Consider the following 224,526-nt stretch of genomic DNA (forward strand, 5'->3'; position numbering starts at 1 on the left):
TAACTCAGCCTACGTGGCTATAGATAAGGCCTTGGCTGACCTTAAAACATCGGGGCATCTGCCGATTCCACGTCACTTGCGAGATGGACATTATAGCGGTAGCAAGGAACTAGGTAACGCCCAAAATTATCTCTATCCACATAATTATCCTGGTCACTGGGTCAAGCAAGAATACCTACCAGAAAAAATCCGTGACCATCAGTACTTTTCTCCAGAAGATAGTGGAAAATACGAACGGGCCCTGGCTCAACGTAAGGAAACCATTGATAAACATAAAAAATTGTGAAATCCTTTTCAAAAATTTTAATTTTCCCTTGATTTTTTTTGAAAAAGTGGTATCATATAATCATAGAAACGCTGTGGTGTACGACTTCACATTTAAGTGTTGACCGACTATTTTTTGTATTATTAGGGAAACAAAAGTCTTCTAACAGCATGTAGGCCGTCTCACACGGAAACAGCTTAAGTTAGAGCGAGTTGCCCACCTGCTTAATTGCGCGGGTTCAATACAAACCGTGAAGTTTCGGCACCAATACAGCTTTTTATTTGCCTTCTTAGCTCAGTTGGTAGAGCAGTAGACTCTTAATCTATGGGTCGCAGGTTCGAGCCCTGCAGGGGGCATCTAAATCAACAGGAAAAAGCCTTGATTTCAAGGCTTTTTTTGCTTGTCTATAACTGATTTGCCCCGTCATTTGTCCCACATTTTAAATCTATCTTTTCTTTTTGAATCAAATTACATCTTTACAAATAGTGTAAAGCCAGTTACTTTTGCTTTGATTCCATACAATATTTTCATGTAGAGAAGACAAATTTTATCTTCTCTTTTTATTTTCAAAATAATAAAAACTGATTTTCTTTTCATAAATCAGACTGAAACTTCCAAATTTTCCATTTTGTTTATTGATATTTCCTCTAAAAAGGTGTATAATATTTTTATTATCAAACTATACTATACTATATAGGGGGTATTGAAATGAAATTTTCTAATCGTTTACTGCTATTCCTTGCAGGAGTTGTTTTTGTCCTTTTAGCACTCTTTCTATTTACAGACCCAGTAGCTAATCTTGTTGCTTACAGCTGGTGGATTGCATTTGGTTTACTGGTTGCTTCTATAGCAGCTATTTTAGGCTATTTCTCTGTACCAAAAGTGCTTCGCTCACCAGCTCATCTTTTCCAAGGGATTGTTAATCTTCTCTTGGCTCTTTACCTCGTTGCCTATGGCTTTGTGACGCTACCAGTTGTCATTCCAACTATTTTAGGAATTTGGTTAATTGTAGAAGCCATTATAGCTTTCTTTAAAGGCAATCGTCTGGGATTGATTTTCCCTATTATTGGCAACCATATCATGTGGATAGCGTTGCTTGCATTTTTACTAGGTCTAGTGATTTTGTTCAATCCAGTAGCTACAAGTGTCTTTGTCGTTTATGTCGTTGCCTTTGCATTTTTAATTGTTGGTTTCACCTATATCCTTGATGCCTTTCGTAAATAATCTAGCTGCCATTTTGGGCATATTAAAAAAGCTGGGAAGTTACATTCTCAGCTTTTTATTTGCCTTCTTAGCTCAGTTGGTAGAGCAGTAGACTCTTAATCTATGGGTCGCAGGTTCGAGCCTTGTAGGGGCATCTAAATCAACAGGAAAAATCCTTGGTTGCAAGGCTTTTTTTGACGTCCAATAGCTTTTTGTAGCAAAGTATTTAAAAATAAAAGAGAAGAGAATCTCTCACTCTCTTCTCAGTATATCTTATTAAATTTAGTTTTTCTTAATCTACCTGATTTTCCTTTGCGACGACAAATTCTTTAACCAGTCGATAGATAACAGCAAATACGGGGGTAAAGAATATCATCCCAAGTAAGCCAAAGAGATTGCCTCCGATACTAGCAGCCGCAAGCGTGAAAAGGGCTGGCAAACCAATAGACTGACCTACAACTCTAGGATAAATAAGGTTTCCTTCAATCAGCTGTATAACTTGATATAGAAGAAGAGAAAGTAAGGCTTGAGTAGGACTCACTGTGAAGATAAAAATCGCTCCCACAACACAAGCAATCATAGGCCCTACATAAGGAATGAACGATAGCACTCCTGCAAAGATACCTGTCATTACTCCATAGGGTATCCCAAACACGCTGTAGCCAACCGCTATCATAACTCCTATGATAACTGCTTCAATCAGCTGACTCATCAAAAATTGGTCATAAGTCTCTAGTGCTACTTGTCCAATGTAAGTCAACTTTATCACCACCTTCTCTGGAAGAAAAACTTTTAGAAGTCGACTCGTCATCGCTGCCAAATGTTCCTTACTGGATAAAAATAAAAAGGTGAAGACTATAATCAAAAAGGCATTCATCAAACTTGAAAAAATATTGCCGATATTACTAGTCAGACCTGATAAAAAACCTATCAAAGCTTGGCTAATAGAGCTAGACTGTCCCTGAATTCCTGATACGATAGTTGACAGCATGTCTTTGGTTACAAATTCCGAGCTGCCTAGCAATTTCCCAAGTTGAGTCAGGACTGTTGAAAGGACTGTTCCCAGCTGACTAATAGTCTGGGCTAGGGTTGGTAGCACCAAAACCAAAAGACCTATCACGATTAAGATAAGAGCTAGGAAAACAAGTACCATGGCAATCGGACGACGCAACTCTGCCTTTACCTTCATTTTGACTAGGAATTCTTCAATTTTTTTCATGGGAACATTGAGCACAAAAGCAATAACAGCGCCATAAATCAAGGTTGAAGTCACGTCAAAGAAAGAGATTGCTCCTGATATAAAGCTCGACGCATTCAGAATCACAAGAGCAACCAGCCCTATAAAAAGGATTAACGGGGTGTATTTTCTAACTAACTTCATAAATTCTCCTTAATAAACATGTTTAGATACGACTATACTATTTGGTTTTTCAAACTCTCGGTCAAGGTAGGCTTGATAAGTTCCTGGTGCGATAAATCCTTTTGGTGAGAGGATATCTGTTCCAGCCTGACCGACTATGGTATCAGCCAAGAGCACACAGTTTGTAGATAAGACAAAGTAGGATTTAAACTTAGATTTGATAAATTTATAAAGTTCCCCATCTGTCTCATGTCTGATTTTATAAGCGTAGGTGTAGTCTTCCTTACCATCACCTGTCATGATTTTATCTGCACTTGGCTCCCATGGAATCGTCAGTTGTTTCAATTCAGCCAACTTTTTCTGAACTGCTTTTTCCATTTCAGGCGTCAAATCTATCCCATAACCAAAAAGCGTTTTTTGACTCTCACGTTTACATAGGTCAATGTACTTGTCACGATCACAGAAATATAAGACACCATCTCCTACCATGCCAAATAAGGTCTCAGAAGACGGATCATAGTTGCCATAAGAAATAACACGGCCTTGATAGCAGATATCCACATGACCAATTGCCGAAAACAGAGAGGTCTCAGCTGTATGAACAAAAATTTCTAGCTCTGCTGTCTTACCAGACTTCACTATTCCAAGATGGATATCTTCTTCCTCATCAGCATTTTCCAGCATAAATTTGTTAATTTTTGCTAAAGTTCTTGCAGGGATGAGAGCGGCTAGGGCAATAGGTAAGCTCATTCTGACACGACGTTTGAGATGGTTTTTCCCAATTTCCTCCTCAAACAAGAAACCATCACGGATATTGGACACACCATAAAGGAAAAAATAAGCCCCTAATACAAAGAGTTGAAAGACAGAATTTCCTGTAGAGGACAAAAGACTAGTCCCACCAAGAAAAACTAGTACGAGTCCATCTAGTAAGAGACGAAAACGAGGTCGAATTTTGTTTTTGCGGTAGAGAACATAGGTGACAAGGTTAATACTAGCATGAAAAATCTGATAAACTCCAATCACAAGAGCCAAAATATAAATCGGCACATCCGTCGCAAGATTGGAGCCAAGCAAATATCCCAGCACTAACAATTTAACCAGTGCAACTCCCAAGGTGTCCGTTGACTGACTTTTTTTGAAAATACGTAATACTAAATCTAAGACCGTTGCTATCCAAGCTAAAAACAGAACCAGTCGAATAACCGTCACTGGCAACCAAGTTCCCGTGACCATCAAGATAAGACCTAGCAGAACAAACAAGAAACCCTGAACAAGTAATTTCTTACCTGTCAGACCTAAAGAAAGAATTTTTTCCATAAAAGACCTTTCAAAAATAATAATTAAGCCCTTTGATCAAATTGACTGGTAAATAGCTGACGGCACAAACAGCCTGTGCCAGCAAGACATGGCGACTGACTGTAGCAATGTCACCATCTTGTCTTTTGCACTTCTGAAATTTGTTTTATTGAGTCGAAATCAGAGCTTTTAAAAACTAGCTAAACTTGAAAGCTAACCATAATTGCTAGATAAAAAAGGTGCAACCAATCCTTCTTGTAAAGGTAGGAAAGAATTATATCCATTCCATTAATTATTTATATATTACCTATTGTGACACAATACTCACTATAATTCAACTTTTTACCTATTTAAAACCATAAAGCCTACATAACTCTTTGAAGAGAACAAAAATCTGAATGTAATAAGATAGTACCCATTACCCATATTATAATTAGATTATGAATTGAAGCTTTTTGGAACTAAAATTAGGAATAATTGAGAAAGTAGGGAGGGAAATTTTGCTTTTACCCCATTTTGAAATAATTTCATTTTAGATTTTTCTAAGTTTCTTTCAAAGAGCCTGCAGGGGGCATCTAAACAACAGGAAAAAGCCTTGATTTACAAGGCTTTTTTGTTTTTCTAAAAGATTTTCTCTAGATATTTAGCAGAATCCCAAGATAGTTTCTCAATGTTCCACTTCTTCCTTAAATCGTACTTTTCCTTGGCTGTATAATCTCATAATCTTCACAAAGCGAACTGGATTGTTTTGGTTATACAAAAGAAATACTGAAAAGAATAACAAGCCAGCAAACCACAAACCATAGCCTTCATCACCAATCGGTTGGCCAAATTTTAGAGGAAGAATCAAGAAATACAAAAAGTAATAGATAGACACTATATTTACTACAAAGCGGGCAAATCGATAAGGTAAAGCAGACAGTTGTCTAGGATCAAACTGGTTTTTTACAAACAAATTATGAGATGCTGCAAAGAAAAAGACTTTCTCTGTCGTTGGCTGGGCCTTGCGAACATTTTTATAGAGAGCTCGTTCGAGTAAAGCAACTAACGAGAAAAACTGCATCAACCAAAAGAGAAGAATACAGGCTAGACTGAACCAGTTGTAGACACCAATAAACTTGAGTGAAAAGAAGCCCGAAACTGCGGGTCCACCTGCTAGTAAGAGAATTACCAAGTCAGGAATAAAGGAATTCGTGTCACCAGCTTTTTCAGTATTGAGCAACCTACTCTTTGGAGCAGCTAAAGCCTCTCCTGTCTTTTGGTCATAATAAACAGCTTGACCGTCACATTCGCCGATAAAGACACGACGGCGTCCAAGAAAAAACATACATCCCTCTTTCTATTTATGAAAATATGTTGTCAAAGTCCCATAACCATTAGGAATAAATTTTAAGACGAGAAGCCTACTCTTCATATTCTGGGTGTTTGCGTACATAACGCGCCGCCTGAACTCCATCCACTATGAGAGCTGGTAAAAAGAGGTTCATCAAGATGCCCAAGAACACACCAAAGATATTCTCAATGTAACCAGTAAGAATGACTGGCGCTAACACGACAGCAACAGAAGCAACACCAAAGTTGAACGATCGTTCGTGCTTCTTGTCATTGTCATCGCCACCATAAGTCTCCCATCTGTTGAAAGTCCAGATTTTCCCCTGATTTTTAGGAAGATAATACCAGGAGTAGAGACCAGTAGAAAAAAGCAGGATACAGAGAGCTACAAGATTGTAAATAAGTGCCCAGACTGAATAGATTCCGTCATTACCAACTAGCATAAGCAAGCCAATAAATGTCATGTCAACGTTTAAAATCAAAACAAGTATAGAAACAAAAAGATAGATAAAACTCTTAAATCTCACAATAAAACGATCGAAGAATGAGAGTGGGATTGCTACACCACTAATAAACATGCAAATAATGAACAAGATTTTATATATGCCAATACGATCGATATAGGTCGTCCCAAAAAATCCTATAAAAGAGACTCCTAGTGTAATCCAAGGTAGAAGCTTGATATAGCCTAAACTAACCCCATTTGTAATCAAAGGGCCATGGTAACGTTCTTCAATTACTACTTTCTTTTTCTTTGAAGCTTTTGACATAAATACACCTACTTATCTGGTCTGAATGATTTTAACCCCAGTATACCACAAACCATATGCTATGTCATAGGATAGCTAGGAGCCACATCTTGCTAAAAGGTTGACAGAACTTCGCTCCATAGGATATGATGAGAATACTTGGAATTTTAACTCTGCACGATCTTTACTCCTTCTACTGGAAAAGCGTTGGTGAGTTCAATTCTATATCTGGAGGTTTCTATGAAAATCTATTATTCAAAATTTGTCGGTGTCGGCTATCTAGTCCTTGCGGCGGGTGTATTCTTTCAATTTTCCTTTTTCCTCGCGCATGGATTGATTGACTTTTCCCAGCTTAGTCTTCTTACTGTGGTTCCAACCATCCTCTTTTTCGCTGCTATCTATGCAACGATTGCAGGCATCAAAAGACTGACTAGTCGTAGGCTTTCCTTTGAATTCACCTTTGAAGGTATTTATGTCTATCCTGGGCTCTTCTTTTCCAAGGAAATCTTCATCCCTAAAGAAGAATTGTTGCGAGCATCGTATGTTGAAGTGGATGTCAGTGACCCTGACCATGTCAACAGCAAGGCTTACTATTTAGACTTCAATCTGAGAGAGGTCACCCAGCTAGAAGATATTTCTAAGTCAAACGTCATCATCGATACAAGTGTTCTGATATTGCGTCTCTCCCTGAGCCTCTGTCGATTTAGAGAGGAAGAAAAAGCCGAATTGGCGACCTATCTAAAAGAAAACTACGGCATTGATTTCTTATATTAGTAAGTAAAAAAGCCCTACATCAGGGCTTTTTGTGTTGTTAGCGATTTAGCACTTGCGCTTCAAAGTGGGCAGGTTTATCGTCCAACTTAAACGTCGTGTAAATTTAAATGCTTAAAATTTTGTGCTTCGAAAACTTTTAAAAAAGTAAGAGCATTTCTACACCCTTACTTCTTACTAGTATTCTTAGTTACGGTAAAAATGACTATCTTTGTCACTTGGTGATTGGCCAATAGACAAGACTTCTTGACTACCATCTGTACCTGTCAATTCATTTTGGACTCCAGCTGGAGTGTAGATAAGGCGAGCACCTTCTCCTCCATCAACAAGTTGGATGCCTGCTAAGTAATAACCATCTTTTTCCTCTACTCGGCCCATCTCGTAATTAAAAGTTCCTTTTGAACTTTGGATCGTTACAATCCCATCAGCTGTAACTGTTGCAGTTGTTCCTGCATAGTTCTCCCAAGTTCCCACGAATTTAGAGTAAGCTTCTTGTGACTTTTGCTTCTCTTCCTTTTGTTCTGCTTGAGTCGTTTTAGCATCTGACACACTACTTGCCTCAGACTTCTGCTCCTCTTTTTGGCCTGCTTCTGTTTTACTTGCTGAAGCCGTCGTTACTTGAGTTGTTGTTTCCTTTTGGTTTGAAGCTGAAGTATTCTTGTCAGCCTTTCCACCACAAGCAGCTAATGTAATAGCAGCTAACAAGGTCAGTACTGATAGACTTGTATAGCGCAATGTTTTATTAGTCATAAAAATCTCCTTTGAAATATGGTCGTTTAAAGTGGCTAGCCTAGTTTTACATATAATTTTGATGGCTAACTCATTGCTTTCAGTGTATCATTTATTTCGTTTTTATTCAATAGCTACCCTACATAGAAAAAAGACTCATCCTTTTAGGAATTAGCCCTTCTTCCTCTATTCTTTATTTTATTGCTTTTTAATAGATAAACATGGCATCGCCAAAGCTAAAGAAACGGTATTTCCCATCGATAGCATGTTGGTAGGCTTTGAGGACCAATTCACGGCCTGCAAAAGCTGAGACAAGCATGACCAAGGTAGACTTTGGCAAATGGAAATTAGTAGAAAAAGCATCCACCACCTTCCAGTCATAGCCTGGCTTGATAAAGATATTGGTCCAGCCAGAATCGGCCTGGATTTGGCCGTCAAACTTGCTTCCGATAGTCTCTAGTGTACGGATAGAGGTTGTCCCCACAGCAATGATACGGCCACCATTTTCTTTGACCTGACGCAAGGTCGCTGCAGCTTCCTCAGACAATTGATAAAACTCTGAGTGCATCTCGTGCTCATCCAGATTATCTACTGAAACAGGTCTAAAGGTCCCAAGTCCAACATGCAAGGTCAGGTAGACTAGGTGAACGCCTTTATGCTGGATCTCTTCTAGTAGTTCTTTTGTAAAATGAAGGCCTGCAGTCGGAGCAGCGGCTGAGCCACTCTCCTTGGCATAGACGGTCTGGTAACGTTCACGATCATCCAATTTTTCGTGGATATATGGAGGCAAAGGCATTTCTCCCAGACTTTCAAGTACTTCTAGGAAAATTCCTTCATACTCAAAACGGACAATACGACCGCCATGGGTTAATTCCTCAGTCACGACTGCGCTAAGTCGACCATCACCAAAGACAACACGAGTACCAACCTTGAGACGTTTGGCTGGTTTCGCCAAGACTTCCCACTCGTCTCCTGCTGTGTTTTTCAAAAGCAATAGTTCAACGTGGCCCCCTGTTTCTTCCTTTTGACCATGAAGTCGGGCTGGCAAGACACGGGTATCATTCATAACCAGGGCATCACCTGGCTCTAGCATGTCAATAATGGAGTGAAAGTGGCGATCTTGAAATTCTCCAGTTTTGCGATTGACCATCAAGAGTTTAGAGGCATCGCGCTTTTCCAAAGGAGTCTGAGCAATCAATTCCTCCGGCAAGTGAAAATCAAAATCATTTGTATTTAATGTCGTCATTCTTCTTTTCTCTTCTCATTTATTCAAATTACTTATCAAAGCGAACTTCTTCAAGTAGGTACTCGATGAAGCGTTCACCCATCTTAGACAAGCTAGTTTTCTCATGCTGGATATAAACCAATTCAATGGGATCATCAATATCAAGTGGAATCGAAACGATATTGTCTCCATTGAGGTTACTATTAAGGATACCAGTCGCGATGGTATAGCCGTCCAAACCAATCAAAAGATTGAACAAGGTCGCACGGTCACTAACAACGATGGATTTCTTGTGGTGTTCCTGAGACAAAATCTCCTCTGAGAAATAGAAGGAATTATGGGTACCTTGGTCATAGCTCAAATATGGGAAGTCTTCTAGGTCTGCCAACTGCACCTTGTCTCTCTTAGCAAGAGGGTTGGTCTTGCTGACAAAGATATGGGGTTGGGCTGTAAAGAGATGGTGGGCAATGAGATGGTTGTCGTCCAACATCTTCGAAAGAACATCCCGGTTATAGCTATTTAAAAAGAGAACTCCCACTTCACTTCGGAAGTTCTTGACGTCGTCGATGATCTCCCAAGTTCTGGTTTCACGCAAAAAAAGCTCGTACTTTTCCATATCGCTTTTCTTGAGCAAGGAAACAAAGGCATTAACTACAAAAGCATAGTGTTGTGAAGACACACTAAAAAGCTCGCGATGAGCGATTGGGTTCTTATAGCGTTCTTCTAGAAGTTGAGTTTGCTCGACAACCTGACGGGCATAAGATAGAAACTCCATCCCATCACGTGTAAGGGTAATTCCCTTAGGATTTCGGATAAAAATCTCAATTCCCATCTCATTTTCTAAATCACGAACGGCATTTGATAGACTCGGTTGCGTAATGAAAAGTTGCTTGGCAGCCTCATTCATCGAACCAGTCTCTACGATTTTGATAATATAGTGTAATTGTTGAATTCTCATGTTTTTATTGTACCATACTTGAGGCAATATAAAAAGGAACAGTCACTGAAAGCCAAGCTAGCCGCATATCAGTCTTTTTTTGCAGCTCATAAAAAAGAGGTTGGAAGATTTCCAACCTCTTTATCTGTTCTAGCAGTTAAAACTAGCTGTCTTTTTTCCAAAAGATGGCTAATAAAATCATGGCGCCTAAAACTGATGGGATAATAGCCGTATCAGCTAAGATAGGCCCCCAAGTTCCAAAAAGCATTTGACCCAGGAAAGCACCAATCCAACCCAGGAACATTTTCCCAAAGCATCCCATCCGTTCTCCACGATTGGTGATAGCTCCTGCTAATAGTCCGATCAAAAGACCGACAAACATACTTCCAATCATAGTTTCTCCTTAAATTGCCCAATCTCCATTGCGGAAGAGTGGTACGCGTGTTCCATCCTCACGGATACCATCGATATCCATTTGGTTCGAACCGATCATAAAGTCAACGTGAACATCTGAACGATTAAGTCCTGCAGCTTCTAGCTCTTCTTCACTCATCTCAGCTCCACCAACAACGCTCGTTGCATAGGCTGCACCAATAGCCAAATGATTTGAAGCATTTTCATCGAAAAGGGTGTTAAAGAAGGTAATACCTGATTGAGAAATTGGGCTTGGATCTGGTACCAAGGCACATTCACCCAAGGCACGCGCACCAGCATTCTTAAAGACAAGGTCCTTCATTACTTGATCACCTTTTTCAGCAGTAATATCAACGATTTGACCATTTTCAAAGGTCACTTTGATGCCTTCGATAATATTTCCATTGTAGCTAAGAGGTTTTGTAGAAGTGACATAACCATCTGCACGACGGAAGTCAGGTGCTGTAAAGACTTCTTCTGTTGGCATATTTGGCAAGAAACCTTCGCCTTGAGCATTAACTGCACCAGCTGATTCCCACACGTGGTTCTTCGGCAATCCAAGTGTCAAGTCTGTTCCAGGCGCTGTGTAGTGAAGGGCTGAGAATTGCTCTTTGTTCAGCATCTCTGCCTTGCTCTTCAAGATTGCTGCATGTTCTTCCCAAGCCTTAACTGGATCTTCTTCGTAGACACGGCAAGTCTTGAAGATTTGGTCCCAAAGGAGATCCACTGCTTCTTCGTCACTAGCCGCATTTGGAAAGACTTTCTTAGCCCACTCAAGTCCAGCAGCCGCTGCTACAGTCCAGCTAACCTTGTTAGATTGAGTTGCGATACGCATTGGCTTCATGGCAATTCCCATAGCTTTAGCAGAAGCTGAGAGCTTTTCAGCATCCACTCCGTTTAAGGCACCTGGGTCAGAAGAACGAACACCAAGACGACTTGCTTTGTTTTCAAGAAGGTAGTTCATCTCAGCAATCTTGTATTCTGGTACATTGTCCAAACGCTCCATCGGCGCGTGAAGAAATTTCTCACGGTTAACAAAGTCATCTGCCCATTGAACGATAACTTCGTGCGCTCCAAGTGCATAGGCTTCTTTGACGATTAAGTGAGCCAACTCACGTTGCTCCACATCGATAGAGAGAGCCAAGGTATGACCAGGTTGCACGTTCACTCCGTTTGCAACCAAGAGCTTAGCATATTTTTCTAGATTTTCTTTAAAATTTGGTAAAACCATCTTGTTTCTCTTTTCTATTTTTATTTTTCTTTCAAAGCAGAAAATAATTCTGCTAAAGCAATAGCACTAGACAATAGTGCTGTTGATAGAAGAATTGTCTGATCAGCAAGTTCCAATTGATACTCAAACACCTTCTCAGCTGACTTGTCTTCCGCAAAAATTCTTAGTTTCATGAAATGTCCTCCAAGATCTTAAAACAAATCATCAAACAAACTCAACTGATTATCCTCTGGCATATTGCCGAGAATTCCCATTTCATCCATCTTTTCAACCAAGGTTGAGGAAAGTCCTCCACGCTTGCGCAACTCAGTTTTAGAGAGGAATTCTCCCTCTTGACGGGCACGAACCAGTTGCTTGGCAACGTTCTCTCCCAGACCATCCATAGCGACAAACGGCGGGATAAGGGTGTCTCCATCAATGATAAATTCGGTCGCATCACTGCGATAGAGGTCCAATTTACCGAACTTAAAGCCACGTTCCCACATCTCATTGACGATTTCAAGTGTTGTGTAAAGGTCAATCTCAACATTAGAAGCTTCATTGTTCTTGCGTTTTTCAGCAATTTCTTGCATCTTGCGTTTAATAGCATCCAAGCCTGCCCCCATAGTTTTGATATCAAAGGCCTTGGCACGGATGGAGAAGTAAGCACAATAATAATAAATCGGATGGTGAACCTTGAAGTAGGCCACGCGAAGGGCCATCATAACGTAGGCTGCCGCATGGGCTTTAGGGAACATGTACTTGATTTTTCCACAAGATTCGATATACCACTCAGGCACATTATTGGCCTTCATGGCTTCGATATAACCATTGCGCTCTTCTTCTGAGATTTTGAGCCACATTCCCTTACGCACTCGTTCCATGATGGTAAAAGCCATCTTTGGATCTAGACCAGCGTGCATGAGGTAAACCATGATGTCGTCCCGACATCCGATAACGGTTGATAGGTCCGCAATTCCAGCCTTAATCAAGTCTTGGGCATTTCCCAACCATACGTCGGTACCGTGAGACAAACCAGAAAGCTGAAGCAACTCAGCAAAGGTCGTCGGATGGGTTTCATCAACCATCCCTCGAACAAAGTTAGTCCCAAATTCTGGAATACCAAGCATGCCAGTTGAGGTACCTATTTGTTCAGGTGTCACTCCAAGGATATCTGTACCTGAGAAAAGGGCCATGACACCAGGATCATCCATAGGAATATCATTTGGATCAATCCCTGACAAGTCCTGGAGCTTGCGAATCATGGTCGGATCATCATGTCCTAGAACATCGAGCTTGAGGACGTTCTCATCGATATCGTGGAAGTTAAAGTGAGTGGTCTGCCATTCAGCAGTGATATCATCTGCAGGATACTGCACAGGAGTAAAGTCATAGACATCCATATAGTTAGGGATAACAACGATTCCCCCTGGGTGCTGTCCAGTCGTCCGTTTGACACCAGCAGCTCCTTGGGCTAGGCGCTCAACTTCGGCTTCTCGGTAGAATTTGCCATAGTCACGCTCGTAACCCTTGACAAATCCATAGGCTGTCTTGGCAGCCACCGTACCTACCGTTCCTGCACGGAAGGCATATTCTTCCCCGAAGATATCACGGACGTCCAAGTGGGCGCTAGGCTGGTCCTCACCTGAGAAGTTCAAATCGATATCGGGTACCTTATCTCCATCAAAACCAAGAAAAGTCTCGAAAGGAATATCCTGGCCATTTTTGCTGAGCTTGTGACCACAATTTGGACAGTCTTTATTGGGCATATCAAATCCTGAACCGTAAGAACCATCCGTGATAAATTCACTATATTTACACTGCCCACAGACATAGTGAGGAGAGAGAGGATTAACCTCCGTAATCCCAATCATGGTCGCAACGAAACTGGATCCAACAGACCCACGGGAACCAACCAAGTAGCCTCGTTCGTTGGAGCGCTGTACTAGCATTTGTGAAGCCAGATAAATCACGGCAAATCCATTCCCCAAGATAGAGGTTAGTTCCTTTTCAATCCGTAAATCAACGATATCTGGCAGTGGATTTCCATAGACTTCAAAAGCTTTTTTATAGGTTAGCTCGGCGACCGTTTCCTCAGCTTGTTCAATGAAAGGTGTATACAAGTCGCCTTTAACGACCTCAACAGGCTCAAAGATTTCTGCCATGGCATTGGTATTTTCAATGACAATCTTGCGAGCCAAGTCTTCCCCTAAAAAGGCAAACTCATCCAACATTTCATTGGTTGTTCTAAAGTGTGCCTTGGGTAGCGGAGCTGGTTGAGCAGCTTCTCCATGACCGATCGTTCGGTTAATCATAGCCCCCTGACCTAGACTGCGGACGATGATTTCTCGATAAATCTCATCCTCAGGTTCGATATAGTGGACATTTCCTGTCGCAAGAACTGGCTTACCGAGACGGTCTCCGACCTCAATCAAACTCTTGATAATGGTCTGAAGTTCCTCTATATCCTTGACCTGCTCTTTGGCAATCAGAGGCGCATAGATAGCCGGAGGCATGACCTCGATAAAATCATAGTATTTGGCTACTTCGACTGCCGCATCTACACCTTGTGATACGACTGCATCAAAGACTTCCCCTTCCGTACAGGCTGAACCTAAGATCAAACCTTCTCGATGGGCATCTAGTACCGTACGTGGAATCCGTGGAACTCCTTCAAAATACTGGGTATTAGAGAGGGAAACCAGCTTAAAGATATTTTTCAAGCCCACTTGATTTTTCACATAGATGGTCGCATGCTTGACTCGAGCTTTTTTATAAGAATCCGGACTGATTAAATCAAGGTTTAATCGTGCCAAGTTAGTAACACCGTGTTTTTCTGCTACTTCCTTGATAAAGATAAAGAGCAGTCGGCCAGTTGCTTCCGCATCATAGTTGGCCATATGGTGGTGTTCTAGAGCTACACCAAAACGTTTGGTCAAGGGTCCCAAACCATGACGTTTGTACTCAGGATAGAGATTTCTAGCGAACTCTAGCGTATCGATGACAGGTTGAGTAATTTTTGGAAGACCATGACGCTCATAGTTGGCATTCATAAAGCCAACGTCAAAGCTTGCATTATGGGCTACAAGAACGGTATCTTTACAGAATTCTTGGAATTCTTTCAGAACTTGAACCAAGGGTTTAGCGTTTTTCACATGGTCATCAGTAATCCCTGTCAATTCAGTTGTAAAGGCTGATAAGGGGTGCCCAGGATTGATAAATTCATCAAACTCAGCGATGATATTACCCTTATACATCTTGGAAGCCGCCACTTGAATCAAGTCATTATAGATAGCTGATAGACCTGTCGTTTCCACGTCAAAGACTACATAGGTAGTTTCAGACAAATTCATCTCAACTTCGTTGTAGACGATAGGAACACGATCTTCTACGATATTGGCTTCCATCCCATAAATGAGCTGAATACCAGCTTTCTTGGCAGCCTTATAGCCGTGAGGAAAGGACTGAACATTTCCATGGTCTGTGATTGCCACTGCTTTGTGCCCCCATTTAGCTGCTGTTCCAACGATTTCCTCAACCTCAGGAAGAGCATCCATAGTCGACATATTGGTATGGGCATGAAACTCAACACGACGCTCGCCTTCTGGCATCAAATCCTTACGTTCATAGTGAACTACTTCCTGCACATCTTGTACATTCATGGTCAAATCTCGTGTGAAATTATTGACCTCGACATTTCCACGAACACGGAGCCATGAATTTTTCTTGATGATATCAAACTTCTGAGCTTCCTCTTCATTTTTGACCCATTTTTGCATAGAGAAACTAGACGTATAGTCAGTCATCTTGAAATTAATCAAGACACGACCCGTTCTAGTCACTTTATGTTCCACATCAAAGACAACCCCTTCAAAAACAAGTCGATTTTCTTCGGTATTGACCTCAATCATTGGAGTTATCTCTGCCTTGTCAAGTTTAGGCTTGGCAGCTGCCTTCTTGGCTTGGAAATCAAAGACAGGTTTGTCCTCAACTTGAGGTGGCGGTGCCATCTGTTCTAACTGTTCCATAGCTCGAAGGGTCTCATCATTGGCAGCCTGAACAATCATTTGATTCTCTGTATGGAAGGCTTCTTGTTCTTCCTTGGTCAGGTCCTCATTTTTTTCCAATCGGAAGGTTAATTTAGGAAAACCAAATTCTTCCAACTTTTTGACAAGATTAGGCAGGTGATTTTTCCTGAAATGCTCTGTATCTGCTGCTTCAGAGGCCTCAATAATCAATTGATCATTTTCAATCCGAACCTGAAAATCCTGATACATGGTCCGAAATCCTTGACTAGAACAAGGCCTATCTGAAAAAGCCTCCCGATAGTAGGCCTGTAAAAGCTCTCTTGAAAAATCTTGACCTTTCGTTTTAATCTCGAAAGTCGCTTGATTTCCCGTTTTTGAAAATTCTTCTTTCAATCCCTTCTTCAATGCTAAAAAGAGTTCAAAGGGGAGGATATTTTCAAATACAAAACGAAACTCCCAGATTTTACTGCGCTTATGCACAAGAACTTGTTCAATTTCAGCCTGGAAGAAGGCTTCATGATTTCTTATCTCAGCGGGGATTCCCAACTGATTCATTAAAATTTCAAAAGTAGTTGACATCCATTTTCCTCACAATATACTCCTTCTATTTTACCATATTTGAGGTACTTTTTCCTATTTCTACTAAATAGAAAAAGAAGCCACAAAGTGACTTCTTTTATAGTGACGACAAATTAGTCTTCACCTTTGTTTTTCTTAATGATTTCTTCTTGTACTGACTTAGGTACATCTTCGTAGTGGTCGAATACCATCATGAAAGTACCACGTCCTTGTGATGCAGAACGAAGAACTGTTGCATAACCGAACATTTCAGCAAGTGGAACGTAAGCACGAACGATTTGGCTGTTACCGTGAGCTTCCATACCATCTACACGTCCACGACGAGCAGTTACGTGACCCATAACATCACCAAGGTTTTCTTCTGGAACAGTGATTGTTACAAGCATCATTGGTTCAAGGATAGCTGGTTGTGCAGTTTTCGCAGCTTCTTTAAGTGCAAGAGATGCAGCGATCTTGAAGGCAGTTTCAGATGAGTCGACATCGTGGTATGAACCATCGTAAAGCTTCGCTTTAACGTCAACCATTGGGTAACCTGCAAGAACACCGTTAGCCATAGATTCTACCAAACCTTTTTCAACCGCTGGAATGAATTCACGAGGAACCACACCACCGACGATTGCGTTTTCGAATTCGAATCCTTTTCCTTCTTCATTTGGAGTAAATTCAATCCATACATCACCGAATTGACCTTTACCACCAGACTGACGTTTGAAGAATCCACGTGCTTGAGTAGGAGCGCGGAATGTTTCACGGTAAGATACTTGAGGAGCACCTACGTTCGCTTCAACTTTGAATTCACGACGCATACGGTCAACAAGGACGTCAAGGTGAAGCTCACCCATACCAGAGATAACTGTTTCACCAGTTTCAACGTTAGTTTCAACACGGAATGTTGGATCTTCTTCAGCCAATTTTTGAAGGGCGATACCCATCTTGTCTTGGTCAGCTTTAGATTTTGGCTCAACCATCAATTGGATAACTGGTTCTGGAACGTTGATTGACTCAAGGATGATTTTAGCTTTTTCATCTGTCAATGAGTCACCAGTTGTAGTATCTTTCAAACCAACAGCAGCAGCGATATCACCTGAGTAAACAGTGTCGATTTCTTGACGGCTGTTAGCGTGCATTTGAAGGATACGTCCGATACGTTCACGTTTACCTTTAGATGTGTTCAATACGTATGAACCTGATTGAAGAACACCTGAGTAAACACGGAAGAATGTCAAACGACCTACGAATGGGTCAGTCATGATCTTGAAGGCAAGAGCTGAAAATGGCTCTTCATCAGATGCTGGACGAGTTTCTTCTTCTTCAGTATCTGGGTTGATACCTTTGATCGCTGGGATATCAAGTGGGCTTGGAAGGTAGTCGATAACCGCATCAAGCATCAATTGAACACCTTTGTTCTTGAAGGCTGAACCACACAATACTGGGAAGAATTCAACGTTGATAGTCGCTTTACGGATACCAGCTTTCAATTCTTCGTTAGTGATTTCTTCACCTTCGAGGTATTTCATCATCAATTCTTCGTCAGTTTCAGCAACTGCTTCAACCAATTTTTCACGGTATTCTTGTGCTTGGTCAAGGTATTCAGCTGGAATATCTTCTTCAAGGATATCTGTACCAAGGTCGTTAGTATAGATTTCAGCTTTCATCTTGATCAAGTCGATGATTCCACGGAAGTCATCTTCAGCACCGATTGGCAATTGAATTGGGTGTGCATTTGCTTGAAGACGGTCATGAAGTGTGCTTACTGAGTAAAGGAAGTCAGCACCGATTTTGTCCATTTTGTTGGCAAATACGATACGTGGAACTCCGTATTCAGTTGCTTGACGCCAAACGGTTTCAGTTTGAGGCTCAACACCTGATTGTGAGTCAAGAACTGTAACCGCACCGTCCAATACACGAAGAGAACGTTGTACTTCGATTGTGAAGTCCACGTGTCCTGGTGTGTCGATGATGTTTACGCGGTGGTTGTTCCATTGAGCTGTTGTCGCAGCAGATGTGATAGTGATACCACGTTCTTGCTCTTGCTCCATCCAGTCCATTTGTGACGCACCTTCATGAGTTTCACCGATTTTGTGGATTTTACCAGTGTAGTAAAGGATACGCTCAGTTGTAGTTGTTTTACCGGCGTCGACGTGAGCCATGATACCGATATTACGAGTTTTTTCAAGTGAAAATTCGCGTGCCATGAGGTTTTTTTCTCCTATTTTTTTAATTTCTAATCTGTTTCTAACACTCTTTCAATAAAAACGGATAGGCAGGACCCACCCGTTCTCAATGTTTTCATGTTATAGTTGGTTTCAACTTGTGAGATGTTAAGTTGAATTGAACTCGGGCTAAAGTTAGTTAGCCGATTTGAGCCGGAACGGGATGCTGTGTGAAAAAGATAAACTTCCTTGTATTCGTCGAATACTGCGTCAGTTTCCTATTTTCACCTTGCATCCTTACCGTTCCTAGCATCATTTTCTTACCAACGGAAGTGTGCGAAGGCACGGTTAGCTTCAGCCATACGGTGAGTGTCTTCACGTTTCTTAACTGCTGCACCAGTGTTGTTAGCAGCATCCATGATTTCTTTAGCAAGGCGGTCAACCATTGTGTGCTCACCACGAAGACGAGCAATAGTTACCAACCAACGAAGTCCAAGTGTTGTACGACGTTCTGGACGAACTTCAACTGGGACTTGGTAGTTTGATCCACCAACACGACGTGCACGTACTTCAAGTACAGGCATGATGTTTTCCATAGCTGTTTCAAATACTTCAAGTGCATCGTTACCAGTAGCTTCTTTGATTTGTTCAAAAGCACCGTAAACGATTGAAGCAGCTGTACCACGTTTACCGTCAAGCATAACGCGGTTGATAAGACGAGTAACTAATTGTGAATTGTAAAGCGGATCTGGCAATACTTCACGTTTTGGAGCTCTATTTTTACGACTCATTTCTCTTTATCCCCTTTCCTTATGCTTTTTTCGGACGTTTAGTACCGTATTTAGAACGGCCTTGTTTACGATCGTTAACACCTGCAGTATCAAGTGCACCACGGACGATATGGTAACGTACCCCTGGAAGGTCTTTTACACGTCCACCACGAAGAAGCACCACGCTGTGCTCTTGCAAGTTGTGTCCGATACCTGGGATGTAGGCAGTAACTTCGATCAAGTTGCTCAAACGTACACGAGCAAATTTACGAAGGGCAGAGTTAGGTTTTTTAGGTGTCATAGTTCCAACACGAGTTGCTACACCACGTTTTTGTGGTGAAGAAACGTTTGTTTGAACTTTTTTATGACTGTTGTAACCAACGTTCAAAGCTGGTGATTTAGATTTTTCTACTTTTGATTTACGCGGTTTGCGAACCAATTGGTTAATTGTAGGCATCTACATTCTCCTGTGTTTTTTTATTTTTGGTGATGATACACTTGGTGACAGCTATCATCTGTGTGTACTTTTGCAACATTTGTCAGCACGTCCCTGTACACTCTTGAGAGACCAAAAGTAAAAAGTACCGTCTAACATTGTACCACTTTTTTTCTATTTTTGTCAATATATTTCTTCTTATTTTTTGACTTCTTTGCTCTTAAATTTAGTTGAAAACGTTCGCCTACCAGATAGACTCTTCAACCGACCACATAGACAAAGCTTCTTGTATTTGTCGACAAAATGGTGTTTAATAGATTTGTAAATAAGAGATCTCTATTACATCCTGATAGAGAAAGGAGAAATTATGAAAGTCAGACTTGACATTGATGCACAACATACTGAAGAACAAATCATAATCGAAGCGCCAACCTTGTCCACTCGAGTTCAAAAAGTTCAGGACTTTGTCCAATCTCTGGATCAAAAGGGGACCATCAAAGGAAAATTTCAAGACCAGGTCTACTTGATTCAGATTAGTAAGATTCAACGAATCTACATTGAAAATCGTAAAATTTTGGCTGAAACTGATAGTCGAACCTACGCTCTCGACATTCGTCTTTACCAAGCAAGTGAAATTTTACCTGCTTCCTTTATCCAAATTTCCCAATCGGAAATTGTCAACATTGATGCAATTAGTCATCTAAAACTAACCTCTAACGGCTTGATTGAAATCTATTTAAAAAACGAAAGTTTCACCTACTCATCTCGTCGTTACCTCAAAACTATTAAGGAGAAATTAGAACTATGAAAAAACAAGTATTTCACGATGCCACAACCGGTATCCTTATCGGTCTCATCCTATCTATTATCTTTTCACTCATTTATGCTCCAAACAACTACGCGCCACTTAGTCCAGAGTCAGCTATTGGTCAATTCATGAGCAGTCATCAGGTTCACGGTGCTCTAGTTTTACTCTATTGTACACTTATCTGGTCAGCTATTGGAGTACTCTTTAGTTTTGGTAGTCGTCTATTCGCTCAAGATTGGAGCCTTCTTCGTGCGACTGTCACTCACTTCTTCCTTATGTTGCTAGGTTTTGTACCTTTAGCAATCCTAGCAGGCTGGTTCCCTCTTCACTGGACTTTCGTTCTTCAGCTCATCCCAGAGTTTGCAATCGTCTACCTTATCATTTGGACGATTCTCTACAAAAGAGAATCAAAGAAGGTTGCCCACATCAACCAACTATTAGCTCAGAAAAAATAATATTTAAAAACCCACTCCTTTTTGCGAGTGGGTTTTTGCTTATAATTTTTGCTTCCATTCTAACAAGAGGTTCATGGCTTGCATCGGTGTCATATTGTAAACATCTACTTCGGTCAACTCTGCTAGGATAGGATTTTCTTCTTTTTCATCAAAGAGAGACATTTGCTCATTGACAACATTCCTTTGATTGATAGAAATTGGATTTTCCTGACCTTGGTTCTCTAGTTGAGTTAGAATCGCATCCGCTCTTTTTAGCAAGTCTGCCGGTAGTCCAGCAATCTTGGCTACATGGATACCGTATGATTTGTCAGCTGGTCCTGGTTCTATCTTGTGAAGGAAAGTAACCTGACCGTTTTGTTCCAGCGTAGCCACGTGAACATTTACTAGATGATCAAGATTAGATTCCAGACTTGTTAATTCATGGTAGTGAGTCGCAAAAAGAGTCTTGGCGCCGATATGCTCATGGATGTACTCGATGATAGACTGGGCAAGAGCCATGCCATCATATGTTGCGGTTCCACGGCCTAACTCATCAAAGAGAATGAGAGAGTTCCTGGTCGCATGACTAATAGCATTATTAGCTTCCATCATCTCTACCATAAAGGTGGATTGGCCTGAAACCAAGTCATCAGCTGCACCAATACGAGTGAAGATCGCATCAAAGATTGGCAAACAAGCACTTTCCGCAGGGACATAAGAACCCATCTGAGCCATAACCGCTGTAATGGCTAGTTGACGCATGTAGGTTGACTTCCCGCTCATGTTCGGACCTGTAATTAGTTGAATGCTAGTATCTTCATCCATCTGGATACTATTGGGAATATAGGTCTGAGCTCCCATGACCTTTTCAACAACTGCGTGACGACCATTCTGGATATCAATCCGCGACTCTTGCCCAAACTCTGGTCGAATCAGGTGTTGTTTTTCTGCAACTACTGCCAAGCCTTGCAAGACATCGACAGTGGCGATTCCTTGGGCTAGGGCTTGCAGGCGTTGGATATACTTGCCAACCTCCTCACGAATACGCATAAAGATTTCGTATTCTAGGTTTGCCGATTTTTCACGCGCCTCTAGCATTTCTCCCTCGATACGCGCCAATTCCTCTGTCCCAAAACGTTCAGAGTTTTTCAGCGTAGCCTTGCGGAAAAAGTGGGCTGGTACGTTACCTAGCTGCGAGTTGGTTACATGGAAATAGTAGCCGTCTTTTTTATTGTAGTCAATCTTGAGAGTATTGATGCCAGAGTTTTCTCTTTCCTTGGCCTCGATTTCAGCAATCCAGCTAGTCCCTTCTCTCAGCACACGACGGTATTTATCCAAGGTCTCATCAAAGCCAGTCCGGATAATCCCACCCTCTGTAATCACATGAGGAGCCTCAGGGGCAATGGCAGCACTGATCAGGCTTTCCAACTCAGGAATAGCATCGAGTTGTTCAATGAGATAAGTTAGAGCTGGTTGCTCCATTCCTTCTAAAATTGCTCGAATTCGTGGAACACTTCCCAAGGTAGTCGCTAATTGCAAGAGGTCTTTCGGATTGCTTTTGCCAAAAGAAACACGACTAGCCAGGCGTTCGATATCGTAGACACCCTTGAGGCTTTCCGTCAAATCACTGCGCTCAAAGAAATAATCCAAAAAGACTTGCACAACCTCCTGACGTTCAAGAATACGCTCCTTATCAATCAAGGGCCGTTGAATCCAAGAACGTAGAAGACGCATCCCCATTGCAGTTTTAGTCTCATCTAGCAACCAGAAAAGACTGCCTTGTTTCTTGCCTGAGCGAGCATTTTCAACCAAATCAAGACTGGCCTTGGTCGCAAAATCCATCTGCAAGAAATCTTTGATTTCATAACGGATAACAGGCTTCAAGTGGCTGAGCTCTCGCATCTGCGTCCGATGGACATACTGGAGAAGTTTACCACCAGCTGCTCCTTCCACAGATGCCAATTGAGAATCTAACAGATGTACATCTTCATACGGTTCCTGCTCATAGGAAAGTACTAGGTTCATTTGACGACTGAGAATCTGTTCTTCCGCTTCAGACAAGTCGTAACCAATCACCACTTCTCTGGCCTTGAGATTACGGATTTCACCACAGACTAGCGTAAAATCAGATAAGCCTGTCACATAAAAATCACCTGTCACCAAATCCATGTAGGCTAGACCATATCGAGACTCATCACGGTCAATAGCTACCAAAAAGTTATTTTGGCTATCTGGCTTACTACTATCAACCACTGTACCTGGTGTAATGACTTGAACAACCTCACGCTTAACAACACCAACAGCTTGCTTAGGGTCTTCCATCTGTTCAGCAATGGCAACCTTGTAACCACGCTCAACGAGGACATCGATATATTGTTGGGCAGAATGATAAGGGACTCCAGCCATGGGAATCGGATTTTCAGCATTTTTATTGCGACTGGTCAGTGAGATTTCTAGTATCTGTGCAGCATTGACGGCATCTTCATAAAACAACTCATAAAAATCACCCATGCGAAAAAGCAAAAAAGCATCTGGATATTGTTTTTTGATATCCACATACTGTTGCATACCAGGTGATAATTTTTCAGTAGTCATTTTCTCTCTCCTTGTAAAAACAGTCCTGAGAGAAGCTCTCAAGACCTTATCTATCTTCCATTAACTCTAGCAAGCGTTCTTCCATGACTTTAGCTTCATGTTGATCTTTACAGATAACCAACAAGGTATTCGCTCCAGCAACTGTACCTAAGATCCTACCATCTTTATTTGAATCTACTACATTTGCTAATACCGCAGCTTCTCCAAGCTTTGTATGGAGAACTAAAGTAAATTCAGCTCTCGCTACACCTTCAAGATGATGTGAAAGGAATTCAACCAAGTCAATTTTGTCTGTCTCATTGGCCAAGACATAGTAGACCATGTCATTTTTCTTAACTTTGGTCAAGCCGATTTCTCGTAAATCTCGTGATAAGGTTGTTTGGGTTACAAAGACATTCCGAGCCTCTAATCGATCTTGAATTTCCTTTTGAGTCCCTAGTTTTTCTTCCGTAATCATCTGCTTAATCAGCGAATGACGATCTTTTTTTCTCATAACATCCTCTCAAATGAATATTTATTTACACTTTGCATTTATTTAGCAAGAACATTATACCAAAAAAACTGCATATTTCAAAAAAATTTTCGTCTTTCCTTAAATTTGTGATAAAATAGTAGAAAAGCCCTAAAGGAGCCTTAAATGAATACAAAAGAATTGATTGCTAGTGAATTAGCTGGCGTCATCGATAGCCTAGATCAAGAGGCTATTTTAAATTTACTAGAAACACCTAAAAATTCAGATATGGGAGATATCGCCTTCCCAGCCTTCTCATTGGCAAAGGTTGAACGTAAAGCTCCTCAAATGATTGCTGCTGACATCGCTGAAAAGATCAATAGTCAAGCCTTTGAAAAAGTGGTAGCGACAGGTCCTTACGTCAACTTTTTCCTCGATAAGGCTGCTATTTCTAGTCAAGTACTACAAGACGTTATCACTGAAAAAGAGCACTACGCTGACCAAGAGATTGGTAAGCAAAAAAATATTGTTATCGACATGTCTAGCCCTAATATTGCCAAACCATTTTCGATTGGACACCTTCGTTCAACAGTTATCGGAGATAGCTTGTCACATATCTTCCAAAAAATCGGCTATAAAACTGTCAAAGTCAACCACTTGGGAGACTGGGGCAAACAGTTTGGGATGTTGATTGTTGCCTACAAAAAATGGGGTAATGAAGAAGCTGTCAAAGCTCATCCAATCGATGAACTCCTCAAGCTCTATGTCCGCATCAATGCTGAAGCTGAGAACGACCCAAGTTTGGATGAAGAAGCACGCGAATGGTTCCGCAAACTTGAAAACGGTGATGAGGAAGCTCTCGCTCTTTGGCAATGGTTCCGCGATGAAAGCTTGGTAGAGTTTAACCGTCTTTACAATGAGTTACAAGTTGAATTCGATAGCTATAACGGAGAAGCTTTCTACAATGATAAAATGGATGCAGTTGTAGACATCCTTTCTGAAAAAGGATTGCTTGTCGAGTCAGAAGGTGCCCAAGTTGTCAATCTTGAAAAGTATGGTATTGAACATCCAGCCTTAATCAAGAAATCTGACGGTGCAACCCTCTATATCACACGTGACTTGGCCGCTGCCCTTTACCGTAAAAATGAATACCAATTTGCCAAATCAATCTATGTTGTTGGTCAAGAGCAATCAGCTCACTTCAAACAACTCAAGGCTGTCTTGCAAGAAATGGGTTATGATTGGAGCCAAGATATTATCCATGTTCCGTTTGGCTTGGTTACAAAAGAAGGAAAAAAACTTTCTACTCGTAAAGGGAATGTTATCTTACTAGAGCCAACTGTCGCAGAAGCCATCAGCCGTGCTAAAGCGCAGATCGAAGCCAAAAATCCAGAACTTGAAAACAAAGACCAGGTCGCTCATGCTGTTGGAGTTGGGGCCATTAAATTCTATGACCTTAAAACCGACCGTACAAATGGATATGACTTCGACCTTGAAGCTATGGTATCCTTCGAAGGGGAGACTGGCCCTTATGTTCAATACGCTTACGCTCGTATCCAATCAATCTTGCGTAAAGCCGATTTCAAACCTGAAGCAGGTGCCAACTATAGCTTGAACGATGCTGAAAGCTGGGAAATCATCAAGCTCATCCAAGATTTCCCACGTATCATTAAACGTGCAGCTGACAACTACGAACCTTCTATCATCGCTAAATTTGCGATTAGCTTAGCGCAAGCCTTTAACAAATACTATGCCCACACTCGCATCTTGGATGAGAGTCCAGAACGCGATAGCCGTCTAGCCCTTAGCTATGCAACTGCAGTTGTCCTCAAAGAAGCCCTTCGTTTGTTGGGCGTAGAAGCACCAGAGAAGATGTAATTCGTTACAAGAGACTGGAACTAAAGTTCCTAGTCTCTTGACGGCAATCGCTATCGGGCGACTTGCCTAAGCGCCTTACTAATGCATCCAAATAATATCGACTTATTTGGATGCATGTCGTGATCTATTAAATTAATTTATTGCTAAGCAATTTAAGTAACTAAGGCACAAGCCTATAAGAATTGCTTTATACTATCATCATTCGAAAGGCAAAGACACTTCGCTTTTCTCTTACCAGCTACTTCTTTATCACTTAGGGAGAATTTTTATGAGCCAATACGCTTATATCTTGGTTGTTATCAGTCTTCTTTTTCTCTTTCTTGTCAACAAATATGAAAAAGAGAAACTTCAAAGACTGCTTCAGGACCAACTATTGAAAGATCAAGATTTTCGTGCAACTATCAAAGAAAAAATCCAAACGATAGAAAATATCAATGATGTCATTGACTACATCAACAAAGGTTATCGTTTAGGAATTCCAATTGCAAAAGAAATCGTTGACGAAATTCGCAAATAATAAAAAGACTCGAGAATCTACATCTCGAGTCTTTTTATTTATTTCTGACAGCTAAGATTCCTACCAGGATAACAATCCCTAAGGATACCATGGTTCCAACTGGTGCTACATTTTCATCAAAAATTTTCTCAGAGAACAGTAGCAGAGCAATCGCTAATAGTAGCAAAGCACTGCATAGGATAATATCCTTGAAACTTGGTTTGCGTTTTATATACTTTAAAAATGATCTCTGTAATTTACTCATTTGAACTGTTCTCTTTTGAAATAATTCTATAATCCATGGGATAAAAATCTAGCCCAGCATCTCTATCCTCTTACAAGGATTCAAGTTCATAAAGCTCTGCAATAATGCCTGCAACCTTCTTGATATCTCCCAACATACCACGCATTTCAAAATCAGCTAGTACAGGAAATCCAAAGCGTTGACTGTATTGCTTTGCAGTTAAACAGTATTGGTTATTGAAGTTTCGATTCCCTGATCCTACAACACCAAAACACTTGCTAGCATTCCTACCATAGGCGATAAAATCACCTACAGGAGTCGTTAGGATTTCTACATCTCCATTATCAACACCATTCCCACCTTCTAAATAAGTTGGTAAAAAAGTGACAAAAGGATTTGACATTTCATAGAATCCTCGTTCTTCCTTGACCAACTCTTTGATGTCAATCTTCTCAACATCAATATTCTTATACTGCTCCATCAAATAAGTTTTTAAACGTGTTACGAAACTTTCAGTATTCCCACTCAAACTGATATAAACTAAGGAAATTTTTTTCATCTTTCCCTCCCTCTTTCTCGAATCCAAAAAAATAACTACCAAGATTGTATCTTGATAGTCATCCTTTGTCAACTCTTAGACGAGTTCTTCTTCTTGAGATTCTGTTAATTCTTTTTGTTGCTGCCATATCTTATAAAATACAAGGCCTAGAAAAATAACATTAATGACAATTCCCAAAATTGTAGCCCCTTTAGCACCAAGTTCTGCGCCGAATCGAACGTTTGGTTCAGTAAACAGTAAAATAGCATCCTGTACTCCCATAAAATTATAAATAGAGCCAACAATAGCAACCAAAACATAAGCTACATAAGTATAATTTGCTAATTGGATATTTTGACGAACTAAGAAAATCAATGCTACAGTAACCAAGATAGCTGACAAAATAACCAAGATAATGTTGAAAACAGAGTGAGAATGTTCCGTCACTTTAATCGTATATGCAACTAATTCCTGAGCATAAGTTGCGTCTACTCCTGATGTTTCAAGTCCTGCCATGCTATCTGCAGTAGGAACTGGTGACAAAACTCCAAATAGTGATAAAGCCGAAAGCACGGCTGATAAAATTAGTAAAACCCAAAGATAAATTGGTTTCTTTTGCATAAGGATAACCTCCTAAAATGATTATTAGTATTATAGCATTTTTACAGATGCAAGACAATTCTTATATAGTTACCTCAATCTGTTTTCGATAGGCCTTTGGAGATTTGCCACAAAGTTTTCGAAACACTTTATAAAAATAACCTACGTTACTATAACCAACTGTATAGCAAATATCCTCAATACTATCATTGGTTGATAGCAAGAGTTGCTGAGCTGCTTTAATCCGTTGCTTATTTAGGAGCTCTGCAAATGTAGAATTGGTTTCCTTTTTAATCAACTGTCCTAGATAAACTGGATTGATAAAGAGATCTTTACTAATATCCTTTAGAGATAGCTCTTTTTGATAATCTCTACCAATTACTTCTAAGACACTAACTACATTTTCATTCATTCGATATTGTCCAAAGAAGGAAGTCAAGGTTTCCTTGGTAAAAGCAACTAATTCTTCAAAATCAACAATAGCATGTATTCTCTTGACAATATCCGTCATATCATCTGCTTTCAGATGTTCAAAAAGATGGAAAACATCCATAATAAATTGGGTAAACAGCTGCTTAGTAATCGAAACTCTTGGCGTATTCTCTAAAACAATCTGTTCAAGCAAGGTCAATTCATCAATAATCTGTTGGAGATTTCCTTGGATAATAACTCGGTAGATTGGTTCATAATAAGAAAATAGACTTTCAGATTGATTCAAGTTAACTGCACCATAGAAGAGAGCCTTCTCTACATCCAACTTCCATTTTTCAAAGTTCTCTTGATACGGTTTCTTAAAAGGTATAACAAGCAAGCCCTCAAACTCTCTATCAGCAAATACAATTTGCCAATCCTGTCCGAGCACATAGTATGGAATAAGAAAATCACCCTGCTTATCTTTTGACAGTCCAATCCACCAGTTTTCTTTATGAGATAAGTGAGCAAGAAGAGCCTCCTCATCTAGTTTCTGACTTAAAAATAAGGGTTCTTGGATTTTTTCACCTAGTTGATTGGCAATTTTTTCGAGTAGATTACCTAATTCGACTTTATCAACTGGTTTAACCAGATAATCGACCACGCTGAGGTTCATCGCTTTTTTTACGTAGTCAAATTCCTGATACCCAGATAGAAGGATGTAATAGCTATCTGGTAGAATATCCTTCATCTCCTGTATCATTTCAAGGCCCGTTTTGTCAGGCATATTGACGTCAGAAATAACAATATCCACAGGATGTTCTCTAACATAGTCTAAAGCTTCGTCAGCATGGTTGGCAGTTGCAACGACTTCCATGTCCCACTTCTCAAAAGGAATTAAACGCTTAAGTCCTTCTGTTATCATGTACTCATCATCTACTAATAGTACTTTATACATGTTTAATGTTTACCCTTTCTCCTCATCTTGAATGGTGATTCGGTATTGTACACCTTCTTGTTCACCAGATTCTACACTAATCTGGTATCGTTCCCCAAAGTAAAGTACAAAACGCTCATGTACATTGACAATACCGATAGACTTCCGTCCGTTACTATAATCCTCAGTAGGTTCGAAAGTTCGTTTGGCTAATTTAGCTTGGATTTCAGCTAACTTCTCAGCAGACATCCCACGTCCATTATCCACCACTAGAATTTCAACATAACCGTCTTTTCTCAAGGCTTTAATACTAATGACATTGTCGGATCTTCGATGGTCCACTCCATGAGCGAAATAATTCTCCACCAATGGTTGTAAGGTAAATTTTGGAATTCTCATCTCCTCAATACCCGGATCAATTTTAAATCCATAGGCAATTGATTTAGGATAGCGAACCATACAGAGATAACTGTATTTCCGACAAAATTCTACTTCCTTTTCAAGTGTGGTCTCACGCTCATTAGAAATATTATTCCGAAGTAAACTGCTAAATTCATAAATAATATCTGCCAGTTCATTTTGACTCTCCATAACCGCATACATTCTTAAAAATTCAAGAGTGTTATACATAAAATGCGGATTTATCTGAGCTTGGAGAGCTCGCATGTTTGCATCCTTCTGACTCAGTTCCAATTGATAAATATCGTGGATATTTTTTTCCAGACGATCCAACATATCATTTGTTGTCTCTGCAATCAAAAGCAATTCTTGGTCCTTTTTGGACGTATCAATTCTCTTGGTCTGCTCACCTTTGGCAATGGCTTGAATCGAATCCACTAAATCAACTACCTGATCTTGATAATTTGAAAAAGTTCTTTTCAAAGTTATGTGTAAAATAACGATAAAAAGCGCGCTTAATCCCAATATAAGAGCTGAACTTGCTAGACTTCCCTTTAAGACATAACTTTGGGGCACTGCCACTTGGACTTGATAGCCATGGGAGGTGACCCCCACTAACCAGTCTTCATTAGGGCCCTTTTCACCCAGATGAAACATATCAGTTTCGAAAGGTGAGGTGATTGTTACAGCTATGGGAACTGTGCCTCTTGTATTATCAACAGCTCTGTATAGAACTTCAGACTGAATGGAAATATAAATAACACCTAAAGCTTGGTCGGATACAGGGTCGGATACAGGAATGGCGAAGCTATCTGCATCCGGTTTGAAATCTTCTGCTAAAACTTTGTAGCCACCCCTGTTATCTCTTTTTGATACAAAGACTTCCGTCGAATCTTGTAAGACAATCGAAACGCCTGTCACAAAGTCATTACGTACATAGAGATCATCGATATTTTCATAAATAGACACTGAAATATATGGCGATGCCTTACGTTCCAACTGCCAGTAGAAATAATCTGGTGTACTGAGACTAAAGTATTTATAAATCCCCTCAATCCTAGCTTGATTCTCTACCAAAGCCTGAGCAAGGCGTGCCGACTCTCGATAGTAGTACTCAACCTCGCTAATGGTCCTTGCTAGAACTCGCTGCCCGACTCGATCAGCTTCCTTCTCACGAGCATCCCAGTCTGCATAGGCTAGTAATAGAGCAAAACTGGAAATGATGGCAATCATCACTAAACTATAGATTCTAAGAAGCGAGTGAAGACGAAACTGCTTTGTCTTATTTGCTTGCCATTTTTTCATGAATGCTTTCATAAACAGGCTCCAATATATCACTAATAAAGAAATGCCACATTCCAATCCCTACAAAGAAGAACAGGGCCGGCATGTAATAGCTAATAACTCCGAGCAAAACACTGCCCAATAGCACCTTTACCACGGCAGATAGACTCATAAAAATTCCAATAAAAGCTAACTTTAGAGTGTTTTGGTAGGACAGATCAAAATAAACCTGTAATTTCAAGGACACTGTATAAGCCAAAAACACCATTGCTAAGATAAATAAATTCAGAAAAGTTGCAGCTAAATGTAAGATGGTTTGATTAGGCAATTGAACCATAAGATAAAGACCATAAACTAGAACTAATCCAAAAATTAAAAGTGTATAGAAAGTCAGATTGCTTTTTATAAAGTTGTTCTTATAGAGAGACCAGGTTTCCTTAAAACGATAAGAACGATAAGAGTAGCCATGTTCTGCATATAAACTCATGATAGTTGCGCTAGCTGGTGCTACGCCAAAAATCACACCTCCTGCCAAGGTTAGTAGCCAGAAATAAGCAGATACAATCATTCCTAAAAAGAAACGATGAAAGACTAGCTCAAGAAAATTTCCCACAGTTTGCCTCCTAAAAATAATCTAGTCCTATTATACCATATTTCAAGCGCTCTCAAAAATAAGAACAAGATTCTAAGTTTTGGAAATAAGAGTCTGTAAATAACATTGTAGAACATAGAGAAATTTTGATAATATAATCATATGTGTTATACTGGAATCAAATGAAATATCTACAAAAACAAGCATAGATGAGGAGAAAAGATGGCTTTTTTAGATCAATTGAAAGATGGAGCTAGACTTGTCAAAGAGACAACTAATACTGTCATTTCAGAAGGAAAACAAAATGCAGAAAACCTTCGTAAGAAAAAGGAAATTCAAGTACTACAAAATCAAATTGATGACTTGTATAGATTAATTGGTATCAAATTTGTTGAAGAACATTTAGAAGAAATAAAGGAAAATCCTCTCTATTCAACTGAAATTGCTGAAATCACTAAGCTCTTTCAGGAGCAGATTTCTCTTCAAAAATCTATTGATTCATCTAGTCAAGATTTAGTTTCTTGCCCCCATTGCGGAACAAGTCTATCAAAAACCTTTGAATTTTGTATCAATTGTGGAAAAGTAATAAAGTAGAGTCGAAATGAAGGATTATATTGTAAAATCAAAATGTCCTGGCTGTTTCAAAAATATTGGAATCGGTTGGAAGTTCTGTCCGTATTGTGGAGAGTATGTAGATAATACAAAACCTAAAGTGGACTTAAAGTATGTCGATAGGATTCATAGAGACAATAATCAAGAAAATAAAAACATTTCTTTCAAAATGCCATCAACCCTCAAACATATGGGTGATAGGATAAAAGAAACGATCTCTGAAAAATTAGACAAAGGAGAGGAAGTTCAAGATCATACAATTTCCTTTTTTACCTTCGTTCTCAAAGAAGATAGTGTTGTGACCAAGGAAATAACTGAAATTTTGAATGATGATGATAATATTTTATTAGAAAAAGATCATATTGGTTACTATTTACAGAGTGATACGGAAGTCATCTCTATAAATAATAGAAAAATTGATATTGGTAAAAAACACTACCTAAACAATCGAGATACTCTCCGCATTGATGATACTATTTATATTTTTAGTCTCATGAACCAGAAGGATATCGAATGGAAGCATGAGGAAATCAACACAAGTCTAGGGGAAACAATCAACAGTCATTTTGAAGTTCTAGACAACGGTAATATATATGTTCACCCCCTCGGGGACACGGTTTATTTAAATAATAGGCCACTTAAGGAAAAAACATACCTAACTAATTATGATTTAGTATCTATCAATCATCGACTCTTCGTCCTTTATAATAATTGCTTAGTTTTTCAACAAGAATTAACTGAAAATCAAGAAAAGAGTCTCGTAGATAATATCAATAGAATAGAACAAGATACTCAGCTATCTGTTCTAATTCGAAAACGTCTCGCAGGAGATAAGCTTTTGTTATCAGAGATTGACTTTCAAGTTTCATCTGGGGAAATCGTACTCATTTTAGGTGGTTCAGGAGCAGGTAAAACCACACTAATCAATGCAATCATGGGCATAGAAAAAGCGGATGCTGATATCTTATTAGGAAATATAAACATCTATAATCAATTTGACAAAGTTCGAAGAATGATTGCCAATGTCCCTCAATTTAGTCTTCATCGTGAAAAAGATAGTGTTTATATGACTCTGAAAAATGCAGCAGAGATGAAACTCGTGCGAGACTTTACCAAGGATCCCGCTTTATTAGAAGAAAAAATCTCAAAAGTACTAGAAACAGTCAAACTAACAAAGAAAAAAGATGCCTTGGTATCTGAATTAAGCGGCGGAGAGAAAAAAAGATTGAGCATTGCAACTGAGTATATTGCAGATCCCGTTGTATTTGTTTTAGATGAGCCAGATTCTGGAGTAGACGGTAGTAATGCTCGTTCAATTATGGCTAGCTTAAGGAGTATCGCAGATGACAATAAGATTGTCTTTGTTATCTCACATAGTCCAGATCGAACCCCAGAATTATTTGATAAAGTATTAGTTCTCGCTAAAAGTGAGGAAGAAGCCTGTGGTAAACTGGCCTTTTATGGCTCCGTAGAAGATACCCTAGAATTCTTTGATGTCAACCAACTTGAACTTGTTGTATCGGAAGTAGAGCAAACTCCAGATTACTACATCGAAAAATATAGAAAATATAAAGGAGATTAAGATGAATTATGCATCGAACAAAGAACAAATTTTGATTTATTTGGGTAAATTTAAACGAAATTTTTTAAATTCTAACGGATGGTATTCTTTTATAAGTACTGCCATCATTGCCCTGGTTACATGTATTGTTGCTGGAGAAAACGGCTTCTCAACTGGCTTAAGTTCAGAAGTGAAATCCACTTCATTCATTATTGTTTGTGCTTGTATTTGGATAGGAGTTTTTAATTCCATTACATTGATTTGTAAAGAAAGAGATATTATCAAGCACGAATACCGAGGGGGAATGAACCTGTCATCTTATATGTTCGCCCACATGTTATTCCAAGCCCTTGTTTCTCTAATCCAAGCCATTATCTTCTCCTGTATTTTATTCCTCTTCTATCACCACTCGATTTCAGAATTTAAGACTATCTTTGATAATGATAGTTTACGATTCATCTCTTATTTCTTAACTATATTTTTAACCATTTATTCGGCAGATGCTTTGGGTCTATTTGTCTCTTCAATTGTTAAAAATGTTGAGAAAGCAATGACTGTTATGCCCTTTGTCATTCTCCTTCAATTTCTCTTTGCAGGAAATATCCCCTTAAATGGCTTTTTGCAGTTCTTATCTTATTTTACACTTAGTCGTTATAGTTTTGATGGGCTTTTAGACTTAGCCGGTTTTAAAGAAGGAGGAACATTTTTCAGTACCTCAAGCAAGGTACAAGTAAATTTATTAGTTGCTTGGATTCTACTCATTGCTTTCTCTATTCTTTTAGCCTATCTAGCAAGTAAACTATTAAAATCAGTTGAAAAAGATACCAGAGGTTAACATTGCTTGAATTAGTATAGTAAACTAGGTTTATAGTTCAAAAAAGGTAGTAAGATTTTCTCTTACTACCTTTTATATTATAAGATGTTTAAATTAGTAAAATTGCAATCCATGTTAGCTGCGATATTGTCTCTGACAAATGTACATTGACAAAAACACCCCCTAGCTGGGAGTGTTTTCGAGAAAAATAGCAAGATTAGCTAAATTTTATTATTTAGCATCGTCTTTATGAAGCATGTTTTTAACACCTTCAACGACACCTTCTACAGCATCTTTTGCATCTTCAGCAACTTCTTTAACTTTAGAAATAACTTTTTCTGTTGCCCCTTCGCTTTCAAGTTCTTTATCGCCTACCAATTTTCCAACACCTTCTTTGATAGATCCTGCAGCTTGGTTTAATTTTTCTTCTGTAGACATAAGTATGTTCTCCTTTTATTTTTTTCTAAATTATAAATTAGTGTACACGTGGTTCTGCTTTTGCTGCAGCGTCTTTAACAGTTTCAACACCTTGGCCAACTTTTTCTTGAACGAATTCAGCACCTTCGCCAAGTTTTTCAACACCTGAACCGATTCCAGCTTTAACTCTAGAAAATTGTTCTGACGCAAACTCGCCTGTTGATTCTGCCACGTCAGTTACACGATCCTGAAGGCTAACTGAGTCTGCTTCATGTTGTTCTTTAGTTTTGATATCAACAACATTAACGTTCACTTCAACTACTTCTAAATCAGTCATTTTCGCAACTTCTGAAACGATAACTTCTTTAATTTGATTGTATAGAGTTGGAACGTTTTTTCTGTATTCTACGATAACGTTCAAGTCAACTGCTACTTGTTCTTTACCAACTTCAACTTTAACACCGTGTGTTACATCGTTAGTATTAACAAGTTTTTCTGTAAGATTTGAGAAGAATCCACCGTCAACATGTAATAGTCCTGGGACTTTTTCTAGTGAAAGACCGATAATTTTTTGAATAACTTTATCTTCGTAAGTTAATTCTCCTCGAACATCTTTAGAAACGACTACATCTTTCTTTTCAGTGTCTACATTTACATTTTTTTCTACGTTTGACATATAAAACTCCTTTATTTATTTAAATAATTTTTCTGAACATAGTATCCGAATCCAATCCCTAATGTCCCACAAATTAAAACAAATAGTGTTTTAAAAAATCCAAAGGACAGGATGAAGCAAGCTAGAAGAATACCTGCTATACCACATAGAATTGGATATTGGTATTTTTTAAACAATTCCATTTTTTACTTCCTTACTTTACACGACTAACAATCTTCTTGGTTGCTTTTTGAGGGTCATATTCTTTTACTGAAACTTCCAGTTTAACCTCTCGATCCATACCAAAGAACTCTTTTAAGCCTCGAATTATTTCATTTTGGACTACTTCAAATTTGTTAGCAATGTTATCTGAAAGAACAGCTGTACCTTCTACATAAACGAAACATTTCTTTTTTCGAGTATGTACTTTGATTTTTGGTTCTTTAATTATTCGATGTTCATTCAGTAAGCATCGAACAAACCCTTCGATAGCTGAATTTTTTAATTTCAATTTATCGTCTTTAGTTCCAAGTTTTATTTCTAGATATTGTCTAGGATAAAACAGGATTACTAACATCCATAATAAAACGAAGATAGATAGGACTAGAAGTCCCCAAAAGATATATCTAGCAAGATAATATTCAATAGCAGTCTGTCTCCAGCTAGCTAATTGAATTCCTAAATCACTAACTTGTTGGTAATCTATCAAAATAGGAAGGAAAATTGTCAAGACTAGAATACAGAAAATAAGTAATACTATTTTCTTTGATTTTGACATATAAAATCCTTTCAATTAAAGCACTAAACTATAGGTTTACCCGTCAATACTAAATTTAAATCTATAGTTTATGATTGAGTAAAAAGTTAACCTTTTTTACCCAAAAAGAATGATACTACAGCGACAACAATCACCGCACCAGCAATCGATGGAATAAGTGACATTCCCGCTAGAGAAGGTCCCCATGTCCCAAAAAGCGATTGACCAACAGATGACCCAATTAAACCGGCAAAAATATTAGCAATTACTCCCATTGAGCCACCCTTTTTTGTGATTGAGCCTGCTGCAAGGCCGATAAAGCCTCCTACAATAATGGACCACAACATAATATGATATGCGCCTCCTTTCTTTTAATCAAAAACTATATTCTGTTATTCTGTGTTCACAAAATATCTTTTGATTACATTCAGTATATCATAATATGAGAGCGTACACAAATTTTATACCCACGAATATATGCTTTAATTATTGGTACATCAATGTTTTTAGAATGCTACATAATAAAAGGTAGAGTGAATGGTAGAGTAGTAAAAATAGTTGTTATCCTAGTTGATTAAAAAAATCTCTGATTTCCTCATCTTTTATAAAATAATATATAATTTTCCCCTCTCTTCTAGTATCCAAGATGTTTTGATTGGCTAGTTTACGAAGATGGTGGGAGGCAGATGCCATACTGAGATTTAGTAAACAGGCTATATCACAGACACAGAGTTCTTCAACAGCAAGGAGATAAAAGATGATATTTATCTGTTTATTATCGGTAAACTTTGATAAAATACGAAGTGATTTTTGGACTTTTTCCTTTTCAAGGTAGTTCGTTGCGGTTGTAACATTTTGTTGATTTATAACATCCACTTGACAGATACTATCTTTTTTCATAATTTTTTCTCCTAGCCTAACACAGCCCATAACATGTCAAAGCTGTTGTTTTCAATCAGGATATACATCCCCAATCCTAAATAGACAACGGCAATAAACCATCTGCTATATTTTTCCAAAGTTTCTCCAACAGAAGGGACTTGTGCTAATTTTTGGGCAGAAAAAACCAAGAGATAAATCATGACTAGAAAAGTAAGTAAAGTCACTATCAAATTCGCTAAATTTAAGGTGGTAAAATATGGGACAAAGACACCAATATTGTCAGCGCCACAACTTGCAAAAGTAATCATAGCGACTAGAAAAATCAGGTTTTTATTGTCTTTTCGCAAACCATCTTTTGCAATAGCTTCTCCATCAGAATCTCCTAAAAGCAAAACTTTGAGGCCTAGGAAAATTGGAATCAAACCGAGTAAACCTAAAATCTCTTTACTAGGAATATAATTTAAGACAAATGCAAAAAGCAAACTTAGGAATATTAGACTAACAGAGCCTAGAAATTGTCCTAAATAGATGTTAATGATGTCCTTTCTACTTTTTCTTTTGGCAAAAAATAACATTAGGATAATAAGTAAGTCTACGGCTGTCCCAGAATACAGGATTATTGAAGTAACAATATTTTGAATCATAAAACACCTCATTCAAATATATTTTTGAATGTATTCTAACATTAAACTTTGTAGATGTCAACTTCAGCTCCATCAAAATATAGATAAGAAGGTAGTGTACCAAATATTAAAAAACCCTGCCATCGAAATTATAGCAGGGCTTAACTTCAATATCCAGATGATATATTTATCTAAAAAAGGTAGAGAAAAAGGTAGAGTTAGAATTGAAATACAGTGCAATATATCGCATTTGGCAAAAAGAAAAAACGCTTGAAATCAGCGTTTTTCTTCTGTATTGATTCGTATTGAATGCTTACTTCACTTCTGTAAACACAACGTGTTTGCGAAGTTTTGGTGAGTATTTCTTCAATTGAAGACGGTCTGGAGTGTTACGTTTGTTTTTAGAAGTAAGGTACAAGCGTTCACCAGATTCTTTGTGTTCAAGTGTAATATTTACGCGCATGGTATCTCCCTTCTATTATTCAGCTGATGCAGCTTTAGCGATCTTACGTCCTTTGTAGTATCCTTTAAGTGATACACGGTGAGAACGTGAGTAATCTCCAGTAGTTTCGTCAAAGTTTACAGATGGAGCTGTTACTTTGTAGTGTGTACGACGTTTGTTTTTCTTCGCTTTTGACGTGCGACGTGCAGGTACTGCCATTTTGATTTCTCCTTTTAAGATATAAATTCAGTTAGGTTTGATTTTCATCAACTTCAATAGTATATCAAAACTTTTTTGTAAAGTAAAGTTACTTGACAAAAAAAGTTGTATTTTTTTATCGTACACTGATGAATTGTCTGAAAATTTAAAAATTTTGCCCTGTAATTCTTGTCAAATATATGCTATAATGGTAAAAACTAATATGAGAGGGAACATAATGACAGAACTAGATAAACGCCACCGCAGCAGCATCTATGACAGCATGGTAAAATCACCTAACCGTGCCATGCTTCGTGCGACTGGTATGACAGATAAGGACTTTGAAACACCGATTGTTGGGGTCATTTCGACTTGGGCGGAAAACACACCATGTAATATTCACTTGCATGACTTTGGGAAATTGGCGAAAGAAGGTGTCAAATCTGCTGGCGCTTGGCCTGTACAATTTGGAACCATTACTGTAGCAGACGGGATTGCCATGGGAACACCGGGTATGCGCTTCTCCCTAACGTCTCGTGATATCATCGCGGACTCTATCGAAGCAGCTATGGGCGGTCATAACGTCGATGCATTTGTAGCTATCGGTGGTTGTGACAAGAACATGCCTGGTTCCATGATTGCCATTGCCAATATGGATATCCCAGCTATTTTCGCTTACGGTGGTACTATCGCCCCTGGAAAACTGGATGGCAAAGACATCGACTTGGTTTCTGTATTTGAAGGAATCGGTAAGTGGAATCACGGCGATATGACTGCTGAGGACGTGAAACGTCTGGAATGTAATGCCTGCCCTGGCCCTGGTGGTTGTGGTGGTATGTATACAGCTAATACCATGGCTACTGCTATTGAAGTTTTGGGGATGAGTTTGCCAGGTTCTTCTTCTCACCCAGCTGAATCTGCTGACAAGAAAGAAGACATCGAAGCAGCCGGTCATGCAGTTGTCAAAATGCTTGAACTTGGTATCAAGCCTTCAGATATCTTGACTCGTGAAGCTTTTGAAGATGCTATTACAGTGACAATGGCTCTCGGTGGTTCTACTAACGCCACTCTTCACTTGCTTGCTATTGCCCACGCAGCTAATGTTGACTTGTCACTTGAGGACTTTAATACCATCCAAGAGCGTGTGCCTCACTTGGCTGATTTGAAACCTTCTGGTCAGTATGTCTTCCAAGATCTCTACGAAGTTGGTGGTGTGCCTGCGGTTATGAAGTACTTGTTGGCAAATGGATTCCTTCACGGAGACCGTATCACATGTACTGGTAAGACCGTCGCTGAAAACTTGGCTGACTTTGCAGATCTTACACCAGGTCAAAAAGTCATCATGCCCCTTGAAAATCCTAAACGTGCAGACGGTCCACTGATCATCTTGAACGGTAATCTTGCTCCCGACGGTGCGGTTGCCAAAGTATCAGGTGTTAAGGTTCGCCGTCACGTTGGTCCAGCTAAGGTCTTTGACTCAGAGGAAGATGCTATCCAAGCTGTCCTGTCAGATGAAATCGTAGATGGTGATGTTGTCGTTGTTCGTTTCGTTGGACCTAAGGGTGGTCCTGGTATGCCTGAAATGCTATCACTTTCATCAATGATCGTTGGTAAAGGTCAAGGAGACAAGGTTGCCCTCTTGACAGATGGACGTTTCTCTGGTGGAACTTATGGTCTAGTTGTTGGGCATATCGCTCCTGAAGCTCAGGATGGCGGACCAATTGCTTACCTTCGTACAGGAGATATCGTTACGGTTGACCAAGATACTAAAGAAATTTCCATGGCCGTATCCGAAGAAGAACTTGAAAAACGTAAGGCGGAAACAACCTTGCCACCACTCTATAGCCGTGGTGTCCTCGGTAAATATGCCCACACCGTATCTTCTGCATCACGTGGTGCCGTTACAGATTTCTGGAATATGGAACAATCTGGTAAAAAATAAACTCTTATATTATTCTATAAAGGATTGACTTATTACGGTCTAATATATTCGGCACGCAAAAAGGATGAAGTTCATAAGAACTTCATCCTTTTTTATTGGAATAAGCAGCAAAGTATGTCATCTACTCCGTTTTTTGCTTTTTCCACAAGTAAATGAGTACAATAAGAGAAGTTATTGAAAGCACTATTCCAGTGTTTAACCCTGGAGGACTATAAGTCCATACAATCTCATGTTCTCCTTCAGTAAGTGAAACACCCATAAAGAAACCAAGAGATTTTTGAACTTCTTGCTTTTGACCGTCTACTGTTACACTCCACCCTGAATGGTATGGAATCGTGAAGGTTGCAAAGGATTGTTCACTATTTGTAACATTAACGTGTGCTTTCACTGTTGAATTTGAATAGGAATCAATGGTGATGTCATTTGCTTTTTTAAACTGTTCCAAAGCTTTGGTTAGAGTTGGTATATCGATTGAATAGAATTTAAAACCACTAATATCCCATTCTTTGGCTTTTCCTTCATCAATTGTAAATTTGAGCGTTTTGTTTATGTTTCCATTTCCAACCACCCATAGTTGATTTTCTCGGAATCGACTTTCATAAGGATAGCTTGATCCGTCTACCAATACTTTTGACTTAATGACTGAACCGGCTTGTCTTTCTGGAATTTCAACAAAGTACAACTTATTTGGTTCAAGAGATAATTGCCATTCAATGTTAGAAGATTCTCCTTCATTTGATAGAGTGTATTTGTCTTCCGACTTTGTTAAATTTGAGGTAACTGGTTCCCCAACACTCACTTCGCTTAGTGCATTTGCTCCAGATAATCCAATCACTTGTAATAGCTGATTCAGATTGGCAACGGGCTGATTTGCTTTAAAAGAGATATTCGTCGCTAAACTTTCATTAGTTAAATATCCAAGAGAAAACGCATATGGATTACGATAAACAGCAAAGTTCTTTAACGTACCTACTTTCTCATATAATCCACGAACGTCTGAAAAAATACGTTTTTCATCTCCATCCATCATGAAGTTTGATATACCAAAGAATGAATCCAGAATAACATTACGACTTGTATAGTTCACAACTGATTGTGATGACGGTAATCCTAGATGGCTCATTTCCTCAATCAATGAATACTCGAGACTCGAAGTGAAATGTGATACCCCATTATAATTATAGGCAATAGGGAAGTTGGCATGAGACAGACCCTTATGCATTTCCATCCGTGTAAATACCTTTGAACTGCTGTAACCTTCTTGGTCAAAAGCAGTGGCGTATTCCATTTGATTCTTTAATCCTTCATTACCAATGAAAAAAGGTACCCTTTTAAATCCAACAAAAGAACTGATCATTAGTTCGATAATCACCACTCCGGCTACTAATTGTAACCTACGAACTTTATCTACTCTTCTAAAGAAAAATGCTAATAAGATGGTTATCCAAAAGAAAAATGCGAGTAGCTTCTGCGGCGTTTCAACAAATTGAAGACTTCTTTGAGTCGATAATACAAGTATTGAACCAAACCCAAAGATAGCCACTAGAAACTCGCTTAATCGAAACTTATCTTTCCATTGTAGTAAGCTTTCTGATGCCAATACCAGCATAAAGCTGTTGGCTACCCATGAATTTCTAAAGAAAAAACCAACGGGACGTTGCCCCATATGCCAAATTTGATCGAAGCCTTGAATAGAGAATGAGAGAAACAACACAAGAAGAACGACTATCGCTGACAATTTCTTAAGCAGACTAATCTCTCTCTTAGCAAAGAATGTGAATAACCCGAAGAGAGCCAAGCCACCAATATATAGCTGTGGTAGAGCCTTGGGATCACCCCATTCTTTTTCTCCGAAGGATCCTAAAATAAATTTTTGAGGCATTGCTACTACATCATTGACGAAGTCCCATGACCACGCGAAGGTACTCCCAGCGCTCGCTTTACTCTCTAACAAGGCACTAAATACCGGCAATAACCAAAATGCCGCAATTCCTACACCAATTAGTGCAAACAAAGCAACCCTGCCAATTTTCAATAGATAGTCTTTCAAGGAAGCTTTCTTTGAAAAAACAACATAGAATGTATACAGTGCTACAAAAAGGCACATCATATAGCCTGTATAGAAATTCGTAATCAAACTAATGGAAAGAAAAATCGGTAATTTAAACGATCGCTTTCCACCCGCAATTTCTTCAATCCCTAAAAGAATCAACGGTACATAAATTAGATTATCTAAGAAATTAGGATTGTACTGTTGCGATACGATAAAGCCACTAAGAGCATACGACGAAGATAATCCTAACGATAACCAATAATGTTTAGACACTCCTTGAAATTTCTTTTCCAAGAAATACCCAAATACGACTCCCATTACTCCAAAACGAATGAGTGGAATCACATAACTCAAAAATTGAAATGTTGAAACCGGGAATATTACGTATAAAAACGTGAATGGACTTAAACTATTAAAACCCCATACACTTGGCATTGCTCCTCCAAGTGATTTCTCGAAGGACCAAAACAGGCCGCCAAAATCTCCACTCCAGAACAGTTTATGTAATCCGATATATAGCGGAAAATATTGTGCAAGAAAATCTCCGCTATGTATCGAATTTTGTGAGAAGGGAGTCAACCCTAAACAAAGGAAGACCCCTAACATAACCATAAATGGAATAAAGAATAGCGAACTAAATTTTAATTTCATTTTTGAAATTTTCATTATAGTCTACTCCCACTATATTAAATCCATTTTTTGTAAATTCCAAATCCATAAAGAGCGGTAGAAACGGTTGAGATTATAAACCCTAAAACAAACCCTTCTGGCAAGTAACTCATTTCAATTGTATGTTCACCTGGTGTAATCTTATAGGCTAACAAACTATCCCACACTTTAGCAGTTTCAACTACTTTACCATCTACTCTAACAGTCCAACCTTTTTCAAATGGAATACTTGTCATCATCCAGGTACTGTCGTCGGTAATGTTCACTGTTCCTTTAAAACTACGATTATCCCAATGAGACAATTTTATTCCTTGAAGCTGACGTTCTTGAATGATACGATTTACTAACGCACCATTTGAACGAGCTAAGCGTAATCCAGATAAGTCATATTCATTATCCGTCTCAATTTCAATCGTTAAATCTACAGGTTGGCCAGCAGAATTATGTGCAATTTGGATGAACTGTGTTTGTTGAAATTTATCTTGGAATTCGTAATTTTTACCATTCAACAAGATACGAACTTTGTTTTTATCTGAATGAGATAATTTTTGCGGAATTGATACCCAATAATCTTCAGCAGATTGAGGTAATAAATGATAGGTAATCGTTCCTGGTTTAGATGAATCAATTCGTTTGTAAGTTTCTGGTTTAGATGAATCTACAACTTCCATATTATCCAATTTCATCTCATTTGCTCCGAGTACAGCTAAATAATTTTCACTCGTTGCCCCCATAGCTTGTACAATCTTATTTTGATTTTGAATCGGTTGATGGTTTTCTAATTTTACATTCACCGTTGCATCATTAACACCGTAAGCAATTGGCAAAATCAAATCTGTCTCGAAAGTCTTTGTTCTAGCAGCTTCATAAACAGGTTCTTTTGTCGTAATATCTTTACGCGTTACCATATTTCCGAATACATACAACTTGGATGTATCAGGATAATCCTCTTTAAGCACTGGTTTAGGAGTCACTAAGTATTTCACTGAGAAGAGTGCATCTTGTAGCGGAGTTCCTTGATAGTAGGTCGTTGCGTTAATTCCATTATTTCCTAAACGGTCAAATAAATCTCGTGTACTATTTTCTAAGTTGGAACTAAAAATTGATAAGCCAGGATAATCCACCATGAATGGATCATTCTTACTTAGATTAAATGATTTATTAATTCTGTAAAAATCACTGTGGTCAGGTCGAATAGGGTTAATAGCATCCTTTAATTGTAAAACAGCATCGTGATACTTGTAGGCATCTGTATAGCCAACACGTGATTGAACAAGTGCTGCATTAGCTGTTAACTCAACTACAGTCAAAGCAGCTATAATCATCCAAGCTCTTTTTACTTTAGGATAGAATAAAGCTGCAAGCAAAACCACAAAAATCAAAATTGTAGCAAGACGTTGCCAAACTGTTAAGAAAGAGTGTTGTTGTAACTGTACAATAGAAAAGATAACTGCACCGCTAATCAGCAGAAAACTAGCTTCTCTTTTAGTAAATTTCTCCACTTCTCGTAGGCTTAGATAAGCCAGATAAACTAAAAAGAAAGCAATAATCCATGAGAATCGATAGAAAAATCCAGCAGGATTTTGTCCCATATGCCACAACTTACTTGTGAATTCATGAGCACAAGAAATCAAAAACACTACGAGAACAAAGCTAGCCGCAATTTTGCTCCATTTTGAAATCTTACTCGAAATAAAGTAATAAAGTGTTCCTAGTAAACCAAAGCTAGCCACATATATATTCGGCAAGTTAGGTCCAGCTGGCCAAGAAGTATTATCAAAAGCTCCTAAAAAGAGTTTTGCTAAAATTTCAAACGGATTGATTTGTAACTTCCAGTCAAATCTCAAGAAGCTTTGCAAGCCCCCTTTTGTTGATACTAAACTAATAAGAATTGGGAGTAATACAGCTGATACTATTCCAACGGCTAGTATAGATGCAGCAGCTAATTTCCCTATTCTTGTTAGAATGACCTTTTTATCTCTGAAGTTCTCTGAACGTATAATGTAGAACAAAGCATAAATGACTACAAAAATGCAGGTCATATAACCCATGTAAAATTGTACAAAGAGAGATAAGGCAAGCATGCCAATATAGCCTCTTGGAGACTTATTATCTAGCACTTGTTCAACCCCAATTAAAACTAATGGAAGCATGATCATTCCATCATAGAAAATTGGGTTCATTTGATAACTAACGTTAAACCCATTTAATGCGTAGATGGTAGCGACAATTGGAACCAAGTAGGCATTGTTCTTTAATCCATCGTAACGTTTAACCAAGAAATGTGCCATGGTTAATCCCATGGCTCCATAACGTAAGGCAATAACGATTGGAACCACCCATTGAAAATTTTCTTCAGGGAATAGCAGGAACAGGAAGTTAAATGGACTCAACAAGTTGAAGCCCCAAATCCCTAACATCCCACCTCCAATGGATTTAGAGAAAGAATAAAAGAAACTACTCCAATCTCCATTTAAAAATAAATGTTTGAAATAGGCATATAAGCCAATATATTGAGCATTAAAGTCAACTGCCATGAGTGACTTTGTCCCGAAAGGAAAGAAGCCATCAATAGCCCAAGCCACAATCATGATGGCTATAGGTGCAATAAAACTTGCTAGATAGACTTTTTTCTTAGTCGTCATTTTGCTCTCCTTTCACGCTTATGTTCGTTTGATCGATAAGATAATGTGGACGTTTCTTCACTTCGTAATAAATCTTACCGATGTATTCTCCTAATACCCCGATGGAAATCAATTGAATTCCACCGAAGAGAACCACTGAGAAGATTGTAGTAAAGTATCCACTCACGAGTGAATTCGGTTCTACAAGGTATTGGATAAAGGTCCAAAGGACATAAACTAATGAAATTAGTAAGCAGAATAAACCAAAATTAATACACATACGAAGAGGTTTATCGTTGAATGATAAAATCCCTTGAATCGCATAGTTCAATGAGAACTTCAATGAGTATTTTGTTTCGCCTACAGTACGTACTTGGTTTTCATATTCGATAACTTTTTCGTTAAAGCCAACCCAAGCAAAAATTCCTTTAGAAAAACGATTGTATTCTTGCATAGAAATAATAGCGTTTACAACTTTACGGCTAAACAATCGGAATTCAGATACCCCGTCCATCAGCTCGATATCCATCATTTTATTAGCAAGTTTATAAAAATGTTTGGCTAAAAACGTACGGTGAGGTTTTTCGCCTGTACGTGTACGACGAGCACTCACCACATCGTAGCCTTCTTCATATGCAGCAATCATTTGGGGAATTAATGCAGGTGGATGTTGTAAGTCTCCATCCATTAAAATAACAGCTTCACCTGTTGCATATTCTAGACCCGCGATTGTTCCAGCTTCTTTCCCAAAATTTCTGCTAAAACTAATATATTTGACACGTGAATCAGCAGCTGCAATAGCTAACATACGTTCAAAAGTACGGTCCTTACTACCATCATTAATGAAAATAATTTCAAATTCCGCTTTTGTAATTTGATTGATTTCTTTAACCAATTCATCATACATTTTCTGAATCATATTCTCTTCGTTATAAAACGGAATGACTACAGATAATTTCATATCTATCCTACCTTATTCTTTTTATTATATTCACTTCTACTATAATAACATTTTTTTGAATGAAGTGGCTACTCTTAACAAAAATTTTTGTTTATTGTATAAAACAAATAAACAAAAAAGGAAAATACTAATTAGTATTTTCAACAAGATTTATTGTTCTTTCTTTATCTTTCTATAATCCTTAACGTGGAGGTAGTCCTAGAGCTATTCGTCCATAACGACTAATGCGTGTAATCTTCCAAGCAGGTGACCAGGTAACCTCAACCTTGACATCCTCAATACCATCAATTTGTTTTAAGCCAGCTACGATTTCAATAGGCAGACTTTCTGCACAGTCACAGGCAGTATCTGTAAATGTCATAACTATTGTACAAAGTCCGTTTTCGTCCAAGTCAATCTCGTAAATCAATCCAAGATTGTATACATCTAGTTCTACATCAGTATCATATACTTTTTCTAGTTTTTCGATAATCTGATTTTCCAAGGCTAGAGCACGGTCATTAATCTTGATGTCATCTCTCATAGCAGTTCCTCCACCCGATAAATATCCTCTATTTTCTCATAATTCCAAAAAGTTGGCAAGTTTTTTCACAAATAATAGACTAGCCTATTGTCTCCTTTATTGACTCTATAAAAGCAGAGATGATTATCTCTGCTTACAAGTAATTATTTTGATTTAACCGGCTTATCTTCAAGAGCTTTGATAGCAGAAGCAATTGTTTCTGCATATAGCTTGGCCCCTTCTTCTAATTTTGTATTGTCCTTACCAAAATGAACCTGGTCAGTCCCTTTCCAAATATCTGGATTGTCTTTCGACACTTGGTTCCAGTCAGCAACCTCAACATATGGATATTGTTGAGCTACTTCACGAGCATAGCTAGCATACTTTTCAACATAAGGCTGAGTTTCCTGACTTTTATCACCCTCATATGGAGTCACAAGGACAAGTTGATGTCCTTTTGGTAAATTCGAAATCAAAAAATCAAGATCTGCTTTATAATCCTCAGGATTATTTACTCCCGTAGCAACTACCACAACTTTAGGTAAAGCTTTATTTTGGCTATTATATAGCATGATAGCACTTGCTTGTTTAGTGTTTCGACTAACTTGCGCATCAGTCTGAGCATCAGGCAAAACTTCTTGTAAACCAGGAGTTGCTCTCAAGGTTACAGAGTCTCCAATGATAGATACACCTTCAGCAATATTGTATCGACTTGCTTCTTCTTGATCTGCCACTGTCTTTGTTCGAGCGAGATTTGTTTGCGCTTGTTTAAGCCCATTAACAGTCAAGTCTGTTTCAAAGGCACCTACTTGAGGAGCTATCAGTATCACGACAAGGGTAATCAGACCAAGTACTCCTGCACTACCAACAAAGATTGGTTTGATGTGAGGAATTTCTTTTGCCATTCGCAACAATTTGCTGGACTTTCCTGCAATCAAAGGTTCGATCACATAGAAAGAAAGGGTTGCGAAAAGATAAGAAAAGATAGTCGTTAAAATCACTGCCGGTAGATTGCTCATCAGCTGAGAGAAGATAATATAAAACGGCCAGTGGAATAGATAAACAGCATAGCTAGTATCTGCTAAAAAGCTAATCACCTTTGGTTCTTCGATTGTCGGTGTTTTATCATGCAAAACGCGTGCTGCAACAATCATCAGAATCGCAGCTAAGCTTGCCAACAAGAAGCCGAATAAATAGGCAAAGAGATAGGTAAATTTCACAAAGAAGGTCAGTAAGAGCAAGACTCCAAGGCCAGCTCCAAAGACTAGCAAGGTCTTCCTCAAATCCAAGGTTCGATTCAAACGTTTAAGAAGTGGTGTTGTATGCCGAACTCCTATCACAGTAGCAAGCACACTACCTAAGAAGAATGGATAAACATGAGTCAAACTTGAAAAGTATACTGTTGAGTAGGAACTTACAATAAAGCTACCGATAAACATAGAAAGGAAACTGATGATAAAGGCAACTGATGAAAGTAGAAAGATCGTTCCTCGAAGTTGTCCGCCTGACTTCGCTCTCTTAGATAGGAACCAGACTGCCAACCCCCACAAGATATAATAATGAACTTCAACAGCTAAGCTCCAGGTGTGAACAAAGAGATGAGGGATAAACTGAGATTCATAACTCCCTCCCGTCAACATTTCATAGAAGTTCGTCATAAATCCTAAAACACCGGCAATCTGCCCACCAATTCCTGCCACATAATCTTGGCGAACCAAAAAGGTGAATGGCATGATGACAAGTACCATCATCACAACAGGAGGAAATATTCGATAAAATCGTCTCCTGAAAAAACCTATGATATCAATTTCCCCTTTTTGGCTAAACTCCTCTAACAATAGTGAGGTGATAAGGAAACCTGAGAAAGTGAAAAAGACATCCACACCAAAGAATCCCCCTGGGAAAATCGTCTGAAAGAAATGGTACAAGAGCACCAAGAGCAGACCTGTAATCCTAATCAAGGAAAACCATTTAATACGCATACGAGTTTATTCTCCATTTATTAGAAGCTTAAAAGTCTTCTAATTTTCATTCCATAATACAATTATTTTATCAAAAAAACGAGAAAAATCCTAAGAGAAAACTTAGGATTTCAGCTTTATTATCAATAAATGTTAGAAATTGCGTCCAGATTTATTATAGCCATATTTTTCAACAAAATGTTCACGGAATTCCAAAAGATTATCATCCATAATAGCTTGACGAACCTGTTTCATCAGGTTGAGCAAGAAGTATAGATTATGGTAGCTTGTCAAACGGATACCAAAGGTCTCATCTGCCTTAAGCAAGTGGCGAAGATAAGCACGAGTATAGTTCTTGCAAGTGTAACAATCACACTCATGATCAAGTGGTGTGAAGTCCTCCGCAAACTGGGCATTCTTGATTACCAAACGACCTTGGCTGGTCATACAAGTACCATTACGTGCAATACGAGTCGGCAAGACACAGTCGAACATATCGACACCACGAATGACCCCATCAATCAAGCTATCTGGCGCTCCCACTCCCATCAAGTAACGAGGCTTGTCTTCAGGAAGAAGTTGAGTGGTGAAGTCCAAAACTGCATTCATCTCTTCGTGAGTTTCACCCACTGCTAAGCCACCAATAGAGTAACCAGGAAAATCCATACTTACAAGATCTTGAGCTGATTGGCGGCGAAGATCTTCAAATCCTGCCCCCTGTACAATCCCAAATAAACCTTGGTCATGCGGACGACGGTGAGCCTTTAACCCACGCTCTGCCCAACGACTCGTCCGTTCAATGGACTTTTTCACATAGTCATAAGGTTGATAGAACTGCGGACACTCATCGAAAGACATCATAATGTCTGACCCTAGATTGTTCTGGATAGAAATAGCTTTTTCAGGTGATAGAAACATTTTAGAACCGTTGAGGTGGTTCTTGAAGGTTACCCCTTCTTCTGTAATATTACGGCTGTCTGCTAGGGAATATACTTGGAATCCACCGCTATCCGTTAAAATCGGTTGGTCCCAATTCATGAACTTGTGAAGACCACCAGCTCTAGCAATCAGTTCATCCCCAGGGCGAAGCCACAAATGATAAGTGTTAGAAAGGATAATTCCTGAACCCATCTCTTTCAACTCTTCTGGAGACTGAGTTTTGACAGTTGCTTGTGTACCAACTGGCATAAACATGGGCGTTGGGAAAGTTCCATGCGGTGTGATAATTTCTCCCAGACGAGCTCCTGTATGTTTTTCTTTCTTAATTAATCGATATTTGATTGGTGATTCTGACATTTTTTACCTCCGAAACCGGGAAAAACAGTCCCAGTCCTTACTCTGCACCCAAGGGCATACTGTATGATTCTATCAAAAAAAACAGGAACTGTCACGAACTATGGTATAATGAAAGCATGAAATACCCAAAGATTGATTTAAAAGAAGTCCGTCAACAAGCACGACAGTTCCCAGCAGAACATCCTAGACTGATGCTCGTCTATTTATTGCCAAGCATCCTTTTGATTATCTCTAGCTTTATAAGCCCTTTATCATTACTTAATGAAGAAATTCTGGAGCAATCCTTTTTCAGTTTTTTGATAACGGTAATTCAATCCTCCCTCTTTCCTCTAGTCTTTGGCTTTGCAAGCTCCATTATCTTAATTGGTGCTCTTTTTACAACTCTCAGTCTATTCAGAGTTCCTGAGACAGAACTTTCTTTCAAGGATAGTTTGGCATTGTTTGATAACCGTTTCTTTACTCAAACTTTCCTGACTCTTCTACTGAAACGTTTCTACCTCTTTTTATGGAGCCTACCCAATCTACTTGGAGTTTACTATCTTTTTTACAGCAATCTAATGGCTCGAAAATTTGTGGAACTTCATCCTGAATTTCCATCTGTCGATCTTACGAATCCAGATATTGAACAGTTCCTACTCACTTTTGCACTTTACTTCTTTGGCAGTGTCTTTCTGATCGTTATAGGAACTGCTATTTATCTTCCCCAATATTATGCATACTCCCAAGTAGAACTACTACTTTGCGACACTCTAGCAATAGGGATTGCAAAACCAAGTCGTACACTTCAAACCAGCCGCTTCCTTATGAAAGGCTACAAGTTCCAACGCTTTGTCCTTGATTTACAGCTCTTACCATGGTATTTCCTCATCTGGATTAGCTTTGGCATTGCAAGTATTTCTATATACCCCTATATTTATAGCAATCAAATTTTCTTCTATCAAAGGTTACTCGAAATCAAGCGAAGAAAAGTTTAACAGCAGTTATTAAAACCAGCACTTTCTATGAAGGTGCTGGTTGTCTTTATTTTAATAAGAGAATACTCAAAAGTGTTAAGATTGCTGGGCCACCTTGCTTTAGAATGATTTTTTTATCCGCTGTTAAAGCACCATAAGTCGATGCTCCTATGACAAATAAAACAAAGATTGTTACGATTTCTAAGCTATGCGAGAAATAAATCCCATAGATAAGAAACACTCCAATCAAGGCATTATAAATTCCTTGGTTTTTAAACAGTGAAGTGACAGATGGTCGAGTCAACTCTTCCTTTTCCATATTAAAGACTCGGCTAGTTGCATCTGATTGGGTTGCGATACTCTCCAAATAAAAAATATAAAAATGTTCCAAGGCAACAATAGTTGCTAGTATAGTAGTAATGAGTGATATCGTTTTCTCCTTAAAATTCTATTTTTTCTAGACCTGACACTAGTTTTGTCAGTAAGGTTGTCAGTTCTTTCTGCTCACCAGGCGATAAGATGCTCTCCATCTGTTCCTTCACATTCAAATGATATTTAGGCGGATTGACCAAGAGTTGATTCTTGGCTTCTTGGGTTAATTCAACTAGGACTTCCCGCTGATTGATTGGATTACGCTTACGACTGACATAGCCCTCTGACTCTAATACCTTAAAATGACGGGTCAAAGCTGCCTGGTCAATCTGTAACTTCTCTTGAACGGCAGTTTGGTTACACGGTGACTTTTGCAATAAAAACTGCAGAATTTGATAGCGGGTCAAACTAATTCCCAATTGTTTCTCAAAAAGTTGAGTAATCGTCTGATCTACTAAATGGAGCTGGTAGAGTAATTCATTTATTTCTAGCATTTCTATTCCTTTGTTCGTATTTGATCAATCAACTATTGACTTATCAAGTATATTATAAATAAATTGATGATGCAAGTTTTTTGCTCACTTCATAAATATGGTTTCCTGTTTTTTAACTCTTTCCCATCTTATTCAACATTTATATTTTCGAGCAAGCCTTGTGCTTAACTTTATTTTATCTTTATAAAAGGATTTCTATTGGATAAGAAATTGAAAAAAAAAGAAGAGGAAACTGAATTAGTCCCCTACTTCTCTTATCTTATTAGTTCATAGATACATGAACGTGGTCATAGTGGTTTTCTGTTACGCTACCACGATCTGGCATTGGATTCCAAGTGTAGGCTGGTCCGTATTTGCTTGGGAATGGTGCGTAGAAACGCTGTTTCCAAATAACATAACTGATTCCACGGCTAGCCATATTCTGAATAGCATACTCAGCAACCTGGTCGCCAAGAGCTGAGCTAACTGGGACCATGAAGTCAATCGCTAGACCTTTTCCGTGGTCACCTGGATCTCCTGGACGGTAACCGCTAAATGATGTGATACCGTATAACTTGGCAACTTCCTCTTTGAAGGCAGCTGTTTGTGGTTGTAGACCTGCATTTTCAGATTTTGTAGCTGCAATAGTTGCATAATCAGGCGCCGCCGGTGCTGCATAAGTTGGTGATGAAGCTTGGCTTGGTTCTGCCTGATAAGTTGTTGTTACTGGTTCAGCTTCTGTTGTTGCTGGCTCAGCTACAGTAGTTGTTTTCGCTACTGGTTCTTCCGCAACAGTCGTTGTTTCAGTTACTGGTTGAACTGTTGTTTCTTCCACAACTGGTACTTCAGTTACTGGAGCAGTTTCTGTCGTTGCTGCAGGAACTGTTTCTTCTACTGGAGCTGCAACTTCAGCTGCTGAAGCTGGAGTCACTTCAGCTTCTACATCAGCTTGTGGTGTTGCTTCAACTACAGTTTCTGTTTCTGCCACTGGTTTAGTCAAATCTTCAACTTGTACAGTTTGGTTATCTACGACTACTTGGTTAGTTTTCAAATCTGCTGTTGCACTTGCTACATCAGAACCTACTTCTTCTGGTGTATATACCTCAACCCCTGTTACTTCTTCTTGTTCATTAACAATTGTAGTCAGTACAGTGTCTGGGAAAATCAAGTCAATATTCGTAATTTTGTTCAAGTTTGCAAGAACATTTAAGTCTACTCCCAAAGCTTCTGCAATCGTGCTTAAGGTGTCTCCATACTTAATTGTATAACTTGTTTTATTTTCGCTTTTAGCAACATCGTTTTGAATTTGCTCAACTGTACGTGGTGACCATACAACTTCTTCTGCTTGAGCTGCCAAGGCAGGGGCAATTGATAAAGCTACCGTTGATGCCAAAATAATTCGTTTCTTCATACTATTCAAACTCCTTTTTCAATGTAGTACATGTCTATCATAACATAAAGAAAAGGGAAAAAAAGCCCTTTTGGGGCTGTTTAACAAAACTGTTTAGACTCTGTAACAAACCACATTAATTGAAATAGTTTGTTAGATTTCTGTCATAGGGCTGACATATTACTCCAGACATCATTGATTGTTCAAGAGAGTGATAATATCCTCTAATGCTCTTATTTGTTGGTTTCCTTCTTTATTACAACTTAAAAAATTCAGACTCTTTATTCCACTAGTTAGTGCAAATTCTATATCCAAAAGGCGATCTCCTATGTAATAGGTGCGCTCTGGTTTTAAATGGTATTTGCTGATAAGGTAGGTCGCTGCTTCTGGACTTGGTTTACGAGCAAAACCGCTCTGGCTTGTCAAAATTTCTGTGAAACAAACATCCAAGCCCAAATCTCGTAAAATAGTCAAGGCATTATCGCCTTTGTGAGTGTATACAAATTGCTGAATTCCTTGCTGATTTGCCCAAGATAAGACTTCAAGCGCACCTGGCATCAAGATGACCTGGGCATTCTTTTCAGCCAAGCTCTGAGCACGGAATTGATTGAGCTTATCAACATCCAAGCCTCTTTCTTCTGCCACTTGCACTAGTAAATCCTGGACAGAGTATTTCAAGATAAAAGCTCGAACTTTTTCCTTGTCAAAAGGAATGGAAAACTGTGCATAGGTCTCCTCAATTCCTGACAAAATAGCTTCATAGGAGTCCAATAAAGTCCCGTCTAAATCCCAAATAAAAGCAGTTTCTTGCATTTCTTATCCTTTCAATGTCATATAAGATTTGTAACGATAGCGTAGGAAAATCCAACGGAAACCATTATCCAAAATCGTTCCTGCCCAGATACCAGGCAATCCCCAACCAAGAACAATTCCCATCAGGTAACCAGTCCCAATACGGATGCACCACATTCCAATACTTGTCGCATAAAAGGGAAGTCGGGCATTTCCCAAACCTTGCCAGACAGCTGTATAAATGACAGTTCCCGTTGTCATAGGAGTCCCTAAAAGTGAAAAAAGTGTCACTAAAACACTGGCTTTAATAGCCACAGGATCACTGGTGTAGAGATAGCTTAGTGTTGTCCCGAGAGCATAGATACTAAGCGTTAGAGGCAACATGAGAAAGAAAGACAAGCAAAAAGTTTGCTTACTTAGTCTGTCCACCCTTGCCCAATCATCCTCCCCAACTGCTCGAGCTACCTGCATGACTGTTGCTGTCGCAACACCAAAAGCAGGCATGTAGTTGAACTGTGTCAAAACCTCACCAATAGCATTCCCCGCGACGGCCTCAGTTCCAAAGGAAACAACCAAGGCAATAATGACGACATCTCCAGCCCTCATCATGAGACGTTCTCCCGCCGCAGGCAAAGCCAAAGTTAGCAGGTCTTTATCCAGTCCAAACGTCGGTCTCATATATGGAAGTTTTAATTGTGACCACAAAATTACAACCCCGACCAAACGAGACAAAATAGTCCCCCAAGCTACACCAGCTATCCCCATATCAAGGATAAAAATGGCGACGCTTGAAAAAAGGATATTTAAAGCATTGGATAAAAAACTAACATAAAGTGGCAGTCGAGGATTGTGGGTGGCGCGAATCAAGGCCCCCAAACTAGTCATTAAGCCCAGGAGAACGATTGTCCCACCAACTAAAGATAGGTATAAGCCACCACTTTCAGCCACAGCCTGTTCAGTACCCAAAAAACCAATCATCTCTTGACCTGCAAAGATGGACAAGCCACCTAAAATTAAACTCAATAGCAAGGTTATCTTGAGAGCTTCTGTCACATGGTAGGCTAGTCTAGACTGATCTTTCTGTCCCACACTTTTTGAAATGACACTAGAAATTGCTGCTCCCAAGGCAATAAAAATAGCCTGATAAATGGTGATAATATTTCCAGCTACAGACACACCCGAAATGGCGATCAACCCCAGATTAGCTACCAAGTAGCTATCTACCATCCCCATGAGCATCTGCAAAAAATTTTCACCCATGGCAGGTAAAGCTATGTTGAGAATATCCTTATTTTTCTTAAACAATCCTTCCTCCTGATGAAAAGAAACTCAGTTAGTTTCCCAACCGAGTTTACTTCCTCTCTTTTAAAGTCCTAAATAAGATTCTACTGCTGCCTGCATATCTGCCGCTGCAACAGTTGTCTTGTGACGAACCGGAGCTGTTTCGAGACCATCAACTGCTGGTGGCACTGCCACTCCTGAAATTTTGTGCAACTGAGCCAAAGCTTCAAAGTCAGTCAAGCCTGATTTTCCTGTTACAGCTTCCACTGCTACTACTGGGAACTTGTATGGACTAGCAGTTGATGCAATCACGGTCTTAGCCGCATCGCCAGTCGCTGCTTGGTATTTTTTATATACGGCTGAGGCAACTGCTGTATGAGGGTCCTCAATATAAGCATCTGACTCATAAACACGCTTAATTTCTGCTGCTGTTTCTGCTTCCGTCGCATACTCTGCCGCAAAAAGGTCAAGAATCTCTGCATCAAAATCAGTCAACTCATACTGACCTTGGCTATTCAAAGCATTCATAAGTTCAGCCGTCTTAACCGCATCATTTCCCAAAAGATGGAAAATCAAGCGCTCCAAGTTTGAAGACACTAAGATATCCATAGATGGGCTAGTGGTTACTTTAAACTCACGCTTCTTGTCATAAACACGAGTTTTAAAGAAATCTGTCAAGACATTGTTGTCATTTGAAGCACAGATTAACTTGCCGACTGGTAGGCCGATTTGTTTAGCGTAAAAGGCAGCCAAGATATTTCCAAAGTTTCCTGTCGGTACGGTGAAGTTAACCTTATCACCAGCCTTAATCTCGCCAGTTTTAACAAGTTGAGCGTAGGCATAAACATAATAGACAATCTGTGGGACCAAACGACCAATATTCATAGAGTTAGCTGATGAGAACTGGAGCTTGTTGGCTGCCAATTTCTCACGAAGAGCCACATCATTGAACATATGTTTCACATTAGTCTGAGCATCGTCAAAGTTTCCATCAATGGCGATAACATGAGTATTTTCGCCCGTTTGAGTGGTCATTTGCAACTCTTGTACCTTGCTGACACCGTCTTTTGGATAAAAGACGATAATTTCAGTACCTGGAACATCTGCAAAACCTGCCATAGCGGCTTTCCCAGTATCTCCAGATGTCGCTGTCAAGATGACAATCTTGTTTTCCAAACCGTGTTTCTTAGCTGCCGTTGTCATAAAGTATGGCAAGATGGACAAGGCCATATCCTTAAAGGCAATGGTTGAACCGTGGAAAAGTTCCAAGTTGTATTGACTATCAAGTTTTACAAGAGGGGCAATTCCTGGTGTATCAAACTTGCTGTCATAGGCATTGTTGATACAGTGGTCCAACTCTTCTGCTGTAAAGTCGTCCAAGAAAGCTGACAAGACAAGCTTAGCTACTTCTTGGTAAGAAGCGTCTTTCAATGTGCCAAAATCCAAATCAACCTTTGGATAGCTAACTGGAGTAAATAAGCCTCCATCTGTTGCCAAACCTTGCAAAATCGCCTGACTGGCTGTTACTGTATTTTTCGCATCACGCGTTGATTGATAAACTAATGTCATAAATCTCTATCCTTTATCTATAGTCTTATTCATTATAACATGATTTTTCAGAAAATTCTTCCTTTATAAGAAATTTATAGGCCCAATTCTTCTTTCAAAGGCACTAAATAAGTCATTTCGCTCTGACCTCTCATCTCAAGTCCTTTCTCTGCTATAGCTAGTAAGTCTTTGGAAAACTGGACTATCCCAACTGTTTCTTCATCTGTGAGTTGCTTCTTAGAAAACTGTCTTCTCAAAGACTTGTAGTCACGACCAAATTTCTCAAAAAAAGGTGCTGTTTCTAGGTAAGTTTCAAGCTTGTCTAGATTGACCAGCAAACCTAGATGAAAGGCTGCTGAAGCAAAGGTTCGGTCTAGCGGCTGTGTACAAACACTACGAAATTCAATAGTCCCTCGTGTTGTTAAGTCCTGAAATTGATAGCTACGATGCGTTTGGAAATCCTTCTCTTGAGGAACAAGAAGAGTTTCTTTCCCATTCAGGGTATAGGCAGGAATTTCATCAGTATCTAAATAATCTCTAGCACGAATCGGAGAAAAATAGTAGGTTTCCCCATCACGTTCTACTGTAAAAATCGCAGAGCGGTCTAGATAATCAAAAAAATCATCCTTATCTTTAAAGAGTTTTGCATTAACACCAACATTTTCTGGATAAATCCCATGCATGGATTCTTCCCAAAAAATATCTCGTGAAATCTTGGTGTCCCAGTCTGCTCCATAAAACTCAGAATTGGCAAACAAGTAGGCCTTGGCTGCCTCAATCTGAGTGAAAGCATTGATAACACGCAGGTAGTTAGATGTTGAAACATCCAGCTGAACTTGACTCCCACAGATAAAAGCTCCATATTGCGGAAAATCATGCAAATCAGCTCTTTCTTGACGACTTCCCATATGCAGATAATCCATCAGCATCTGGTAGCGGGGATAGGCCACAGGTCGATTGTCATTTTGATCCCAGTTTGGGTGAATCCCCCAACCCTGGATTGCATGATTCTTTTCTCCTAATTTTTCTTGGATTACCTTCATATAAGTCTCAAAGCGTCCTTCGACCTCTTGGATATTCTGGGCTCTGCCAAAGGCAAACTCCAAGGTTGTGTAGGAAACCTCAAACAGAATCCGATCTTGACTCATCGGTTCTACAAGCTGAATCGGATTGCCATCCTGGTCTACCTTTTCAACTTCCAGACTGAGAGTATCAACCAAAAAACGCATCAGATCCTTACTTACTTCAATATCTGTAGGCTGTCCTTTCGTATGAACGATAGGAAACTCCAACTCAATACCGATGTAGAGTTCTGGATTTTCTTTGATATTTTTTAAATAGCGGTCTTTTAATAACTGAATTGAAGGGGACATACATACCTCTCATCCTAACTTCTCATACTAGAAAATAAATTACTCTCTATTATACCAAAAACTGAATCAGAAGCGTCTTGAAAAATGTCTTTCCTAAATTTAATAATACATTTAAAACTTTTATACTAATTTTTATACTATTATTTTCATGTTATATTCAAATACATTGATATATCAATGTTTTAAAAGTAAACATTTTCACATTTTTTTGAAAGTTTAGTATAAGTAGTTGATTTTTTTATGAAAACGATTTATACTTAAATAGTCTTAAAGTTTTCTTAAACTACGAGTCAAACATTTTATAAGGAGGAATGACAATAATGAGTATCGGAATCATTATTGCGAGCCACGGTGAATTTGCCGCTGGTATTCATCAGTCAGGATCTATGATCTTTGGTGAACAAGAAAAGGTTCAAGTTGTAACCTTTATGCCAAACGAAGGTCCAGACGATTTATACGCGAAGTTCAATAATGCTGTGGCTGCATTTGACGCAGAAGATGAGGTTCTAGTCTTGGCTGACCTTTGGAGTGGGTCTCCATTTAACCAAGCTAGCCGCGTGATGGGAGAAAATCCTGAACGTAAATTTGCCATCATCACAGGACTTAACTTACCGATGTTAATCCAAGCCTACACAGAGCGCCTTATGGATGCTGCTGCTGGCGTGGATAAAGTCGCTGCAAATATTATTAAAGAGGCCAAAGATGGCATCAAGGCTCTTCCAGAAGAGTTAAATCCAGTTGAGGAAGTTGCAACTGCTGCAGCTGCGCCTGTAGCCCAAGCTGCTATCCCAGAAGGGACTGTTATCGGAGACGGTAAATTGAAAATCAATCTTGCGCGTCTCGACACACGTCTTCTTCACGGACAAGTCGCAACTGCTTGGACACCAGATTCAAAAGCTAACCGTATCATCGTTGCTTCAGATAACGTAGCTAACGACGACCTTCGTAAAGAATTGATCAAACAAGCGGCTCCAAACGGAGTTAAGGCTAACGTTGTTCCAATCCAAAAATTGATTGAGGTTGCAAAAGACCCTCGTTTTGGTGAGACTCACGCCCTTATCTTGTTTGAAACTCCTCAAGATGCTCTTCGTGCTATCGAAGGCGGTGTGCCAATCAAGACCCTTAACGTAGGTTCAATGGCTCACTCAACAGGTAAAACAATGATTAACAACGTTTTATCTATGGACAAAGAAGATGTTGCAACCTTTGAAAAAATGCGTGACCTCGGTGTTGAATTTGACGTACGTAAAGTACCAAATGACACGAAAAAAGATTTGTTTGACTTAATTAACAAAGCGAACGTTCAATAATTAGAATCTTCTTCTCTCGAATTCTTAGAAGAAAGATTTTACACTTTATATAATTAAATAGAAAAGGAATAAAACCATGTCAGATATTTCAATCATTTCTGCTATCTTGGTTGTAGTTGTTGCCTTCCTTGCAGGTCTTGAAGGTATCCTCGACCAATTCCAATTCCACCAACCAATCGTAGCATGTACCCTCATCGGTCTTGTAACAGGTAACCTTGAAGCAGGGGTTATGCTTGGTGGATCTCTTCAAATGATCGCCCTTGGTTGGGCAAACATCGGTGCTGCCGTTGCTCCTGACGCTGCCCTTGCCTCTGTTGCCGCTGCAATCATCATGATTAAAGGTGGTAACTTTACTACTGAAGGTATCGCAGTCGCAACTGCAACTGCTATCCCGCTTGCCGTAGCTGGGCTTTTCTTGACTATGATTGTTCGTACAATCTCAGTTGGTTTGGTTCACACTGCAGATGCTGCTGCTAAAGAAGGAAATATTGCAGCTGTTGAGCGTGCTCACTACTTTGCCCTTATTCTTCAAGGTCTTCGTATCGCTATTCCTGCAGCCTTCCTTATCGCTATCCCAGCTTCTGCTGTTCAAGACGCTCTTGGTTTAATGCCAGACTGGTTAAACGGTGGTATGGCTGTTGGTGGTGCCATGGTCGTTGCCGTTGGTTACGCTTTGGTTATCAACATGATGGCTACTCGTGAAGTATGGCCATTCTTCGCTATCGGTTTTGCTCTTGCAGCAATCTCTCAATTGACTTTGATTGCCCTTGGTGTCATCGGTGTTGCCCTTGCCTTCATCTACCTCAACCTTTCTAAACAAGGTGGTAACGGTGGCGGAGGAGCTGCAACTTCTAACGACCCAATTGGTGATATCTTAGAAGACTACTAGAAAGGGGAACAATCATGGCTGAAAAAATTCAATTATCAAAATCAGATCGCCAAAAAGTTTGGTGGCGTTCACAATTCCTTCAAGGTTCATGGAACTACGAACGTATGCAAAACTTGGGTTGGGCTTACTCTTTGATCCCAGCTATCAAGAAACTTTACACTACTAAAGAAGACCAGGCTGCTGCTCTTGAGCGTCACCTTGAGTTCTTCAACACTCACCCATACGTAGCTGCTCCAATCATGGGGGTTACTCTTGCACTTGAAGAAGAACGCGCTAACGGTACTGAAATCGATGACGCTGCTATCCAAGGTGTTAAGATCGGTATGATGGGACCTCTTGCTGGTATCGGTGACCCAGTCTTCTGGTTTACAGTTCGTCCGATTCTTGGTGCCCTTGGTGCATCACTTGCTGCAACTGGTAACATTGTTGGACCACTTCTCTTCTTCTTTGGATGGAATGCAATCCGTATGTCTTTCCTTTGGTACACACAAGAGTTTGGTTACAAGGCTGGATCTGAAATCACTAAAGACATGTCTGGTGGTATCTTGAAAGACATCACTAAAGGTGCTTCTATCCTTGGTATGTTCATCCTTGCCGTTCTTGTACAACGTTGGGTATCCATCAACTTCACTATCAACCTTCCAGGCAAACAATTGTCAGAAGGTGCCTACATCAACTTCCCAGAAGGTGCTGTTACTGGTGGAGAATTGAAGGGTATTCTTGGTCAAGCGCTTAGTGGTATGAGCCTAGATAGCGTTCAACCACAAACACTTCAAGGTCAGTTGAACTCATTGATTCCAGGATTGATGGGACTTCTCCTTACTTTCCTTTGCATGTGGTTGCTTAAGAAAAAAGTATCTCCAATCACAATCATCCTTGCCCTCTTTGCAGTTGGTATCGCAGCTCGTTTCTTCGGTATCATGTAATCTCGGTGAGAATATATAAACAAAAAAGAATCAGGTTTATCACCTGATTCTTTTTATATCTCATTTATTCTGCCAAGGCACCCATTGGATCCCATGGTGCAAGGACGATTGGTTCTGCTTCATAAGCAGCTCGTTCTTCTGCTGTTAATAATTCCTTACGAACAACGATTTGATAAGTGTATTCATCCATCCAAGCATCTGAGGCAACAAAGTAACCATCTGTACCGACCTTGTCTCCCCATGAGTTTTCGACTTTCCACTTGATTGATTTACCATTTTCATCCAAATCAACACCTGTCAAGACCATGGCATGAGTCATCAAACTTTCGCTGTAGTCCAAACGTCCAGCCTTGTCTTGAGTGAGTTGAATGTCCATGCTTGATTCAAAGTCATAAACATCTGTCGCAAGAATCCCTGCTTTACGGTTGCTGAGCTGTCCGACATCTGAACCAAACCAGACAGTTTCTCCTGTTTGCATTTGAGCAATGGCCAATTCTTTCAAGCGTTCCATAGGTACGTTAATGTAGCGAACTTCACGGCTACCAACAACATTGCCCAACATCTCAACTGTGTAAGATTTCCCATAAGGTTTATCGGCAGTTGGAGCATTGATCACAGAAACGTAGTCTTCTAGTGGAAGATCAACATATTTCTTGTAAAACTCTTGTGGTGTGATGCCTTTCTCGCTTTGGTAGTTATTATCTTTATCACGATAAGCAAAGTCAAATTGACGTGGTGGAAGCCCTAATGACATGGCAAGGAAGTTAAAGATTTCTTGCAAGAGGTCTTCTTTCTTAGCTTGAACAGTCGCTTGGTCTGCGCCAGAAGCCAAGAGGTCACGCAAGATTTGAGCATCTTGACGAAGCAATTTGTTAAGAATGGCATTGAGCTCACGGCTATTGCTAGATGAAACAGACTCTGGATAAATAGACTTAGGCACGACACCATATTTCTCAAAGAGAGCCACAACCATATCCCACTGACCACCATCTTGTTGAGGAGTTTGGAGTAGGAAACTTACCTTACGACTTGTCAATTCTTGGTCTGCAGTCGCAATCACTTGCTCCAAAAACCAGTTAGACTTTTCATACTTGTCCCAGAAGAAGGTGTGGGCTTGTGACAGTTCAAAGTTTTCAAGTTTGTATTGAGAGATAAGTTTGTGGCGGAAGGTGTTGAGGGCCGCAAACATCCAGCAACGACCAGAAGCCTTCTGGTTCGTAACCTTATCCTTTGTCAAATCCAATGAGAAAACAGGTGTGTTGTCTACATGGCTTTGACGACGCTCAAGGGCTGCAAAAATTCCATTGTGGCTAGCTGCATTTTCGATAGCTTGGTATTTTACATTTGCTTCATAGTTGGCAAATAATTTATCTGTAAATGATTCTTGAATCGCGTTCATAAAATCCTCCTTTTTATTCTACAGTCTATTATAACGCTTTTCACAAAGGAAGCAACCAAAAATTGAAAAAGGCAGGATATTTCCCCCACCTTTTCCGATTATCCAGTTTATTGAACACTCTCAAGCAAACCTTCTAGTTCTTCCTTGCTTAAGCGACGCCATTCTCCACGTTGCAAATCCTCATCTAAGGTCAAAGTTCCCATGGTTAAACGTTGCAAATCCACAACTTCCTTGCCACAGTAGGCCACCATCCGTTTGACCTGGTGGAATTTCCCTTCTGCAATGGTCACTCGGACCAGGCTTTGATCCTTTTCCGTATCCACCGACACAAGCTCCAGCTTGGCAGGCTGACAGGTAAAGTCCTTGAGCGGAACACCTTGCGCAAATGTCTCAACATCTGCATCTGTCATCACTCCATTGATCTGCGCTAGATAGGTTTTATCCACGTGACGTTTTGGTGAAAGTAGAGCATGAGCCAGCTTGCCATCATTGGTCAAGAGCAAGAGTCCATGCGTATCAATATCCAAGCGCCCTACTGGGAAAACTTCCTTGGCACGTGCATAGTCATCCAACAAGTTCAACACCGTCTTGTGTTTAGGATCTTCAGTCGCTGAGATAACTCCTTGGGGCTTGTTCATCATATAGTAAACAAACTCCTCATACTCTAGCTTTTGCCCGTCAAAGCAAATCTCGTCTGTCTCTTCATTAATTTGCGACTTAGCAGATTTTTCTTTCTTGCCATTGACCGTCACGTGCCCAGCCTTGAGAAAGTTTTTGACTTCCGTCCTACTCCCGACAGCACAGGCTACTAAAAATTTATCTAATCTCATAGGGCTATTATATCATGAAAAAGCATAGACTTAGAACAAAAAAAGCCGCCTGATTGGGCGACTTAATTTTTTTATAGGGAGATTATTATGAAAAAGTTTTAGGAATTTAAGTTAAGGTTTTCTTAACTTATGAGATAAGTATACAGCTCCTAACTTAAAGTTTCCTTAAGTATTTTTAAATGTCAGATTTTTCCATTTTACTTGCCAGTTTTTCTTGGATAAACGCTTTTGATAGAGTTTCATCCGGTCTTGATTTTCTAAAAAATGAGGAGTTGGACGAACTTGAAAGTTCAAAATATCCTCCAAGCCATAAGGCGCAAAGAGCTCTAATGTTGCATCAGCATTCAAGCGAAGACCTATCGCCGTACAACGCTCAGGATATTTACTCATGGCATCACAGGAATTCACATAGGGAGCCGTATGGGGACTATGCTGATGCATATAGACTTGATTTTTCAGCTCCCACTGATACTGGGGAAAGTCCTCTCTCAACTTGTTCTCTATAGCCAGCGTTTCTTCATAACTCACCTCTGGGTCAAAGAAAATGACGTCCACATCCGTTTCACGGTCAAAGGCTGGTTTATCTGACAAAAGATTCCAGATAAAATTTCGAACCGAACCAGCTGCTAACCAGGAATCTTTCAACTCCAGGTCACGGATGATGGTCAAAATAGCCAACATTTCAGAATTTTCCCTAAAAGAGTCTAAAATTTCAGTCTCATTTTTCAATATATTCATACCCCAAATGCTCATAAGCCTTGGCTGTCGCAACTCGTCCTGAACGAGTTCGCATGATAAAGCCTTTCTGGATCAGGTACGGTTCATACATATCTTCGACCGTCTCACGCTCTTCCGCGATATTGACCGAAAGAGTGCCTAGACCGACAGGACCACCACCGTACATCTCAATCATGGTGCGGAGGATTTTCTGGTCCACATAGTCCAATCCTTCATGGTCTACATCCAGCATAGTAAGAGCCTTATCCGTAATGACATCATCAATCAAGCCATCGCCCATAATTTGGGCAAAGTCACGCACGCGCTTGAGGAGTCGATTGGCGATACGAGGAGTTCCACGACTGCGTAAAGCTAACTCTGAAGCAGCCTCATGGGTGATTTCCATCTCAAAGATATCTGCCGTCCGCTCGACAATCTCTGTCAAGTCAGCATGTTCGTAATATTCCATGTGACCTGTAATCCCAAAACGGGCACGAAGAGGATTGGACAGCATCCCTGCTCGAGTTGTCGCACCAATCAAGGTAAATGGTGGCAAATCTAGATGGACACTACGACTAGCTTCCCCCGCACCAATCATGATGTCAATGTAGAAGTCTTCCATGGCACTGTATAGCACCTCTTCTACCGACATGGGCAAGCGATGAATCTCATCAATAAAAAGCACATCTCCTGGCTCCAAGTCATTCAAAATTGCTACCAAATCACCGGCTTTTTCGATAACGGGACCAGACGTCTGCTTGAGATTGACTCCCAGTTCATTGGCAATGACAAAAGCCATGGTTGTTTTCCCAAGACCTGGAGGGCCAAACAAAAGAACATGATCCAGCGCCTCGTCACGCATTTTAGCTGCTTCGATAAAGATTTGAAGCTGATCCTTGACCTTGTCCTGACCGATATATTCACGTAAAAATTGGGGACGGAGGGTACGTTCTACCAACTCCTCATCACCCATGATTTCATTATCTAAAATTCTACTCATGCTTCTATTATAGCAAAAATCCAGCCTACAAACAAAAAAGCCACCTGATTTGGTGGCTTCTTTAGGGAGATTATTATGAAAAAGAAAAGTTTAGGATTTCTATTAAATAAAGTTAGGAGGTCTTTATTTAATGATTATAGGATACAAGAGAAGACTTAAAGTTAGCTTAAGATAAAAGAATTATATTTTTTCTTGCTAGAAATCTTAACAAACACCAACCAAAGCAGAAAAGTTAGGAGGCAGATACTCACCACTATTAAGTATATTTCTTCCTTTGTTAAAAGATTCTGCCAGTTAAGCCGGATTCCTAATTTTTCTTGAAACTCTTCTAATAAGCTACTATTCCCCATAAATGTAGTTTCCAATTGCTCCTTCATTAAGACCTGTCTATAGAGAGAAGCAAGATAGGTAGCCGGTGTGCACTTCATGAGAACTTGAGCGAAGTTAGGAAGAATTCCCATTGGTACATAAGTTCCTACTAAAAACCCTGAAGCAGTACCTACAATGGTTGCCAATTTACCCAGACTATCTACTGACTGGAAATGATAAATCAAGAGTACATTTACCAATGTTGAAAGGAGACTACTTAGCAGCATGATTAAACTTATTTCAAATAGCTTACTCATAGCTGGAATTTCTTGAAAATAAAGGCTCATAACAATAAGCATAAAGGCTTGCATAACAAAGGAAATGATAAGGCTACTAATAAGATAAGACAGTTGCAAGCCCCAGCTCCCTAAATCTGTCAAAAAGAGATCCTGATCCACTTGATTTTCACGGTCTTGTACCATCTGGGTCAAAGCTGTAAAACTGGTTGTAATCCCAGTCACAGCCAAGGTTCCACCCATCAGCCAGTTATTTAAAAGGCTCTTATTATCAGGAAGTTGGGACCAGGCATCCATCAAATTTTTCTGCAAAAAAATGATATAGAGTAGAAAGGAAATCAAAGCTCCCAGTAATGAGAAAAAGACTCCTGAACGATTACGAAAATACAACAAAAAATCACGTTTTAATAAGGCTAACATTAGCGCACCTCTCTTCCTGTAAGGGCTATAAAGGCATCATCCATAGTTCCTGGACGAAATTCAAAGCCAGCAATCCTCTCACGAACTTGGGTCAAATAATCAATAGCTTCCAATTGGCTCTTAGGATAAAGACTATACTCAAACTCATTTTCCTTTTCCACAGGCATATTTTTAGGTAAGAATTTCTCCACCTGCTTATCTTTAAAACAAATTTTTAAAAGATTGGAAGCGTACTTACTTTTAATCTCAGCAGCAGAACCTTGGGCAATAACCTTTCCATGATCTATAATATAAAGTTGATCTGCCTCATCTGCTTCATCCAGATAATGAGTCGTTAAGATAATAGTCATCCCTTCATCTCTTTGTAGACGATACAATAAATCCCAAATGGATTTGCGAGTCTGAATATCTAGTCCAGTCGTAGGCTCATCTAGAAATAAAATATCGGGATTGGATAGGAGAGCCCGAGCAATGTCAACTCGACGTTTCTGTCCTCCTGATAAAGTTCCATAAAGTTGTTTCTGAAAAGCAGTCAACCCTAGTTGATTGATTAAATCTTCCACACGACCACCTTTAATCCCCTTATACTGCTGGGCACGAATGGCTAGGTTTTCTTTGACCGTCAACTTTTCATCCAATACACTTGCTTGAAAAACAACTCCAATCCTAGTATTGGGCGCATAGATGATTTGACCATTAGTTGCTCGTTTAAGTCCGATTAACATTGAAATCGTGGTCGATTTGCCAGCCCCATTAGGTCCTAAGATTGCGTTAAAACTTCCTTTTTTAAACTCTAAATTTATATCTTTTACTGCTGTATGGTCTCCATAGTTCTTAGTGAGGTCTTTTGCTTGTAAAATCATATTTCCTTCCTCCTTTTTGCACCTTCAGTTTAACAAAAAGGAAAAAGAAAAAATATAGTTTGGTGCTATGTGGTCGAAATGGATGATTATGTGGTCAATCTACCTTAAAACTTCAGCATTTGAACATAAAAAAGCCACCTGATTTGGTGGCTTCTTTAGGGAGATTATTATGAAAAAGAAAAGTTAGGATTTCTATTAAATAAAGTTAGGAGGTCTTTACTTAATGATTACATGATACATGAGTAAACTTAAAGTTAACTTAAGATAAAAGAATTATTTTAATTTTTTTCGATCCACCCAAATCATTCCTGTACAATTATAAGTAGATAAGGTTTCAAACCCCAGAGAATGGTAAAAACCCAAGTTTTTTTCTGTCTGTTCAGTCGCTAGTTGTATTTGGTAGGCATCCTTATAGTCAGCTAAAGCTTCTTTCATCAAGTTACTACCAATTCCTTGCCGCTGATAGCTAGGCAAAACGATCAAATCCTGGACAAAAACCGATGAAAAACCGTCTCCAACCAGACGCACTAAACCAACGATTTCCTCACCATCACGCGCAAGATAAGTCGTTAGCGAATGAGACAAGGCCTGCTCCAACATCTGTGGCTGATTGGTATAGTTTGTCCAACCAACTGCCTGATAGAGATGCAAAACATCATCAATTGAAATAGATGTTTCTTTTGTAAATTTTATCATAGTAGAACCTTTCTAACATTGCCTAAGCGATTTTATCTGCTGCCCATTTTTATCAAAGTTTTTAGGAGCCAACCATGTTTCCAAACGAGCTTTGACTTGTGGCCAGTCCTTATCGATCATGGACAACCAATCCGTATCTCTGGTGCGACCTTTATAGATAACAGCTTGGCGGAAGGTGCCTTCATAGACAAATCCCAAACGTGCTGCTGCTTTTCTAGATGGAAGATTGAGGGCGTCGCACTTCCACTCATAGCGGCGATAGTTGAGTTCTTCAAAAACATAACGAGCTAGCAAATAGTGAGCTTCTGTTCCCATCCTAGTCTGTTTGAGAGCCGGAGAAAAAGTCACCGCGCCAACTTCAATGGTGCGATTGGCTTGGTCAATACGCATGAGCGAAAAAGTACCCAGTGCTTTACCAGTCGCTTTATCGATAATCGCGTAGTAAAAGCGATCCTTTTGCTCAATCATCTGCTTTAAAGCTACCATTAACTCTTCTAGATTAGCCACTGGCTCCTGAAAGAGGTAGGTCCACATCTCCCGAGGACTATCTGGGCCATAAACAGCCAGCAAATCCTCCGCATGCTTTTCCACCGAAAGAGCTTCTAGAATCGTATACTGTCCTTCTATCCGTACAAGCGAGGGTAAAACTCCAGGTGTATCATCTACAGGTTCACCAATCATCTGACCGTATTCATTTACTGGCATAGCTTTCTCCTTGTCCCACACTTATAAGTTTAAAGATGTGAATAGTATATCACATCTCACAGGTAATCTACAAAAAATCCTCCAGATTCTACTCTGAAGGATTCATTTTTATTTCACAACAATGTTTACAAGTTTATTTGGTACACTAATCACCTTGACGATTTCCTTGCCGTCTATTTCTGCTTTGACTTTTTCGTCAGCCAGAGCAATTTCTTGCAATTCTTCGCGAGAAAGGTCTTTTGCGACCATGAGTTTGGCGCGGACTTTTCCTTTGATTTGGACGACGATTTCGATTTCGTCTTCAACCAATTTGCTTTCGTCCCATGTTGGCCAAGCTACGTAAGAGATTGACTCGCCTGTTGCTGCCACTGTTTGCCAGAGTTCTTCTGCCAAGTGAGGCGCAAATGGGGCAATCAATTGGATAAAGCCTTTGGCGTAGTCCATATAGAGTTTGTCTTCCTTGTTCGCCGCATTGACAAAGACCATAAGTTGGGCAATGGCTGTGTTGAATTTCATGGACTCGATTTGCTCTGTGACAGCCTTAACGGTTTCGTTATAAACCTTGTCTAGAGCACCATTGTTTTCCGAAACGATTTCTTTACTTGTAATCAAACGGTACACACGGTCAAGGAACTTACGACTTCCTTCCAGACCTTCTTCTGACCAAGCGATTGAAGCATCGAGTGGGCCCATAAACATTTCATAGACACGAAGGGTATCAGCACCATATTGTTCCACCACATCGTCTGGGTTCACCACGTTCTTGAGGGATTTCGACATCTTGGCTGGTGCTTGCTCCAATTCTTCTCCTGTTTCCACATGGAAGAAGGAACCATCACGTTTTTCAACCTTGTCAGTTGCTACAAGAGCACCGCGATGGTCACGGTAGCTAGTTCCCAAGATCATTCCCTGGTTAAAGAGTTTTTGGAACGGTTCTTTAGTTGGAACAACACCGATATCATAGAGGAATTTATGCCAGAAACGAGCGTAAAGCAAGTGAAGCACGGCATGCTCTGCACCACCCACATAGATATCCACTGGTAACCATTGTTTGAGGAGGTCCTCATCGGCCAATTTTTCTGTGTTATGTGGGTCGATATAGCGGAGGTAGTACCAGCTTGAACCAGCCCATTGCGGCATAGTGTTTGTTTCGCGACGACCTTTGACTCCATCTTCACGAGTCACTTCCAGCCAGTCTGTCAAGTTGGCCAATGGGCTTTCACCAGTACCTGAAGGGCGGATGTCCTTGGTTACTGGCAAGACAAGTGGGAGGTCACTTTCTGGAACGGCTGTTGAAGTCCCGTCTTCCCAATGAATGATTGGGATTGGTTCACCCCAGTAACGTTGACGGCTAAAGAGCCAGTCGCGGAGGCGGTAAGTCACTTTCTCTTGACCACAACCTTTTTCTTCCAACCAAGCCACAATTTTGGTAATAGCATCTTCTTTGTTAAGACCGTTCAAGAAGTCTGAGTTGACGTGAAGACCATCTTCTGTGTAAGCAGCTTTTGCTACGTTTCCACCTTCAAGCACTTCTACGATTGGAAGACCAAACTGTTTGGCAAATTCCCAGTCACGTTGGTCGTGGGCAGGTACAGCCATAACAGCACCTGTACCATAGCTAGACAAAACGTAGTCGGCAATCCAGATTGGGATTTCTTTACCATTGACAGGGTTGATAGCATAAGCACCAGTCCAAACCCCTGTTTTTTCCTTGGCAAGGTCTGTACGAGCCAAGTCTGACTTGAGGCTAGCTTGGTGTTTGTAGTCTGCTACAGCCTCAGCTTGTTCAGGACTTGTGATGGCATCTACTAGTTCATGCTCAGGCGCCAAGACAGTGAAAGTCGCACCAAAAAGGGTGTCAGGACGAGTGGTAAAGACGGTGAATTCCTTGTCTGTTCCTTTCACTTTGAAGGTGACATTGGCACCAGTTGATTTCCCAATCCAGTTGCGTTGCATGTCCTTGATAGACTCTGGCCAGTCCAGATCATCCAAGTCATTGAGCAAGCGCTCCGCATAGGCAGTGATTTTGAGCATCCATTGGCGCATTGGTTTGCGGACAACTGGATAACCACCACGCTCAGATGTTCCATCTGGAAGAACTTCTTCGTTGGCGATGGCTGTTCCCAATTCTTCCACCCAGTTTACTGGCACTTCCGCTTCATAGGCCAAGCCTTTTTCGTAAAGCTTAGTGAAGATCCATTGCGTCCACTTGTAGTAGTTTGGATCGGTAGTATTGACTTCACGGGCCCAGTCGTAAGAAAATCCAAGCGCATTGATTTGACGTTTGAAGTTGGCAATGTTTTCTGCTGTGAATTCCGCTGGGTCATTCCCTGTATCCATTGCATATTGCTCTGCAGGCAAACCAAAAGCATCCCACCCCATTGGGTGAAGGACGTTGTAGCCTTGGGCACGTTTGTAACGACTGAGGATATCTGTCGCTGTATAGCCTTCTGGGTGTCCTACGTGAAGACCTGCTCCCGAAGGGTAAGGGAACATGTCCAATGCATAAAACTTAGGTTTTGAGGCATCTGTTCCTGTCTTAAAGGTGTGATGGTCAGCCCAGTGTTTCTGCCACTTAGGCTCGATTTCTTTATGATTGTAAAAACTCATGGTATCTCTCCAATTTTCGTGATGTTCTTATTATACCATTTTTGAGAGAAATTGGGCTCTTCTTTTCTTTAATTTGATGATGAAAGTCTTAAAATCATTGCTTTTATCAATTCTCTTATTAAATCTATGACGACAAATATTCCTATCAAATTTCTAAAAAGAACTTGGTCTGTTATATAGGTGCATCATGGGTTTTTTTATGGTAAAATATAGGAAAGTGCTTTCTCAAAGGAGGAAAATATGAAAAAACAAACCATCGCTGTTTTAGGTCCTGGTTCTTGGGGTACTGCCTTGTCACAAGTCCTCAATGACAACGGACATCAAGTTCGTATCTGGGGAAATATTCCTGATCAAATTGATGAAATCAATACACAACATACTAACAAACGTTATTTTAAAGAAGCTGTATTAGACGAAAAAATTGTTGCCTATCATGATTTGGCAGAAACTTTGAAGGGTGTTGATGCTATCTTGTTTGTGGTGCCAACTAAGGTAACCAGATTGGTAGCTCAGCAAGTCGCTGCAGTTCTCGATCATAAAGTGGTTGTTATGCATGCCTCCAAAGGGCTTGAACCAGATAGCCACAAACGTCTCTCTACTGTTTTGGAAGAAGAAATTCCTGCTGAATTAAGAAGTGATATTGTCGTCGTCTCTGGACCTAGCCATGCTGAGGAAACCATTGTCCGTGACATTACCCTGATTACGGCAGCTTCAAAAGATCTGCAGACAGCACAGTATGTTCAATCTCTCTTTAGCAACAACTACTTCCGTCTATATACAAATACGGATGTTATTGGAGTTGAAACAGCTGGAGCTCTAAAAAATATCATCGCTGTTGGGGCAGGGGCTCTTCACGGTCTTGGTTTTGGAGATAACGCAAAAGCTGCGATTATCACGCGCGGTCTTGCAGAAATTACACGTCTAGGTGTTCAACTTGGAGCAAATCCACTTACCTATAGCGGTCTCTCAGGAGTTGGGGATTTGATTGTTACAGGAACATCTGTCCACTCACGCAACTGGCGAGCAGGAGATGCCCTCGGTCGGGGCGAAGCTTTAGCTGATATCGAAGCTAATATGGGAATGGTTATCGAAGGTATTTCAACAACCAAGGCAGCTTTTGAATTGGCAAAAGAACTTGATGTCTATATGCCAATCACTCAAGCAATCTATAAAGTTATTTATGAAAATGTCGATATCAAAGAAGCCGTAGCTGAACTCATGAGTAATGAATTTAAAGCGGAAAACGAGTGGTCTTAAGCCATTGTTAGAAAGGAAATATATGACACAGAAAGTCAGAAAAGCAGTCATTCCTGCTGCAGGACTTGGAACTCGCTTCCTTCCTGCAACCAAAGCATTGGCAAAAGAAATGTTGCCAATCGTAGATAAGCCAACAATCCAATTTATCGTTGAAGAAGCCCTTAAGTCTGGTATCGAAGACATTCTCGTTGTCACTGGTAAATCGAAACGCTCTATTGAAGACCATTTCGACTCAAACTTTGAACTAGAATATAATCTCAAAGAAAAAGGGAAAAATGATCTCTTGAAACTAGTAGACGAAACAACTGGTATGCGTCTACACTTCATTCGTCAAACGCATCCACGTGGTCTTGGAGATGCCGTCTTACAAGCTAAAGCATTTGTTGGGAATGAACCTTTTGTTGTTATGCTTGGAGACGATCTCATGGATATCAACGATGACAAGGCTATTCCATTAACTAAACAGCTCATGAATGATTATGAGAAAACTCATGCATCTACTATTGCTGTTATGCCTGTACCACACGAAGAAGTTTCCTCCTACGGAGTGATTGCTCCACAAGGAGAAGGCATCGATGGCCTATACAGTGTAGAAACCTTTGTTGAAAAACCAGCACCCGAAGATGCTCCAAGCGATCTAGCAATCATCGGTCGTTACCTCCTAACACCTGAGATTTTTAATATCCTAGAAATTCAAAAACCAGGTGCAGGAAATGAAATTCAATTAACAGATGCAATCGATACACTCAATAAAACCCAGAGAGTGTTTGCACGTGAATTTACTGGGGCACGTTATGATGTCGGTGATAAATTTGGATTTATGAAGACTTCAATTGAATACGCACTTAAACATCCACAAGTTAAAGACCACTTGAAAGACTACTTGATTGATCTTGGAAAAGAACTGTCAGGAGAAGAGTAAGCTATGTGAAAAGTCAGATTCTAATAGAATCTGACTTTTTTGAAATCTTAGATACAAACTGCTATATAGTCCTATTATAAGCCTAATTTCTTGCAATAAAAGCTTTTATGGTATAATAAAAAGAGTGAGGAAAGAAATGAAGAATAAATTAATTGAATTCAAAGAAAAAGGACTGGCCTTACTCCAGTCTCTAAAATCAAAAATTACTGATAAAATTCAAGCGAAGGATTCTAACCAAACCTCAAATGAAAACTCCAATACTAGTTCCAATATCTGGGCTATTTTGGCTAAAATTTTATTTGGGATAAAAGCTACCTTCAATACCTTATTCATTATAGCTTTTATTGGTGGCCTTTTAGGTACAGGTATTGTTTTTGGTTATGCCGTTTCACTTTTTGATAAAGCTAGCGTCCCTCAGACGGAAGATTTGATCAAACAGGTTAATAATATTTCATCTATATCTGAAATTCACTATGCAGATGGTTCCTTAATTGCTGCTATCGAAAGCGACCTCCTAAGAACATCGGTTACATCAGAGGGTATTTCCGACAACCTTAAAAATGCAGTCATTGCTACAGAGGATGAACATTTTAATGAGCATAATGGAGTTGTTCCAAAAGCTATCATTCGTGCTAGTCTAGGTAACTTTATCGGACTCGGATCATCGAGTGGAGGATCTACTCTCACCCAACAGCTTATCAAACAGCAAGTTGTTGGAGACGCTCCTACTTTAGCCCGTAAAGCTAATGAAATCGTTAATGCCTTAGCACTCGAACGTGCTATGAGCAAAGATGAAATCCTAACAACTTATCTTAACGTAGCACCTTTTGGTCGTAATAACAAGGGGCAAAACATCGCAGGAGCTCAGCAAGCAGCAATGGGTATCTTTGGAGTTGATGCTAGCCAACTTAGTGTTCCCCAAGCTGCTTTCATTGCCGGACTACCTCAAAGCCCTATCGTGTACTCTCCATATGAATCTACTGGTGAGCAAAAGAGCGACGAAGATATGGCTATAGGTATTAAACGTTCTAAAGATGTTCTCTACAATATGTATAGAACTGGTCTTCTAAGCAAGGAAGACTACGAATCCTATAGAGACTATGATATTAAACAGGATTTCTTGCCTGCAGAAAATGTGGATGTCGCTTCAAAAGGCTTCCTCTACTTTGCTACACTTAATGAGGCTACTAACCTCATGTATGATTATCTAGTTCAAAAAGATAATGTATCTACGCAAGAACTACAAAATGAATCCATTCAAAAATCCTACCGTGAATTAGCAGAAAAAGAAATTCAAAATGGTGGCTATCTTATCACTACAACTATTGATAAGAATATCCATACAGCTATGCAAAAAGCAGTTGCAGATTATGGTTACCTACTAAATGACAGTACAGGCCAACCAGAAGTCGGAAATGTCTTAATGGATAACCAAACTGGTGCTATTCTAGGATTTGTAGGCGGTCGAGATTATCAAAGTAACCAAAATAACCATGCCTTTGATACTAAGCGTTCTCCTGCCTCGACTACGAAACCGATTTTGGCCTACAGTATTGCCATTGACCAAGGATTAATGGGTAGTGCTAGCGTTTTGTCCAACTATCCAACCAAATTTGCTAATGGAAATCCAATCATGTATGTCAATAGTCCTGGTACAGGTATGATGAGTCTGAGAGAAGCTCTCAATTACTCTTGGAATATCCCAGCCTACTGGACTTACCGTATGCTCCGAGAAAAAGGAGTTGATGTTCGTTCCTATATGGAAAAGATGGGCTATGATATCCCTGAGTATGACATCGAAAGTCTTCCTATGGGGGGAGGAATTGATGTTACTGTAGCTCAACATACAAATGGTTACCAAACAATTGCTAATAATGGAGTTTACCATAAGAAGCATATGATTTCAAAAATCGAAAAGGCCAATGGCGATGTCATTTATGAGCATAAAGACGAGCCTGTTCAGGTATACTCTAAAGCAACTGCAACTATCATGCAAAGTTTGTTGCGAGATGTTATTTCATCACGTGCCACAACAACATTTGCAAACAACCTTGCAGCTATTAACCCAAGTTTAGCAAGTGCTGACTGGATTGGGAAAACTGGTACAACTAATGAAAATGGTGACATGTGGTTGATGCTTTCTACTCCAAGACTAACTCTAGGAGGCTGGATGGGGCACGATGATAATCGATCATTAGAAAATTTAGCAGGATATTACCGTAACTCTAAATATATGGCCTACCTAGTAAATGCTATCCAGCAAGCTTCCCCATCAGCTTGGGGAACCGAGAGGTTTAGCCTTGATCCTAGTGTAACCTCTTCCCAAGTTCTTAGATCAACTGGTCAAAAACCTGGACGAGTTAACCTCAACGGAAAAGATTATGAAGTCGGTGGGGAAACTGTTACAAGTTACTGGGCCAATAAAGCTGGAGCTCCAACTACGACCTTCCGCTTTGCAATTGGTGGTACTGATGCTGACTATCGACATGCTTGGAACGTTATTATTGGAAATCTAATTGAACAAAATAATAAAGATAAAAATAATAACAACAATAACGGTAACAATAACAATAACAGCAATAATAACGATAATAACGATAATAACAGAAACAACGATAATAACAGAAACAGCAATAATAACGATAATAGAAGTAACAACAATAATAACAACAATAACGGTAATAACGGTAATAACAATAGCAACAATAATAATAGTAATAACAGAAATAACTAACAACGCTAAGTTGCTTACCGATAGGAGAGCGAGAAATGATAATTCTCGCTCTCTTTTTTCTTTTTCTTATTCATGGTACAATAGCTTCATGAATAAATATCAAAAGAATATCTTTAAGGGAACCATCTATTCTCTCTTATCTGGCTTAATTTGGGGAATATGTGGTATTTTAGGGGAATACTTTTTTACACATTATCAGGTTTCTTCAGGCTGGATTACTTCTATGAGGCTTCTAATAGCTGGTAGCTCTGTACTCATTTTGGCATTTTACAAGCTTAAATTTCACTTATTCGATATTTGGCGTGATAAAAAGAATTATCTTTCTTTCCTTGCTTATGCTATATTGGGAATCTTCTCCGTTCAGTTTTTCTTTTATCTCTGCGTCGAATACTCAAATGCGACGACTGCTACTATCCTCCAATTCATCAGCCCTATTTTCATCTTAGCTTATGATCGGATAATCTATAAAAAGAAAGCCTCTAGGAATGCAATCCTATATGTTCTAATTGCCATGGTCGGAGTCTTCTTGATGACGACAAAAGGGGACCTGTCAACTTTATCTATCACACCCTTAGCCTTAGTCACTGGGCTACTCAGTGCTCTGGGAGTCATGTTCAATGTGATTTTGCCACAAAAATTTGCCAAAGAATATGGATTCGTTCCAACTGTCGGTTGGGGAATGATGCTAGCTGGGCTCTTTAGTAATATTCTCTACCCTGTTTATAGAATAAGCTTTCAGCTTGATTGGATTAGTATCGCTATCTGTTTAACCATTGCCTTTTTTGGAACAGCCTTTGCCTTCTTCCTATCCATGAAGGCTGTCTCACTCGTTTCCCCATTGGTGGTGTCAGTGGTCAGTGCAAGCGAACCTTTATCATCAGCTATTCTAAGCGTTCTGTTTCTAGGATTAGTCTTGGATGGCTATCTGCTATTAGCTATGATTTTGATTATTATTCCAATGGTCTTCTTATCCATCGAAGAATCAAAGGATAAAATGAAAGAAACTTCTTTTCATACTTAAGGCTTCAATTTTGGAGCCTTTTTTGGTAGAATAGTAAGCATTACAAAGAGTGAGGAGACACCCATGACTGCTACAAAAATGAATGCTCAAGAAATTATCCAATTTATCGCCAATGCTGAGAAAAAGACCAGTGTAAAAGTAACCTTTGAAGGACAACTTGCTGGAACTATCCCTACTTCTGTTACCAAGCTTGGAAATGTCCTCTTCGGAGACTGGAAAGACATCGCTCCCCTCCTCGAAAATTTAACAGAAAACAAAGACTATGTTGTTGAACAAGACGCTCGCAACTCTGCTGTGCCTCTCCTTGACAAGCGTGACATCAATGCTCGTATCGAATCAGGCGCTATCATTCGTGACCAGGTTGAAATTGGTGACAACGCTGTTATCATGATGGGGGCCGTCATTAATATTGGTGCAGAAATTGGTGCCGGTACTATGATTGACATGGGTGCTATTCTAGGTGGACGTGCTATTGTTGGTAAAAATAGTCACGTCGGTGCCGGTGCTGTTCTCGCAGGTGTTATCGAGCCAGCTAGTGCAGAGCCTGTCCGTGTGGGTGACAATGTACTCATCGGTGCTAACGCTGTCGTCATCGAGGGTGTTCAAATCGGTAGTGGTTCTGTTGTTGCGGCAGGTGCCATCGTCACTCAGGATGTCCCAGAAAATGTTGTGGTGGCAGGTGTTCCGGCTCGTATCATCAAAGAAATTGATAGCCAAACTCAACAAAAAACAGCGCTAGAGGATGCGCTTCGTACCTTGTAATTAGTAACAGAGGCGGAACCCTTTCCAGCCTCTTTATCGTATAAATAGAAGGAAATTAGATATGTTAGATTTGATTCAGATTCGACGCGATCTTCACCAAATTCCTGAGATCGGTTTAGAAGAATTCAAGACTCACGCTTATTTGCTCAATGTCATTGAAAAATTAACAGCTGGTAAGGATTTTGTTCAGATTCGTACTTGGCGAACAGGTATTTTAGTTTACTTGCAAGGAAGTCAGCCAGAACGCACTATAGGATGGCGAACAGATATCGATGGGCTCCCAATCCTTGAACAAACAGGCCTTTCCTTTGCCTCTCAACACCCAGACCGTATGCATGCTTGTGGACATGACTTTCACATGACCATTGCCCTTGGAAGTCTTGAACGTGCGCTAGAAAAACAACCCAAAAACAACCTCCTCTTTCTCTTCCAACCTGCAGAAGAAAATGAAGCAGGGGGTATGCTCATGTATGAAGATGGAGCTTTTGGCGACTGGTTGCCTGACCAATTCTATGGACTTCATGTTCGTCCGGACTTAAAAGTTGGACAGATTGCGACCAATACCCACACTCTCTTTGCAGGAACTTGCGAAGTCAAAATTCGCTTTAAGGGTAAAGGCGGCCATGCTGCCTTTCCACACCAAGCCAACGATGCTCTGGTTGCAGCTAGCTATTTTGTGACACAAGTTCAGTCTGTCGTCAGCCGCAATGTCGATCCTATCGAGGGAGCTGTCGTTACTTTCGGTGTCTTTCAAGCTGGAACAACCAACAATGTCATCGCTGATACTGCCTTCTTGCATGGAACCATCCGAGCTCTTACACACAGTATGAGTCTCTTAGTTCAAAAACGTGTCAAAGCCATCGCTGAAGGTATCGCAGCTGCTTTTGATATGGATGTGGAAGTTGAACTCAAGCAGGGAGGTTATTTGCCTGTCGAAAACAACCCTGAATTAGCCCAGGAATTGATGACCTTCTTTGATGAAAAAGAGGGAATTGAACTAATCGACATCGAACCTGCCATGACAGGAGAAGACTTTGGTTATCTTCTCTCCAAGGTTCCTGGTGTCATGTTCTGGCTCGGAATTGATAGTCCCTATGCTCTTCACCATCCACAGATGAGTCCTAAAGAAGAAGCTCTAGCTATCGGTGTCGATGCGGTATCAAGCTTCTTAGCCAAGAAAGTTGCGGAGTAAACTATGAAAAATGTCCTACGCAAGCAGGTCTTGCAAGAACTCAAATCTCTATCAGCCGAAGAAAAGGAAGTCATGGACGCTTGGTTGACTGAACAACTACTTCTACATCCCTTCTACAAGGAAGCAAAAACCATCGCCACTTATCTGTCTTTTCCTCATGAATTTCAGACAGCTAGACTTATCGAACAGGCTCAAAAAGATGGGAAAACGATCCTCATCCCCAAAACCTATCCACATGGGAAAATGGACTTTGTCGTCTATGAACCAGAAAAACTCGAACAGAATTCTTTTGGACTTCTTGAACCTCAAGGAGCGTTCACAATCCTTGAACCCTCTCAGATTGACCTGATTCATGTTCCTGGTTTGGCCTTCAATTCTTCTGGCTATCGGATTGGGTATGGTGGTGGCTACTATGACAGATATTTGAGCCATTATTCTGGTAACACCATCAGTACGCTTTATCCTTGTCAGATTCAGAACTTCCATCCTGATCCACACGATATTCCCGTTAAGGAGGTAATTATCTATGAAAGAGATTTTTGATCGTCGTTATCCCGTCACGAGCTTCTTTCTTCTCGTGACAACCCTGGTTTTTGTCATCATGTTTCTAACCAGTGGTTTCAATTACACAAGTGCAGCCACCTTGTATCAATTCGGAGCTGTATATCCTCCTGCCATCAAGGCCATGCCTGAGCAAGTCTGGCGCTTGTTCTCAGCAATCTTTGTCCACATTGGCTTGCAGCACTTTTTAGTCAACATGCTATCCCTCTACTTTTTAGGCCGTCAGATGGAGGACATCTTTGGTTCCAAACAATTTTTCTTTATCTATCTTTTATCAGGGATGATGGGGAATCTCTTTGTTTTGGTCTTTAGTCCTAATGCCATCTCAGCTGGGGCCTCAACCGCCCTTTACGGCATGTTCGCTTCTATTGTCGTCCTTCGGTATGCTTCGCGCAATCCCTACCTCCAACAGCTTGGTCAATCCTATCTCTCCCTCTTAGTCATCAACCTGATAGGTAGTGTCTTAATCCCTGGAATCAGCCTTGCTGGACACGTTGGGGGAGCTGTTGGTGGCGCATTACTGGCTATCGTCTTCCCTGTCCGAGGAGAACGAAAGATTTATAGCCCAGTCCAACGTGGTCTTGCAACCCTAGCCTTCATTACTTTATCAGCCCTACTACTTTTTATCGGATTGCTTTAATACAAAGAAAAACCATTGGAATCTCTCTCAGAGAGCTTTATTTCCAATGGTCTTTTTTGAATCTATTTGAAAAATTGCTTAAAACCCATTATTGTCACTGAGTTCTTTGAACCAGTAGCCTGATTTTTTCAAGCGGCGTTCTTGTGTTTCTAAGTCAAGTTCGACTAAACCATAGCGGTTTTTATAGCTATTGAGCCATGACCAGCAGTCGATAAAGGTCCAAATCAAGTAGCCTTTACAGTTGGCACCATCTTCGATAGCACGATGAAGTTCACGCAGGTGGCCTTTGACAAAGTCGATACGATAATCGTCTTGGATCATGCCATTCTCACGGAATTTGTCTTCACCTTCAACACCCATACCGTTTTCGGTCAGCATCCACTCGATGTTGCCATAATTTTCCTTGATATTTTGAGCAATATGATAAATCCCTTGCTCATAGATTTCCCAACCACGGTGAGGATTGATCTTACGGCCTGGCATGACATAAGGCTCATAGAAATGCTCTGGCAAGAGCGGGCTATCCGGGTGCTTAGCAAAACGTGGCGCCATAACACGCAAGGGTTGGTAGTAATTGACCCCAAGAAAGTCTACTGTGTATTCACGAATGAGTTCCAATTCTTCTGCTGTAGAATCCGGCAGCAAATCATGCTCAGCTAAAATTTCCACTAGTTCTTCTGGATAAACTCCCAAGACAGATGGATCTAGGAAAGATTGGGCCTGAAAGAGGTCGGCTATACGAGCAGCTTTCACATCCGCAGGATGTTGACTACGTGGATAAGCTGGAGTCAAATTGAGGACAATCCCAATCTTAGAACCCGGCAAGACCTCATGGCAGGCCTTAACTGCAAGAGTGCTAGCCAGCTGAGTGTTATAGGCTACCTGAACCGCAGCTTTAGCATCTACCTTATGTGGATAATGGGCATCATAGAAATAACCAAACTCTACAGGAACGATCGGCTCATTGAAGGTAATCCACTGGTCCACCAAGTCTCCATAGGTCTCAAAACAGAAACGAGCATAGTCTTCGTAGGCCTTAATGGTCGCCTTGTTTTCCCAACCATCGCCATCTTCCTGAAGGGCAAAAGGCAGGTCAAAGTGGTAGAGATTGACTAAGAGACGGATTCCCTTGGCCTTAATGGCTTCAAAGACCTGACGGTAGAAAGCCACACCTTGAGGATTGACTTCTCCACGGCCCTGTGGGAAAATACGAGACCACTGGATAGAAGTCCGAAAGGCTGTGTGACCTGTTTCTAACAATAGTTCGATATCTTTTTCCCAATTTTCATAGAAGGTCGATGTCTTATCTGGCCCAATCCCATTGTAGTAGCGATTTGGCTCTACTTGGTACCAATAATCCCAAAGATTATCTCCCTTGCCGTCACCAGGTACTCGTCCTTCTGTCTGTGGTCCAGATGTTGAGGACCCCCAGACAAAATCCTTTGGAAATTTTAGCATAGCTCTACCTCTTTATTTACTCATTTTATCTTTATTTTATCTCATTATAAAGAAAAAACAAGGCAAAAACTAGTTACATTTTTGTCTTGTTTTTCTTCTGATTATAGATTTTATTTATTTGTTAGGATTTCAAGGGTTTCAAGCAAGCTATCAGCGTGAACTTCGATTGTATCTCCTGTCGCCTTAATCTTCACTTCTACAATCCCGTCAGCTGCTTTCTTACCAACAGTGATACGGATTGGAAGACCAATCAAGTCGCTATCGCTGAATTTAACACCAACACGTTCGTTACGGTCATCCGTCAAAACTTCATAACCTTTGTTTACCAAGGCTTCTTCGATACGATCTGTCAATGCAAGACTTGCTTCATCCTTAACATTAACTGGAATCAAGTGAACATCAAATGGCGCCAATTCTTTAGGGAAGTTGATTCCCCAAGCGTAACGATATTCACCTTTTGGTGTCTTATTTACAAAGAGGCGAGCGTGTTGTTCCATGACTGCTGAAAGGAGACGGCTGACACCGATACCATAACATCCCATGATGATTGGGACAGCGCGACCATTTTCATCCAAAACATCTGCTCCCATGCTTGCTGAGTAGCGAGTCCCAAGTTTGAAAATATGACCAATTTCGATACCACGGGCAAAGTTGAGAACACCTTTTCCATCTGGTGAAATTTCGCCCTCACGCACTTCACGGATATCTACATACTCAGCAGTGAAATCACGACCTGGGTTGACACCAGTCAAGTGGTAACCATCTTCGTTAGCACCTACAACAGCATTACGACTATCTTGCACCTTGCGGTCTGCGATAATCTTGACATTTTCTGGAAGATTGACTGGTCCAAGTGAACCAAAGTCCGCTCCCAACAATTCTTTCACTTCCGCCTCGGTTGCAGGTTCTAAGAAGTCTGCTCCAAGGTAGTTTTTCAATTTGACTTCATTGAGTTGGTCATTACCAACGAGTAGGGCAACAACTGGCTCCTCGTCTGCGATATAAACCAAGGTCTTGATTGTTTGCTCTTCAGAGACATTCAAGAAAGCAGCAACTTCATCAATCGATTTGACACCTGGTGTTTCCACACGAGCTACTTGATCTTCAGTCACAACACGGTTGCTTGGTTTGTAGGCGTTAGTTGCCATTTCCAAGTTAGCTGCATAGCTTGACTCACTTGAGTAGGCAATAGTATCTTCACCAGAAACCATCCATTTAAGCAATTCTGCCTTGATTTCTTCTTGCACTTCTGCAGGGATTTCATCAAACGACGCGACAGACTTATCTAACACTACCCAACGGTCAAGGTCTGTACGAGCAGGTGTGATGGCCATAAATTCTTGGCTATCCTTACCACCCATAGCTCCACCGTCACCGATGATAGCTTTGAAGTCCAAGCCACTACGAGTAAAGATACGCTCGTAAGCTGCCTTGTACTCATCATAAGTAACATCTAAACTATCATAGTTAGCGTGGAAGCTATAACCATCTTTCATGATAAACTCACGCGTACGAAGAAGTCCGTTACGTGGACGTTTTTCATCACGGTACTTAGGCTGGATTTGATACAAGTTCAGTGGTAACTGTTTGTATGACTTGACAGAATCACGGACAATTGCTGTGAAAGTTTCTTCGTGAGTTGGACCCAAGATAAAGTCTGACTTCTCACGGTTCTTCAATTTGTACAAGTCTTCACCGTAAGTTTCATAGCGACCAGATTCACGCCAAAGATCAGCGCTGAGAAGGGCCGGAGCCAACATCTCAACGGCACCCATCTTGTCAAATTCCTGACGCATGATCTTCTTGGCTTTTTCAATCACACGGTTAGCAAGTGGCAGATAGGAATAGACACCTGCAGATACTTGACGAACATAACCAGCACGCAACATAAGGGCGTGGCTGATAACTTGAGCATCGCTTGGCATTTCGCGAAGCGTTGGAATAAGCATTTTACTTTGTTTCATATTTTTCCTCAAATTCTAAAAGAAGGTTCGCATGATGTCGTTCCATGTTACGGCGAGCATCAAGACAACCATAATCACAACTCCAACTAGAGTCACATAGGTTTCAATTTCTTGTTTTAGTGGTTTGCGGCGAATGGCTTCAATGATGTTGAGCACGATTTTACCACCATCTAATGCCGGGATAGGAATCAAGTTGAAAATTCCGATATTGATAGAAATTATAGCCAAAAAGAATAAGACATTCTCAAGACCATTTTTAGCAGCATCGCTACTTGCCTTAAAGATAGCAACGGGGCCACCCAGTTTATTTAGATCAGGCTGGAAAATCAAACTTTTCAAGGCATTGAGAATGCGCAAGGCTGAATCAGCAGCACTGGTAAATCCACCCATAAACATAGACCAGATATCAGACTTGAGACTAGGCTGAACACCTAGAATATAGCGTCCTTGATTCTCCTCCGGTGTCACAGTTATTTGCTTTTCAGTCCCGTTTTCTGAAATAGTCACATCCAAAACAGGGGCAGTCTTATCCTTTGTCTCCGCCTCAACCGCTTGAATCAAATCAGACCAGTTTGAAATCTCATAATTTCCTACCTTGGTAATCTGAGCTGTATGTTCAACACCGGCCTTAGCAATCGCGCTATCAGGGATGATACTGAAGTTATTCGTTTGCGTATCACTAACGCCACCTTGCATGAAAATCAAAATCCAGAAGACAATGACTCCCAAAATGAAGTTGTTCATGGGTCCAGCAAAGTTCGTAATCAATTTACCCCAGACAGTCGCATTTTGATATTGGACGTCCAGCGGAGCTATACGAACTTCCGTTCCATCAGCTTCCACAATGGTCGCATCATGGTCCACTGAAAAGGTCTTCTCCTCTTCCAAGACCAAACCTGTGATAAAGAGCTTGTCTTCAAAATCAAATTGAGTTACCTGCATAGGAAGAGATGTCTGATCAATTTTCTTACCAGAGAGATTAATCCGCTTAACCTTGCCATCTTGATCAAGAGTCAAGCTAACAGGAGTTCCTGTCTTAATCTCTGTAGCATCCTCGCTCCAACCTGCCATACGGACATAGCCACCTAGTGGCAAGAGACGAATCGTATAGGCAGTACCATCTTTTCCGATATGGGCAAAAATCTTTGGTCCCATACCAATGGCAAACTCACGAACCAAAATCCCGGATTTCTTGGCAAAGTAAAAATGCCCGAATTCGTGGACCACCACGATGATTCCAAAAACCAGGATAAACGTTAATAATCCAATCATTTAGTTTCTGATTCCCTTTCCTTAAAATAAGCCGAATAGGTGCATAATAGGGAAAATAGCTAACATAGAGTCAAAGCGGTCCAATACACCACCATGTCCAGGGATGAACTTCCCTGAGTCCTTGACACCAAAGTGGCGTTTCATGGCACTCTCAATCAAGTCACCCAACTGACCTGCCAAGCTAAAGAAGATAGCAAAAACAGTCATTTTGTAAATCCCATAAGGTAGGGCGACGGTACTATCTACCATCATAAAGATGGCTGTTGTTATCATAGCAGCGACAACTCCACCCAATGCTCCCTCAATTGTTTTATTTGGAGAGACTCTCGGAGCTAGCTTTTTCTTACCAAAATTCATTCCTACTAGGTAGGCACCACTATCTGTTGCCCAAACCATACAAAGTCCCAAAAGGGCTTTATCTAGACCTGCTACACGAGCATCGACCAAGGCATTAAATCCAAAGCCGACGTAAAAACTCATGGCAATTGGAAAGACCGCATCTTCAATCGTGTAATTCTTACTAAATACTGTGCAACCTAACATGATAAAAATCAAGACGCTATAGGTAACAACATTCCCGTCTACTGGTAAGAAGGTCAAATAATTTTCCAAGGGAATAGTAAGAGCAAATGTCGCTAATAAGGTCAAGAGTCCTTCGGGTGTCATGGTATTTAAACCTTTCATACGAAGTAGTTCATGAACCCCTAACATAGCAATCAATCCCATGGCAATCTGTAACCATAGGCCACCCAAGATTAAGAGCGGTATAAAGATAGCCAAAGCCAAAGCGGCAAAGATGGTTCTCTTTAGTAAATCCTTTTTCATCATTTCTCCTAAACTCCTCCAAATCGACGGTTACGACGATTGAACTCTGCAATAGCCTCCTTCAAAGCTTGCTCGTCGAAATCCGGCCACAAGACATCTGTGAAATAAAGTTCACTATAGGCAGCCTGCCAAGGCAAGAAGTTACTCAAACGAAGCTCACCACTAGTTCGAATAATCAAATCTGGATCACGAAAATCTTTAGGTAAATGACCTGTAAAAAGATAGTCTCCAATCAATTCTTCGTCAATGTCTGCAGAACTTATCTTACCTTCTGAAACTTCCTCTACAATCAACTTGAGAGCCTGTGTAATTTCAGCTCTTCCTCCATAGTTGAGGGCAAAATTAAGAATTAATCCTGTATTTGACTGCGTTAATTCCTCCGCTTTTTTCAAAGCTTCAAAAGTCTCTTTAGGTAAGCGATTGGTTTCACCTATCATCTGAATCTTCATGTTTCTCTCATGCAATTCAGGCACATATTTGTCATAAAACTCAACTGGCAAGTTCATGATAAATTTAACTTCTTGGTCTGGACGAGCCCAGTTTTCGGTCGAAAAGGCATAAACAGTCAGGGCCTTAACTCCCATATCACTAGCTGCAATTGCAACTTTTTTCAAAGCATCCATCCCAGCCTTATGTCCAAAAACTCGAGGTTGCATTCGTTTTTTGGCCCAACGACCATTTCCATCCATGATAACACCGATATGAGACGGTACCATTGTAGGTACTGGAGTTTCTATTGGTTTATCTTTTTTTAAAAATCCAAACATGCTTGTATTCCTATTCAAAAATCTATCGTTTCATTATACCATATTTTTCGCTTTTCTTCTATCTTCATAGCTTATTCTAGAGGGGAATTTACTATAGTTTACAAATAAGAGCATCATTTCAAACCTTGCATTTTCAAAAGAAAGTTGATACAATAAAAACATAAAGATTAGTCCTTGTTCAATCACAGGGATTTTTTATTGAAAGGATTTTACCATGTCAAAGAAACTACAACGTAAAAAACAATTAAGAAACAGCCTTCGTCGTTCAGGTGCATTTTCAAATGCTGTAAACAAGGTTGTCGAAGAAACAAAAAAAGTTGTGAAGCATGCTGAAAAAGCTGCAAATGAGGCAGGAAAAGCAGTCTCTAAGCAAGTAGAAAAAGCTGTAGAAGCAACTAAAGAGCAAGCCCACAAGCTTACAACTTCTGTTGAAGATTTCGCAGCTGACTTAGGTGGACTTCCACTTGATCGTGCTAAGACTTTCTATGATGAAGGTATCAAGTCGGCTTCTGACTTCAAAAACTGGACAGAAAAAGAACTCCTTGCTTTGAAAGGAATCGGTCCAGCTACTATCAAGAAATTAAAAGAAAACGGCATTAAGTTCAAGTAATTTTTCTTGTCCCTTGCATTTCCGTGAAAAACTTGTTAAAATAAAGCCATTAGAGGTGTTTTGAGTCCCACATTTTACAGAAAGTGGCGGTGCTGAGAAGTCCACAAATGTGTCAAAACTGGTTGCTAGTGAGTTGAAATTAAAAAATGAAATATAAATGTCTTTTTGTTTTAAAGACGAGAGTTGCGGGCATCTGCCCGAAATTGGGTGGTACCGCGGATAAACACATTCGTCCCTGTCATATTAGTGACAGGGGCGATTTTTTTGTAGAAAGCGAGGAAGAAGGATGACAAGAACTGAATTGCCAGAACAAATCGAAACTGAGCGACTGGTCTTACGAGTCCGTACCGTGGCGGATGTAGAGGATATCTTTGACTATGCTAGTCGTCCAGAAGTCTCTTACCCAGCAGGTTTTCCACCTGTCAAGACCTTGAAAGATGAGATTTATTACCTAGAACATATCCTTCCCGAGCGCAATCAAAAAGACAATCTCCCAGCAGGCTATGGAATCGTGGTCAAAGAGACTGATAAGATTATCGGCTCTGTTGATTTCAACCATCGCCACGAAGACGATGTGCTAGAGATTGGGTATACCTTGCACCCAGACTATTGGGGTCGCGGTTATGTACCAGAAGCAGCGCGTGCCTTGATTGATCTGGCTTTTAAGGAACTAGGTCTTCACAAGATAGAATTGACCTGCTTTGGTTCCAATGTTCAAAGTCAACGAGTCGCCGAGAAGCTTAGTTTTACCCTCGAAGCTAGGATCCGAGACCGCAAAGATGCTCAAGGTAACCGCTGTGACAGTCTGATATATGGATTGCTGAGGAACGAGTGGGAAGCTCAAGGCCAACATTAAAAATAGAAATAACTAGAAAGGACACACACATGTCTAAAGAACTTTCACCTAAATACAATCCAGCCGAGGTTGAGGCTGGTCGTTACCAAAAATGGCTTGACGCGGATGTTTTCAAGCCTTCAGGAGATCAAAAGGCTAAGCCTTATTCAATCGTAATTCCACCACCAAACGTAACTGGGAAACTCCACCTTGGTCACGCTTGGGATACAACTTTGCAAGATATCATCATCCGTCAAAAACGCATGCAAGGTTTTGATACACTTTGGCTTCCAGGGATGGACCACGCCGGGATTGCGACTCAGGCTAAGGTTGAGGAGCGCTTGCGTGGTGAGGGCATTACCCGTTACGACCTGGGTCGTGAGAAATTCCTCGAGAAGGTCTGGGAATGGAAAGACGAATATGCCACTACCATTAAGGAACAATGGGGCAAGATGGGGCTCTCTGTAGACTACTCTCGTGAGCGTTTCACTCTTGACGAAGGTTTGTCAAAAGCTGTCCGCAAGGTCTTTGTGGACCTATATAAGAAAGGCTGGATCTACCGTGGTGAGTTTATCATCAACTGGGACCCAGCAGCCCGCACAGCCCTTTCTGATATCGAGGTGATCCACAAGGACGTCGAAGGTGCCTTCTACCACATGAACTACATGCTAGAAGATGGCTCACGCGCCCTTGAAGTGGCGACTACTCGTCCTGAGACTATGTTTGGAGACGTTGCCGTTGCAGTCAATCCAGAAGACCCACGCTACAAGGACTTGATTGGTAAAAACGTCGTCCTTCCAATCGCTAATAAACTCATCCCAATCGTTGGGGATGAGCACGCAGACCCTGAATTTGGTACTGGTGTCGTGAAAATCACACCTGCTCACGATCCAAACGACTTCTTGGTTGGTCAACGCCATAACTTGCCACAAGTTAATGTCATGAACGACGACGGAACTATGAACGACTTGGCCTTCGAATTTGCAGGCATGGACCGTTTTGAAGCTCGTAAGGCAGTCGTTGCTAAGTTGGAAGAAATCGGTGCTCTGGTCAAAATCGAAAAACGTGTCCACAGCGTTGGTCACTCAGAGCGTACAGGTGTTGTGGTTGAACCACGCTTGTCTACACAATGGTTCGTTAAGATGGACCAATTGGCGAAAAATGCTATTGCCAACCAAGACACAGAGGACAAGGTAGAATTTTACCCACCTCGTTTCAACGATACCTTCCTCCAATGGATGGAAAATGTCCACGACTGGGTAATCTCTCGTCAGCTCTGGTGGGGGCACCAAATCCCTGCTTGGTACAATGCTGAGGGTGAAATATATGTCGGCGAAGAAGCTCCAGAAGGTGACGGTTGGACTCAGGACGAAGACGTCTTGGATACGTGGTTCAGTTCGGCTCTTTGGCCATTCTCTACCATGGGCTGGCCGGATGTGGACTCAGAAGACTTTAAACGTTATTATCCAACATCAACTTTGGTGACTGGTTATGATATTATTCCGTTCTGGGTGTCTCGGATGATTTTCCAAGGTTTGGAATTTACTGGCAAGTCGCCATTCAAAAATGCCTTGATTCATGGTCTCATTCGTGATGAGCAAGGACGCAAGATGTCGAAATCTCTCGGTAACGGGATTGATCCAATGGATGTTATTGATAAGTACGGAACAGATAGCCTTCGTTGGTTCCTTTCAAACGGTTCTGCACCAGGCCAAGACGTGCGCTTCTCTTACGAGAAAATGGATGCTTCATGGAACTTCATTAACAAGATCTGGAACATCTCTCGCTACATCCTCATGAACAATGAAGGTTTGACCCTTGAGCAAGCTACTGCCAATGTGGAAAAAGTTGTCAACAAGGAAGCTGGCAATGTCACAGACCGCTGGATTCTCCATAACCTTAATGAAACTATTGGAAAAGTCACTGAAAACTTTGATAAGTTTGAGTTTGGTGTAGCTGGTCATATCCTCTACAACTTCATATGGGATGAGTTTGCGGACTGGTACGTTGAGTTGACCAAGGAAGTCCTTTATAGTGATAACGAAGAAGAGAAAGTCATCACACGTTCTGTTCTCCTTTACACCTTGGACAAGATCCTTCGTCTCCTTCACCCAATCATGCCATTCGTGACAGAGGAAATCTTTGGACAAATCTCAGAAGGCTCTATCGTTACAGCAGCATACCCAACTGTCAACCCAGCCTTTGAAGACCTTGCGGCTCACACTGGTGTAGAAAGCCTCAAAGACTTGATCCGTGCCGTTCGTAATGCGCGTGCGGAAGTAAACGTAGCACCAAGCAAGCCAATCACCATCCTTGTTAAGACAAGCGATAGCGACTTGGAAGCCTTCTTTAACAGCAATGTCAACTACATCAAACGCTTCACAAATCCAGAACACTTGGAAATCGCATCAAACATCCCTGCACCTGAACTCGCTATGTCAAGCGTCATCACAGGAGCAGAAATCTACCTGCCGCTCGCAGACCTCCTCAATGTCGAAGAAGAACTCGCTCGCCTCGACAAAGAACTAGCTAAATGGCAAAAAGAACTGGACATGGTCGGCAAGAAGCTCTCTAACGAACGCTTCGTAGCCAACGCCAAACCAGAAGTCGTCCAAAAAGAACGCGACAAACAAGCCGACTACCAAGCTAAGTACGATGCGACGGTTGCACGTATTGATGAGATGAAGAAGTTGGTGAAATAAAGAAACAATAAGCAGATTCTGAAAATTAATATCAGCATCTGCTTTTTTAGTTGATTTATGGTAAAATGAAAGGTAAAAACGAAAAGTAATAGGAGGCCGATATGAAAATAAATGCAGTTGATTTGTTTTGTGGTGTAGGCGGTCTAACTTACGGTATTCAGCAGGCGGGTATCAATGTTGTAGCTGGGTATGATATTGATGAAAAAAGCAAATTTGCCTACGAGTACAATAATGATGCTAGATTTATTTTAAAAGATATAAAGGAAATTGAAGATGACGAAATCTTGGAATTGTATCCGTCAGATACTGACATAAAAGTACTGATTGGTTGTGCTCCTTGTCAACCATTTTCAACATACAGTCATAAATATCAGAATAATGAAAACACAATAAAGAAGATAGATCTATTGGATTGTTTTGGTAGACAAGTTGAACTTGTAAAACCAGATATTGTATCAATGGAAAATGTTCCTCAGATGCAAAAAAGAGAAGTATTTCATCGTTTTCGCACTTTATTAGAAAAGAGTGGCTACAAGGTCACTTACAAGGTGGTATATGCTCCGGATTACGGAGTTCCTCAAACAAGAAAACGGCTAGTTTTACTTGCGTCAAAATTCGGAGATATTTCGTTAATTGAACCAGAATTCAATTCAGACACTCACCCTACTCTTAGAGATACGATAGGGAAACTACCTGAAATAAGAGCGGGAGAAACTCATGAATATGATCCACTGCATAGAAGCAGAAATTTATCAGATTTAAACTTAAAAAGAATAAGACAATCTAAACCAGGAGGGACATGGAGAGATTGGGATGATGACCTTCTTTTAGAAGCATATAAAAAAGACAGTGGAAAATCGTTTGGGTCAGTTTATGGTCGATTAGAATGGGACAAGCCTGCTAATACTATTACAACTCAGTTTCCTGGAATTGGTAATGGTAGATTTGGTCATCCAGAACAAGATAGGGCTTTAAGTTTGCGTGAGGGAGCACTTTTACAGACTTTCCCATTAAATTATGAGTTTGTTAACCCTAAACAGGGCCGAAATTACCCAATATCCCAAATAGCGTTACAAATTGGAAATGCAGTACCTCCAAAATTAGGTGAGGTAATTGGTAAGAGTATATTGAGACATTTAGAAGAGGTGAACAATGTCTAGTTTAAAATTTTCTATTGCAAATAATGCTGTGACACATTTAGGAAGAAATTTGTATTCAACGACTCCACCTGCATTGGCAGAATTAGTAGCAAATTCCTATGATGCATATGCAACAATAGTTGATATAACCTTATCAGATGATTCCATATCTATTGTTGATAATGGCAAAGGGCTCTCTCTGAAAGAACTAGAAAGTAAATATGCAATTATTGGTTCTGAAAAGAAATATGAGGAACCGATTAATGACTTAGATGAGAGAAAACCAATGGGTAAAAAAGGAATTGGTAAGTTAGCAGCTTTTAGTTTAGGCAATGAGTATACTGTCTATTCTAAATGTCAAGGGTCAGATAGTTGGATAAGTTTTAATCTTAAATATCGCGAAATGATTTCTAAGGAAGATTATGAAGTAGAGATTAGTGAAGGTTCTCTTCCACCTGAGTTTTCTAAATATGAATCATATTCTTCAGGTTTTATTGTAAAAATTACAGATACACGTCGAAAGACTACTGTTGCAACCCGAAAAAATATTAGAAATCAGCTTTCAAGGAGATTTTATATCAATCAAAGTAAGACTGACTTTAAACTAAACATTGATGGCGAGGAATTAAAGCTTGATTCTAATGAATATTATGACAAAATTGAGTATTTATTTTATTTTGGTAATGAAAATAGAGAGAATTTAGAAAGCAAGTTTACAAGTCTTAAGCATATAGAAGAGTACAATGATAAGGAAGAAATAAAATCATTTTTTATTGATTCAGACATTTGTGGATGGATAGGCACAACAAGCAAGCCTAAAGATTTAAAAGATGAAGAAAATTCAAGTTTTGCGAATATTATTATTTTAGCAAACGGTAAAATTGCAGATGAGGATATTTTAAAAGGAAAATCAAATGCTAGAATTGCAAATAATTACATAGTAGGTGAAGTAAGAGCAGATACTTTTATTTCTACATTAGATGACCCGATTACTTCAAGTCGACAAGGTCTGGATGATTCCATCCCAGCTGTTGAAGAGTTAATTGATATGCTTAACAAGATTAGAGATTATGTTATTGAACGGTGGGGCGAACTCCGTCGGGATAATATTGTTGAAAGTCTTCCAGAAAGAATTAAAACAAATGCTTCATATCAGGGTTGGTTATCAAATCTTTCAAATAAGCAAAAAGAAATCAATAACAGATTACTTGAATTGCTATCAGCTAGAATTGATGAAGAGAATGATGAAGATCAACAAGCAGTTGACTCAATGTTAACCTCCATTGCAAGTGTCATTAATAATATCGAAAGTGATGATTTAATATTTACTCTTTACAATGATCAGGACGAGAAAATACAGTTTGAATTATTACTGAAACTTATGGAAAACATTGCAAAAACAGAAGATATAAATCATGCTAGTCTTATAAAAAAACGTCTATCTGCTATCAATAAGCTCGAGGAGTTAATGTCTGGTACTAATACACCTGAAAAACTGTTTGAGGAACATCTCTCTGATAATCCGTGGTTGATAAAACCGTATTGGAATATAGATAGAAACAATCCCACTCAGACAGATTACTTACGTAATCAGGAATATTTTAGATTAGATAATGGTAATGAAAATTTTAAGCGTAATTTTTTGGATATATCCATAAGAGTTGCAGAGGAAAAATATCCAATAATTATTGAGTTGAAAAAAAATTCTGCAGTAGGATATGCCAAAGTTAGTTATCCTGATATATATTCTCAAGTAACAAATTACAGACGAGCTATGATACAGAAAATACCTGAATTACATGAGGTTGATGAAAAAGATATTCCAGTGATTTTTATTTTATCTGAAGATACTGGTTTGCCAGGAAGTGGTAATAGCATAGAGTTATCTAAGGACGAAATTGGGATGCTAGCAGATATGAATATATCTATTTTAAAATACAACAAAATTATTGCTGAAGCAAAAAAAATGTACAGAGAGCACATACAGTATCAAAAAGATATTAAATTAATTCCGGATTTAACGTGCCATGAATTAGAAGGTAGGTAAGACATGACAAATTCTGTAAGTTCGAACCGACCTGAGAAGTACAACATTGCAGCTTTCTTCTCAGGTGTTGGGGGAATTGAGTTGGGATTTGAACAGACCAACGAGTTCAGAGTGGTGTATGCCAATGAATTTGATAAGTATGCGCGTCAGACTTATCAGTTGAACCATCCAGATACCTATTTGGATGGTCGTGATATTCACGATGTTCAGCCAGAGGACATTCCAGCTGAGCGCGTGGATGTGATTATGGGAGGCTTCCCTTGTCAGGCCTTTAGTATTGCGGGTTATCGCAAGGGATTTGATGATGATCGTGGCGATCTTTTCTTCGAATTGCTTCGCATGATTGAGGGATGCAAACCTCGCGCTATTTTCATAGAAAACGTCAAAAACATGGTCGGTCATGACCATGGCAATACCTTCAAGGTTATTCGTGAAGCCTTGACAGAGAACAACTACTTCATCAAGTGGAAGGTTCTCAACGGGAAAGACTATGGAAATATCCCACAAAACCGTGAGCGGATCTATATTGTTGGTTTTGATACTAAAGAAGCTTATGATTTGTTTGAATTTCCAGAAGAAATCAAACTAACTACGACTCTTCAAGACGTCATTAACTTTGGTGATAAGCTAGACGAGGTCTACTACTACCGTGAGGGCAAGCAAAATTTCTACGACCAGTTGAAGTTTGAAGTGACTAGTCAAGATACAGTTTATCAATGGCGGCGTCAGTATGTCCGTGAAAACAAAAACGGCGTTGTCCCTACCCTAACAGCCAATATGGGAACAGGTGGACATAACGTTCCATTGATCCTGACGGACAGTGGTGAGATTCGAAAGTTAACTCCCAAAGAAACCTTTAATGTTCAAGGCTATCCGAAATCCTTTAAAATTCCAGAAGGGGTTTCCAATGGTCAGCTCTACAAACAGGCTGGAAACAGTGTGGTTGTCCCCGTGATTAAACGCATTGCGGAAAATGTTGCCAAAGCTTTGAACGAAAGTCATGGGCTGTCTCAACTTGACCGCTCAGGGAAATTCGCCATTATCTACACTAAGATGAATGGGCAATTTGAAGGGCAATCCTATGTCAAGGACTTTGTAGATAGCTATGAACAGGCTCTTGAAACAATCAAGTCTTATGATGATGGTTTAGCCGTTCTGTCAGATGAAGAGTATTTGAGACTTGTCAAAAAACAAGGCAAACTCGAATTTTACAGTATTAATTAACGAATATATAAGAGGATTAGTGAAAAACTAATCTTCTTTTGATATACTGAAAATAGAAAAGAGGGTGCTTATGTGGGAACATCTAAAATCTGAACAAAAAGACAAATACAAAACCTTAATTACCAACTTCGCTAGCTTGAGCCAAGCTTTCTCTCAAAAGGCTGAATCCGAAGACGAGGAACAAACAGAACATTCTGTCGCTCCTATCGTCAACTCCAAATTTCAGGAGACTGTTTTTCAAAAAGCCTTTAATGCCGTAGGGGAAGATATCGCCAATACTTCCTATGATGCTTCTGTCGTTGTGGATGAAAATCATAAATACCTAGTAGGTATCAAGTCTTTTGGGATTAATTCTGGAGACCAAAAAATTGCCCAGTTCAAGAAAGATTCTCAATCTTGGACGGACTTATTGGGTGACATCAAGTTTCATGCGGATATTTCAGCTGATAAAGAAGCTGCAGACAAGGAAAACTATCAACGCTATGAAGAGTTAGCAAAGAAGATTGCGACCTTAAGAAATCAGAGAATAGAGTCTTCCAAGGCACAAATCAAGGGATTTAGCTCAGATTCGGTCAATGTTGAAGCTGTTTACCACGTCCTGATGCCGACACCAAAGGGAGAAAATCCTAAGATTTTTGTCGGTGAAACATCTTATTTGCCAGTCGATATTGAGAATCTAGTCATTGAAGGATCAACTACCAAAAACAATCCAACTAATTTCCGATTTACAGATGGGCAACACCACTACAAGTACACGGCAGCTGACAGCCAGCTCCACATGACCTTTAATAATAAAGACATTGTGGTAGACACTTGGGACGTCCATTACATCGAAGATCCTTTTTCTCTCTTTGAAAATCTTCATTTGCTGACAGCTAAAAAGGAACAATCCGATATCTTAGAAACAATGTCTTGGGTTATCACAGACAAACATGGAAATGTGGAAGAAAACTCTGGTTTCAATGCCTTTAATGGTGGTTCAAAACTAGCTAAGAAAGACCGCTTGCCGCGAATTCTAAAGATTCAGGATAAATTCAAAGACAGTCTGGCTCCAGAAGAACTAGCTTTTGTGACTTTCTCCTTAGAAGAAATCCTCTTGAAAAAGTGGACCAGCAAGGATGAAAAAGCTCAGATGAAGGCTATTCGTGAGGACTTGATTCACTTTGTCCACAATACTGGCAATGAAAGACTCATTAAAGAAATTGAACAGCTGGTTTATCGTCCAGTTAGCGAAGTTTACATCCCGCTACCAGACTCCAAAAATTTCCACGACGAAAGGCCAGACTTCTTTGGTCCTGGATTTGGAAGCTTTGAACCTGGGACTAAAAAACTAGCTCTATCCAAAGAAGAAAGAACCTTTAAACTACGATTTTTACCTTCTGGTGATGTCATTAATGCCTATATCAACCAAGAATCTGGTAAAGCTATTCAATCAACTGATAAGCAAGAAATTCTTGGAAATTGGATCTTGCGTGGTGTTTTCCAGTTGAAGGAACGAGAAGTCTTAACAGGTCAACGACTCAATGAACTGGAAATCAACGGTATTCGTTTAACCAAGTTTAAGAACGGGGAAATCGGTATTGAATTCATCTGGATTGATACCGAAAACCCACCTCACGATGCCATCGGCTGGGTAGCAAGATAGCTCTGAATAACACAAAAAAATCTCTTAGATTCATTTCTAAGAGATTTTTACTTACTTATCTCCCCCTCACAACCAGCCTTCTTCTTCGGCAGTTTTGGCTGCTTCAGTTCGGTTGCTGGCGCCTAGTTTGGAGAGGATATTGGTCATGTAATTACGGACGGTGCCGTTTGAGAGGTAGAGCTTGTCCGCAATTTCTTGGTTAGACAGGCCTTGGGCTACTCCATGTAATACAGCGATTTCTTGCTCGGTCAAGGGATTGGGATGGGTCATCATGACTTCCATCAGCTCTGGAGAATATTCCTTGCGTCCCTCTAACACCGTATGCAGGGTTTGCATGAGTTCGGCGATGCTCCGCTCCTTTAAGACATAGGCGTCGACTCCTGCTTTGACCGCTCGTTCAAAATAGCCTGGACGTTTAAAGGTTGTAACGATAACCACCTTGGTTTCAGGCACTTCTTGTTTGATCCACTCGAGCGCTTCTAGTCCCGTCTTAACTGGCATTTCGACGTCAAGGATGGCAATATCTACTGCTTCTTTCCCCAAAACCTCAATAGCTTCGGCTCCATTTTTCGCCTGCAAGACGGTCTCCACATCTGGTTGAAAGCTCAAGAGCTGGCACATAGCATCTCTCAGCATACTTTGATCTTCTGCGACTAATACTTTCATCTACTTTCTCTCCTTATAAGGCAGATGCACGCGCACCTCTGTTGGATGCTTCAAACTCATCAGCTCCACTTGACCTGAAAAGGCTGAGGCACGATCTCGTACTGTGTGCAGCTCATTGCCTTCTACAGTTGCAAATCCTTTCCCGTCATCTCTAACTGTCAGGACCAATTCCTGATCTGTGCGTTCTAGTTTTAGATAGGCTTTTTGAGCTTGGGCGTGCTTGATGATATTGGTTGCCAGTTCTAACAAAATCATAGCAGCCGTCGACTCCACATCCTGGGTCAAACTAGCCTTGTCCAATTGATTCTCAACCTCAACCTCAATCCCAGCAATTTCCAGCATCTTCTTGACAGTTTCAAGCTCTGAAGCTAGGGTCCGTGATTTCAGATTTTCCACGATGGTTCGCACTTCATTCATGGAATCCTTGCTGATCTGGTGAATTTCTTTTAATTCCTTTTCCACCTGTGGATAAGCCTCCATCTGAAATAACTGCAAGGCTAAATCTGTCTTGACACTCAGCATAGCAAAGGTATGTCCCAAGCTATCATGCAAATCCTGACCGATACGACTACGTTCATTTTCAGCAAGCAATAGATTTATCTGGGCATTTTGCTTAGTCTGAGCTTCTTTCAAATCCTCTACAATACGAATCCGAACCAAACCAAAAGTCATCAAATCGACAAAAGCAAGAATTACAAGTAGATAGAATAGAAACCCAACTTCGATTCTCTGAATAATCAACAGTTGCCCCACAACAAGCACTTGAGCAAGGAGAAAAGTCCGGACATGTAAAGAATTAAAACTACGTACGCCAAAATGATAAATTAAGAGATTGGAAAGAAAAAAGAAGAACCATATATAGTTCACAGCAACAAAGGCGGTATTTCCAGCAACATAGACCAGCATGATCCCCCAGAAAATCCAGGATAGACGAAGGCTCTTAGTTGTTAAAACACCCAAATACGCCACTACAAATAGAATATCAATCAATAAATGCCAGACAGCAAGCTCCCCAATCACTACAGGAAGGATGGGAAAAACCATAAAAATCAAACTGGCCCAATACATATAGTCTATGCTCTTCAGTCTTTCAAGCATTAAGAATTCTCCTTATGACCTTGAAGGTAAATGGTCAAACCAAACAAAACTGCTGAAAAAACAAGTAGATAAACTGTGGCTGATAAATTGATGCCAGCCTCATTTAAGAAGGTCTTGAGCAACTCCATCAACTGATAGGTCGGGAGGCACTTCCCGATTGCTTGCATCCAGTCTGGAAATAAAGAGATAGGCATCCAGAGTCCGCCTAAAACGGCCAAGCCTAGATAAAGAAGATTACCCACGACAGACATCAATTGACTAGTTGGTAAGAGAGTCAAGGTCAAACCAAGGGCTACAAAAGCTACACTTCCTACTATCAGCAAGAGCGCAGCACCAACCCAGCTTCCTAGAGGCATATCCACACCTCTGACCAAGTGCCCAACTGAGAAAACAACCAGGATTGAGACCAAATAATCAACCATCATACTTGTTATCTTTGATAGATAATATTCTACCATATTTACAGGGGTATGGCGCAATGTTTTTTGCCAGTTGTTGATTTTATCGGTATGTAAAACAGCTGGGAATGAAAACATAGCTGTCGACATCATGGAGAAGGCTGTCATGGAGATGAGGTAATCACGCATAAAATTATCTGGTCCACCGGGTGTGTCCTGGTACATGCCTGAAAAGAATAAATAGAATGCTGTCGGCATCCCTACGGATAATAGATAATAGACTAGTTGCCGTTTGGTTAATAGGAATTCTATCTTATTTAATGCGATCCATCGTTTCATCTTAGTCATCTCCCTTTTGTGTTTCTTCAAAGATTGTATCTAGCAAACTACGGTTATTAACTTCAATTTCTTGTATGCTACATCCTGTTTGGACTAAGAGTTGCCAAAAAGCATTTGCCTCTCGTGTGACTACTTGCAGGGCATCTTGTTTTTGTACCAAGTTTTCAACCAAGTTTGACTGCTCAACGACTTCCTTGTAAGCCAGAGGAAGGATAAAATGCTTTTCAATCTCCTCGCTACGCATGGCTAGAGGTGTTGTATCGCGGATCAACTCTCCCTTATTCAAGACCAAGATTCGGTCCGCTGTATGCTCTACCTCTTCTATATAATGCGACGAATAGAGAATGGTAACTCCCTGAGCTTTTAGGTTCTGAACAATTTCCCAAAAGCGTTGACGGGTTGAAGTATCCATGGCCGCAGTCGGCTCATCTAAAAAGACTAGCTTTGGTCGCCCAATCAAGGTCAAGACAAAAGAGAAGAGACGCTTTTGCCCACCTGACAATTTTTCTGCGAATTGTTCTTTTTGTTGCTTGTCAAACTGCAATAGTTGATCGATTTCCTGATTGCTCAAGGGATTTGGGTAAATGCTTTGAAAGAAAGCAATCAACTCTTTAACCTTTAATTTCTGAACAATTACATTTTCTTGAGGGAGGTAGGATCTTGTGTAGTCTAACTGAGAACTCGTCACTGGCAAGCCTTGGATGGATACTTGACCGCTGGTGACCAGTTTATCTCCAAGCAAACAGTCCAAGAGTGTGGTCTTCCCAGCACCATTTGGCCCAATCAAGGCGACGCATTCACCTTCAGCTACCTCAAAGGAAATATCCTTCAAAATAGCTTTACCCTTTATGTTTTTATTTAGGCTTTCTACCTTAATCATGTTCATGATATTCTCCTTTCAGCCACTCCTTTCCCATCGGAAAGGCGATAAAAATCATAAATCCTAATCCCCAGGCACCACGAATGAATTGGTGAAGGAAGGCTTGATCAAACCAACCTGTAAACATTTCTACCAACCATACCACTAGTGATAGTCCAATAAAAAGATAGAGAATCACTTTTTTCATTTTTCAAACTCCTTTTTCACATCTGAGACTAATTTCAAACCTTCTCGGATAAGCCAAGACATCATTCCAAATCCTGCAAATAGCTCCCAAGGAAAATGATAGAAACCTTCATCCAATCCTGAGAACATGAGATAAGTCATGACTCCTGCTACTACTAAACTCATTGCGACAATTACTTTATGTTTCATTTTTTTCTTCCTCCATTTGATACATCTAGTATAATTCTTTGAAGGTAGAATCACTAGAAGCTTCTGTCATGAGGAAATATGACAAATGTCACAAAAAAAGAAAGTTGATTTCTCAACTTTCTTTTTTTCTATTATTTAATCTTTATTCCACACTGAAGAGATATGGATACACTGGTTGTTGACCGTGGTGGATTTCTACTTCGACATCTTCGAATTCTTCTGCGATTTCTTGGGCAATTTGGTTAGCCAATTCTTCGCTTCCATCTTCACCGATATAGAAAGTCACGATTTCACTGTCTTCATCCAACATATGTTTCAAGGTTTCAGTCAAGGTTTGGTGCATGTCAGGGTTTGATACGAGGATCTTACCATCTACCATACCAAGATTGTCATTTTCGTGAATTTCTAGACCATCGATAGTCGTGTCTCGAACGGCAGTTGTTACACTACCGCTGACCACATCACCAAGAGCTGCAGTCATGCGTTCTTTGTTTTCTTCGATAGTCTTGCTTGGATCAAATGCTAGAAGGCTAGTCAATCCTTGAGGAAGAGTACGTGCTTCTACCACTACTGCTGGTTGTTCCAATACCTCTGCGGCAGATTGAGCTGCCATAAAGATATTTTTATTATTTGGCAAGAAGATAATGTTGCGAGCATTGACTTTCTCAACAGCCTTGATAAAGTCTTCTGTCGAAGGGTTCATGGTTTGTCCACCTTCGATGACATAATCCACTCCTTGAGCACGGAAGATATCTGCCAATCCTTGACCAGCTACTACTGCGATAAGGGCATATTCTTTTTCTTCAGCTGGCTTGCTGACTTGAGCTTCTTTTTCTACTTGTGCTTCGTGTTGGTTACGCATGTTATCGACTTTAACCTTGACCAAGCTACCATATTTGAGACCTTCTTGCATGACAAGACCTGGATCTTCTGTATGGACGTGAACTTTAACGATTTCATCATCGTTAACAACAAGTAATGAGTCCCCAAGGTCATTCAAGTAGTTGCGGAATTCATCGTAGTTAAACTCTTTAGCATAAGTTGGACCTTGCTTAAGGGCAACCATGATTTCCGTACAGTAACCAAAGGTAATGTCTTCAGTTGCTACATGTCCGGCTACAGATTTGTGGTGTTCTGCATTGATCATCTCACCCATATTGGCTGGAGTAGCTACAAAGTCTTCAGAAGCGCTATATTCACCAGTAAGAGCTGAAAGGAAACCTTCGTAGATGAAGACCAAACCTTGACCACCTGAGTCCACAACGCCAACTTCCTTCAAGACTGGAAGCATTTCTGGAGTTTTAGCAAGGGCTGCTTTAGCTCCTTCCAAGGCTGCACGCATCACTTCAACTGCATCATCTGTCTGCTCTGCTTTTTTCTTAGCACCGATGGCAGCACCACGTGATACAGTTAAGATAGTTCCTTCAACAGGTTTCATAACAGCCTTATAAGCTACTTCAACACCAGATTGGAAGGCAAGAGCTAGGTCTTTTCCTGTTAACTCTTCTTTTGTCTTGATAGCTTGTGAAAATCCACGGAAAAGCTGAGAAGTGATAACTCCAGAGTTCCCACGCGCACCCATCAAGAGACCTTTAGCTAAGATGCTTGCAGCCTCACCAACAGTTGAAGCTGGTTTGTCTGCTACTTCTTTGGCACCATTTTCGATAGTCATTCCCATGTTTGTTCCTGTATCTCCGTCTGGAACTGGGAAGACGTTTAATGAATTGACATATTCGGCTTGCTTATTTAATCGAGTAGAAGCAGCCTGGACCATTTCCTGAAATAGGCTTGTAGTAATATTTGACACGATTATTCTCCTACAACTTTGATATTTTGAATGAAGACATTCACAGTCTGAGCAGTGATTCCAAGTTGATTTTCCAAACTAAAACGTACACGCTCTTGGATGTTTTTTGATACTTCGCTGATTTTTGTTCCGTAGCTCAAGACAGTGTATACATCAACTGCAATGCTGCCATCTTCAGCCGCTTTAACAACTACACCTTTAGAATAGTTTTCCTTACCAAGAAGGGCTTGGAAATTATCTTTGAGGGCATTTTTACTAGCCATACCGACCACACCAAAAATCTCAGTTGTTGCTCCGCCTACAACAGTAGCAATCACATCATCTGTTAGTTCGATTTGACCATCTTTTGTATTAATTTTTACAGTCATCTTTTTTTACCTCAACTAGTTGATACTCTATTTTATCATATTTCAGCCCAACTGTAAAAGCAGAATGATGTATCATCGGATATTTGCTTGATTTTTCAAATGGTTTCAGCTGTCGAGTAAAACAAAAAAGACCCTGTAGGTCTTTTCATGTTTATTAAACGCGTTCTACTTTTCCTGATTTCAATGCACGAGCTGAAGCCCAAACTTTTTTAGGTTTACCATCGATAAGAACAGTAACTTTTTGAAGGTTTGGTTTTACGGCACGTTTAGTTTGGTTCATCGCGTGTGAACGGTTGTTTCCTGATACAGTCTTACGACCTGTAAAGTAACATACTTTAGCCATTGTGTTTTCCTCCTATTAGATCTAATATAGCGGATGTGCTAGCACCACATACCGTACTATGTTATCACACTTTCTCCATTTTGGCAAGGGAATTGGAAGATTTTTTTATTTAGCATAGACAACTTCTAGTTTTCCAAAAGCCACCTCTCCACGGACAATCAGGGTCTTACTTGTAGGAGCTACTGAAGCATCTGCCTTAGCTGCACCACAAAAAGTTTCTACCTTTAGATCGACTCTCCAGTGTTGTGGCACATAGATGACTGCATTCCCAAATCCGACTTCTATCTTTAAGGTTGCGGTATCACCTAACATCTCTGCATTATCATAATAGATCTTGGCATTCCCAAATCCGACTTCAAACTCGTCTTCTACCAATTCTTGATCTTGCTTGTAGAAAGTTCCGCTACCAAATGCAACTTCCTTATCTGTAAGGATGGTCTTTTCACCATCATACCACCATTTTTTCCCATTCCAAGTTCTGTTAGAATGAGTGAGTGCACTGACACCCATTACGATTAATATACTAGCCCAAAACAAAGACTGATTGGGAATCGGTAGAATAGCATAGACATGATTTGCAATCATGAGAGCCACTAGGGCTGTAAAAGAGGCTGAAGTGAAATGACGGCGAAGGATTGCCTCAACTGATTGATAGGCAAAAAAGGCAATACCAATCAAGGGCCAAATTTTCCCTTCAAGTGAAGGGATTCCAAAATTTCCCTGCAATAATACTACAGCTGCCAATACTAGTAACACAATACCAAATACTTTCTTTTTCATGTTCTTACCTCATATTTCTTAGATTTTCTTTTAGGAGGGATTGGTAGTGCCGTGACACGTGAACCTCCTTGTGGGTCTGATAAAAGGAAATAGTACCTGTCCCTGAGAAGGACTTGTCCACCGAGTATACCCGCCGAAGATTGGCTATGGTCGACTTGGATACCCGACTGAAATAGCGGGGCAGGATGGACTCTAACTCATAAAGCTTGAGTCGAACCTCGTAGGCTTCTTTCTGTGTGTGGGCGTAAATCTTGCTACCTTCTGTCTCAAAAAAGAGAATTTCTGCCAAGTCTAAGTAGTACTCACCCGTCCCCTTATAAAAGATCAACCTAGGAGCCTTGGTTTCTTGCAAGAGTCGTTGCAAGTCAGCTATTTCATCTGTCAGGGCTGCAGCCTTGATGACAATCTCTGTCTCAGTTAATTCACTATCAATCTCGATTCGTAACTTCATCCTATCTCCTTTCTGCATCTACTATACCAAAGCCCAGAAGACTTTACAAGGGCAAAAAAGCAAGTGGTCACTTTTGACCCGTAAGTGGTTACGAGGCCAAGCCCACTTGCTTTGCTTTTTAGAAAATAAAGAAAAGAATTCCCAAGAGGAGGCCACAGGCGTAGCCAACTAAAACATCCTTGGGATAATGAACGCCTCCTAAGATTCGCACAAGACCGAGAAGAGCTGATAAGATCAACAAAACCAACCCCACAGGAAGATTTGCATGCAAGCAAGCCATGGAAATGATGGTTGCTGAAAAGACATGGCGACTAGGCATTGAATTACCGGAACTATCCTTGTCTAGTAGCGGGACAATTTCCCAAGTTTCATAGGGTCGGGGTTGATTGATCCACTTACGAACTAGCGTCAAAAGGAGAAAGCCTAAAGCTGGCACCAAAATATAAGCATATAGGTCTTTCCCGATCCCTTTATTGACAACGCTTGTTCCCAACAGGGTCAAGTAAGCTAAGGGCATCAGAACTGTCATCATACGATTAAAGACTCGCATCAATTGCAATAATTGTGGATGTCGAAGAAGACTTGATTTCCTCTTCTCGTACCACTCTTGATAGTTTTTCATCTGTTTTCTCGTTGTTTCTAGATTTTACACAAGAAGCCTGACAGAACGAGTCTGCTAGCATCTCCTACTCTAGTATAGTGCAGAAAAAGAAGGCCGTCAAGCCTTCTGAGATTTATTCTTCTGCTTGGTCTTCTGTAAATTGACTATTGTAGAGGTCTGCATAGAAACCACCCTGAGCCATAAGCTCTTCATGATTGCCTTGCTCAATGATGTTTCCTTCTTTCATGACCAGAATTAAGTCCGCATTACGGATGGTTGACAAGCGGTGGGCGATGACAAAGGATGTGCGTCCCTCCATCAAACGGTCCATAGCCTTTTGAATCAACTCCTCCGTACGAGTATCGACTGAGGATGTTGCTTCGTCCAGAATCAAGAGCGGAGCATCCTTGAGCAGAGCACGAGCAATGGTCAAGAGTTGTTTCTGCCCGACTGACAAGGTCACTGTATCATCCAAAACAGTATCGTATCCATCAGGTAAGGTTGTGATAAAGTGATGGATTCCTACTGCTTTGGCAGCTTCAATCACACGTTCATCACTGATCCCTGTTTGATTGTAGATGAGATTGTCTCGAATGGTTCCTTCAAAGAGCCAGGTATCCTGCAAGACCATTGAAAAGGCATCATGTACTTCTGAACGTTTCATAGTCTTGGTATCCACACCATCAATCCGAATACTTCCCTGATCAATCTCATAGAATTTCATCAAGAGGTTGACAATGGTCGTCTTACCAGCTCCGGTCGGACCGACAATAGCAACCTTTTGACCTGCATGAGCTGTCGCAGAAAAGTCATGAATGATCGTTCGCTCCTGTGTGTAGCCAAATGAAACTCTGTCAAAAACCACTTCACCCTTCATGTTGGTCAATTGTCTTTCCTTATGAGATTCATCTTCCATTTCCTCTTCACCTAGAAATTCGAAGACACGAGTCATGGCTGCACTAGCTTGTTGTAAGCTGGTAATTCCTTGGGCAATCTGTGATAAGGGTTGCGAAAATGTTCGAACATACACCATGAAGGCTACAATAATCCCGATACTGATATACCCTTCAAGAGCCAAGGCAGCACCGACGATAATGACTAGAACATAACTAAAGTTGCCTACAAAGACCATGGCAGGCATCATGATACCAGAAATAAACTGAGATTTCCAGATGCTATCATGTAGATTCTGATTCAAGCCTGCAAATGTTTCTTTTGTTGGTTCCACAGCATTATAGCTAGTCACCACATTGTGGCCAGAGTACATTTCTTCCACATAGCCATTGACAGCTGCTAGATTGTTTTGTTGAGCTTTAAAGTAACCTTGAGATTTAGCCATAATCACTGAAACCGCCGCAAATCCAACAAAGGTTGAAACAACGGTTACCAGGGCCAAAATCCAGTTCATCCCAAACATAGTAATCAAAACAGCAATCAGTAAAAAGCTAGCTGAAAGAACTGTCCCAAGACTTTGGTTGAGAGATTGAGCTGCTGTATCAACGTCATTAGTTACACGAGAAAGGGTGTCCCCTTGAGAATGACGGTCAAAGTAAGCAAGAGGCAAGCGATTGATTTTCTCAGCAATAGCTGTACGCAAACGTTTTGAGAAATGTTGGATACTAGTTGAAAAAATGTAGGCTTGCGTGTAGTTCAGGATAATACCAATCACATAGAGGATAACCAAAAAGCTAGCAATACTTGACACAGCCTCTAGGTCAATTCCAGTCATCAACCCATCTGAGATTAAGTTGGTAATTTCTTTGATCTTAGTTGGTCCATAAACCGTGATAATACTTGAACATATAGCCGCCACAACTGCGATTAGTAGGGGAAGTTGGAGACCTGCTAGAAAAGGTCTACACTGTTTCCATAAGGACATTTTCTTATTTTCCATGTTCCAATTCCTCCTTCGATAGTTGTGAATAGGCAATTTCTTGGTAAACTTCATTGTTTGCTAGAAGTTCCTTGTGGGTGCCTTGTCCCACGACTTTACCCTGATTCAAGACTAAGATCAGGTCTGCATCCATGATGGTTGAGATGCGTTGGGCAACGATCAACTTAGTCATGGATTGTGTTTTTTCAGCTAATACTTGACGCAAGATACGATCTGTCTTGTAGTCCAAGGCTGAGAATGAATCATCAAAAATGAGAATTTCAGGCTTACGAGCCAAGGCGCGTGCAATGGCCAGACGCTGTCTTTGTCCACCTGAGAAATTGGTCCCACCTTGAGCCACTTCTGATTCAAGACCAGCTTCCTTATCCTCTATAAAGTTTTTAGATTGAGCCAATTCCAGAGCTTGCCACATGGCCGTCTCACTTAGTGGCGTTTCTTGACTCTTACCAAAGTCGAGATTGCCCTTAACATCTCCAGAAAAGAGCACAGCTTTTTGAGGGATATAGCCAACTTTATTACGCAAATCTTCTAAGTCATAATTCTGAACATTGACGCCGTCTACTAGAATTTCTCCCTCTGATACATCATAAAAACGGGATAAGAGGTTAACTAGAGTAGATTTACCAGAACCAGTTGAGCCGATAAAGGCAATGGTTTGCCCTGCTTCTGCCTTGAAGCTGACATGTTCTACAACTGCTTCTGAATTTTTAGAATAACGGAAGGTTACGTCGTGGTATTCCACTTGACCTTTTACAGAAGAGTTTGCTGTCTGTGGGTGACTAGGATTTTCAATAGTGGAATGAAGGTCCAAGACTTGATTGATACGACCTGCAGAAACCAAGGTACGAGGCAAGACGATAAAGAGAGCACCCATGAGTAAGAAGCCCATTACGACTTGCATGGCATAAGACATAAAAACTACCATATCGCTAAAGAGGGGTAGACGCTCTGTCAAGCTAGCGTCGTTGATAAGATAAGCACCAATCCAGTATATGGCAAGGACCAAGCCGCTAGAAATCGCCATCATAATAGGATTCATAATGGCCATTAAGCGACTGACAAAGAGATTGAGTCGTGTGACCTCATCATTAGCTTCTTCGAATTTCTTATCTTGGTAATCCTCAGCATTGTAAGCACGAACAACCCGAATCCCTGTCAAGCTTTCGCGCGTGATGCTATTGAGTTTATCTGTCAATTTTTGGATAACAGATTGTTTAGGAAAGGCCAAAGTCATCAAGACAGTTGTCATCAGAACATTGACGATGACTGCCACCACTACTGCCCAAATCCAGTATTCAGACTTGCCAAGGATTTTACCAATGGCCCAAATAGCCATGATAGGACCACGAGTGACCACTTGGAGTCCCATGGTAAAGAGCATCTGAATCTGCGTGATATCATTAGTCGTCCGAGTCAATAGACTGGGGATTGAGAAACGTTTAATTTCTGTCTGGGAGTAATCCAAAACACGATTAAAAATATCGCTTCGTAGATGAGCCGTATAGGATGCTGCAACTCGAGCGGCAAAAAATCCAACTGTTACAGATGATAGGAAGGCTAAGAATGACAAACCCATCATCTTAGTTGCTGGCGACCAAAGGTCTCCCAACTCCGTACCTGGTGTTCCGAGTAATTCTGTTATTTTTGAAACGTAAGTCGGTACTTCTAACTCGAGATAGACCGAGCAACAGGTAAAGAGAACAGTTATTAGAATCATGCTCCACTCTTTTCCTGTGATACGCTTAGCGAGTTTCTTCATTCTCACCTCCTATTTTTTCTACATTTGCTTGTAGTTTTCCAAGGACTTCTTCAAAGATAACGAGATTCTCTTCAGAAATACCATCAAGTAAACTACGGTCAATTCGGTCAAAAAAAGACTTAACTTGCTTCATTTGAGAGCGTGATTTTTCGGTCAAATAAACAAATTTCGCCCGTTTATCACTTGGACTCACCTCCAACTCTACCAAACCATTTTGCACCATACGCTTGACCAAATTACTAGCAACTGACTTGGTAATATTGAGTTCTTGTTCAATATCCTTGATGAGCGTCAGTTCTTGTTCATGTTCACGACGATCTAAAAAACGGAGGACCTGCCCTTGCGGGCCCCCCATAAATTCAATACCACAACGCTTGGCTTCTTTTTGAACCATGAGGTGTATCTGGTGCCCAAAACGTTTAAAGACCAACATCGGTTTATCCATGCTTTCTCCCTTCTAAGTAAAAATAGTTCTCATAAGAACATTTAAGTTTCTATGAGAACTATTTTATCATTTTAAAAAAAGATGTCAAGAAAAAAGTTTCCTTGAGAACTATTTGCTAATCATTGACAATAGTGGATAATTTATCTATAATAAGCCTAACTTATCATGTAAAGCGAAATTTTCGCACTAGAATTGGGAGAATTTTTAGATGAAACAAGAGAATCAGCAAATCTTAGGAATTCTTGCTATCATCTTTGGGGCCATCGCCCTTCTTGGGTCTTGGATACCAATTATCAACTATCTGTCATTAATTATTGCTGTCCCTACTTTAATCTTGGGAATTATCGGAATTGTCCTCAGTCCTAAAAAACAAAAAACCTTAGCTATTCTCGGAACCTCCTTTGCCCTTATTGCAATTATCGTTTCCGTAATAACTCAATTCCTTTTTTCGAATATCTTAAACGGCTGGGTAACTAAATATAGCCACACTTATAGACAAGAGATTCCTTATTTTGAAGGAGAACAGGGTGGAAACCTACCAGACACTAGTATCGATGAATACCAAGACGAGGACGACATTGAAGAAGACCAGGGCTTTACTTGGACTCAAGACCAGTTTGATGCCTTAGTCGAAGGTGACCTTTCCAACAGAGGACAAGGCGGGAGCAATTACCAGGATGTTATTAAAAAACATGGAATTCCAGACAACGTTACAGACTCAAATGACGGTGATTATCAAACTAAAAGAATTTCCTACATTTTCCTTGGTTCAGAAAGCAAAGCCGTCATTTTAACCTTTGTAAAACAGGAAAATGGGCAGTTTCTTCTAATCCATAAATTTTCAATCGGCTTAGATCAAGAGCAACAAAAAAACTCAGATATGACTATTTAAATATAAAATAAAAAAACGAACAACTATTAGAGCTGTTCGCTTTTTTATTAGAATCCATCAACGTTGGTGTAGATTTTTTGGACATCTTCGTCGTCTTCAAGAACGCCGTATAGTTTTTCAAAGCTTGCAAGATCATCACCTGACAACTCAACTTCTGATTGAGGAATCATCTCAAGTTCTGTTACTTGGAATTCTTCGATACCAGATTCACGCAAAGCCACAATAGCTTTGTGAAGGTCAGTTGGAGCTGTGTAAACAGTGATTGTTCCTTCTTCTGCTTCTACATCGTCTACATCGACATCTGCTTCAAGCAAGAGTTCAAAGATGGCATCAGCGTCATCACCTGCAAATACGATAACACCTTTGTTGTCAAAGAGGTAAGATACTGAACCTGAAGCTCCCATATTCCCGCCGTTTTTACCAAAGGCAGCACGGACATTGGCAGCTGTACGGTTAACGTTTGAAGTCAAGGTATCCACGATGAGCATTGAACCATTTGGTCCAAAACCTTCGTAACGACCCTCTGTAAAGGTTTCGTCTGTATTCCCTTTTGCTTTATCGATTGCTTTATCAATAACGTGTTTTGGTACTTGTGCTTGTTTAGCACGGTCGATAACGAATTTCAAAGCTGAGTTCGATTCTGGATCTGGATCACCTTTTTTAGCTGCTACATAGATTTCTACACCAAATTTTGCATATACTTTAGAGTTAGCTCCATCTTTAGCCGTTTTCTTGGCTACGATATTGGCCCATTTACGTCCCATTAGGAATCTCCTTTTTTCACATTTTAATCTTTCTTATTATAACACAAGTCTAGTCGATTTTCACTAGAGGAAATGGATTTTTCTTTTGTAAATTAAGCTAGGATTGCCGACCAACAGCCAAGATTTTCTTGCCTTCCTTTATCCAAGGATTCTGAGAAAGCGAGATATAAAGCTGTCCAGTCATCACAAGCCAAAGTAGCGGTTCACATAGGATAACGCCTGTATAACCTGCCCAAGGAATAATCCAAGCTACAAAAACAATTTTGCCGATAAACTCTATAAAACTAGATATGAGGGGCAAGAGTTTTTGACCGAGTCCCTGTAAACTATTTCTATAAATCAACAAAAGACTCAAAAAGGGATAGAAAACAGAACTAATGCGTAGGTACAAGGATCCATTTTCGATCAAGTAACTATCTGTTGAACTCGCTAAGAAAGAAACCAGGCTAGGACTTGCAAAAAATAGGAACACACAAGCAAAGGTTGCCCAAGACATGCTCAAGTAGCTCCCTAAGCGAAGACCCTGGACAATACGTTCGGGACGTTTTGCCCCAAAATTTTGTGAGATAAAAGTCGTCATCGAAGCTGAAATAGCTGTCATCGGTAGTAAAGCAAAGGCCATGATTCTACGTGCTGCCGTTTGGGCACTGATAATCACTGCTCCAAAGCCATTGACAGAGGATTGCAAAATGACGCTTCCGATAGAGACGATTGACCCCATCAGCCCCATGGCTAGACCCTGCTCTAAGAGATCAACATAGAGAGCCTTGTTCCATTTGAAGTGCTTCAAGCCTGGAAGAAGCTCCGGAACACTCTTGCGGATATAGAAATAACAGAGAATAGCAGACAAACCTTGCGAGATGATGGTTGCAAGACCTGCAGACTGAACCCCCAACTGTAGTTGCGTAATAAAATACAAATCTAAAATGACATTAACAATGGCTGAAAAGATAAGAAAAGCAAGCGCTGCAAGGCTATCGCCAATCGAGCGTAGCAATCCTGCAAAGAGATTGTAGGCAAAGCTAACTCCCACACAGCTGACAATCATAGAGATGTATTCATAGGATTGGGGAAGGATTTCTGCAGGAGTTTCTAGGTACTGTAAGAGTGGATAGAGTCCGAAGAAACCCATCAGCATCACAAAACCACTCAGGATTGCACCTAAAATCCAAGTCGCTGCGACAGCCTCTTTAATCTTTGTAAAATTACGAGCGCCATAAAGCCGAGCAATAACAACTCCCATCCCATTTCCGACTCCGAGAGCAAAGCCAATAATCAAATCAAAAATGGCTGTCGTAGCTCCGACTGCCGCCAAGGAATTTTGTCCTAAAAAACGCCCAACAATCAAAATATCAGCCGTATTGTAGAGTTGCTGAAAGATATTAGATAAAAGAATCGGAAAAGCAAAACTAATAAGAGCAGGAAGAATGGGACCATGAATCAAGTCCACCGTTGATTTTTTATTCATAAGGCTATTATAACAGCTTTCAAGTTGAGGAACAAGGGAGTTTCCTTAAGAAAGCGTTGCCTATATGTAAACAATCTGGTATAATCGTGACAGAAAAGGAGGGTATGTATGAGCTTAACAAGTCAGTTAATTACAGATGTATTTCCAGACCTTGAAAAGGTTAGAAAATTAAATATTGAAGCCTTCCCTGAGGAAGAAAGGGTGCCCTTAGACGAATTTTTACTGTATCAAGATAGGGATGACGCTCATTTTTTTGCCTTTTATAATGAGGAGGAGTTTATTGGCTTTGCCTTTGCCATCTCCAATCAAAAAGCTTTCTACATCAGTTTTTTCGCTATCATGCCTCATTTGCGTAGCCATGGTTATGGAAAAGAAATTATTGAAAAGTTGATTGACTTTTATCAGCGTACGATGATTCTTGAAGTGGAAAGACTGGATGAAGACTGCGATAACCTAGAACAGAGAAAAGCCCGAATGGAGTTCTATAAACAAAATGGTTTCAAAACAGCCAATGCTTTTTTAGAGTATGAGGGCCTTAGTTTCGAAATTCTCTATCGTGGTGACCACTTTGACGAAGAAGCCTATCGTAATATCTTTCAAAAATTGCAAGACGAGAATTACTTCGACTTCCACATCGAATACCGTCGTTTCAGTGATCATTAAACAAGATAATTCCACACACATTGACAGTCATTTGTAATCTGATATGCTTTAAAACTCTACCGATTTTTAACATACAAAAAATGCATGTAATCTATAAGATTACATACATTTTTTTATTCTTAGTTACAATGTGGCTTAAGCTTCTGCTCCACCTTCTGGAAGAATGAAGTAAAGAATAGCATAAGCAATCACACCTGATCCACCAGCTAAAGTGAACAAGATCCAAAGAACACGTACAAGCATTGGATCCATGTTAAAGTAGTCAGCAAGACCTGCACAAACACCACCAAGTTTCTTATCTTGAACGTTACGAACTAAACGTTTTTCCATTTTATAAATCTCCTTTTTTGGTAATCCCATTTATTTTATCATCAAATTAATAAAAAAGCAATAATTTTCTGTTTTTTACTAAGAAACTAGGCCTTTTATTCGCTTTTTCAGAAAGATTAAACATTAAAAAAGTGGAGAAACTCCACTTTTAGTTTTTATTCTTCGATTTCGATTTCAAGAGCGTCTCCCAAATCAAGTGTTACTTCTTGGTTAGAATCTGCATCAGCTACTACACTTGCTTTAGAACCTTCTTCCTCTTCAATTAAACTATATTGAACACGAACTTGGTGGTCAATTTCATCAAAGATTTCTGGATGGTCTGCCAAGTATTTCTTAGCATTCTCAGAACCCTGACCGATTTTTTCACCCTTGTATGAGTACCAAGCACCTGCTTTTTGAATGATATCCAAATCACTTGCAATCTTCAAGAGTTCACCAGTTCTAGAAATTCCTTCTCCATACATGATTTCAACAAGAGCTTCTTTGAATGGTGGAGCCACCTTGTTTTTCACAACCTTAATCTTGGTTTCCTTACCTACATTGGTATCTTTTTGATCACCAGTTCCCTTGATTTGTGTACTTCCACGCACATCCAAACGGACTGAAGCATAGAATTTAAGGGCGCGTCCACCAGGAGTCGTTTCTGGATTCCCAAACATAACTCCTACTTTTTCACGCAATTGGTTGATAAAGATAGCGATAGTCTTTGTCTTGTTGATAGAAGCACCGAGTTTACGCATAGCCTGACTCATCATACGAGCTTGGAGACCAACGTGGCTATCTCCGATATCTCCATCGATTTCAGCACGAGGTACAAGAGCTGCAACTGAGTCAATAACCACAAGGTCAACCGCACCTGAATCGATCAATTTCCCAGCAATTTCAAGACCTTGCTCACCTGAGTCTGGTTGTGACAAGAGCAATTCGTCGATATTAACGCCAAGAGCTGCTGCATAGGCTGGGTCAAGAGCGTGTTCCGCATCGATAAAGGCAGCAATCCCACCCTCTTTTTGTGCCTGTGCTACAGCATGAAGGGCAACTGTTGTCTTACCTGATGACTCTGGACCGTAGATTTCGATGATACGTCCCTTTGGATAACCACCCGAACCGAGTGCAATATCAAGTGCCAATGAACCTGAACTCATGACTTGTACTTTTTGTTCCGCACGCTCACCCAAACGCATGATTGAACCCTTACCAAAATCTTTTTCGATTAATTTAAGGGCATCGTTCAAGGCTTTTTCACGATCAGCACCAAATTTTTTCCCAATTTCATCTAATTTTTTTGTTGGTTTTTTTGCCATTTTATTCTCCTGTATTTTAATGGTCCTTAGACCTTATTCTATTATATCAAAAGTCACTTACTTAATAAAGCTTTGAGAACTAAGTTAAAGGCATGCATAACAGCAATTTTACGAACATCTGTTCGACTCCGTCCTCCTATATTGACACGTATGACCTCTGTACCCGATTCTTGAGACAGTCCTATAAAAACTGTACCTGCCGGATGACCTTCTAAACTTTCAGGTCCTGCCACTCCTGTCAAACTAATCCCAATATCGGATGCAGTTTTTTCTCGTGCCTGCTCAGCCATTTTCTCTGCTGTATAGGTTGAAACAACACCATGGATTTCTAATTCTGTTTGTGGAATATCTAGCATTTTAGCTTTTTCTTCCAGACTATAAGTCACAAAACCACCTTTAAAGATAGCAGATACTCCTGAAAAATCTGCTATGCTTGCTTGAAAGAGACCTGCTGTCAAACTTTCTGCAGCGGTAATACTTATTTGTCTCTTTTTTAATTCTTCTACTACAAGACTAGCTAGACTCATTTCATCCCCATAGCCATAGCAAAGCTCTCGAAGGGAAGTACCTTCGAAAGTATCTCGACTTAAGATCTGCTCCTCTAAAGTATTCAAGGCCAAATCAGCCTCCTCTTTGCTCTTAGCCTTAGTCGACAAACGCAAGGTAACTTCCCCAGTTTTTGCATAGGGCGCCAAGGTTGGATCCGTTTGTTGTTCGATTAAATCTGCTAAGATAGTGGCTAGCTGACTCTCTCCTATCCCAAAGAATCGCAGAACCCTTGAGTATAATTTAGCGCCTGTCATCAATCTTGGCAACAACTCATTTAGAATCATCGGTTTCAATTCACTAGGTGGTCCAGGTAAAACAACATAAGTTACCCCTTCCACCTCAATCATGCCACCCACTGCTAAGCCCGTCTCATTGGCTAGAGGGGTTGCTCCTTGAATAATCTGAGCTTGACGCTCATTATTTGGAGTTCGGGCATAATCAGGTCTCTGGGCAAAAAAGTCATCTAATTTCGCCTGTGCTTGTGCATCAAAAACTAAATTTTTTCCTAAGAACTTGGCCACCGTTTGTTTGGTCAAGTCGTCTTCTGTAGGTCCCAATCCTCCTGTTAGTATCACTAACTCACTCCGTTCTCGAGCTATCTTTAGCACGGACAAAAGACGAGCCTCATTATCTCCAACAGCAGTTTGAATATAGACATCCACACCTATTTCAGCTAGTTTTTCAGATAAAAACTGAGCATTAGTATTAAGAATTTGCCCTGTCAAAATCTCAGTTCCAACAGCAATAATTTCCGCTTTCATTTCTCCCTCCTACTTATCAATTCGAATTTCTTTGAAAAAACCGCAGGAAAAATCCTACGATTCGATAAATCTATGGCAAGCCAGACGATTTGGCTTCTTTTGTAACTAAACTCTATTGAGTCATCATCACTCATTCTTGTTCTTCTTCAATAATTGTTGCTTCTGAGAGGACTCCTGGATTTTGATTATTGATTTCTTCGTACAAGACCACATTTGTTTTTAACTCAGTTACTTTAGGTTGGCCCAATGAAGTACGTAATAAATTCTGAATCTCTAACATATGTTCTGAAGTAACAATTTGGTAGGAGCCTCCCTCAATCGTGGCATCTTCACCTCGCAACTGATGAGTTTCAATATTCTTAAAGGATTCTTGATAGCCTAGCAATTGTGGAATCGTAGAAGTCGTAATCTCGATATTTGTCTGCATATTGTCGCTAAGAGCTTTCAAGATATCTTGGTAGTGGGTTACACTGTTTAAGCTTAAAATCTTTTCAATCACTCTTTGGATAACCTCACGTTGTCGTTTCTGACGACCATAATCTCCTTCTGGATCCTGATAACGCATGCGTGAATAAACTAGAGCTTCTTCACCATTTAGGTGTTGCTGTCCCACTCCGATGGAAATCTTGTTAAAAGGTTCCTGGTCTTGAATGGAGATTGGAAAACCTAAAGTATTGTTGACCGTAATACCACCTACAGCATCAACCATTCTTTGAAGACCATGCATATTTACCATGACATAGCGGTCAATGTGGATATTCATCATATCCTGAATCGTCGAGATAGCTAGCTCAGCTCCACCACCCGCATAGGCGGCATTCAGTTTTTCCTCAGTAACAGTACCATCTTTGTGTTGAATTTTTGTCAAAATGTCCCGTTCCAAACTAATCATTGTCGTTTTCTTGGTCTTGGGATTGACTGTCAACAATATCATTGAGTCACTGTTGCCTTCCCAGGGATCTGTACGTTCGACATTCCCCGTATCCACTCCCATAAGCAAGATTGTCAATGGTTGTGTTGCTTCAATAACCTTTGTTTCTTCCCCTATTTTTTTATAAGTTTTTGCCAAGGAACTTGTTCCTTGATTATAAATCGTATAGGCATATGTTCCCACACCTAAAATAGATACAAGAAGGAAGCCTAAAAACATTTTTAATATTTTTTTTATCATACACTCATTCGTCTATCAGTAATCCCATTAGGTAAACGTCAAGAAACTCTCCTCTTTCTGTACAAGCACCACGTTCCTGTAGCCCTTCTGTGATAAAACCCATTTTTTTATATAAATGGATAGCAGCAGTATTTCGTTTTTGTACGGTCAATTGCAAGCGTCGAATGACTCCACTAGATTTAGCCCATTCTATGCTCTCTTCCATTAAAACACTGCCTAAACCAAATCCCCAAAAGGATTTTTTTATACCCAAAAAAATGTCTCCGATATGTCTGATTCTTGGTCGATGATCAGCTGTAATATTGATAACTCCTGCTAACTCATCATTCAAAAAAGCGAGCAAAGTAATCTGGTTATCAGACTGAGCCTGCTTGTCGATAAACATTTCCATTTCAGACTGACTGATTGAAATGCCATTTTCATCCAAACTCGTAAACGTAGACTCTTGTCCTATCTGATCTAAAAGAGCTAGCAGAACTTGAGCATCCTCAATTTCTGCCTCGCGGATTAAAAGTTCATACTCCATTCGTCAATCTCTCTAGTAGGCGACTCGCTCTTTGACCATGGGCATGACATCTAATTTCTCGTCCCTCATCTTTTTTGAGAATTTCTAATTCTAGATAGTCTGAAGGAAGATCTTCACCCAGTAAATGTCCCCACTCAATGACAGTAACACCATCTCCGAACAGAAACTCATCTAAATCAATAGAGTCGGCATCTCCTCCGATGCGATAGACATCTAAATGATACAAAGGCAAACGCCCTTCATATTCTCGAACGATGGTATAAGTGGGACTTTTAATCATCTGATTAATTCCTAGACCCTTGGCTAGACCCTTTGTAAGTGTGGTTTTCCCAGCACCTAATTCACCAGTTAAAATTAAAACATCATTTTTTTCTAGTATATTGCCCAACTTTTTTCCAAAAGCCATAAGCTCATCTTCATTTTTTGTGCGCATGCATCCATTATACCAAAATTTTTTTCGATTGTGACATTCCTAACAACAAAAAAGGAGGGAAACCCTCCTTCTTTTTTGAAAAAATTTCTCATTAATTTAGAGCCATACTAATGTAGTTCAAGATAAATAAAGCATCTAAAATCCAAATCATTGCATGGACATCTTTAATTTGACCTTTAACAATTTTCGTTAAAGTATAAGTGAGGAAACCAATAGCAATACCCTGAGTAATTGAGTAGCTGAATCCCATAAAGATAGAAGTAAAGAAAGCAGGAACTGCTTCTGACATATCATCCCAAGGAATATTTTTAAGATTAGACAGCATCATAATTCCGACGATAATCAAAATTGGTGCTGTTGCTGCCGAAGGAACAATAGCAAGAAGTGGGCTAAAGAAGCTAGATAGGGCGAAACAGATAGCAACTACTAGAGCTGTCAAACCTGTACGTCCACCAGCACCAATACCTGCTGCTGACTCGATATAAGTCGTAACGTTTGATGTACCAGCAATGGCACCAACTGAAGTCGCCACCAAGTCAGAGTAAAGAGCTTTATCCAATTTGTCTGACTCACGGTTTTCACCACTTGTTGCAACGATACCAACTTTTTCACCTGTACCAATAAGAGTACCGATTGTGTCAAAAATATCTGTCAACGAGAAGGCAAGAATAGCCATCAAAGTTTCAGGCAAACGAGAAGTATTTGAAATCAAAGACCCTAAACCTTCTGATCCAAGACCTGCACCAAACAAAGTTCCTAAATCGTTAATCGCTGCTGAAAGGTTGTTGCTTGCGAAATCAATGCTAGACAAATCAACAACACCAACTGCAATGGCAAGAACTGTAGTTGTTAAGATTGAAAGGATGATTCCACCTTTGATTCCTTTAACAACAAAGAAAATCGTAATAGCAAGACCTGCAAGAGCTACTAGAACAGCCGGACTGTTAAAATCAACCAATCCAGGAACAGCTCCTGAATTAGCAGTGATTGCTGCTTGAGCCTTATCTGCACCTTCCCCTGCTACTGTATAACTACCTGGATCGATAGAAAACTTCAAGAGACCTGCATTCTTAATACCAACGTAAGCAAGGAATACACCAATACCAGCAGAAATTGCTGAACGAAGTGTCGTAGGAATAGACTCGATAATCATTTTACGAACATTGGTTAATGTAATAATCAAAGAAATGATACCACAAATGAAGACCATACCTAAAGCTTCCTGCCATTTATAGCCCATACCAAATACAACCGTAAAGGTAAAGAAGGCATTAAGTCCCATACCTGGAGCCTGTGCATATGGCAAGTTTGCATAGAAAGCCATCATTAAAGTTCCGACAACAGAACCAATAATCGTAGCAAGGAATATCCCTTGAACTGGCATTCCAGTTTGTGAAAGCATTTGAGGGTTTACAAAGAGAATGTAACTCATTGCAAAGAATGTTGTTAAACCAGCAAGCACTTCTGTACGGACATCTGTCCCGTGCTCTTTTAGTTTAAATAGTTTGTCCATGTTTAATCTCCTTTTGTTTTTTACGAACAATGATAAAATTATATCATTAATCATTCAGTTTTTCAAGCTGTTTTTAAAATAATTTGAAGACTATTACTAGAATCAGTTCTTTCTATTTCCATTTATAGTCTGCTTTTCTTGTGTATTTTTGATATAATAGAAAACATCTTATCTGAAACTAGATTCGGGAGGATCTTATGACTAAAAAAATAATTGCCGTTGACTTAGATGGAACCTTACTCAATGGGGAGAGTAAACTATCTGATTTCACAAAAAAAACTATCAAAGAAATTTCAAAAAAAGGACATCATGTCATCATCGCAACCGGACGTCCTTACCGTATGGCTAAAGATTTTTATCGTGAATTAGAGTTAGAAACACCTATGATTAACTTCAATGGGTCTCTGACTCATCTACCTGGTAAGGTCTGGGAATACGAAAAATGTCTGACTGTTGATAAAAAGTATCTCCTAGATATGGTTGAACGTAAAGAAGAAATTGAAGCAGACTTTATAGCTGGAGAGTACCGTAAAAAATTCTATATTACAGCGCCTGACCAAGAAATTGCAGACCCTAGACTATTTGGTGTTAAGAACTTCCAGCCTGAAAACCAATTTAATTCTGACCTGGTTACCAAGGATCCCAACTGTATTTTATTGCAGACTCGAGTAAGCGACAAGTATGCTCTGGCAGAAGAAATGAACAGTTTTTACAAGCACCAGCTTAATATCAATACTTGGGGTGGTCCCTTGAATATCCTCGAGTGTACACCGAAAGGAGTTCATAAAGCCTTTGCCCTTGAATATCTTATTGATGTCATGAATGTAGATAGAAAGAATTTGATTGCTTTTGGTGACGAACAGAATGACACAGAAATGCTAGCCTTTGCAGGCACCGGATATGCCATGAAAAACGCCAATCCAGCTCTACTTCCTTTCGCCGATGAACAGCTTCCATTGACCAACGAGGAAGACGGAGTTGCTCACTTCTTAAGAGAATTATTTCTTTAACTATTAAATACCTTCCATACTTTTATGCTAGAATTTATCTAGCTTAAAAGTATGGAATTTTTTTGCTACAAACAAAAATCTTGAACCTGCGAATACAGATTCAAGATTTTTAAAAAATAGTTTACTTAATGTTCTACTTCTTTAAAACAATACGATCAGAAATTTCACGATCCATATCATCAATGATAATTTGATTACCATATGCTACATAAACTTTGATGTCATCTCCAATAAAGACTCTCTGATTTTCTGGTTCGAAAGTTACCTTCTTAATTTCCTGATCACCATCAGGCTCTACTTCCGTCCATGTTCCAGTATTACCAGTAACAACGAGAGTAATGCTATCTCCCTCATCTTGCCCTTTATAGATTCCATCAATGTTAGTTACTGAACTAGCCGTCGAACTAGAAATAGTCGTTTCCGCTTGCTGACCAGTTGTTACTTCCGTACTGGTGCTTGCTTGAGTTGAAGGAGCTGCCTGCTCTTTTGGCGAACATGCAACTAAGAGACTAAGACTTGCCAAAGAAGCAAGAGAAAGTGTGAATTTTTTTAGTGACATCATGTCTCCTTTCTTTTAGTGGCTTAAAATCAGAATAACCCTGCCGAGCCACCACACCTTTACTATAACAAATAAAGATAGGAGGGTCAATCAAATGACTTTTGTTTCATAAGACAAGCGCGAACCTCAGATATAAAGTAGAGAGATCCTGTCACAAATAGCAGGTCTTTCTCTCCTGCAGAAGCTTCAAAAGTATCTATAAATTCTTGATAGGAACTAACTATTCTATAACCACTCAAGTCTTGCTTCTCTAAGGAGCCTTGGTAATCAAAACTCGTAACATAGAGATCTGCGTCAGGTAAATGCTCTGTTAAATAAGTAAGCATCCCACTATAATCTTTCCGCTTTAGCGCACCAAATAGAATTTGAGGCTGATACCCTTGCTGGATTTTTTCTTGGACAAACTCAACCAAACGCTCTAGAGCTGGTAAATTGTGAGCCCCATCCAAATAGATGTGATCAGTGACAGCTTCTAGCCTTCCAGCCCATTTAGTAGCTTGCAAGGCAGCACGTACTGCTTCTTGATCTACTTTCTCGTTTCTTTGTGCCATAAATAGTAGAAAAGCCTGCAAGGCAAGAGCTGCATTTCCCTCCTGATATGCTCCCTCCAATCCCAATATTAGGTGGTTAAAGTCAGCTAGAGAAGAAGAAGAAGAAAAGTTCCCATTTCGGAAAGAAAAATCTTTGTTAGCTTGGTAGAGAGTCACACCCAAATCATTCGCAGTCCTTTGACAAACGAGTTGGGCTTCCGGTGCTAGATTTGCAATCACAGCTGAGTTCCCGGGCTTAAAAATTCCTGATTTCTGCTCAGCAATTGCTGCTAAACTATCTCCTAAGGTTTCCTGATGATCGAGGCCGATCGATGTGATGACTGCAATCTTTCCAGTCACCACATTAGTGGTATCGAGAAGTCCACCAATCCCTACTTCAAGTAAGACCAAATCTACTTTTTGCTCTTTAAAATAAAGCAAAGCAATCAAGGTCAGCAACTCAAAAAAAGAGAGCTGATCGTGGGTTTCTAGAAGTCTTTGCTCCATTGCTTTGACTTGATCTGCTAAACGAATAAAATCTTCGTCCGATATTGGTTCTCCATTAATACAGATGCGGTCATGGATACTAACAATGTGGGGCGAAGTAAAGATTCCAACCTTCTTGCAATGACTAGCAAAAAGCTCCCTCATAAAGGCAATAGTAGAACCCTTGCCATTAGTACCCGTTACATGGATGATCGGATAGGTTTGCTCAGGGTTTCCCAGTAAATCTACTGCTCTTTGCATCCGTCCCAATCCTGATCTAAAATTCAATCCAATCCGACTATGAAGCCATTTTTCTACTTCAATCATGCTGATCTCCTTAACAAAAAAGCGAAGAGAATCTTCGCTTTTTACTCATTTTGCTAGATACTAGCTAAACTTTATTTTTAGTGGGGGGCTAAAAACATCCCCCGGATGTTCCTGCTTTTTCTTATTTCTAGAAGCAGGGCTGATACAGTCTACCAGACTGTATCACTCCTCCATAAAGCTGTTGAAGACTTCTTCAATCATGTTCCATTCATCTTCTGAATCTTCAGGGATTGGTTGCAATTCACCTTCTGTCCCGTCTTCGTTTTCAGTGTATGAATAAGCTTGGATTTCCACTTGTCCATCTTCGTCTTCCTCAGCATTAACTGGTACAAGAAGAACATAGTTTTTACCAAATTCTTCTTTTCCGTCAATAGTCAATAGGATTTCAAATAAAGTTTCGTTTCCTTGCTCGTCTACAAGTGTAATAAGTTCACGTTCTTCGTGATCGTGGTTGTGATCGTGTGACATAGTTTCTCCTCTGTCTTAAAATTTTCTATCTAAATAATTTTGCAAAATCAACTGAGCCGCTAATTTATCAATAACCTTTTTTCGCTTATTGCGACTAATGTCAGCTTGCTCAATCAACATACGCTCTGCAGCAACCGTAGTCAAGCGTTCATCTTGATACTCTACTGGCAAACCAAAAAGTTCTTCTAGCTTTGCACCATAGGCTTGACTAGCTTCCACTCGTGGTCCACTGGTATTGTTCATGTTTTTAGGTAATCCAACAACAAAACGCTCCACCTTGTATGTATCAACCAACTCCTTAAGTCTATCAAAGCCAAATTGACCTTGTTCTTCATTGATTTGGATAATTTCAAGCCCTTGTGCTGTAAAACCTAGCGGATCGCTAATTGCTACACCTACCGTTTTTGAACCAACGTCCAATCCCATAATTCTCATAGATTATAGATCGACTCCTTGTCCCTTAAGGTAGTAGCGAACCAACTCTTCAACAATTTCATCGCGTTCATACTTACGAATTTGATTTCGTGCATTGTTATAACGAGGAACGTAAGCTGGGTCTCCACTGAGAACATAGCCCACAATTTGATTAATAGGGTTATACCCTTTTTCATTCAATGAAGCATAGACATCTGTCAATGTTTCACTGATCTCTTTTTTATTGGAATCGTCCAATCTAAAACGTACGGTTTCTTCAGTAAATCCCATTCTAACACCCTCTTTCCTTAGAATACTACTATTATAGCATATTCCCAGTCTTTCTACAAATGACACAACCTGATTTGCCTGATTTTCTGCCTTTTTCTTACTGGACAGTTGCGCCACTTGCAACCCGATTTTCAATATATTCCTCTGGTTCGTATTTTAGCAGGTTTTCAAGGCCGATATTTTTAAAATATTCGTCTTCACTAGCTTTTTTAATATCCATAACTTGGAAGTCATAACTTGTCTTTGTTTCCATCTCCGTTTCACTTAAGAGAGTGGACTCAAGACTAAATCCAGTGAATTTTCGAGTCTCTTGAACCGACTCGTCCTTATCTTCAGCTTCTTTCAGTGCTTTTTTCGCCTCTTCCAATCCATGTTCAGCAATGTAATCTTTCAACTCTTGTGAAACTGGACGTTTTAGCTGAATGGTCATCGACAAAAATTGTTTTCCTTTATAGGTAATTGTCTGAGTCTGTTGAACTCCATTTTCATCAACTGGCAATACCAATGTCTTGGTAACCACTGTGTTTTTAGTCGCATTTTCTAGAACTGGTAAGGTAGACTGGAGAGCCTCTTGACTATTTTCAGTAGTCGATGTTCCAGAATCTTTTTTCTGGCCACATCCAACCAGTAAAGATAGGAAGGCTAATGTCCCAATAAGAATTTTATTCATGATTCCTCACATTTAATCCTTGTTTAAATAGCAGAGAAGGCTAGGAATTATCCCAGCCTTCATGTTTTATAGTGCAGCTCGTAAACGTGCTTCAGCGTTTTCTACATTACGGACAGAGCGTGGCAAGAAGGCACGAATGTCATCTTCTTTATAGCCAACTTGCAAACGTTTCTCGTCAACAAGAATTGGACTTTTTAGGATACGTGGTGTCTCCATGATTAAGGTGAGCACCTCATTGACACTCAAATCTTCGATGTCAACACCTAGGGCTTTAGCATAGCGATTTTTTGATGATACAATGCTTGCAATTCCATTATCTGTCTTGGTTAAAATATCAAGTAGTTCTTCTCGCGAAATTCCTTCTTTTCCAAGGTTTTGTTCTTTATAACTTAACTGGTGGGCATTGAGCCAGGTTTTAGCTTTTTTACAGCTAGTACAACTTGAGACTGTATAAATTTTGATCATGTACCTACCCCTTTCGCTACATGTTTCTATCAGTATAATCTATTATACCATAAAAAACATCCGACTTGCGACCTATTTTTGAAAAAAATTAACTTTTTTTGAGATTTTCGAACTTTTTTCTTGACAAATTACGAACTATAACCATTCTTTATATTTTTTTATATAAAAATTCTTGATTGTTGTGACACTTATCATATACAAGAAAATAATGAGGGCTAGGAATAAGAAGTAAGGAATTCCCAAAGGTGCTAAGCGAAGGACGCCAGCTAATGCTCCATAAGGCAGACTAGTTACGAAAATTGCGGCAACCAAGGTTGTCAAGATCACAAGCCAAGCTGGTCTGCTTTGTACAAAAGGAACTTTTGCCGTACGAAGCATATGGATGACCATGGTTTGAGACCACATAGATTCTATGAACCATCCTGTTTGGAACAAGATAATAAACTGAAGGGCAGATTCAGAACCATGAACATAATGATAGCCTGTCACCAAAGGAACAATGATAAAGTAGAGGAAAATAAAGGTCAAAATGTCAAAGATAGATGAGATTGGTCCCATCCAAACCATAAATCGCGTAATGGATTTTGCTTCCCATGTATGGGGTTGTTTTAGGAAGTCTTGATCCACGTTATCAAACGGCAATGCCACACAAGATAAATCGTAGACTAGGTTTAGGACAATGAGATGAACAGGAGCCATTGGTAAAAATGGCAAGAAAATACTTGCAACCAATAGTGAGAAGATATTCCCAAAGTTTGAACTAACTGTCATCTTAATATATTTGGTCATGTTGGCGTAGACCTTCCGGCCTTCAACGATACCTGTTTCAAGAACCATGAGATCCTTGTCCAACAAAATAACATCTGCTGTTTCCTTTGCGATATCTACTGCTGTATCAACGGAAATTCCAACATCTGCCACCTTCATAGATGGGGCATCATTAATACCGTCACCCATATAACCAACAGCATGACCATTTTTCTTCAATTGTAGAATAATTCGAGCTTTTTGGTCAGGAGACAATTTGGCAAAGACTGTTACACTTTCAACCGCTTCTGCCAATTCTTGGTCTGTCATTTGGTCGATATCAGCTCCCAAAAGCATCTGCTCAACATCCAAACCAACCTTTTCACAGATAGCTTGGGTTACTTTTTCATTATCTCCAGTTAAAATTTTTGTTCTGACACCATGCTCAAGCAAAGCTTGGATAGCTGGTGCTGCAGATGGTTTTGGTGGATCCAAGAAGGCAAGGTAACCTGTAAGAATCATGTCACTCTCATCAGTCACAGCATAGGCATAATCTTCTCGTAGACCTGACTTGTAGCCAACACCTAATACACGCAAACCTTGACGGTTTAGTTGAGCAACTTCTGCCAACACTTCTTGGCGAATGTCTTCGGTTAGAGGAATGATTTCTCCACGATATTCCACATATGTCGAAATGGTCAACATTTCTTCCAAGGCGCCTTTGGTCACCATACTAACAATATTGCTATCATCTTTGACGATAACACTCATGCGTCTACGTTCAAAATCAAATGGTAGTTCGTCGATTTTTTGGAAGCTGGTGTCTAGATTTTGTAGGATAACATGTTCCTTGGCTTCTTTTTCAGTTCTACTGATGATGGCACGGTCCATCAAGTTTTTCAAACCTGTTTGAAAATGTGAATTTAGATAGGCTCTTCTTAAGACTGCCATATCCAAATCGCCATGGATATCCAATGGGTATTCTAGGACAATCTCATCTTGCGTTAAAGTTCCAGTTTTATCCGTACAAAGAATATCGATTGCTCCTAAGTCTTGGATAGCATTGAGTTTTTTGATGACTACCTTTTCCTTAGCCATGATAATGGAACCTTTGGCCAAGCTGGCTGTGATAATCATTGGAAGCATTTCGGGTGTAAGTCCAACACCAACGCTCAAGGCAAATACTCCAGCCTCTAGCCAGTCTCCATCGGTTAAACCATTTGCGAAAAACACGATTGGAACCATGACTAGCATCAAGCGGATCAAGAGCCAAGAAATGCTGTTCATTTCACGTTCAAAAGAAGTTGGCTCATCGTAAGTATTAAGAGTTTGCTCAATAGCTCCCATCATGGTATCATCACCAACCGCTAGAACCATAGCTATAGCACTTCCTGAGATAACGTTTGTCCCCATGAAAACCAAAGATTCTGCTTCTAAGAGGCTATCTACATTTTGATCAGTGGCTTTATTTAAAGCTAGCTTTTCAACTGCATCACTTTCTCCAGTCAAACCTGACTGTTGAACGAAAAAGTCGCGGGATTCAAATAAGATAACATCTGCTGGAATCATGTCTCCCGCACTCAATTTCACGAGATCTCCCACAACCAACTCATCGATTGGCAACTCTTGTTCAAGACCATCGCGAATAACAGTTGCAGTGTTGACAATCATTTTTGAAAGATTGGTTGTCGCCTTGTCGCTCCGCAACTCTTGGATAAAACGGATGCCTCCTGAAATCAAAACCAAGACAACGATAATAATAGAGGTCGTAGGATCCTCTTGGCCAGGTTTGGCAAGCCAGACGTTTGTAACGAGAGAAATAAAGGCAATCACAAGCAAAATGATTGTGAAAGGATTGATAATGGACTCATAAATCTTTTTAAAGATGGAATCCTCTTGACCTTTTGTGATGGTGTTTTCACCATATAGGTCACGGTTTTCTTCGACTTGTTCTTGGTCTAAGCCTTTTAGACTTGTATGGTAAAAAGATAGACTATCTTTTAATGGAGTTTGAATAGCTGCTGCTAGTCTTTCTTTTGTAGTTTTCATTGGTTTCTCCTATCTGTATGAATGGTGATTTCATACTCAATGAAAATCAAAGAGCAAACTAGGAAACTAGCCGCAGGTTGCTCAAAACACCGTTTTGAGGTTGTGGATAGAACTGACGAAGTCAGTAACACATATACGGCAAGGCGACGTTGACGTGGTTTGAATTTGATTTTCGAAGAGTATCATACACAGAGACCAATCACTTTATAGGGACAGAACGACACAAATCAGCGATTGGCTGTGTATGTGCGGTTCTGGATGATCGTCAATTTGCATCGTTTGTCTCCTTTCTTTGTTTTAAAACAGCAGAAAATCCTACCATAAAATGGCAGGACTAAAAAACTTATTATATGTTTTCGTTCAAGCTTTAACTCCATAGGGCGATGTAATGAGCTTAGTCTTGACCTTCGCGACCAGGACTGTTAACCAACGAGTAGTGTCTCCACTGCTTTGCGGTAGTCATCCGTATCCCTATGGTAGCCTCACCTACCGTTTTCGCCTTTCAGTATAAACCTTTAACTAGTAAAAGTCAACGATTTATCTCATTTTTCTTAGATTACGATTAATTCTTTTGGAGCACGGGTTAATAACTCACAACCGGTATCTGTAATCAGGATATCATCTTCGATACGAACTCCGTATTTACCTTCGATATAAATGCCTGGTTCATCAGTTAGGACCATACCCGATTTAATAACTTCTGTAGAAGTTTGGCTAAAGTATGGCTCTTCGTGGATATCAAGTCCGATACCGTGTCCGATACCGTGTGTAAAGTATTGTCCATAGCCTGCTTCCATAATGATATCACGAGGGATTTTGTCAAAGTCACGGAAACCTAAGCCAGCCTTAGCTTGATCAATCAATGCTTGGTTAGCCTTTAAAACAGTATTGTAGATTTCTGCTTGTTCGTCGCTGACATGGCCTAGGTAGATGGTACGAGTCATATCACTCACATAATGCTCGTAAAGGCATCCAAAGTCCATAGTGATAGCTTCGCCTAGTTCTACTGGCTTATGCATAGGATGAGCATGGGGTTTAGAAGAGTTGATGCCACTCGCTAAGATTGTGTCAAAAGACAAACCTGCCGCTCCCAACTCACGCATACGGAAATCAAGGAAGTTGGCAATTTCAATTTCAGTCTTCCCTGGCTTGATAAATTCAAGCGCATCTTGGAAAGCTTGGTCTGATATTGAACAAGCCTTGCGAATAGTCGCAATCTCTGTCTCGTCCTTTATCATACGAAGAGCTTCAACAAACTGTGTCTGAGGAATTAATTCCAAACCTTCAAAAGCGGCTTGCATGCGGTGGTAATAAGAAACAGAGATTTCATCTTCAAAACCAATCCGAGAAAGGCCCATGTCTTTAGCAATTTTTGCGATAGTAGCCAACTCATCACGATCAGCAAAAATCTCAAAACCGCTAACTTCTTGCTTAGCAGCGATGATATAGCGGGCATCCGTCACCAAAATTTGACGGTCACGACTGATAAAGACTGTTCCATTTGAACCCCAAAATCCTGTCAAATAGTAGACATTTTTAAGGTTATTGATAATGATACCATCTAATTCTTTTTCTTGCATTTTATCTAAAAATGCTTGCACACGTTTATTCATGATGTAACTTTCCTTTCAAATACTGTCCTGTATAGCTTGCTTCATTGGCAGCTACTTCCTCTGGAGTTCCTGTTGCAATGATGGTACCACCACCAACACCGCCTTCTGGACCTAAATCGATGATATGGTCAGCTGTTTTGATGACATCTAGATTGTGCTCAATCACGAGAACTGTATTGCCATCATCGACAAAGCGAGACAAAACGGTAAGCAGACGAGCGATATCCTCGGTATGAAGACCAGTTGTCGGTTCATCTAAAATGTAGAAGGACTTACCTGTCGAGCGCTTATGGAGCTCACTAGCCAGCTTCATACGTTGAGCCTCTCCACCAGAAAGTGTCGTGGCTGGTTGTCCCAAGGTCACATAACCTAGACCAACATCTTTGATAGTCTGGAGTTTGCGTTGAATTTTCGGAATGTGTTTGAAAAATTCTACCGCATCGTTGACTGTCATATCCAAGACTTGCGAGATATTCTTTTCCTTATAATGAACTTCTAGGGTCTCACTGTTGTAGCGGGTTCCGTGGCAGACTTCACAAGCTACGTATACGTCTGGCAAGAAGTGCATCTCAATCTTGATAATCCCGTCACCTGAGCAGGCCTCACAGCGACCACCCTTAACATTGAAACTGAAGCGACCCTTTTTGTAACCACGGATCTTGGCCTCATTTGTCTGAGCGAAGAGGTCCCGAATGTCGTCAAAGACACCTGTATAGGTAGCAGGATTGGACCTCGGTGTTCGTCCAATCGGGCTCTGGTCAATGTCAATCAATCGGTCTACATGCTCAATCCCAGAAATGGTCTTAAACTTACCAGGCTTGTCTGAATTGCGATTAAGCTTTTGAGCAATGGCTTTTTTAAGGATGCTGTTAATCAAGGTTGATTTCCCAGAACCTGACACACCCGTCACTGCGATAAATTTCCCTAATGGGAAACGAGCAGTGATATTTTGTAGGTTGTTTTCACGCGCACCTGTCACTTCGATAAAACGACCATTTCCAACACGGCGTTCCGTCGGTACTGGAATGGCACGTTTCCCTGCCAAATACTGCCCTGTGATGGATTTACTGTTGCGAGCTACCTGCTTAGGCGTTCCTGCCGCAACAATCTCTCCACCAAAGACCCCTGCACCAGGGCCGACGTCAATCAGATAATCAGCCTCTCGCATGGTATCTTCATCATGTTCTACTACGATCAAGGTATTCCCCAAATCACGCATCTTTTTCAGACTGGCAATCAGACGGTCATTGTCCCTCTGGTGAAGACCGATAGACGGCTCATCTAAGATATAGAGGACTCCTGAGAGATTGGAACCAATCTGGGTCGCTAAGCGAATACGTTGGCTCTCCCCACCTGATAAGGTTCCTGCAGAACGAGAAAGGGTCAGATAGTTGAGACCGACATTATTGAGGAAAGTCAAGCGGTCCTTGATTTCCTTAAGAATCGGACGAGCGATGATGGTTTCATTTTCAGATAGGGTCAACTGGTTAATGGCTTCCAAGTGGTCTGCAATAGAAAGGTCAGAAATTTCTCCGATATGGAGCCCTTTCTCTCCCCCTACTCGAACAGATAAGGCCTGATCATTGAGACGATAACCATGACAAGTGCCACAAGTTAGCTCGTTCATATAAAGGCGCATCTGTGTGCGGGTGTAGTCGCTATTGGTTTCATGATAGCGACGCTTGATATTCCCTATAACACCTTCAAAAGGAATGTCGATGTCGCGAACTCCGCCGAATTCATTTTCATAGTGGAAATGGAATTCTTTGCCATCTGACCCATAGAAAATGAGATGCTTGTCCTCCTCAGACAAGGCCTCAAAAGGCGTATCCATGTCCACGCCAAAGGCTGTCATGGCTTGTTCCAGCATATTTGGATAATAGTTAGAAGAGATAGGATTCCAAGGTGCAAGGGCCCCCTCACGAAGGGTCTTGCTAGCATCTGGTACTACTAAGTCCGTATCAACCTCTAGCTTGATCCCCAAACCATCACACTCACTACAAGAACCAAACGGAGCATTGAAGGAGAAGAGACGAGGTTCTAGCTCTGGAACTGTAAATCCACATACTGGACAAGCATAGTGTTCTGAAAAGAGCAACTCTGAATCATCCATGGTATCAATAACGACATAACCTTCAGCAATACGAAGGGCTGCTTCAATCGAATCAAAGAGACGACTACGGATACCATCCTTGATGATAATACGGTCTACCACCACATCGATGTTGTGTTGCTTATTCTTTTCAAGTTCAGGAACTTCGGTCACATCATAGACAACCCCATCGACACGAACACGAACGTAGCCATCCTTTTGAATCTTTTCAATCAGCGTCTTGTGCTGCCCTTTTTTCTTACGGATAACAGGTGCTAGGATCTGCAAGCGTTGGCGTTCTGGCAATTCCAAAACCTTATCTACAATCTGTTCGACAGACGAAGCCTTGATAGCGCCATGCCCGTTGATACAGTAGGGTGTTCCTACACGTGCATAGAGGAGACGTAGGTAGTCGTTGATTTCCGTGGTTGTTCCAACGGTAGAACGTGGATTTTTACTCGTCGTTTTCTGATCGATAGAAATGGCAGGGCTGAGACCATCGATAGAGTCCACATCTGGTTTTTCCATATTGCCCAAAAACTGACGAGCATAGGCTGATAGACTCTCTACATAGCGGCGTTGCCCTTCTGCATACAGGGTATCAAAGGCAAGACTCGACTTGCCCGAACCCGACAGCCCCGTCACCACAACTAGCTTGTCACGTGGAATTTCCACATCTATATTTTTTAAATTATGGGCGCGTGCCCCATGGATGACAATCTTATCTTGCATGTTACTTCTTTCTAGTCCATTGTTGCTTTCCATTATACCAAAAAAAGTGAAATTCTATTACCAAAAAAGCCGAATTTGTAGTATAATAGTACGGTGCTAAAAATCACTTAAACACAGAATAGATTAGGAAAGGATAGGAGATATGAAACAAGTCTTTCTCTCAACAACAACAGAATTTAAAGAGATCGATACGCTCCAGCCGGGCACTTGGATCAATCTCGTCAATCCTACCCAAAGCGAATCGATGGAAATTGCTTCTGCATTTGATATTGATATCGCGGACCTCCGTGCACCACTCGATGCGGAAGAAATGTCTCGTATCACGATTGAAGATGAATACACTCTGATCATCGTGGACGTTCCCATTACTGAAGAGAGAAATAATCGCACCTACTATGTGACCATCCCCTTAGGGATTATCATCACAGAAGAGGCCATTATTACCACTTGCTTGGAACCTCTACCGCTTCTAGATGTCTTCATCAACCGGAGACTTCGAAATTTCTACACCTTTATGCGTTCTCGCTTTATCTTTCAAATCCTCTACCGAAATGCTGAAATTTATCTGACAGCCCTTCGTTCGATTGAACGTAAGAGTGACCAGATTGAAAGTCAACTTCATCAATCTACTCGAAATGAAGAACTGATTGAACTCATGGAGTTGGAAAAGACTATCGTCTACTTTAAAGCCTCTCTTAAGACAAATGAGCGCGTGATTAAAAAACTGACTAGTGCAACTAGTAATATTAAAAAATACCTTGAGGACGAAGACCTGCTGGAAGATACCTTGATTGAAACCCAACAGGCCATTGAGATGGCAGACATTTATGGAAATATCTTACACTCAATGACAGATACCTTTGCATCAATCATTTCAAACAACCAGAACAATATCATGAAAACCTTGGCCCTCGTGACCATCGTTATGTCTATCCCAACCATGATTTTTTCGGCCTACGGAATGAACTTTAAGGACAATGAAATTCCTTTAAACGGGGAGCCGCATGCTTTCTGGCTTATCGTCTTTATCGCCTTTGCTTTGAGTGTTTCTCTCACTCTTTACCTCATCCATAAAAAATGGTTCTAACAGGAGTTACTATGTCACAGATTGATTTAAAAGAATTAACCAAGAAAAACCAGGAATTTATCCATATTGCAACCCAGCAATTTCTAAAGGACGGAAAGACAGATGCTGAAATCAAGGCCATCCTTGAAGAAGTCATTCCTCATATCCTTGAAGAACAACCGAAGGGTGTAACTGCCCGCTCTCTCTACGGAGCACCAACTCACTGGGCTCATAGTTTCAGCGAAAAAGAGCAATACGAAAAAGAACATCCAAAGGAAAACGACGATCCAAAATTGATGATGTTGGATTCAGCCCTTTTCATCACAGGACTTTTTGCAGTAGTTAGCGCCTTGATGAGCTTCTTCTCAAACCAACCTGTGGCCTACGGCTTGGTAACACTCATCAGTGTTGGAGCCTTTGGTGGAGTTGCCTTCTACCTTCTCTACCACTTCATCTACCGCTACTACGGACCAGATACTGACCGCAGCCAACGCCCTCCATTCTGGAAATCACTTTTGATCATGCTAGCAACCATGTTTGCCTGGGTCTTCATCCTCCTCTTGAGTAACTTCCTTCCACAAGCCATCAACATCAGTCTCCCACCACTTGTTTTGTTGGTGATTGGAGGAGCTCTCCTTGCCCTCCGTTTCTATCTCAAAAAACGTTTCAATATTAAGAGCGCAAGTGCAGGACCAGCTAGATATTAAGATAAACAATAAAAGTAGTGTGTTTTGTAGACAGACTACTTTTATTATGGCTCCAAAGTATTTTTTGATTCTCCAAAGAAAAGTAGCTACATTTTCTAAAAACGTTCTAATATAAAGGCCTCCCTTAGAATCCCGAGGTTTTATCCTTGAATCCAAGTTGTTTTTCTGTTATGCTAATAAAGTAATAAGGAGAAATATATATGACTAAAAAGAGAATTAATCAAATTGTTGGTTCAATTGGTGCCTTTATCGGGATTATTGTATTTATAGCCTACATCCCCCAAATTTTTGCCAATTTACAAGGAAACAAAGCTCAACCATTCCAACCTTTATCAGCAGCAGTTTCTTGCTTAATCTGGGTCATTTATGGATGGACAAAAGAGCCTAAGAAAGACTGGATTCTAATCATTCCAAACTCAGCCGGGGTTATCCTTGGCGGACTGACTTTCCTTACTGCTCTATAAGAATACAACTACTATAAAAAGCAACCACACGATTGGTTGCTTTTTGTTTGCTTTCTTGATCAAAAAGCCTTCTTCTGGCTCTAATTCTTGTTGTTTCCCCTCATTTTTTGTGATACAATAGCATCAATTTATTTCTAGGAGGATAATATATGATTTCTACTATTGGTATCGTAAGTTTATCTAGTGGGATTATCGGTGAAGATTTTGTCAAGCACGAAGTGGACTTGGGTATTCAACGTCTCAAGGACCTCGGACTCAATCCTATTTTTTTACCTCATTCGCTAAAGGGCTTAGACTTTATCAAGGACCATCCTGAAGCGCGTGCAGAGGACTTGATTCAGGCCTTTTCTGATGATAGTATCGACATGATCCTATGCGCCATCGGTGGAGACGATACCTATCGCTTACTACCTTATCTTTTTGAAAATGACCAACTACAAAAGGTTATCAATCAAAAAATGTTTCTTGGCTTCTCAGATACAACCATGAACCATCTCATGTTGCATAAACTGGGAATCAAGACTTTTTACGGCCAATCATTTCTAGCAGATATTTGTGAGTTAGACAAAGAAATGTTGCCATATAGCCTCCACTACTTTAAAGAATTTATTGAGACTGGAAAAATCTCAGAAATCCGCCCTAGCGACCTTTGGTATGAGGAACGGACTGATTTTAGTCCCAAGGCTCTGGGAACACCTCGTGTCAGCCATACAAATACAGGTTTTGACTTGTTACAAGGAACTGCACAGTTCGAGGGGGAAATCCTCGGCGGTTGCCTCGAATCCCTCTACGATATCTTTGACAACTCTCGATATGCAGATAGCACAGACCTCTGCCAAAAATACAAACTTTTCCCTGACTTGTCAGACTGGGAAGGAAAAATCCTCTTGCTAGAAACAAGCGAAGAAAAGCCTGAACCTGAAGAATTCAAAAAGATGTTGCGGACTTTAAAGAACACTGGGATATTTGAAGTCATCAGTGGACTCTTGGTCGGAAAACCTATGGATGAAACCTTCTATGACGACTATAAGGAGGCTTTAATGGACATCATTGATAGCACTATCCCGATTGTCTATAATCTAAACGTTGGCCATGCCACACCAAGAGCAATTGTTCCCTTTGGAGTCCACGCGTATGTAGATGCAACGGAGCAAGTCATTCGCTTTGACTATAACAAAGAAAGCTGAGATGAATTTCTCAGCTTTTTCTCATTATCATTACTGGCATTTTCATCACATACTACTGATAGCTAAAATGATAAAGGAGAGGCTGTTCACTATCATATGGACAGCCAAGGGATAGTAGATATTTTCTTTTTCTTTCACATAGATGATAGAAAAGGTTAAGCCTCCACCCAAGTAATAAATTGCATTGATCCACTCAGATAAATCCAAACTGTGCATATGGGTTAGGGCAAAGGCAAGTCCGACTATAAAGATACTCAACCAAGTTGGCAGACTTTTTCTCAAATATCTCAATAGAGTTTGACGGAAAAATAATTCTTCTACCAGAGGTCCAATGACACAAGCAAAAACTGCTATCAGTAGAGGTTGTTCTTTAAAAGCACTTTGTATACTAGCCTCATTTTGCCCTTGACCACTCAAACCCAAAACTTGTTTCAATATTTCCAAAAGGAGAGCAAAAAGTATGGTCATTATAAAGAGAAGAAGCCAGCCTTTTAAAACTTCAAAGAAAAATTTTCTTTTAGTCTTTCTAATTTCATTCCATTGTTGGATTAGTCTGTCCTTGAACAAGAAAAAGCCATACAAAGCTAATACTACATAAACTAGATAACTTGCAATGGCAGATGGCATCAAAGAAGTCAACCATCCAACGCCGTCAAACACAAAAAGGACTGTATAGAGAATCGAAAAACCAAGGACTCCCTTATGATGTCTTGACATAATTTATATTCCTTTCCATTCACAATCATTCTCGTGGTCATCAACCAGACCTGCAGCCTGTAGAAAAGACAAGACAGCAACTGGCCCAGTAAACTTAAAGCCTCGTTTTTTGAGATCTTTGGATAATTTCTCAGACAAAGGTGTTTTAGCTGGGGCTTGGCGATAATTATAAACATCGTTAACGACAGTTTTCCCCTCAACAAAAGACCAGAGATAGGCATCAAAAGAACCATAGTCTTCCTGCAGTCGTAGAAAGGCTTGGGCGTTGGCCCGCGTCGCAAATATCTTGGCACGATTGCGGATGATGGCTGGATTATCCATCAAAGCTTCCAATTCTTCATCAGTCATGTCCGCAACAGCTTGAATTTGGTAACCATGAAAAGCTTGGCGGAAGGCTTGGCGTTTATTGAGCACCGTTTCCCAAGATAGCCCCGCCTGATAAGTCTCCATACAGAGCAACTCAAAAAGTGCTTGGTCATCATGGAGAGGTTGCCCCCACTCCTCATCGTGGTAGGCTACATATAGCGGATTGGTCATCTTAACCCACGAACAACGTTTTGGCATAGAAATCTCCTATTTCACCAACATCTTAAGGGCCGACTTGATATAATTCTCTGCTGTATCTGTCGTTCCTTCAAAGAATTTCTTAATTTTCTTGAGCTCTGCTGCCTTGTAGCCCAGTGCCAACATGGCTTCCATAGCTTCTTCCAGTTCTTGGTTGTCACTGCTAGATGGAACTGCAGCCTTAGCAGGGAGGTCGTCCCCTGCCACAACCACCTTACCTTCTAGATCCAATACCATCTGTTGGGCTGTTTTCTTACCGATTTTAGGGAATTTAGTCAAGTAGGTGATGTTCTTAGTCTCAATAGCTTGAACGAGGCCTGCATTGTCATCAGCTGCGATGATAGCCAGAGCTGAAACTGGGCCGATGCCTGATACAGAGATTAAGCTGAGAAAGAGTTTCTTCTCATCTTCCGATCGAAAACCGTAAAGTAGATGAGCATCTTCGCGAACGACTTGATGCACATAGATTTGTGCTTCTTGGTTGACTTGCCCTGAGTAGGCATAAGGGTTAGCTACATGCAGAATGTAGCCGATACCGTTAGTTTCTAGAACGATGTATTTAGCAGTAATTTTGGTAATAATACCCTTTAGATATTCGTACATAATTTTCCCTTCAATTTATACTCAATGAAAATCAAATTTAAACTAGGAAGCTAACCGTAGGCATAACTTGAGTTAGGCAAGGTAAGGCTGACGCAGTTTAGAGAGATTCTCGAAGAGTATTAGTATTTGCCTAGTTCTCGTAGGCTTGTATGATTTTCTTGAATGCGACGGAACATCTTTTCCATATCTGACTTGGTAAAATGCACCAAAACAGGACGGCCATGGGGACAGTTGTAGGGGTTGTCACATTGGGAGAGTTGGTAGAGGAGCTGTCTAGCTGAGTGATCATCGATACGATGGTTGGCCTTGATCGAGCGTTTGCAGGACATCATAATCGCTAATTCAGCTCGGTATTTCTTGATAGAAACTTCCTTGGTCAAGAGGAGCATATCGCACATCTCATAGATCCCAGACTCGATTTCCTCTTCTGCCATCCAAATCGGATGTTCTCGAAGGATGAATTGATTTCCCCCGTACTCTGCTAGAAAGACGCCAACTTCCTCTAAAAGAGACATTCTTTCTTTAAGGCGAAGGGCATCATCTGCAGGGAATTCAAAGATATAGGGCACTAGGATTTGCTGCTGGCTCTGGTCAACATTGCCAATGCTCTCACGGTACTCCTCATACTTAACCCGTTCCTGAGCCGCGTGCTGATCTATGATGTAGAGTCCATCTCGACCTTGTGCAAAGAGATAAGTCCCGTGCATCTGACCAAAAAATTCCAACTCTGGGAAGCTTGAAGATTCTTCCCGCTCCAGCTTATCATAAGCCTTATCCAGACTAGCCAGGTCTAACTCTGGATGGTCCAGTTCGTCATAGCTAGCAGGCTTTCTCTCTGCAAAATGCAGTTTAGCTGACTTGGTCATATGGTCTAAGGTTTCCTTAGCAAACAGATTCAAATCCTGTTTCTCTTCAGTCAGGTTCACCTGATGGTCTGCCACCTCAGCTTGTGTCGGTCTGGTCGGTTCATTTTTTTCATAATAGAGCGTATTTTCTCTCAGTGGCAAAGTCGTTTGCTCTACCTTTTCACGATTGCGAACAGTAGATTTTGCCAGATTTTCCAAGGCATCTGGAATCAAGGTCTGTTCCTTGAGACTCTTTGCAATAGATTCTGAAACCAGCGCCATTAGTTCTCTTTCCTTGGAAATCCGCACCTCTTGCTTGGTCGGATGCACATTGACATCTGCTAAATAAGGGTCGATATGGATGTGAATCACAGCCAGTGGAAAACGCCCCACCATGAGCTTGCTACCGTATCCATCTAAAATGGCACGATTGAGCAGGAAGTTTTTGATATAACGGCCATTGATGAAGAGACTGATATAGTTACGATTAGCCCGTGTCAATTCAGGCAATGAAACAAAGCCTGAAATTTCAAAATCTAGGTCAGCATTCTCAATTTCAACCATCTTTTTGGCACTGGCTAAACCATAAATTCCAGCAATGGCTTGACGCAGTTGACCTGTACCAGCTGTTCGTGTCATTTCCTTGCCATCACTAATCAGACTAAAGGAAATCTCAGGATGAGCCAACCCCAGACGATTAACAATATCGATGATATGAGACAACTCCGCCTGCTGACTCTTCATATACTTGAGACGAGCCGGTGTATTGAAAAAGAGGTCTTCCACACAAACCTTGGTCCCAACAGGACTGGTCGCTGGAATGATTTCCTCAACTTCTCCCCCACGAGCCACTAGCTTGGTCCCGTGACTGGCACCATCCACCGCTGTCAAAAGAGTCAAAACACTAACAGAAGCGATTGAAGGCAGGGCTTCACCACGAAAACCGAGGGTCCGAATCCGAAAAAGATCCGCTTGATTCTTAATCTTACTAGTCGCATGACGGCGGAGAGCCAACTCGACTTCATCGTGGGCAATCCCGTGACCATTATCGGTAATTTGGATTTTCTTAAGACCAGCTTCTTCAATCTCAACGATGATTTGGCTAGAGCCAGCATCAATAGCATTTTCAACCAACTCTTTAACTACGCTGGCAGGGCGTTCGATAACTTCTCCTGCTGCGATCTGGTTAGCCAAGACTTCCGGTAATTCAATAATATGAGACATCTTTCAGCCCCTTTCTTAACTATTTTTATCTATTTCTCTGAAAATAATACTCTTCAAAAATCTCTTCAAACCACGTCAGTCTCGCCTTGCCGTACTCGAGTACAGCCTGCGGCTAGCTTCCTCATTTGCTCTTTGATTTTCATTGAGTATAAGCTAGTGCTATTATACCATATTTCACTCGTTTCCAAAAAAGTCCGAGTAGCAACTTTCCTCCCGATTTTACTAGGTTATTTGCCAAGTTTGTGGTAAAATAGGTAGAAACAATATTTTAAAAAGGAGAAAAGACACATGCACATTTTTGATGAGCTAAAAGAGCGTGGTTTGATTTTTCAAACGACTGATGAAGAAGCTTTGCGTAAAGCCCTAGAAGAAGGTCAAGTTTCTTATTATACTGGCTACGATCCAACTGCTGACAGCCTTCACCTAGGTCACCTTGTCGCAATCTTGACAAGTCGTCGTTTGCAGTTAGCAGGTCACAAACCATATGCGCTCGTTGGCGGTGCTACAGGTCTCATCGGAGATCCGTCCTTCAAAGATGCTGAACGTAGTCTCCAAACAAAAGACACAGTAGATGGCTGGGTCAAGTCTATCCAAGGACAACTTTCTCGCTTTCTTGACTTTGAAAATGGGGAAAATAAAGCTGTCATGGTCAACAACTACGACTGGTTTGGCAGCATCAGCTTCATTGACTTCCTCCGTGATATCGGAAAATACTTCACTGTCAACTACATGATGAGCAAGGAGTCTGTGAAGAAACGGATTGAAACAGGGATTTCTTACACTGAGTTTGCCTACCAAATCATGCAAGGGTACGACTTCTTCGTTCTTAACCAAGAACACAATGTTACTCTACAAATCGGCGGATCTGACCAATGGGGAAATATGACAGCTGGTACCGAATTGCTTCGTCGTAAGGCGGACAAGACTGGTCACGTAATTACTGTTCCATTGATTACAGATGCAACTGGTAAGAAATTTGGTAAATCAGAAGGGAATGCTGTTTGGCTCAACCCTGAAAAGACTTCTCCATACGAAATGTACCAATTCTGGATGAACGTCATGGACGCTGACGCTGTTCGCTTCTTGAAAATCTTTACTTTCTTGTCATTAGACGAGATTGAAGACATCCGCAAACAATTCGAAGCAGCACCACACGAACGCTTGGCTCAAAAAGTCTTGGCTCGTGAAGTCGTGACTCTTGTCCACGGTGAAGAAGCCTACAAAGAAGCCCTTAACATCACTGAACAACTCTTTGCAGGAAATATCAAAAATCTTTCTGTCAAAGAACTCAAACAAGGACTTCGTGGCGTACCAAACTATCAAGTACAAGCAGACGAAAATCACAACATCGTTGAACTTCTCGTATCTTCTGGCGTGGTTAACTCAAAACGCCAGGCCCGTGAAGATGTTCAAAACGGTGCTATCTACGTCAACGGCGACCGCATCCAAGACCTTGACTATGTCTTGAGTGACGCAGATAAGTTAGAGAACGAACTCACTGTTATCCGCCGTGGTAAGAAAAAATACTTCGTCCTTACATATTAAAAAACAGACTGGAGGCATTTGCTATCCAGTCCTTTTTTTGCTAGACTAAAGCTATGAATACAAACCTCAAACCCAAACTCCAGCGCTTTGCTTCTGCTAGTGCCTTTTCCTGCCCTATCTGCCAAGAAAATCTGACCTTGGTAGAGTCTAGCCTCAGGTGTAGCAACCGCCATTCTTTTGATCTAGCAAGATTCGGCTATGTCAATCTAGCTCCGCAAATCAAACAATCGGCTAACTACGACAAGGAAAACTTTCAAAATCGCCAGCAAATCCTAGAAGCTGGCTTTTATCAGACTATCTTAGAAGGCATCTCAGACATACTAGCGACTAAATCATCTGCAAAAACTGTCTTGGACATCGGTTGTGGCGAAGGCTTCTACTCTCGCAAACTCCAAGAAAGGCACTCTGATAAGACCTTCTATGCCTTTGATATTTCAAAAGACTCAGTCCAAATCGCTGCTAAAAGTGAAACCAACTGGGCAGTCAACTGGTTCGTTGGCGACCTGGCTCGTCTTCCTATAAAAGACGCCAGCATGGATATCCTGCTTGATATCTTTTCGCCTGCCAACTACAGTGAATTTCGCCGTTCCCTATCCAAAGACGGCACCTTAATCAAGGTCGTTCCTACCGAAAATCACCTTAAAGAAATCCGCCAAATGGTACAGGAGCAACTAACAAAGAAGGACTATTCCAACCAAGATATCAAGGAACATTTCCAAGAACACTTCAGCATCCAATCTAGTCAGATTGCTTCCCTGACCAAACCCATCATTGCAGAGCAACGTCAAGCCCTGCTCAGCATGACTCCCCTACTCTTTCATGTTGACCAGACCAAGATTGACTGGAGCCAACTGACAGAAATTACTATCGAAGCAGAAATCCTTGTTGGGAAAGCATTGTAAATTAGTTTAAATATAAAAAAAACGCATCTACATAGGATGCGTTTTTTGTTTAATCTTAGTTCAAGTGCCAGATGTCTTCGTTGTACTGAGCGATTGTACGGTCAGATGAGAAGAATCCTGCTTTAGCAATGTTAACGATGACTTTATCCAACCATGCGTCACGGTCTTCGTAGTCAGCAAGCATTTGCTCTTTCACTTTGATGTAGTCTTCCAAGTCAAGAAGAGTCATGAACCAGTCTTTGTTGATCAATTCGTTGTAAAGACGTTCTAGGCGTTCTTTCTTACCTACTGCAAGAACAGCGTCGCTGACGATGAAGTCAACCAATGGTTTGATAGCTTCACGAGCATAGAATTCGCTTGATTTGTAAGCTGATTTTGCGTAAAGGTCGATAACAGTTTCAGAATCTTCACCGAAGATATAGATGTTTTCGTCTCCAACCAACTCAGCGATTTCCACGTTTGCTCCGTCCATAGTACCAAGAGTCAAAGCTCCGTTCAACATGAATTTCATGTTACCAGTACCTGAAGCTTCTTTAGAAGCAAGTGAGATTTGTTCTGAGATGTCACATGCTGGGATCAAGAAGCTTGCTGCAGTAACGTTGTAGTTTTCAACCATTACAACTTGCAAGTGTGGAGCTACTGCTGGGTCGTTTGCAATCACTTCTGACAAGCAAAGGATCAAGTGGATGATGTCTTGAGCAATTGTGTAGGCAGGAGCTGCTTTACCACCAAAGAATACTGTGATTGGACGAGCAGGGATGTTACCAGCCTTGATGTCCAAGTATTTGTGGATAACATACAAAGCGTTCATTTGTTGACGTTTGTACTCGTGAAGACGTTTGATTTGGATATCAAAGATAGAGTTTGTATTGATTTCCACACCTTGGTGCTCTTTCAAATGACGAGCCAATTTACGTTTGTTATGAGCCTTGATGCTTTCCAATTTTTCTTTGACAGCAGCCTTGTCTTCATATGAGAGAAGGTCTTCCAACTTAGAAGCATCGTGGTGCCAATCGCGTCCAAGAATCTCATCTAAGTAGTGAGACAATCTTGGGTTGGCATGCATGAGCCAACGGCGGAAGGTGATACCGTTTGTTTTGTTGTTGAATTTTTCTGGGTAGATGTCGTAGAAAGCTTTCAACTCAGAGTTCTTCAAGATTTCAGTGTGGAGTGCTGCTACCCCGTTAACACTGTATCCATAGTGGATATCCATGTGAGCCATGTGTACACGGTCGTTTTCATCAATGATTTGAACAGCTGGGTCTTTGTATTCTGCTTTAACACGACGATCCAATTCTTTGATGATTGGTACCAAGTGAGGAACCACTTCTTCCAAGAATTCAAGAGGCCATTTTTCAAGGGCTTCAGCAAGGATTGTGTGGTTCGTGTAAGCAGTCATGTTACGAACGATAGAGATTGCCTCATCAAGTTCTATACCACGTTCAGTCAAAAGACGGATCAATTCAGGAATCACCATTGATGGGTGAGTATCATTGATTTGTACAACTGCGTAGTCCGCAAGGTCGTGCAAGTTGCTTCCTTTTTCGATTGCTTCGTCGATGATCAATTGAGCACCGTTTGAAACCATGAAGTATTGTTGGAAGATACGGAGCAATTCACCTTGACGGTCACTATCGTCTGGGTAAAGGAAGAGAGTCAAGTTGCGAGCGATGTCTGTCTTGTCAAAGTTGATACCATCTTTGATGATTGAAGAGTCAACTGAATCCAAGTCAAACAAACGCAAGCGGTTTTTAGTCGCTGTTTTGTAACCAGGTACATCGATATCGTAAAGAGTAGATGTCAATGTAAAGTGTGCAAATGGAACTTGGTAGCTACGGCTTGAGCGAACTAACCAGTTTTGGTCAGTCAACCAAGCGTTAGGAATGGTTTCTTGTTGGTTGTTTTTTAGAACTTGTTGGAAAAGACCGAAGTGGTAGTTCAAACCAACACCGTCACCATTCAAACCAAGTGTAGCGATTGAGTCGATAAAGCAGGCTGCCAAACGTCCCAAACCACCATTACCAAGTGATGGTTCCAATTCTACTTCTTCGATTTCGATCAACTCTTTACCTGCATCAGCAAGTTCTTTCTTAACTTTGTCATAAAGACCAAGGTTAATCAAGTTGTTAGACAAGAGTTTACCAATCAAGAACTCAGCTGAGATATAGTAAACTTTCTTCTTGCCAGTGTTCACTGGTTTCTGACTACTTGCAAGTTTGCTGTAGTTAAGAAGAGCAAGGTAAAGCTCTTCGTTACTACATTCTGCGATAGATTTATTGTAACGATTTTGTACAAATTCTTTTAATGGTAACATTTTTGTGTCTCCTGATAATGTCTTATTTCTTTAATTCTACCAAATTTTCATTAATTCTGCGATAAATTGTAGTCAAGTCAAGCAAAGTTTCTTCGACAGCAGGAGTCAATTGATCTTCTGTCATTCGCCATGACCAGTTTCCTCCAAGGGTAGATGGGAAGTTCATACGAGCTGAACCATCCAACTCCAACAAATCTTGCATGGTAGCGATGGCCATAAAGCTGACAGAAGCAAAGACTGTACGAAGCATGGCATGCACGACTGTTTCATATTCCTTACGGTTTGTATAACGTGCCATGTACTCACGAGTTGGATCGTCAATTTCATTGCGATACCAACCAAGAACAGTGTTGTTGTCGTGTGTTCCTGTGTACATGACAGAGTTGTTTGGTGCCAAGTGAGGGCTGTCAATGCTTTCGTGATTTGGGTTGAAGGCAAATTGAAGGACTTTCATCCCTGGGAATCCAGTACGCTCACGAAGTTCGATGACTTCGTCAGTCATGAAGCCAAGGTCTTCTGCGATGATGTTCAAGTCACCAAGTTCTTCTTTAACCGCTGCAAAGAGTTTGTAGTCAGGTCCTTTTACCCATTTACCAGGTGCCGCTGTTTCAGAACCAGCAGGGATTTCCCAGTAAGACTCAAATCCACGGAAGTGGTCAATACGAACGATATCGTAGATTTTAAAGCTTTCACGCAAGCGTTCAATCCACCATTTGTATCCATCTTGGTCCATTGCTTCCCAGTCATAGATTGGGTTCCCCCAAAGTTGACCATCCGCAGAAAACTCATCTGGAGGGCAACCTGCAATGTGAGTCGCTTTTCCGTTTTCTTCTGTTTTAAAGAGATGTGGATTTGCCCACATATCGCTTGAGTCTTCCGCTACATAGATTGGCATATCCCCGACGATTTCGATGTGGTTTTCGTTAGCATATGCTTTCAATTTCAACCATTGTTGGAAGAAAAGGTATTGCGTTACGCGGTGGTATACAAGTTTGTCTGCTAATTGTTCACGGTAGCTTTCAAGAGTTGAGGCTTTACGAGCACGTGCATCTGCATCTGGCCATTCTGTCCAAGCAAGATTGTCAAAATGCTCTTTGATAGCCATATATTCTGCAAAGAGTTCTAGCCATGATTGGTTTTCCTGAGCAAATCTTTCAAAATCTTTGACATCCCCAACTTCAAGGAAACGTTTAACAGCTTTCTCTAAAAGTGGACGACGTGCATAGTAGATTTTAGCGTAGTCAACTTCAGTTGGGTTACTACCGAAATCAACACCTTCAAGATCACTTGCTTCCAACAAGCCTTGTTCTACTAAAACATCAAGATCGATAAAATGAGTGTTCCCAGCAAAGGCTGAGAATGATTGGTATGGAGAATCTCCATAGCTAGTTGTTCCCAAAGGAAGGATTTGCCAGTAGCGTTGCTTAGTACGAACTAAAAAGTCAACGAAATCATAGGCACTTTGACCAAATGATCCGATTCCGTAAGCCCCTGGAAGTGATGAGATGTGCATTAACACACCACTTTGACGTTTTTTCATAATAGCACCTCAAGTGTTTTTATTGTTAATTACTTCAATTTTTTGCGCAAACGTTTGCGCTATTTCAAGTATAACCCATTTCTAAAATAATTGCAAGCGTTTGTAAAAAAACTTTTTCCAACTTTTTTCTGGTTAAATTTTGAAATTCCCTATATTTTAATTTTTGAAATGATTTTCATTCGGCTTATTTTGATGCAAGCGTTTGCCTATTCTTTGCTTTTTAGAATAAAGTTTATAAATCGTGAACTTTCTTCTTATTATATAATTCCAATCAAAGATGTTGAGATTGTAACTTTTTTTACTTTTTTTAAAAAAACTATTGCAACCGTTTTCTATTTATGCTATACTAAGGTCATAAGGGAAAACGTTTGCGTTCCCTAGACTATAAAACTTGTTATTCTTTAGGAGGAATACACTATGTCATCTAAATTCATGAAGAGCGCTGCTGTGCTTGGAACTGCTACTCTTGCTAGCTTACTTTTGGTAGCTTGCGGAAGCAAAACTGCTGATAAAGCTGCTGATACTAGCTCATCTGAAGCAAAAGAAATCACACTTTACGTTGAAGATCAATATAAAGCATTTGCTGAGAAAGTTGCTGCTGCTTATGAAAAAGAATCAGGAACAAAAGTTAACATCAAATCTGGTGACCAACTTGGCGGACTTGACAAACTTTCACTTGACAACCAATCAGGTCAAGCTGCTGACGTTATGATGGCACCATACGACCGTGTAGGTAGCCTTGGTACTGATGGACAACTTTCAGAAGTTAAACTAAGCGACGGTGCTAAAACAGATGATACTACTAAATCTCTTGTAACAGCATCTGACGGTAAAGTTTATGGTGCTCCAGCTGTTATCGAGTCACTTGTTATGTACTACAACAAAGACTTGCTTAAAGAAGCTCCAAAAACTTTCGCTGAATTGGAAGAACTTGCTAAAGATAGCAAATACGCTTTCGCTGGAGAAGACGGAAAAACTTCTGCGTTCCTAGCTGACTGGACTAACTTCTACTACGCATACGGACTTCTTTCTGGTAACGGAGCTTACGTATTTGGTGACAACGGTAAAAATCCTAAAGATATCGGTCTTGCTAACGAAGGTGCAATCGCAGGTATCAACTACGCTAAATCTTGGTACGAAAAATGGCCTAAAGGTATGCAAGATGGAACAGCTGCTGGAAACTTAATCCAAACTTCATTCCAAGAAGGTAAAACAGCTGCTATCATCGATGGTCCTTGGAAAGCTCAAGCATTCAAAGATGCTAAAGTAAACTACGGTGTTGCTACTATCCCAACTCTTCCAAACGGAAAAGAATACTCAGCATTCGGTGGTGGTAAAGCTTGGATCATCCCATCAAGCACTAAGAACCTTGAAGGCGCACAAAAATTTGTAGACTACCTTGTATCAACTGAACAACAAAAAGCATTCTACGAAGCAACTAACGAAATCCCAGCTAACACTGAAGCACGTGCATACGCTGAAGGCAAAAACGATGAGTTGACAACAGCTGTTATCAAACAGTTCAAGAACGCTCAACCAATGCCAAACATCTCACAAATGTCAGCAGTTTGGGAACCAGCTGCAAACATGCTCTTTGACGCTGTAAGTGGCAAGAAAGATGCTAAAACAGCTGCAGATGATGCTGTAACATTGATCAAAGAAACTATCAAACAAAAATTTGGTGAATAATTAAATTTGTTCAAAGGGGGGGTAGTCAAAATCCCCCTTTGATTTTATCAATTTTAACCTATATCATCCATCTTTCCATAAGGAAACCAGTATCATATGAAAGGAGTAATTATGGAAAAACAACAACCTAGTAAAGCAGCTCTGCTGTCTGTCATTCCTGGGTTAGGACAAATCTACAATAAACAAAAAGTCAAAGGATTCATTTTCCTTGGTGTAACTATCGTATTTGTCCTTTATTTCCTATCGCTTGCAGCGCCTGAATTGAGCAACTTGATCACGCTTGGTGACAAACCTGGTCGTGACAACTCTCTCTTCATGTTGATTCGTGGTGCATTCCACTCTATTTTTGTAATTGTTTATCTAGCCTTTTATATTCTCAATATTAAAGACGCTCACACTATTGCAAAACAAATTAACAATGGTATTCCAGTCCCACGGACATTAAACGAAATGATTAAAGGTATCTATGAGAATGGATTCCCTTATCTTTTAATCATTCCATCTTACGTAGCTATGACATTTGCCATCATCTTCCCTGTTATCGTAACATTGATGATTGCCTTTACAAACTACGACTTCCAACACTTGCCACCAAATAAACTCTTGGATTGGGTTGGATTGACAAACTTTAGCAATATCTGGAGCTTAAGTACCTTCCGTTCAGCCTTTGGTGCAGTTCTTTCTTGGACTATCATCTGGGCTCTATCTGCATCTACTTTGCAGATTGTTATTGGTATCTTTACAGCTATTATTGCTAACCAACCGTTTATCAAAGGAAAACGTATTTTCGGTGTTATTTTCCTTCTTCCTTGGGCTGTCCCAGCCTTCATCACTATCTTAACTTTCTCAAATATGTTTAACGATAGTGTCGGAGCTATTAACACTCAAGTATTACCGATTTTGGCTAAGTTCCTTCCATTCCTCGATGGAGCACTTATCCCTTGGAAAACAGACCCAACTTGGACTAAGATTGCCTTGATTATGATGCAAGGTTGGCTTGGATTCCCATATATCTACGTTTTGACCTTGGGTATCTTACAGTCTATCCCTAACGACCTCTACGAAGCGGCTTACATCGATGGTGCCAATGCTTGGCAAAAATTCCGTAACATCACTTTCCCAATGATTTTGGCTGTTGCGGCGCCTACATTGATCAGCCAATACACCTTCAACTTTAACAACTTCTCTATCATGTACCTCTTCAATGCTGGTGGTCCTGGTAGTGTCGGTGGTGGTGCTGGTTCGACTGATATCTTGATCTCATGGATCTACCGTTTGACAACAGGGACATCTCCTCAATACTCAATGGCTGCTGCCGTTACCTTGATTATCTCTATCATTGTCATCTCTATTTCTATGATTGCATTCAAGAAACTACACGCATTTGATATGGAGGACGTCTAAGATGAATAATTCAATTAAGCTCAAACGTAGACTGACTCAAACCCTTACTTACCTCTACTTGGTTGGCCTTTCAATCGTCATTATCTATCCTCTTTTAATTACGATTATGTCGGCCTTCAAGACTGGTAACGTAGTAGCCTTTAAACTAGATAGTAACGTTGACTTTAGTTTTGCTAACTTCCAGGGACTTTTCTCTGAAACTTTATATGGTACTTGGTATCTAAATACTTTGATCATCGCCTTAATTACAATGGCTGTTCAAACAAGTATCATCGTCCTAGCAGGTTATGCCTATAGCCGTTACAATTTCTTGGCACGCAAACAAAGTTTGGTATTCTTCTTGATTATTCAAATGGTACCTACTATGGCCGCTTTGACAGCCTTCTTCGTTATGGCGCTTATGTTGAACGCCCTTAACCAAAGTTGGTTCCTCATCTTCCTCTACGTTGGTGGAGGTATCCCGATGAACGCTTGGCTCATGAAGGGCTACTTCGATACAGTACCGATGTCTCTAGATGAATCTGCAAAACTAGATGGTGCAGGACACTTCCGCCGCTTCTGGCAAATTGTTCTTCCTCTTGTTCGTCCAATGATTGCTGTACAAGCTCTCTGGGCCTTCATGGGACCTTTCGGGGATTATATCCTCTCTAGTTTCTTGCTTCGTGAGAAAGAATACTTTACCGTTGCCGTTGGTCTCCAAACCTTCGTTAACAATGCGAAAAATATGAAGATTGCCTACTTCTCAGCAGGTGCTATCCTCATTGCCCTTCCAATCTGTATTCTCTTCTTCTTCCTACAAAAGAACTTTGTTTCAGGACTTACAAGTGGTGGCGAGAAGGGGTAATATACCCTCGCCACCCTTTTTCATTTTTGAACTTGTACATCGATTCGCTTTTGAGAAACAAGAGATTGCTAAGATTGCCTTGTTAGTTAGTGGACGAATCATAAGAAACATTCACTTTTACCAAGGATTCTACTATCCCCGCTTGAAATAAAAAACAGTTCTCTATATAATACTCGTATAGAAAAATGCCTATAGAAAGAGATTTATGTTACCATATCCATTTTCTTATTTTAATAGTATTTGGGGATTTCGTAAGCCCCTATCTAATCGTTTCGGTCTAAATTGGTTTCAGCTGATTTTTACCAGTATTTTCTTAATTAGTTTGTCTATGGTGCCTATTGCTATCCAAAACAGTTCTCAGGAAACCTATCCTCTGGAAACCTTTATCGATGATGTCTACGCACCTTTGACAGATAGTGTGGTTCAGGATTTGGCTACCAATGCTCAGATTGTTGATGGTAAACTAAGCTATACGGGGACAACTCCCCATCAAGCCTCTGTACAAATCGGGGCTACTGCTCCTTCAAGTTTCCCTGAAGAATTACTTCTTAGCTTTGAACCCGAGCAACTCGTCATCAGTAAGCAAGGAAAAGAGTTAACCAGCATCCGCTATCACGCTATTACAACTGAGAGCTTCCAAAACAAGGAAAGCTTGATGCAAGCAATTTCTAAAGACTGGTATCAACAGAATCGTGTCTATATTAGCCTCTTCCTGGTCTTAGGTGCTAGTTTCCTCTTTGGACTAAATTTTTTCATTGTTGCTTTAGGATCTAGCCTCTTACTTTACTTTACGAAAAAATCTCGTCTCTTTTCATTTAAAACCTACAAAGAATGCTATCATTTTATATTGAACTGTTTAGGAATACCAACCTTGATAGCAATGATTCTAGGTCTCTTAGGTCAAAACATGACGACCCTGATTACCGTTCAAAATATTTTCTTTGTTTTATATCTAGTCACTATCTTTTACAAAACTCATTTCCGTGACCCAGACTATCATAAGTAGGAGATTCTTATGCCAGTTACGATTAAAGACGTGGCCAAGGCTGCGGGCGTTTCGCCTTCAACCGTAACCCGTGTTATTCAGAATAAATCAACCATTAGTGATCAAACCAAAAAACGAGTGCGAAAAGCAATGAAGGATCTCAACTACCATCCTAATCTAAACGCTCGAAGTCTCGTTAGTAGCTATTCACAAGTTATCGGATTGGTACTTCCAGACGATTCAGACGCCTTTTATCAAAATCCTTTCTTCCCTTCAGTCCTTAGAGGTATTGCACAAGTAGCTTCAGAAAACCATTATGCCATTCAAATCGCAACCGGAAAGGACGAAAAGGAGCGTTTAAATGCCATTTCCCAAATGGTTTATGGTAAACGTGTGGATGGACTTATCTTCCTCTATGCTCAAGAAGATGATCCTTTGGTCAATCTAGTCGTTGAAGAACAATTCCCTTTCCTCATTCTAGGAAAGTCACTTTCGCCTTTCATCCCACTTGTTGATAATGATAATGTTCAAGCTGGTTTTGATGCGACAGAATATTTCATTAAAAAAGGATGCTCACGCATTGCCTTTATCGGCGGTACCAAAAAGCTATTCGTTACCAAGGACCGCTTGACAGGTTATGAACAAGCTCTTGAGGAACATCAATTGCCTTTCGATAGCCAACGTACCTTCTTTGCAGATGAATTTTTAGAAGAAAAGGGCTATAAATTTAGCAAGAAACTCTTTAAACACGATCCTCAGACAGACGCTATTATCACAACAGATAGCCTATTAGCTCAGGGAGTTTGTGACTATATCAACGAACACAAGCTAAATGTTCCTGTTCTCAGCTTTGACTCAGTCAATCCAAGATTGAATCTAGCTGCCTATGTTGATATCAATAGTCTGGCTCTTGGCCGTACTTCATTTGAAACCATTCTTCAAATCATTGCTGATACCAAAGAAAATCGACAAATCTGCTATCGTCAATTGATTGCACATGAAATCATTGAAAAATAAAAAAGAACCAACTCTGAATCTAGTTCAAGAGTTGGTTTTTTATATTTGCTGTAAAAAAACTTAGTTTTCGGTTTCTACAAATCGTCCAAGGATATGAACATTCTCTGATACAGACACAAAGGCTGTTGGATCCACTTGTTTCATGATGAGTTTAAAATCATTAAACTCAGCACGAGTGATAACTGTAATCAAAATAGCTTTGCGCTCGTGGTTATAAGTTCCTTCTGCATCATGAATAATCGTAGCTCCACGATGCAATTTATTGTGGATTTTTTCAATCACGGCATCGGGATTGCTAGTTACAATCGTCGCCTGCATCTTTTTCTGCTTGGTGAAGACGGCATCTGTAACACGACTTGATACGAAAATGGTAATCATAGAGTAGAGAGCATATTTCCAACCAAAGGTCAAACCTGCAATCAACATGATTGTACCGTTCACCAAGAAAGAGATGCTTCCGACGTTTTTCCCTGTTTTCTTACGAATAGTGAGACTGACAATATCCGTTCCACCACTGGAAATATTGTGACGTAGAGCAAAACCAATCCCAAGTCCCATCACTACACCCCCAAATAGGGCATTGATAATGGGATCCTCCGTCAGAGTTACTACTGGCACAAACTGGATAAAGAGTGAACTCATAGATACCGTAATAAAGGTAAAGATGGTAAACTTCCGACCAATTTGACGCCAGGCCAAAATCATTAAGGGAATATTGATACAATAGAAAGCTACAGAGATTGGGAAATGAAAGTCAAACCAGTAACTGCTTAGTGTTGAGATGATTTGAGCAAGACCAGTAGCTCCACTGGAATAGACATGTCCTGGTTGGAAGAAAAAATTGACAGCTACTGCTGATAGAAAACCATATACTAGAGAAGCTGAAATTTTTTCATCGTATTTTTCTCGGGAGATACTTTGCAAAACACGTAAAAGCTTCACCCGATAAGCAAAGCGGCGCAGATAATGATACCACTTTTTAGTTAGTTTCGTTTGTTTCATCTTGTTCTACTTGTAGATTGAGTTCCTCTAATTGTTTAAGAGCTACTGTTGATGGTGCTTGGGTCATTGGGTCAGTTGCTTTGTTGTTCTTAGGAAAAGCAATCACTTCACGGATGTTTTCTTCGCCTGCTAAGAGCATTACAAAGCGGTCAAGTCCGATAGCCAAGCCACCGTGTGGTGGGAATCCATAGTCCATGGCTTCCAATAGGAAACCAAACTGGTCATTAGCTTCTTCAGCTGAGAAGCCAAGAGCCTTGAACATACGTTCTTGGAGTTCTTTCTGGTTGATACGAAGGCTACCGCCGCCAAGCTCATAACCGTTCAAGACGATGTCATAGGCAATAGCACGGACATTGGCCAATTCACCTTCGAGTTCATGGGCAGTATCTGCCTGAGGAAGCGTAAATGGATGGTGGGCACTCATATAGCGGCCTTCTTCTTCAGACCATTCAAACATTGGCCAGTCAACTACCCAGAGGAAGTTAAATTTGTCGTTATCAATCAAGCCAAGCTCTTTGGCAATACGTCCACGAAGGGCACCAAGTGTTGCATTTGCTACATCAAGCGTATCAGCTACAAAGAGAACCAAGTCTTTATCTTTAAGACCGAGAGCTGCTGTCAAATCTGTCTGAATAGCAGTCAAGAATTTAGCAACTGGTCCGTTTAATTCGCCGTCAACAACCTTGACCCAAGCAAGACCCTTAGCACCATACTGTTTGGCTACTTCTGTCATCTTATCGATATCTTTACGAGAGTAGTTATCTGCTGCGCCTTTAACGACGATGGCTTTAACGGCAGGAGCTTCTGAGAAGACTTTGAAATCAACACCCTTGACTACTTCTGTCAAGTCTTGAAGCAACATCTCAAAACGAGTATCAGGCTTGTCAGAGCCATAAAGAGCCATAGCATCGTCGTACTTCATACGAGGGAATGGAAGAGTTACTTCGATCCCTTTTGTCTCCTTCATCACACGCCCAATCAAGCCTTCTGTGATATCTTGGATTTCTTGCTCAGTTAGGAAAGAAGTTTCCAAGTCGACCTGAGTAAATTCAGGTTGGCGGTCACCGCGCAAGTCTTCATCACGGAAACATTTGACGATTTGGTAGTAACGGTCAAATCCAGCATTCATCAACAACTGTTTTGTAATCTGCGGACTTTGAGGAAGTGCGTAAAAATGCCCTTTATTAACACGAGATGGCACCAAATAGTCACGCGCCCCTTCTGGTGTTGACTTAGAAAGGAATGGTGTTTCCACATCGATAAATTCTAACTCATCCAAGTAGTTACGGATAGAATGTGTTACCTTGGCACGCAATTTTAAGTTTTCCAACATTTCTGGACGACGAAGGTCAAGATAACGGTAGCGTAGACGCGTATCATCGTTTGCCTCAATGCCGTCCTTGATTTCGAAAGGTGTTGTTTTGGCTGTATTAAGGACAGTGAGTGTTGTTACATTCAATTCAACCGCTCCAGTCGCTAATTTATCATTTGCCTGCTCACGTGCTGCAACTTGTCCAGTCACCTCGATGACGTATTCACTACGAAGGCTTTCAGCTGTTGCCATCACCTCTGCCGATACTTTTTCAGGATTGATAACCAACTGCATAATCCCTTCACGGTCACGAAGGTCGATAAAGATCAATCCACCCAAGTCACGACGACGGGCAACCCAACCTTTCAAGGTAATTTCTTGTCCGATGTGTTCCTCACGAACACGACCAGCATACATACTGCGTTTCATTTCTTCTCTCCTCTTGTATTCTGTTACTATTTTACCATAAAAGCGCAGGCTCTTCATGAAAATCATCAGAAAAGTTGAGAGTTTCCTGCGATAAATAAAAAAATCCAGCAAAGTCTTTCGCTGGATTTGAGTTTTCTTTATTTTTTTCGCTTTTCCGCAATCTCTTCCGTCTTCTTAGGTAGGACAATTTCTGTCACATAAGCCGTCACAAATCGTATCAGTCCTGCGATAGGAGCAAAGATAACCGCTAGATTGTTATAAAAGAAATCCCCCTTAATGAAATAGACAAGTAGGCCGATAACAAAGAAGAGAAATACAGCCTGAATCACTGCTAATAATAGTACTCGTTTCATGATTTCCTCCTGAGTCTATTATAGCATCATTATCATCACAAATGAAATTAAATTATTTAAGGCATGCAATCCAATACTATAAGCCAGACCACCCTTGCTGATATAAGCCAAGCCCATACTAAGACCAAGGGCACTATAGACTAGAAATTGTTGTGGAGTAGTAGGGAAATGAACAAGTGCAAAAATAATAGTACTTACAAGAAGAAAGAGAGCTGTCTGCTTGATGTTATTCTGCTGAGGGAAGACATAGCGTGCTAACATCCCTCTAAAAGTTAACTCTTCTGTCAGAGGCGCAAAGACAACTGCCATGAAGAAAGTGAAGAGAGGTTGATCTTGGGCCAATTTTTCCATAGACTGTTGACTAAATGACGGATCATTTGGTAAAAAATTTTCTGCAACAATGACAAGGACCCATACCAAGGCAGGCAACCAGATGTATTTGTTAAGGGCTGTTTTTTCTATTGTAACAGTTCCAGTCTTATACCACTTGTAGGTAACGAAGGTGAAAATTGCTGCCAATAAGACATAAATTGGGACAAAAACATATTCAGGCGCTCCCATAATCATGGCCGCTAAACCTACGCCCTGAATAAAACTATAGACCATAAGAAATGATAAGAAGGCAAGGGCAAACCAGCCGATATTTTTAAGTGTTTTCATAAGTTTCTCCTATTTGAAATAACGTTTTGTTTTTCTTAATTGTGCCACATTCATGTACAAATGGATGACAACTGCCACAAGCAGAGCCACCAACTGTACTTGTCCTAATACTACAGATAGAACTACTAAGACAACATAGATACCTGGTATGAGGAGCTGATTGACCTTGAACAAGATCAAGTAAGCTTCTTCCATCTCAGCCTGTTTTTCTCCCTCATCATAAGTATCGAGGTAGTCCAAAACTTCCTTTGGGGTCGCCATAATAGACAGTTTATAGTTACGAACCTTGCTAGTAATTTTTAGACAGTAAGCACCCGACCAGATACCCACAACTATCACCAATAAGGTTCCCAGTGATGGACCGAAACTTCCTATATTTATAAGCAGGCAGGATAGCATACTAATTTGGCAAACATTCCAAGCTACTGTACCATAATCTAAGAAGCGATACATGTCAAGGTAGTCTTGCTCGTTTTCTTCGTCCTCTTCTTCTCTCTGATAGTTTTGATAAGCCTGATGGCTTTTTCTAGTGAAATGAAATGTTAAAGTTGCCGTAATCAGACCTAGCCCAAGAAAGATCAAGTACAAGGCAGAGATTACTTGAGCTTGACTGATCCCTAAAGGATTAACATCAAGGAAACCAGCAAATATTGCTAATAAAACACTTGCAAGAAAAATCTTCAGTGCAAAAATGATTTGTTTCTTTTCCATATTTCAACCTCTTTCTAAAACAAGCCAGACAACCATTGACCAAAAGCTTTACCTGATTCGAAGATAGCGGTCAAGCCTTCTGTTCCAAGTGATACCAAAATCAAACAAACAGCAAGTAAGAGAATAGCTTGGTTTCTAGCTTTTTTTGCTCCATCCCCCAAGGGTTCATTGCCAAGCCAACCTGCTAGATAAGCATAGGCTGTAACTGTTAAAATACCAATCTCTGTAGAAGAGAGAAACAACAAGACTGTCACCAAACGAGCGATATTGGCTTGAATGTTAAAATAATTTCCTAAACCTGCACAAACACCGGCAAGTGCTTTGTTCTCTGTATCGACTTGAAAACCTGCTAAAAATTCTTTCATAACTTTTCTCCTTTTACGAGTTCTTTAAACTTTATTTTTTTCTCTACCCATCTAAAGACTAATAGTAAAACTATGTTAATCCAGAAGAGGTACTTGCCTTCTACGATCGTAAACCAACCAAATAGGCTTCCGATCATAGCCAAAAGATTTACGATAAACACAACTATAGATAGATAATAAATCACTTTATACTTGTTCATCACTCATCCTCCTCTAAGCGAAAGACTGATTCGACTGGCTCATGGAATATCTGAGCAATCTTCAGGGCAATGACGATGGATGGCGTGTACTCATCCCGCTCAAGCAAGCTGATGGTTTGCCTGGACACGCCAGCTAGTTTGCCCAGCTCTGTTTGATTCAGGCCATCGCGAGCCCGAAGCTCTTTTAGACGATTTTTTAGCATGTCTTTTTTCTCCTTTGTTCTTATCTTGATTTCATTGTAACACATCTTTTTATTTTTGACAAGTATATTTGTCAAAAAGTTTAAGATTTTTGTCATTTTGTAAAAGAAAAAGGTCAGAAATGGTATCCTGACCATATTTATAGCTAAGCTTGAAGAAAATCGTCCTTCTTCCGTTTTTTAATCTTGAGAGGTAAGCTTAGCTTTCTTTTGATAATATTTCCTATCTATGTATAAGATTGTTACACTTATCAAGCTTAGGATGAGTCCAAGCAAAGTACCTTTTTGCGAGAATACAAACTCAACTTTATGTTGTCCAGAAGTAATCGGGAAGGACAAGAGACTATTCCAAGTTTTGGAAGTCGGAACGTCTTTTCCATCCACTTTTACTTTCCAACCAGCACTATAGGGAATCGAAGTCATCATAAACTGACTATCATCGGTAATATCAACTGAACCAATGATATGAGTATTTGAAAACTTCTCAACTTGTAGGCCTTGGGCTTTTCTCTTTTCTAGGACTTTCTGGATTTGATCAACATCTAAACGATAAAGTCCTACATGTGAAAGGTCTACCTTATCTGACCTAAAACGAAACTCTAAGACAGTTTCTTCCCCTGCCGAATTATCAGCAATCTGCCACAGTTGACGCTGCATGTTTTTCTTAGAATGGCTAAACCATTGTCCATTTAACAAGATTGAATAATCAATCTCAGAGTTGAGAGAATCAGGCGCAAAGAAGTAATAGGTCAAATCTGTTTGAGGAGTTATGTGGTAGCGAACGATTGCTTCCATACTCGAATCCTCACGTTTATAGACTGCTGTTCCCTTTTCTTTATTCACATCTTCTGCTACTAGATTCTCAGTTTCAATTGCGCTAAAAGCTAGGGGCTTAAAGTAATCAACGTAATTCTCCTGGTCTTTTTGGATACCCTCCATAGAGTTGAGAATGTTATTTTGGTTTTTTACAGCATTATTAAAGTCAAGCCGTAAATTTGTAACCAATTCATTTACTCCAAAAGCAATCGGGAATGAATTAGGATTTTTATAAACACGATAGCGTTCATCTTCATAGACTTTTTCTGTGAAGTAACGATTCATATCGAAACGACTGGCAAAACGGTAGAAGTACATCCTCTCAGGATGATTCTCTTTCTCCTCCTGATTGATATCCTTAATGTCCATGTAATAACGAATTCCATACAAGGCATCCGTCAGAGGAGTTCCGTTTTCATATTCTGTTGCAGCATTGACCCCTTGATCACCCATATAAGCGAAGTGCTCCATGGTGGATCTCTCCAGACTCGAACTAAAAGTACTTAAGCCTGGATAGCCGATAAGAGATGGGGTTGTTCGAGAATAGGCAAAGGTCGTCGCAATTCTATAGAAAGGCTGATCTGCGTTTTCTTGGATTTCATCTGTCACACGTTTAACCGAGAGCGTTCCGTCCACAAATTTATCAATATTTGCATAACCAAAGGTCACTTGTGATAGATAGGCATTGTATCCTAGCTCGAATACTGTCAGAGTTGATAACAAGACAACAGCTAAGCGAATCATGCGCGGACGTAGCAAGGCCAGTACAGCTAAGTAAATGAGTAGAGTTAAGACCACACGAGTAAAGAGATAACCTGTTTGCAACAATAAAACCAATACCACCACAAATCCAGCCGCAATCACCAACACCCTTTCCTTTTCTTTCTGAGACTTGGTAGAACGTTCCCAGTATAGATAAAATCCTGTAGCTGTAGCTGATATAACCAGTATCAGAAAGGCAATAAAATGGCCATTAATAAAGAGAGTTAGGGCCTCAGGTTGTTTCTTAGGCAGATAGGTGAAGTCTTTAGTATAGAGGTAGATTGCCGATAAGACTAGGGCTACAACTGATAGCAATTTCCCTCGGCGAGAGATTTTAAAGGTCTCTTTCAGAGATTGATAGGCTAGAAGCAGCATGAAGAAAGAGAATAACCATGAAAATCGGAAGAAGAATCCAGCAGGGTTTTGTCCCATATGCCAAATCTTACTAACAAATTCGTTTACAAAGGAAGTAAAGAAGATGAAAGTAACCGCTCCAGCTGCCCATTTTCTTTCTTTGACTATCTTTCTTGATGAAAAGTACAAGATAAAGCCGATAAACCCGAGAGCTCCAATATAGATATTTGGTAGGTTTGGTCCGGCTGCCCATCCTGATTGCGCATCATAGCCCCCGATAGTTAGTTTGGATAGAATGTCTAAGGGATTAATCTGAAAGGCCATGGAAAATGTCATGGCTCCCCCTGCTTGTCCCTTACTTTCAATCAAGTTGAAAAATACAGGAACAAATAAGATTGAAGCCACAGCAACCCCTAAGATAGAATAGAGAAAGACATCCCATAAGGGTTGGAGGTAATGCTTGAGTTTTGCTTTCCAAGTCCCCTCGATAGAAAGACGCGGTGAAAGATAGTAGAAGGCATACAAGATCACAAATAGCGATATCATATAGCCCATATAAAATTGAAGGAATACCGTAAGACCAAGTACAAAGGCATATGGATAAGCTGCTTTGCCATCTAACAACTGCTCTAGATATAGGATGACGAGAGGAAGCATAAACATAGCATCATAAAAGATGACATTCATCTGGTAGGATACCAACATGCCAGACAGAGCATAAGCTGTCGCAAACAAGGGAACCATCCATCGTTTTGACTCTGCACCCTTATAACGTTTAATCAGGAGATGTGCAAAGGAAAGTCCAAAAGCTCCATATCTGAGCCAGATTGTTAGAAAAACAGATAATCCTATATAGTTTAAAGGCAGAAGAACGTAAATAATATTGAAAGGGCTCATCAAATAATAGCCCAACACGCCAATCATATCTCCACCGATAGATTTGGTAAAGGAGTATGACAGACTGCTTAAATCACCAGATAGAATGGCATTCTTTAGCAATCCATAAAAACTAATGTACTGCTGATCAAAGTCAACGGCCATTAAACTCTTATTTCCAAAAGGATAACTCCCCATGAAAAACCATACCACCAGCATGATTGCCATCGGTAGCAAGGCACTGAAGACATAAAGGACACCCTTTGGATATTTTTCCTTTAATTTCTGCCAATGTGTCAACCAATTTTCCATTATTGATTTCTCCTCTATGATTTTAGCCAATCTTCTTTTGCTACCAGTCTGCTATGAGTTCCTCAGAAGTGGCTTCGTTAGTTTGTGATAGAAGTTATTCTTGTTCACTAAAACAAGAATAGAGTCTTTTATCTACTCCATCATTTTAACATTTAAAAAAGGAGAGAGCAATGCTCTCTCCTCTCTAAAGAAACTTATTTACTATTATTTAGAAAATTTACGTTTCATAACTACAGTACCTGACAAGATTACCACACCTGCCAATACAAGTACTAGGCTTGTAGCCTCACCAGTAAATGGAAGAGTCGGTCCTTCTTCTGTTGTTGTAGAACGACCTGGTTCTGGAGTCGTAGTTGAACGACTTGGTTCTGGTGTTGTAGTAGGACGACCTGGTTCTTCAGTAGTCGTTGTTGTTGTAGTAGTTGTAGTAGTTGTAGTGCTACCGCCACCTCTACTATGTGGGTTATGATATTCAGTAGTTGGAGCCTCTGTTGTTGTAGTTGGTGTTGGGGCTACAGTTGTTGATTCTGTTGTCGTTGTTGTTGGAGTTGGGGCTTCAGTTGTTGTTGGAGCTTCAGTTGTTGTTGGAGCTTCAGTTGTTGTTGGAGCCTCTGTTGTTGTTGGAGCTTCAGTTGTTGTTGGAGCCTCTGTTGTTGTTGGGGCTTCAGTTGTTGTTGGAGCTTCAGTTGTTGTTGGAGCTTCAGTTGTTGTTGGAGCTTCAGTTGTTGTTGGAGCTTCAGTTGTTGTTGGAGCCTCTGTTGTTGTTGGGGCTTCAGTTGTTGTTGGAGCTTCAGTTGTTGTTGGAGCTTCAGTTGTTGTTGGAGCTTCAGTTGTTGTTGGAGCTTCAGTTGTTGTTGGAGCCTCTGTTGTTGTTGGAGCTTCAGTTGTTGTTGGAGCTTCAGTTGTTGTTGGGGCCTCAGTTGTTGTTGGAGCTTCAGTTGTTGTTGTTGGAGCTTCAGTTGTTGTTGGAGCCTCTGTTGTTGTTGGGGCTTCAGTTGTTGTTGGAGCCTCTGTTGTTGTTGGGGCTTCAGTTGTTGTTGTTGGAGCTTCAGTTGTTGTTGGAGCCTCTGTTGTTGTTGTTGGGGCTTCAGTTGTTGTTGGAGCCTCTGTTGTTGTTGGGGCTTCAGTTGTTGTTGTTGGAGCCTCAGTTGTTGTTGTTGGGGCTTCAGTTGTTGTTGTAGTGGTTGTAGTAGTGGTTGTTGTTGTAGTGGTTGTTGTAGTTGAAGTAGTCTTATCACCGCTACCTTCACCTGAACCAGTCTCTAAACGAGTATATTTAGTGATAGTACGTTCATCAGGGAAGTTAGTTGCTTTCCACTTCAATGTGTTAGCTACTTTAGTTTTTGCAGGAAGGTCTTCTGTAAGTTCAGTTGTGTACTCAATCCACATTGGCCAGTTATAGTTATCACCAAAGTTAAATGTGAAGCCTGTGATTTTACCTGCTGCATTTCTTGTAAATACGGCTTTCTCAGTGAAGTTGTCAGTTGGATTCAACTTGAACAATTCATTTTCATTTTGGATTTTGTTTGGTTGAGTTGCGTAACGAACAGCACGCAATGAACCTTCTACAAGAACTTGACCCTTATCGCTGAAGTCATCAGTGATAACCAAATTGTTCAATTTATCTTGAACAGCGTTCAAAAGGATACGCCATTTGATACGTTTAGGGTTTTCTTTGTCTTGGTAACCATATTTGTACTCATAGTCACCTGGAGTACCTACGTATTGCTCATAGGTTACATTGTAAGTTTCTTCACCAAACTTAAATGTGTACTTACCAGATTCTTTCAAATTTGTTGCGTTCGGACGAACTGAGTATTTCAAAGACATGACTTTGTCTTTGTAGTTTTTAGAGAAGTAGTCCGTGAAAGTAATTTTTACTTTTCCTGTAGCTGGATCCGTTACGGCATCACCAACCTTTTGACCGCTACTGTGAAGGATTGGGAACTCAAGTTTAGTAACAAGTTCCAATTCTTTTGGAAGGTCCAAAGTCAAGGTGTCACCAGCATTGATAGCTTGTGAGTCTGGGAAAGTAAGGCTATTTGTTGCCTCCAAGACACGACCAGTCGTAATCTTTTTATCCGCAGTTATAGGTTGACCATCAACTTTAACTTCTGTATTCAAAGTATAATTAGTAACTTCAGTAGCGAAAACCGTCGTCAGTGTCGCCAATGAAAGAACCAAGATACTTAACATCGCTAAAATGCGCGTAGCGCTAAGCTGTGAATTCTTCATCACAATAAACTCCTTTAATTTAATCAGACATATCATAGCATTTTTTAAATCCTTTTACAAGCCCTTTAAAGGTATTTTTTAGGTTTTTTTAATAGATTTTTGTTTTTTTGCTAAGAATGTTCATTTTTTTGTTTTTTTTATTCATTTTTAGACGAAATTCGTCTTTAACGGTCGTCTTTTTTCTCTCGAATTCCAACCAAGGTTAAGAACATCATCAAGATTCCAAGCAGGCTAATCCACCAGTTTGATTGGTCTCCAGTCTCTGGTAAGAGCTGGTCTTGGACAACTGGCGCTTCAGCTGTTTGAGGTTCTTGAGCTGAAACTGCTAATGGCTTCGTCTCCTCCTCCTGTTTAGGAGTTGGAACTGCTGGAATGACCTTATCGGCTGGTGCCATTGGTTTTGATTCAGGTTTCAGTTCTGGCTTCTCAACCAGTGGTTGAAACTCAGGGATGTGAGCCTGTGGTTTTTCAACCAGTGTTCCGATTTCAATAATCTCTGTTTGTGGTTCTTCTAAGACTTCTGAGCCAAGCAATTCTTTCTTGATTACAACTCCATCCTGAAGAGTCAAGCGATACACATATTGACGTTTGCCAGGTTTTCCTTTTTGTAGAAGTATAGTAGTTCCTTGGGCTAACTTAGGATTTTCAACTATTTGTTTTTCAAAGTTTACTTCTTCTACTTGGATGTTTTCTTCTATAATAATAGAAGAAACTTGTTTGGTTCCGATCTCAGTGATCTCTACTTGTGGTTTTTCAAGGATTTCTGAGCGAATCAATTCTTTCTTGATCACAACTCCATCCTCAAGAGTCAAGCGATACACATCTTGTCGTCTACCTGCCTTGCCTTCTTGTAAAACATTCACAGTTCCTTTTGCTAGTTCTGCATTTTCAACTGTTTGTTTCTCAAAGGCTACTTCTTCTACTTGGATGAGCTCTTCTGTTGTAATCGTAGGAATTCGTTTGGTTCCAATCAAGATTACACGAGTCACTGCTTTTCGGATAACCTTGGTATCTACCAAGGTAGAAGAACGTTCTTCATCATTGAAGTAGTGTTTCTCAAATGTTCTGTGGATTAGTCCATCTTGACCTTCTTGGAAGACTCTAGTTTCACCTTCTGGTAAGCTATCATCCTTGCGATATTCTGTTTGATGAGTAATGACCTCATCCTCAGTTACTAGGACTGTACGCTCAACTCCAGCACCCACTACAAGAACTTGGTTGACAGGTTGAGTCGTGATCACAGTTCTTAGATACTCACGTTGAGTTTCTTTACCATTGACATAGGTTACTTGATAGTAGTCTGTTTGAGTTCCTTCTTGGCCTTCTACTTCGACTAGGCGGTAGGTAGCAGGCTTAGTCTTGTCCTCACGAATGATAGTGTTGTAAGGAATTGCACTTGTTGTGCTGATTTCCCTAGTTTCAGTAACTTGAGAACCGATATGGATGATCTGTTCGAGAGCTGGACGTAACTCCTTGACGCTAATCAAATCAGTCTTGACCAGAACACCATCTCTGTATGTTAGTTGATAGACTTTTTCAACTAGACCTGCACGACCTTCTTGAACAAGTTTACGTTCACCCTTCGGCAAGTTTTCATCTATAACAGTCACAGTTCTAAAATCAGTTTCCTCGGTTCTAGTTTCCTGCTTGACTGTAATATTTGGAACATGTTTTGTTCCGACTAAAATGATGGTTGGAACTGCTTCTCTGACAACTTTACTTTCGATTAGTCTTGAAGAACGTTCTTCATCATTGAAGTATTGCTTCTCGATTGTCTTATGGATGAGCCCATCTTGACCTTCTTGAATGATCTTCGTTTCACCTTCTGGAAGAGTGTCATCATTACGGAATTCCGTTGGACTTGTGATTCTCTCTTCTTGAATTTCGAAGATTGTACGTTCGATACCAGAACCTTCAACTAGGACTTTATTGACAGGTTGAGCTGTAATGACTGTTCTGAGGTGTTCACGCTTAGTTTCCTTGCCATTAACATAAGTCACTTGATAGTAGTCTGTTTGAGTTCCCTCTTGGCCCTCTACTTCAACAAGGCTATATCCAACTGGCTTGGTCTTATCCTTACGAATAATGACATTGTAAGGAATTGGACTTGTAGTGTTGATTTCCTTAGTTTCAGTGACTTGAGTACCAATATGGATAATCTCATCTTGGACTTTCTGAACTTCCTTGCTGCTAATCAAGTCTGTCTTAATCAAGACGCCGTCTTTGTAGGTTAGTTGGTAAACTTTTTCAATGATACCTGTTTTTCCTACTTGAACTACCTTAGTTTCACCTTTTGGTAGGTCTGGATCTTCGATCTTTTGAGTCTTATAGGCAATCTTCTCAGTTTGGGTATCCTGTTCGACCTTGATAGTTGGTACATGTTTTGTACCTACTAAGATAATCGTTGGAGTTGCTTCTTTAATCAGTTTGCTGTCTACTAATTTCGTAGAACGCAATTCGTCATTGAAGTATCGTTTTTCAATCGTCTTACGAAGGAGGCCTTCTTCTCCAACTTGAGAAATCTTGGTTTCACCTTCTGGAAGAGTGTCATCATTTCGATACTCAGTTGTACTTGTAATCTTATCTTCTTGAATTTCAAAGAGGGCACGTTCTACTCCGGCACCTTCGACAATCACCTTGTCAACAGCTTCTTTAACGACTGTTGTCTTGAGATGTTCGCGTTTTGTTTCAGTACCATTAATGTAGGTTACTTTATAGAGGTCTGACTTCTCACCGTCTTGACCCTCTACCTCAGTCACTCTATAACCGATTGGTTTAGTCGTGTCTTTACGAACCTTAACGGTAAATGGAATTGGACTTGTCTCACTTGCTTCTCTAACTTCTTTGACACGAGTTCCGACTTGGATGATCTCATCCACAGGTTCTGAAGTAATGTTAGATTCTACAAATGTACGAGAAGTTTCTTCACCGTTCACCTTGGTTACAGAGTAACGATTTGTTTTCTGACCTTTCTTACCTGTCTGGATAACTTTAATTGTTCCTGCAGGAAGTTGATCTGAAAACTCTTTGAGAGTATTGTAATCGATTGACTCTGTTTCATCTACAAGCTCAGTGGTTTCAACAATAGGTGTTGAATTACCGACACGAACGACACGGTTGACAGCATCTGTAATCTTGTGCTCTGAAACGATTGTACGACTGATCTCATTACCATTCTTATAGCTTACCAAGAATGTTCGGATAATTTGTCCTGGACTTCCTTCTTCCTCGACAACACTTTCTCCTGCTGGAAGTGTGTTGTCAGCGATATAGACTGTCTTGAATGGAACATCAATCTGCTCGTCCACTGTACGTTCTGTCATTTTTGAAGTTCCGATTACAGTGATTTCATCGACTGCTTTTGGATCTTCCACTTTCGAGATTTCTTTACGAGCAACTTCAACATCATCCTCATAGGTGACTTCATAGGTTGTTGTTATTGTCCCTGGTGAACCAACCTGAGTAATCTTGTTGTAACCTTCTGGTTGGGTTTCATCTTTTTCAATGACCTTATTGAAGTCTTTTTCTTCGACAACAACTACGGATCTCACTGAGACAACTACACCAAGACCTTTAACAATAATCTTGTCCTTCTTCTCTTTAAGGACATTTTCATTGACCAAGGTACGGTCAACAAGCTCATCGTTGAGGTAGGTTAGTTTGTATTGATTTTCAATGCGACCTTTCTCACCGTCTTGACGAACTTCTTCGTAGCCTTTTGGTTTCGTGTAGTCGTATTCAACTACAGTTTCAAAATCTACATCTTTGATTTCAGTAGTGTATTCTACTTTTTCTACTGCACTACCGACTGTGATAATGCGTTTGACTGGTTTGTCAATCACTGTTTCAGACGTCAAAGTCTTACCGGCTTCCTTACCATTCAGTTTTCTGATTTGGTAAGTCTTTTCAATAGAACCATTCTTACCAGCTTGATTTTCAAATTGATAAGTCTTTGGTTTTGTTGGGTCAGTTCTGATTTCTGTTTCGTATTCAAGAGTTTCTTTTTCAGTAACAGTTTCAAATGTTTCTGTAGCTGTACCAATCAAGATAATCTCTTTTGTAGGTTCAAGAATTGTTTCTTCAGAAATGATTTGACGTCCTACTACTGTATCACCAACTTTGGTAATTTTGTATACATTAACTTTCTTACCAGCGATACCTTTTTGAACAGTCTCCTTAAATCCGATAGGAAGCTCGTCTGTCTCACGAGTTTCGATGATGTACTCTGTCGTTGTCGTTGTACGAAGTGTTTCAACCGTTTTATCACCAACGATATCTACTGGAGCTAGTGGCTTACCATCTAGAGTGTTACGTCCTAGGAAGACATTTTTACTCTTAGCATTTAAGTTCACCCAATCTCCATTGTATAGTCTAAAGAAACCATTCTTGTTTGGTGTGTCGGCGATGAATTTATTGTCTGTAGCTGTTACTTTAACAGTGTCGTTTAGACGGTTGATACCAAAGAAAGCTTGCATTATGTCTTTGATAACTCTACCGTCCGTTTTACGGGTAACATCATAACGTTGCCACGGCTCATTGTCTTTATACTTAAAGGTATTGCTATTGACATCAATAGAAGCTGCGTTTGTGCTTTCAATAGCGACCGCATTCTTCCATCTTGATTTGATTTTCGATACAGTCAACTCATTGTTGTCAATATTGATACTTCCTCTAGTCTTAGTAAATGGTACTTTTGTAACCTTGTTGACACGTTTACCAGTTGTACGGTCAATAACACTTGCTACATAAGTCGTATCATCGTTGATGTAAATCGGTAACTGCTTGATGTCATCTACTTCAATCTTGTTTCTTGAAATAGTAATGTCACCTGAACCGCCACCCTCAACACCTCTAGATGCTTGAGCAGTATTGTTGTTGACAGAGATGATATAGTCTGTCGAATCACCAGTGATGGTGTTTCCTTCAATATTTAGACTATAATCATTTGAACTCTCATTATTTCTAAAGAGGATCCCAAATGTTCCTAGTTGTCCATCTTCAAATGGTTTTGTCAAACCTTCAATGGTGTTATTGGAAATGACATAACGACCTTTTTCGAGAGGTTTAGTCCATTTATGGTTTTTCTCGTTTGTTAGGATAGAGATGGCTGTGTAACCACGGTAACGAGCTGGATCATCATCATCGTTTTCCAACTTAGAGTTTGGATCTTGTGTTACCTTGTTGTTACGAATAATGACATCTGTCATCGGATTGGCACGGTTATAAACCTCGATACCATTCAAACGGTCTCCAAGTGAGACGTTGTTTTCGATGAGGATTTTATTCCCGTCGTGAATATCCAAGCCTTTACGATAGTTGTAGTTTGTATAGTTTCCAGTATAGGTAATACCATCATTATACGATCCTGCCATTGAGGCTGCACCATATCCAGTACCACCGTCTAACGCATGACCGTTATATGATAAGATATTATTGTCTACAACAAAATTACGTTGGTAACCGAACATAACACCAGCAACACGGTTGTTATGAAGGAAAGAGTTGGTTACCTTATTACCGTCCATGATCGGAACATCTGGATCTCCGATAGATTTGACTTCATTTGAAACCTTTTCAGAGATACTACTGTAACGAATTGGTCTACCACTAGCATCATACTCTTGAGCTGTTGCCTTACTTGAACTAAAGAAAACACCAGCCCTGTTGAATTTCATGGCACGAACGTCATTGATCGTAACATTTGAAGAATCATTTACGTAGATACCGTTTGAACGTCCAAAGTAAGATTTCCCTTTACGGTAAAACTCATTATCCTTAGTGTAGTCTGATGAATCATAGGCATGCTCAACAGTTAAGCGACCTACAGTAAAGTCCTTCTGATTTTGAATGAGGACCGCAGACTCGTAACGGTTATCCGTCAAGTTTGTTTCAGGATCGTGCTCTCCATCTTGCTTTTTGTTAAACACAATCTTTGTATTGTTACGACTTGGACCACTACCAATCAAACCTTTAACATTAGCATAGTTTTCATCGATAACCAAGGTTTTCTTCAAGAGGACATTCCCTGAAACCATTACGGCAGCTCCGCCCTCAACCTCATTGGCTGCTTTCAGAGCTTTTTGAAGAGAATCACTCGCTTCAACCTTACCAGTCGTATCTAATCCAAAATCTGTAGCTTTTACATACTTGCCGTATGTTGCATCTTCGTATACTTTTGTATTGCTAGCTGCATCTCTTCTGCGACGAACTTTAGGTGTTGTAGATTCCTCTTGATTTTTTTCCTGAGAGGCACCGGGTAATTTCTTATCCCCTTCAGCAACTGATGTTTCTTCTTTGCTTTTCTTCTCAGCTTCTGATTGCTCTTTTTCCCCTTTATCTGACTTTTCTTTATCAGCTTGTTCTACTTTTGGCTGTTCAGTTGTTGGTTGCTCTTGGCTTGGTTGTTCTACTACTGGTTTCTCTTCAGTAATTTCCTTCTCAGCAGTAGCCCTGTTTGCTTCCTTTTCTGCCTCTTCAGTTGTAGAAGTAGAGTCTTCCGGAGTTAAAACTGCAGATTTACCCTCATCATTTGCCACATCTTTCGAATCGTTGGCAGTAGTTTCACCGCTTTCGTTCAATTTTTTCTTTTTTAAAGGAGCTGTTTCTATTTCATCCTGGTTTTGCACAACAGTATTACTTGCAAAATCAGTTGTGTCTGCTTTAACATGCACTTGACCTAATTGGAATGTCGTTAAAATCCCAATTGTCAATAGTGAATATTTTGTTGATTTCCTAATATTCATTTTCTTTTTCTCCAAACTCTCATTTAGCCATCATCTCTTTATAAGATTTAAGATTTGAATCATGCATAAATATCCTTGCTTTTCCTGTTTTAGGGCGCAAAACATTTATTCTATAATATACAATAATACAGGGATAGAGATTGAAAGTCAATGCATTTTGAATAATATTTCTATTTATCTAGTTAATATTTTACACAAGAAGATAATTTCTACAATTTGTGTCTTTTTGGTACTTTTTATTCAAAAAAGCTAGGAATTTTTCCTAGCTTTTTTTGGTTCTTTTAGACTAATTTTTCAAATACTTCTGTGAAATTTTTACTAATAGCTTCAAGCGAAACTTCTAGTTCTTCTCGAGTTTGGTTGTTCTTGACCGTAACTTGTCCACTTTCAACTTCGCTCTCTCCCAGAGTGATAAGAGTCTTAGCTCCAAAAACATCGGCTGATTTGAACTGAGCTTTGAGCTTGCGATTGAGGTAATCCCGCTCTGCTTTGAAACCTTGCTGACGAAGAGCTTGTACTAATTCCAAGGCCTTCAGATTAGCTCCTTCACCCAAAACAGCAATATAGACGTCTAGAGCATTTTCAATAGGAAGCGCCACGCCTTGTTTTTCAAGGACTAGAAGAAGACGCTCTACACCAAGTCCAAAACCAAATCCAGCAGTTTCAGGACCACCGAAGTAAGCAACTAAGCCATCGTAGCGACCACCTGCACAGACTGTCAAGTCATTGCCCTCAATCTCTGTGATAAATTCAAAGATGGTGTGGTTGTAGTAGTCCAGACCACGCACCATATTGGTATCGATGATATAGTCTACTCCAAGACTTTCCAACATCTGACGAACAGCATCAAAGTGAGCTTGACTTTCTTCATCCAGGTAATCCAAGATAGATGGTGCATTCTCTACTGCTACCTTGTCTTCTTTTTCTTTAGAGTCCAAGACACGAAGAGGATTTTCCTCCAAACGACGTTGACTATCCTTAGACAAACTATCTTTGAGTGGAGTTAAGTAGTCAATCAAGGCTTGACGATAGGCCGCACGGCTTTCAGGATTGCCAAGAGTATTGAGATGCAGTTTGACACCTTGAATCCCGATTGCTTTCAAGAAGTGAGCTGCCATAGCGATCGTTTCTACATCGGTAGCTGGATTGCTAGAGCCAAAGCACTCCACACCAATCTGGTGGAATTGGCGCAAACGGCCTGCTTGTGGACGCTCATAGCGGAACATTGGGCCCATGTAGTAGAACTTGCTTGGTTTTTGAACTTCTGGTGCGAAGAGTTTGTTTTCCACATAAGAACGAACAACTGGAGCGGTTCCTTCTGGACGGAGGGTAATATGACGGTCTCCCTTGTCGTAAAAATCATATATTTCCTTGGTTACGATATCAGTTGTGTCTCCAACAGAACGACTGATGACTTCGTAGTGCTCAAAAATAGGGGTGCGCACTTCTGCATAGTTGTAGCGTTTAAAGATTTCACGCGCAAAGCCTTCAACGTACTGCCATTTGGCAGACTCAGCAGGTAAAATATCCTGCGTTCCTTTTGGTTTTTGTAATTTCATAGAGAATCCTCTTTCTAACTTAATAGTCTTATTTTACCATAAATGAGGGGATTGCGACAGTGAGAGGAGTAAAGAAATAGCTTTAGTCTATTCCTCTTTCATCTAGTTTCCGGACAAATAGCAAATGTCGGCCAGCATTTACAATCAGAGCCATGCATGATACAATGAATAACATCAGATATACGAAGGAGAACTTATGAAAAAGAATATCTTGACAACCCTTGTTGCTGCCCTTGTCTACTTTATCTGTATCGGAGTGGGTGTTCTACTAGGGAGCCTTGTCGACCACACTGGAAATATGTTTTACGCACCAGCCTTTGCAGCCCTAGTAGGTGGTAGCGTCTATATGATCCTTTTAGCAAAGGTTCCTCGTTTTGGAGCGATTACTTCGATAGGACTTGTAATTTCTCTATTTTTCCTCGGGAGTAAACATGGTGCTGGGGCCTTTCTGCCAGGTATTATCTGCGGTCTCGCAGCAGATGGTATCGCTCACCTAGGACATTATAAGGATAAGGTTAAAAACCTTCTTTCCTTCCTAGTTTTTGCCTTTGGTACTACTGGTCCCATCCTACTCATGTGGTTGACCCCTCAAGCCTATATCGCAACTCTAGTCACTCGTGGAAAATCTCAAGACTATATTGATCGCATTATGGTTGCACCGAATCTTGCTAATATCCTCCTCTTTATCACAAGTGTTCTCATCGGCGCTTTACTTGGTGCCCTGATTGGTCAAGCATTGAGCAAAAAATTAGCACATAAAACATCATAAAAAAAGAGCCATAAGGCTCTTTTATTTATGACTTAATTTCTTGGTCAAGAAATCTCCCAAGAATTGAATCGTAAAGATAATCAAGATAATGATGATTGTCGCAAGAATAGTCACATCGTGATTGTAGCGGTTAAATCCATAAGCAATGGCTACGTTACCGATACCACCTGCTCCTACTGCTCCCGCCATGGCTGTTTCACCGATAAGGGAAATCAGGGTTACAGTTGTCACACGAATCAAGTCTGGAAGTCCTTCTGATAGATAAACACCCACGATATCCCAGAAAGTAGCTCCGCTAGCTTGAGCCGCCTCAATGACACCACCATCTAGCTCAGCCAATACCACCTGTACTTGACGGGCAAAGAAGGCAAAAACCGCAAAAGAAAGTGGAACAAGGGCTGCATTTGGCCCGATACTAGTCTTGACAATCAAGTGGGAAAGTGGTGACAAGATAGCCAAAAGGATGATAAAGGGAACCGCACGGAAAATTGAGGTAATCTTGTCTAAAATCCAGAAAACGACCTTGTTTTCCAAGACACCGCCTGGCGCTGTCAAGACAAGGAAAAGCCCTGCAACTAGGCCCAAGAATCCTCCAATAATAAAGGAAAGAACTGTCATATAAAGTGTCAAGTAAATAGCTGTTCCCCAGCCGGCCTGGCCAGACCAGCCCATCTTATAGACATTTGGTAAGTAAGTTTGAATCAACTCTGTCATTCTACTGTCCTCCCTTCAATACTTTTAACTGGACACCCGCTTGACGGATGGCCTCTTGGGCGCCTGCTAGCGCTGCTTTTTCACCAGACAAAACAACAACCAATTCTCCAACAGGAGTACCATCGAGGATTTCGATATTTCCATAGAGGATATTAGCCGTTACTTGGTAATGTTTGTACAATTCATTCAAAAGTGGCTCGTCTGTTGAAGCGCCTGCATACTTGAGTTGTACCAAAATGCTATTTTCAGATAAGTGCTCCACGATTTCTTGCTTTTCAATCTTGACCATAGCTTCATCGATACCAGTAGCCGTTGAGATAAAGTCCTGGGTCAATGGCTGCTTAGGATCTGAGAAGATTTCAAGAACGCTACCTTCTTCAATCAAGCGGCCATCTTGCATGACTGCCACACGATTTGCAATATCTTTGACAATCTGCATTTCGTGCGTGATTAAGACAATGGTCAAGCCTAATTTTTGGTTTAAATCTTTAAGCAAAGCTAAAATCTGCTTGGTTGTCTTAGGGTCTAGGGCAGAAGTTGACTCGTCTGAAATCAAGATTTTTGGATCATTGGCCAAAGCACGCGCAATAGCCACACGTTGTTTTTGTCCCCCAGATAGTTGAGACGGATAGTTTTCAGCACGGTCTGCTAGGCCAACTAATTCCAATAATTCAGCAACTTTGGCTTTCTTTTCATCTTTACTGAGTCCTGAGTGTTTAAGGGCAAAAGCCACGTTTTCCTCAGCTGTTTTTTGACTCATGAGGTTAAAGTGTTGGAAAATCATCCCAATATCTTGACGTTTGCGACGTAACTCCCCAGCAGTCAAAGACACCTTGTCATCAAAAATAACATCATCATCAATGGTAATTCTACCTGCAGATGGTTTTTGTAATAGGTTAATAACACGAACCAGGGTTGACTTTCCTGCTCCAGAATATCCAACGATTCCGTAGATATCTCCTTCTTGGATGTGAATGGTCACATCCTTAACCGCTGTGACCGTTCTTTTCTTTTGATGAAAAGTCACATCGATTTGATCTAACTTGATAATATCTCTACTCATAGCTCCTAATCAGCTCCTCTACTAATTCAATATGGGTATAATAATCTGCGATTCGCACATTTTCATCTCCACCATGGTCTCGGCTATTGGCATTTCCCAAACCGAAAGCGACCATGGGGACTTCTAAGGCATCAAAGACTGTACGCATGGGACCTGTCCCAGCCGTTGTCGGCAATACAGAAACTCCCTGTGGATAGAATTTCTTGGCCAGCTCAATCACGTTGAGAATGGACGGCGCACTCATATCACTTCGATAGCTCATCTCACCCAAAGTATAGTACAATTCTACCTTATCAAAGCCGTTTTTGTCTAGTTGTTTCCGAATTTTCTCTAAAACATCATGTGGGTCTAAGCCAGGAACCAAGCGAACTTCTAGCTTGGCGCTAGCTTCTGCTGGTAGAATCGTTTTAACTCCTTGACCTTGATAGCCTGACTGAATCCCTTCGATATTGAGAGCTGGTTCAAAGAAGAAACGCTTTAGAAAGGCGGTGCGTTCCTCTTGCAACAGTGGCAATTCCAAGCCATAAATCTGGCTGATTTCCTCTGGATTGCGTTGGGCATAGGTTTCAACCAAGGCTAACTCACGTTCGTTCGGCTCCTGCACATCATCGTACAAGCCTTCTACCAAGATACGGCCGTCGGCAGCACGAAGACTTGTCAAAGCTTGAATGAGATACCATGGAGCAGACTCCACAATACCACCATAGCTGGAATGGATATCCACGTCTGCACTCTTAACCTTGGCATCAAAGGTCACAATTCCCTTGTTTCCACCAGAGATTTCTAACTGTTCTAAGGCATTCTTTGTTCCTTGTTCCCAGACTAATAAATCTGCGTCTCGGAGTTTGTCCGCATGTTTTTCTAAATATTTATCCAAATCCATAGAGGCCGATTCCTCTGCCCCTTCCATGATGAAGCTGATATTGACTGGAAGATCATCGTGATGTTGCATGTATTTTCTCAGAGCGCTCAAGCGAGCAGTGATATGCCCCTTGTCATCATCAACCCCGCGCCCATACATAATGCCATCACGCACAGAGAGTGTAAAAGGATCCTCGGTCCAAACTTGATCACCATCTGCTGGTACTGTGTCATAGTGGTTGTAGAAAATGATAGTCTTGGCACTTGGTCGTGAACTTTTGAAATGTGCCATGACAAAAGGCGCTGTATAGCTCTCATCAATCTCAACTTCTGCACCAACACGTTTAAAAATCTCACCTAGATAACGAGCCACCTCTTTCAGGCCGACTTGTTGGGCAAAGACTGATTTTTTAGAAATCAAAGTACGCAAAACTTCAAAATAATGTTGCGCTACATGATCCTTTTCAAACTTTTCAATTTGTTCTTCTTGGCTAGGGAAAACCATTTTCTCTCTACCTTTCTACTAGGACTTGTACCTTTGAGTAAGTACAAGTGGATGTTCATTTGCTTAAATCTCAATATAAAAGCAAGAGGTGGAAAATCTCTCTCCCACCTCTTTATGTTTTATTACCAAACTGGTTGATCCAAGCCGTCTGAAGTTTCTTCGATGACTTTTTTCACTTCATCTGTATGGTAAGCTGCGATAACTTTCTTGATTGCATCAGCTTTAGGTGATGTTTCCCAATCTTTTTTCGCAACGATGATGTTATACCATTGTTTTGAGTTTTCGTCAGCTTGCTCTTTAAAGAGTGCTTTCTTGTAGTCCAATTTTGCTTCTGTAACGAATGTGTTGTTTACAACAGCTGCATCAACTGATGACAATGAACGAGCTGTTTGGCTAGCGTCCAATTCAGTGATTTTCAAGTTCTTTGGATTTTCTTTGATATTTGCGATTGTCGCAAGTTCAGTTCCTGAAACGTCCAATTTAATCAAACCAGCTGATTGAAGAAGGTAAAGAGCACGGCTTTCGTTTGTAGCATCGTTTGGAATTGCAATTTCACCCTTATCTGGGATTTCTTCTACTTTAGTATACTTGTTTTCTTCTCCGTTTTTACCTGAGTAAAGGCGGATTGGTGAGATATAAGTATCTGCAATCGCTACAAGGTCTTTACCGTTTTCTTTGTTCCAGTTATTCAAGAAGTTGTAGTGTTGGAAAGCGTTCAAGTCAACTTCCCCATCAGCAGTTGCTTTATTTGGTTGTGAGTAGTCTGTAAACTCTGTGAATTCCAATTTAATTCCGTCTTTTTCAACCAATTCTTGGATTTTATCCCAACGCGCTTCTTCTGAACCGCTACGGTTTACAGTTGCGATTTTAATTGTTGTTCCCTCAGCTGCTTTATCAGCTGCTTTTTGACCTGAAGATGTACAAGCTGCAAGTGTAAGACCTGCTACTGTAGCGACTGTCGCTATGCCTAACCATTTTTTAATGTTCATTATTTTTTTCTCCTTATAAATAATTCTGTAATAGTATCTCATACTTTATTTGAATAAGCAAATTGTTATTAGATAGGCAGACATATAGCTTGAAACTATATGCCGAAAGAGTGCAAAATCATCCATTTACTAAAGAATGGATGATTGCTAAACACTATTTAATATCAGCTTCTGCTGGCAGGTAAGAGCCACCAAAGAACTGTTGAGATAGTTTTTCAAGAGTTCCGTCTTTATATAGTTCTTGGATGCGTTTGTCAACAAATGATTTCAACTCATCTTGACCTTTTGCAAGAAGTGGATAAACGTAAGGTTGTTGGTCGCTTGGAAGTTCGATGACTTTCAAGTTATCCAAACCTTGGTTTTTGATAACTGTTTCTACACCGATTTTGTCAAAAATCTTGTAGTCGAATTGTCCGTCGCTCAAACGTCCCATAATTTGTTGGAAGTCAGCTTTTGTATAGTTAAGGACAGTTGGGTTATCTGTGTGTTGTTTGTTGTACTCTTCCAATTGTTTAGCTGAGGTTGTTCCTTGTACGACCTCAGTAGATTTTCCACCGATATCATCAAGTGATTTGATGCTGTTGTCATCTTTTTTTACTACGAGAACGTTAGGATTTTTAGCAGTTGGCGCTGCGTAGAGGTATTTCTCTGCACGTTCTTTAGTGTAGCTAATGTTGTTAACTGCCATTTGGTAACGATCTGCGTCAAGACCTGCAAAGATACCTGACCACTCTGTCTTTTCAAACTTGACATCATATTTGTCAGAGTCTTTAAAGATAGCACGAATAACTTCGATTTCGTAACCAGTCAACTCACCATTATCTTCATAGTTAAATGGTTTTGGTGAAGCGTTGGTTGCAACGATAATTTCTTTCTTACCAGATGTTGCTTCACTAGTTGTAGCATCTTTCTTCTCACCACCTGAGCAAGCTGCTAGTAGACCTGCAGCAACAAAACCAAGAGCAGCAAGAGATGAATATTTGACGATTTTTTTCATGTCATTTCCTCCAAAATTGAATACAGTCTTATCTTAACAGAAAAAAAACAATTCCGCCATTATATGATTTCTATCTTTGCCATAGGTTTTCTTTATGTCTGATTTAAAAGACAAGACGCAAGATAGCTATTAAGACAACCCCAAAAAGAACCGTCCCCACCAAATTGCGGTAACGAAAGGCGACAAAGGCCGTTGGAAATACTGCAATCAAGTCTAACCATTTGATTTGAGGGAAATCTCCAACCTTACCTGTTGCCACACTTGATAGAATCAAGGCAAAGATAATAGATACAGGTAGAAATTTTAAAAAACGCTCGACAATATCAGGCAAGCCCTTATACTTGACCAAGATAAAGGGAATCACACGTGGAATCCAAGTTACTAGGCCTGAAAAGATAACGGCTAACAAAAGATACTTACTGACCATCTAAAATCACCCCCATTGTACATCCAAACAGTGTCGCAAATAGGACAGCTAGCGATTGAGATACCACTGTCAACAGTATAAAGAAGGAAAGGGCAACTACTCCTAAAATGATAAAGAGGTTGCGCAAGGGAATTCTTCTTTGCATAATCTGAAACTGAGATGCAAAGATTCCAATAAACATTCCGACCAAGGCAAAGTCAAGACCGAAAATCTCCGGATTTGGCAAAAGCCCACCTAAGGCAGTCCCGACAACCGTCCCCACAAACCAAGCCACATAGCTATTTAGATTGTTACCATGCATCCACATAGGATTAACCTTGTCCGTATGGACCAGCTCGCCCATCAAAACACCATAGGTCTCATCGGTCAAGATACTAGACATACCGATATTGTGACCTAGGCTAGTATGACGAAAATAGGTCGACGCATGCAAACTCAATAAAAAGAGACGCAGATTAATCAAAAAGACCGTCATGGCAATGGCTGCCACAGGGGCTTGAACTGCTATCAAAGCTATCATGGCAAACTGGGCACTCCCAGCATAGACAAAGAGACTCATCAAGCCCATCTCAACAGGTGTTACATAGGGAGCTCCGATAATCCCACAGGCAAGACCGATGCTGACATAACCCAGAGCAGTCGGCATGGCTGCCTGAGCTCCTTCCCAAAATCCTTTTTCTTTCATAAAACTCCTTACTAGTGTTTCAGTAATCGACTGCTGATTTACAGTCACAACGAGGACTATTATAACACATTCAAAGAGGAGAAAAAACTCTGGCATTTATCCAAACAAAAAAGCCAGACTCAAGCTGACTCTTTATTCTATGGTATCAAAAGCAAGACTTGGTTTGGCATTTAGCTCCAAGCCTGCAAAATTTTCTTTGTTCCACTCGCTAACGCTAGCATAGGCAATCATTCCCGCGTTGTCTCCGCAAAGTCGCAGAGGTGGAATGATCACCTTGACGTCAGTGATTTCAGTTGCTAAGCGTTCTCTGAGGCCTTTATTAGCTGCCACACCACCTGCGACAACAAGGGTTTTAACAGGATATTTCTCCAAGGCCTTCTTGGTTTTTGCCATGAGAATATCCAGAACTGCTGCTTGGAAGGAAGCACACAAGTCCTCTGTAGACAGGCTTTCTCCCTTTTGCTCAGCATTATGGTGAAGATTGATAAAGGCAGACTTCAAACCTGAAAATGAAAACTCCAGATTATCCTCCTTGATCATAGCGCGAGGGAAGTTATAAATATCCTGACCTTGATGGGCCAACTCGTCAATCTCCCGACCCGCTGGATAGGTCAAGCCCATGACACGACCGACCTTATCATAGGCCTCACCAACCGCATCATCACGAGTTTCCCCAACAATCTTGTAATCACCAGCCTCAGAAACATAGACTAACTCTGTGTGCCCACCGCTAACCAATAGAGCTAACAAGGGGAACTCCAAAGGCTCGACACTTTGAGCCGCCATCAGGTGACCAGCCATGTGATTCACAGGGATTAGAGGTAGTCCATGTGCCCAAGCAAAGGCCTTGGCAGCTGATAAACCAACAAGTAAGGCTCCGACTAAGCCTGGTCCGTAGGTAACAGCAACAGCAGTCACATCTTCTTCGCTAATTCCCGCTTCTGCTAGTGCCTCCTCGATACAGGCTGTAATGACTTCGACATGGTGACGACTAGCTACTTCTGGCACTACGCCCCCAAAACGCTTGTGGCTCTCAATTTGACTAGCAATGACATTGGACAAGAGCTGGTCGTCATTTTTCAAGACGGCGACACTGGTCTCATCGCAGGATGTCTCAAATGCTAAAATATATCTATCCTTCATCTATTTCTCTCTTCATGATAATGGCGTCCTCGACTGGATCATGGTAGTAGGCCTTTCTCTCAGCGATGATCGCCATTTTTTCTTTCTTGTAAAATGCTTGTGCTCGTTGGTTTGACTTTCTAACTTCGAGGAAAATCTCCTTATCCGTTGGCAAGGTTGCAAACAAGGTCGAAGCTATCCCCTGACCTTGATAAGCTTTCTTGACAGCGATTTGCAAGACTTCTGCTTCAAAGAGATTCTCCTGAATTGCTAGAAAACCTATCATTTCTGCCCCATCATAAGCTAGAGCATACCAAGTCTGGTCTTGGGACAGGTCTGCTTGGATTTGTTCCAACGTCCAAGGACTGACGGGATAAACATCCGTCATGACTGTGTAGATCGCTTGAGCCACGTCAGGCTGCTGTTGGATTCGTTTAATCTCTATCATAGGCGTTTAATGTAGGACTCGCCAGACTCGGTATGGTTCTTGAGCCAGTTTTCCTCAGCTTCGACACGTTTGAGGTAATTCGGCACAAAGTCGTGCAGTGAGTCTGCTTCCTTGTCCCAGGCCCAAAGAGCTAGATTCGATGCATTTGGTAAGGTTTCTTGATAGTTAGCCTGTGGTAATTGCTCTTGAATCTGCTCGACAAAGGCACCCACTTCACCGACAAAGGTTACCTGGTCAGCATCCTTGACTTGCTCAAGGACTTCCGCAAAGGACAGATGCGCTTCTGGAAAGATAGGTTGAGCATGTTCATAAAATCCTGCGTATACATTGTTACGGCGTGCATCCATCAAAGGAACAACCAGACCTTCCTGTTGATTCGGTAGCAGAGCTAAAAGACTAGACATCCCTACTAACTCAATGTTTAGGGTATGAGCCAGAGTCTTGGCAGTTGCTACTGCGATTCGTAAACCTGTATAGCTACCTGGTCCCTCTGCCACGACGATTCGATCCAAATCCTTTGGTGTCAAATCTAGACTGGCCATCAAAAAATCGATGGCAGGCATCAGAGTAATGCTGTGATTTTTCTTGATATTGATCATGGTCTCGGCAAGAAGCTGCTTGTCCTCCAAAATAGCGAGAGACAGAGCCTTGCTGGACGTATCAAAAGCTAATACTTTCATAACACATTCCTATCTTTTTGTCTGTTTACTATTATACTACAAAAGCCCTCGCATGGGAATTTTCTTTGTTCCCAAACAAGAATGTCCTGCCAAACGGACAGGACAAGCACTTAAGTATTCAAGCCAAAATAAAATACAAACCAGACCACATAGGTCACAAGAAGAAGGAAAAACGAATACAGAGTCACGAAGCCAATCTTCCATAGAAATTTGACCTTCCGATGCTCTAGCAGAGTATACAAAACATTGCCACCGTAAACACAAGCAACAAAAATAGCGAATGCCAAGATACGAATTGCAATAGCTAGTTGAAACATATCCTACCCTCCTTAAAAGGAAAAACCTCTTTTCTAACTTTATTATAGCATTTGAATCTGAGGTCTTCAAATACTTATACAAGGCAAAATGAAACGTATTTCACGTTCCTTACTTTCAGGTTTCCCCTCTTTTACTAATTCCCCTTTTTATGTTATAATTGAAATAATTGTAACGAATCAAGGTCAATCTAGACACAAAATGAACTGAAATGAAACAGCTTCAAGCTAAGAATTTTGAATAAAGTGACCTGAAAAAAGAAAGGAAATACATGATATACAAAATTTTTTATCAAGAAACAAAAGAACGTAGCCCACGTCGTGAAACAACACGATCACTATACTTAGACATCGATGCTAGCTCAGAACTTGAGGGACGTATCATTGCTCGCCAACTTGTTGAAAAAAACCGTCCAGAATACAACGTAGAATATATCGAACTCTTGTCTGATAAACTACTTGACTACGAAAAAGAAACTGGCGCATTCGAAATTACGGAGTTCTAATATGGCCTACACTCTTAAACCAGAAGAAGTCGGCGTTTTTGCCATCGGTGGTCTAGGAGAAATCGGGAAAAACACCTACGGTATTGAGTACCAAGATGAGATTATTATTGTCGATGCTGGGATTAAATTCCCAGAGGACGATCTACTTGGTATCGACTATGTTATCCCTGACTACTCTTATATTGTTGAAAATATTGACCGCGTTAAAGCTCTTTTAATTACCCACGGACACGAAGACCATATCGGAGGGATTCCTTTCTTGCTCAAGCAAGCTAATATCCCAATCTATGCAGGACCTCTTGCACTCGCTTTAATCCGCGGAAAACTTGAAGAGCATGGCCTTCTACGCAATGCTACACTTCACGAAATTAACCACAACACAGAGTTGACCTTTAAAAATCTTAAGGCAACCTTCTTCAGAACAACCCACTCTATCCCAGAGCCTCTGGGAATTGTTATCCACACACCTCAGGGTAAAATTGTTTGTACAGGTGACTTCAAGTTTGACTTCACACCAGTTGGTGAACCTGCAGACTTGCACCGCATGGCAGCTCTAGGTGAAGAGGGTGTTCTTTGTCTCTTATCTGACTCAACTAATGCTGAAGTACCAACCTTTACAAACTCAGAAAAAGTTGTTGGTCAATCCATCATGAAGATTATTCAAGATATCGAAGGACGCATTATTTTTGCATCCTTTGCCTCAAATATCTTCCGTCTCCAGCAGGCTACTGATGCTGCTGTCAAGACTGGCCGTAAGATTGCTGTCTTTGGACGTTCAATGGAAAAAGCTATTGTCAACGGGATTGAACTTGGCTATATCAAGGCACCAAAGGGAACCTTTATCGAACCTAATCAGGTTAAGGATTACCCAGCTGGAGAAGTATTGATTCTATGTACAGGTAGCCAAGGGGAGCCTATGGCAGCTCTCTCTCGTATCGCTAACGGAACTCACCGTCAAGTGCAGTTACAACCTGGTGATACGGTTATCTTCTCTTCTAGCCCAATCCCTGGAAACACCACTAGCGTAAACAAACTGATTAACACTATCTCAGAAGCTGGTGTTGAAGTCATTCACGGTAAAATCAACAATATCCATACCTCTGGACACGGTGGTCAGCAAGAACAAAAACTCATGCTTCGCTTGATTCAACCTAAGTACTTCATGCCAGTTCACGGTGAGTATCGTATGCAAAAAATCCATGCTGGTTTAGCTGTTGATACTGGAGTTGAAAAAGACAATATCTTTATCATGAGCAACGGAGACGTGCTTGCCCTTACTGCAGACTCTGCTCGTATCGCAGGTCATTTCAATGCCCAAGATATCTATGTCGATGGAAATCGTATCGGTGAAATTGGGGCCGCAGTCCTAAAAGACCGTCGTGACCTATCCGAAGATGGTGTCGTGCTTGCTGTCGCAACAGTAGACTTCAAGACACAGATGATTATTTCTGGTCCAGATATTCTCAGTCGTGGTTTCGTTTATATGCGTGAATCGGGTGACCTTATTCGTCAAAGCCAACGCATTCTTTTTAACGCCATTCGTATCGCTTTGAAAAACAAGGATGCCAGCATCCAATCTGTCAACGGTGCTATCGTTAACGCTATTCGCCCATTCCTTTATGAAAATACTGAACGTGAACCAATTATCATTCCGATGATTCTCACACCAGATGAAGAATAAAATAAAGCTCTCTGAAGTTTAAAAACTTCAGAGAGCTTTTCTTATTTAACAATAATCTCGTAACGAGTTTTGCTAGTAAAAGTTTGACCTGCTTTGAGAATCACTTGATCTTTAAGATCGCTGTGAATGGCATCTGGTAGAGCCTGTGCTTCAAGAGCAATCCCATTGTGCTGAATCATTGGTTGACCAGCGATGATGACACTCTCATCCACAAAATTTGCTGTATAAACTACAAAGCATGGAGCTTCAGTCTTAAAGAGCATGAAACGTCCTGACTTTTGGTCATAGAGGAAACCAGCATTGTCATGTCCTGCAGGCAGAGCAAATGGATGGTCCAAACCAGATACGAGTTGGATTTGCTCATCTTCTTCTGCAAAGATATCTTTCAACAAGGCACCATTGTAGATATGTTTGACCACATCACGATTAGCATCTGGAGCTTTAGCTGGGACACCGTCAGGAGCGATTGGATAAATACCTTCTGTATTCAGTTGGAAAACATGGCGATCAACAGTTTGAGTGAAATCGCCAGACAAGTTAAAGTAGCTATGATTGGTTGGATTAACAAGCGTATCCTGGTCTGTCGTCACCTTGTAGCTAACTTCGTAAGCACCAGTTTCTTCCAAGTGGTAGCTAATCCAAATTTTAAGGTTTCCAGGGAAACCTCCTGTACCGTCTGTTCTTTCTGTATAAAGTGTCAAACCATGGTCGCTCACTTCAACCAATTCAAACAAGCTAGAATCCCAACCTGTTGAACCGCTGTGGTTACAGTTGCTAGCATTGTTGACTTCAAGGTTATAGATTTTACCATTTAGCTCAAAGGTCGCACCTGCAATACGGCCAGCCACAGGACCAATGCTAGCTCCATGTTTAGGACTATTGCCTACATAACTCTCAAAATCTTCAAAACCCAGGATAACATTGGAAAAGTTTCCAGCTTTATCAGGAGTTACATAGCGTAAAATAGTAGCTCCATAGGTCATGATTTCTAGTTGATAACCAGCATCCGTCTCAAAAAGATAGGCTAAGATGTCCTTGTCATCCACTTTCCCAAATACACGTTCTGTGTATGCTTTCATCCTTATCTCCTTATTATTTGAATTCGTGAATAATAACACCTTGAACGACGCGGTTTACGGTACCTGTAGGTGATGGTGTATCAGGTCTGTTTCCAACCTTAAGCGAAGTCAAGAGAGCAAATAATTGACCATAAACAATATAAGGGAATACACGGTAAACGTCATTCAAGACACCGCCACAGCCAAGTACTACTTCCTTCACATTCTCAAGACCAAAGGCTTGATCACTCAAGAGAACAACGCGACGAGCAATTTGATCCCCTGCAACTTCACGAACCAAGTCTAAGTCATACTTACGAGTATAGTCCGTTGTAGTACCAAAGACTAAAACTACTGTATCTTCATTAATCAATGATTTTGGACCGTGACGGAAGCCAACTGGGCTTTCATACATAGTCGCAACTTGACCAGCAGTCAATTCCAAAATTTTCAGTTGTGCTTCATGAGCAAGACCGAAGAATGGACCTGCACCTAGGTAAATGACACGGTTAAATTCTAAATCTACCAGTTCTTTAACATCAGCAGCATTATCCAAGACCTTACGTGATAAGTTAGACAAAACTTCAAAACGTTTAGATTTTACAGAAAATTCTTCTGGATCAAAGACTAAAAGTGCTGTCAACATCATAGAAGTAAAGCTTGATGTCATTGCAAATCCAGCGTCATTTGAAGCTGCAGGTTGCAAGAGCAATAGATTACGATCATCTCCATGTGCTTGAAGAGCCAATTCCCCTTCCGCGGCACAAGTAATGGTCACTTGATAAAGCTCATCAACTAAGGCCTTGGCCAAGTCAACTGTTGCTACACTTTCCGGTGAGTTTCCACTACGAGCAAAGGACACTAAAACCGTAGGTACTTCCTTTTTCAAATAAGTCTGTGGATTGGTCACGATATCAGTCGTCGCAATAGCATTGAAGTTCCACTTGCGCTCGTCATAAACTTCTTTGAAATAGGGAACAAGTGTGTCTCCGACATAGGCAGAAGTCCCTGCACCAGTCAAAATAACCTTGATATAGTCATGTTTAGCTGCAATATCTTGCAAGAATGCAGCAATTTCTTCACGTTTTTCTTGGTAAGCTTCAAATGCTTCTTTCCAAACATCTGGTTGTTGGTAAATCTCGCGTGTGGTGATCTCTGCTCCCAACTCAAGCAATTCTTCTTTTGTATAATCTAGCATAGAAAACCTCTAATCTGTTCTTTTTTATAAAATATGGGAATGGGAGTAGATCCCATTCCCATTTATATGCTATGAAAGCTGTTTTAGCATTTATAAGGTGTTATATCTTATTCGTCTTCATCATCATCGAAGCTTGCTAACAAGTCATTTACTTTCACAATGCTTTCTGATGCACGATTTTTGTAATCAGCATCGATGCCTGTTAGGCTTGCATTGATAAATTCAATAACCATTGGAAGATTCATCCCTGCATACAGTTCAATGTCACGACCTTCCATAATCAGACGGCTCACCACGTTACATGGTGTTCCACCAAGAAGATCTGCAAAGACTAGGAAATCATCTAACCCTTCGACAGTAGCTTCAAATTTTGCAGTAAATTCTTCTGGCCCATCTTCTGGAAGAAGAGCTACCGCATGAATGTTGTCTTGTGGTCCCATAATCATCTCTGTGCTACCTTTAAGTTCTTCACAGAAACGACCGTGACTCACTAAAATTAATGATTTAGTCATAATCAATTACATTCCAAGTGCAAATTTACCAAAAGCAGAAAGAGCTAAAGCAAGAGCAATGATGATACCGATAGCTTTTGTAGAGTTCATACCTTTCTTACCTAGCAACCAGAAGATGAATGCAGTAAAGATTGCTGGAAGCAAGCGTGGGAAGATTGAGTTCAAGATGTCTTGGAAGTCAATCAATTTTTCACCGATTGGCAATTTGTAAGAAATTTCAAAGTTGATCATTGTTGCTACAAGAGCACCCATCATGAATACACCAAGTACAGATGCAGCTTCAATCAAAGCTGTCAAAGTACTTTGCATGTTGTTGATAAGGTTAACCCCTTCTTTGTATGCAAATTCCAACTGTTTCCAACGGAAGATGTCATACGCTACTGCAACTGCGATCCAAAGGAAGATACCCCAAGGTTGGCCGGCAATAGCCATTGTTGCTGCGATAGATCCCATGATAGCAGGTACAAGTGAACCAAAGATTGTATCTCCAAGAGGAGCGAATGGTCCCATCAAACCTGTCTTGATACCGTTAACCGCATCTTTTGAGACAACGCCATCTTTTTCTTCCATGGCAAGGTCAAAACCAGCGATGATTGTGTGGAAGAATGGTGAAGTGTTGAAGAATTGAGTATGAACTTTCATCATTTCTTTCAACTCAGGAGTTCCATCTCCATACATTTTACGCAATTGTGGCAAGATCATATAAAGGTAACCTGATGCTTGCATACGTTCGTAGTTCCATCCCAATTGGAAAGTGAACAAGCTACGTTTGTTAATTTGATTAAAATCTTCTTTTGTTAATTTGTAATTAGAATTCGTCATCTTCAATTTCCCCACTTTCTGACTGAGTAGAAGGTGCTGCTACAGCAACTTTCTGGCTGTTCTTGAAGTGAACAACTGCAAGGAAGATACCTACGATAGAGATACCGATCATAGACACTCCTTTGAAGTTGTTTGCAAAGCCAATTTTTTCAGCAACTTCAGCAGGAAGAGTGCCAATGATACCAGCAACTGCTCCAGCAAGACCTGTTACGTATGAGTAAAGTACAGTCAACATAGCTGTCAAACCGAATCCCATAGCAAGGTAGTGAAGGTTACGTTTAACTGGAAGGTAACGAAGCAATATAGCGAATCCAAGACCTGGAAGCATACGACCTGCAAGAGTCAAACCGTCAGCAATCCATTGGTATTCTTTAACAAGGTTTACAACACCTTGTACGAATTCTCCACCGAAAGCAAGGGCGAAGAATACTGGAAGGGCACGAGAAAGAGCCCAAGGAACTGCACCAAGAAGGTAGTTGCGTTCGATTGCTGCATAGTCAAAGCGTTCGATTGCCGCATCCACACGGTGAGCGAAGAATGTTGTAGTCATACGACCAAGTACGTCGAAGTAAGTCAAAAGTGCCGCTACTGGTACAGCGATTGTAGTGATCGCAAGATCTGTTTCGATACCTTGTGAAACTGAGAAAGCTGTCGCAAGAACCGCACCAGAAGTTGCATCGATACGAGAAGCACCACCGAAGGTACCTACCCCAAGTACGAATAACTGCAAGCTACCACCGATAAACAAACCAGTAGTCAAATCTCCCATGACTAAACCAGTGATGAATCCGGCAAATACAGGGGAACCTGCAGATGAAACGATCGTCAACTCATCACAGATTTGATAAGCTGAGTAGAGCGTGAGTAGTAAAATTTGCCACCATTGTATCATAACAATGACCTCCTAAAAATTTTTTCCTATTTTAATAAGCTCAAAAAGTCTGAAACTGGATCATTTGGAACCATTTGAGCAGTAAGTTTTACACCTTTTTCCGCTAATTTACGGAAATCTTCTACATCTTTATCTACTACGTTGATAGAACGTGTGATAGGACGTGTTTCTGGTGTTTGAGACATATTACCGACATTGACTGTTTCAAGCGGCACACCCGCTTCTACCAAACCGAGGAAACGGTCTGGTTTTCTAGCAACGATTAAAACACGTTGGCTATCGTATTTGCCAGCAAGAATGTTTGCTGCAGCTTTATCAATCGGCAAAATACTAAGTTTTACACCTGGCGGTGTCGCAAGTTTCAATCCACTCTTTTCAACATCGTTATTCACAACATCGTTGTCTACAACCATGATACGTGAAACATTCAGTTTTGCAGACCATAGATTGGCTACTTGCCCGTGGATCAAACGTCCATCAATACGGCATCCTACAATTGTCATAAATTTTCCCCCTTTATTTGTTTGAATTTTGGTTTACAAGTTAATTGTATGTGCTCCTTATGTTCCCCTTCTGTTTCAAAGATAATGATGCGGTTGGCACCCTCCTTGAGATAACTGTGTGGAATATAAAGAGATAAGGTTGGGCCGACATTCCAGAAACGTCCTAGATGGTGGCCGTTGACATAGGCAATCCCTTTACCAAACTCAGATAAGTCTAAGTAGGTATCCTTCGGAACCTCGACTTCAAAGTCATAGGCGTAAAAGGCAGGTTGTCCTTCCGTCCATCCTTTTGTAAAATCAATCTTCTCAGGATTATCAAGCGGAAGTGGATATTGTTTCCAATTCAACATGAAGTGTAAATCCTTGCAGACACCTGTACGAATTCCTTTTCGTTGAGTATCTGCTAAGAATTTATGTCCATAATTGACACGCCCCATATTTTCAATCAGTATATCAATACAAGATAGCGTTTTCTTTTTACCTTGCACGAAGATATCTTCACCAATCTCTGTCTGGTATTGGGTTGTAACCCATTTGCCATCAATAAATAACTGTGCTCTATCACGACCATCGATAATGCGAAGACGTTCTTCATCTGCATCCCAACTGGCTTCTGTACGATAGAGTAAGTAGCCATAACTTTGTCCCAACTCCTCCATTTTTTGAGGATAGAGACTTTCAGTAGGGCTTGATAGACTATCTAATGTTTCAAACAAAGAAACTTTTTCAGATAAGGGAATAGACCCCTTTTCCAGACTATCTTTATAGAGCGGTTCTAACTGAGGATACTCAGGATAATATGTAGCCATCATTTTCTTAACTGCAAAGTACTTGGCTGTTGGATTCCCTGCCTCATCTAACAGAGCGTCATAATCATAAGATGTCACCTGAGGCAAGTCAATGGTCCCTCGAGCAGAACAACCATTCATAAAGCCAAAGTTTGTCCCACCATGGAACATGTAAAGATTAATCGAACCGTGCTTTAATACCTCGTGGACTGCTTCAGCCAATTCCTCGGGATCTCGTTTGATGACTGGTTCTTTCCATCGATTAAACCATCCATCCCAGAATTCCATACACATGAGTGGCCATTTTTTCCCATACTCATCAAAGAACTCTTGCATCTGTGAGAAGTTAAAATCAGCCTTAGAACCAAAGTTCCCAGTCACTAAGAGATCATCTTCAATTAGGGTCCCAGCCTTTAAAGTGGCTCTCCATGGACCATCCGATGTAAAGAGCGGACAGGTAACTCCTCGTTCTTCCATCAAGCGTCGGACTTCTCTCAAATAGGTTTTATCCTCGCCATATGAACCATATTCATTTTCAACCTGCATCATGAGAACATTCCCACCATTTTCGAGTTGTCTCGAAACCAAGTGCGGAAGCAGGTGATCATAATAACGACCCACCATCTCGATATAAGCTGGACAAGATGAACGAATACGCATATCCTTATTCAGGAGCCATGCTGGCAAACCACCAAATTCCCATTCGGAGCAGATAAATGGAGAAGGGCGGACAATAGCATATAAGCCTAAGTCCTGTGCAATTTGAAGAAATCTTCCTATATCAAGATCCCCTTCAAAATCGAATGTTCCTTCGGTTGGTTCATGCATATTCCATGGAACGTATGTTTCAACGGTATTGAAACCTAAAGCTTTGAGATTATAAAGCGAATGATACCAATCTTCTTTAGGGACTCTAAAATAATGAATTGCACCAGACAAAATCTTAAATGGTTTCCCATTTAGATAGAAATGATCTTCAATTTCAAATCTAGTCATTCTACCTCCCTATTTTTATAAAGTTTGCGCTTTCACTTATTGTTATATCAACTATATAACAATAAGGAGGTATTGTCAATACTTTTTGAAAGTTTATTTGAAATTTTTTCTTTTTTTTACTGTATTTTTCTAATAATAATCCCATAAAAATTTAAAAAACTATTTTTAAATAGTAACCTATATATATTTGTATTCGTGATTTATTTATATCTATTTTGACTTTTTGGTCTGTTTTTTTGATTTTTTTAGGAGTATTTCCTATTATTTTCAAAAATTTTATGTTAGAATCAAGATAGGAGAAGGAAATAACGAGGTAAAATTATGGCAATTCCAAAGTATCAATATATTAAAGACGAATTAAAAAATAAAATCATTTCAGGCCAATTCGCTAGTGGTGATAAGTTTTATACTGAGGCTGAATTGATTGCTATGTATGATGTCAGCTCGATTACAGTCGTACGCGCCTTGAATGATTTGGCTAAGGATGGCTACATCGTCCGCCAACAAGGTAAAGGGACTTTCGTAGCTCGTGCACGTAAACATAAGCTAGTTGAATTTTCTGATGTCGAAATCTTTGAAACAAAAGATGATAAGGTAACTGTTCTTTCTATCGAACGCGGCAATAAATTGAAGTATCTTTCAAAATTGGGCTTACGTGGAGATCAGTTCTACTACAAGATTGAACGTATCCGTGAATCAAATGGTATCATCTACATCTACCACAACTCGTACATCCCTGAACAGTATATCAATGCTAACTATCCAAACCTTGACTACTATAACTCTATCTATAAACGTTTCAAGCTGGACTACCATATCCACATGAACGATGAGCATTTTGAAGAGATTAACGAGATTGTATTCCCTACTCCTGAAAATGTTGCTTCTAAATTAGGAATTGATCCTCAGTTCCCAACTGTGTATCAAACCAAGACCACTCAACTTGAATCAACAGGTCAGGTACTCGAATACATCGAAACTTATAAACGTTCTGATTTCTACAAAATCAAATTCCTATCATGTAATCGTGATCATTAATCAATTTAAAAAACCTAGAACTGTGTTCTAGGTTTTTTATGTACATATTCAATAAAAATGTAAAATTATTAGTAACCTTACTCGAAGAGCTACTAAATTTTTAGTAAATCTTCACTAAATAAGTGAACACTTTAAAAGCGAGATACAATCTCGCTTTTTTGATTTATGATTAGTCACCCAAACCGATGCGTTCGAAAATTTCATCCACTCGTTTGGTGTAGTAAGTTGGGTTGAAGATTTCGTCTATTTCTTCTTGAGTCAAACGTGATGTTACTTCTGGATCTGCTTCCAAAAGTGGTTTGAAGTCTACTTGGTTATCCCATGATTGGGCAGTCTTTGGTTGAACAAGGTCGTAAGCTTGCTCACGCGTCATGCCTTTTTCAATCAAGGTCAACATAGCACGTTGGCTAAAGATAAGACCGAAGGTTGAGTTCATGTTGCGAATCATATTTTCTGGGAAGACTGTCAAGTTCTTGACGATATTTCCAAAACGGTTGAGCATGTAGTCGATCAGAATAGTCGTATCTGGTGTGATGATGCGCTCAGCTGATGAGTGCGAGATATCACGTTCGTGCCAGAGAGCGACGTTTTCATAAGCTGTTACCATGTGGCCACGAATAACACGCGCCAGACCTGTCATGTTTTCAGAACCGATAGGGTTGCGTTTGTGAGGCATTGCTGAAGACCCTTTTTGACCTTTGGCAAAGAACTCTTCCACTTCACGTTGTTCTGATTTTTGAAGACCACGAATTTCAGTCGCCATACGCTCGATAGAAGTTGCGATGCTGGCAAGAACCGCAAAGTACTCAGCGTGAAGGTCACGAGGAAGCACCTGTGTAGAGATTTCTTGAGCACGGATACCCAATTTATCACAGACGTATTGCTCAACGAATGGTGGGATGTTGGCAAAGTTACCAACCGCACCAGAAATCTTACCAGCTTCCACACCAGCAGCCGCATGCTCGAAACGCTCGATATTGCGCTTCATTTCGCTGTACCAAGTTGCGAGCTTAAGACCGAAAGTTGTCGGCTCCGCATGCACACCGTGGGTACGACCCATCATGATGGTGAACTTGTGTTCCTTCGCTTTGTCAGCGATGACGTTAAGGAAGTTTTCAAGATCCTTGCGGATGATATCGTTGGCTTGTTTGTAGAGGTAACCATAGGCAGTATCTACCACGTCAGTAGAAGTCAAACCATAGTGAACCCACTTGCGCTCTTCACCAAGAGTCTCAGAAACCGCACGTGTGAAAGCAACCACATCATGGCGAGTCTCTTGCTCGATTTCCAAAATACGGTCGATGTCAAAGTTCGCTTTTTCGCGAATCAAAGCCACATCTTCCTTAGGGATTTCCCCCAACTCAGCCCATGCTTCATCAGCCAAGATTTCCACCTCAAGCCAAGCACGGTATTTATTTTCTTCACTCCAAATATTCGCCATCTCAGGGCGACTATATCTTTCAATCATGTTTTCTTTTCCTTTCTTTTGATGTTTCACATCAGTTAGCAACCTGCAATCACTTTATTCAAATTCTTCTTTCCCAATCCACACAGATGGATAATGATCCAGTGTAGTCAAATCCGTATCAAGCGGGACATCATAAATAGCTAAATAGTTATCAGGATATTGTGCAACTAGCTCTTCATACTTCGCTTTCACTTTTTCGTGATTGCTACTAGCATACAAAACTTCGACGACTGCTCCAGTCTTCTCTTTTTCGACAAATGCATTAACGATGAGTTGTATCATAAAACCTCCTAAATCGAAATGCCCTTCATATTTGCTTCCAGAATAGGCATCTTGACACCTAACTCCTTACCGGTCTGATAGACACTTTGACAACAGTAGAAAATATCCTGTTTATCATTGTGTAAGGTCATGATTTTTCGTGTCAGCTCATTTTTCGCAAACATGATTTTCATGGCTTTTCCTGCAATCCAAGCGGGAATTTTGTAAGGTAAGAGTTCAGCTTTATAAAGCTTCAAATTTACACCACGTGCTTCTACGACTTTCAAAGCCTCTCGAATGGCCTTGATGGCCAATGATAATTCCGAAGAACTATTCATCAAGTTCAGAGCCAGCTGTTCTGGATTTTCCAAATTCCCCGAACGCGCAGCTGTCGAAGTGACACCTGCATTAATCGCCATGTGAATCCAAATCCACTCGACCATATCATGAGGCACTTCCCACTTCAAATCTGCAGAAGTCAGTAAAGTCGTCAGATCACCATAGTTAGAAATGTGTGCTTTTTGCTCACCTTCTAGCATTAAATGATCAAATAGGACACCATCCAAATGGTCCTCTTGCATGTGACCGCCCGCTGTCGGAAAGGCCAGAATATAGTCGTAATCCCCTGCCCACTCTTGGACCTCTTTTCGAGTATCCCAGAAATTGCAGAAGAAAACGAGAGTGCCTTTGATATTATTCTTTTGCAAGGTCTCCACAGCTTCTTTGACAAATCCATGGCGCACACTGAGAAAAATAAAATCATATTCCGAATCGACTTCTGCCACACGAACCTCATAGGTGTCGTGCTTATTTTCACCCTTGGAATGATAGCGACCATCTAGCAGATCAACTGACAACTCCTTCGAAGCAGTGCTTTTCCTACTATCTCTCAGTACGTGTTCCACCTGATGGCCTGCTTTTTGGAAGGCGTAGGCATACGTCGTCCCGATCACTCCAAGTCCTAAAATCGCTATTTTCACTTAAAAATCAATTCCTTTCCCAAACTCCTCAACATCGTCCGGCACATCACTAAACAAAGTCACATGTCCCATTTTGCGGTTATGCTTTGCTTCTATATTTACCATATAAGCGGAGGTGAGCTCTTGTTCCTTTATTTCTATTTTATCAAAAGAAAAATGCCTTCATCCTGAACTCAGTTCCTCAGAAACTTTCTCTTTTTTCAGCATTTTCTTTGAATTTCTTACATTTACTTCTAATCTTAAATTTTGTGTTTCAAAATTGATAGACCTATTCTTCATCCTTCTCTTCACCATCATGTTCATTAAGGGTGTTTGGTAAATCTAAATGCGCAATAGTATCAGATATCCCTTGAATAGACTCTAATATCCCAGAATCTATTTTAGGTACTTGAATATTATGGAACACTTCCATCATAGATTTGATAGCATTATTAAAATCAAGATTATTAGCATAAAACCTATCCATTGCTGGTCTTATTACTTCTGATACTGTTTTAGATAAGGATGATAAACTAGTCAGAAACTCTTGATTAAAAATATCATTTGTAAGTTTCCTAGTTTCTTCAAAATCCCATTTCTTGAGCATGCTATATTGAACATCTTTTAATTCTTCGATTACATCTGATAATAAAGAATCTATTTTTTTGTAACGGTTATAGTTTATCATGTGAAAATGCATAACGTCATTTCTGTATTCTCTTATTCTATCGTAGTTATTTTTGAGTATATCAACTTTCTCACTATTAGTGAATGGTGTAAAATGTTTTTCCCATATAGTGATTGGAAGCGAACTGTTTATCATTTCTTTCAGAATATATTCATTTTTATTTTGAAAATCTTTAAAATGAGTTGTTAAACTAATAATTGGATTTATATTTGACTCAAATATTAAGGCATGCAGTTCAGCCATTTGTAATTTTTCGATAGATTGCAATGCGCGAATTTTTGATAGATCCAGTTTACCTTTAGTTTCTTTCTTAATAACTTTTATAACATTTTCATTTTCTAATGGAGATAAAGCTAAAACAAAAATTTTTCGTAATAATGATTCATATACTTGAAATGTAGGATAAAGCCTATTCGTAAAATACATAGATAAACTATTAGATAGAATTGAATAATTCAAATCATTTCTTTCTAAAAATTCTCTAAACTTTGAAAGAAATTTATCAAATTTTTTTGCTGAACTTAATTTAGACTTGCTGTATTCATAGCTCAGCAAAATTGTAACTAGTCCTCCTCGAAATTGTCGAACATCTATTGCAAAGTCGGCACCTTCCAAAGTACACTGATATTTATCTGAATCCCCCATTACATTCTCATCACCAAGTTCAGTTTGGCTATCAGAAGTAATACAAATTATTTCTGAATCAAGAAATAATTCATCAAGCTTATCAATACTAATAGTTTTAGTTAATAACTCTACCTCAAATTTCATATTTATTTTCTAAAATCAATCCCTTTCCCAAACTCTTCAACCTCGTCTGGTTCACTACTAAACAAAGTCACATGCCCCATCTTGCGGTTGTGCTTCGCTTCTATTTTACCATACATGTGGAGGTGGGCGCTTGGATTTTCTGTGACATATTTTTCAGCGGCCGGGGCATGCTGGCCGAGGACATTGAGCATGACGGCCGGGGCATGCAGGTGAATAGCTGGCAATGGTGCTCCCAGAACACCGAGAATATGGGTATCAAACTGCGAGAAGTCACAGGCTTCAATCGAGTAGTGGCCAGAATTGTGTGGGCGTGGCGCAATTTCATTGACAATGATGTCATCAGCAGTCGCAAACATTTCCACACAAAGGGTTCCAGACAGGTTCAACTGTTCAGCGATTCGCACTGCCATAGCTTTGGCTTTTTCAGCTAGACTTTCTGAAATACGAGCAGGCACGACGGTCTTAGACAGGATGTTGTTACGATGGATATTTTCCTGAACTGGGAAAACTGTCACATCCTTGCCGTTTCCTGACGCAATGACAGAAATTTCAAGGTCAAAGCTGACGAATTCTTCCAAAACACAGTCTGCTGAGTCGGCTAGTGCACGGGCTTCCTCCAAGTCTGCTTCTGAGCGAATGACCTTTTGCCCATGCCCATCGTAGCCACCAGTCGCCGTCTTGAGGACATAGTTTTTAGAAAGGTCGATATCTGCCAAATCCTGGCTTGAAGTCACAACCTTGTAGGGTGCCACAGTGACTTGTGCCTTGTTTGAGAGAAAGTCCTTTTCAAAAATACGATTTTGAGAAATACGGAGCAAGTCAGTTCCTTGAGGGAGTTGTCCCTCCTTGATGACAGCATCCAAACCGTCGGCATCGACATTCTCAAACTCATAAGTGAGAACATCACAGCGATCTGCCAACTGACGAAGTGCGTCCACATCATTATAAGGCGCCACGATGATTTCCGCTACGCGAGAGGCCGGGCAATCCGCCGCAGGATCTAGCGCGATGACTTTGTGTCCCATGTAGATAGCAGAAATGGCCATCATCTGCCCCAGCTGACCACCACCGATAATTCCGATTGTTTTAGATGAGCTCATTTGTCGACTCCTCTGCGATTTTTCCTTGTTCTTCTGCAAAATCTGCTAAAGCTGTCGCGATAGCCTGATCCTCTACTGACAGAAGACGGAGGGCAAAGAGAGCAGCGTTTGTCGCCCCTGCTTCACCGATAGCCATAGTTGCGACTGGTACTCCGCCTGGCATCTGTACGATCGAGTAGAGCGAGTCCACGCCACTAAGAGCACGTGATTTGACTGGTACACCAATGACAGGAATAGTTGTTTTGGCAGCTACCATACCTGGCAAGTGAGCAGCGCCACCCGCACCTGCAATAATGACCTTGATACCGCGACTCCGTGCTTCCTCGGCATGTTTGAACATGAGGTCAGGTGTCCGGTGTGCGGAAACAACTTTCTTTTCGTAGGCTACACCGAAGCGGTCTAGAACTTCTGCTGTTTTCTGCATGGTTGCCCAGTCGGATTTTGAGCCCATGATGATGGAAATAATTGGTTTAGTCATAATTTTTCCTTTTTCTTCTTTTTTGATAATGGTCTTAGGTGGTGGGGACGGAAGCAAACCTTCGGTTTCATTCCTAAAATTTGAGCCTAAGGTCTCAAACTTTCCCTAGACCAGAACAGATACTGTTCTGGTCTTTTCACCACAGCGACCATTGTCGTGTATGGCGACTGCGTCGCCTTTTCTTATATCTTTATCTAATTGCCTTGCTTCCGATATCCGTACGATAGAAAAGGCCTTCTGTGTTTTGTTTGTCGAGTTGGCTATAGATGGTGTTTTGCCCGTCTTTGACGGTATCAGCCGTGGTGACCAGCATGTAAACACGGCCTCCGTTTGAAAGAAGGTCTTGCCCATTTTCAGCAAATTTAGCTCCGGCATAGTAAGTGATGATGTCGCCTTCTGTCTTGGTAGGAAGCTTGATACCTTTCTCATAAGCGAGTGGGTAGCCGTTTGATGCTACAACTACGCCCAGTGTCACACCCTTGTCCGTCCAAGTAATAGCTGGCTCCTTGCCATCGAGGATATCCGTAATATTTTGTGCAAAGTCAGAAGTCAAACGAGGCAAGATGATTTGCGTTTCAGGATCTCCAAAGCGAGCGTTGAACTCGATAACTTTGGGTCCATCAGCTGTCAAGATAAGACCTGCGTAAAGGACACCCAGATAAGGACGTCCTTCTTGGATCATGCCCTCAAGGACTGGCTTGACAATAGTCTCCACTGCCGTGTCAACCACTCTCTGTGGTAAGTGTGGAACTGGCGCATAGGCACCCATCCCACCAGTGTTAGGCCCCTTGTCGCCATCATAGGCACGTTTGTGGTCCTGAGCTGTTGGCATGATGTAGAACTTGTCCCCATTGACAAAGGCAAAGAGAGAAAATTCCTCACCTACAAGAAACTCCTCAATAACCACACGCGCACCTGAGTCACCAAATTTATTGTCCAATAGCATCTCGTGAGCGGCTTCGACCGCTTGCTCAACCGTTTCAGCAACGACGACACCTTTCCCAAGCGCCAAACCGTCTGCCTTGACTACGATTGGAGCACCTTTTTCTTCGATATAGGCCTTGGCTTCCTCGAAATCTGAGAAGGTCCCATAGGTTGCTGTCGGAACGTCATATTTGACCATGATTTCCTTAGCAAAATCCTTGGACCACTCCAGCTCCGCTGCCAATCTTATCGGACCAAAGGCTTTGAGACCAGCTGCATTGAAATCATCCACGATTCCAGCAGCAAGAGCGTCATCTGGACCTATGAAGGACCAAGCAATATCGTTGGCTTTTGCAAACACAATCAATTTAGAATGTTCGGAAATAGGGATATTTACCAATTCCAGACCATCCAGAGTCATCCCGTCATTCCCAGGAGCTACAAAGACTTTTTCAACTTCTTTTGACTCAAGCAACTTCTTAGCAATGGCATGTTCACGACCACCCGAGCCGACAACTAACAGCTTCATCTTTCAACCTCTTTTGCGAATTATTTACTAATATTATACCACAAACGTTCGTTTTAATCTTGTTTCGTTTCGCTTTTAAAGTAAAAAAAGGAAAGAAACTGTTTTCTTCCCTTTTATTTTCTTAATGTCTAAAATGTCTCACGCCTGTGAAGACCATAGTCAAGCCGTATTTATCCGCAGCTTCGATTGACTCTTGGTCACGGACTGAGCCTCCTGGCTGGATAATAGCCTTGATACCTGCTTTTGCGATTTCTTCCACATTATCCGCAAATGGGAAGAAGGCATCCGAAGCAAGGACAGCACCTTCAAGGCGATCTTTAGCTTGGTCAATGGCAATACGGACGGATGCCACGCGGTTGGTTTGACCAGGGCCAACGCCAAGTGTCATGTGGTCGTTGGTGATGATGATACCATTTGATTTGACATACTTGATGGCTTTCCATGCAAACTCAAGAGCAGTTGCTTCTGTCTCCGTTGGTTGGCGTTTGGTCACCACTTGCCAGTCAGCTGGACTTTCTTTGACCACGTCTTGGTTTTGAACGAGAAGTCCTCCGACAACACCTGTGTATTCTGCTTCCACTTCGCTAGCATCTTGAGCGTCAAATGGCAAGGCAAGAATCCGTAGGTTTTTCTTTTTATTGGTCAAAATGGCTAGCGCCTCATCCGTGTAGCTTGGCGCGATGATGATCTCGAGGAAAACACCATGCATCTTCTCAGCTGTCGCAGCATCTACCTCGCGGTTGAGAACAACGATCCCACCGAAGATAGAAACTGGGTCAGACTCATAAGCGTAGTCCCAAGCAGTCTCGATGTCATCAGCTTGACCGATCCCACATGGGTTCATGTGTTTGAGAGCCACAACGGTTGGACGTTCTTTGAAATCACGGATGATACGGATAGCGGCGTCTGCATCACGGATGTTGTTGAAGGACAATTCTTTCCCGTTAAGCTGTTTAGCTGAAGCAATCGAGTAGTCAGTCGGCAAAGCTTTTTGGTAGAAATCGGCATCTTGTTGAGGGTTTTCACCGTAACGCATTGCTTGTTTGAGGTCATAGGTCAAAGTGAGTTTTTCAGGTTTGCTTTCACCCACTTGAGCTGTGAAGTATTCTGCAATCAAGGCATCATAAGCCGCTGTATGACGGAAAACCTTAGCTGCCAAACGTTGGCGAGTTTCGTAACTTGTTTCGCCCTTGGCTGCCAATTCGTCCAAAACTACAGCATAGTCAGCAGGGTCTACCACAACTGTGACGCTAGCATGGTTTTTAGCCGCTGAACGAAGCATTGATGGACCACCGATATCGATGTTTTCAACCGCATCCGCGTAAGTCACGTCTGGTTTAAGAATGGTTTCCTTGAATGGGTAAAGGTTGACCACAACAAGGTCAATGAGCTCAATCTTGTTGTCCTTAGCCGCTTGAAGGTGGCTATCAAGGTCACGACGAGCGAGGAGACCACCATGAATATTTGGATGAAGTGTCTTAACACGACCGTCCATCATTTCTGGGAAGCCAGTCACATCATCGATGGCAATAGTCTCTACCCCAGCATTATCAAGGGCAACCTTGGTACCACCCGTTGAGATGATATCCCAACTGAGTTTTTTGAGTTCTTGGGCAAATTCAACGATGCCCGCTTTATCTGAGACACTAATTAGTGCGCGTTTAGTCATTTTCTCTCTTTTCCTTTTTTAAAAAGTTCTTTCTTTGCTACAGTCGAAAATTGTCTTTCAACTTTAGTATTTCCTTATTTTCGTGCAACTCCCAAACTATCCAAAACTTCTGGATAAAGCTGGTATTCTGTTTCATGGATGCGGAATTCAAAACTCTCAAGAGTGTCATCAGCCAATCTTGGCACACGAACCTGTTTAATGACTTGGCCTGTATCAACACCTAAGTCCACCCAGTGAATCGTCACGCCAGACTGGTCCACACCTGCATTCCAAGCATCCTCAATACCATGAGCGCCTGGAAATTCAGGGAGAAAAGCTGGGTGAATATTGATGATACGGCCTTCATAAGCTGCTAGTAAAGTTGGGCCAACGATTTTCATATAGCCTGCGAGACAAACCAAGTCAATCTGGTGCTCATCTAAGAGTTCGACGATGGCTCCTTCGTAGTCTGCTTTGCTCTCAAACTCCTTGAGTTCGAAGGCATAGGATAAAACTCCAAGATTTTCTGCACGCTCAAGTACATAGGCATTCCGGTGATCTGAAAAGACAAATTCAACTGGAAATTGCTCTGCAATCACCTGAAAGTTTGAGCCGTTGCCAGAGGCAAAAACAGCAATCTTTTTAGCCATTATTTAATCACCACACTTGCGCCATCTTTCTTCACAATACGACCGATTTCATAAACAGGTTCGTCAAGAAGTTCTTTGACACGTTCAACATTTTCTGGTTTCACCGCAAGCATGAGACCAATCCCCATGTTGAAGATTTCAAACATTTCTTCGTGTTTGATTTGACCATATTTTTCAAGGGCTTTGAAAATTGGAAGGACTGGAACTTTGCTTTCGCCAATTTCAGCAGCCAAATCATCTGAGAACATACGTGGCACATTTTCGATGAAACCACCACCTGTGATGTGGGCAATCCCATTCACCAATTCCTCTTTAATGAGCGGCAAGACAGCCTTGACATAGATGCGAGTAGGTTCCAAAAGAACGTCCTTGAGTTTCTTGCCTTCCAATTCTGGCAAGACTTCTTCCCCTGTGTAATCAGCAAAGACACGACGAACAAGTGAATAGCCATTTGAGTGGATACCACTGGAAGCAAGTCCGAGAAGGACGTCTCCCTCTGCTACTTTTGAACCGTCGATGATTTGAGATTTTTCTGCAACACCAACAGCAAAGCCAGCCAAGTCATAGTCGTCTTCGCCATACATACCAGGCATTTCAGCAGTTTCCCCACCGATGAGGGCTGCACCTGCTTGTACACAACCTTCAGCCACACCAGCAACCACTTGTTCTAGCTTAGCTGGTTCATTTTTCCCAGTCGCCACATAGTCTAAGAAGTAGAGGGGCTCCGCGCCTGCAGCAATGATATCGTTGACACACATAGCCACACAGTCTTGTCCGATAGTATCGTGTTTGTCGTACTTGATAGCTAACATGAGCTTGGTTCCAACACCGTCAGTTCCTGAGATCAAAACTGGCTCTTTAACACCTGTTTTTGAAAGGTCAAACATGCCACCAAAACCACCAAGAGCTCCCATGACACCTGCACGCTCCGTACGTGCTACGTGTTTTTTGATCCGTTCAACAACTTCATAACCCGCTTCAACGTCCACACCAGATTGGGCGTATGCATTTTTATTTGTCATTTGTTTTTTCCTTTCCTTCAATGGGGAATTTTATTTGTAAAAACTCGTTTTTTCTTCTAAACTTCTACGATATTCTTCTTCATAGTCATAGAGAGGAGTTGGATATTTCCCATCAAAGTAAGCCACACAGAGACCACCATTTGGCGCATCTGTTTCAATCCCAATAGAGTCAATCAAGCCATCAATAGAAAGATAGGTCAGACTATCCGCACCTATGATTTGGCAAGTTTCCTCAACGGTATGATTAGCCGCAATCAACTCCTGACGTGTCTGGATATCAATCCCGTAAAAACATGGATAGGCAAGAGCAGGACTCCCGATGGCAACGTGTACTTCTGATGCCCCCGCTTCTTTCAAGAGTTGGACAATACGACGAGATGTTGTTCCTCGCACAATCGAGTCATCAATCATGACCACACGTTTGCCTTTCACGACACCAGAAACGGCAGACAATTTCATTCGAACCCCTTGCTCACGCAATTCTTGAGTCGGTTGGATAAAGGTACGTTGGGTGTATTGATTCTTTATCAGACCCATTTCATTTGGCAGACCTGATTCTTCGGCAAAGCCCATCGCTGCGCTGAGTGAGGAGTTTGGCACCCCGACTACGATATCGGCTTCATGCTTGAACTCACGTGCCAGTTGAGCTCCCATTCTCTTACGAGCTGTGTGTACATTAACTCCATGGATATTAGAGTCAGGACGTGCAAAATAGATGTACTCCATGGAACAGATAGCTAATTGAGTTTCATCTGTATAACTATCATACTGGATACCATTATCATCAATAATGACAATCTCACCAGGTTTCACATCACGAATCCACTCTGCTCCAATAACTTCAAAAGCACAGGTTTCAGAAGAAACAACCACTGCTCCATTAGCTAATTTCCCGATAGAAAGTGGACGGAAACCGTTTGGATCTAAAGCTGCAATCAGCTTGTCTTCAAACATCAAGAGATAGGCAAAACCACCTTTAACAAGACTGAGTGCTTCCTTGATTTTCCCCAGCAGGATAGGATTGTGACTTCGGCGAATCAAATGAGCCAGAATCTCTGAATCAGAGGTCGAGCTAAAAATTGCTCCTCTTTGTTCTAGTTCTGTCTTAAGAGATGCAGCATTGGTCAAATTCCCATTGTGGGCAAGACCAAACTGCATATCATGAAAGCGAAAGAAGAAGGGTTGAATATTGTCAACAGACGCTTCCCCAGCAGTCGCATAGCGCACATGTCCAATAGCTCCTGCTCCTGTCAGTTTATCCAATTTCGCTGGATTTCTAAAAACTTCTGATAGAAGCCCCATATCACGATGACGCTTCAATTTCCCTTGGTCATTGGAGAGGATTCCTGCCCCCTCCTGACCACGGTGCTGAAGACTATGGAGGCCAAAATAAGTTAATTTAGCAGCCTCGGGATGACCCCAGATACCAAAAACACCACATTCTTCATTAAGAGATTTTACTTCGTATGTCATTTTATATACCTAATTTTTATTTGTGTATCATTCCTTAACGATACTAGAGCGGAATGATACGGTAGAAGCTCGTTTCACTTGCAAAATAAATCCTTTGCAATCATCACGAACTAGAACTACATGACTTTTACCTTACTGATATTATCTATTTGAAAATCTGCAAATCTTATTTCCCAGCAAAGTATTTTACAGCTGATGCAAAGAGATATTGATCTTTATTCCCTGGAATATTTTGGAAGAGTCCGTCTTCGAAACGTTCTGAGTGACCCATCTTACCAATGATTTGACCGTTCTTGCTTGTGATACCTTCAATCGCATTGATAGAACCATTTGGATTGTATTTAGAATCCATGCTTGGTTTGCCTTCAAAGTCAACATATTGGCTAAAGATTTGACCATTATCACGGAGTTCCGCAAATTCTTCAGCCGTCACGACAAATTTGCCTTCACCGTGTGATACTGGAATGGCATGGATATCCCCAACTTTCACGCCAGCAAGCCATGGTGAGTTCGTGTTGGCAATACGTGTTTCTACCATCTTAGCCACGTGTTGGTTGGCATCATTGTAGAAGAGGGTTGGACTCGTACTGCTTGCATCTTCAAAGTTACCATATGGAAGAAGACCTGATTTGACAAGGGCTTGGAATCCGTTACAGATACCGATGATTAAACCACCACATTCGATGAAGCTATCGATAGCTGCACGTACTTTTTCGTTAAGCAAGATATTAACGATAAATTTAGCTGATCCATCTGGTTCATCCGCTGCTGAGAAGCCACCAGCAAAGAAGATAATGTTTGCTTTTTCGATATTGTCAACCATAGTGTCAACAGACTTGACAATAGCCTCTTCGTTAAGTGTGACAAATGGTACTAAGTTGACTTTTGCACCTTCTTTTTCAAAGGCCTTAGCTGAATCGTACTCAGAGTTGGTACCTGGGAATACTGGGATGTAAACCACTGGTGTCTCAACTGTTTCTTTAGCTTTGATAACCGCATCTGACGCTACAGCAGGTACTTCTTCGATCTCAGTTGCTTGTGCAAATTCAGTTGGGTAAACCTCTTCCAATTTACCTTGGAAGGCACTGTCAAGTTTATGTCCATCAAGCGTTACACCATTGACAGCAAGTGTAAAGTCAGCTACTGTTTGTCCAATCTTGGCAACACCTGCAATCTCTTCCGGAGATGTGAAGACGAATCCTCCCAATTGAGCTGTCAAGGCAGTCTCAAGATTTTCAAGGGTTACAGTGGCACCGATATGGTTACCAAATGTTGCAAGGGCAAGAGATTCAAGGACACCACCATATTTGACAGCTGATGCAGATGTCACTTTATGGTTAGCTTGGATTGCTTCAAACTGAGCAAAGTTAGACTTGATGAGATCAAAATCAATCTCTTGGGCCAAAGCTTGACCTGGGATGTAGTAGATATTTTCACCAGCAGCCTTAAATTCTGGAGAAAGGACTTTACGGCTGTCTGCTGTTGTCACACCAAAGGCAACCAAGGTTGGTGGTACTGTCAATTCTTCAAAAGTACCAGACATAGAGTCCTTCCCACCGATAGATGGTAAACCAAGTTGAATCTGAGCTTCAATAGATCCAAGAAGAGCTGCTACTGGCTGACCAAAACGCTCTGCTTGTTTATCCATACGCTCGAAGTATTCTTGGTAAGAGAAACGAGCCTTAGACCAGTTTGCACCAGCAGCAACCAAACGAGCAGTTGCTTCGATGACCGCATAAGCAGCACCATGATATGGAGACCATTCTGCTACATAAGGGTTGAACCCTTGCGCCATAACAGAAGCAGTTGTTGTCACACCATGTTGGACTGGCAATTTCTGTACAGAAGCTTCAGTTGGTGTGATTTGGTAGCGACCACCAAGTGGGTGATTGACTGTTGAACGACCAACTGAGCTATCAAAGATGGTTTGCAAGCCTTTTTGACTGGCATGGTTAAGGTCAGCCAAGACTGCAAGCGTATCTGCTTCAAGGGTTTCGGCAGATGTTTGGCGTTCTTCTGGAAGCTTGACATCCTTGTCAACTACCTTAGCATCCACAACTACACGTACACCGTTTGTATCAAGGAAACGACGTTCCAAATCAACGATGGTTTCGCCATTCCAGTGCATAACAAGATTTGGTTTTTCAGTCACTGTCGCAACGACAACCGCGTCAATATTTTCTTTGTTACATGCTGCAATGAAGTCATCTACGTCTTCTGGACGAACTACCACAGCCATACGCTCTTGAGATTCAGAGATGGCAATTTCGGTACCGTTCAAGCCTTGATATTTCAATGGTACTTTGTCTAGATCAATTTCAAGTCCATCAGCCAATTCACCGATCGCTACGCAGACGCCACCAGCACCAAAGTCATTTGATTTCTTGATAAGACGTGTCACTTCCCCATTACGGAAAAGACGTTGGATCTTACGTTCTTCGATGGCATTCCCTTTTTGAACCTCAGCACCAGCTGTTTCAACAGATTCAACCGTTTGAACTTTAGATGAACCTGTCGCACCACCGACACCATCACGTCCAGTCTTACCACCGAGCAAGATAATCACATCACCTGCTTCAGGTTTTTCACGGACAACATTTTCCTTAGGAGCCGCACCGACCACGGCACCTAGCTCCATACGCTTAGCAACGAAACCTGGGTGGAAGTATTCACGAACATAGGTTGTTGCAAGACCAATTTGGTTGCCGTATGAAGAATAACCGTGAGCTGCTGTTTTAGAAATCACTTGTTGTGGCAATTTTCCAGCGCGAGTTTCTGAAATCGGAGTTGTAATATCGCCAGCACCTGAAATACGCATAGCTTGGTAAACGTATGAACGACCTGACAATGGGTCACGAATAGCCCCACCGATACAAGTAGCCGCTCCACCAAATGGTTCAATTTCCGTTGGGTGGTTGTGAGTTTCGTTTTTGAACATGAGAAGCCATGGTTCTTTGACACCATTGACATCCACATCAATTTCAACTGAGCAGGCATTGATTTCGTCAGAAACTTCCATGTCATCCAAACGACCATTGGCACGCTCATAACGACCAAAAATAGTCGCCATATCCATCAAGGTTTGAGGTTTTTCCGTACGTCCCAACTCATCACGCATAGCGATATACTTGTCATAAGTTGCTTGCAATTGTTTTTGGAATTTAGAAGCTGAGAAGTCGATGTTTTTTAATTCAGTCTCGAAAGTTGTATGACGGCAGTGGTCAGACCAGTAAGTATCCAAAACCTTAAGCTCCGTCTCAGTTGGCACACGTCCAATGGATTTGAAATAGTCTTGGATGAAGAGAAGGTCATCCACTTCCATGGCCAATCCTTGCTCAGCCTTATATTGAGCAAATTCTTCTGCCGTATAAGTTTCAAAGAAATCCAAGTTTGGAATGGTCTTATCAGACTCTGAGAAATCCTGCTTGGCAATCCCTGTCGTGATATCCTTGAAACGAGAATCCACTGGGTTCAAGAGATAGTTTTTAACAGCTTCCAATTCATTCGCATCAATATCCTTGTTAACCAAGTACAATTGAGCAGTATTGACTGTCACTTCACTAGAACTTCCTAGCAAAAGCAAAGCTTCTTGCGAAGATGCTGCACGTTGGTCAAATTGACCAGGCAAGCTTTCGATAGCAAAGAAAGCATAGTTAGCAAGATCTGCCTTGATCGTAGCTTCATCCAAAACAGTATCGGTCACTTGCTCAGAGAAGATATGTTTTTCCGCACGCGCAAACAAATCCTCTGCCAAATCAAAGACATCATAAACCTGTATGATACGAAGATCCTTCAAAGTTTTCAACTGAAGATTATGCTGTAATTCCTTTACTAAAGAGTGAGATTTCACACGAAAATCAGCTTTTTTCTCAACGAAAATACGTTTATCCATTTTATTTCCTTTATCTATTTCTACTTAAAGACTGTAGTGACGACCAAGTAAAACTTTACTTCAAGCCCTGCAACTTCTCCAAGACAACCTGATATACATCTGTCAGACTTCCCAAATCCCTACGGAAAACATCCTTGTCCATATGATGCCCTTCCGCGTCCCAAAGACGGCAGTTATCTGGTGAGAATTCATCGGCCAAGATGATCTTGCCATCCTTATCAAAACCAAATTCCAATTTAAAGTCAATCAAACGCAGACCAATTTGCTCAAACCAACCCTTCAACAACTCATTGATACGACGTGTTTCTTCCTTGATATAAGCAGTTTGCTCATCATTAGCAATATCCAAAAACTTCACATGCTCATCATTGATAAAGGGATCATCCAACTCATCGTTTTTGTAGTAAAATTCAACGATTGGAGTTTCCAATTCCACACCTTCTTCCACGCCAAACCGTTTGGAGAAAGAACCCGCAGTTACGTTACGAAGCACAACCTCCAAAGGAATGATGGTAACCTTCTTGTTGAGTTGTTCGGTATCAGAGATACGTTCGATAAAGTGAGTAGCCACACCAGCAGCATTCAATTTTTCGAAAATAAGAGACGAAATCTGATTATTTAGCACACCTTTACCCTCAATGGTCTCTTTGCGAGCTCCATTCAGCATGGTTGCCTGGTCCTTATAGACCGACTTAATCACATGTTCGTCTTCTGTAGTATAGATATCTTTAGCTTTTCCCGTATAAATAAGTTTGCTGGACATTTTATCATTCGCCTTTCGTATTACTTGGCCTCATTCTAACACAATAATAAGCATAAATCAAATATTTTGCGAACGAAAACGCATTCTCTGTTTTAAAACGTTTAGAAAAAGCAACATGCCCTGCATGTTGCTTTTTCTTATATTCTATTTTTAATAATTTCTAATACATCTGCCACGCTTTGGAGATGATCAATTTCTTCATCACCGATTTCGATTCCAAATTCATCCTCAATTGTTAGGACAAATTCCATCAAATCTACTGAATCAGCATCTAAATCATCCTTCAAACTCAAGTTTTCAGTAACTACAAAGTCCTCTCCTTGACGTTCTTGGATGATGGTCACGATACGGTCAAAAATTTGTTGTTCTGTCATATTATTCTCCTTATTCCTCTGAAAATTCACGCGCAGTTTGGGCAACTACATCTGTCTCAAGCATGGTACGAATTTGGCGTATTGTGCTATAGACAGCTTTGGCATCACTTGAGCCATGAGTCTTAACCACCGGTGCCTTAACACCAAATAGAACCGCACCCCCAACATCTGAATAGTTCAACTGTTTTTTAAAACCTCTGAGATTATCCTTAAGAAGGATAGCGCCTAGCTTAGCTCTAAGTCCCCCACCTGCAATAGCATTTTTGAGCAAACCCATGATACCCATAGCAGTCCCTTCAATAGCTTTGAGCACAGCGTTTCCCGTGAAACCATCTGTTACAACTACATCAGCGACTCCATCCATCAAATCACGCGCTTCCACATTACCGATAAAGTTCAAGCTCTCATCAGCTGCTAGCAAGTCATAAGATTCCTTACGAAGTGGGTCTCCCTTGCTACTCTCTGTCCCGTTATTAAGCAAACCTACACGAGGATTTTCAATTCCACGAACATTTTTGGCATAGAAGGATCCTAGGATGGCATATTGATGAAGGTGATGGGCTGTATTTTCTGCATTGGCACCAAGGTCAAGCATATCAAAGCCTTTTCCATCTATAGTTGGTAATGTTGACATCAATCCAGGTCGATCAATATTTTTGATACGGCCAACGATGAAAAATCCTGCGGCTAGCAAAGCGCCTGTATTTCCTGCAGAAAGAATAGCATCTGCCTCTCCATCTTTGACAGCCTTGGCTGCTAATACCATACTGGCGTTTTTCTTCTTACGGATAGCTTTTGTAGGCTCGTCATCAGAATTTATTTTTTCATCTGTATGGATAATGCTCACACGTTCTTGAGCTGTGAGATATTGGTTGATTTTACTTTCGTCTCCGTAAAGTTGAATTTCAATATCTGAAAAGTCAGCAAGGGCTTGGTTAACACCCTCAACGATGGCTTGTGGTGCGTAATCACCACCCATTGCATCTACTGCGATTTTTTTCATTTGTTTTCCTCTTTTAGTAGTTGTCCCCAATCTGCTAGGGAATCAATAAATTTCTTTGATTTTAGGTGAATTCCGACATACTCTTCGTAAATCTGGTCCATAAACTTACGCAATTCTTGCTTGATTTCTGACTTAAGAGAAATAGTCTCTAGAGTGTCAAAATCAATAGCCTGAAATTGATTGAGCAGATAGGGAATATTGGGATTTAAATGACATCGTTTCTCATCTTCATGGTAATGATCGGGACAAAGACACCCCCCGTATTTGAAGGAGAAGTCAAAGGCTTGTCCCACACGATGACAAAAAGTACACTCATTAAAGTTGAGACTGATTCCAAAACGTGTCAATATTTGAATTTCAAAAATATTGGTCAAAACTTGATAATCCAGACCCTCTTCCATCAGCTCTAAAGTCTTTTGCAAAAAAGCAAATAAGGGAGCATCTTCTTGGTTATCCTGCAAACTCGCATCTGCCAAGGCTGCAACGTAAGTCGCATAAGCCATAACAAAGAGGTCACTATTGATTTTCGGAAAAGTCTTCACCTCATGATAATCTTCTATATAACTAAGTCCATCGTCATTGACTTTTAGGAGAAAATGGGCCAAAACTAAAGGTTGAATGACAGGAGCTAGTTTGGATTGGCCAGCGTGTTTGACAAAAAACATGCGCTTCCCTGCCTGTTCTGTAAAGATTTTAACAAGCTTATCATCCTCTCGAAAATTTCGATTGTAAAGTACTAAACCCTGACTCGTAATCGATTGAATCATGCTTCTCTCATGTACTCCTCAAGTCGTTTCATAGCTTCTCTGATGGTTCCCATGCTAGCTGCATAAGATAGGCGAACATAGCCCTCTCCATACTGACCAAAGGCAGCACCAGGAATGAAGGCAACAGCCTTCTTCTGGGCAAAATCCTTCAGAAAAGCAAAGGAATCTTGATTATAGCCTGCTGGAATCTTAGCAAAGATATAAAAAGCCCCATCTGGTTTGATAATCTCAAAGCCAAGGTCAGTCATCTTGTCGATAATGTAGTCCCGACGTTGGATATATTCCTTCTTCATCGGTTCTGCATCATCTTTACCAGCTGTTAAGGCTTCTACTGCAGCATGTTGCGCCATGGTGTTTGCAGCAGTTACCAAATACTGATGACTCTTGATAAGTTGAGCTGTGAAGTTTGCTGGTGCAAAGATAAAACCTAAACGCCAACCTGTCATGGCATGGGATTTAGAAAGACCGTTAATGATAATGGCTTGATCTCTCAGCATAGTTCCCAAAGATACATGATTTTCCCCTGTGTAGGTCAATTCTGAGTAGACCTCATCACACACAACAAAAATCTCATACTTGCGTAAAACAACTGCTAAAGCTTCTAATTGTTCGCGACTATAGGTAATTCCTGTAGGGTTAGCTGGATAGTTGAGAATGACTGCCTTGAGCTTGTCTCCCTGTTCTAGAATGGCTTTCTCTAGCATTTCTGGAGTTAAGACATAACCATTCTCAGTCGTATCAATCTCAACAATCTCTGCACCAACTAGATTGACAATAGGCTCGTATCCTGGATAGGCAGGAGCTGGCAAGAGAACCTTGTCTCCTTCCTCCAAAATGGCTGTCAAAGTAGCTGATAGAGCCTCTGTCGCACCAATTGTGACCAAAATTTCATTCTCTGGATTATAGTCCAGCTGATATTTCTCTTTTACAAAATCACTCGCCGCCTGACGCAATGTCAACAAACCGCTCATCCCTGTATAGTAGGATTGATCTTGGTCAATGGCTCGCTTTGCAGCTTCCTTGACATGATCTGGCGTTGTAAAATCTGGTTCTCCCAAGGTCAATCGCAGGACTCCAGGAATCTCTGAAATCGCCTGGTCAAACTGACGAATCAAGGAAACTTGTATCTTATCTAATTGTTTATTAAATCGTTTGGTTAAGCCCATATATATCCTCCTTGATCAAAGAACATATATCTATTATACTACAAAAGCTCTCTGACCGCAAAATTCCGTTAATTTACAACCTTATTCCTACTTTCTATTTTACTTTTCTGACAGATAAGATTATAATAAGAAGTGCTTATTTTCGGAGGTTTTTATGTCATTTCTATCAAAAAATTGGGCAGGGCTGTTAGCCTGTCTGATCATCTCAATCATCTCTTGGGTTTTAGGAGGCTTTCTGCCTGTTGTGGGAGCACCAGTTTTTGCCATTTTTATCGGTATGTTGCTCCATCCCTTTCTCTCTAACTACAAACAACTGGATGCAGGCTTGACTTATAGCTCCAAAAAACTGCTCCAATACGCAGTCATCTTACTGGGTTTTGGTCTCAATATCTCACAAGTTTTCGCAGTTGGAAAATCATCTCTCCCTGTCATCCTCTCTACTATTTCTATTGCTTTGATTGTAGCCTATCTGTTCCAACGTTTTTTTGCACTGGACACAAAAATAGCTACCTTGATTGGAGTAGGTTCTTCTATCTGCGGTGGTTCTGCCATTGCAGCGACAGCTCCTGTCATCCATGCCAAGGAAAAAGAAGTAGCCCAAGCTATCTCAGTTATCTTTTTCTTCAATGTCCTGGCGGCTCTCATCTTTCCAACTCTAGGTTCTTGGCTCCATCTTTCCAACGAAGGTTTTGCTCTCTTTGCAGGTACTGCGGTCAACGACACTTCCTCTGTAACAGCTACCGCTAGCGCCTGGGATAGTCTTTACCATACAAACACTCTTGAGTCTGCCACTATTGTTAAACTGACACGCACCCTAGCTATTATCCCTATTACTCTCTTTCTATCCTACTGGCAAAGTCGTCAACAAGGCAACAACCAAGGGGTAAAGCTTAAAAAAATCTTCCCCGTTTTCATTCTCTACTTTATCCTAGCTTCTCTGCTAACGACCATTCTCACTTCTTTCGGTGTCAGCAGTAGCTTCTTCGCGCCTCTTAAACAACTCTCCAAATTCCTCATCATCATGGCCATGAGTGCTATCGGTCTCAAAACCAACCTCATCGCCATGGTCAAATCCAGTGGAAAATCCATTCTTCTTGGAGCCCTTTGCTGGATTGCTATCATCCTGACTAGTCTTGGCATGCAAACACTTATCGGTATCTTTTAATAAAAAAAAGTAGCTTTTCAGCTACTTTTTTATTGTTCTAGAATCAATCGTGTATGTTCTTTCTTAATACAACGATTCATAACAATATCTTCACATCCGCCAGCTCGGAGAATTTCTTCTGCCTCTTGATTTTCAAGACCAAGTTGGGCCCAGAAAATCTGTGCATCTGCTTGTAGAAAGTCACGTGCAACATCTGGTAAAAACTCGCTACGACGGAAAACATCCACAATATCTACATGAAAAGGAATCTCAGCAAGACTTGCATATGCCTTTTCTCCAAGAATTTCCTGGCCTGCTAATTTCGGATTGACTGGAATGATTCTATATCCTCGAGACTGCATCTCCTTGGATACACGATTACTAGTGGTTTCCTCACGATCAGACAGACCTACTACCGCTACCGTTTTGCTAGTTGTTAAATACTGACGTATTACGCCATCACTAGGGTTTTTAAATAGTTCGCTCATGCAAAACCTCCTTTTTCAACCAGTATAGCATAATTTACTAATACTAGCGAATTTTTGATATAAAAAATCTTCTTAAACCCTATAAACCGATTTAAGAAGATTCATTTTTAAATTTTATCTTGTTGCTTTATAAGCAAGTTGCTCTCCATGTTGCTTCACAAACTCTTCCATCTCTGAATCAGGAATTTGACGAAGGTACAGGTTAGAACGGATAGTATCATCCTCTTCACGACAAGTAGAAAGTACTAAGTACTTATCTGAAGCATTAATCTTAATATTTGGATTCTTAGTACGTGCAGCCTCATAAATATTATTTAATTGGGTAGTAAAGTCCTCATCGTCCTTAAAGCTTGTACGGTAGAAAGCAGTTTCTTCAGGAACAATGACCAAGCCCATTGCTTCGTAATAATACTTACGTTCAGGTGTTTCAATTACTACATATGGATGTTTATCAAAATATTCTTGACTATCATAGTAATTGACATCGTTAAACATACGGTGGTCACCTACTTTGCTTCCACGAGCATGACCAAATAACCATGTCAAACGATCACTAAAATCTTTCTTATTATCCATATCCATGAAAACAGTTCCTAAGAAAGGTTGGTTACCACCCTCAAAAGTCTTATCCAAGTAGGTAGAGTTATCGCTAGTCTGTACAACTGGCTCATCTAACTCAGTACCAGGAGCATAAACATAAGCAATAGCTTCCGAATTTACTCCTTTTAGTTGGGCAAAACGATTAGCCAAATACTCTTTTTCCTCTTGACTAGGACTATATTTTAATTCTTGTTCAATAGTTGTTGTAGTAGTTGTTTCTGCTGCTTGATTTGTCGTTGAATTACTATTAAACGGATTAAAGACAGTAAATCCAAGAATTAGCGCAACAACAGCTATAAAGCCAAATAAGAGCCCAAGTACCTTACCTTTAGAAGTCGGGGTTTTCTTTGCTCGATTCATAAATCAGTATTCTCCTAAGTATTAGTTTTTGTCTAAAAAATATCACTGAACCCGAAGACTCAGTGATATTTTCTTTAAGAGCTAATTAATTATAATTATTTAACTGCGCTTGTTTTTGGAAGTGCTTTACCAGCTTGTTTAGAGTCAGCTTTACCAGCTTTAGCTGCAGCACCTGCTTTGCTTTCTGAGTTTTTAGCTTCATCTTTGTTAGCTGCTGCACCTGGTTTAGCACCGTTGTTAGCTGCACCTGGTTGAGCTGCATCAGCTGCTTTAGCTTGTTCAGGGTTAATTCCATGTTCTTTCAAGTAACGAGCGTTAGCTTGTTCTGGAGTTTCGTTCAAGATATAGTAACGGCTTTCTTTTTTCTTAGCTGTGTTTTGAACTTCTTGGAATTTTTGTACGTACTTATTACGTACATTCAAGAATGCAGTATTGTAAGCTGCCTCATAAGCTGCTTTCTTTTCACCGTAAAGGTGTGATCCGCCTTCGACAGCATCAAATTCTTTTTTAGCTGCTACAACTGCTGGATCAGCTGCTGCTTCAGCTTTGATTTCTCCTGCATGATAGCTAAGGTACTCTTCAACTGTACGAGCACTTACAAATTCAGATTGGTTTTCATATGCTTCACGTGAATCATATGGTCCAGGAGTGTTAGCTCCACCGTTGATATCTGCAAATGCTGGAGCTGCTGCTGAGAATACAGCAAGAGCTACTACTGATGATAATAAAACTTTCTTCATTGTTTTATCTCCTCTTTTATTTATTAATTTAATTTATAAGGGAATCCCTTACTACCAATAGTATATCACATATAATAATGCTGTCAAGCATTTTTAAAATAATTTTTAAGTTTTTTAAAAAAATTAGTAAAGAAATAGTAAAAACTAAATTTGATTAAATTGTTCGCTCAATGCTAAATAATGGTGATAGTGGACGTTTTTCATGGATACGAATAATCGCATCTCCAAGAAGATGGGCGATTGAAATTTGCTCAATCTTATCAATTAAACGTTCTTCAGGAAGGTAGATAGTATCTAAAACCACCAACTTTTTGATAGCAGATTTTTGGATGTTCTCCAAAGCTGGTCCTGATAATACTGGGTGCGTACAGCTCGCGTACACTTCCACAGCACCTGCTTCAGCCAAAGCATCAGCAGCGTGACAGATAGTTCCAGCTGTGTCAATCATATCATCAATCAAGATACAAGTTTTGCCTTCTACCTTACCAATGATATTCATTACTTCACTAGTGTTCATCTTGTCTACACTTCGACGTTTATCAATAATGGCAATTGGTGTTTTCAAAAACTCCGCCAACTTACGGGCACGAGTTACACCACCGTGGTCTGGGCTGACCACAACGTAGTCTGATCCGACCATGCCGCGACGCTCAAAGTAATCTGCAATCAGAGGAGCTCCCATCAAGTGATCAACAGGAATATCAAAGAATCCTTGAATCTGTGCCGCGTGTAAATCAATCGTTAGTAAGCGATCAACTCCAGCAACCTCTAGCATATTTGCAACGAGTTTTGCAGTGATTGGTTCACGAGCTCTCGCCTTTCTATCCTGACGTGCATAACCATAGTATGGCATTACAACGTTAACTGATTCTGCACTTGCACGTTTTAAAGCATCTACCATAATCAAAATCTCAAGCAAGTTGTCATTAACAGGTGAGCTTGTTGATTGTAAAATATAGACATGCTTACCACGAATAGACTCTGCTATATTGACCTGAATTTCCCCGTCTGAAAATTGGCGAACACTTGATTTCCCCAATTCCATTCCAATCTCTTGCGCCACACGCTCTGCTAATTCTCTATTTGAAGAAAGGGCAAAGAGCTTTAAATCAGAAAAAGACATGATTCCCTCCACTTTTTGTATCACTTGTGTTTTTTTGCGATATTTTCCATCTACCATTGTAGCGCTTTTTTCTCTATTTTTCAACAAAAATAAAACAAGGATAAACATTCTATCCTTGTCTCTGTTTTATTAAGAAATCTCTTTAGTCAGCATGTCATTGTGTTTGTCAACAAAATGAACAGCCTTATAAAAACTATAGAGTGTAATTGCAGTTACAAGAGGAAAAGCAAGTGGTACCTCTGTTTCCAACTCGACAATTGGGGAATTAAATAAAAAGTGTGTCCCAAAAGCCAAGCCCAAGTAACTAAAACCAGGTTTTATCATTGCCTTCTGACCTCTATAAGCTCTGTATAGTAAATAAATGCCTAAGATAGCAAGACCTGAAAAAGTCCAATGTGAGGCAATCGCTGAGGTTATACGCTCTAAAATTCTAGATAATGTATAGGCCAATCCCTCTGATAAGTCCGTACGAATATAGCTGATATCCTCAATTATTTGAAATCCTAAACCTGATGCTACTCCCATTAAGAATACTGATTTTAATTTCTTCACAGGAATCAAATACAAAACAAAGGCAAGTGGCAATAATTTCAAAGGTTCCTCTACAAGAGGAGCGACAATCGCATTTTCCAAGGCGTTCAAGAAAGAACTGTCTGGGAAAAGATCGGTTAGTAAATTATGTATATAGGTATTTGCAAAACTAGATAGCCAACCTGAAATAAATAAGCCACCTAGCAAGGATAGGGTTAATGCCTTCTTTGGTGTTTCCCATCTTTTCCCAATACGATATAGACAATAAATAGCTGGCACCATGTAACAAAGTGCAACAAGGATAGAAAGTCCCATCACTCCATACTCTGTTCCAGACATCGAACCATCTATATAGTACAAGGTCTCATACTGTAAACCAATACACATTAATAAAATAAAAACAAATACAATAATATTTTTCTTCATACACTATCTTTCTAAAATCTATTCTTATAATTCTACTACTCTCATACTCCCTGTATCCACATCGTAAACAGCTCCTGAAATAATGACATCTTCGGGAATTAACGGACATTCTCGCAACAACTTCATATCCTCTCGGACACTCTCATCGATGTCTTGAAACGGTAAAAAGTCCTGCCCAGATACATCTACTCCAAATTCACATTTCAAATGTTCTTGGAAATCCTCGTTATTGAAGGTTTGAGCGCCGCAGTCTGTATGATGGAGCACCACAATCTCTCTTGTTCCCATTTGTTGCTGGGAAATCACAAGCGAGCGAATCATATCCTCTGTCACTCGACCACCCGCATTCCGTAAAATATGGGCATCTCCAAGAGCTAACCCTAGAGCTGGTGCAACGTGTAAACGCGAGTCCATACAAGTTACGATTGCAACCTTTGTCTTTGGTTTAATTGGTAAATGGAGTTCTCCATGTAGCTCTACATAGGCTTGATTAGCTTTTAAAAAATTTTCAAAATAGGACATGACAACTCACTTTCTAGTCTGCAAGATAATTTGAACACCAAATTATTTATCTCCTATCTTACCATCTTTTCTTTGTCTTGTCAGTTTTCAGCTTTCATTGAAAAACTAGAACAGAGATATCCAGCTTCTAGCTTGGGCTTCTGTCCTAGTTTTATGTTTATGATCCTTTTTGGATATACTTATTGAGTGAGCCTGCAAAGCTCTGAAGATTGAGACTTTGTACATAGACTTCACCAGTACCTCGGAAGGTGTTCACCACTCCTTCACCCGTACCGATAGACTGCCAGAAGCCGTTTTCTAAGTGGATGTCATAGTCCAAAGATTGGCTCCAAGCCACTACATGGGCATTGTCAATCGTTATTTCTTGGTTTTGCAGCTCAATTTTCTTAATCGAACCAAAAGCATTGGCCAAAAGAGTCCCCTGACCTTGGGTAGTCATCACAAAAAGACCACCTTGCCCTCCGAACAGAGCTTTTCCAATAGACTGGCGCTCCATTGTATAGAAAGCTGTACCATCAAGAGCTAAAAAGGCCCCATCATTCAATCGGTATTGCTTTTCGCCTAGCTTAAGAGCAATCACTTGACCAGGAGTATCTGGTGCTAAAGCAAGGTTTCCGTTGTCAGACTCTGCAACAGCTTGAGTGATAAAGGTACTTTCACCAGAAACCATTGAACGTCCTACAGCTTTGACAAAACGTCCCAAACCAGAACCGCTTGCATTGAGCTGGGTATTGAGACTTACATTAGGTGTATGGTAGACCATGCTACTGCGCTGAATGAAGACCGTTTCTCCCTGATTGAGCGATAACTCTACCAAAGGAAATTGCATGTGACTATCCATAGAAAATTTCATCAGAAATTCCTCCTTACTTTTAATAAATGTTAGCAATAAAAAAATTAGTTATCTAAAACTGACCATAACTATTAAGAGAATACCTTTTTCAAGACTTCCTGAATAGTCGTCACCCCAATCACCTGAATTTCCTTAGGCGGTTTAATGCCCGTCAAGGAATTTTTGGGTACATAGATCTTTGTAAAGCCTAGTTTTGCGGCTTCATTGATGCGTTGCTCAATACGATTGACCCGTCGGATTTCTCCCGTTAAGCCCAACTCTCCTACAAAACATTCCTGGGGATTGGTTGGTTTGTCCTTGTAGCTCGAAGCAATAGCAACTGCAACAGCCAGGTCAATAGCAGATTCATCTAATTTGACACCACCAGCTGATTTAAGATAGGCATCCTGATTTTGAAGCAAGAGACCTGCCCGTTTTTCCAAAACAGCCATAATCAGACTAGCACGATTGAAGTCAAGGCCTGTCGTCGTACGCTTAGCATTTCCAAACATGGTCGGTGTCACCAAGGCCTGCACTTCCGCAAGAATTGGACGTGTCCCTTCCATAGTCACAACGATTGACGAACCAGTGGCTCCATCCAAGCGTTCTTCCAGAAACACTTCACTAGGATTAAGAACTTCAACCAAACCACCTGACTGCATCTCAAAAATCCCAATCTCATTGGTCGAACCAAAACGATTTTTGACTGCTCTCAAGATACGGAAGGTATGGTGGCGTTCCCCTTCAAAGTAAAGCACCGTATCCACCATATGCTCCAACATACGAGGACCAGCCAAAGTTCCTTCCTTAGTCACATGGCCGACGATAAAGATAGCAATGTTATTGGTCTTGGCCAGCTGCATGAGCTCAGCCGTCACTTCCCGCACTTGAGAAACTGACCCTTGCACTCCAGAAATCTCAGGAGACATAATGGTCTGAATCGAATCGATGATAAGAAAGTCTGGTTGGATTCGCTCCACCTCAGCTCTCACGCTCTGCATATTGGTCTCAGCATAGAGATAAAACTCACTATCAATATCTCCCAAGCGCTCTGCACGGAGTTTGATCTGTTGAGCAGACTCCTCCCCACTGACATAGAGAACTGTTCCTACTTGAGACAACTGGGTTGATACTTGTAAGAGAAGGGTTGATTTTCCAATACCTGGATCTCCACCAATGAGGACGAGACTCCCTGGTACCACACCCCCACCGAGTACACGGTTGAATTCCTCCATCTCAGTCTTGGTCCGATTGACATTAATAGAAGTTACTTCAGCCAATTTCATAGGCTTGGTTTTCTCACCTGTCAAGGACACACGCGCATTCTTGACCTCTGCGACCTCAACCTCCTCGACAAAGGAAGACCAAGACCCACAGTTTGGACAGCGCCCTAAATACTTGGGGGAATTATATTCACAATTTTGACACACAAATGTCGTTTTTTTCTTTACGATGATAAACCTCTTTCTAAATTTCTACCTCACACTCAATTACTTGGCAAAAATCAATCTTCTCGTCTGGTACAAATTGGCGCATCAGCATTCCGTGAGTTACAATGATAATAGTTTTATAATTTTTATATTTTTCCAAAGCTCTTAAAAAACGATGACGCATCTCTAGATCAGTTTCATAGCGATAAGGAGAATCTTCAGATAAAACTCCTTGATGTTTTAGATAATATTCATGAGCTACCAATACACTAGTTAAATCAGAGTTAGTACCATCTAAGTCTGGACGCCACTCATGAAAAAACGGCTCCACAAATAAGTCCAATCCTGTTTCAACCGCTATATAATGTGCTGTTTCTAAAGCCCTCGTCACAGACGATGAAATAATAATCTCTGCCTTTCCAAAACATGCAGTTTTAGCAACTTCTTTTGCCAGACTGCGACCTTTTCCTGTCAATGGTGCTAAATCACGACCAAAACCACTATAGAGTCGCGGATTTTCAAGTTTATCAAGCATACTGTAATCTGGCTCTCCATGACGTACAAAGATAATCTTCATCTTAGTGCCCCCCTGTCGATCCAAATCCAATAGAAGTTACTTCAGCCAATTTCATAGGCTTGGTTTTCTCACCTGTCAAGGACACACGCGCATTCTTGACCTCTGCAACCTCGACCTCTTCAATAAAAGAAGACCAAGCTCCACAGTTGGGGCAACGTCCTAAATACTTTGGTGAATTATATTCACAATTTTGACACACAAATGTCGTTTTTTTCTTTGCGATGATAAACCTCTTTCTAAATTTCTACCTCACACTCAATTACTTGGCAAAAATCAATCCTCTCGTCTGGTACAAATTGGCGCATGAGCATTCGATGGGCTACAACTACAACAGTTTGATGTTCCCGATACTTAGCCATGCATTCTAGAAAACGAGTCTTCATCTCTACAGCTGTCTCATATTGAACAGGAGAATTTGGGAGCAACTTCCCATTATTTTCTAAAAATAGTCTTCTAGCTTCTTCAAATCTATCTATGCCACTTTCATAGACCTGCCATTCATGCAATAATGGCTCCACTCTCAAAGGAAGCCCAGTAGCACAAGATACATAAGAAGCCGTTTCTAATGCTCGCGTCACTGCAGAAGACACCAGAATATCAGCTGAGCCAAACAAAAGATTTTTGCAAAGTTCCTGAGCTTGCTTTCTTCCTTTCACCGATAAAGGGGCCAAGTCTATCCCAAATCCCGTATAAGAACGCTCCTCTAATTCACGATAATCTGGCTCTCCATGACGGATAAAAATAATTTTCATATTAAGATTCCCATAAAACTATCCAATCTTGATTCCGCAATCTTGCCACTGCTTCAGTGTTTTAGAGAATTTCTTCTGGTTGGCAACTCCGACAGCAGACAAATCGACAGAAACCTGATAATTCTCCTTGGTAGCTGCCAAAACGGAAGCCTTAACACAGCCATTACCATCTACCCCTACAAACTCTATGCTTCTAGCACCGTTTTCCTCTAAAAAATCTTTTAAATCCGGATTAGTAAAGCAAGAAGCCCGACGCTTCTCAAAGATACGAGAAGATACAAGCGACAAGCCGGTCGCAAATTTCTTCTTTCTGTCTTTTCTCTCCCAGAAAAAACGATTGAGAATATAGATAACTCGGTCGCTGGGATAGGTAGCAATTTTGTCATTTACAGCTGCAGTCAGTTCTTCATGATATGCTTTTCCTACAGCAACATAATCTGACTGCATGTCTACAACTAATAAATAGTCTGCCATTTTATTCCTCTATTTCCCAGTTGATCCAAATCCACCAGTACGTACTCCGTCTGCCTCATCTCCATCTGCGATTAAAAATGGTGCAAAAACAGCCTGAACTATACGTTCCCCAACTTCAAGAACAACTTCTTGGTCGGTAATGTTTTTCATCTGTGCAAAGATATGTCCTTCATTTCCTGGATTGCCATAGTAGTCTCCATCAATGACACCCACAGAGTTGATCAAGACTAGACCCTTCTTACGAGGGTTTGAAGAACGATCATAAAGATAGAGTACCTCTGTTGCTTTCATATAAGCCTTGACTCCAGTTGGAACGAGGACGATTTCTCCTGGTGCAATCACTGTATGCTCCGCAACCTTTAAGTCGTAGCCAGCTGCATGCGCTGTCTCACGTTTAGGCAACAGATTTTCATCTGTAAAACTAGAAACCAATTCAAAACCACGAATTTTCATATTATTCCTCTTTTTAATCATTTATTCTAGGCTATTTTATCTTATTTATTCGAAAAAAGCACGAAAAAAGAGCACACAATTCACACTCGCTTAGGGCTGCTGGATTCCTCCCCTGACCCGCTTCACGCAGAACTGTTGCTCCACTGTTTATTATACCACATTTTCCTCTATTTTTAAAGAGAAATTATTTTTTACGTCTATTACGGAAAAAGTCCTGCATAATCCCTGCGCACTCATCCTCTAAAATCCCCGTTTCAACCTCTACACGGTGATTGAGACGTTCATCCGTCAAGATATCGTACAGACTACCAGCAGCACCAAATTTTTGGTTCTTAGCCCCGTAAATAACCTTTGGAATACGAGCAAGACCAATTGCCCCACTACACATGACGCAAGGCTCAATGGTCACAAAAAGCGTACAATCGAGCAAACGCCAACTCTCTTCGCTCAAATTAGCATTCTCTATGGCCATAATTTCCGCATGCATGACTGCCCGTTGCAACTCCTCACGAGCATTATGCCCACGACCAATAATTTGTCCGTCCTTAACAATGACACAACCAATGGGGATTTCATCATGCTCTAAAGCAATCTCCGCTTCCTTTAAGGCCTCTCTCATAAAAGCTTCTTTCTCTTCAAGCGTATAATTCATCTCTTCTCTCTTCCTAGCTATCAATTCTATCATTATACCACGTTTCTCAACACAAAAAAAGAGCTCTATAATATTTGCAGAAATCAACTTTAGATAGTATTCAATTTCTGGTTTGTAGAAATAATGTTATAAAAAGAGTATAATAGTAGCAAAATTTAGAGAAACATTAGAAATCATGAACTGAGAGTAACGGAGACAACTGATACAGAATGTCCAGATCTGTCGGAAAATTTTTAACTATAAGTCTCCAAGAGATGATTATCCTGAGATTTAAATAATAAACAAGATGGAAGGGTAAATAATGAAATTAGAATTTTTACAGGATGAACCAAAACTTACCTTGATGTTTCCATATAAAGATACATTTAATAGAGTAGGGGGACCATCCATGATATCTATATCTGTTATGATTCTCTGGATTCTGAAGCGTCTGATGACTTACAATACTGATTTTGCAGACAAGATTGTTATGGCGGTAGCGCTGATTTATGCTCCCCTCCTTATATGGTTTATGGGGTATTATCTCTTCATAAATGGAGTAAAATTAGAAATTTATAAAAACAATATTGTTCAGTATTATACCTATAGCAGTAGAGGCCACAGCCTATTACATTATCAATTTGGACTTCAAGATATCGAACAAATAACCATTAAAAAGCGTCCTTTTAATTGCGTAAAGTTAAGCATAAAAATTAGAAATCCTATTTTTTTAGAAGGGCATGAAAAAAAACTAAATAAGCTAGTCAGTGTCAGTATCATCACAGACAAACTAAAAGCAGATGCTTTTATGTACGAAATGAAGCAATTTCAAAGTGATAAATCAGATAATCAAGTAAGCTGATTCAGAAAAAATTCAAGTTTGTCTAACTTACAAATTCTCAAGAAAATAGTTCACTGAAGAGGCTGGGATCAGAAATTCCAACCTCATTTTTTCTTAGTTATGCGCCTTTGATGTGATGGCAAATTGAACGATTTGTTGGTATTTGAGAATTCAAAAAGCTTCTTTTACAAAAGCTTCTTTTCTCAATTCACAACTTTAACCAATTTACCCAAATGTTGAAACCTCACAAATCTGGGTGTACCAAATCGAGAGTTGGTCTAAAGATTTCTGTCCCACTGTTTTTTTCTTTGTCTTAAAAGTAAAGAAGCCGCCTAAATATGACTTAAAAGCTGACAAAAAAAGCCACCGAATGCGGTGACTTTATAGGGAGATTATTATGAAAAAGAAAAGTTTAGGAAATTTGTTACAACAAGTTAGGAGGTCTTCTTGTAACTGTCTATAGTATATCCGACCTATCTTAAACAAATCTTAAAAAATCTCCTATGACCAAACACTTTCTAAAATATTTGTCTGTTCACGACCAGGACCTACTGAGAATGTTGAAATACGAACACCCACCAATTCGCTAACACGGCGAACATAGTTACGTGCATTTTCAGGAAGGTCTTCCAAATTACGTACTCCAGTGATATCTTCAGACCAACCAGGCAATTCTTCGTAGATTGGTTTACAACGTTTCAATTGTTCGAGACTAGCTGGGTAGTAATCAATACGTTGACCATCAAGATCATAAGCCACACAGATTTTTACTGTATCCAAGCCACTCAAAACATCGATAGAGTTCAATGATAGGTTTGTGATACCAGAAACGCGACGGCTGTGACGCATAACAACTGAGTCGAACCAACCTACACGACGTGGGCGGCCTGTAGTTGTTCCATATTCATGACCAATTTCACGGATACGATCGCCAACTTCATCAAAAAGCTCAGTTGGGAAAGGACCATCACCTACACGACTTGTATAAGCCTTACATACACCGACAACTTTGTCAATCTTGCTTGGACCTACTCCAGAACCAATTGTCACACCACCAGCCACTGGGTTTGATGAAGTAACAAATGGATAAGTACCTTGGTCAATATCCAACATGACACCTTGTGCACCCTCAAAGAGAACTCGTTTACCATTATCAAGCGCGTCGTTCAAGATAACAGAAGTATCAGTCACATATTGCTTGATTTGTTGGCCATATTCATAGTATTCTTCAAAGATGTCATCAACTGACATAGCTTTGCTATCATACAATTTTACAAATTGACGATTTTTCTCAGCAAGATTACGTTCTAAACGTTCACGGAAAATTTCTTTATCCAAGAGATCTGCAATACGAATTCCAACACGAGCTGCCTTGTCCATATAGGCTGGACCAATTCCTTTAATTGTCGTCCCAATCTTGTTATCACCCTTAGCTTCTTCTTGAAGACGGTCTAACTCAATGTGATAAGGCAAAATAACATGGGCACGATCAGAAATTCTAAGATTATCTGTTGTAACACCTTCTTCATGCAAATAAGACAATTCTTTTACAAGAGATTTAGGGTTGACAACCATCCCATTACCAATAACAGAAATTTTTTCTGGGAAGAAAATACCTGAAGGAATCAAGTGCAATTTAAATTTCTTTCCATCAATAACAATTGTGTGACCTGCATTATCTCCGCCTTGGTAACGAGCAATCACTTCCGCATTAGCTGAAAGGAAGTCTGTAATCTTCCCTTTACCTTCATCACCCCACTGGGTACCTACTACAACAACTGAAGTCATAATCTTGTATGAGCCAAATGGCTCTTCCTTTCTCAAATACATGGCAGGAATCACACCTGCAATAATACCTTACAATTTATTATAATAAAGTTTACCCTTTTTTTCAAGACCAAAAACTTTAAACATAAAGAAAACCTATACAATTTTTAAAAAATAAAAGTATAAAAAAAGAAATAAATGTAAAAATACCTAAAATAAATTAAAATGTTCGTAATTGAAAATTATTACTAACAATACCTAAGATCATGGACCTGCAGAAATTGCGTCAAATACAAGCGATAAGATGTAAAATAATGATAAGTGATAAAATTACCCATATCAGAAATTTTATAACGAACAATATAATAGAGCAGAAACTTAAGATGAAAAGTCTCCCATTCAGATTCAGAAATCCCACAATCCTGGTATTCATCCTGAATACTACTATAAAAATCCAAAAATTCTACATAAAGCTTATCAAGAATCATTTAAATACTCCATTTCATTTTTATAAAAAAAGTATAACAAAACTGTAGATAAATCGAACAAAAAAATCTCAAATGTCTGAAAAAACATTTGAGATGATTATAGATAGTTAATTATGGACATCATAAGCAATAAAAAAAACGTTCCAAGGAACGTTTAAATACTCCGCCAGTAGGACTCGAACCTACGACATCATGATTAACAGTCATGCGCTACTACCAACTGAGCTATGGCGGATAAAAGCTAAGCGACTTCCATATCTCACAGGGGGCAACCCCCAACTACTTCCGGCGTTCTAGGGCTTAACTGCTGTGTTCGGCATGGGAACAGGTGTATCTCCTAGGCTATCGTCACTTAACTTTGAGTCATACATACTCAAAATTGAATATCTTTCAAATGTCACTTAAAAACTAACCACGCTTCGTATTCTCAGTTACTTTGGATAAGTCCTCGAGCTATTAGTATTAGTCCGCTACATGTGTC

211 protein-coding genes, 3 tRNA genes, 1 rRNA gene, 2 other RNA genes, 2 pseudogenes and 1 riboswitch (1 of these 220 cut by a window edge) are annotated in these 224,526 nt (G+C 40.5%); of the genes and pseudogenes, 54 read left to right on the top strand and 165 right to left on the bottom strand.

The window, feature by feature from the left end:
• From FN031_RS06560 to FN031_RS06575, 5 genes are all read left to right on the top strand, one after another.
• Nucleotides 1–286, top strand: the end of a protein-coding gene (locus FN031_RS06560) for a replication-associated recombination protein A (protein WP_142558717.1). 986 nt of this gene lie to the left of the window's left edge; only the last 286 of its 1,272 coding nucleotides appear in the window; its start codon lies off the left edge, out of view; the stop codon is at nt 284–286.
• 65 nt (nt 287–351) lie between these two features.
• A non-coding RNA gene (gene ssrS / locus FN031_RS09225) (6S RNA) lies at nt 352–545 on the top strand.
• A 3-nt stretch (nt 546–548) separates the two neighbouring features.
• A tRNA-Lys gene (locus FN031_RS06565) sits at nt 549–621 on the top strand.
• Between the two features lie 352 nt (nt 622–973).
• The gene (locus FN031_RS06570) at nt 974–1,489 is read left to right on the top strand and encodes a DUF308 domain-containing protein (RefSeq protein ID WP_020900386.1); all 516 of its coding nucleotides are present in this window, start codon (nt 974–976) and stop codon (nt 1,487–1,489) included.
• A gap of 60 nt (nt 1,490–1,549) precedes the next feature.
• Nucleotides 1,550–1,623: transfer RNA gene (locus FN031_RS06575), tRNA-Lys, on the top strand.
• 137 nt (nt 1,624–1,760) lie between these two features.
• Here FN031_RS06575 and FN031_RS06580 read toward each other — a convergent pair.
• The 4 genes from FN031_RS06580 to FN031_RS06595 all read right to left on the bottom strand — a co-directional run bounded on the left by FN031_RS06580 (nt 1,761) and on the right by FN031_RS06595 (nt 6,229).
• Nucleotides 1,761–2,849 (bottom strand): AI-2E family transporter, encoded by a 1,089-nt coding sequence (locus tag FN031_RS06580; protein ID WP_185928454.1) that lies wholly within the window; start codon nt 2,847–2,849, stop codon nt 1,761–1,763.
• Between the two features lie 9 nt (nt 2,850–2,858).
• Complete coding sequence (locus FN031_RS06585; protein WP_142558719.1) at nt 2,859–4,148, bottom strand: DUF308 domain-containing protein; 1,290 nt, start codon at nt 4,146–4,148, stop codon at nt 2,859–2,861.
• Nucleotides 4,149–4,794: 646 nt separating this feature from the next.
• Nucleotides 4,795–5,454: a hypothetical protein gene (locus FN031_RS06590; RefSeq protein ID WP_142558721.1), complete on the bottom strand. Its 660-nt coding sequence runs from the start codon at nt 5,452–5,454 to the stop codon at nt 4,795–4,797.
• Nucleotides 5,455–5,530: 76 nt separating this feature from the next.
• Nucleotides 5,531–6,229, bottom strand: a complete 699-nt coding sequence (locus FN031_RS06595) for a hypothetical protein (protein ID WP_142558723.1) — start codon at nt 6,227–6,229, stop codon at nt 5,531–5,533.
• A gap of 219 nt (nt 6,230–6,448) precedes the next feature.
• Between FN031_RS06595 and FN031_RS06600 the strand changes: the two genes are divergently transcribed.
• Nucleotides 6,449–6,982 carry a hypothetical protein gene (locus FN031_RS06600; protein ID WP_142558725.1) on the top strand — a complete coding sequence of 178 codons (534 nt, stop codon included), beginning with the start codon at nt 6,449–6,451 and terminating at the stop codon, nt 6,980–6,982.
• 183 nt (nt 6,983–7,165) lie between these two features.
• On the opposite strand, the gene FN031_RS06605 is transcribed toward FN031_RS06600, so the two are convergent.
• The 10 genes from FN031_RS06605 to rpsL all read right to left on the bottom strand — a co-directional run bounded on the left by FN031_RS06605 (nt 7,166) and on the right by rpsL (nt 19,481).
• On the bottom strand, nt 7,166–7,729 hold the full coding sequence (locus FN031_RS06605) for an ABC transporter substrate-binding protein (protein ID WP_142558728.1): 564 nt from the start codon (nt 7,727–7,729) through the stop codon (nt 7,166–7,168).
• A 187-nt stretch (nt 7,730–7,916) separates the two neighbouring features.
• A complete protein-coding gene (gene queA, locus FN031_RS06610; RefSeq protein ID WP_142558730.1) occupies nt 7,917–8,954 on the bottom strand; it encodes a tRNA preQ1(34) S-adenosylmethionine ribosyltransferase-isomerase QueA in 1,038 nt (345 codons plus the stop codon).
• Nucleotides 8,955–8,982: 28 nt separating this feature from the next.
• Nucleotides 8,983–9,891: a LysR family transcriptional regulator gene (locus tag FN031_RS06615; RefSeq protein WP_142558732.1), complete on the bottom strand. Its 909-nt coding sequence runs from the start codon at nt 9,889–9,891 to the stop codon at nt 8,983–8,985.
• Nucleotides 9,892–10,033: 142 nt separating this feature from the next.
• The gene (locus FN031_RS06620; protein WP_006154630.1) at nt 10,034–10,264 is read right to left on the bottom strand and encodes a GlsB/YeaQ/YmgE family stress response membrane protein; all 231 of its coding nucleotides are present in this window, start codon (nt 10,262–10,264) and stop codon (nt 10,034–10,036) included.
• Between the two features lie 9 nt (nt 10,265–10,273).
• Nucleotides 10,274–11,515 carry an aminopeptidase gene (locus FN031_RS06625; protein ID WP_142558734.1) on the bottom strand — a complete coding sequence of 414 codons (1,242 nt, stop codon included), beginning with the start codon at nt 11,513–11,515 and terminating at the stop codon, nt 10,274–10,276.
• A gap of 20 nt (nt 11,516–11,535) precedes the next feature.
• Nucleotides 11,536–11,688 carry a hypothetical protein gene (locus FN031_RS06630; RefSeq protein WP_142558736.1) on the bottom strand — a complete coding sequence of 51 codons (153 nt, stop codon included), beginning with the start codon at nt 11,686–11,688 and terminating at the stop codon, nt 11,536–11,538.
• A gap of 18 nt (nt 11,689–11,706) precedes the next feature.
• Nucleotides 11,707–16,101: a PolC-type DNA polymerase III gene (locus FN031_RS06635; protein ID WP_142558738.1), complete on the bottom strand. Its 4,395-nt coding sequence runs from the start codon at nt 16,099–16,101 to the stop codon at nt 11,707–11,709.
• Nucleotides 16,102–16,214: 113 nt separating this feature from the next.
• On the bottom strand, nt 16,215–18,296 hold the full coding sequence (fusA, locus tag FN031_RS06640; protein WP_142558740.1) for an elongation factor G: 2,082 nt from the start codon (nt 18,294–18,296) through the stop codon (nt 16,215–16,217).
• 278 nt (nt 18,297–18,574) lie between these two features.
• Complete coding sequence (rpsG, locus tag FN031_RS06645; RefSeq protein ID WP_142558742.1) at nt 18,575–19,045, bottom strand: 30S ribosomal protein S7; 471 nt, start codon at nt 19,043–19,045, stop codon at nt 18,575–18,577.
• A gap of 19 nt (nt 19,046–19,064) precedes the next feature.
• Nucleotides 19,065–19,481, bottom strand: coding sequence for a 30S ribosomal protein S12 (gene rpsL / locus FN031_RS06650; protein ID WP_001142333.1), 417 nt, complete (start codon nt 19,479–19,481; stop codon nt 19,065–19,067).
• A 346-nt stretch (nt 19,482–19,827) separates the two neighbouring features.
• Here rpsL and FN031_RS06660 point away from each other — a divergent pair, with 346 nt between their 5' ends.
• Entirely contained in the window at nt 19,828–20,268 is a 441-nt protein-coding gene (locus tag FN031_RS06660) for a LytTR family DNA-binding domain-containing protein (protein ID WP_142558744.1), read from the top strand.
• The gene (locus FN031_RS06665) at nt 20,265–20,723 is read left to right on the top strand and encodes a DUF3021 domain-containing protein (protein ID WP_142558746.1); all 459 of its coding nucleotides are present in this window, start codon (nt 20,265–20,267) and stop codon (nt 20,721–20,723) included. The genes FN031_RS06660 and FN031_RS06665 overlap by 4 nt, the downstream gene beginning before the upstream one ends.
• 39 nt (nt 20,724–20,762) lie before the next feature.
• On the opposite strand, the gene mutS is transcribed toward FN031_RS06665, so the two are convergent.
• Together mutS and argR are read right to left on the bottom strand one after the other, a co-directional pair.
• On the bottom strand, nt 20,763–23,297 hold the full coding sequence (mutS, locus tag FN031_RS06670) for a DNA mismatch repair protein MutS (protein WP_142558748.1): 2,535 nt from the start codon (nt 23,295–23,297) through the stop codon (nt 20,763–20,765).
• 46 nt (nt 23,298–23,343) lie between these two features.
• The gene (gene argR / locus FN031_RS06675) at nt 23,344–23,790 is read right to left on the bottom strand and encodes an arginine repressor (RefSeq protein ID WP_142558750.1); all 447 of its coding nucleotides are present in this window, start codon (nt 23,788–23,790) and stop codon (nt 23,344–23,346) included.
• Between the two features lie 144 nt (nt 23,791–23,934).
• Between argR and argS the strand changes: the two genes are divergently transcribed.
• Nucleotides 23,935–25,626: an arginine--tRNA ligase gene (argS, locus tag FN031_RS06680; protein ID WP_142558752.1), complete on the top strand. Its 1,692-nt coding sequence runs from the start codon at nt 23,935–23,937 to the stop codon at nt 25,624–25,626.
• A 268-nt stretch (nt 25,627–25,894) separates the two neighbouring features.
• Complete coding sequence (locus FN031_RS06685) at nt 25,895–26,143, top strand: MarR family transcriptional regulator (RefSeq protein WP_142558754.1); 249 nt, start codon at nt 25,895–25,897, stop codon at nt 26,141–26,143.
• Between the two features lie 34 nt (nt 26,144–26,177).
• Here FN031_RS06685 and FN031_RS06690 read toward each other — a convergent pair whose 3' ends face one another.
• From FN031_RS06690 to FN031_RS06715, 6 genes are all read right to left on the bottom strand, one after another.
• On the bottom strand, nt 26,178–26,387 hold the full coding sequence (locus FN031_RS06690; RefSeq protein ID WP_142558756.1) for a hypothetical protein: 210 nt from the start codon (nt 26,385–26,387) through the stop codon (nt 26,178–26,180).
• A 70-nt stretch (nt 26,388–26,457) separates the two neighbouring features.
• Nucleotides 26,458–26,925 (bottom strand): class Ib ribonucleoside-diphosphate reductase assembly flavoprotein NrdI, encoded by a 468-nt coding sequence (gene nrdI, locus FN031_RS06695; protein ID WP_142558758.1) that lies wholly within the window; start codon nt 26,923–26,925, stop codon nt 26,458–26,460.
• Between the two features lie 75 nt (nt 26,926–27,000).
• On the bottom strand, nt 27,001–27,525 hold the full coding sequence (locus FN031_RS06700) for an ABC transporter permease (RefSeq protein ID WP_142558760.1): 525 nt from the start codon (nt 27,523–27,525) through the stop codon (nt 27,001–27,003).
• A gap of 61 nt (nt 27,526–27,586) precedes the next feature.
• On the bottom strand, nt 27,587–28,873 hold the full coding sequence (locus FN031_RS06705) for a response regulator transcription factor (RefSeq protein ID WP_142558762.1): 1,287 nt from the start codon (nt 28,871–28,873) through the stop codon (nt 27,587–27,589).
• Between the two features lie 9 nt (nt 28,874–28,882).
• Nucleotides 28,883–30,556, bottom strand: coding sequence for a sensor histidine kinase (locus FN031_RS06710; RefSeq protein WP_142558764.1), 1,674 nt, complete (start codon nt 30,554–30,556; stop codon nt 28,883–28,885).
• Entirely contained in the window at nt 30,534–31,148 is a 615-nt protein-coding gene (locus FN031_RS06715; protein ID WP_142558767.1) for a YesL family protein, read from the bottom strand. The genes FN031_RS06710 and FN031_RS06715 overlap by 23 nt, the downstream gene beginning before the upstream one ends.
• Before the next feature lie 201 nt (nt 31,149–31,349).
• Here FN031_RS06715 and FN031_RS06720 point away from each other — a divergent pair, with 201 nt between their 5' ends.
• From FN031_RS06720 to FN031_RS06730, 3 genes are read left to right on the top strand one after another with little or no spacing between them, the layout of a single operon-like run.
• Complete coding sequence (locus FN031_RS06720) at nt 31,350–31,721, top strand: zinc ribbon domain-containing protein (RefSeq protein ID WP_142558769.1); 372 nt, start codon at nt 31,350–31,352, stop codon at nt 31,719–31,721.
• Between the two features lie 7 nt (nt 31,722–31,728).
• Nucleotides 31,729–33,321 (top strand): ATP-binding cassette domain-containing protein, encoded by a 1,593-nt coding sequence (locus FN031_RS06725; RefSeq protein ID WP_142558770.1) that lies wholly within the window; start codon nt 31,729–31,731, stop codon nt 33,319–33,321.
• 1 nt (nt 33,322) lies between these two features.
• A complete protein-coding gene (locus FN031_RS06730; RefSeq protein ID WP_142558772.1) occupies nt 33,323–34,135 on the top strand; it encodes an ABC transporter permease in 813 nt (270 codons plus the stop codon).
• 210 nt (nt 34,136–34,345) lie between these two features.
• Here FN031_RS06730 and FN031_RS06735 read toward each other — a convergent pair whose 3' ends face one another.
• The 7 genes from FN031_RS06735 to FN031_RS06765 all read right to left on the bottom strand — a co-directional run bounded on the left by FN031_RS06735 (nt 34,346) and on the right by FN031_RS06765 (nt 37,469).
• Nucleotides 34,346–34,552 (bottom strand): CsbD family protein, encoded by a 207-nt coding sequence (locus tag FN031_RS06735; protein ID WP_075565707.1) that lies wholly within the window; start codon nt 34,550–34,552, stop codon nt 34,346–34,348.
• A 37-nt stretch (nt 34,553–34,589) separates the two neighbouring features.
• Nucleotides 34,590–35,207: an Asp23/Gls24 family envelope stress response protein gene (locus FN031_RS06740; RefSeq protein ID WP_142558774.1), complete on the bottom strand. Its 618-nt coding sequence runs from the start codon at nt 35,205–35,207 to the stop codon at nt 34,590–34,592.
• A gap of 11 nt (nt 35,208–35,218) precedes the next feature.
• Nucleotides 35,219–35,389: a DUF2273 domain-containing protein gene (locus tag FN031_RS06745; RefSeq protein WP_142558776.1), complete on the bottom strand. Its 171-nt coding sequence runs from the start codon at nt 35,387–35,389 to the stop codon at nt 35,219–35,221.
• A gap of 11 nt (nt 35,390–35,400) precedes the next feature.
• Nucleotides 35,401–35,964 (bottom strand): alkaline shock response membrane anchor protein AmaP, encoded by a 564-nt coding sequence (gene amaP, locus FN031_RS06750; RefSeq protein WP_142558778.1) that lies wholly within the window; start codon nt 35,962–35,964, stop codon nt 35,401–35,403.
• Nucleotides 35,965–36,050: 86 nt separating this feature from the next.
• Nucleotides 36,051–36,290, bottom strand: a complete 240-nt coding sequence (locus tag FN031_RS06755) for a GlsB/YeaQ/YmgE family stress response membrane protein (RefSeq protein ID WP_075565699.1) — start codon at nt 36,288–36,290, stop codon at nt 36,051–36,053.
• Between the two features lie 214 nt (nt 36,291–36,504).
• On the bottom strand, nt 36,505–36,843 hold the full coding sequence (gene cadX, locus FN031_RS06760) for a Cd(II)/Zn(II)-sensing metalloregulatory transcriptional regulator CadX (RefSeq protein ID WP_000711078.1): 339 nt from the start codon (nt 36,841–36,843) through the stop codon (nt 36,505–36,507).
• 11 nt (nt 36,844–36,854) lie between these two features.
• Nucleotides 36,855–37,469: a CadD family cadmium resistance transporter gene (locus FN031_RS06765; protein ID WP_002911684.1), complete on the bottom strand. Its 615-nt coding sequence runs from the start codon at nt 37,467–37,469 to the stop codon at nt 36,855–36,857.
• Nucleotides 37,470–37,497: 28 nt separating this feature from the next.
• Between FN031_RS06765 and FN031_RS09170 the strand changes: the two genes are divergently transcribed.
• Nucleotides 37,498–37,722 carry a FanG protein gene (locus FN031_RS09170; RefSeq protein ID WP_071788356.1) on the top strand — a complete coding sequence of 75 codons (225 nt, stop codon included), beginning with the start codon at nt 37,498–37,500 and terminating at the stop codon, nt 37,720–37,722.
• Nucleotides 37,723–37,761: 39 nt separating this feature from the next.
• Here the strand turns inward: FN031_RS09170 and rpmG are convergent, their stop codons facing one another.
• The gene (gene rpmG, locus FN031_RS06775; protein ID WP_001265622.1) at nt 37,762–37,911 is read right to left on the bottom strand and encodes a 50S ribosomal protein L33; all 150 of its coding nucleotides are present in this window, start codon (nt 37,909–37,911) and stop codon (nt 37,762–37,764) included.
• Nucleotides 37,912–37,926: 15 nt separating this feature from the next.
• On the bottom strand, nt 37,927–38,109 hold the full coding sequence (gene rpmF / locus FN031_RS06780; RefSeq protein ID WP_000290417.1) for a 50S ribosomal protein L32: 183 nt from the start codon (nt 38,107–38,109) through the stop codon (nt 37,927–37,929).
• 217 nt (nt 38,110–38,326) lie between these two features.
• Between rpmF and ilvD the strand changes: the two genes are divergently transcribed.
• Entirely contained in the window at nt 38,327–40,030 is a 1,704-nt protein-coding gene (gene ilvD / locus FN031_RS06785) for a dihydroxy-acid dehydratase (RefSeq protein WP_142558780.1), read from the top strand.
• Nucleotides 40,031–40,151: 121 nt separating this feature from the next.
• Here the strand turns inward: ilvD and FN031_RS06790 are convergent, their stop codons facing one another.
• The 6 genes from FN031_RS06790 to tgt all read right to left on the bottom strand — a co-directional run bounded on the left by FN031_RS06790 (nt 40,152) and on the right by tgt (nt 50,096).
• Nucleotides 40,152–42,749 (bottom strand): YfhO family protein, encoded by a 2,598-nt coding sequence (locus tag FN031_RS06790; RefSeq protein WP_142558782.1) that lies wholly within the window; start codon nt 42,747–42,749, stop codon nt 40,152–40,154.
• Nucleotides 42,750–42,769: 20 nt separating this feature from the next.
• On the bottom strand, nt 42,770–45,397 hold the full coding sequence (locus FN031_RS06795; RefSeq protein WP_142558784.1) for a YfhO family protein: 2,628 nt from the start codon (nt 45,395–45,397) through the stop codon (nt 42,770–42,772).
• Nucleotides 45,387–46,337: a glycosyltransferase PgfS gene (gene pgfS / locus FN031_RS06800; RefSeq protein ID WP_142558786.1), complete on the bottom strand. Its 951-nt coding sequence runs from the start codon at nt 46,335–46,337 to the stop codon at nt 45,387–45,389. Before pgfS ends, FN031_RS06795 begins: the two co-directional genes overlap by 11 nt.
• A gap of 181 nt (nt 46,338–46,518) precedes the next feature.
• Nucleotides 46,519–46,860: a metal-sulfur cluster assembly factor gene (locus tag FN031_RS06805; RefSeq protein WP_142558788.1), complete on the bottom strand. Its 342-nt coding sequence runs from the start codon at nt 46,858–46,860 to the stop codon at nt 46,519–46,521.
• 143 nt (nt 46,861–47,003) lie between these two features.
• On the bottom strand, nt 47,004–48,821 hold the full coding sequence (locus FN031_RS06810; protein WP_142558790.1) for an acyltransferase family protein: 1,818 nt from the start codon (nt 48,819–48,821) through the stop codon (nt 47,004–47,006).
• 132 nt (nt 48,822–48,953) lie between these two features.
• The gene (gene tgt / locus FN031_RS06815; RefSeq protein WP_142558792.1) at nt 48,954–50,096 is read right to left on the bottom strand and encodes a tRNA guanosine(34) transglycosylase Tgt; all 1,143 of its coding nucleotides are present in this window, start codon (nt 50,094–50,096) and stop codon (nt 48,954–48,956) included.
• Nucleotides 50,097–50,212: 116 nt separating this feature from the next.
• On the opposite strand from tgt, the gene FN031_RS06820 reads away from it, so the two are divergent.
• A complete protein-coding gene (locus tag FN031_RS06820) occupies nt 50,213–51,070 on the top strand; it encodes a DUF975 family protein (RefSeq protein WP_142558794.1) in 858 nt (285 codons plus the stop codon).
• Between the two features lie 46 nt (nt 51,071–51,116).
• On the opposite strand, the gene FN031_RS06825 is transcribed toward FN031_RS06820, so the two are convergent.
• From FN031_RS06825 to FN031_RS06855, 7 genes are all read right to left on the bottom strand, one after another.
• Complete coding sequence (locus FN031_RS06825) at nt 51,117–51,479, bottom strand: DUF1304 domain-containing protein (RefSeq protein WP_142558796.1); 363 nt, start codon at nt 51,477–51,479, stop codon at nt 51,117–51,119.
• Nucleotides 51,480–51,489: 10 nt separating this feature from the next.
• Nucleotides 51,490–51,915: a MarR family winged helix-turn-helix transcriptional regulator gene (locus FN031_RS06830; RefSeq protein ID WP_142558798.1), complete on the bottom strand. Its 426-nt coding sequence runs from the start codon at nt 51,913–51,915 to the stop codon at nt 51,490–51,492.
• Nucleotides 51,916–52,177: 262 nt separating this feature from the next.
• A complete protein-coding gene (locus FN031_RS06835; RefSeq protein ID WP_142558800.1) occupies nt 52,178–53,305 on the bottom strand; it encodes a LysM peptidoglycan-binding domain-containing protein in 1,128 nt (375 codons plus the stop codon).
• A gap of 171 nt (nt 53,306–53,476) precedes the next feature.
• Entirely contained in the window at nt 53,477–54,097 is a 621-nt protein-coding gene (locus tag FN031_RS06840; protein WP_142558802.1) for an HAD hydrolase-like protein, read from the bottom strand.
• Nucleotides 54,098–54,100: 3 nt separating this feature from the next.
• On the bottom strand, nt 54,101–55,381 hold the full coding sequence (locus tag FN031_RS06845; RefSeq protein WP_142558804.1) for an MATE family efflux transporter: 1,281 nt from the start codon (nt 55,379–55,381) through the stop codon (nt 54,101–54,103).
• Nucleotides 55,382–55,441: 60 nt separating this feature from the next.
• Entirely contained in the window at nt 55,442–56,926 is a 1,485-nt protein-coding gene (thrC, locus tag FN031_RS06850) for a threonine synthase (RefSeq protein ID WP_142558806.1), read from the bottom strand.
• Nucleotides 56,927–57,000: 74 nt separating this feature from the next.
• The gene (locus FN031_RS06855) at nt 57,001–58,278 is read right to left on the bottom strand and encodes a gamma-glutamylcysteine synthetase (RefSeq protein WP_142558808.1); all 1,278 of its coding nucleotides are present in this window, start codon (nt 58,276–58,278) and stop codon (nt 57,001–57,003) included.
• A gap of 320 nt (nt 58,279–58,598) precedes the next feature.
• On the opposite strand from FN031_RS06855, the gene FN031_RS06860 reads away from it, so the two are divergent.
• From FN031_RS06860 to FN031_RS06870, 3 genes are all read left to right on the top strand, one after another.
• Nucleotides 58,599–59,588 (top strand): PTS sugar transporter subunit IIB, encoded by a 990-nt coding sequence (locus tag FN031_RS06860; RefSeq protein WP_142558810.1) that lies wholly within the window; start codon nt 58,599–58,601, stop codon nt 59,586–59,588.
• A gap of 76 nt (nt 59,589–59,664) precedes the next feature.
• Entirely contained in the window at nt 59,665–60,477 is an 813-nt protein-coding gene (locus FN031_RS06865; RefSeq protein WP_142558812.1) for a PTS mannose/fructose/sorbose transporter subunit IIC, read from the top strand.
• Between the two features lie 14 nt (nt 60,478–60,491).
• Nucleotides 60,492–61,403, top strand: a complete 912-nt coding sequence (locus tag FN031_RS06870; RefSeq protein ID WP_049502678.1) for a PTS system mannose/fructose/sorbose family transporter subunit IID — start codon at nt 60,492–60,494, stop codon at nt 61,401–61,403.
• A 64-nt stretch (nt 61,404–61,467) separates the two neighbouring features.
• Here the strand turns inward: FN031_RS06870 and pepC are convergent, their stop codons facing one another.
• From pepC to leuS, 9 genes are all read right to left on the bottom strand, one after another.
• Complete coding sequence (pepC, locus tag FN031_RS06875; RefSeq protein ID WP_142558814.1) at nt 61,468–62,802, bottom strand: aminopeptidase C; 1,335 nt, start codon at nt 62,800–62,802, stop codon at nt 61,468–61,470.
• Nucleotides 62,803–62,909: 107 nt separating this feature from the next.
• Nucleotides 62,910–63,632, bottom strand: a complete 723-nt coding sequence (locus tag FN031_RS06880) for a pseudouridine synthase (RefSeq protein WP_142558816.1) — start codon at nt 63,630–63,632, stop codon at nt 62,910–62,912.
• A 165-nt stretch (nt 63,633–63,797) separates the two neighbouring features.
• Complete coding sequence (locus tag FN031_RS06885; RefSeq protein WP_142558818.1) at nt 63,798–64,370, bottom strand: nucleotidyltransferase family protein; 573 nt, start codon at nt 64,368–64,370, stop codon at nt 63,798–63,800.
• Entirely contained in the window at nt 64,351–65,349 is a 999-nt protein-coding gene (ruvB, locus tag FN031_RS06890; protein ID WP_142558820.1) for a Holliday junction branch migration DNA helicase RuvB, read from the bottom strand. Before ruvB ends, FN031_RS06885 begins: the two co-directional genes overlap by 20 nt.
• A gap of 161 nt (nt 65,350–65,510) precedes the next feature.
• Nucleotides 65,511–66,374 carry an ABC transporter permease gene (locus tag FN031_RS06895; RefSeq protein ID WP_142558822.1) on the bottom strand — a complete coding sequence of 288 codons (864 nt, stop codon included), beginning with the start codon at nt 66,372–66,374 and terminating at the stop codon, nt 65,511–65,513.
• Nucleotides 66,374–67,237, bottom strand: coding sequence for an ABC transporter ATP-binding protein (locus FN031_RS06900; protein WP_142558824.1), 864 nt, complete (start codon nt 67,235–67,237; stop codon nt 66,374–66,376). The genes FN031_RS06895 and FN031_RS06900 overlap by 1 nt, the downstream gene beginning before the upstream one ends.
• A gap of 273 nt (nt 67,238–67,510) precedes the next feature.
• Nucleotides 67,511–67,933, bottom strand: coding sequence for a GNAT family N-acetyltransferase (locus tag FN031_RS06905; protein WP_142558826.1), 423 nt, complete (start codon nt 67,931–67,933; stop codon nt 67,511–67,513).
• 12 nt (nt 67,934–67,945) lie between these two features.
• Complete coding sequence (locus FN031_RS06910; protein ID WP_142558828.1) at nt 67,946–68,638, bottom strand: GNAT family N-acetyltransferase; 693 nt, start codon at nt 68,636–68,638, stop codon at nt 67,946–67,948.
• A 108-nt stretch (nt 68,639–68,746) separates the two neighbouring features.
• A complete protein-coding gene (gene leuS, locus FN031_RS06915; RefSeq protein WP_142558830.1) occupies nt 68,747–71,248 on the bottom strand; it encodes a leucine--tRNA ligase in 2,502 nt (833 codons plus the stop codon).
• A 240-nt stretch (nt 71,249–71,488) separates the two neighbouring features.
• On the opposite strand from leuS, the gene FN031_RS06920 reads away from it, so the two are divergent.
• The 8 genes from FN031_RS06920 to FN031_RS06955 all read left to right on the top strand — a co-directional run bounded on the left by FN031_RS06920 (nt 71,489) and on the right by FN031_RS06955 (nt 80,337).
• Entirely contained in the window at nt 71,489–72,505 is a 1,017-nt protein-coding gene (locus tag FN031_RS06920; protein ID WP_142558832.1) for an NAD(P)H-dependent glycerol-3-phosphate dehydrogenase, read from the top strand.
• A gap of 22 nt (nt 72,506–72,527) precedes the next feature.
• Nucleotides 72,528–73,427: a UTP--glucose-1-phosphate uridylyltransferase GalU gene (gene galU / locus FN031_RS06925; protein WP_142558834.1), complete on the top strand. Its 900-nt coding sequence runs from the start codon at nt 72,528–72,530 to the stop codon at nt 73,425–73,427.
• A gap of 136 nt (nt 73,428–73,563) precedes the next feature.
• Entirely contained in the window at nt 73,564–76,161 is a 2,598-nt protein-coding gene (gene pbp1b / locus FN031_RS06930; protein ID WP_142558835.1) for a penicillin-binding protein PBP1B, read from the top strand.
• 88 nt (nt 76,162–76,249) lie between these two features.
• Nucleotides 76,250–77,182: a DMT family transporter gene (locus tag FN031_RS06935; protein WP_142558837.1), complete on the top strand. Its 933-nt coding sequence runs from the start codon at nt 76,250–76,252 to the stop codon at nt 77,180–77,182.
• Nucleotides 77,183–77,245: 63 nt separating this feature from the next.
• Nucleotides 77,246–77,944, top strand: coding sequence for a 2,3,4,5-tetrahydropyridine-2,6-dicarboxylate N-acetyltransferase (dapD, locus tag FN031_RS06940; protein ID WP_142558839.1), 699 nt, complete (start codon nt 77,246–77,248; stop codon nt 77,942–77,944).
• 61 nt (nt 77,945–78,005) lie between these two features.
• Nucleotides 78,006–79,136: an N-acetyldiaminopimelate deacetylase gene (locus tag FN031_RS06945; protein ID WP_142558841.1), complete on the top strand. Its 1,131-nt coding sequence runs from the start codon at nt 78,006–78,008 to the stop codon at nt 79,134–79,136.
• A gap of 3 nt (nt 79,137–79,139) precedes the next feature.
• Nucleotides 79,140–79,679, top strand: a complete 540-nt coding sequence (locus FN031_RS06950) for a 5-formyltetrahydrofolate cyclo-ligase (protein ID WP_142558842.1) — start codon at nt 79,140–79,142, stop codon at nt 79,677–79,679.
• On the top strand, nt 79,663–80,337 hold the full coding sequence (locus FN031_RS06955) for a rhomboid family intramembrane serine protease (protein ID WP_142558844.1): 675 nt from the start codon (nt 79,663–79,665) through the stop codon (nt 80,335–80,337). The genes FN031_RS06950 and FN031_RS06955 overlap by 17 nt, the downstream gene beginning before the upstream one ends.
• Before the next feature lie 78 nt (nt 80,338–80,415).
• Here FN031_RS06955 and FN031_RS06960 read toward each other — a convergent pair whose 3' ends face one another.
• The 5 genes from FN031_RS06960 to FN031_RS06980 all read right to left on the bottom strand — a co-directional run bounded on the left by FN031_RS06960 (nt 80,416) and on the right by FN031_RS06980 (nt 86,623).
• Nucleotides 80,416–81,795, bottom strand: coding sequence for a glycoside hydrolase family 1 protein (locus FN031_RS06960; RefSeq protein ID WP_142558846.1), 1,380 nt, complete (start codon nt 81,793–81,795; stop codon nt 80,416–80,418).
• A 110-nt stretch (nt 81,796–81,905) separates the two neighbouring features.
• The gene (locus FN031_RS06965) at nt 81,906–83,759 is read right to left on the bottom strand and encodes a proline--tRNA ligase (RefSeq protein WP_142558848.1); all 1,854 of its coding nucleotides are present in this window, start codon (nt 83,757–83,759) and stop codon (nt 81,906–81,908) included.
• A 15-nt stretch (nt 83,760–83,774) separates the two neighbouring features.
• Entirely contained in the window at nt 83,775–85,031 is a 1,257-nt protein-coding gene (gene rseP, locus FN031_RS06970; RefSeq protein ID WP_142558850.1) for an RIP metalloprotease RseP, read from the bottom strand.
• A 21-nt stretch (nt 85,032–85,052) separates the two neighbouring features.
• Nucleotides 85,053–85,856, bottom strand: coding sequence for a phosphatidate cytidylyltransferase (locus FN031_RS06975; RefSeq protein ID WP_142558851.1), 804 nt, complete (start codon nt 85,854–85,856; stop codon nt 85,053–85,055).
• An 8-nt stretch (nt 85,857–85,864) separates the two neighbouring features.
• Nucleotides 85,865–86,623 (bottom strand): isoprenyl transferase, encoded by a 759-nt coding sequence (locus FN031_RS06980; protein ID WP_142558853.1) that lies wholly within the window; start codon nt 86,621–86,623, stop codon nt 85,865–85,867.
• 214 nt (nt 86,624–86,837) lie between these two features.
• On the opposite strand from FN031_RS06980, the gene FN031_RS06985 reads away from it, so the two are divergent.
• The 7 genes from FN031_RS06985 to FN031_RS09045 all read left to right on the top strand — a co-directional run bounded on the left by FN031_RS06985 (nt 86,838) and on the right by FN031_RS09045 (nt 96,825).
• On the top strand, nt 86,838–87,233 hold the full coding sequence (locus FN031_RS06985) for a helix-hairpin-helix domain-containing protein (RefSeq protein ID WP_142558855.1): 396 nt from the start codon (nt 86,838–86,840) through the stop codon (nt 87,231–87,233).
• A 286-nt stretch (nt 87,234–87,519) separates the two neighbouring features.
• Nucleotides 87,520–88,089: a GNAT family N-acetyltransferase gene (locus tag FN031_RS06990; protein WP_142558857.1), complete on the top strand. Its 570-nt coding sequence runs from the start codon at nt 87,520–87,522 to the stop codon at nt 88,087–88,089.
• 29 nt (nt 88,090–88,118) lie between these two features.
• Nucleotides 88,119–90,770, top strand: coding sequence for a valine--tRNA ligase (locus tag FN031_RS06995; protein ID WP_142558859.1), 2,652 nt, complete (start codon nt 88,119–88,121; stop codon nt 90,768–90,770).
• A gap of 101 nt (nt 90,771–90,871) precedes the next feature.
• Complete coding sequence (locus FN031_RS07000; protein ID WP_142558860.1) at nt 90,872–91,930, top strand: DNA cytosine methyltransferase; 1,059 nt, start codon at nt 90,872–90,874, stop codon at nt 91,928–91,930.
• Complete coding sequence (locus tag FN031_RS07005; RefSeq protein ID WP_142558862.1) at nt 91,923–93,956, top strand: ATP-binding protein; 2,034 nt, start codon at nt 91,923–91,925, stop codon at nt 93,954–93,956. Before FN031_RS07000 ends, FN031_RS07005 begins: the two co-directional genes overlap by 8 nt.
• Before the next feature lie 3 nt (nt 93,957–93,959).
• Nucleotides 93,960–95,180: a DNA cytosine methyltransferase gene (gene dcm, locus FN031_RS07010; protein ID WP_142558864.1), complete on the top strand. Its 1,221-nt coding sequence runs from the start codon at nt 93,960–93,962 to the stop codon at nt 95,178–95,180.
• Between the two features lie 70 nt (nt 95,181–95,250).
• Complete coding sequence (locus tag FN031_RS09045) at nt 95,251–96,825, top strand: hypothetical protein (protein WP_185928455.1); 1,575 nt, start codon at nt 95,251–95,253, stop codon at nt 96,823–96,825.
• A 66-nt stretch (nt 96,826–96,891) separates the two neighbouring features.
• Here FN031_RS09045 and FN031_RS07020 read toward each other — a convergent pair whose 3' ends face one another.
• The 15 genes from FN031_RS07020 to FN031_RS07090 all read right to left on the bottom strand — a co-directional run bounded on the left by FN031_RS07020 (nt 96,892) and on the right by FN031_RS07090 (nt 109,029).
• The gene (locus tag FN031_RS07020) at nt 96,892–97,491 is read right to left on the bottom strand and encodes a response regulator transcription factor (RefSeq protein WP_142558866.1); all 600 of its coding nucleotides are present in this window, start codon (nt 97,489–97,491) and stop codon (nt 96,892–96,894) included.
• Nucleotides 97,492–98,589 carry a sensor histidine kinase gene (locus FN031_RS07025; protein WP_142558869.1) on the bottom strand — a complete coding sequence of 366 codons (1,098 nt, stop codon included), beginning with the start codon at nt 98,587–98,589 and terminating at the stop codon, nt 97,492–97,494.
• Nucleotides 98,589–99,326, bottom strand: coding sequence for an ABC transporter permease (locus FN031_RS07030; protein ID WP_142558871.1), 738 nt, complete (start codon nt 99,324–99,326; stop codon nt 98,589–98,591). Before FN031_RS07030 ends, FN031_RS07025 begins: the two co-directional genes overlap by 1 nt.
• A 1-nt stretch (nt 99,327) precedes the next feature.
• Nucleotides 99,328–100,212: an ABC transporter ATP-binding protein gene (locus tag FN031_RS07035; RefSeq protein WP_142558872.1), complete on the bottom strand. Its 885-nt coding sequence runs from the start codon at nt 100,210–100,212 to the stop codon at nt 99,328–99,330.
• Nucleotides 100,199–100,393 carry a hypothetical protein gene (locus tag FN031_RS07040; RefSeq protein WP_142558874.1) on the bottom strand — a complete coding sequence of 65 codons (195 nt, stop codon included), beginning with the start codon at nt 100,391–100,393 and terminating at the stop codon, nt 100,199–100,201. The genes FN031_RS07035 and FN031_RS07040 overlap by 14 nt, the downstream gene beginning before the upstream one ends.
• The gene (locus FN031_RS07045; protein WP_080982950.1) at nt 100,390–100,581 is read right to left on the bottom strand and encodes a hypothetical protein; all 192 of its coding nucleotides are present in this window, start codon (nt 100,579–100,581) and stop codon (nt 100,390–100,392) included. The genes FN031_RS07040 and FN031_RS07045 overlap by 4 nt, the downstream gene beginning before the upstream one ends.
• Nucleotides 100,582–100,723: 142 nt before the next feature.
• Complete coding sequence (locus FN031_RS07050) at nt 100,724–102,388, bottom strand: DAK2 domain-containing protein (protein ID WP_142558876.1); 1,665 nt, start codon at nt 102,386–102,388, stop codon at nt 100,724–100,726.
• A 2-nt stretch (nt 102,389–102,390) separates the two neighbouring features.
• Entirely contained in the window at nt 102,391–102,756 is a 366-nt protein-coding gene (locus tag FN031_RS07055) for an Asp23/Gls24 family envelope stress response protein (protein WP_142558879.1), read from the bottom strand.
• A gap of 154 nt (nt 102,757–102,910) precedes the next feature.
• Nucleotides 102,911–103,099, bottom strand: a complete 189-nt coding sequence (gene rpmB, locus FN031_RS07060; protein ID WP_001140948.1) for a 50S ribosomal protein L28 — start codon at nt 103,097–103,099, stop codon at nt 102,911–102,913.
• A gap of 105 nt (nt 103,100–103,204) precedes the next feature.
• Nucleotides 103,205–103,879, bottom strand: a complete 675-nt coding sequence (locus tag FN031_RS07065) for a LiaF transmembrane domain-containing protein (protein WP_142558882.1) — start codon at nt 103,877–103,879, stop codon at nt 103,205–103,207.
• 4 nt (nt 103,880–103,883) lie between these two features.
• Complete coding sequence (locus tag FN031_RS07070; protein WP_142558884.1) at nt 103,884–104,330, bottom strand: LytTR family DNA-binding domain-containing protein; 447 nt, start codon at nt 104,328–104,330, stop codon at nt 103,884–103,886.
• A gap of 118 nt (nt 104,331–104,448) precedes the next feature.
• Nucleotides 104,449–104,952 (bottom strand): phosphatase PAP2 family protein, encoded by a 504-nt coding sequence (locus FN031_RS07075; RefSeq protein ID WP_142558885.1) that lies wholly within the window; start codon nt 104,950–104,952, stop codon nt 104,449–104,451.
• A gap of 112 nt (nt 104,953–105,064) precedes the next feature.
• Nucleotides 105,065–106,825 (bottom strand): ABC transporter ATP-binding protein, encoded by a 1,761-nt coding sequence (locus FN031_RS07080; RefSeq protein WP_142558887.1) that lies wholly within the window; start codon nt 106,823–106,825, stop codon nt 105,065–105,067.
• On the bottom strand, nt 106,815–108,584 hold the full coding sequence (locus tag FN031_RS07085) for an ABC transporter ATP-binding protein (RefSeq protein WP_142558888.1): 1,770 nt from the start codon (nt 108,582–108,584) through the stop codon (nt 106,815–106,817). Before FN031_RS07085 ends, FN031_RS07080 begins: the two co-directional genes overlap by 11 nt.
• Complete coding sequence (locus tag FN031_RS07090; RefSeq protein ID WP_142558890.1) at nt 108,568–109,029, bottom strand: MarR family winged helix-turn-helix transcriptional regulator; 462 nt, start codon at nt 109,027–109,029, stop codon at nt 108,568–108,570. Before FN031_RS07090 ends, FN031_RS07085 begins: the two co-directional genes overlap by 17 nt.
• Before the next feature lie 208 nt (nt 109,030–109,237).
• Between FN031_RS07090 and FN031_RS07095 the strand changes: the two genes are divergently transcribed.
• The gene (locus FN031_RS07095) at nt 109,238–109,921 is read left to right on the top strand and encodes a hypothetical protein (protein WP_142558892.1); all 684 of its coding nucleotides are present in this window, start codon (nt 109,238–109,240) and stop codon (nt 109,919–109,921) included.
• A gap of 47 nt (nt 109,922–109,968) precedes the next feature.
• Here FN031_RS07095 and FN031_RS07100 read toward each other — a convergent pair whose 3' ends face one another.
• Both FN031_RS07100 and FN031_RS07105 read right to left on the bottom strand, forming a co-directional pair.
• The gene (locus FN031_RS07100; protein ID WP_142558894.1) at nt 109,969–110,685 is read right to left on the bottom strand and encodes a YebC/PmpR family DNA-binding transcriptional regulator; all 717 of its coding nucleotides are present in this window, start codon (nt 110,683–110,685) and stop codon (nt 109,969–109,971) included.
• A 97-nt stretch (nt 110,686–110,782) separates the two neighbouring features.
• Entirely contained in the window at nt 110,783–112,153 is a 1,371-nt protein-coding gene (locus FN031_RS07105) for an MATE family efflux transporter (protein WP_142558896.1), read from the bottom strand.
• A gap of 108 nt (nt 112,154–112,261) precedes the next feature.
• Here FN031_RS07105 and FN031_RS07110 point away from each other — a divergent pair, with 108 nt between their 5' ends.
• Nucleotides 112,262–112,816, top strand: coding sequence for a GNAT family N-acetyltransferase (locus FN031_RS07110; protein ID WP_142558898.1), 555 nt, complete (start codon nt 112,262–112,264; stop codon nt 112,814–112,816).
• A 135-nt stretch (nt 112,817–112,951) separates the two neighbouring features.
• On the opposite strand, the gene FN031_RS07115 is transcribed toward FN031_RS07110, so the two are convergent.
• The 7 genes from FN031_RS07115 to FN031_RS07145 form a co-directional block, all read right to left on the bottom strand.
• Nucleotides 112,952–113,146, bottom strand: a complete 195-nt coding sequence (locus FN031_RS07115) for a PspC domain-containing protein (RefSeq protein WP_142558900.1) — start codon at nt 113,144–113,146, stop codon at nt 112,952–112,954.
• A gap of 155 nt (nt 113,147–113,301) precedes the next feature.
• Nucleotides 113,302–114,450 carry a recombinase RecA gene (gene recA / locus FN031_RS07120; RefSeq protein WP_142558902.1) on the bottom strand — a complete coding sequence of 383 codons (1,149 nt, stop codon included), beginning with the start codon at nt 114,448–114,450 and terminating at the stop codon, nt 113,302–113,304.
• 53 nt (nt 114,451–114,503) lie between these two features.
• Nucleotides 114,504–115,760 (bottom strand): competence/damage-inducible protein A, encoded by a 1,257-nt coding sequence (locus FN031_RS07125; RefSeq protein WP_142558904.1) that lies wholly within the window; start codon nt 115,758–115,760, stop codon nt 114,504–114,506.
• A 130-nt stretch (nt 115,761–115,890) separates the two neighbouring features.
• A complete protein-coding gene (lytR, locus tag FN031_RS07130) occupies nt 115,891–116,931 on the bottom strand; it encodes a glycopolymer--peptidoglycan transferase LytR (RefSeq protein ID WP_142558907.1) in 1,041 nt (346 codons plus the stop codon).
• A gap of 4 nt (nt 116,932–116,935) precedes the next feature.
• Complete coding sequence (locus FN031_RS07135; RefSeq protein WP_142558909.1) at nt 116,936–117,457, bottom strand: GNAT family N-acetyltransferase; 522 nt, start codon at nt 117,455–117,457, stop codon at nt 116,936–116,938.
• Nucleotides 117,447–117,890, bottom strand: a complete 444-nt coding sequence (gene tsaE / locus FN031_RS07140; protein ID WP_142558911.1) for a tRNA (adenosine(37)-N6)-threonylcarbamoyltransferase complex ATPase subunit type 1 TsaE — start codon at nt 117,888–117,890, stop codon at nt 117,447–117,449. Before tsaE ends, FN031_RS07135 begins: the two co-directional genes overlap by 11 nt.
• A gap of 91 nt (nt 117,891–117,981) precedes the next feature.
• The gene (locus FN031_RS07145) at nt 117,982–119,403 is read right to left on the bottom strand and encodes an NCS2 family permease (RefSeq protein WP_142558913.1); all 1,422 of its coding nucleotides are present in this window, start codon (nt 119,401–119,403) and stop codon (nt 117,982–117,984) included.
• 197 nt (nt 119,404–119,600) lie between these two features.
• Between FN031_RS07145 and FN031_RS07150 the strand changes: the two genes are divergently transcribed.
• The gene (locus FN031_RS07150) at nt 119,601–120,413 is read left to right on the top strand and encodes a Cof-type HAD-IIB family hydrolase (RefSeq protein ID WP_142558915.1); all 813 of its coding nucleotides are present in this window, start codon (nt 119,601–119,603) and stop codon (nt 120,411–120,413) included.
• A gap of 133 nt (nt 120,414–120,546) precedes the next feature.
• Here FN031_RS07150 and FN031_RS07155 read toward each other — a convergent pair whose 3' ends face one another.
• From FN031_RS07155 to uvrA, 10 genes are all read right to left on the bottom strand, one after another.
• The gene (locus tag FN031_RS07155) at nt 120,547–120,972 is read right to left on the bottom strand and encodes an SP_0198 family lipoprotein (RefSeq protein WP_142558917.1); all 426 of its coding nucleotides are present in this window, start codon (nt 120,970–120,972) and stop codon (nt 120,547–120,549) included.
• A gap of 86 nt (nt 120,973–121,058) precedes the next feature.
• Complete coding sequence (locus FN031_RS07160) at nt 121,059–122,315, bottom strand: bifunctional folylpolyglutamate synthase/dihydrofolate synthase (protein WP_142558919.1); 1,257 nt, start codon at nt 122,313–122,315, stop codon at nt 121,059–121,061.
• 162 nt (nt 122,316–122,477) lie between these two features.
• A complete protein-coding gene (locus FN031_RS07165; RefSeq protein WP_142558921.1) occupies nt 122,478–122,783 on the bottom strand; it encodes a DUF1292 domain-containing protein in 306 nt (101 codons plus the stop codon).
• 15 nt (nt 122,784–122,798) lie between these two features.
• Nucleotides 122,799–123,218, bottom strand: a complete 420-nt coding sequence (gene ruvX, locus FN031_RS07170; protein WP_075565484.1) for a Holliday junction resolvase RuvX — start codon at nt 123,216–123,218, stop codon at nt 122,799–122,801.
• Between the two features lie 3 nt (nt 123,219–123,221).
• Nucleotides 123,222–123,488 carry an IreB family regulatory phosphoprotein gene (locus tag FN031_RS07175; protein WP_025168751.1) on the bottom strand — a complete coding sequence of 89 codons (267 nt, stop codon included), beginning with the start codon at nt 123,486–123,488 and terminating at the stop codon, nt 123,222–123,224.
• 97 nt (nt 123,489–123,585) lie between these two features.
• Nucleotides 123,586–124,158 carry an SP0191 family lipoprotein gene (locus FN031_RS07180; protein WP_142558923.1) on the bottom strand — a complete coding sequence of 191 codons (573 nt, stop codon included), beginning with the start codon at nt 124,156–124,158 and terminating at the stop codon, nt 123,586–123,588.
• A gap of 66 nt (nt 124,159–124,224) precedes the next feature.
• A complete protein-coding gene (gene spx / locus FN031_RS07185; RefSeq protein ID WP_006149601.1) occupies nt 124,225–124,623 on the bottom strand; it encodes a transcriptional regulator Spx in 399 nt (132 codons plus the stop codon).
• A gap of 135 nt (nt 124,624–124,758) precedes the next feature.
• A complete protein-coding gene (gene mgtA, locus FN031_RS07190; protein WP_142558926.1) occupies nt 124,759–127,419 on the bottom strand; it encodes a magnesium-translocating P-type ATPase in 2,661 nt (886 codons plus the stop codon).
• A 344-nt stretch (nt 127,420–127,763) separates the two neighbouring features.
• Nucleotides 127,764–127,920, bottom strand: a riboswitch (M-box (ykoK) riboswitch).
• Between the two features lie 50 nt (nt 127,921–127,970).
• Nucleotides 127,971–129,032, bottom strand: a complete 1,062-nt coding sequence (locus FN031_RS07195) for a M24 family metallopeptidase (protein ID WP_142558928.1) — start codon at nt 129,030–129,032, stop codon at nt 127,971–127,973.
• Complete coding sequence (gene uvrA / locus FN031_RS07200) at nt 129,025–131,856, bottom strand: excinuclease ABC subunit UvrA (protein ID WP_142558930.1); 2,832 nt, start codon at nt 131,854–131,856, stop codon at nt 129,025–129,027. The genes FN031_RS07195 and uvrA overlap by 8 nt, the downstream gene beginning before the upstream one ends.
• A gap of 142 nt (nt 131,857–131,998) precedes the next feature.
• Between uvrA and FN031_RS07205 the strand changes: the two genes are divergently transcribed.
• The 4 genes from FN031_RS07205 (at nt 131,999) to FN031_RS07220 (ending at nt 135,280) form a co-directional block, all read left to right on the top strand.
• Nucleotides 131,999–132,943, top strand: a complete 945-nt coding sequence (locus tag FN031_RS07205; protein ID WP_142558932.1) for a magnesium transporter CorA family protein — start codon at nt 131,999–132,001, stop codon at nt 132,941–132,943.
• 11 nt (nt 132,944–132,954) lie between these two features.
• Entirely contained in the window at nt 132,955–133,629 is a 675-nt protein-coding gene (locus tag FN031_RS07210) for a DUF1129 domain-containing protein (RefSeq protein WP_142558934.1), read from the top strand.
• A gap of 200 nt (nt 133,630–133,829) precedes the next feature.
• Nucleotides 133,830–134,093, top strand: coding sequence for a SemiSWEET family transporter (locus FN031_RS07215; protein ID WP_142558936.1), 264 nt, complete (start codon nt 133,830–133,832; stop codon nt 134,091–134,093).
• Between the two features lie 149 nt (nt 134,094–134,242).
• Nucleotides 134,243–135,280 (top strand): S66 family peptidase, encoded by a 1,038-nt coding sequence (locus FN031_RS07220; protein ID WP_142558938.1) that lies wholly within the window; start codon nt 134,243–134,245, stop codon nt 135,278–135,280.
• A 45-nt stretch (nt 135,281–135,325) separates the two neighbouring features.
• Here the strand turns inward: FN031_RS07220 and FN031_RS07225 are convergent, their stop codons facing one another.
• From FN031_RS07225 to mutL, 4 genes are all read right to left on the bottom strand, one after another.
• Nucleotides 135,326–136,000: a CPBP family intramembrane glutamic endopeptidase gene (locus FN031_RS07225; protein ID WP_142558940.1), complete on the bottom strand. Its 675-nt coding sequence runs from the start codon at nt 135,998–136,000 to the stop codon at nt 135,326–135,328.
• Complete coding sequence (locus FN031_RS07230; RefSeq protein ID WP_142558942.1) at nt 136,001–136,561, bottom strand: DNA-3-methyladenine glycosylase I; 561 nt, start codon at nt 136,559–136,561, stop codon at nt 136,001–136,003. It lies immediately after the preceding gene.
• Nucleotides 136,562–136,570: 9 nt separating this feature from the next.
• Nucleotides 136,571–137,164, bottom strand: coding sequence for a Holliday junction branch migration protein RuvA (ruvA, locus tag FN031_RS07235; protein ID WP_142558944.1), 594 nt, complete (start codon nt 137,162–137,164; stop codon nt 136,571–136,573).
• Between the two features lie 119 nt (nt 137,165–137,283).
• Entirely contained in the window at nt 137,284–139,233 is a 1,950-nt protein-coding gene (mutL, locus tag FN031_RS07240) for a DNA mismatch repair endonuclease MutL (protein WP_142558946.1), read from the bottom strand.
• Nucleotides 139,234–139,521: 288 nt separating this feature from the next.
• Between mutL and tyrS the strand changes: the two genes are divergently transcribed.
• Both tyrS and FN031_RS07250 read left to right on the top strand, forming a co-directional pair.
• Nucleotides 139,522–140,778 carry a tyrosine--tRNA ligase gene (tyrS, locus tag FN031_RS07245; protein WP_036758166.1) on the top strand — a complete coding sequence of 419 codons (1,257 nt, stop codon included), beginning with the start codon at nt 139,522–139,524 and terminating at the stop codon, nt 140,776–140,778.
• Nucleotides 140,779–140,831: 53 nt separating this feature from the next.
• Entirely contained in the window at nt 140,832–141,680 is an 849-nt protein-coding gene (locus FN031_RS07250; protein WP_142558948.1) for a putative RNA methyltransferase, read from the top strand.
• A gap of 55 nt (nt 141,681–141,735) precedes the next feature.
• On the opposite strand, the gene glgP is transcribed toward FN031_RS07250, so the two are convergent.
• The gene (glgP, locus tag FN031_RS07255; protein ID WP_142558950.1) at nt 141,736–143,994 is read right to left on the bottom strand and encodes a glycogen/starch/alpha-glucan family phosphorylase; all 2,259 of its coding nucleotides are present in this window, start codon (nt 143,992–143,994) and stop codon (nt 141,736–141,738) included.
• Nucleotides 143,995–144,016: 22 nt separating this feature from the next.
• Nucleotides 144,017–145,534 (bottom strand): 4-alpha-glucanotransferase, encoded by a 1,518-nt coding sequence (gene malQ, locus FN031_RS07260; protein ID WP_142558952.1) that lies wholly within the window; start codon nt 145,532–145,534, stop codon nt 144,017–144,019.
• A gap of 417 nt (nt 145,535–145,951) precedes the next feature.
• Between malQ and FN031_RS07265 the strand changes: the two genes are divergently transcribed.
• The 5 genes from FN031_RS07265 to FN031_RS07285 all read left to right on the top strand — a co-directional run bounded on the left by FN031_RS07265 (nt 145,952) and on the right by FN031_RS07285 (nt 151,473).
• Nucleotides 145,952–147,223, top strand: coding sequence for an extracellular solute-binding protein (locus FN031_RS07265; RefSeq protein WP_142558954.1), 1,272 nt, complete (start codon nt 145,952–145,954; stop codon nt 147,221–147,223).
• A gap of 111 nt (nt 147,224–147,334) precedes the next feature.
• Entirely contained in the window at nt 147,335–148,627 is a 1,293-nt protein-coding gene (locus tag FN031_RS07270; protein WP_185928456.1) for a sugar ABC transporter permease, read from the top strand.
• A 1-nt stretch (nt 148,628) separates the two neighbouring features.
• Nucleotides 148,629–149,471: a sugar ABC transporter permease gene (locus tag FN031_RS07275; protein ID WP_142558958.1), complete on the top strand. Its 843-nt coding sequence runs from the start codon at nt 148,629–148,631 to the stop codon at nt 149,469–149,471.
• A gap of 205 nt (nt 149,472–149,676) precedes the next feature.
• Nucleotides 149,677–150,477 carry a DUF1189 domain-containing protein gene (locus FN031_RS07280; protein ID WP_142558960.1) on the top strand — a complete coding sequence of 267 codons (801 nt, stop codon included), beginning with the start codon at nt 149,677–149,679 and terminating at the stop codon, nt 150,475–150,477.
• A gap of 9 nt (nt 150,478–150,486) precedes the next feature.
• Nucleotides 150,487–151,473 (top strand): LacI family DNA-binding transcriptional regulator, encoded by a 987-nt coding sequence (locus FN031_RS07285; RefSeq protein WP_142558962.1) that lies wholly within the window; start codon nt 150,487–150,489, stop codon nt 151,471–151,473.
• Nucleotides 151,474–151,533: 60 nt separating this feature from the next.
• Here FN031_RS07285 and FN031_RS07290 read toward each other — a convergent pair whose 3' ends face one another.
• From FN031_RS07290 to hisS, 12 genes are all read right to left on the bottom strand, one after another.
• Complete coding sequence (locus tag FN031_RS07290; RefSeq protein WP_142558964.1) at nt 151,534–152,475, bottom strand: YitT family protein; 942 nt, start codon at nt 152,473–152,475, stop codon at nt 151,534–151,536.
• The gene (gene aspS, locus FN031_RS07295) at nt 152,453–154,216 is read right to left on the bottom strand and encodes an aspartate--tRNA ligase (protein WP_142558966.1); all 1,764 of its coding nucleotides are present in this window, start codon (nt 154,214–154,216) and stop codon (nt 152,453–152,455) included. Before aspS ends, FN031_RS07290 begins: the two co-directional genes overlap by 23 nt.
• Nucleotides 154,217–154,353: 137 nt before the next feature.
• A complete protein-coding gene (locus FN031_RS07300) occupies nt 154,354–154,569 on the bottom strand; it encodes a hypothetical protein (RefSeq protein WP_142558968.1) in 216 nt (71 codons plus the stop codon).
• Between the two features lie 18 nt (nt 154,570–154,587).
• Nucleotides 154,588–155,229, bottom strand: coding sequence for a CPBP family intramembrane glutamic endopeptidase (locus FN031_RS07305; RefSeq protein ID WP_142558970.1), 642 nt, complete (start codon nt 155,227–155,229; stop codon nt 154,588–154,590).
• Nucleotides 155,230–155,238: 9 nt separating this feature from the next.
• Entirely contained in the window at nt 155,239–155,940 is a 702-nt protein-coding gene (locus FN031_RS07310; protein ID WP_142558971.1) for a DUF3169 family protein, read from the bottom strand.
• Nucleotides 155,941–155,954: 14 nt separating this feature from the next.
• Nucleotides 155,955–156,305 carry a PspC domain-containing protein gene (locus tag FN031_RS07315; RefSeq protein ID WP_142558973.1) on the bottom strand — a complete coding sequence of 117 codons (351 nt, stop codon included), beginning with the start codon at nt 156,303–156,305 and terminating at the stop codon, nt 155,955–155,957.
• On the bottom strand, nt 156,302–156,505 hold the full coding sequence (locus FN031_RS07320) for a hypothetical protein (protein WP_142558975.1): 204 nt from the start codon (nt 156,503–156,505) through the stop codon (nt 156,302–156,304). Before FN031_RS07320 ends, FN031_RS07315 begins: the two co-directional genes overlap by 4 nt.
• The gene (locus FN031_RS07325; protein ID WP_142558977.1) at nt 156,505–156,708 is read right to left on the bottom strand and encodes a helix-turn-helix transcriptional regulator; all 204 of its coding nucleotides are present in this window, start codon (nt 156,706–156,708) and stop codon (nt 156,505–156,507) included. The genes FN031_RS07320 and FN031_RS07325 overlap by 1 nt, the downstream gene beginning before the upstream one ends.
• A 177-nt stretch (nt 156,709–156,885) precedes the next feature.
• On the bottom strand, nt 156,886–159,825 hold the full coding sequence (pgfM1, locus tag FN031_RS07330; protein WP_142558979.1) for a glycosyltransferase PgfM1: 2,940 nt from the start codon (nt 159,823–159,825) through the stop codon (nt 156,886–156,888).
• Nucleotides 159,826–160,029: 204 nt separating this feature from the next.
• On the bottom strand, nt 160,030–162,060 hold the full coding sequence (locus FN031_RS07335; protein WP_142558981.1) for a collagen binding domain-containing protein: 2,031 nt from the start codon (nt 162,058–162,060) through the stop codon (nt 160,030–160,032).
• Nucleotides 162,061–162,224: 164 nt separating this feature from the next.
• Nucleotides 162,225–168,803 carry a G5 domain-containing protein gene (locus tag FN031_RS07340; protein WP_142558983.1) on the bottom strand — a complete coding sequence of 2,193 codons (6,579 nt, stop codon included), beginning with the start codon at nt 168,801–168,803 and terminating at the stop codon, nt 162,225–162,227.
• 281 nt (nt 168,804–169,084) lie between these two features.
• Entirely contained in the window at nt 169,085–170,362 is a 1,278-nt protein-coding gene (gene hisS, locus FN031_RS07345; protein ID WP_142558985.1) for a histidine--tRNA ligase, read from the bottom strand.
• Nucleotides 170,363–170,558: 196 nt separating this feature from the next.
• Between hisS and FN031_RS07350 the strand changes: the two genes are divergently transcribed.
• Nucleotides 170,559–171,131, top strand: a complete 573-nt coding sequence (locus FN031_RS07350; protein WP_142558988.1) for an MptD family putative ECF transporter S component — start codon at nt 170,559–170,561, stop codon at nt 171,129–171,131.
• A gap of 21 nt (nt 171,132–171,152) precedes the next feature.
• On the opposite strand, the gene FN031_RS07355 is transcribed toward FN031_RS07350, so the two are convergent.
• From FN031_RS07355 to FN031_RS07405, 11 genes are all read right to left on the bottom strand, one after another.
• Nucleotides 171,153–171,845 (bottom strand): methionine ABC transporter permease, encoded by a 693-nt coding sequence (locus FN031_RS07355; protein WP_142558990.1) that lies wholly within the window; start codon nt 171,843–171,845, stop codon nt 171,153–171,155.
• Nucleotide 171,846: 1 nt separating this feature from the next.
• Nucleotides 171,847–172,908 carry a methionine ABC transporter ATP-binding protein gene (locus tag FN031_RS07360; RefSeq protein ID WP_142558992.1) on the bottom strand — a complete coding sequence of 354 codons (1,062 nt, stop codon included), beginning with the start codon at nt 172,906–172,908 and terminating at the stop codon, nt 171,847–171,849.
• Nucleotides 172,901–174,274 carry a M20 family metallopeptidase gene (locus tag FN031_RS07365; RefSeq protein ID WP_142558994.1) on the bottom strand — a complete coding sequence of 458 codons (1,374 nt, stop codon included), beginning with the start codon at nt 174,272–174,274 and terminating at the stop codon, nt 172,901–172,903. The genes FN031_RS07360 and FN031_RS07365 overlap by 8 nt, the downstream gene beginning before the upstream one ends.
• A gap of 122 nt (nt 174,275–174,396) precedes the next feature.
• Complete coding sequence (locus FN031_RS07370; protein WP_142558996.1) at nt 174,397–175,263, bottom strand: MetQ/NlpA family ABC transporter substrate-binding protein; 867 nt, start codon at nt 175,261–175,263, stop codon at nt 174,397–174,399.
• 154 nt (nt 175,264–175,417) lie between these two features.
• Nucleotides 175,418–176,260, bottom strand: coding sequence for an amino acid ABC transporter substrate-binding protein (locus FN031_RS07375; protein WP_142558998.1), 843 nt, complete (start codon nt 176,258–176,260; stop codon nt 175,418–175,420).
• Nucleotides 176,261–176,363: 103 nt separating this feature from the next.
• Nucleotides 176,364–176,687 (bottom strand): AzlD domain-containing protein, encoded by a 324-nt coding sequence (locus FN031_RS07380; protein WP_142559000.1) that lies wholly within the window; start codon nt 176,685–176,687, stop codon nt 176,364–176,366.
• Entirely contained in the window at nt 176,677–177,372 is a 696-nt protein-coding gene (locus tag FN031_RS07385; protein WP_142559002.1) for an AzlC family ABC transporter permease, read from the bottom strand. Before FN031_RS07385 ends, FN031_RS07380 begins: the two co-directional genes overlap by 11 nt.
• A gap of 132 nt (nt 177,373–177,504) precedes the next feature.
• Complete coding sequence (tsaD, locus tag FN031_RS07390; protein WP_142559005.1) at nt 177,505–178,515, bottom strand: tRNA (adenosine(37)-N6)-threonylcarbamoyltransferase complex transferase subunit TsaD; 1,011 nt, start codon at nt 178,513–178,515, stop codon at nt 177,505–177,507.
• Nucleotides 178,505–178,942 (bottom strand): ribosomal protein S18-alanine N-acetyltransferase, encoded by a 438-nt coding sequence (gene rimI / locus FN031_RS07395; RefSeq protein WP_142559007.1) that lies wholly within the window; start codon nt 178,940–178,942, stop codon nt 178,505–178,507. The genes tsaD and rimI overlap by 11 nt, the downstream gene beginning before the upstream one ends.
• Nucleotides 178,939–179,622: a tRNA (adenosine(37)-N6)-threonylcarbamoyltransferase complex dimerization subunit type 1 TsaB gene (gene tsaB, locus FN031_RS07400; RefSeq protein ID WP_142559009.1), complete on the bottom strand. Its 684-nt coding sequence runs from the start codon at nt 179,620–179,622 to the stop codon at nt 178,939–178,941. The genes rimI and tsaB overlap by 4 nt, the downstream gene beginning before the upstream one ends.
• A 110-nt stretch (nt 179,623–179,732) precedes the next feature.
• Nucleotides 179,733–179,939, bottom strand: coding sequence for a hypothetical protein (locus FN031_RS07405; protein ID WP_142559011.1), 207 nt, complete (start codon nt 179,937–179,939; stop codon nt 179,733–179,735).
• Between the two features lie 269 nt (nt 179,940–180,208).
• On the opposite strand from FN031_RS07405, the gene FN031_RS07410 reads away from it, so the two are divergent.
• Together FN031_RS07410 and rnjA are read left to right on the top strand one after the other, a co-directional pair.
• A complete protein-coding gene (locus tag FN031_RS07410) occupies nt 180,209–180,442 on the top strand; it encodes a DNA-dependent RNA polymerase subunit epsilon (protein WP_142559013.1) in 234 nt (77 codons plus the stop codon).
• A gap of 1 nt (nt 180,443) precedes the next feature.
• Nucleotides 180,444–182,123 carry a ribonuclease J1 gene (rnjA, locus tag FN031_RS07415; protein ID WP_142559015.1) on the top strand — a complete coding sequence of 560 codons (1,680 nt, stop codon included), beginning with the start codon at nt 180,444–180,446 and terminating at the stop codon, nt 182,121–182,123.
• A 41-nt stretch (nt 182,124–182,164) separates the two neighbouring features.
• On the opposite strand, the gene FN031_RS07420 is transcribed toward rnjA, so the two are convergent.
• The 7 genes from FN031_RS07420 to FN031_RS07450 all read right to left on the bottom strand — a co-directional run bounded on the left by FN031_RS07420 (nt 182,165) and on the right by FN031_RS07450 (nt 188,892).
• Complete coding sequence (locus FN031_RS07420; RefSeq protein ID WP_142559017.1) at nt 182,165–183,202, bottom strand: aldose epimerase family protein; 1,038 nt, start codon at nt 183,200–183,202, stop codon at nt 182,165–182,167.
• A gap of 13 nt (nt 183,203–183,215) precedes the next feature.
• Entirely contained in the window at nt 183,216–184,379 is a 1,164-nt protein-coding gene (locus tag FN031_RS07425) for an SIS domain-containing protein (protein ID WP_142559019.1), read from the bottom strand.
• 107 nt (nt 184,380–184,486) lie between these two features.
• Nucleotides 184,487–184,891, bottom strand: a complete 405-nt coding sequence (locus FN031_RS07430) for a PTS sugar transporter subunit IIA (protein WP_142559021.1) — start codon at nt 184,889–184,891, stop codon at nt 184,487–184,489.
• Between the two features lie 6 nt (nt 184,892–184,897).
• Entirely contained in the window at nt 184,898–185,713 is an 816-nt protein-coding gene (locus FN031_RS07435) for a PTS system mannose/fructose/sorbose family transporter subunit IID (protein WP_142559023.1), read from the bottom strand.
• Nucleotides 185,700–186,605 (bottom strand): PTS mannose/fructose/sorbose/N-acetylgalactosamine transporter subunit IIC, encoded by a 906-nt coding sequence (locus FN031_RS07440; protein ID WP_142559025.1) that lies wholly within the window; start codon nt 186,603–186,605, stop codon nt 185,700–185,702. The genes FN031_RS07435 and FN031_RS07440 overlap by 14 nt, the downstream gene beginning before the upstream one ends.
• Nucleotides 186,606–186,631: 26 nt before the next feature.
• The gene (locus FN031_RS07445) at nt 186,632–187,108 is read right to left on the bottom strand and encodes a PTS sugar transporter subunit IIB (protein WP_075565352.1); all 477 of its coding nucleotides are present in this window, start codon (nt 187,106–187,108) and stop codon (nt 186,632–186,634) included.
• The gene (locus FN031_RS07450) at nt 187,105–188,892 is read right to left on the bottom strand and encodes a glycoside hydrolase family 35 protein (protein ID WP_142559027.1); all 1,788 of its coding nucleotides are present in this window, start codon (nt 188,890–188,892) and stop codon (nt 187,105–187,107) included. Before FN031_RS07450 ends, FN031_RS07445 begins: the two co-directional genes overlap by 4 nt.
• Before the next feature lie 321 nt (nt 188,893–189,213).
• Here FN031_RS07450 and FN031_RS07455 point away from each other — a divergent pair, with 321 nt between their 5' ends.
• A complete protein-coding gene (locus tag FN031_RS07455; RefSeq protein WP_142559029.1) occupies nt 189,214–189,930 on the top strand; it encodes a GntR family transcriptional regulator in 717 nt (238 codons plus the stop codon).
• Nucleotides 189,931–190,099: 169 nt separating this feature from the next.
• On the opposite strand, the gene purB is transcribed toward FN031_RS07455, so the two are convergent.
• The 18 genes and pseudogenes from purB to FN031_RS07540 all read right to left on the bottom strand — a co-directional run bounded on the left by purB (nt 190,100) and on the right by FN031_RS07540 (nt 209,866).
• Entirely contained in the window at nt 190,100–191,398 is a 1,299-nt protein-coding gene (gene purB / locus FN031_RS07460; protein WP_142559031.1) for an adenylosuccinate lyase, read from the bottom strand.
• A gap of 54 nt (nt 191,399–191,452) precedes the next feature.
• Entirely contained in the window at nt 191,453–191,680 is a 228-nt protein-coding gene (locus FN031_RS07465; protein ID WP_142559034.1) for a phosphoribosylaminoimidazole carboxylase, read from the bottom strand.
• Between the two features lie 8 nt (nt 191,681–191,688).
• Nucleotides 191,689–192,639, bottom strand: coding sequence for a ketopantoate reductase family protein (locus FN031_RS07470; RefSeq protein WP_142559036.1), 951 nt, complete (start codon nt 192,637–192,639; stop codon nt 191,689–191,691).
• Nucleotides 192,640–192,757, bottom strand: a pseudogene (locus tag FN031_RS09215) (5-(carboxyamino)imidazole ribonucleotide synthase); the annotation flags it as partial.
• A gap of 150 nt (nt 192,758–192,907) precedes the next feature.
• Nucleotides 192,908–194,077 (bottom strand): hypothetical protein, encoded by a 1,170-nt coding sequence (locus FN031_RS07475; RefSeq protein ID WP_142559038.1) that lies wholly within the window; start codon nt 194,075–194,077, stop codon nt 192,908–192,910.
• Between the two features lie 2 nt (nt 194,078–194,079).
• Complete coding sequence (gene purK / locus FN031_RS07480; protein ID WP_142559040.1) at nt 194,080–195,177, bottom strand: 5-(carboxyamino)imidazole ribonucleotide synthase; 1,098 nt, start codon at nt 195,175–195,177, stop codon at nt 194,080–194,082.
• Nucleotides 195,164–195,655 (bottom strand): 5-(carboxyamino)imidazole ribonucleotide mutase, encoded by a 492-nt coding sequence (gene purE, locus FN031_RS07485; protein ID WP_142559042.1) that lies wholly within the window; start codon nt 195,653–195,655, stop codon nt 195,164–195,166. The genes purK and purE overlap by 14 nt, the downstream gene beginning before the upstream one ends.
• 190 nt (nt 195,656–195,845) lie before the next feature.
• Entirely contained in the window at nt 195,846–197,108 is a 1,263-nt protein-coding gene (gene purD / locus FN031_RS07490) for a phosphoribosylamine--glycine ligase (protein ID WP_142559044.1), read from the bottom strand.
• A 121-nt stretch (nt 197,109–197,229) separates the two neighbouring features.
• Nucleotides 197,230–198,777, bottom strand: coding sequence for a bifunctional phosphoribosylaminoimidazolecarboxamide formyltransferase/IMP cyclohydrolase (gene purH, locus FN031_RS07495; protein ID WP_142559046.1), 1,548 nt, complete (start codon nt 198,775–198,777; stop codon nt 197,230–197,232).
• Between the two features lie 74 nt (nt 198,778–198,851).
• A complete protein-coding gene (gene purN / locus FN031_RS07500) occupies nt 198,852–199,406 on the bottom strand; it encodes a phosphoribosylglycinamide formyltransferase (RefSeq protein ID WP_142559048.1) in 555 nt (184 codons plus the stop codon).
• On the bottom strand, nt 199,406–200,428 hold the full coding sequence (purM, locus tag FN031_RS07505; protein WP_142559050.1) for a phosphoribosylformylglycinamidine cyclo-ligase: 1,023 nt from the start codon (nt 200,426–200,428) through the stop codon (nt 199,406–199,408). The genes purN and purM overlap by 1 nt, the downstream gene beginning before the upstream one ends.
• A gap of 30 nt (nt 200,429–200,458) precedes the next feature.
• Nucleotides 200,459–201,901, bottom strand: a complete 1,443-nt coding sequence (gene purF / locus FN031_RS07510) for an amidophosphoribosyltransferase (protein ID WP_142559052.1) — start codon at nt 201,899–201,901, stop codon at nt 200,459–200,461.
• A gap of 166 nt (nt 201,902–202,067) precedes the next feature.
• A complete protein-coding gene (locus FN031_RS07515) occupies nt 202,068–205,793 on the bottom strand; it encodes a phosphoribosylformylglycinamidine synthase (RefSeq protein ID WP_142559054.1) in 3,726 nt (1,241 codons plus the stop codon).
• A 55-nt stretch (nt 205,794–205,848) separates the two neighbouring features.
• Complete coding sequence (gene purC, locus FN031_RS07520; protein WP_142559056.1) at nt 205,849–206,556, bottom strand: phosphoribosylaminoimidazolesuccinocarboxamide synthase; 708 nt, start codon at nt 206,554–206,556, stop codon at nt 205,849–205,851.
• A 137-nt stretch (nt 206,557–206,693) separates the two neighbouring features.
• A complete protein-coding gene (locus FN031_RS07525; protein WP_142559058.1) occupies nt 206,694–206,930 on the bottom strand; it encodes an acyl carrier protein in 237 nt (78 codons plus the stop codon).
• A 10-nt stretch (nt 206,931–206,940) separates the two neighbouring features.
• Nucleotides 206,941–207,933 (bottom strand): phosphate acyltransferase PlsX, encoded by a 993-nt coding sequence (gene plsX / locus FN031_RS07530; RefSeq protein ID WP_142559061.1) that lies wholly within the window; start codon nt 207,931–207,933, stop codon nt 206,941–206,943.
• Nucleotides 207,930–208,700: a DNA repair protein RecO gene (gene recO, locus FN031_RS07535; RefSeq protein WP_142559062.1), complete on the bottom strand. Its 771-nt coding sequence runs from the start codon at nt 208,698–208,700 to the stop codon at nt 207,930–207,932. Before recO ends, plsX begins: the two co-directional genes overlap by 4 nt.
• A complete protein-coding gene (locus FN031_RS07540) occupies nt 208,697–209,866 on the bottom strand; it encodes a pyridoxal phosphate-dependent aminotransferase (RefSeq protein ID WP_142559064.1) in 1,170 nt (389 codons plus the stop codon). Before FN031_RS07540 ends, recO begins: the two co-directional genes overlap by 4 nt.
• Before the next feature lie 154 nt (nt 209,867–210,020).
• On the opposite strand from FN031_RS07540, the gene FN031_RS07545 reads away from it, so the two are divergent.
• Entirely contained in the window at nt 210,021–211,031 is a 1,011-nt protein-coding gene (locus FN031_RS07545) for a YeiH family protein (protein WP_142559066.1), read from the top strand.
• 29 nt (nt 211,032–211,060) lie between these two features.
• Here FN031_RS07545 and FN031_RS07550 read toward each other — a convergent pair whose 3' ends face one another.
• The 15 genes and pseudogenes from FN031_RS07550 to tadA all read right to left on the bottom strand — a co-directional run bounded on the left by FN031_RS07550 (nt 211,061) and on the right by tadA (nt 220,970).
• Complete coding sequence (locus FN031_RS07550; protein ID WP_142559068.1) at nt 211,061–211,498, bottom strand: CoA-binding protein; 438 nt, start codon at nt 211,496–211,498, stop codon at nt 211,061–211,063.
• Between the two features lie 114 nt (nt 211,499–211,612).
• Nucleotides 211,613–212,458, bottom strand: a complete 846-nt coding sequence (gene srtB / locus FN031_RS07555; protein WP_260604703.1) for a class B sortase, LPKTxAVK-specific — start codon at nt 212,456–212,458, stop codon at nt 211,613–211,615.
• Nucleotides 212,459–212,553: 95 nt separating this feature from the next.
• A complete protein-coding gene (abpA, locus tag FN031_RS07560) occupies nt 212,554–213,198 on the bottom strand; it encodes an amylase-binding adhesin AbpA (RefSeq protein WP_142559071.1) in 645 nt (214 codons plus the stop codon).
• Nucleotides 213,199–213,352: 154 nt separating this feature from the next.
• Complete coding sequence (locus FN031_RS07565) at nt 213,353–214,321, bottom strand: ribose-phosphate diphosphokinase (RefSeq protein WP_142559073.1); 969 nt, start codon at nt 214,319–214,321, stop codon at nt 213,353–213,355.
• Nucleotides 214,322–214,450: 129 nt separating this feature from the next.
• A complete protein-coding gene (locus FN031_RS07570; RefSeq protein ID WP_142559074.1) occupies nt 214,451–215,278 on the bottom strand; it encodes a PrsW family intramembrane metalloprotease in 828 nt (275 codons plus the stop codon).
• A 24-nt stretch (nt 215,279–215,302) separates the two neighbouring features.
• On the bottom strand, nt 215,303–215,800 hold the full coding sequence (locus FN031_RS07575; RefSeq protein WP_142559076.1) for a beta-class carbonic anhydrase: 498 nt from the start codon (nt 215,798–215,800) through the stop codon (nt 215,303–215,305).
• 157 nt (nt 215,801–215,957) lie between these two features.
• A complete protein-coding gene (locus FN031_RS07580; protein ID WP_142559078.1) occupies nt 215,958–216,653 on the bottom strand; it encodes a TIGR00266 family protein in 696 nt (231 codons plus the stop codon).
• A gap of 71 nt (nt 216,654–216,724) precedes the next feature.
• Nucleotides 216,725–218,089, bottom strand: a complete 1,365-nt coding sequence (gene radA, locus FN031_RS07585) for a DNA repair protein RadA (protein WP_142559080.1) — start codon at nt 218,087–218,089, stop codon at nt 216,725–216,727.
• A 10-nt stretch (nt 218,090–218,099) separates the two neighbouring features.
• Complete coding sequence (locus FN031_RS07590; protein WP_142559082.1) at nt 218,100–218,639, bottom strand: histidine phosphatase family protein; 540 nt, start codon at nt 218,637–218,639, stop codon at nt 218,100–218,102.
• A gap of 13 nt (nt 218,640–218,652) precedes the next feature.
• Nucleotides 218,653–218,865 (bottom strand): annotated as a pseudogene (locus tag FN031_RS07595) (DNA repair protein RadA); the annotation flags it as partial.
• A 10-nt stretch (nt 218,866–218,875) separates the two neighbouring features.
• On the bottom strand, nt 218,876–219,391 hold the full coding sequence (locus tag FN031_RS07600) for a histidine phosphatase family protein (protein ID WP_142559085.1): 516 nt from the start codon (nt 219,389–219,391) through the stop codon (nt 218,876–218,878).
• 18 nt (nt 219,392–219,409) lie between these two features.
• The gene (locus FN031_RS07605) at nt 219,410–219,865 is read right to left on the bottom strand and encodes an isochorismatase family protein (RefSeq protein ID WP_142559086.1); all 456 of its coding nucleotides are present in this window, start codon (nt 219,863–219,865) and stop codon (nt 219,410–219,412) included.
• Between the two features lie 9 nt (nt 219,866–219,874).
• The gene (locus tag FN031_RS07610; RefSeq protein ID WP_142559088.1) at nt 219,875–220,318 is read right to left on the bottom strand and encodes a dUTP diphosphatase; all 444 of its coding nucleotides are present in this window, start codon (nt 220,316–220,318) and stop codon (nt 219,875–219,877) included.
• Between the two features lie 52 nt (nt 220,319–220,370).
• An RNA gene (gene ffs, locus FN031_RS07615) (signal recognition particle sRNA small type) lies at nt 220,371–220,470 on the bottom strand.
• A 32-nt stretch (nt 220,471–220,502) separates the two neighbouring features.
• Entirely contained in the window at nt 220,503–220,970 is a 468-nt protein-coding gene (tadA, locus tag FN031_RS07620; RefSeq protein ID WP_142559090.1) for a tRNA adenosine(34) deaminase TadA, read from the bottom strand.
• A 301-nt stretch (nt 220,971–221,271) separates the two neighbouring features.
• On the opposite strand from tadA, the gene FN031_RS07625 reads away from it, so the two are divergent.
• Nucleotides 221,272–221,811 (top strand): hypothetical protein, encoded by a 540-nt coding sequence (locus FN031_RS07625; RefSeq protein WP_142559092.1) that lies wholly within the window; start codon nt 221,272–221,274, stop codon nt 221,809–221,811.
• Nucleotides 221,812–222,291: 480 nt separating this feature from the next.
• Here FN031_RS07625 and FN031_RS07630 read toward each other — a convergent pair whose 3' ends face one another.
• From FN031_RS07630 to rrf, 4 genes are all read right to left on the bottom strand, one after another.
• A complete protein-coding gene (locus FN031_RS07630) occupies nt 222,292–223,578 on the bottom strand; it encodes an adenylosuccinate synthase (RefSeq protein ID WP_142559106.1) in 1,287 nt (428 codons plus the stop codon).
• A 227-nt stretch (nt 223,579–223,805) separates the two neighbouring features.
• On the bottom strand, nt 223,806–224,045 hold the full coding sequence (gene comW / locus FN031_RS09090) for a sigma(X)-activator ComW (RefSeq protein ID WP_142559094.1): 240 nt from the start codon (nt 224,043–224,045) through the stop codon (nt 223,806–223,808).
• A 161-nt stretch (nt 224,046–224,206) separates the two neighbouring features.
• A tRNA-Asn gene (locus FN031_RS07640) sits at nt 224,207–224,280 on the bottom strand.
• 5 nt (nt 224,281–224,285) lie between these two features.
• A 5S ribosomal RNA gene (gene rrf / locus FN031_RS07645) occupies nt 224,286–224,401 on the bottom strand.
• Between the last annotated feature and the right edge of the window lie 125 nt (nt 224,402–224,526).

This window comes from Streptococcus mitis (genome assembly GCF_902159415.1).
GTDB lineage: Bacteria > Bacillota > Bacilli > Lactobacillales > Streptococcaceae > Streptococcus > Streptococcus mitis_BG.

Excerpts from the sequence above, each read along its gene's own strand:
- FN031_RS06570 (WP_020900386.1), top strand. The coding sequence starts at position 974 with ATGAAATTTTCTAATCGTTTACTGCTATTCCTTGCAGGAGTTGTTTTT.
- FN031_RS06580 (WP_185928454.1), bottom strand. The coding sequence starts at position 2,849 with ATGAAGTTAGTTAGAAAATACACCCCGTTAATCCTTTTTATAGGGCTG.
- FN031_RS06585 (WP_142558719.1), bottom strand. The coding sequence starts at position 4,148 with ATGGAAAAAATTCTTTCTTTAGGTCTGACAGGTAAGAAATTACTTGTT.
- FN031_RS06590 (WP_142558721.1), bottom strand. The coding sequence starts at position 5,454 with ATGTTTTTTCTTGGACGCCGTCGTGTCTTTATCGGCGAATGTGACGGT.
- FN031_RS06595 (WP_142558723.1), bottom strand. The coding sequence starts at position 6,229 with ATGTCAAAAGCTTCAAAGAAAAAGAAAGTAGTAATTGAAGAACGTTAC.
- FN031_RS06600 (WP_142558725.1), top strand. The coding sequence starts at position 6,449 with ATGAAAATCTATTATTCAAAATTTGTCGGTGTCGGCTATCTAGTCCTT.
- FN031_RS06605 (WP_142558728.1), bottom strand. The coding sequence starts at position 7,729 with ATGACTAATAAAACATTGCGCTATACAAGTCTATCAGTACTGACCTTG.
- queA (WP_142558730.1), bottom strand. The coding sequence starts at position 8,954 with ATGACGACATTAAATACAAATGATTTTGATTTTCACTTGCCGGAGGAA.
- FN031_RS06615 (WP_142558732.1), bottom strand. The coding sequence starts at position 9,891 with ATGAGAATTCAACAATTACACTATATTATCAAAATCGTAGAGACTGGT.
- FN031_RS06620 (WP_006154630.1), bottom strand. The coding sequence starts at position 10,264 with ATGATTGGAAGTATGTTTGTCGGTCTTTTGATCGGACTATTAGCAGGA.
- FN031_RS06625 (WP_142558734.1), bottom strand. The coding sequence starts at position 11,515 with ATGGTTTTACCAAATTTTAAAGAAAATCTAGAAAAATATGCTAAGCTC.
- FN031_RS06630 (WP_142558736.1), bottom strand. The coding sequence starts at position 11,688 with ATGAAACTAAGAATTTTTGCGGAAGACAAGTCAGCTGAGAAGGTGTTT.
- FN031_RS06635 (WP_142558738.1), bottom strand. The coding sequence starts at position 16,101 with ATGTCAACTACTTTTGAAATTTTAATGAATCAGTTGGGAATCCCCGCT.
- fusA (WP_142558740.1), bottom strand. The coding sequence starts at position 18,296 with ATGGCACGCGAATTTTCACTTGAAAAAACTCGTAATATCGGTATCATG.
- rpsG (WP_142558742.1), bottom strand. The coding sequence starts at position 19,045 with ATGAGTCGTAAAAATAGAGCTCCAAAACGTGAAGTATTGCCAGATCCG.
- rpsL (WP_001142333.1), bottom strand. The coding sequence starts at position 19,481 with ATGCCTACAATTAACCAATTGGTTCGCAAACCGCGTAAATCAAAAGTA.
- FN031_RS06660 (WP_142558744.1), top strand. The coding sequence starts at position 19,828 with ATGAAAGTCAGACTTGACATTGATGCACAACATACTGAAGAACAAATC.
- FN031_RS06665 (WP_142558746.1), top strand. The coding sequence starts at position 20,265 with ATGAAAAAACAAGTATTTCACGATGCCACAACCGGTATCCTTATCGGT.
- mutS (WP_142558748.1), bottom strand. The coding sequence starts at position 23,297 with ATGACTACTGAAAAATTATCACCTGGTATGCAACAGTATGTGGATATC.
- argR (WP_142558750.1), bottom strand. The coding sequence starts at position 23,790 with ATGAGAAAAAAAGATCGTCATTCGCTGATTAAGCAGATGATTACGGAA.
- argS (WP_142558752.1), top strand. The coding sequence starts at position 23,935 with ATGAATACAAAAGAATTGATTGCTAGTGAATTAGCTGGCGTCATCGAT.
- FN031_RS06685 (WP_142558754.1), top strand. The coding sequence starts at position 25,895 with ATGAGCCAATACGCTTATATCTTGGTTGTTATCAGTCTTCTTTTTCTC.
- FN031_RS06690 (WP_142558756.1), bottom strand. The coding sequence starts at position 26,387 with ATGAGTAAATTACAGAGATCATTTTTAAAGTATATAAAACGCAAACCA.
- nrdI (WP_142558758.1), bottom strand. The coding sequence starts at position 26,925 with ATGAAAAAAATTTCCTTAGTTTATATCAGTTTGAGTGGGAATACTGAA.
- FN031_RS06700 (WP_142558760.1), bottom strand. The coding sequence starts at position 27,525 with ATGCAAAAGAAACCAATTTATCTTTGGGTTTTACTAATTTTATCAGCC.
- FN031_RS06705 (WP_142558762.1), bottom strand. The coding sequence starts at position 28,873 with ATGTATAAAGTACTATTAGTAGATGATGAGTACATGATAACAGAAGGA.
- FN031_RS06710 (WP_142558764.1), bottom strand. The coding sequence starts at position 30,556 with ATGAAAAAATGGCAAGCAAATAAGACAAAGCAGTTTCGTCTTCACTCG.
- FN031_RS06720 (WP_142558769.1), top strand. The coding sequence starts at position 31,350 with ATGGCTTTTTTAGATCAATTGAAAGATGGAGCTAGACTTGTCAAAGAG.
- FN031_RS06725 (WP_142558770.1), top strand. The coding sequence starts at position 31,729 with ATGAAGGATTATATTGTAAAATCAAAATGTCCTGGCTGTTTCAAAAAT.
- FN031_RS06730 (WP_142558772.1), top strand. The coding sequence starts at position 33,323 with ATGAATTATGCATCGAACAAAGAACAAATTTTGATTTATTTGGGTAAA.
- FN031_RS06735 (WP_075565707.1), bottom strand. The coding sequence starts at position 34,552 with ATGTCTACAGAAGAAAAATTAAACCAAGCTGCAGGATCTATCAAAGAA.
- FN031_RS06740 (WP_142558774.1), bottom strand. The coding sequence starts at position 35,207 with ATGTCAAACGTAGAAAAAAATGTAAATGTAGACACTGAAAAGAAAGAT.
- FN031_RS06745 (WP_142558776.1), bottom strand. The coding sequence starts at position 35,389 with ATGGAATTGTTTAAAAAATACCAATATCCAATTCTATGTGGTATAGCA.
- amaP (WP_142558778.1), bottom strand. The coding sequence starts at position 35,964 with ATGTCAAAATCAAAGAAAATAGTATTACTTATTTTCTGTATTCTAGTC.
- FN031_RS06755 (WP_075565699.1), bottom strand. The coding sequence starts at position 36,290 with ATGTTGTGGTCCATTATTGTAGGAGGCTTTATCGGCCTTGCAGCAGGC.
- cadX (WP_000711078.1), bottom strand. The coding sequence starts at position 36,843 with ATGAAAAAAGATAGTATCTGTCAAGTGGATGTTATAAATCAACAAAAT.
- FN031_RS06765 (WP_002911684.1), bottom strand. The coding sequence starts at position 37,469 with ATGATTCAAAATATTGTTACTTCAATAATCCTGTATTCTGGGACAGCC.
- FN031_RS09170 (WP_071788356.1), top strand. The coding sequence starts at position 37,498 with ATGTATTCTAACATTAAACTTTGTAGATGTCAACTTCAGCTCCATCAA.
- rpmG (WP_001265622.1), bottom strand. The coding sequence starts at position 37,911 with ATGCGCGTAAATATTACACTTGAACACAAAGAATCTGGTGAACGCTTG.
- rpmF (WP_000290417.1), bottom strand. The coding sequence starts at position 38,109 with ATGGCAGTACCTGCACGTCGCACGTCAAAAGCGAAGAAAAACAAACGT.
- ilvD (WP_142558780.1), top strand. The coding sequence starts at position 38,327 with ATGACAGAACTAGATAAACGCCACCGCAGCAGCATCTATGACAGCATG.
- FN031_RS06790 (WP_142558782.1), bottom strand. The coding sequence starts at position 42,749 with ATGAAAATTTCAAAAATGAAATTAAAATTTAGTTCGCTATTCTTTATT.
- FN031_RS06795 (WP_142558784.1), bottom strand. The coding sequence starts at position 45,397 with ATGACGACTAAGAAAAAAGTCTATCTAGCAAGTTTTATTGCACCTATA.
- pgfS (WP_142558786.1), bottom strand. The coding sequence starts at position 46,337 with ATGAAATTATCTGTAGTCATTCCGTTTTATAACGAAGAGAATATGATT.
- FN031_RS06805 (WP_142558788.1), bottom strand. The coding sequence starts at position 46,860 with ATGAGAGATGACATCAAGATTAATGACCGTGCTCTAGCCTTGGAAAAT.
- FN031_RS06810 (WP_142558790.1), bottom strand. The coding sequence starts at position 48,821 with ATGCGTATTAAATGGTTTTCCTTGATTAGGATTACAGGTCTGCTCTTG.
- tgt (WP_142558792.1), bottom strand. The coding sequence starts at position 50,096 with ATGTCAGAATCACCAATCAAATATCGATTAATTAAGAAAGAAAAACAT.
- FN031_RS06820 (WP_142558794.1), top strand. The coding sequence starts at position 50,213 with ATGAAATACCCAAAGATTGATTTAAAAGAAGTCCGTCAACAAGCACGA.
- FN031_RS06830 (WP_142558798.1), bottom strand. The coding sequence starts at position 51,915 with ATGCTAGAAATAAATGAATTACTCTACCAGCTCCATTTAGTAGATCAG.
- FN031_RS06835 (WP_142558800.1), bottom strand. The coding sequence starts at position 53,305 with ATGAAGAAACGAATTATTTTGGCATCAACGGTAGCTTTATCAATTGCC.
- FN031_RS06840 (WP_142558802.1), bottom strand. The coding sequence starts at position 54,097 with ATGCAAGAAACTGCTTTTATTTGGGATTTAGACGGGACTTTATTGGAC.
- thrC (WP_142558806.1), bottom strand. The coding sequence starts at position 56,926 with ATGACATTAGTTTATCAATCAACGCGTGATGCGAAAAATACAGTAACA.
- FN031_RS06855 (WP_142558808.1), bottom strand. The coding sequence starts at position 58,278 with ATGTCCCCTTCAATTCAGTTATTAAAAGACCGCTATTTAAAAAATATC.
- FN031_RS06860 (WP_142558810.1), top strand. The coding sequence starts at position 58,599 with ATGAGTATCGGAATCATTATTGCGAGCCACGGTGAATTTGCCGCTGGT.
- FN031_RS06865 (WP_142558812.1), top strand. The coding sequence starts at position 59,665 with ATGTCAGATATTTCAATCATTTCTGCTATCTTGGTTGTAGTTGTTGCC.
- FN031_RS06870 (WP_049502678.1), top strand. The coding sequence starts at position 60,492 with ATGGCTGAAAAAATTCAATTATCAAAATCAGATCGCCAAAAAGTTTGG.
- pepC (WP_142558814.1), bottom strand. The coding sequence starts at position 62,802 with ATGAACGCGATTCAAGAATCATTTACAGATAAATTATTTGCCAACTAT.
- FN031_RS06880 (WP_142558816.1), bottom strand. The coding sequence starts at position 63,632 with ATGAGATTAGATAAATTTTTAGTAGCCTGTGCTGTCGGGAGTAGGACG.
- FN031_RS06885 (WP_142558818.1), bottom strand. The coding sequence starts at position 64,370 with ATGAATATATTGAAAAATGAGACTGAAATTTTAGACTCTTTTAGGGAA.
- ruvB (WP_142558820.1), bottom strand. The coding sequence starts at position 65,349 with ATGAGTAGAATTTTAGATAATGAAATCATGGGTGATGAGGAGTTGGTA.
- FN031_RS06895 (WP_142558822.1), bottom strand. The coding sequence starts at position 66,374 with ATGTTAGCCTTATTAAAACGTGATTTTTTGTTGTATTTTCGTAATCGT.
- FN031_RS06900 (WP_142558824.1), bottom strand. The coding sequence starts at position 67,237 with ATGATTTTACAAGCAAAAGACCTCACTAAGAACTATGGAGACCATACA.
- FN031_RS06905 (WP_142558826.1), bottom strand. The coding sequence starts at position 67,933 with ATGATAAAATTTACAAAAGAAACATCTATTTCAATTGATGATGTTTTG.
- FN031_RS06910 (WP_142558828.1), bottom strand. The coding sequence starts at position 68,638 with ATGCCAGTAAATGAATACGGTCAGATGATTGGTGAACCTGTAGATGAT.
- leuS (WP_142558830.1), bottom strand. The coding sequence starts at position 71,248 with ATGAGTTTTTACAATCATAAAGAAATCGAGCCTAAGTGGCAGAAACAC.
- FN031_RS06920 (WP_142558832.1), top strand. The coding sequence starts at position 71,489 with ATGAAAAAACAAACCATCGCTGTTTTAGGTCCTGGTTCTTGGGGTACT.
- galU (WP_142558834.1), top strand. The coding sequence starts at position 72,528 with ATGACACAGAAAGTCAGAAAAGCAGTCATTCCTGCTGCAGGACTTGGA.
- pbp1b (WP_142558835.1), top strand. The coding sequence starts at position 73,564 with ATGAAGAATAAATTAATTGAATTCAAAGAAAAAGGACTGGCCTTACTC.
- FN031_RS06935 (WP_142558837.1), top strand. The coding sequence starts at position 76,250 with ATGAATAAATATCAAAAGAATATCTTTAAGGGAACCATCTATTCTCTC.
- dapD (WP_142558839.1), top strand. The coding sequence starts at position 77,246 with ATGACTGCTACAAAAATGAATGCTCAAGAAATTATCCAATTTATCGCC.
- FN031_RS06945 (WP_142558841.1), top strand. The coding sequence starts at position 78,006 with ATGTTAGATTTGATTCAGATTCGACGCGATCTTCACCAAATTCCTGAG.
- FN031_RS06950 (WP_142558842.1), top strand. The coding sequence starts at position 79,140 with ATGAAAAATGTCCTACGCAAGCAGGTCTTGCAAGAACTCAAATCTCTA.
- FN031_RS06955 (WP_142558844.1), top strand. The coding sequence starts at position 79,663 with ATGAAAGAGATTTTTGATCGTCGTTATCCCGTCACGAGCTTCTTTCTT.
- FN031_RS06960 (WP_142558846.1), bottom strand. The coding sequence starts at position 81,795 with ATGCTAAAATTTCCAAAGGATTTTGTCTGGGGGTCCTCAACATCTGGA.
- FN031_RS06965 (WP_142558848.1), bottom strand. The coding sequence starts at position 83,759 with ATGAAACAAAGTAAAATGCTTATTCCAACGCTTCGCGAAATGCCAAGC.
- rseP (WP_142558850.1), bottom strand. The coding sequence starts at position 85,031 with ATGATTGGATTATTAACGTTTATCCTGGTTTTTGGAATCATCGTGGTG.
- FN031_RS06975 (WP_142558851.1), bottom strand. The coding sequence starts at position 85,856 with ATGAAAAAGGATTTACTAAAGAGAACCATCTTTGCCGCTTTGGCTTTG.
- FN031_RS06980 (WP_142558853.1), bottom strand. The coding sequence starts at position 86,623 with ATGTTTGGATTTTTAAAAAAAGATAAACCAATAGAAACTCCAGTACCT.
- FN031_RS06985 (WP_142558855.1), top strand. The coding sequence starts at position 86,838 with ATGTCAAAGAAACTACAACGTAAAAAACAATTAAGAAACAGCCTTCGT.
- FN031_RS06990 (WP_142558857.1), top strand. The coding sequence starts at position 87,520 with ATGACAAGAACTGAATTGCCAGAACAAATCGAAACTGAGCGACTGGTC.
- FN031_RS06995 (WP_142558859.1), top strand. The coding sequence starts at position 88,119 with ATGTCTAAAGAACTTTCACCTAAATACAATCCAGCCGAGGTTGAGGCT.
- FN031_RS07000 (WP_142558860.1), top strand. The coding sequence starts at position 90,872 with ATGAAAATAAATGCAGTTGATTTGTTTTGTGGTGTAGGCGGTCTAACT.
- FN031_RS07005 (WP_142558862.1), top strand. The coding sequence starts at position 91,923 with ATGTCTAGTTTAAAATTTTCTATTGCAAATAATGCTGTGACACATTTA.
- dcm (WP_142558864.1), top strand. The coding sequence starts at position 93,960 with ATGACAAATTCTGTAAGTTCGAACCGACCTGAGAAGTACAACATTGCA.
- FN031_RS09045 (WP_185928455.1), top strand. The coding sequence starts at position 95,251 with ATGTGGGAACATCTAAAATCTGAACAAAAAGACAAATACAAAACCTTA.
- FN031_RS07020 (WP_142558866.1), bottom strand. The coding sequence starts at position 97,491 with ATGAAAGTATTAGTCGCAGAAGATCAAAGTATGCTGAGAGATGCTATG.
- FN031_RS07025 (WP_142558869.1), bottom strand. The coding sequence starts at position 98,589 with ATGCTTGAAAGACTGAAGAGCATAGACTATATGTATTGGGCCAGTTTG.
- FN031_RS07030 (WP_142558871.1), bottom strand. The coding sequence starts at position 99,326 with ATGAAACGATGGATCGCATTAAATAAGATAGAATTCCTATTAACCAAA.
- FN031_RS07035 (WP_142558872.1), bottom strand. The coding sequence starts at position 100,212 with ATGAACATGATTAAGGTAGAAAGCCTAAATAAAAACATAAAGGGTAAA.
- FN031_RS07040 (WP_142558874.1), bottom strand. The coding sequence starts at position 100,393 with ATGAAAAAAGTGATTCTCTATCTTTTTATTGGACTATCACTAGTGGTA.
- FN031_RS07045 (WP_080982950.1), bottom strand. The coding sequence starts at position 100,581 with ATGAAACATAAAGTAATTGTCGCAATGAGTTTAGTAGTAGCAGGAGTC.
- FN031_RS07055 (WP_142558879.1), bottom strand. The coding sequence starts at position 102,756 with ATGACTGTAAAAATTAATACAAAAGATGGTCAAATCGAACTAACAGAT.
- rpmB (WP_001140948.1), bottom strand. The coding sequence starts at position 103,099 with ATGGCTAAAGTATGTTACTTTACAGGTCGTAAGACTGTATCAGGAAAC.
- FN031_RS07065 (WP_142558882.1), bottom strand. The coding sequence starts at position 103,879 with ATGAAAAAGAAAGTATTTGGTATTGTGTTACTAGTATTGGCAGCTGTA.
- FN031_RS07070 (WP_142558884.1), bottom strand. The coding sequence starts at position 104,330 with ATGAAGTTACGAATCGAGATTGATAGTGAATTAACTGAGACAGAGATT.
- FN031_RS07075 (WP_142558885.1), bottom strand. The coding sequence starts at position 104,952 with ATGAAAAACTATCAAGAGTGGTACGAGAAGAGGAAATCAAGTCTTCTT.
- FN031_RS07080 (WP_142558887.1), bottom strand. The coding sequence starts at position 106,825 with ATGGAAAATAAGAAAATGTCCTTATGGAAACAGTGTAGACCTTTTCTA.
- FN031_RS07085 (WP_142558888.1), bottom strand. The coding sequence starts at position 108,584 with ATGAAGAAACTCGCTAAGCGTATCACAGGAAAAGAGTGGAGCATGATT.
- FN031_RS07090 (WP_142558890.1), bottom strand. The coding sequence starts at position 109,029 with ATGGATAAACCGATGTTGGTCTTTAAACGTTTTGGGCACCAGATACAC.
- FN031_RS07095 (WP_142558892.1), top strand. The coding sequence starts at position 109,238 with ATGAAACAAGAGAATCAGCAAATCTTAGGAATTCTTGCTATCATCTTT.
- FN031_RS07100 (WP_142558894.1), bottom strand. The coding sequence starts at position 110,685 with ATGGGACGTAAATGGGCCAATATCGTAGCCAAGAAAACGGCTAAAGAT.
- FN031_RS07105 (WP_142558896.1), bottom strand. The coding sequence starts at position 112,153 with ATGAATAAAAAATCAACGGTGGACTTGATTCATGGTCCCATTCTTCCT.
- FN031_RS07110 (WP_142558898.1), top strand. The coding sequence starts at position 112,262 with ATGAGCTTAACAAGTCAGTTAATTACAGATGTATTTCCAGACCTTGAA.
- FN031_RS07115 (WP_142558900.1), bottom strand. The coding sequence starts at position 113,146 with ATGGAAAAACGTTTAGTTCGTAACGTTCAAGATAAGAAACTTGGTGGT.
- recA (WP_142558902.1), bottom strand. The coding sequence starts at position 114,450 with ATGGCAAAAAAACCAACAAAAAAATTAGATGAAATTGGGAAAAAATTT.
- FN031_RS07125 (WP_142558904.1), bottom strand. The coding sequence starts at position 115,760 with ATGAAAGCGGAAATTATTGCTGTTGGAACTGAGATTTTGACAGGGCAA.
- lytR (WP_142558907.1), bottom strand. The coding sequence starts at position 116,931 with ATGATAAAAAAAATATTAAAAATGTTTTTAGGCTTCCTTCTTGTATCT.
- FN031_RS07135 (WP_142558909.1), bottom strand. The coding sequence starts at position 117,457 with ATGGAGTATGAACTTTTAATCCGCGAGGCAGAAATTGAGGATGCTCAA.
- tsaE (WP_142558911.1), bottom strand. The coding sequence starts at position 117,890 with ATGCGCACAAAAAATGAAGATGAGCTTATGGCTTTTGGAAAAAAGTTG.
- FN031_RS07145 (WP_142558913.1), bottom strand. The coding sequence starts at position 119,403 with ATGGACAAACTATTTAAACTAAAAGAGCACGGGACAGATGTCCGTACA.
- FN031_RS07150 (WP_142558915.1), top strand. The coding sequence starts at position 119,601 with ATGACTAAAAAAATAATTGCCGTTGACTTAGATGGAACCTTACTCAAT.
- FN031_RS07155 (WP_142558917.1), bottom strand. The coding sequence starts at position 120,972 with ATGTCACTAAAAAAATTCACACTTTCTCTTGCTTCTTTGGCAAGTCTT.
- FN031_RS07160 (WP_142558919.1), bottom strand. The coding sequence starts at position 122,315 with ATGATTGAAGTAGAAAAATGGCTTCATAGTCGGATTGGATTGAATTTT.
- FN031_RS07165 (WP_142558921.1), bottom strand. The coding sequence starts at position 122,783 with ATGTCACACGATCACAACCACGATCACGAAGAACGTGAACTTATTACA.
- ruvX (WP_075565484.1), bottom strand. The coding sequence starts at position 123,218 with ATGAGAATTATGGGATTGGACGTTGGTTCAAAAACGGTAGGTGTAGCA.
- FN031_RS07175 (WP_025168751.1), bottom strand. The coding sequence starts at position 123,488 with ATGGGATTTACTGAAGAAACCGTACGTTTTAGATTGGACGATTCCAAT.
- FN031_RS07180 (WP_142558923.1), bottom strand. The coding sequence starts at position 124,158 with ATGAATAAAATTCTTATTGGGACATTAGCCTTCCTATCTTTACTGGTT.
- spx (WP_006149601.1), bottom strand. The coding sequence starts at position 124,623 with ATGATCAAAATTTATACAGTCTCAAGTTGTACTAGCTGTAAAAAAGCT.
- mgtA (WP_142558926.1), bottom strand. The coding sequence starts at position 127,419 with ATGAAAACTACAAAAGAAAGACTAGCAGCAGCTATTCAAACTCCATTA.
- FN031_RS07195 (WP_142558928.1), bottom strand. The coding sequence starts at position 129,032 with ATGAATAAACGTGTGCAAGCATTTTTAGATAAAATGCAAGAAAAAGAA.
- uvrA (WP_142558930.1), bottom strand. The coding sequence starts at position 131,856 with ATGCAAGATAAGATTGTCATCCATGGGGCACGCGCCCATAATTTAAAA.
- FN031_RS07205 (WP_142558932.1), top strand. The coding sequence starts at position 131,999 with ATGAAACAAGTCTTTCTCTCAACAACAACAGAATTTAAAGAGATCGAT.
- FN031_RS07210 (WP_142558934.1), top strand. The coding sequence starts at position 132,955 with ATGTCACAGATTGATTTAAAAGAATTAACCAAGAAAAACCAGGAATTT.
- FN031_RS07215 (WP_142558936.1), top strand. The coding sequence starts at position 133,830 with ATGACTAAAAAGAGAATTAATCAAATTGTTGGTTCAATTGGTGCCTTT.
- FN031_RS07220 (WP_142558938.1), top strand. The coding sequence starts at position 134,243 with ATGATTTCTACTATTGGTATCGTAAGTTTATCTAGTGGGATTATCGGT.
- FN031_RS07230 (WP_142558942.1), bottom strand. The coding sequence starts at position 136,561 with ATGCCAAAACGTTGTTCGTGGGTTAAGATGACCAATCCGCTATATGTA.
- ruvA (WP_142558944.1), bottom strand. The coding sequence starts at position 137,164 with ATGTACGAATATCTAAAGGGTATTATTACCAAAATTACTGCTAAATAC.
- mutL (WP_142558946.1), bottom strand. The coding sequence starts at position 139,233 with ATGTCTCATATTATTGAATTACCGGAAGTCTTGGCTAACCAGATCGCA.
- tyrS (WP_036758166.1), top strand. The coding sequence starts at position 139,522 with ATGCACATTTTTGATGAGCTAAAAGAGCGTGGTTTGATTTTTCAAACG.
- FN031_RS07250 (WP_142558948.1), top strand. The coding sequence starts at position 140,832 with ATGAATACAAACCTCAAACCCAAACTCCAGCGCTTTGCTTCTGCTAGT.
- glgP (WP_142558950.1), bottom strand. The coding sequence starts at position 143,994 with ATGTTACCATTAAAAGAATTTGTACAAAATCGTTACAATAAATCTATC.
- malQ (WP_142558952.1), bottom strand. The coding sequence starts at position 145,534 with ATGAAAAAACGTCAAAGTGGTGTGTTAATGCACATCTCATCACTTCCA.
- FN031_RS07265 (WP_142558954.1), top strand. The coding sequence starts at position 145,952 with ATGTCATCTAAATTCATGAAGAGCGCTGCTGTGCTTGGAACTGCTACT.
- FN031_RS07270 (WP_185928456.1), top strand. The coding sequence starts at position 147,335 with ATGGAAAAACAACAACCTAGTAAAGCAGCTCTGCTGTCTGTCATTCCT.
- FN031_RS07275 (WP_142558958.1), top strand. The coding sequence starts at position 148,629 with ATGAATAATTCAATTAAGCTCAAACGTAGACTGACTCAAACCCTTACT.
- FN031_RS07280 (WP_142558960.1), top strand. The coding sequence starts at position 149,677 with ATGTTACCATATCCATTTTCTTATTTTAATAGTATTTGGGGATTTCGT.
- FN031_RS07285 (WP_142558962.1), top strand. The coding sequence starts at position 150,487 with ATGCCAGTTACGATTAAAGACGTGGCCAAGGCTGCGGGCGTTTCGCCT.
- FN031_RS07290 (WP_142558964.1), bottom strand. The coding sequence starts at position 152,475 with ATGAAACAAACGAAACTAACTAAAAAGTGGTATCATTATCTGCGCCGC.
- aspS (WP_142558966.1), bottom strand. The coding sequence starts at position 154,216 with ATGAAACGCAGTATGTATGCTGGTCGTGTTCGTGAGGAACACATCGGA.
- FN031_RS07300 (WP_142558968.1), bottom strand. The coding sequence starts at position 154,569 with ATGAAACGAGTACTATTATTAGCAGTGATTCAGGCTGTATTTCTCTTC.
- FN031_RS07305 (WP_142558970.1), bottom strand. The coding sequence starts at position 155,229 with ATGAAAACACTTAAAAATATCGGCTGGTTTGCCCTTGCCTTCTTATCA.
- FN031_RS07310 (WP_142558971.1), bottom strand. The coding sequence starts at position 155,940 with ATGGAAAAGAAACAAATCATTTTTGCACTGAAGATTTTTCTTGCAAGT.
- FN031_RS07315 (WP_142558973.1), bottom strand. The coding sequence starts at position 156,305 with ATGAAAGAATTTTTAGCAGGTTTTCAAGTCGATACAGAGAACAAAGCA.
- FN031_RS07320 (WP_142558975.1), bottom strand. The coding sequence starts at position 156,505 with ATGAACAAGTATAAAGTGATTTATTATCTATCTATAGTTGTGTTTATC.
- FN031_RS07325 (WP_142558977.1), bottom strand. The coding sequence starts at position 156,708 with ATGCTAAAAAATCGTCTAAAAGAGCTTCGGGCTCGCGATGGCCTGAAT.
- pgfM1 (WP_142558979.1), bottom strand. The coding sequence starts at position 159,825 with ATGGAAAATTGGTTGACACATTGGCAGAAATTAAAGGAAAAATATCCA.
- FN031_RS07335 (WP_142558981.1), bottom strand. The coding sequence starts at position 162,060 with ATGAAGAATTCACAGCTTAGCGCTACGCGCATTTTAGCGATGTTAAGT.
- FN031_RS07340 (WP_142558983.1), bottom strand. The coding sequence starts at position 168,803 with ATGAATATTAGGAAATCAACAAAATATTCACTATTGACAATTGGGATT.
- hisS (WP_142558985.1), bottom strand. The coding sequence starts at position 170,362 with ATGAAATTACAAAAACCAAAAGGAACGCAGGATATTTTACCTGCTGAG.
- FN031_RS07350 (WP_142558988.1), top strand. The coding sequence starts at position 170,559 with ATGAAAAAGAATATCTTGACAACCCTTGTTGCTGCCCTTGTCTACTTT.
- FN031_RS07355 (WP_142558990.1), bottom strand. The coding sequence starts at position 171,845 with ATGACAGAGTTGATTCAAACTTACTTACCAAATGTCTATAAGATGGGC.
- FN031_RS07360 (WP_142558992.1), bottom strand. The coding sequence starts at position 172,908 with ATGAGTAGAGATATTATCAAGTTAGATCAAATCGATGTGACTTTTCAT.
- FN031_RS07365 (WP_142558994.1), bottom strand. The coding sequence starts at position 174,274 with ATGGTTTTCCCTAGCCAAGAAGAACAAATTGAAAAGTTTGAAAAGGAT.
- FN031_RS07370 (WP_142558996.1), bottom strand. The coding sequence starts at position 175,263 with ATGAACATTAAAAAATGGTTAGGCATAGCGACAGTCGCTACAGTAGCA.
- FN031_RS07375 (WP_142558998.1), bottom strand. The coding sequence starts at position 176,260 with ATGAAAAAAATCGTCAAATATTCATCTCTTGCTGCTCTTGGTTTTGTT.
- FN031_RS07380 (WP_142559000.1), bottom strand. The coding sequence starts at position 176,687 with ATGGTCAGTAAGTATCTTTTGTTAGCCGTTATCTTTTCAGGCCTAGTA.
- FN031_RS07385 (WP_142559002.1), bottom strand. The coding sequence starts at position 177,372 with ATGAAAGAAAAAGGATTTTGGGAAGGAGCTCAGGCAGCCATGCCGACT.
- tsaD (WP_142559005.1), bottom strand. The coding sequence starts at position 178,515 with ATGAAGGATAGATATATTTTAGCATTTGAGACATCCTGCGATGAGACC.
- rimI (WP_142559007.1), bottom strand. The coding sequence starts at position 178,942 with ATGATAGAGATTAAACGAATCCAACAGCAGCCTGACGTGGCTCAAGCG.
- tsaB (WP_142559009.1), bottom strand. The coding sequence starts at position 179,622 with ATGAAAGTATTAGCTTTTGATACGTCCAGCAAGGCTCTGTCTCTCGCT.
- FN031_RS07405 (WP_142559011.1), bottom strand. The coding sequence starts at position 179,939 with ATGTTTCAACTAGCTATTGCAATTCGTATCTTGGCATTCGCTATTTTT.
- FN031_RS07410 (WP_142559013.1), top strand. The coding sequence starts at position 180,209 with ATGATATACAAAATTTTTTATCAAGAAACAAAAGAACGTAGCCCACGT.
- rnjA (WP_142559015.1), top strand. The coding sequence starts at position 180,444 with ATGGCCTACACTCTTAAACCAGAAGAAGTCGGCGTTTTTGCCATCGGT.
- FN031_RS07420 (WP_142559017.1), bottom strand. The coding sequence starts at position 183,202 with ATGAAAGCATACACAGAACGTGTATTTGGGAAAGTGGATGACAAGGAC.
- FN031_RS07425 (WP_142559019.1), bottom strand. The coding sequence starts at position 184,379 with ATGCTAGATTATACAAAAGAAGAATTGCTTGAGTTGGGAGCAGAGATC.
- FN031_RS07430 (WP_142559021.1), bottom strand. The coding sequence starts at position 184,891 with ATGACTAAATCATTAATTTTAGTGAGTCACGGTCGTTTCTGTGAAGAA.
- FN031_RS07435 (WP_142559023.1), bottom strand. The coding sequence starts at position 185,713 with ATGACGAATTCTAATTACAAATTAACAAAAGAAGATTTTAATCAAATT.
- FN031_RS07440 (WP_142559025.1), bottom strand. The coding sequence starts at position 186,605 with ATGATACAATGGTGGCAAATTTTACTACTCACGCTCTACTCAGCTTAT.
- FN031_RS07445 (WP_075565352.1), bottom strand. The coding sequence starts at position 187,108 with ATGACAATTGTAGGATGCCGTATTGATGGACGTTTGATCCACGGGCAA.
- FN031_RS07450 (WP_142559027.1), bottom strand. The coding sequence starts at position 188,892 with ATGACTAGATTTGAAATTGAAGATCATTTCTATCTAAATGGGAAACCA.
- FN031_RS07455 (WP_142559029.1), top strand. The coding sequence starts at position 189,214 with ATGGCAATTCCAAAGTATCAATATATTAAAGACGAATTAAAAAATAAA.
- purB (WP_142559031.1), bottom strand. The coding sequence starts at position 191,398 with ATGATTGAAAGATATAGTCGCCCTGAGATGGCGAATATTTGGAGTGAA.
- FN031_RS07465 (WP_142559034.1), bottom strand. The coding sequence starts at position 191,680 with ATGATACAACTCATCGTTAATGCATTTGTCGAAAAAGAGAAGACTGGA.
- FN031_RS07475 (WP_142559038.1), bottom strand. The coding sequence starts at position 194,077 with ATGAAATTTGAGGTAGAGTTATTAACTAAAACTATTAGTATTGATAAG.
- purK (WP_142559040.1), bottom strand. The coding sequence starts at position 195,177 with ATGAGCTCATCTAAAACAATCGGAATTATCGGTGGTGGTCAGCTGGGG.
- purE (WP_142559042.1), bottom strand. The coding sequence starts at position 195,655 with ATGACTAAACCAATTATTTCCATCATCATGGGCTCAAAATCCGACTGG.
- purD (WP_142559044.1), bottom strand. The coding sequence starts at position 197,108 with ATGAAGCTGTTAGTTGTCGGCTCGGGTGGTCGTGAACATGCCATTGCT.
- purH (WP_142559046.1), bottom strand. The coding sequence starts at position 198,777 with ATGACTAAACGCGCACTAATTAGTGTCTCAGATAAAGCGGGCATCGTT.
- purN (WP_142559048.1), bottom strand. The coding sequence starts at position 199,406 with ATGGCTAAAAAGATTGCTGTTTTTGCCTCTGGCAACGGCTCAAACTTT.
- purM (WP_142559050.1), bottom strand. The coding sequence starts at position 200,428 with ATGACAAATAAAAATGCATACGCCCAATCTGGTGTGGACGTTGAAGCG.
- purF (WP_142559052.1), bottom strand. The coding sequence starts at position 201,901 with ATGACATACGAAGTAAAATCTCTTAATGAAGAATGTGGTGTTTTTGGT.
- FN031_RS07515 (WP_142559054.1), bottom strand. The coding sequence starts at position 205,793 with ATGGATAAACGTATTTTCGTTGAGAAAAAAGCTGATTTTCGTGTGAAA.
- purC (WP_142559056.1), bottom strand. The coding sequence starts at position 206,556 with ATGTCCAGCAAACTTATTTATACGGGAAAAGCTAAAGATATCTATACT.
- FN031_RS07525 (WP_142559058.1), bottom strand. The coding sequence starts at position 206,930 with ATGACAGAACAACAAATTTTTGACCGTATCGTGACCATCATCCAAGAA.
- plsX (WP_142559061.1), bottom strand. The coding sequence starts at position 207,933 with ATGAAAAAAATCGCAGTAGATGCAATGGGTGGTGATTACGCACCACAA.
- recO (WP_142559062.1), bottom strand. The coding sequence starts at position 208,700 with ATGATTCAATCGATTACGAGTCAGGGTTTAGTACTTTACAATCGAAAT.
- FN031_RS07540 (WP_142559064.1), bottom strand. The coding sequence starts at position 209,866 with ATGGGCTTAACCAAACGATTTAATAAACAATTAGATAAGATACAAGTT.
- FN031_RS07545 (WP_142559066.1), top strand. The coding sequence starts at position 210,021 with ATGTCATTTCTATCAAAAAATTGGGCAGGGCTGTTAGCCTGTCTGATC.
- FN031_RS07550 (WP_142559068.1), bottom strand. The coding sequence starts at position 211,498 with ATGAGCGAACTATTTAAAAACCCTAGTGATGGCGTAATACGTCAGTAT.
- srtB (WP_260604703.1), bottom strand. The coding sequence starts at position 212,458 with ATGAATCGAGCAAAGAAAACCCCGACTTCTAAAGGTAAGGTACTTGGG.
- abpA (WP_142559071.1), bottom strand. The coding sequence starts at position 213,198 with ATGAAGAAAGTTTTATTATCATCAGTAGTAGCTCTTGCTGTATTCTCA.
- FN031_RS07565 (WP_142559073.1), bottom strand. The coding sequence starts at position 214,321 with ATGTCTTTTTCTGATTTAAAGCTCTTTGCCCTTTCTTCAAATAGAGAA.
- FN031_RS07570 (WP_142559074.1), bottom strand. The coding sequence starts at position 215,278 with ATGAAGAAAAATATTATTGTATTTGTTTTTATTTTATTAATGTGTATT.
- FN031_RS07575 (WP_142559076.1), bottom strand. The coding sequence starts at position 215,800 with ATGTCCTATTTTGAAAATTTTTTAAAAGCTAATCAAGCCTATGTAGAG.
- FN031_RS07580 (WP_142559078.1), bottom strand. The coding sequence starts at position 216,653 with ATGAAATTTTCTATGGATAGTCACATGCAATTTCCTTTGGTAGAGTTA.
- FN031_RS07590 (WP_142559082.1), bottom strand. The coding sequence starts at position 218,639 with ATGAAGATTATCTTTGTACGTCATGGAGAGCCAGATTACAGTATGCTT.
- FN031_RS07600 (WP_142559085.1), bottom strand. The coding sequence starts at position 219,391 with ATGAAAATTATTTTTATCCGTCATGGAGAGCCAGATTATCGTGAATTA.
- FN031_RS07605 (WP_142559086.1), bottom strand. The coding sequence starts at position 219,865 with ATGGCAGACTATTTATTAGTTGTAGACATGCAGTCAGATTATGTTGCT.
- FN031_RS07610 (WP_142559088.1), bottom strand. The coding sequence starts at position 220,318 with ATGAAAATTCGTGGTTTTGAATTGGTTTCTAGTTTTACAGATGAAAAT.
- tadA (WP_142559090.1), bottom strand. The coding sequence starts at position 220,970 with ATGAATTATACGCTTGAAGAGAAAGAAGCTTTTATGAGAGAGGCCTTA.
- FN031_RS07625 (WP_142559092.1), top strand. The coding sequence starts at position 221,272 with ATGAAATTAGAATTTTTACAGGATGAACCAAAACTTACCTTGATGTTT.
- FN031_RS07630 (WP_142559106.1), bottom strand. The coding sequence starts at position 223,578 with ATGACTTCAGTTGTTGTAGTAGGTACCCAGTGGGGTGATGAAGGTAAA.
- comW (WP_142559094.1), bottom strand. The coding sequence starts at position 224,045 with ATGATTCTTGATAAGCTTTATGTAGAATTTTTGGATTTTTATAGTAGT.